Genomic DNA, 228413 nt, shown 5'->3' with positions numbered 1-228413 from the left:
TGCAAGGCGCGCAAGGTACGCAGGATGCGGCAGGCAATGGCGCCACGGTTGGCGATCAGCAGTGTCTTGAACATGGCATAAACCCCAGAAACCGATGGCTGATCGGTTTCTTGCCGGGAAGCGGGCCGTCCCGCTGTTTTCGTAGTGCCTCGAGGCCGTCCCCGATGGCGAAACCTGGTGCTCTTACAGGGGAGGCTGGCGCTTTGACGCCACGCACTGCCCGGAGCGGCTTTGGCACAGGCTGAATAACCAGCTGCGTAGCTTCAAAAGATTCAGTTCCATATCAGCAACTGCGCAGGTGTCGGGTTGTAGGCGTTGCACGGGTTGTTCAGTTGCGGGCAGTTGGAAATCAGCACGATCACGTCCATTTCCGCGCGCAGTTCGACGTATTTACCGGGCGCCGAGATGCCATCTTCGAAGGTCAGGCCGCCGTCTGCGGTGACCGGCACGTTCATGAAGAAATTGATGTTCGGGCCGATGTCACCTTTGCTCAGGCGACCGTCATGGGCACAGGCGCGCAGGTAGTTGTCGCGGCAACTGTGCATGTGACGTTTTTCCAGAGAGTAGCGCACGGTGTTGCTCTCCTGCGCGCAAGCGCCGCCGAGGGTGTCATGGCGTCCGCAGGTGTCTTCGACGATGGTCAGCATCGGTTTGCCGAGGTTGGAATACAGCACGCTGCCGGTGGTCAGGTACACGCTGTTCTGCCGCCGCAAGGTACGCTGCACGTCATACCGTTCGCGGGGGTTGGCCAGGCAGTAGAACAGCGTATCGACTGCTTGATTGCCTTCCAGGTCGAGGATGCGCAGGGTTTGTCCGGCCTTGACTTCGCTCAGCCAGGGCTCGCCTGCGGGGATGGTCGCGTTGTAGATCGCCGCTTCCGGCTGTTTGGAGAGTGTGGTCATGGCAGCGATCCTCAGGCGAACAGGCGATCAGTGTTGATAAAACCGCGCTCGTTTTCCGGGCGCGAGGTACGGCAGTACTCGGCGATGCTGGGATCGGCGTTCATCCAGCCGAGCTTGAGCGGTTTGGGGGCGTACTGTGGATCAGGGTCCATCGGGTGCTGCAGGGCGGTCAGCACCACCAGGGTGTCCATCGGCGCATACAGCTCGATGTAGTCACCGGCTTTGGAGTTGTTCGCAACGAAGTGAAAGTGTCCGTCTTCGTCGACCCGGACTTTGCTGAACAGGTTCAGGGTCATCAGCAGGTCGGACAGGCCCAGGCCCCATTTACCCAGTTCCACCAGCAGGTTATCGGTGCCGTTGCGAAAGAAGCCGTTGCGCAGTTCCTGATAGCGGCCTTGGCCATATTTTTCCGCGACCTCTTCAGCGCACAGCACCCCACCGAAGCTGTCGCTCCAGCCGCAGGTGTCCGCCGTGATCGCTGCCAGCACCCGGCCCATGTCCGAGTACAGGCAGTGGCCGGTGGTCAGTTTTGCGGTGTGTTGGCATTTGAGGCTGTCCGGCAGGTTCAGCCGTTCGGTTTTCTCGTTGGCGTTAAGCAGGGTCAGGCTGACGTTGGCGCCGCCACGGACGTCGGTCAGGCGCAGCAGTTGGCCGCGCTTGAGCACGAACGAACGGTGGCCGCCGCCGGGCAGGATTTCTTCAGCAAAGACGGGGAACAGGGATGTTGAGTCGGTCATGTGCGCGTTCATAAAAAAGATCCTCTAAACCGTTTGCAGCGAATCAATGGCGGCGCGTGCGGCGCGGCGATCGCTGTTCAAGGGAATGTCGTAGGTGATGCGGGCGCCATAAGCGCCGGGCGCATGGGGGTCATGGCGAACCTTGTCGAACACCAGCAGACGGGTGCCGAGGTTGAAACCCTCGGACAGGTCGTGGGTGACCATGAACACAGTCAGGCGAGTCTCGCGCCACAGCTCCAGCAACAAGACATGCATGTCCTTGCGGATACCCGGATCGAGCGCGCCGAAGGGCTCGTCCAGCAGCAACACGCGCGGTTTCATGATCAGCGCTTGAGCGATGGCCAGCCGTTGCTGCATGCCGCCCGACAATTGCGTCGGGTACTTGTCCTGCGCATGGGCCAGGCCCACTTTGCTCAGCAGGGCCGCGGCCTGTTCCCGAGCCTCGCGTTTGGCCGTGCCGAACAGGCGTCCAAGCAGTGGCGAGCGTGGCAATTCCAGACCCAGAGCAACGTTGTCCAGCACTGACAGATGCGGAAACACTGAGTAGCGCTGAAACACCACGCCACGGCTGGCGTCCGGTTCGCCAGCCAGCGGCTTGCCGTCGAGATGGATCTGGCCGCGACTGGGCACTTCCTGGCCGAGCAGCAAGCGCAAGAAAGTGGATTTGCCGCAGCCCGAGGCGCCGACCAAGGTGCAGAACTCACCTTCGTTGACGCTCAGGTTCAGGCCTTCGAGCACCACTTGATCGTCGTACTGTTGCCAGACGTTTTTCACCGAAATAAAGCTCATCCGCGTGCCCCTTCATACCAGGGGAATGCACGCCGGGTCAGGGCCTTGAGCCCCCAATCCATCAGCCAGGCGAGCAGGGTGATCCAGACCACGTAGGGCAGGATCACGTCCATGGCCAGGTAGCGTCGTACCAGAAAAATCCGATACCCCAAGCCGTCGGTGGAGGCAATGGCTTCGGCCGCGATCAGGAACAACCAAGCCGAACCCAGCACCAGACGCAAGGCAATCAGCAGGCGTGGCAGCAGTTGCGGCAGGATCACCCGCAGGACCAAGGTCCAGGTCGAGGCGCCGAGGGTCTGCGCCTTGATCAGCAGCTCGACCGGAATCTCCCGGGCGCGCTGCTCCAGATCCCGCGCCAGGATCGGTGTAATGCCAATCACAATCAGCATGACTTTCGACAGCTCACCCAAGCCAAACACGATGAACAGGATCGGCAGAATCGCCAGCGGCGGGACCATCGACAACACCGTCAGCAGCGGCGACAACGGTGCGCCGAACAGCGGCAGACTCCCCGACGCGATACCCAGGCACAGGCCGAGCAGGGCGCTGATGCCAAGACCAATCGCCAAGCGTTGCAGGCTGGAGGCAGTGTCTTGCCACAGCAGATAACCACCGCTGCGTTGGTCTTCGGTAAAGGCCATGCGCTTGACCGCATCGGTCATCTGCACCGCACTGGGCAGCAGTTTGTCGTTGGGGTTTTCCGTCAGCCGAGTCGCCGAGCCCATGAAATAGGCGAACAGCAACAGGGCGAACGGCAGGATCACCAAAATCAGACGGCTGGCGCGATCCGGGCGGCGGTTTATCAAGCGCATGGCAATAACCTTTGGGCTGGGACGCGATTACAATTTGCCTTCGGCAGCCATCTGTACGTAGCTCGGGTCGAAGCGCAGCTTGAGGTTGGTCTTGTCGCCGCTGGTCACGCCGTTGGCGAAAGACATGCCGATTGCACTGGTGTCCTTGGCGCCCTCACCAAGCAGCCCATGTTGAAAGGAGAACTCAGCGACCTTGCGCATGGTCTGTGGCAGTTGAGCGCTGGTGGCGAAGTCGAGCGCTTCCTTGGGGGTCGCGAACAGCTTGGTGGTGTTCAGCTGCGACTGGAAGCCAGCCAGGTCGGTGCCCGAGGCTTTGGCCATGTGCTCCAGCGCGGCGGTGCTTGCGGCGGACTTGCTGTTCATCAGTGCGACCACTTCGAACCAGGCGCCGGTCAGGGCCTTGCCCAGTGCCGGGTTGTCTTTCAGGGTCTGGGTGTTGACCACCATCATGTCCATGATTTCGCCAGGGATCTTGCTCGAATCGAACACTTCGGTCACGGCGGGCTTGGCCTTGATGTCCGAAAGCATCGGGTTCCAGGTGGTCACTGCTTTGACGTCATTGGTATTGAACGCCGCAGAAATGTCGGCATCCGAGGTGTTGACGACCTTAAGGTCTTTCTCGGTAAGGTCAGCGCTGTCCAGGGCACGGGCCAGCAAGTAGTGAGAAACCGACAGCTCGACCAGATTGACCTTCATGCCTTTGAGGTCGGCGACTTTCTTGCCTTCACCCTTGATCACGATGCCGTCGTTGCCGTTGGAGAAATCGCTGACGATCAGCGCGGTGCTGTCGACGCCACCTGCGGCCGGAATAGTCAGCGCATCCATGTTGGTCATGGAGCAGCCATCGAATTGGCCAGCGGTGTATTGGTTGATCGATTCGACGTAGTCGTTGATCTGGGTGACATCAATGGTGATGCCGTATTTCTTCGCCCATTTGTCGACGATGCCTTGGGTGCCTGCGTATTCCCAGGGCATCCAGCCGGCATAGATGGTCCAGCAAACGTTGAAGTGTTCTTTCGGGGCAGCGTGTGCCGAGAGGCTCAATGCCGCGACGAGGCCAGCGGCGACGAGGCCAGCGGCGAGCATGGCGAACAGACGGGGCTTTTTAATGTTGCTCTGCATATAAGAACCTCCAGTAGGAAAAAAACGAGCGGTCAGGAGTCACGCGACACCACTGGTGTCCTGTCTCCCGGGCTTTTATCCCGCCGTGTAACCTCTACTGGAGGTCGCCAACTCTCGGACCAGCCACTCGCGCCAAGCGAATCGGAACCCTAGTCAGCTATTGCAAATTGTGGTGCCGCGAACCTGTTTTGACTCCTGCACATCAAGTCATAAGCGAGAGGCGTGCCAAGTCTGGCCACGCCTTGCGACAGTTGGGTTTCGCAGTTGAGGGGGGAGTGAAAACGGAAGTGGGTGCTTTAGCGTGGTGCGTGTACGCACCTGTTTGGGGCGCATCTTGAGTGGGATATAGTTTTTGGGGCAGGGCACTCGGTGGATTATTTGCGGTCTGATTTTTCGTCAGTCAGCGGTTTTGACCGATGCCGACCAGCGTCGCTGGTTTGAGCTCTCTAGCGGTCCAGGAGGCCGCCATGTATCGACGACCCTTGCTTATAGTTGTGCTTGGTTTAATCCTTGCTGGTTGTTATGCAGGTCCCGGTTATTACGAATCCGATGTCTACACACAGCCGGTTTACGGTGGCGCTTACTACGGCAGTTATGACCGGTCCTACCGTCCGAGCTATTACGTAGCGCCTCCCCGCTATTACGGGCCGCGTCCGGCGCCTTATTACGCCCCTCGGCCTGATTATGGTCCGAGACCTATGCCTTACGCTGGGCGGGGTTACTACCGCGGTGATCAGGGTGGCCACGAGGGTCGTGGCGGACACTACAACCCTTCCTGGAATGAAGGCCGGAATGATGGTGACCGTGGCCACGGTGGTGGCAGTCGCGGTCATGACAATGGTTCAGGCGGCCGGGGTGATCATGGCAATCGCGGAGGCGACGGCCGTGGCGGCGATGGTCGGGGTGGAAACAGGTGAAGCGTCGCTGCGGCGGCGCTTCACCTGCTTTAAGTGTCTAGTAGTCTAGAAGGTCCGCCAGGGGGTGCCGCCCTTCCCATACCTTGGCGAAGTGCGCATCGATCACCGCGTCCGGGATGTTGGCGACGTCTTGCCAATGCCAATGAGGCTTTTGATCCTTATCGATCAGGCGCGCCCGTACGCCCTCGCTGAACTCGGGATGACGACAGCAATTCAGGCTCAGGGTGTATTCCATCTGGAATACCTGAGCCAGCGACATATGTCGGGCACGGATGATCTGCTCCCACACCAGATGGGCAGTCAGTGGGCAACCTTCAGTCAGATTCTTTGCCGCACGGCTGAGCAGGGCATCGCCGTGCGTGTTCCATTGACTGATGGCACGCCAGGCGCACGGCAGAGTCGCGACGTCCAGCAACTCATCGATCTGCGCTCGACGCGGCAGCCATTGCGCATCAGGCAATTGCCCGATGGCTTCCTGTTGCAGCGCCTTGAGCAGGCTATTGAGTTGCACCGGGCTTTGTTCCTGCCAGTTTAGTTGCAGCAGTCCCTCGACCAATTCCTCTTGCTGTTCATCCAGCAGAAAACGGTCGGCCAGGTCCAGATCCAGCGCGTCGCGCCCGTTGATGTGTGAACCGGTCAGCCCGAGGAACAGGCCCAGTTTGCCGGGCAGTCGGGAAAGGAACCAACTGGCGCCGACATCAGGGTATAAGCCGATACTGACTTCCGGCATTGCCAGGCGACTGGTCGGGGTGACGATGCGAATGCCTGCGCCTTGCAACAAGCCCATGCCGCCACCCAGCACGTAACCATGGCCCCAGCAGATCAAGGGTTTGGGGTACGTGTGCAGACGGTAATCGAGCCGGTATTCCGCCGCGAAAAAATGCGCGGCCAGCGGTGGGACTTCGCCGGGATGGGCACGGCAGGCGTCGACCAATGCTCGTACATCGCCGCCGGCACAAAAAGATTTAGAGCCATTGCCGCGCAGCAGTACACAAACGATTTGCGGGTCATCGGCCCATTTTTCAAGACGATCCATCAGCGCCTGGATCATCGGCAGCGACAACGCATTCAGAGACTTTTCCGCATCCAGGCTGGCAACACCAATGCGCGCGCCGTCTTGGGCGTGGAGTTCTTCAAATTGCAGATTCATCATGACCTCTCGGGGGGCGGGGCAACTGTCCATTGGGTCTGTGATACCCCTATGCGGGGGTAAGTTGCAAACGGTGATTACAGGGAGTGTAGGAAAGAGGCAGGGGCCGCGTGGTGCAATGACATTGGTCGATTGACATCGGCGGCCAGCTTTCCTAGTGTCCGCGCATTGATTTTTGCAGGTGTGCCATGACAAACGATGACCGTATCAAACTCGAATCCGGCTGGAAGCACGCGTTGCGTGAGGAATTCGAAAAACCGTATATGAACGAACTGCGTGAGTTCTTGCGCCAGGAGCACACCGCAGGCAAGGAAATCTATCCACCGGGCCCGATGATCTTCAATGCGTTGAACTCGACGCCGCTGGACAAGGTCAAGGTGGTGATCCTTGGCCAGGATCCGTACCACGGCCCAGGTCAGGCCCATGGCTTGTGCTTCTCGGTGCAGCCAGGCGTGCCAACGCCGCCATCGCTGGTCAATATCTATAAAGAGCTCAAGCGTGACCTGAACATCGACATCGCCAATCACGGCTGCTTGCAGTCCTGGGCCGATCAGGGCGTGCTGCTGCTCAACACCACCATGACCGTCGAGCGCGCGAACGCCGCTTCACATGCGAAAAAAGGCTGGCAGATCTTCACCGATAAGGTGATCGAGGTTGTCAGTGAACACCAGCCGCATCTGGTGTTTATGCTGTGGGGTGCTCATGCCCAAAGCAAACAGAAACTGATCGACGCCAGCAAACACCTGGTACTGACCTCGGTACACCCCTCGCCGCTGTCCGCCTACAAAGGCTTTCTCGGCAACGGGCACTTTGGCCGGGCCAACAAGTTCTTGCAACAGAACGGATTGACACCGATTGACTGGAGATTGCCGCCGGTTTGACCTGAATGCAGCGGCGTGCATCCTGCCATTTTCGCGAATGAAATCGTTGCCACAGAAAATAGCGAGCTCATTCGCGAACGGGTCAACCCGGTCTCTATTCAGCCCGCTTATCCCAGTGCCGAAACAGCGGCTCGGCGAGGAACAGTACAAACAGCAGGCGCATGACCTGCATTGCCGTGACCAGCGGCACCGACAGTTGTGAGACTTCCGCTGTCAGGCTCATTTCGGCGATGCCGCCGGGCATCATGCCCAGGGTCAATGAGCGCAGATCCAGATGGGTCAGCGCACTCAGGCACCCAGCGGCGAGGGCGGCGATCAGCATGGTCAGTGCAGTGCCCAGCAATGTTCGGCCAATAAACGACGGGGCCCGCCGAAAGAACGAGCGATTGAAATGGCAGCCCAGGCCGCTTCCGATCAGCCATTGGCCGATCTGGCTGCCGCCTTGGGGTAAGCCGATGTGCAAGTCCCAAGTGATGCTTGCGGCCGCACTGAGCAATAGCGGTCCGAACAGCCATGGATTGGGTTGCTTCAGCCGTTGCCAGAGCCACGCCAGCAGTCCGCCTGCGGGAAACAGCACCAGCAGCCAGGACCAGTCAACGGCTGCCGGATTCGATGCAGGCGCACCGTCGCCCAGCAGATACTTGAACAGTGCGGGCACGCACAGCACCACCATCAACACTCGCAAACTCTGTCCCGCCGCGACGCTGCTGAGGATTGCGCCGTTGCGCGCCCCGAGGTTGACCATTTCGCCAGAGCCGCCCGGCATGCTGGAAAAGAACGCCGTTGCGCGATCTTCGCCGCTACGTCGCATCAGCCAGACTCCGACCACGCTGGAAACACTGGTGACCAGTGCTCCGAAGAAGATCAGGCCGAAATGCGACATGACCTGTTCGATGACAACCGGCGTGAAGTGCAGGCCGATGCCAATCCCGACAATCCACTGCCCGCCTTTACGGCCGCCGGGGATTTCCGCAAGTTGCCAGGGCGTCAGGCAGCGCACCAGGATGATCGCCAGCAGCGAGCCCACCATCCACGGCAGCGGCCAGCCGACCTGGCTGGCGAGGTAACCGCCCAGCAGGCCGACCAGCGGGGTTCCCCACCACGTATTTAAGGAGCGATCAGACATTGGCCACGGCACGACGCTGCAGGGAGCGCTTGCGCCAGATCCGCACGACAGGCATCAGTAGCATGATGGCCGTCAGCACCCATATCCCGAAGGTAATCGGGCTGGACCAAAGAATTTCCAGCGCACCGTTGGAGATCGACAGGGCACGGCGCAGGTTCTGTTCCATCAAGCCGCCGAGGATAAAGCCCAGCAGGACCGGCGACAGAGGAAAGTCCATCTTGCGCAGGATGTAGCCGAAGATACCGATACCAACCATCAAGAACAGGTCGAAGGTGGTGGCATGCACGGCGTAGACGCCAATCGCAGTGATGATCGCGATCACCGGCACCAGTGCCCAGTTCGGCACGGCGAGGATGCGGGTGAAGATGCGGATCATCGGGATGTTGAGGATCACCAGCATGACGTTGGCGACGAACAATGAGGCGATCAGGCCCCAGACGATGTCGGGCTGCTGTTGAAACAGCAATGGGCCGGGCGTGATGTTGTACAGCGACAAAGCGCCGATCATCACTGCTGTCGTGCCCGAGCCCGGAACACCAAGGGTCAGCATCGGCACCAGTGCGCCACATGCCGCACCGCCGATGGCGGTTTCCGGGGCCGCGAGGCCGCGTATGTCACCTTGTCCGAATTTGCCGGTCTTGCCCGCCAGACGCTTCTCGGTCATGTAGGCCACGGCGCTGGCCAGTGTCGCGCCAGCACCCGGCAGCACGCCCATGATGAAACCGAGCACACCGCAACGCAGGTTCACCACGAACACCGAGCTGGCTTCTTTGAAGTTGAACATCATGCGGCCGGTGGCTTTGACCGCCTCTTGCCCGCGATGGGTTTTTTCCAGCAGCAATAGAATTTCGCTGATCGAGAACAGCCCCAGAACCAACACCACGAACTGAATCCCGTCAATCAGGTGGATATTGTCGCCGGTGAAACGGTACACACCGCTGTTGGCGTCGATGCCGACCGTGGACAGAAACAGCCCGATCAGCGCCGCGATAAAAGTCTTCAGTGGACGATCACCGGCCATGCCGCCGAGGCAGACGATTGCGAACACCATCAGTACGAAATATTCCGCCGGTCCGAAGGCAATCGCCCACTTCGCCAGCAAGGGCGCGAACAGCACCATGCCGCAGGTGGCAATGAACGCACCGATAAACGAGCTCCACGCCGACAGCGACAAGGCGACACCGGCCAGACCCTGGCGAGCCATCGGGTAACCGTCGAGAGTGGTCATCACTGTGGACGCTTCGCCCGGAATGTTCAGCAGGATCGAGCTGATCCGTCCGCCGTATTCGCAGCCCAGGTACACCGCCGCCAGCAGGATCAACGCCGACTCCGGGGGTAACCCGAGGGCGAACGCGATAGGGATCAACAGCGCCACGCCATTGATCGGGCCAAGGCCGGGCAGTAAGCCGACAACGGTGCCAATCAGGGTGCCACACAGGGCGGTGATCAAGTTGTAAGGGGTCAGCGCAACGCCGAAGCCTTGGCTCAGGTAGCTAAAAGTGTCCACATTAATTCTCCAGAACGTCGAGCAGGCCCAGCGGCAACGGAACGTCCATGGCTTTATCGAACAACAGGTAAAGGCCGACGCTGATCAAGGTCACGACCACCACGCTCAGCTTCCAGCGACCGCCGTACAGACGGGCCATGGGGATGCCGATCAGGATGCTGCTGAGGATGAAACCCAAGGGTTCGAACAGGCCGGCGAAAATAAGGAGCAAAACCGTGCAAGTGGCGATTTTGATCAGGGTAGGGCGGTCCAGTTGAGGGTCTTCTTCGCTGTGGACGAGGGGTGTCGGGCGAAACAGCATGTACAGCAAGCCCAGGCCCATCAGCCCCAGCATCAGCAGGGGAAACGCCCGAGGTCCTACAGGTTCATAGGAAAATGCGGCCTGATAAGGCCAGGCCATGAGCGCAAGACCGACGCACGCCAGCAGCAACGCCGAGGCGAAAATTCGTTGTAAGAGCATGGGTAACTCCTGTGTCGCGTCGCCTCGAATGGGCGACGCAACCACTGATATCAATTGAGTTCAATCACTGAATCAGGCCGAATTCCTTGGACAGGATCTTGTAGTCGGCGACCTGCTTCTTCACGTACGCGTCCAGTTCCGGGCCCGTCATGGCAAAGGGAAACAGTTCGCGCTGGTCACGTAGCTTGGCGAAGTCATCGGAGGCCAGCAGTTTGTCGAAGGCCGCTTTCCACCAGGCGTAGTCTTCGTCGCTGACTTTTGGCCCGAGGTAGAAGCCGCGTACCACCGGCCAGACGATGTCGTAGCCTTGTTCCTTGGCGGTCGGAATGTCTTTCATTTCCGGCTCGTCCAGGCGTTTTTCGGAGAACACGGCGAGCAAGCGCATGTCTCCGCTAAGGATGTGCGGCATGGAGTCGGAGATGTCGGTGCTGCCTACTTGAATGTGCCCGCCGAGCAACGCGGTGGCGATTTCACCGCCGCCTTCAAGGGCAACATAACGCAGGTCACGCGGGTTGATGCCCGCGGCTTTGGCGATCAGGGCGGTCTGCATCCAGTCTTGGCTGCCGACGGTGCCCCCGGAGCCGATCACCACTTTGCTCGGGTCTTTTTTCAGCGCTTCGACCAGGTCGTTGAGGTTCTTGTAGGGCGAGTCGCTTTTCACGGCGATGGCGCCATAGCTGGTGCCGACCGCCGCGAGCCAGCGCACGGCGTTCTCATCGAAGCGGCCGAACTTGCCCTGTGCCAGGTTCAGCAGCGAGCCGCTGGACCAAGCCACCAGCGTGCCGGCGTCGGCCGGTCGCTGGGCAACCACTGCGTTGTACGCCACTGCGCCGACACCGCCGGGCATGTAGGTCACGCGCATCGGTTTGCTCAGCAGCTTTTCGTTGACCAGCGCGCTCTGTGCCAGCTTGCAGGTCAGGTCAAATCCGCCCCCCGGTGAGGCCGGAGCGATGCATTCCGGGCGCTTGGGTTCAGCTGCGAGCAGTTGGGTAGCCACTAGCATGCAGCTGGCGGCGAGGGCGAAACGACGCAAAGATAAAGTCATGGTTGTCTCCAGGGGAGTTGTTATTTTGGGCCCAGCTGTTCTAACGATTACCAGATCGCGACCGTGTAACTGACGAGCAGGCGCACTTCATCGGCGTCCCGGGCGAAGTTCGATCGGTACGTGGCGTTGCGCAGGCGCACGGCGACGTTTTTCAGCGCGCCGCTCTGTACCACGTATTTGATTTCGCTGTCGCGTTCCCACTCTTTGCCTTCGCCGTCATGGCTCGCCACTTTAGCGTTGTCACCACTGACGTAGCGGCTCATGAATGTCAGGCCGGGGACGCCCAGCTTGGCGAAGTCATAGTCGTAACGCGCTTGCCAGGAATGCTCGTTGGCTTCGGCGAAATCACCGATCTGTACGAAGTTGATGAGGAACGGATCGCTGCCATCCACATACGGGAAGGCGCTGTCACCGGACATGTGCTGATAGCCCGCGCTGAACTTATGACCAGTGAGGCTGTAGCTGACGATGCCATTGAATGATTTGTTGTCGATGTTACCGCCGCGAGCCGAACCCTGATCGCCGCTGACCGCGAAACGCACATCAGTGGCCAGGGTGCCTGGGCCCACGGGTTGCGAGGCGACAAGGCCGACAAAATGCTGGTCGTAGACCTGATCAAGTTGAGCAAAGTGATAGCTGGCAGTGATTTTGTCGGTGAGTTTGTAATCAAACCCGGCCATGTCGAAGTGATCACCCGTCACCGTGCCAGCGAAGCGTTTGTTCTTGTTGTTCAGCGCGATGTCTTCGCTGCTGGTGTCATCGCGGTCCTTGACCTTCTCCAGACGACCGCCGGTAAAAGTCAGGTTCTTGAACTCTCTGGAGGTGAGCATACCGCCTTCAAAGGTCTGCGGCAGGATGCGCCCGTCATTGGGCTTCAACGTTTGCAGCTCAGGGATCAGCGTGCCGACTTTCAGTTCGGTGGCCGAGATTTTCATCTTGCCCGTCAGGCCCCACTTGGAATATTCGTCGGCGGCGCGGCCATTGTCGTGGGTCGGTAGTAGGCCGGTGCCAGTGCGATCCGGGCTTGAGTCGAGCTTGATCCCCAACATGCCAATGGCATCCACGCCGAACCCGACGGTGCCTGCTGTGTAGCCTGACTGGACGTTGAGGATAAAGCCCTGGGCCCACTCGTCGCGCTTGGATTGCTGGGCGCTGGTGCCGTCGCGGAAGTCGCGGTTGAAGTACATGTTGCGGGTTTCCAGGCTGGCGCTGCTGTCGTCGATAAAATCGGCGTAACTGAGCGGGCTGAAACCGGCAAGGGCAACGGCGCTGGCAAGCGCGGAGGGGTTTAGGCGAAGGGGACGAGCAGGCGAGGCGGCCTGAGTCTGCAAGGACAGCGTCATGAAATACTCCGTTGTTGTTATTATTTTTTTAATAAAACCTTTGAAAACGCTTCAAGGCGCTTTTCAGTTTTGCGGCAGGTATAAGCCACCGTAGCGCGATGCTAGAAGGTGAAACTTTCACTAACCTTTCAGCTGTCGTTGATTTTTTCTGTGCTTCACAGCCAACGATGCGGCTGTAAACTCCGCGCCTTATAAGCCCAAGAATCTGGAGAAGTCGATGCGTGTTCTTCTCGTCGAAGACCATCTGCAATTAGCCGAAAGCGTGGCTCAAGCCCTCAAAAGTATGGGTTTGACCGTGGACGTTTTGCACGATGGGGTGGCCGCCGATTTGGCGTTGAGCAGTGAGGAATATGCCGTCGCGATTCTGGACGTGGGCTTGCCTCGCATGGACGGTTTTGAAGTGTTGGGCCGCTTGCGGGCCCGAGGGAAAAATCTGCCAGTGCTGATGCTGACCGCGCGGAGCGATGTCAAAGATCGTGTGCACGGCCTCAATCTGGGTGCTGATGATTATTTGGCCAAACCCTTTGAACTGACCGAGTTGGAAGCACGGGTCAAGGCGTTGCTCCGCCGTAGCGTGCTCGGCGGCGAACGCCAGCAGCGTTGCGGGATGCTGGTCTATGACCTCGACACTCGGCGCTTCACCCTGGGCGATGAGCTGCTGGCCCTCACGTCTCGTGAACAGGCGGTGCTTGAAGCGCTAATCGCCCGACCCGGCCGGGTGATGAGTAAAGAACAGTTGGCGGCGCAAGTGTTTGGCCTCGATGAAGATGCAAGTCCCGACGCCATCGAAATCTACGTACACCGCCTGCGCAAAAAGCTTGATGGCCAACCTGTTGTCATTGTTACGTTCCGCGGTCTTGGCTATTTGCTGGAAAGCCGTGATGCTTAAGCTGCCTACCCACAGCAGCCTGCGTTGGCGGTTGTTGTGGAACCTGGGTCTGCTGCTCACCGTATTGATGCTGGCCAGCGGCTTGAGCGCTTACTGGAATGGTCGCGAAGCGGCCGACACGGCCTATGACCGAACCTTGCTGGCGTCGGCGCGAACCATTGCCGCCGGGCTTTCGCAGCGCGACGGCGGTTTGAGCGCGGATGTGCCGTATGTCGCACTGGACACCTTTGCGTATGACAGTGCGGGGCGGATCTATTACCAAGTCAACGACATCGACAAAAAGCTGATCTCTGGCTACGAAAATCTACCCGCGCCGCCGCCGGGCACCTTGCGCACAGATGACTACCCGGCGCTGGCGAGCTTTTACAATGGGCGGTATCAGGGGCAGGACGTACGGGTGGTCAGCCTGCTCAAGCCCGTCAGTGAACCGAACATGAACGGTATGGCGGAGATTCGCGTGGCCGAGACGGAGGAAGCCCGGGTGCGTATGGCGCGCAGCCTGATGGCTGACACGTTATTGCGTCTGGGCATGCTCGGCATGGGCGCGTTGGTGTTGGTGTGGTTCACCGTCAGCGCGGCGTTGCGTCCGCTGGAGCGTTTGCGTACTGCGGTCGAAGAGCGCCAGCCCGACGATCTAAGGGCGTTGCCGCTTGTGGAAGTCCAGCGTGAGTTGCGCCCGCTGGTGGGTGCGCTCAATCACTTCACCGAACGTCTGCGCGTGCAGTTTGAGCGTCAGGCGCAATTCATCGCAGATGCCGCCCATGAGTTACGCACACCATTAGCCGCGCTCAAGGCGCGTATCGAATTGGGGTTGCGTGATACCGATCCGGCAAACTGGCGCACCACTCTGGAATCAGCTGCGCAGGGCACTGATCGTCTGACGCATCTGGCCAATCAATTACTGTCTCTGGCACGTATCGAAAACGGTGCGCGGGCGATTGCTGAAGGGGGCGCCCAGTTGCTCGACTTGAGCCAACTGGCTCGCGAGCTGGGCATGGCCATGGCGCCGCTGGCCCATGCGCGTGGTGTTGCGTTGGCGCTGGAGGCCGAAGACCCTGTGTGGCTGCGCGGCGAGCCGACATTGCTCAACGAATTGCTGAGCAATCTGGTGGATAACGCCCTGGCGCATACTCCGACGGGTGGCAATGTGATTCTGCGGGTGAGGGCACCCTGCATTCTTGAAGTCGAGGACGACGGCCTGGGGATCCCTGAAACAGAGCGTGAACGGGTGTTTGAACGCTTCTATCGGCGTCAGCAGCAGGGTGCGGGGTCAGGCTTGGGTTTGGCGATTGTCGGTGAGATCTGTCGCGCACATCTGGCGCAGATCAGCCTGCATGACGGTGCCGAAGGCGGTTTGAAGGTGCGGGTGAGTTTTGTCCCTGTTCAAAACGGCGCTCAATAGAGCATGTTCATGGCTTCATTCATTTCGGAAACAAGACGGCCATCGCCAAGGTCCAGACCCAGCCGGGCGAAGGCAGGCAAGCTGCTCAGTTCAATTCCAGCATAAGGATGGCTGGTGCCGTGGTAGCTGTGCACCGTTGCAATCTGCACCAGATCGACGTAATCGGCACACTCCGACTGGCGGGTGAAATCCTGGAACTGCCCCGGCACCTTGGCGAGCGGCTCCGGGAACTCCCAGCTGATGAGCAGTTTTTCACCGATAATCGGGTGAATATGCTCGATCACATGGTTGAGGCTGACGGAGTCCGAGAGCAGTTCGTAATGGTCTTCGGCGTACGTCAGGATTGGCAGTACACCAATCAGGTGCACCATGCCCGCCAAGGTCGCTTGATCCGGTTTAAGCTTCGAGTAGGTGCGGCACAGCTTGTAGCTGATACCCGCAACTTGCAGGCTTTGCTTCCAGATATCGCGCATCTTGCGCTCTACCACCTTGGATTTGGCCTGAAACATCTGCTCCACCACCAGTCCGATTGCCAGATTGCAGCTGTAATTGATCCCCAGCCGGGTGATGGCGGTGTGCAGGTCGCTGACCTCGACACTGGCGCGCATCTGCGGGCTATTCACTACTTTGATCAGGCGTGCTGAAAGCGCGGTATCGCCGCCGATTACCTTGCTCAGTTCGCTGACGCTGATGTCAGGATTTTCGGCGGCGAGACGAATTTTCAGCGCAACTTCCGGCAGTGTTGGCAGAAACAGAGCATCGTTATTGATCGCCTTGATCAAGTCCGCTTGCACGTTGTCAGCCATGTCGCTCATGTCGAATCTCTTGGTATTGCGTGATCCGAGCCCTAAGCGCTCGACGAGCGCTTGGGGTGATTTTTCGGTTTTTTGGTTTGAGCGGGGAAGAGGGTACTTGCCGCGATCAACGCTGGGTTTCGAGCTTGGCGTCCAATGTATAAGGCAGGTCGGTCAACAGCAGCGCCGGGCCTTCCAGAGTGCCGAGTCGGATATTCCCGTCCTCCACCGCTTCGGCCTGCAACACCGCCAACAGCTCGATACCGTTGGTTGCCTGCGCGGCAATCACGACTTCGCCCACGGCGCTGGCATGAACCGGCGAGAACAGTGGCGTGCCGGGCTCAGGGATTTCAGCGCCAGTCAGGGTCAAGCGATACAGTCGTCGCTTGAGTTTGCCCAGGTACTGCATGCGCGCGACGATTTCCTGGCCGGTGTAGCAGCCTTTCTTGAAGCTCACGCCGCCCACGGCTTGCAGGTTGATCATCTGCGGAATGAAGGTTTCCCGAGTACCGCCCGTCACTTGACCGATGCCGGCGCGAATCTGACCCAGCAGCCAGTCATTCAATGTGCCCTGAGCCAGTTGCGCCGCAAGACGAGCCCGTACGTTTTCGGCCTGATCGGCCGGCACCCACAGTTCAGTACGGGCAGGAGATACGCGAATGGCGATCAGGCCATTGGCCCGCGTCACGCTGTCTGACGCTTGCGGCACATCCAGCCCCAGCGCTATCAGTGTGTCGTCGCCGTTGCTGAGGCCTAAACGGACCCAGGCCGGGCTTTCGTCGGTCAGCTTTGATTTGGAGAACACCGCATATTTCTTTAAATCAGCCAATTGCGGCTCAATCAGTTCAGACGCCATTGCCAGCAGGCAGCCATCGCCTTCAAGCAGGATGCGGAAGCTCGATTGCATGCGGCCTTTCTGCGTGCAGCGTGCACCCAGGGTCGCGGTGGTGTCGTTCAGGTAATTGAGATTGCAGCTCAATTGGCCCTGTAGGAACTTGCTGGCGTCAGGACCGCGGACGGCGAGAATGCCCTCGTGGGACAGCGTGCAGAAAAAAGCTGAGTCGGCCATTAGTCATCGCAGAGTAAAAAGTCTGGGCACCATGATAGTGCGGTGTCTGCAGAATGGGTACAGGCGCGATCACACGTCGTTGAAAACTGCTGCGACCAAAGCGCAGTGCGCCTTCTGGAACTGCGCCTGTATACTTGCCGCCTATTTGAGGAGCGCTCCATGGTCGATGACGTTGAACTCAACCGGCTTTATTGGCACAGCCGTCGTGGCATGCTTGAGCTGGACGTGTTGCTGGTACCTTTTGTAAGGGAGGTTTATTCCACCCTTAATGCCGAAGATCGCGATCTTTATCGCAAATTGCTGACGTGTGAAGATCAGGATATGTTCGGCTGGTTCATGCAGCGCGCCGAATCTGAAGATCCGGAGCTGCAGCGCATGGTTCGCATGATTCTGGATCGTGTCCAGCCGAAGTGATCGTTTCGAATGCCGTTGGCAGGCCTCACGGCTCCTGCTGACGGCCTATCTGATCGCTCAGGCGTTGGCCCTGGTTTCGTTATATTTTCTTGATGTCCCCGACTGGGCAGGCGCGCTCGGTGTTTTGCTGTGCCTGATGCATGGAGGCTGGGCACTGCCGCGCTTCATTTTACTGAGCAGTCCCTCGGCGTTCACCGGTTTACGCCGTGATGCCGACGGTTGGCAGCTTTGGAGTGCTCGTTCAGGCTGGAAGGCGGTGCAACTGCGTCGAGACAGTCTGGCGCTGCCTTTGGCGGTGGTGCTGCGTTTTCGTCTGGCAGGAGCGTCTGGCGTCGTTGGGCGGCGGGTGCGCAGTGTGTGCATTCCACGCGACGCGTTGGCGCCGGAAGTACACCGGCGTTTGCGCGTGCGGTTGAAGTTCAGCCGACGTAGGTGGGCGGCACCAGAATAGTGTCCAGGGCCTCAGGCAGCATGTCTGGGTAGTCCAGCGTGTAGTGCAATCCCCGGCTTTCCTTGCGTTCCATGGCCGAGCGGATCATCAACTCTGCCACTTGCGCTAGGTTGCGCAGTTCGATCAGGTCGCGGCTGACTTTATAGTTGCTGTAGAACTCGATCCTATGAGGCTAAACCCAATGGATACAGGGGTTTCAGCCGATGACCATCAACCAGCCCTCCCAAACTGGGACAAACCTGTTACAAACTGCCCTCGCCAAGCCGTACCACTATCGCCGGTCTGGTCGCTATTACCTTCGCCTTCGCCCTCAAGGCACCGCTAAGGGCTTCTTCACGCTATCGCTCAGGACCACCGATAAGGCCACCGCTATGACCATCTCCAAGGACATCCTCACGACCCTCAAGGCGTACCACTTCGACAACCCTGAGGCCACTTGGGACGAACTCCGTGAGCGTCTCATAGACATCGCTGAGTCCTGCCTGACTATGGCCCATGGTGATAGCTCATTGGTGGCCTACGAGATGATCAACGATGAGCACCATGAGGCTCTCCGTGAGGCGAGCGCCAAGATGCCTCTGAGCGTCAATCAGCAACGGGCGGTCGGTAAGGCACTGGAGATCATTGAGGCCGCTCAAGAGCGCCTGAAGGGGAGACCGGGGAGGCTGGTGGGCATCGTTAGGGACCTGAAGGCAGAGGTTTGTAGCACGTCTGTGGCTCCATCTCCGTCCCTATCTGTATTACCGTCTGAGCCGCTCACCTTCAAGACTCTCTCAGGGCTCTACATGGATGAACTCAAGGACAATGTTCAGGCCAGCACCATGAGGGATGTGAGGTCTACCTGTGAGGGCATCGGTGCAATCCTTGGGGAACTGGACTTGAAGACCCACACACGGGAAGACATGAGGAACCTCAGGGCAAAGCTCCTTGAGGACCGTAAGCCGTCCACTGTGAGGAAGATCCTGACCCGACTATCCACGGTCATGGATTGGGGCGTGAATAACGACTACCTCGCCAAGGCTCTCACCGATGGCCTGAAGCCGACCAAAGGGGCTGATAGCGCTCGTGAGGCGTTCTCTCAGGATCAGGTCAAAGCCCTAATGGCCCACGCTAAGACCCTTCCAGTAGACGCATGGCAACGCTGGGCGCTGTCCCTTGGGGTGATCACTGGGACCCGCATTGAGGAACTCAGGCAGTTAACCAAGGCGGACGTTAAGCAGGTCGCTGGTGTCTGGGTGATCGACATCAATAGGAATGATGGTAAGACAGCCAAGACCAAGAACGCTTTGAGGGTCATTCCGTTGACCGATGGGGCCTATGGGTTTGATCTTCAGGCGTTCCTTGAGTTTGTCGATAGGGCTGATTCACAACTGTTCAAGCTGGGCACTGGTCAGTTCTCTGCTGTTCTCAATGGAACCCTTCGGGATGTCTTGAGCTTGAATGCTGATCGGAAACAGACTTTCCATTCGCTACGGCACTCGCTGGCGGGTGCGATGAAGGCCGTTGAGGTTCCTGTGGGCACCGCTGAATCAATCTTGGGGCACGCTTCGGGGTCGATCAGCTATGACCTGTACGGAGCTGGTAGTGCGGTTGAGATGGGGCGGATGGCTGAGGCGCTCAAGGAAGCTCTGCTCAATACAGTTAACGATTAGAAGCGACAGACCACCTCTTTGAATCAGGAGTTTTACCGCATGGAAAAGGCCAAGACCAACAATGAAATCAAGTGGCTACTTGTAGACCAAATGGCGGACTTAACCGCAGCCGTTTGTATGGGGCGAGATTTTTTAACGGCCTATAGCCAGAGCAAGCTTACAATGATTCAGACAATGACCAGACTTAGGATATGCAATCACAGCCTTATTCTTTCGCTCTACAAGGTCTGGGAGATTAGGGATAAATACAATCAGCATCTCTACTCGCTCGACAGCGCCCATGTCGGCCCGCTATTTAGCTATGCAAAGGAAATCGACAAGCGGAATATCAACAAATTTCGTAGTCGATATGCTGCGCATATTTGGGACTTGAAGGACAAGCCAATTTCACTCGTTGAGGCCCAAATACTACTGGACACAATTACTGGCGAGAACAACTCCAAAGTGCAAGAGTTTTATGATTGGATCTGGCTTGATGGAGAGCCTTGTGTCGTAACTGCCCTTCATCAGCTTATCAACTATCTGAGAACCCTACCGGGTGGAGACTTCGCAAGATTCTAAGGGTATCGAACTGGGGCCGGGGTTTGTTGCGTGAGCGTAGGCGCGTGCTTTTAGAAAACCTCAAGATGCCCTGAAGGCCCTGTGTTTGTTGGTCGAAATGGTTGTGACCATAGCCGTAGGATTTAAAACCCTCACTATTGCCACTACACCCAGTCACCAATCAACCAACACAGGAGACCACCAATGACGACACCAACCAAGATCCGCCTTCAGGGCACCAACGTGATGGCTTGCGTGCTACCACCGATAGAAATCCTTGAGGCCCGCTACAAGCTCGCTGAGGACCACGAAGGAATCGTAGCGCGAGACTTCAAGCTCATCCCCGGCAAGACCCGTAGAGGAACCGTAGAGGGCGCCCCTGTGGGCTCCTACACCAATGGATCGTTACGGCAGCAAGTCGAAGTCACATGGATGGACGGCGAGACCAAGCATAAGATCCGCGTACAGAAGGCCCGCATTGTTTATCGGATGGCTCATGGCCCTTTCGATGAGTCCCTTGTCATTGATCATATCGACGGCAATCCAAACAACAATCATCCAAGCAATCTGCGACCGCTGACCTATCACGAGAATATGGGCAACCGTGTGGTGGGTCTTCAGGGCCGGAAGATGCCAAAGAAAGATACTGACCTTCCCGTTGGCGTGACCAGAGACAAGCATTACACCAAAGGCGAGCGATTCATTGGGAAGACGACCATCCGGGGAGTTACCCATCGGGCCTTCTTTGAGAACGCACGGGCTGCCCAACACTGGCTCGCTACCATCAGGGAAAGTCACCTTGGCGATGCTGCCCGAAAGGATGCCCACGGGGTGATCATTGGGGCACCTCAGTGGAAGGTCATGAAGGCAAAGCAGGGTTAATAGCCCTACACCTATAGACACCCTCACTATTGCTAAGAGCAATCTATGAGACCCCTGTGAGATATACCTAAAGATCCCTCTTTAAGATCACCTCTGAGTCCATTGTCAATAGTAGTTATCCATTAATGACTATTGCCTTGGCTTCCCACTACAGGAGGAACTATGAGATTCCACTTTGTACTTGATGGTCTCAGTCATGAGCAGACCAATTCGTTACTGTCTATCGAGTCAGCCATGACTGGTCGATCAGCAACCGCTGTGTTCAACCTAAAGACCCTTGATGTTTTCACCAGCCGAGACCCAGAGAAAGCCAAGGCATTTGTCTCTGGCAAGCTGGGAGCATTCCTTATGGACTCCCTTGAGGCCCTGATGGCTGCTACCGGTCTTGATCTGATCAACCTTTACCACGTCGTCAAAGGCGTGCCTGTGGTGCTCACTACCCGACGTATGTAATACCCGACCGTCGCCACGGTTGTCCTTTCAGATGCCCTCTCAGGCTGCCATGTCCTGATAGACCAGCATCACCAATAACCAAACCCAGAACCTTTTGATCGACCTTGAAGATGCCCACGAGGCTCCCTCCTTGGCCGTCTGGTCGTGCGCGTGTCTATGGCGCAAGGTCGATCAAAGGGTCGCCTATAGGAGATCCAACATCATGAATATCACCATCACCAAAGTCCTGAAGAACGAAGTAACTGTGTCGGGCCAGCCTCAAGCCCGTGAGTACGTCGAGAACGTAATGCTGCCCTTGCTGATGGCCCAGTGTGGCCGGAACAACGGCGCTAAGTTCGGAGTGATCAAAGCCTTCGACGAAGCCGGTCTGTCCCTCAAGGCCATCTCTGAGGACGCTCAGGTCTACTTCATGACCAAGCGCCAAGAGGCTGAGCGGAAAGCCCGTGAGCAACGTGAGGCTAACGAACGTGCTGAGCGACTCCGTGAGCCTACCCCTCGTGAGATAGCTGAGGCGAAGGCCCAACGCGAAGCACGAGCCGCTGCCATCCGTGAGCACGCTCAGAAGATCTTAGCGGCTCGCTCTCGCAACAACGGCTGGTAACCCCAGACCCTGCCGGATCACTTCCCTACTAATCTATTCAGGAGACCAATTCCCATGAAACCAATCAATCAATTCGTAAAGCCGTCCACCTATACCACCGCCATCATCAACGATGGTAGCGAGCATCTGGGCGGGTCTATTCGCTTCAACACTGCCGATGTCCGTAGCGAGACCGAAGCGGCCACCGATCCGTCTGTCTATGTGCAGGCTCTCGTAGAGGCCGCTGAGGACTATCTGAATGGCGATGAGTGGCGTGAGGCTGCCATGGAGGCGACACCTTGCGAGTTCCGTCCTGCTGGCTCTGAGGCCACTGGTCAACAGATCATCGCGATGGCCGACCGTACCGTCACCTTCGACCCTCGCAAGAACTGGGATAACCAGACCATCAACAAAGGTGAAGTCCTGGCCGGGTCTGTGATCTTCACGGAGCCAACCGATACCGCTCTGGTCATCAGTCACCGTGCCACCATCCTTGATCACAACATCATGGCTGGCTTCACCGAGGGCTCTTTGGCTCAGACCGCTGACAAGATCCTGCGTGACATCGAGCTTAACGCTGCTGGCAAGATCGCTGGCATCCTCTCGACCGCCCCAAGCACCGAAGTGGTCTCTGAGGCCAAGCCAACCGGCAAGCCTGTAGAGATCGCTGAGGACCTCATTGACCTCATGACAACCCACATCAACCAAACCGTAGGCACCTCGCTGTCTGACTTTGTGGTCCTGCTGCCTGTGTCTCTGGTGGCCGTTCTTGAGCGTGCTGCTCAGCGTGCTGGCGTGGGTGACATTGAGGACCTCACAGGCGCCTCTGTACAGCCATACAGTGGCACTGACTATGGTCTGTTCCTGCTGCCTAAGATGTTCACCTCGCTGAGCTACCGTGAGAACCGTGACGGCAACGTCTGGAAGATCGAAGCGACCCGCAACGGTGCCCATCAGGCATTGGACATCGAGATCATGACCGTCGTGGACATCGTGGCCAACGGCAAGGTCAAGGTGAAGCTGACCGCTGATGGTCTCCAGACCGAGACCGTAGCTTTCCCAATGATCACCAACATCAAGCTGACTGTCTGATCATCACCGTTCCTCAGGGGCCCCCGGTGTCAGGCTAGTTGTCGCCTGAGCTGATTTATCAAAACGATAGATCGGGGGCGCCAAAGAGAGCTGTAATGTCGAGCTATTCACCTGAGCGTAAAGCGGCCCTTATCAACAAATTGCTGCCGCCTCAAAACATGTCCGTGGCCGAGTTGTCGCGTCAAGAAGGCATCTCTCAAGCCACCCTGTATGCTTGGCGAACCAAGCTCAAAGCAGGAGGCGCAGTGGTGCCCGGAGATAAAAGCAGTGCCGATAACTGGTCGGCTGAAGCCAAGTTCGCAGCGGTGTTGCACACGGCCACGTTGAGCGAGATCGAGCTTAGCGAATACTGTCGCAGCAAGGGTTTGTACCCCGAGCAAATCGGCGCTTGGCGACAGGCCTGCATCAGTGGCCAGCTAACAGCCCAGGCACAGCGCCAGGCCGAGCGAGAACAGGCGCGCGCCGACAAAAAACGCATCGCCGAGTTGGAGCGTGAACTGCGGCGCAAGGACAAGGCGCTCGCAGAAACCGCCGCGATTCTGGTGCTGCGAAAAAAGATGAATGCCTTCTGGGGAAACGACAGCGAGGACGTCTGACCTCGCTGCCAGAACGGCAACAACTCGTTGAACGTTTTAACCAAGCCGTTGCTTCTGGTGCACGCAAAACTATTGCCAGCGCGGAGATCGGGCTGTCGCTGCGCAGCCTGCAACGCTGGGCGCTGACGCCTGTGATGCAGGCCGACGTGCGCACCACCACGTCACGTCCGCGACCACTTAATGCCCTGAGTGAACAGGAGCGTTGCGCTATTTTAGAGGTCTGCAACAGTCCGCCATTCGTCAGCCTGCCGCCCAGCCAGATCGTCCCGATACTGGCCGATCAAGGTCGTTATCTGGCCTCAGAGGCAACCTTTTACCGCGTCCTGAAGGAAGCTGATCAGCAGCACCGACGTGGCCGCAGCCATGCACCGCACAAGCATGCTGCGCCGACAACTCACAGCGCAACCACAGCCAATAAGGTCTGGTCTTGGGACATCACCTACTTGCCATCGCCAGTGCGTGGGAAGTACTACTATCTGTATTTGATCGAGGACATCTACAGCCGAAAGGCCGTGGGCTGGGAAGTTTACGAGCAAGAAAGTGGCGAGCTGGCGGCCGAACTGATGCAGCGCACCGTGCTCACCGAACGCTGCGCCGGACGGCCCCTAGTGCTGCACTCGGACAACGGTGCACCGATGAAATCGGTGACGTTGCTGAGCAAACTGTACGAACTCGGCATCACCCCGTCACGCGGACGACCACGGGTGAGTAACGATAATCCCTACTCAGAATCGCTGTTTAGAACCCTGAAATATTGCCCGCAATGGCCTCCTGGTGGTTTTGCAGATTTGGACGCGGCACGCAGCTGGGTGCGCGATTTTATCCGCTGGTACAACCACCAACACCGCCACAGCCGCATCCGCTTCGTGACCCCGGCGCAGCGTCATCGAGGAGATGATCAAGAGATCTTGGCCAAGCGTCATGCCCTGTATCAGCAAGCTCGTAATCAACATCCACATCGCTGGTCAGGTGCGACACGCAATTGGCAGCCCATCGGCGCGGTCACACTCAATCCGGAAAGGGAGTTACCGACACTGAAAATAGCCGCATAAAACACAGCTGACGCGACAACTACCTTGCAAAACGCCGGGGGCCTGCAATGGGCCTCTATTTACGCGAGTGCCGATTCTTGTTGAGCTCTTCGAGAGTCGGAACGGCGTAAGTCAAATCCGCTCTCGCCACCAGCATTGCATAAGTCTCCTTTTCAAGCGTTTCAGTGAGCTTGTCGCAGAGCTGGTCAAATTCTTGGATGACCCATGAAAGCGACCGTGCAATCAGTAATTTGAGATTGCCATAGTTCTCCTGCTCCAACGTCACAGAAGACGCTGAGAAACATATGATTTTTTCGACTTTGTAGTCTTTGCTACCATCATTTAGGACCGCTCCGGGATTGCTTTGGGAGTAGGAGTTATCATCGTGAACAAGGTGCTTGTCACGCAGCGATAGGAAATAACCGAAGGCTTCTATGGCCTGTGGGGGCTCTCCTTGAAGTACCTCGCCGGGCCTCAGTTGAGATCGTGCGTTTGACTTACCAAAGCATTTCAGAAAGTGAACAATCGAAGACCTCCAAAGGGACTCTCGGAGGACGTATGGCTCCTCCGGTACAGTATTTATGGCTTCTAAGCACTGGTCAGCGAATTCCAGATCTGCCTTGTGGAGCGCCAAGTCCGATAGTCGAATGGCATCCGGGCTATCGATTTTGATCACCTTGACCGCGTCGGGGAAACCCTCAATGTGAAATCCAGACTCTCGCTGCGAAATCTCGAAATTTTCCATGGCTACCCTGTCCTTACTCAGTCGCTCAATACGCACCGAGACGTAATTAATATAGACCGAATGAGAACAGGAAAGCCGCACTACTTGTTAAGGGGAACCTCATGGACACGCTACACGCTGCCTACTGGGTCTGCGTGGCTGTTCATGTCGTGGTCTGGGCGTGGACACATAGGCCACCTTAGAGACCCTTCCCGTTTTGCCACAAAAATCTGAGAGACCACCTCATTGCTTCTACTCCCCGAGGTTCCCCCGTAGGCCCTCGCGCAGGTCCGCACAGGCGCCATAGAGACCCTCACGGGCGGGCGACAAGGACCCCAGAGCTGGGACAAATATGGCCCAAAGCTGTTACAAAACGGGGTCTTAGCGTGCTACGCTGAGGGCTCCTAACGTGCCTCAAAAGGTCGGTGTGAGGATCGTATCCTTCGCCTCTGGCAGCATCTCTGGATAGTCCAGCGTGTAGTGCAGACCCCGAGATTCCTTGCGTTCCATGGCAGATCTGATCATCAGTTCCGCTACCTGAGCAAGGTTCCTCAGTTCAATCAGGTCTCTGCTTACTCGGTAATTGCTGTAGAACTCGTCGATCTCGTCCAGCAGCAAGCGCACCCGATGCTGGGCACGTTGCAAGCGCTTGTTGGTGCGCACGATACCCACGTAGTCCCACATGAACCGCCGCAACTCATCCCAGTTGTGGGCAATGATCACGTCTTCGTCGGAGTCGGTGACCTGGCTTGCATCCCAGGTCGGTAGCGCCTCAGGCTGGGGTACATTGGGCAGTTGCTCAACGATATCGGCGGCGGCAGAGCGGGCGTAGACGAAGCATTCCAGCAGCGAATTACTGGCCATGCGGTTGGCGCCGTGCAGGCCGGTGAAACTGGTTTCGCCGATGGCGTAAAGGCCTGGCACGTCGGTGCGGCTCTGTTCGTTGACCATCACGCCGCCACATGTGTAATGCGCGGCCGGCACCACCGGGATCGGCTGCTTGGTGATGTCGATGGAAAACTCAAGGCAGCGCTCGTAGACCGTCGGGAAATGGGTCTTGATGAATTCTGCCGGTTTATGGCTGATGTCCAGGTACACGCAATCAACGCCCAGACGCTTCATTTCATGGTCGATAGCTCGGGCCACGATGTCTCGTGGCGCCAGTTCGGCCCGAGGATCGAAGCGCTGCATGAAGCGCTCGCCGTTCGGCAGTTTTAGCCAGGCGCCTTCTCCGCGCAGGGCTTCGGTTACCAGAAAACTTTTGGCTTGTGGGTGATACAGGCAAGTAGGGTGAAACTGGTTGAATTCCAGATTCGCCACCCGGCAACCGGAGCGCCAGGCCATCGCTATGCCGTCACCGCAGGCTCCGTCAGGGTTGCTGGTGTACAGGTAAACCTTCGCCGCGCCACCGGACGCCAAGGCGGTAAAGCGCGCGCCGTAGGTGTCGACTTCGCCGGTGGCGCGATTGAGCACGTAGGCGCCCAGGCACCGTTGACCGTCCAGACCCAAGCGACGTTCGGTGATCAGATCGACCGCGACGCGCTGTTCCAGTAGTTCAATGTTGGGCCTGAGCCGGGCTTGCGCGAGCAGGGTTTTGAAAATCGCAGCGCCTGTTGCATCGGCGGCATGGATGATACGCCGATGGCTATGGCCACCTTCCCGGGTCAGGTGAAACTCGAAACCGCCGTCTTCCGTGGTTGACTGGTCATCGCGAGTAAACGGCACGCCTTGGTCGATCAGCCACTGAATGGCCTCGCGGCTGTGCTCGACGGTGAAGCGCACAGCGTCTTCATGGCACAGGCCACCGCCAGCATTCAGGGTGTCTTCGACATGGGATTGCACGGTGTCGGTGTCGTCCAGCACGGCGGCAACGCCGCCCTGGGCCCAGAATGTCGAGCCGCTGGCCAGGTCGCCCTTGCTCAAAACGGCAACGCGTAAATGGCTCGGTAAGGTTAGCGCAAGGCTCAGCCCTGCGGCACCGCTGCCAATTACCAGGACGTCGTGTTGGAAATGTTGGCTCATGTCTGAATTCCGAGCTTGGCGGCCACTAGTATATAGAGGGGTGGATCGGCACAATAGCCGCGCTTTTATGGCATTGTGAAACCACGGCGGGCTCGGATTGTGCTCCAGTCGGAACGATGATGCACACCGTTTTCCCTGCAAAAGGGTCCGTGTTGCGATTGTTTCAAGGCTGAATCAGCATTTACTCGAGAGCCGCAGTGAGCTTCTTACACCTGAGCGCGGACCCCGGGAACTTTTCATGCACGCCTGGGCTCAATAGCAGGTTGCCTATAAAGGAACATGTTGGGTATTTGCGGGGGGTCAAAAGCAGCTTCCACCACGCGCGTATTCGACGACAAGATTATTCACGTAGCCGGCCATGTCCGGGCTGCGTTTTTCGTGCGGGTCTGATGACTGCCCGCAGGAAACTTGCTGAGAGGGGAGAACTTTTGCGCAAAGCCCGAGTCTATGTTTGCAAGCCTGTTCAAGGGTTGATGCAACACTCCTTCAGCTTCAATGAGGAGCGTTCATGTTGACCCAGGAAGAAGATCAGCAGCTGGTCGAGCGCGTACAACGCGGCGACAAGCGAGCTTTTGATCTGCTCGTGCTGAAATACCAGCACAAGATTCTTGGTTTGATCGTGCGATTTGTGCACGACACCCATGAAGCGCAGGATGTTGCACAGGAGGCCTTTATCAAGGCTTATCGTGCACTGGGTAACTTTCGCGGCGACAGCGCTTTTTATACATGGCTGTACCGCATCGCTATTAATACGGCAAAAAACTATTTGGTGTCGCGCGGTCGGCGACCACCGGACAGCGATGTAAGGTCTGAAGACGCGGAGTTCTACGATGGCGATCATGGCCTCAAGGATATCGAGTCGCCAGAGCGCGCATTGTTGAGGGATGAGATCGAGGGCACTGTCCATCGAACTATCCAGTTACTTCCAGAAGATTTACGGACAGCCCTAACTTTACGTGAATTCGATGGTCTGAGTTACGAGGACATTGCGAGCGTCATGCAGTGTCCGGTGGGTACCGTGCGCTCTCGCATTTTCCGCGCTCGGGAAGCCATAGACAAAGCCCTGCAACCCTTGTTGCAGGACTCCTGAGACAGCGGCGATAGCCAAGAGAGGAACCGCCATGAGTCGTGAAGCCCTGCAGGAATCGCTGTCCGCGGTGATGGATAACGAAGCGGATGAATTGGAATTGCGCCGGGTATTGAATGCCTTCGGCGATGCGGATACACGTGCCACATGGTCGCGTTATCAAGTTGCCCGTGCAGCCATGCACAAAGACTTGTTGCTGCCTCATCTGGATATATCGGCGGCTGTTTCTGCTGCGATCGCCGATGAAGTTACTCCGCTCAAGACAAGCCGTAGCCCTTGGCGCAGCTTGGGCCGACTGGCCGTTGCCGCGTCGGTAACAGTTGCTGTGTTGGCCGGTGTACGTTTGTACAATCAGGACGAAATCGCGGGTGTTGAATTGGCGCAGCAAGCCGCTCAGCCAGCGAATCTGTCGGTACCACAAGTAAAAGGCCCTGCAGTATTGGCCGGTTACAACGAAAGCGCCGAGCAAGCCCCGGGTCCGATGGCCAGTGGTGTCTTGCAAGGTCAGACTGGCTGGCATGATCAGCGTCTGCCAGGCTATCTGCGTCAACATGCTCAGCAAGCCGCTTTGAAGGGCACCGAAAGTGCCTTGCCGTATGCTCGTGCTGCCAGCCTGGAAAACCGTTAAGGAGGATCATGCGCGCCATCCCTCTATTACCGCTTCTACTCGTTGGATGGCTGGTTCTTCCGGCGCATGCCGATGACGCGCAAAACATGCTCAAGCGTTTTGCGCAGGCTGACCAGACACAAAGTTTCCAAGGCACTTTCGTTTACGAGCGTAACGGTAGTTTCTCTACCCACCGTATTTGGCATCGTGTGACTGATGGCAAGGTTCGTGAGCATCTGCTTCAGCTGGATGGTTCTGCACAGGAAGTGCTGCGCGTTGATGGGCTTACCCAATGCGTCAGCGGCACGCTTGTAGCCGGGGTAGTCAATGTGCGCGACTCGTCGGCACGGGGTCTTGACTCGAAAAAGCTATCTGCTTGGTATGACATGAAAATCGTCGGGAAATCGCGGGTTGCGGGTCGTGATGCAATCATCATTTCGATGACGCCTCGAGATCAACACCGCTACGGCGTCGAATTGCACCTGGACAGCGAAACAGCATTGCCGTTGAAGTCGTTGCTGTTGAACGATAAAGGTCAGCTGCTCGAACGCTTCCAGTTTACCGAGCTTGATACCCGGGACATCCCAACCGATCAAATGCTTGAAGTCAGTCCTGATTGCAAGCCGGTACAGATGGTCAAAACCAGGGACGAAGCACCGAATGTTCGTTCCACGTGGCGCTCTGACTGGTTGCCGGACGGCTTCGAGTTGAGCAGCAGTGCGGTGCGCAAGGATCCGGTTACCAAGACTTTGGTGACTAGTTTGATGTACGACGACGGGCTTGCACGATTCTCTGTTTTTATCGAGCCGTTGAACGGAGATGCTGTTACTGATATCCGGACCCAGTTCGGTCCGACAGTGGCGGTGTCGCGTCGGGTGACGACAGCTGTCGGAGACGCCATGGTCACTGTGGTGGGAGAAATACCGATAGGCACCGCAGAGCGGATTGCGCTCTCGATGCGTAGCGCTGATGATCAAGCCCAGCCAGCCACCAAGTGAGCGGCTGGGTAAGCAAGGATTGGAGGCAGTGCCCGGGATGAGAGACGTTTATTTCAGGCTGTTTTCTCTGCAAGGCAAGCCTGTGCTTGTCTTGCGGCCGAGATGCTGACATGTTTGGTGATACTTCCAGGTTGCAAAAAACTTCGATTTTTTTATAGGTCATGGCTTGGCAGCTCTGGCCTTCGTCGTTTCTGGGGTAAAAAAATGCCCCACAGAGGCGCGCAGCGATTGCTTGTGATGCGCACATGCTCCGCGGGCCCCTTGGCCCGTACTGTTTAACCATGCTCGTTGTGAACGGGAGCCGTATGTTGATTCCACGCTTGAAGTCTTACCTGTCAATTGTCACTGCAGTCCTGATACTGGGTCAGATGGCCACCGCGCAGGCGGAGGCTTTGCCTGACTTCACCGATCTGGTTGTGCAGGCCTCGCCCGCTGTAGTGAACATCAGTACCCGCCAGAAAATGCCTGAGCGCTCTGTCGCGAACGCTCAAATGCCTGATCTGGAAGGGTTGCCACCTCAGCTTCGAGAGTTCTTTGAACGCAACATGCCTAAGGGGCAACGCACGCCCAAAGGTGATCGTCAGCGCGAAATCCAGTCTTTGGGTTCCGGCTTTATTATTTCTGCCGACGGTTATGTGTTGACCAACAACCATGTCATCGACGGCGCGGATGAAATTCTCGTGCGTCTTTCCGACCGTAGCGAGTTGAAGGCCAAATTGATTGGCACTGATCCGCGTACGGATGTCGCGGTCTTGAAGATCGAGGGCAAAGACCTGCCAGTCGTCAAGATTGGCAACTCCGACAAACTGAAAGTCGGTGAGTGGGTGCTGGCCATTGGTTCACCATTCGGCTTCGATCACTCGGTGACCAAGGGTATCGTCAGCGCCAAGGGCCGCAGCCTGCCGAACGATACTTATGTACCGTTCATCCAGACCGATGTCGCGATCAATCCGGGTAACTCCGGCGGTCCGCTGTTCAACATGTCTGGCGAAGTGGTCGGGATCAACTCCCAGATATTCACCCGCTCCGGTGGTTTCATGGGGTTGTCTTTTGCCATCCCGATCGACGTCGCGATGGATGTCGCGAACCAGTTGAAAGCGGGCGGCAAGGTCAATCGTGGCTGGTTGGGGGTGGTGATTCAGGAGGTCAACAAAGACCTGGCTGAATCCTTCGGTCTGGATAAGCCGGCCGGTGCGTTGGTGGCTCAGGTGTTGGAGAACGGTCCTGCGGCGAAAGGCGGCGTGCTGGTGGGTGACGTTATCCTCAGTGCCAATGGTCAGCCGATTGTGATGTCTGCCGACTTGCCACATCTGGTCGGCAATCTGAAAGACGGCAGCAAGGCCGATCTGGAAGTGATCCGTGACGGCAAGCGTAAACACTTGACCGTGACCATCGGCGCGCTGCCCGAAGAAGGTCAGGAAATGGATGTTCCGGATTCTGGCGTCGAGCGCAGCAGCAATCGCCTGGGTGTGTCGGTAGCCGATCTGACCGCTGAACAGAAAAAAAGCTACGACCTCAAGGGTGGCGTGGTCATCAAGGAAGTGCAGGACGGTCCTGCAGCCTTGATCGGCTTGCAACCGGGCGATGTGATCACTCATCTGAACAATCAGGCGATCACGTCGGCCACGAACTTCACCGAGGTTGCCAAGGAGTTGCCGAAGAATCGTTCCGTGTCCATGCGCGTTCTGCGTCAGGGTCGGGCTAGCTTCATCACCTTCAAATTGGCCGAGTAACAGATTGGCGTGACGAAAAGGGCGGTGATCACCGCCCTTTTTTGCACCTGTCGTCCAGAGAATGCGGTTACTGACCGCTGGTGTGGCCTGCGAACGTGACGCCCCAGTCTTCCATCAGGTACAATTCCCGGCTATTTTTCGGCGGGCAATCTGCCTGCAACCTTTTTGAGTGTTGATCCGTGAGTGATTTGAGTCATATCCGCAATTTCTCCATCATCGCCCACATTGACCATGGCAAGTCGACGCTGGCCGACCGCTTCATTCAGATGTGCGGTGGCTTGTCCGAGCGCGAAATGGAAGCTCAAGTCCTCGATTCCATGGACCTGGAACGCGAACGCGGCATCACCATCAAGGCCCATAGCGTTACCCTGTATTACAAAGCGCTGGACGGCAAAACCTACCAGCTGAACTTCATCGACACCCCAGGTCACGTAGACTTCACCTATGAAGTCAGCCGGTCTCTTGCGGCCTGCGAAGGCGCGTTGTTGGTTGTCGATGCGGGTCAAGGGGTCGAAGCCCAGTCCGTCGCTAACTGCTACACCGCTATCGAGCAGGGCCTTGAGGTCATGCCGGTACTCAACAAGATCGACTTGCCGCAGGCCGACCCGGACCGCGTCAAGGAAGAAATCGAGAAAATCATCGGTATCGATGCAACCGACGCGGTCGCCTGCTCGGCCAAGACCGGTCTGGGCGTCGATGAAGTGCTTGAACGTCTGGTTCACACCATTCCCGCGCCGACCGGCAACATCGAAGATCCGCTGCAAGCGTTGATCATCGATTCCTGGTTTGACAACTACCTGGGCGTTGTCTCGCTGGTGCGTGTACGCCACGGTTGCGTACGCAAGGGCGACAAAATCCTGGTCAAGTCCACCGGCAAGGTGCATCTGGTCGACAGCGTGGGTGTTTTCTCCCCCAAACATACGCAGACCGTTGACCTGAAAGCCGGTGAAGTAGGCTTCATCATCGCGGGTATCAAGGATATTCACGGCGCCCCTGTCGGCGACACCCTGACCTTGAACACTACGCCCGACGTGGATGTACTGCCAGGCTTCAAACGTGTTCAGCCGCAGGTGTATGCCGGTCTGTTCCCGGTCAGCTCGGATGACTTCGAGGACTTCCGCGAAGCGTTGCAAAAACTGACGCTCAACGACTCGTCCCTGCAGTATTCGCCAGAAAGCTCCGACGCACTGGGTTTCGGCTTCCGTTGCGGATTCCTGGGCATGCTCCACATGGAGATCATCCAGGAGCGTCTGGAGCGCGAGTACGATCTGGACCTGATCACCACCGCGCCAACGGTAATTTTTGAATTACTGTTGAAGACCGGTGAAACGATTTACGTCGACAACCCGTCCAAGCTTCCTGATCAGTCCGTAATCGAAGACATGCGCGAGCCGATCGTGCGGGCGAATATTCTTGTGCCGCAAGAGCACCTGGGCAACGTCATTACATTGTGCATTGAAAAGCGTGGTGTACAGCACGACATGTTGTTCCTGGGGACTCAGGTGCAAGTGACTTACGACCTGCCGATGAACGAAGTGGTCCTGGACTTCTTCGACCGTCTCAAGTCAGTGAGCCGTGGTTATGCGTCTCTGGACTATCATTTCAACCGTTATCAGTCAGCAAATCTGGTCAAGCTCGATGTATTGATCAACGGTGAAAAAGTCGACGCCCTGGCGTTGATCGTGCATCGCGATACGGCGAATTATAAAGGTCGCGCGTTGACCGAAAAGATGAAGGAACTGATCCCGCGGCAGATGTTCGACGTAGCAATCCAGGCCGCCATTGGCGGGCAGGTTATAGCGCGTACATCCGTCAAGGCACTCAGAAAGAACGTACTGGCCAAATGTTACGGCGGTGACGTAAGCCGTAAGCGTAAACTGCTCGAGAAGCAAAAGGCCGGTAAAAAACGCATGAAGCAAGTAGGTAACGTGGAAATTCCACAGGAAGCCTTCCTTGCAGTGCTCAGGTTGGATAGTTAGGTCCTATGTCACTAAATTTCCCGCTGTTGTTGGTCATCGCTGTCGTCGTATGCGGTTCACTTGCATTGCTCGATTTGCTCATTCTGGCACCACGCCGGCGGACTGCCATCGCGACTTATCAGGGCAGCGTCAGCCAGCCGGATGTCGCGGTATTGGAACGCCTGGACAAAGAGCCTTTGCTGGTTGAATACGGCAAATCATTCTTTCCGGTGCTGTTTATCGTGCTGGTGCTGCGCTCATTTCTGGTCGAGCCCTTCCAGATCCCTTCAGGGTCGATGAAGCCAACACTGGACGTGGGTGATTTCATCCTCGTGAACAAGTTCTCCTACGGTATTCGCCTGCCGGTGCTGGATCAGAAAGTGATTCGGATCGGTGATCCTCAACGCGGCGATGTGATGGTGTTCCGTTACCCAAGCGACCCGACCGTCAACTACATCAAGCGTGTGGTCGGTTTGCCAGGTGATCAGATCCGTTACACCAGCGACAAGCGTCTGTTCGTCAACGGTGATTTGGTGGCCAAACAACTGATTGGCTCCGAGCCGGGGACCTTGGGCAGCGCGGATCTTTATCTTGAGCAGCTTGGTGCCGTTGAACACCAGATTCGCCAGGAAATGAGCCGCTACCGTGCACCACCAGATCATGAGTGGACTGTGCCGGCCGGGCACTACTTCATGATGGGTGACAACCGGGACAACTCGAACGACAGCCGTTTCTGGGATGATCCAAACATTCCCAAGGATGAGCTGGGCATGGTTCCCGACAAGAATATCGTCGGCAAGGCCTTTGCTGTCTGGATGAGCTGGCCTGAGCCGAAACTGAGCCACCTGCCGAACTTCTCGCGGGTTGGGCTGATCAAGTAGCCATACGGCGCTGTACTCAACAGCGCCGTACGTCGTTTGGGCTGCGTTGAAACGATGGCAATGGAACACCTTGCCGGCACTATGGAACAGCTACGCTTGAGGTCGAACATGACACCTGCCGGTTCGCAGAAAGGCTTGTCGTTCGTGGGGTGGTTGCTGGCTTTGGCTTTGATCGCGTTTGCGGCAAGCACGGCCTTCAAACTGATTCCGCATTACCTCGACTATATGTCGATGAAGAAAATCATTAGCTCGGTCGAAACCGACAAAACGCTGGAAATTACAACGGTCAGCGATTTTTACAGCCATGTCAGTAAAGGCATGCAGGTCAACAGCATTCGGGATTTGGATTTGAACAAGGCGTTAAGTGTGACGGTGGAGAACAACAAGTTTCTCGCCCATTTGAAATACGAAAATCGTGAGCCACTGATCCAGAACATTGATCTGGTGGTCAAGTTCGACCACGAATTCAGCGTGGGCAAACCGTGAGCGTTTCCTTGAGTCGCCTGGAGCGTCAGCTCGGCTACACCTTTAAAGACCAGGAACTGATGATCCTGGCCCTGACTCACCGCAGTTTTGCCGGGCGTAATAACGAGCGCCTGGAATTCCTCGGCGATGCCATTCTCAATTTCGTCGCCGGTGAAGCCTTGTTCGACCGCTTCCCTCTGGCGCGCGAAGGCCAGTTGTCGCGCTTGCGGGCGCGGCTGGTGAAGGGCGAGACACTGGCCCTGCTGGCCCGTGGTTTCGACTTGGGCGAGTACTTGCGCCTGGGCTCCGGCGAATTGAAAAGCGGTGGTTTTCGCCGCGAATCGATTCTGGCCGACGCCCTGGAAGCGCTGATCGGTGCGATCTACCTGGATGCTGGCATGGACATGGCGCGTGAGCGCGTGTTGGCCTGGCTGACCACCGAGTTCGACAGCCTGACCCTGGTCGATACCAACAAAGATCCTAAAACCCGGCTGCAGGAGTTTCTCCAGTCGCGTGCCTGTGACCTGCCGCGTTACGAAGTGGTGGATATCCAGGGCGAGCCGCACTGCCGAATGTTTTTCGTCGAGTGCGAGATTAACTTATTGAATGAAAAAAGCCGGGGTCAGGGTGTTAGCCGTCGTATTGCCGAACAGGTAGCAGCGGCCGCAGCACTCATTGCCCTTGGCGTGGAGAACGGCCATGACTGATTCAACTGCAACACGCTGTGGCTATGTTGCCATTGTTGGCCGGCCCAACGTGGGCAAGTCCACGCTGCTGAACCACATCCTTGGGCAAAAACTGGCGATCACGTCGCGCAAGCCGCAGACCACTCGCCACAACATGCTCGGTATCAAGACCGAAGGCTTGGTACAGGCGGTCTACGTCGATACCCCGGGCATGCACAAGAACGGCGAGAAAGCGCTCAACCGTTACATGAACAAGACTGCCTCGGCCGCGTTGAAAGACGTCGACGTGGTGATTTTCGTGGTTGACCGTACCCGTTGGACCGATGAAGACCAGATGGTGCTCGAGCGTGTGCAATACGTGCAAGGCCCGGTGATTCTCGCGATCAACAAGACTGACCGCCTTGAAGACAAAGCCGCGCTGATGCCGCACCTGGAGTGGCTGCAAGGCCAACTGCCGAATGCGCAGATCGTGCCGATTTCTGCTCAACAGGGTCATAACCTCGAAGCACTTGAAGGCCTGATCGCCGCCCATTTGCCGGAAAACGATCACTTTTTCCCGGAAGATCAAATCACCGACCGCAGCAGCCGTTTCCTGGCCGCCGAGTTGGTCCGCGAGAAGATCATGCGTCAGCTCGGTGCCGAGTTGCCATACCAGATCACCGTGGAAATCGAAGAATTCAAGCAGCAGGGCAAGACCCTGCACATCCACGCGCTGATTCTGGTCGAGCGTGATGGTCAGAAAAAAATCATCATTGGCGACAAAGGTGAGCGGATCAAACGTATCGGCACAGATGCACGCCGGGACATGGAGTTGTTGTTTGACTCCAAGGTCATGCTCAACCTGTGGGTCAAGGTCAAAGGTGGCTGGTCCGATGACGAGCGCGCCCTGCGTTCGTTGGGCTACGGCGACCTGTAAGTCTCATGGCCTGGTGATTGGTCGCTTAGCCGTCGATCACCGGGCAACGCCGCATCTTTTCCTGGCTATGCCCTTCCTACTGCTGCGATCTGCGAGCCTGCCTGAACGATGAGCACGCCCACCGGCCAACTTGCTTATGTGCTGCACAGCCGGGCGTACCGCGAAAGCAGCGCATTGGTCGATTTCCTTACCCCGCAAGGCCGATTGCGAGCTGTGCTGCGCAGCGCTCGCGGCAAGGCCGGCACCCTGGCACGTCCCTTTGTCCCGCTTGAAATCGAGTTTCGCGGGCGGGGCGAACTGAAAAATGTCGGGCGCATGGAAAGCGCAGGCCTTTCCACCTGGCTGGTTGGCGAAGCCTTGTTCAGCGGTCTTTACTTGAATGAACTGCTGATCCGTCTGCTGCCCGCCGAAGATCCTCACCCCGCTGTTTTCGATCATTACGCCGCCACCTTGCTGGCACTGGCTGAAGGTCGGCCGCTCGAACCCTTGTTGCGCTCCTTTGAATGGCGACTGCTCGATGATCTGGGCTACGGCTTCGATCTGGACGCTGACATCAACGGTGATCCGGTGGAAGCCGACGGCTTGTATCGCTTGCAAGTGGATGCCGGGCTGGAGCGAGTATGGTTGTTGCAGCCGGGGCTGTTTCAGGGGGCTGAGTTGTTGGCCATGGCTGAAGCCGATTGGAGCGCCACGGGTGCCCTGGCAGCAGCCAAGCGATTGATGCGTCAAGCGTTGGCCGTGCACCTTGGCGGTCGCCCGTTAGTCAGCCGTGAACTGTTTCGCAAGCCGTGAGCAAGCTTTATGCTTGCGCGGTCTGTTTTGATCAAATTTCTAGGAGCGATCCGTGACCCATAACACTCGCATTCTTCTTGGCGTGAACATCGACCATGTCGCCACCCTGCGTCAGGCCCGTGGTACCCGCTATCCGGACCCGGTGAAAGCAGCGCTGGATGCTGAAGAGGCGGGTGCCGATGGCATCACCGTGCATTTGCGTGAAGACCGTCGGCATATTCAGGAGCGCGACGTACTGTTGCTCAAGGATGTACTGCAAACACGCATGAACTTCGAAATGGGCGTCACCGAAGAAATGCTCGTGTTCGCCGAGCGTCTGCGTCCGGCACACATTTGCCTGGTCCCGGAAACCCGTCAGGAACTGACCACCGAAGGCGGTCTGGACGTTGCCGGTCAAGAGGCGCGGATCAAGGCTGCAGTGGACCGTTTGGCGAAAGTCGGCTGTGAAGTATCGTTGTTCATCGACCCTGATGAGCGGCAGATAGCCGCGTCGAAACGCATAGGTGCGCCCGCCATCGAGTTGCACACCGGCCGTTATGCCGACGCGCAAACACCGAGCGAAGTCGCGGAAGAATTGAAACGCATCGCTGACGGGGTGGCGTTTGGCCTGGCCCAGGGCCTGATCGTCAACGCGGGTCACGGTTTGCACTACCACAACGTCGAAGCGGTGGCGGCGATTAAGGGCATCAACGAGTTGAACATTGGCCACGCGCTGGTGGCTCATGCGCTTTTCGTCGGCTTCAAGTCCGCCGTGGCTGAAATGAAGGCATTGATACTGGCAGCGGCTGCCAAGGGCTGAATTAGATAGACCTCCATTCAACCCATTCGCGAAGACCGATTTTCAGACGATGAGGTCTAAGGCTTGCGCGCCACGATCACCGCGCGCATCGGTGCGGGCAGGCCTTCCACCGTGCGACTGTGGTCGGCCGGGTCGAGGTAGTCGCTCAATGACTGAAAGCGCATCCAGTCGGTGCCACGCTGTTCCTCGACGGTGGTAATGCTGACATCCACGCAGCGCACATCGACAAATCCGGCACGGCGCAACCATAGTTCAAGGGCCGGTACCGACGGCAGGAACCAGACGTTGCGCATCTGCGCGTAGCGATCTTCCGGCACCAGCACTTGCTGCACATCACCTTTCACCACTAACGTCTCCAGCACCAGTTCGCCACCTTTGACCAGGCAGTCTTTCAACGCCAGTAAATGGTCAATGGGAGAGCGCCGGTGATAAAGCACGCCCATGGAAAATACTGTGTCGAAGCCTTCGAGATTGGCTGGCAGGTCTTCCAGGGCGAACGGCAGGTGCCAGGCAGGCAGGTCGGGCAAATAGCGCTGCATCGCCTGGAACTGGCAAAAGAACAGCCAGTTTGGATCGACGCCGATCACGCTGTCGGCCCCGGCACCGAGCATGCGCCATTGGTAATAGCCGTTGCCGCAACCCACATCCAGTACGCGCTTGCCCTTTAAATCGAGGTGCGGTGACACTCGCGACCATTTCCAGTCCGAGCGCCATTCGGTGTCGATATGCACACCAAACACATCGAACGGTCCTTTGCGCCACGGTGACAGGCCCATCAGCGCTTTGTGCAACTGCGCCCGCGTATCGGCATCGCAGTCGTTATCAAGGGTGAAGCTTTCAACCAGATCAATGCGTGTCGGCACTAATTCAGGCAGGGCGTCCAGCGCGCTTTGCCAGCGCTGCAGGTCGCCGTGGCTTTTGCTCATTTTGGCATCAAGTTGTGCTTGCAGGCCGTTGGCCCATTCAGCCAGGGGAGTGCCCGCCAAACGGCGGACCAGTGGAGCGAGATCAATCATGGCAGGGCAATCAACGAGGCAAAGTTAAGGCATTGAAACCATGGGACCACCTTGGAAAACCCGGCCGCCAATAGGCGATCACGGTGTTCTTCGAGGCTGTCTGGTTTCATGACGTTTTCAATGGCGCTGCGCTTCTGGGAAATCTCCAAGTCGCTGTAGCCGTTGGCGCGTTTGAACGCGATGTGTAAATCAGTGAGCAGGGCATGTTCCTGATCATCGTTAAAACGCAGTTTTTCCGAAAGAATCAGCGCGCCACCGGGCACCAGTGCCTGGCGGATGCGACCGAGTAAAGCCAACCGTTGTTCCGGGGCAACGAACTGCAAGGTGAAGTTCAGCGCCACCACCGAAGCGGGCTGGAATTGCAGCGCAAGAATATCGCCCTCAATCACTTCAACCGGCAACAACTCCTGGAACATCGAGTCTTGAGCTTTCAGGTATTCACGGCAGCGCTCAACCATCGCGCTCGAGTTATCCACAGCGATCACGCGACAGCCTTCACTGCGCACGTGACGGCGCAACGATTGGGTGACGGCACCGAGGGAGCTGCCCAGGTCATAAAGAATGCTATTAGGTTGAGCGAATTGCGCCGCAAGCACACCCAGGTTTTCGACAATAGTCGGGTAGCCCGGTACCGAACGTTTGATCATGTCCGGAAACACCCGCACCACGTCCTCGTTAAAGGCGAAGTCCGGCACCTGGGCCAGGGGCTGGGCGAAAATGCGGTCGGGTTCTTTGCTCACGGCGGTTCCAGCGGAGAGGGCGAAAAGGCGGGCATTTTAGCCAGTTTGCGCTCAGGATGCGACGTGTCCTGTCAGACGGGTCGCATCAGGGCTTTCGCGAATGTGGGCGCTGAGCCTCAGTTAACCGTGATCGCACAATCGAAGGTCTGAACAGGTGCCACTTCAGGCGCCCACGGCTGTTGATACATCATCAACAGCTGCCCATCTCCCGCGCTGGCAGCCTGGTAGCGCCATACCGATTGCCCGGAGCTCCCCACAAGCCCTGCCTCTTCCGGGTTGCTATAGACCTCCGGCCCTAAACTGCGCAGCACGCCCGACGCAGGCGTCTGCACCTTCCATCGATAACCGGTAGTGGGTGTACTGGGCAGGGTCAGGATCAAGGTTTGCCCGGTTTTCAGCTTCAACGGGCACTGGCTTTGCTTTTCAACGGAGACGATTTGCCTTGGTTGTTGCGCACACGCAGCAAGCAGGACAAGGCTCAGAGGGACGAGCAGGCGGACAGCAGTCATGGAAGCTCCAGTCGTTTTCAACGAACAGGGAGCATAACCTTTCTCACCATCAAGTTGGCGCCTACAGATAAGCGAGGTCTTCTGTAGGGGTCAACGTGCTGGCGAGACCATTGGCGCTTAGAACAAAATCTTCGCGACGTCAGCAAAGCGTTTAGCGAAGTGCACGGTGATGCCTTCCTTGAGGTAGTCGGGCAGTTCTTCGAAGTTGCCACGGTTTGGCTCAGGCAAGATCAACTCGTGGATCTTCTGCCGACGCGCCGCGATAACCTTTTCGCGCACACCGCCAATCGGCAATACATGCCCTGTCAGTGTCAGTTCGCCGGTCATGGCCACGCCTTTTTTTGGCGCTTGATTGCGGGCCAGGGACAGCAACGCGCTGGCCATGGTCACCCCTGCACTCGGGCCGTCTTTAGGCGTCGCGCCTTCGGGCACGTGCACGTGCACAAAAGCCTCGTCAAAGAAACGCGGATCACCACCGAATTGCGCCAGGTTCGCGCTGATGTAGCTGTAGGCAATTTCCGCCGACTCTTTCATCACATCGCCCAGCTGCCCGGTGAGTTTGAAGCCGCGGTTGAGCGTGTGGATTCGGGTCGCCTCGATCGGTAATGTGGCACCACCCATGCTGGTCCACGCCAGACCGGTGATGACGCCGGTACCTGACAGCACTTGTTCGTTACGAAATACTGGCATGCCCAGCGAAGCTTCCAGGTCTTTGGGCGCGATCTTGATCACCGAATTCGGCTCATCCAGCAGCTTGACCACGGATTTACGCACCAGCTTGCCCAGTTGTTTCTCCAACTGCCGGACCCCGGCTTCACGGGCATATCCATCGATGACGGCCCGCAACGCAGTGTCACTGATGGACAGGCTGCTTTTGGCCACACCAGCCTTCTCCAATTGCTTAGGCCACAGGTGGCGTTTGGCGATGGCGACTTTCTCTTCGGTGATATAGCCAGACAGGCGAATCACTTCCATTCGGTCGATCAATGGGCCGGGGATTGAATCCAGGGTGTTGGCGGTGCAGATGAACAGGACTTTCGACAAGTCCAGACGCAGGTCCAGGTAGTGATCGAGGAATTCCACGTTCTGTTCCGGGTCGAGGGTTTCCAGCAACGCCGAGGCTGGGTCGCCCTGGTAGCTCTGGCCCATCTTGTCGATCTCGTCGAGCATGATCACCGGGTTCATCACTTCGACGTCTTTGAGCGCCTGGACCAGTTTGCCCGGTTGCGCGCCGATGTACGTGCGACGGTGGCCCTTGATCTCTGCCTCGTCGCGCATGCCGCCGACGCTGAATCGATAGAACGGCCGACCCAATGATTCGGCAATCGAGCGGCCTACGCTGGTTTTGCCCACGCCCGGCGGGCCGACCAGCAAGACGATGGAGCCGCTGATCTCCCCCTTGTAAGCGCCCACCGCGAGAAACTCGAGAATTCGGCTCTTGATGTCATCCAGGCCCGCATGGTGCTGATCGAGCACCTTGCGCGCGTGCTTCAAATCGAGCTTGTCCTTGCCATAAACGCCCCACGGCACCGAACTGGCCCAATCCAGATAGTTGCGCGTCACCGCGTATTCCGGTGAGCCGGTTTCCAGTATCGAGAGTTTGTTTATTTCTTCGTCGATCCGCTTGCGTGCCTGAGGCGGCAGGGTTTTGCCCTCCAGGCGCTGCTCGAACTGCTCGATGTCGGCGCTGCGATCATCTTTGCTCAAGCCCAGCTCTTGCTGGATCACTTTGAGCTGCTCCTTGAGGAAAAATTCGCGCTGGTGTTCACCGATCTTGCGGTTCACTTCAGCAGAGATTTCTTTCTGCAGGCGCGCGACTTCGACTTCCTTGCGCAGCATAGGCAGGACTTTGCCCATGCGCTTGAGCATGGGTACGCAATCGAGCACTTCTTGCAGTTCGACGCCGTTGGCCGAGGTCAGTGCTGCTGCGAAATCGGTGAGCGGCGACGGATCGTTTGGGCTGAAGCGGTTCAGATAGTTCTTCAGCTCTTCGCTGTACAGCGGGTTGAGCGGTAGCAGTTCCTTGATCGCATTGATCAGGGCCATGCCATAGGCCTTGACCTCATCAGTCGTCTCATTGGGTTGATGCGGGTACTCGACTTCCACCAGATACGGCGGGCGATGGTGCTTGAGCCAGGTGCGAATACGTACCCGACTTAGACCCTGGGCCACGAATTGCAGTTTGCCGTTCTCGCGACTGGCGTGGTGGACCTTTACCAGCGTGCCGTATTCAGGCAGGGCATTGGTGTCGAAATGGCGGGGATCGTCGGGGGGCGTGTCCATGAAAAACAGCGCCAGTGAATGATGGTCCGACTTGCTGACCAGCTCGAGGGTCTCGGCCCAAGGCTCTTCGTTGACAATCACCGGCAGCACTTGAGCCGGGAAGAACGGGCGGTTGTGGATCGGGATGATGTAGACCTTGTCCGGGAGGTTTTGCCCCGGAAGGGCCAGGCTGGTGTTGGTTGAACCCTGGTCTATGTCGTGCTCGGCATTAACGTCATCTGACAAATTTTGTGAGTCTGTTTGCTGGTCGCTCATGGGGCACCTGCACAATTGAACATGGAGTTTAGATGGGGCGCAGCAGCAAGGGTTTCAATGGTGAGTACAAATAGATTCGGTCGAGCCTGGATTCTCGTTCAATGCGCCGATAATTTTTTGTAAGCCCTGGCAGGATGATAGTTAAAGGCCGTGCTCAGTATAGGAGCGCTTGTGGCAACCCCATGGCAGATGTCCACAAAGCTCCGAACGGGACAAGCCCTGCAAAAAAGGCGGCTACTTTTCGGTAGCCGCCTTTTTCATTGGGTCACTGCATCATCAGTCCGGCAGTTTGAACGCCAGGATGTAATCGCCTTGTTTGGTGCCCAGTGAACCGTGACCGCCCGCCATGACCAGCACGTACTGCTTGCCGTCCTTGCCGGTGTAGGTCATCGGCGTGGTCTGGGCGCCTGCTGGCAGGCGACCTTCCCACAGTTGCTTGCCGTTACGAACATCGTAGGCGCGCAGGTACTGGTCGAGGGTGCCGCTCAGGAACGCCACGCCACCCTTGGTGACAAACGTTCCGCCCAGGCTAGGTACGCCCATGGTCAACGGGATCGGTACTGGCGCACTGTCACGCACAGTGCCGTTCTGGTGTTTCCAGATCGTGGTGTGATTGGTCAGGTCCACGGCTGCGACGTAACCCCAGGCTGGCGCTTGGCAAGGCAGGCCCATCGGCGACAGCATCGCTTCGAGGATCACACCATAAGGTGCTCCTTTGTTGGGTTGTACGCCTTGGGTTTCGCTTTTACGGCCTGGGCCACCTTCAACTTCGGCTGCTGGAACCAGTTTGGATTTGAAGGCCATGTAGCTTGGGTTTACGAACGCGATCTGACGCACCGGATCAACCGATATACCGCCCCAGTCGAACACGCCGAAATTGCCTGGATAGACGATCGAACCTTGCAGCGATGGGGGAGTGAAGGGGCCGTCATAGCGCAGGGATTTGAAGTCGATCCGGCACAGCATTTGATCGAATGGCGTCACGCCCCACATGTCGCGCTCTTTCAGGGGCGGCGGCATGAAGTTCAGGTCGGACTTGGGCTGGGTCGGCGACGTGTGATCGCCGGCAACCGCGCCTTGTGGTACCGGGATTTCGTTGATCGGCACGATCGGTTGACCGTTGCTGCGGTCCAGCACGTAGATGCTGCCCTGCTTGGTCGATGCCAGGACGGCTTGTTTCATGCCATCCGCTGTTTTCATGTCCATCAGCGTCGGTTGGCCGCCAACGTCCATGTCCCACAAATCGTGATGGGTGAACTGGAAGTTCCAGCGTACGTGGCCGGTAGCGATGTCCAGCGCAACGAGGCCGGCGCTGTACTTCTCTGATTCAGGGGTGCGATTGCCGCCCCACTGGTCAGGCATCTGGTTACCCATCGGCAGGTAAAGCATGCCGAGTTTTTCGTCGACGCTGAACATCGACCACATGTTGGGAGAGTTACGGGTGTAGGTTTTGCCTGCAGCAATCGGCGTGGTGTCGTTCGGATTGCCGCTGTCCCAGTTCCAGACCAGACGACCGGTGTGCACGTCGAACGCGCGAATCACCCCGGACGGCTCATCGGTGGAGAGGTTGTCAGTGACATGACCACCGATGACAACCAGATTTTGAGTCACGGCAGGCGGCGAGGTGGAGTAGTAGCCACCTGGCGTGAAGGCACCAATGTTGGCGCCCAGATCAATCGAGCCGTTAACACCGAAGTCTTCGCACGGTTTGCCGGTGTCGGCGTTCAGCGCGATCAGACGGGTGTCCGCGGTTGGCAGTAACAGGCGACGTGGGCACGAGTTTGCGCTGGTCGCCGATGTTGCTGCTGGCACGGGGCTTCGCGCAGGTACTGCCGACGGCGCCGGAGCGGGAGCGGGAGTCGCAGCGTAAGCGGCGTCATCGTGATACGACACGCCGCGGCAGGTCATGTGCGCCCAACCCTTGAAGTTAGCCGCTTTCTGCGTGCTGATCTTCGGGTCGAAACGCCAGATTTCCTTGCCTGTGTCCGGGTCCAGTGCGATCACCTGGCTGTGCGGTGTGCACACGTAGAGCATCCCGTTGACCTTGAGCGGGGTGTTCTCGGCTGTGGTTTCACCCGGATCGTTCGGTCCAGGGATATCCCCTGTGCGGTAGGTCCAGGCAGGCACCAGCTTACCCGCGTTTTCAGGAGTTATCTGCGCCAGCGGCGAATAGCGATCACCGAACGCGGTGCGCCCATAGGATTGCCAATCACCGTCGGGCATGGCCGGGGCGGTGTTGGTGGTGCCTGCGGTTTCGCGGTCCAGTTGGCCTTTGATCTCACCAGGGTGGGTGAACTGGCTGGCTAACGCTGTAAGGCCGGCCAGCACCACGGCGATGCTTAATGCGCCGGTGGCCATGGGGGCGGGTTGCCCACGCAGCAGCGGACGACGGAACCACGGCAGCAAAAGCACGATGCCCAACGCGAACCACAGCGCCAGACGCGGCACCAGTTGCCACCAATCCAGGCCCACTTCCCACAGCGCCCAGAGCGTGCTGGCGAGCAGAAGCAGCGCGTACAGGCCTAGCGCGGCACGGCGTGCTGCGATGAGCAACACGCCAGTCAGGGCAAAGCCGATACCGGCCAGCAGGTAGTACAGCGAGCCGCCCAGCAGCGTCAGCTTGATGCCTCCTGCCAACATGGCCAGGCCCATCAGCAGCAACACCAGACCGAGCAATGTCGGTAACAGGCGTGTTCTGCTTAAAGCACCATCAGTGCTCATAATGTGTTTCTCCAGGACGATTAAGGGGATGTCGCTTGGTGCGTAACGTCTGTTTGTGAGCCTAGTCCAGTCACATGCATGCGCATTGAAGCCACTGATTTTGGCGATTGGATGCGTTCCATCGGCGGGGGCGCAGTCAGGATTTGACGGGGTTATTTCATAGGCAGCTATCGATGCACAGAGTTCAGGCCTCTGTGCCAAACATGAGGCGTATTCGTTGATTAATCGATTCAGCAGTGATTTGTAATGATAGAGACCTGAGCCAATAAGCGAAAGGGAAGGATGCGCCAAGGTTTGTTGCGGATTTAGTAACAGTGAAAGGCAGGCAGTGCAGGTGACGGGGTTATGTCCTACAACTTCTATCGGTATTCGTCTGATGCCAATCTGATGCCTTGGGGCGTTAAGCTCTTCCCGCTACGGGGAGGCTCGGCTAAGGTGCGCACCTTACGGGGCAAACCCCGCTTAAATCAGTTCGAAGGCCTGGTATGACGACATCCAACAACAACCCTCTGCATGGCGTAACACTGGAGCAGATCCTCACCGCGCTGGTGGCGCACTACGAATGGTCGGGATTGGCGGAGCGCATTGATATTCGCTGTTTCAAAAGCGATCCGAGCATCAAGTCCAGCCTGACGTTTTTGCGCAAGACCCCGTGGGCGCGGGAGAAGGTCGAAGGTTTGTACGTGAAGCTGGCACGCAGCAAAGGCTGGTGAGGGCCCTCCTTTCTCTGCCGATACCCAAGGATGATTAAAACGATGCACAGCGAACATTCGCAACAGTCGCAAGGACAGCGCAGCTTCATCATCATCGCAGCACTGCTGGGATGGTCGGCATTGGCTATCCAGCTGTATCTGATTTTTTTCGCGCGGTGGGCGGATCAAGCGAGTCTGCTCGGTGGGCTGGTAAGGTTCTTCAGTTTTTTTACCATACTCACTAACACCTTGGTGGCGATTGCCCTGACCTGCGCGGTCGTTAGCAGAAGCGATGGTGTTCATCGCTTTTTCCGAACGCCTTGGGTGTGCAGCGGCATTGCTGCCAGCATTGTCCTGGTGGGGCTCGCTTACAACGTGCTCCTGCGCCATTTGTGGCAGCCCCAGGGCTGGCAATGGATCGCGGACGAATTGCTGCACGACATCATGCCGCTGCTGTTTCTTGTGTACTGGTGGCTATACGTCCAGAAAGGGGGATTGCGCTTGAGCCACGTGCTGCTGTGGGGGATCTACCCGCTGGTGTATTTCGCTTACGTGCTGTTGCGGGGGGATTTGATTGGCGACTATATGTACCCCTTTATTGATGTCGGCACCCTCGGTTATGCCAAGGCCTTTATCAATGCAGGTGGCGTGCTGGCCGGGTTTTTCATGATCTCGCTGGTACTGGTCGGGCTGGATAGGGTCAAGGGCCACAGCGTCAGACGGTGAAGGAATGCGGTCTGTTCAAGACCGCATCGCCGACATCGTTCAACCGTTGTCGGCCTCATTCAGGCGCCAGTAACCGACGGTTTTTACCAGACTTTCCTCCAGGCCAAATTCATTCAGCAATACACGACGAATCTTGCGTGACAACGCCGCTTCAGTTGCCACCCAGGCGTATAGCTTGCCTTCCGGCATTTCCAGCCTGCGGGTAACCTTCACCAGATCCTGCTCGCCCCGCACAATCCAGATCACGTCGACCTGAGCCAGACTGTGCAAGGTCTGCTGCTCGGACGAGTCGGCGATCTCGACCACCACCAGCGCACTGCGGTTGGCCGGCAGGCTTTCTACACGGCGGGCAATGGCGGGGAGGGCGGTTTCATCGCCGATCAGCAAGTAGCTGTCGAAGATATCCGGGACGATCATCGAGCCCCGTGGCCCGGCGATGTACAGCGTTTGCCCCGGTTTGGCCTGCGCTGCCCACGTGGCGGCAGGCCCCTCGCCGTGGAGGACGAAATCGATATCCAGTTCGCCAGCCTCTGCGTCATGGCGCCGAGGCGTGTAGTCGCGCATCGCCGGGCTTGGGCCATCGCTTGGGGAGCCGGGGACGAAGGTCTCGAGTGCCGCCTGCTCTTCGGCCGTTTGCGCGAAGATCAACTTCACGTGGTCATCGGTGCCCAGGCTGACAAAGCCCTGCAGTTGCGGCCCGCCCAAGGTGATGCGGCGCATCCGGGGTGTCAGGTCGATGACGCGCAGCACCTCCAGCTTGCGGCGTTTGATGTCATGGCTGACGCGGTGAATGGTCTGTTGCAAATTCATCAAGACTTCTCCGTGGCGCTGACAGGGCCGTCAACGATAGCTTTGGCGGTGTCGTTCAGCAGGGTGCTCACGCGCAGGATTTCTGCCGCATCCCAGCGCCCGTGATGCAGTTGCAGCGCATGTCGCAGGTTGTGCACGGCTTCATGGATTTGCGGCGGCCGATCATGTCCGCGCAAGGCGCGCTTACTGACGTCGATGCGCATGTGCACCCCCTCCAGCGCGATGGCCTGTTCAGTCAGCGAATGCTCACCACTCGGGGTCACGACGTAGCGTTTTTTCCCGCCGAAGGCGTCGCCGAGGATCATTTCGCTTTCTTCAAGAAAGGTCAGTGTCGGGTAGATCACCCCCGGGCTTGGGCTGTAGGCGCCGTCGAACATACCTTCGATCTGGCGGATCAAGTCATAGCCGTGGCTGGGTTGTTCGGCGATCAACGCGAGCAGCAGTAATTTCAGGTCGCCGGGAGCAAAGACCCGCGGGCCGCGTCCTCCGCGCTCACGGCCGGGACGTTTTTCGAAACCATCGCGGCCGTCACCGTGATCGCGGTGGTCTTGATGGGCCTGGTGAGTGGGGTCACCTGGTTCGCTCATTTCTCTGTCTCCTGCGTAAGTTAGATATACCTTAAGATATATCTAACTTTTAACGCAAGAGATAAAGAGAATCATTATTATTGAGTGCTGACCTGCAATGACACGGGCGGGGCGTTACAGGCGGTGTGGCTGCCCGGCACGAGATAAGGGTTAAGGATCGGCGCCATGCCTTTGAGCACCTGCACGGGCAACGCTGACGTGAACTTGAAGGCTTCGGACGCGCGACCGGGTACGAACGCCGTCAACGTCCCGAAGTGATTGGCGCCGATGTAGAACACAAACGTCGCCGTGCGGTTGATTGACCTCGACCCGAGGATTCTGCCTCTGGCGCCAATGCTCTCGATCCGGTTGTCACCGGTCCCGGTTTTGCCGCCCATGGCCAGCACGGTGCCGTCCTCGAGTTTGAAGCTGCCCTGCACACGCCGCGCCGTGCCGGCATCCACCACTTGCGACAGCGCCTCACGCATGGCCGTTGCGACCTCGACCGGCAGCACACGCTTACCCAGATTGGGATTATTCGCCAACTGCGTTTCGTAGGGCGTGCCGGCAGCAAAGTGCAGGCTGTCGACGCGCAGTACAGGCAGGCGGATACCATCGTTCTGAATGATCCCGATCAACTCGGCCAGTGCTGCCGGACGGTCCCCCGAGCTGCCGATGGCGGTCGCCAGTGACGGCACCAGATGATCGAACGGATAACCCAGTCGTTGCCAGCGGCTATGAATATCGAGGAACGCTTCGATCTCCATCATCGTGCGAATCCGCGTGTCGCGGGCGCTTTTGTGCCGACTTTTGAACAGCCAGCTATACACCTCTTGACGCTCGTTTTGACTGGCGACAAGTGCTTCGCTGAACTTCGCTTGCGGGTGTTGCAGCAGGTAGCCCACCAGCCACAGATCCAAGGGGTGAACCTTGGCGATATACCCTTGATCCGGCAGGTTGTACGCGCCCGGCCCGTAGTTTTGATACAGCTCGCCAAGGCGCTTGTCGGTCAATTTGTCGACCGCCGCTTTGTCATCGGCCAAGTGCGCGCGAACGAAAGCGTTAAACGCGCTCTGATCGGCATTGGGCAATAAGTAACGGTGCACGGCGGCCAGGCGAATCGCCGTGGGGTGCATGCCGTCGAGGAAGGTATCCAGCCGGTCCTGGGTGGACTTGTTCTTGTAGCGCTTCCAGAAGCGCAGAAGAAACACCGTGCCCTCGCGATCGGCAAACTGGCTCAGGTATTCCTGGCGTCTGGGGTCGTTATCATCCTTGAGCAACAGGGCGTTGCTGTTGGCCGACTGATAGATGCTGTAACGCACAAGGTCACGCATCAAGCGTATGAACGGCAGGTTGATGGACTCGCGTATCGCGTCGCGCAAGCTTGGGCTCCGACCATTGTCTTCTTTGCGAAAGTTATTGAAGTGATGCATCCCGCCGCCAGTGAAAAAACTTTCGCCGGGGCTGGCGGAGTACTGCCGATCCAGCGCTGCGGCGAGCATCTTCGACAGGTCTTGATCCTTGTTCTGCATCAGGTAATCGAGGGCCCAGCGGGTTAGCCGGTCCTGGTCTTCGACCGGGACTTTTTTCAGTTCGGAGGGCATTTTTCCGGCGTAGCGTTGATGCAGCTCAGACATGATTTCCAGGTAGGTGGTCAGCACCCGCATTTTTGCAGTAGAGCCCAGTTCCAGCTTGCTGCCCTCGTTGATGTCGAACGGTTGGTCGGTGCTGTCGGTCTGCACCCGCACCCGAGAACCATCCGGGTCGCGTTCGAACAAGGTGAAGCTGTAACGCACCTCCTGGGTGCTGGTCGGCGTCAGCAAATGTTCACCGATCAAGCCCATTTTTGTGGCGAAGGCTGGGTCCGCCAGATCCCGCAGGTATTGACTGACGCTGGTTTGCAACTCCCCTTGCAAGGTACTGGTCGCCGCCAGATCCAGACGGTCGAGGTCATACAGAGGGCGATTGAGCAGAGTGGACAGACGACTGCGGGCGACACTGATGCCCTTGTTGGTTTCGATGGGCTGAAGGGTCGGTTGCTGGGCCCAGTCACGATAGGTCACAGCGCTGGCCAGCGCTGCGTTCGACAGCGCTTGATCAATGACATTGTTCTGCGCCAGCAGGCGGATATGGCTGTCAGTCAGTTGCGCCAACTCTTCGCGACCTCGGGCCAGATAATGCGAAGGCCGACGTTGGGCGATCACCAGTGACAACACCTGACGCAACGCCAGACCGCGTTCAGCGAGGCTTTTCGGGTCGTTGGCAGTGTCAGTCAGTTGCTGATTGACCTTATCGAAGTCTGCGCCATACCAGACGCGTAAACCCTCAGCCAGGCCATGCACTTCACCATGCCCCGGCACGGCTGACAGCGGGACACTGTTGAGGTAATCACGGACCACGCGCTGCCGTGCCTCCAGTGTCTGCGGGCCATCTTGATAGGCACGGACGCTGGCGGAAATCATCTGCCGCAGCTTCTCTGCACCGGACTGGGTCAATCCATCGGGTGAATGGCGATACTTTTCCAGTTGCGTGGCGAGTGTACTGCCGCCAGCGGATTGGCCGGGCAGGGCGAAAAGCTTGGCGACCTGGGAGAGCGCGGCCTTGGCAAAGCGCGGCCAGTCGACGGCAGGGTTGGCCAAGGGTTGTTGCGGGTCAAGCAGGTCGCGGTTCTCGATAAACAGCAAACTGTGGACCACCAAGGGCGGGATCGCCGCAAAGCTGGAATAGAGCTGCTGCGGATAACGGAACTGATAGAGCGGAGCTCCCCGACAATCAGTAATCGACAACCCTGCCTGAATTTTCTCTTGATAGGGCACGAAGAAACCGCGCTGGCTATAGGCGAGCAGGTCGGGAGAGAACCGGGTTTGCCGGGTCACTAGATAATCGCGTTTGAGCAAGCGTGGCAGAAACTCACCTAGCGCCGAATACCCCAGACGTCGATCGAACGGGCCCTCGCCGGGGTACATGATTGAGTTGCTCGGACCGGGCTGCATCGAATAACTGAGCGTGGCGGCGAAGCGGCTGAACTCACGGGCTTGCAGTTTTGAACTGCGGGTTTCGGCAGATATGGCAAGCCCTAGAGCGGCCAGCCCTATCAGCGACAGCAACCAGAACAGACGCCAGCCATACCGTTTACGGCGTGGACGTTTAGGCAGGGGAGCGTCATCAGGACCGTCAGCAGGAACCACGGTCTTCTTTGAATCGGAATGCCATAAAGCGCCCATAGTCGATTGGCCCGGTTAAGCGTGTTAATCGCACCTGTCACAAGCTTAGACGCTGGTCGCGATTGGTGAAAACTTTGTCATACGCATGTAGGCAAATTCCCTTGAAACCTCTCGCTTGATATCGAGGCATCAACCGTGCGTCAGGGTAGGGCGTGTGGGCGATACAAACCCTGTTTGCGCACGAGATAGATTAAAACCCTGCGGCAGAATATATCCCTCTTCTAAAGCGGTTTTTGCCGTGAATTATCGCCAAATTTAAGTGTTTATATAGTGAAAGCCACTGGCTGTGGATTTTTATACTGCGCGACCATCGCGAGAGTACGTATCTGGCCTTTTCCGATGGATGTTCTTTTTTGAGGCGTGATGCGCACGTTTGTTGTGCTGGGCTCGCCTCCGATTTCAGTAGGACCATTCGCGCATGACGGGCTCGCTCATAAGGACGAACCTGATAATGCGACGCGCAGGCTTACCCGCCGGTGCTTTGAATCGTCGACTGACTACATATCCAATAACAATATGAGGTTGTAAATTTATGCCAGTCGGCAAGCACACTTTGCACACCGAGACCGCTCAAGGCGGGCCTCTGAAACGAGAGTTGGGCGAGCGCCACATTCGTCTGATGGCCTTGGGTGCCTGTATTGGTGTCGGCCTGTTTCTCGGTTCCGCCAAAGCCATCGAGATGGCAGGGCCCGCGATCATGCTGTCGTACATCATCGGTGGCCTGGCCATCCTGGTGATCATGCGCGCGCTCGGCGAAATGGCCGTGCACAACCCGGTCGCTGGCTCTTTCAGCCGCTACGCACAAGACTATCTCGGCCCCTTGGCGGGCTTCCTTACCGGCTGGAACTACTGGTTCTTGTGGCTGGTGACCTGCGTTGCGGAAATCACCGCGGTGGCCGTTTACATGGGTGTCTGGTTTCCCGAGGTTCCGCGCTGGATATGGGCGTTAGCGGCACTGATCAGCATGGGCTCCATCAACCTGATCGCAGTCAAAGCCTTCGGTGAATTCGAGTTCTGGTTCGCCCTGATCAAAATCGTCACCATCATCGCCATGGTCGTCGGCGGTATTGGCGTCATCGCCTTCGGTTTCGGTAATGACGGTGTCGCGTTGGGCGTTGCCAACCTGTGGAGCCACGGCGGCTTCATGCCCCACGGCGTGCAAGGCATCCTGATGTCACTGCAAATGGTGATGTTCGCCTACCTCGGCGTTGAAATGATCGGCCTGACCGCCGGTGAAGCGAAGAACCCACAGAAAACCATTCCCAGTGCCATCGGTTCGGTGTTCTGGCGGATTCTGTTGTTCTACGTTGGTGCGCTGTTTGTGATCCTGTCGATCTACCCGTGGAACGAAATAGGCACCCAGGGCAGCCCTTTTGTGATGACCTTCGAGCGTCTGGGTATCAAGACTGCCGCCGGCATCATCAACTTCGTGGTCATCACTGCGGCACTGTCGTCCTGCAACGGCGGCATCTTCAGTACCGGACGCATGCTCTACAGCCTGGCGCAGAACGGCCAGGCACCGCGTGGCTTCGCCCAAACCTCGAGCAACGGCGTACCACGTCGTGCACTGCTGCTGTCGATTTTTGCCTTGTTGATCGGCGTATTTCTCAATTACCTGGTGCCGGAAAAAGTCTTCGTCTGGGTAACGGCCATCGCGACCTTCGGTGCGATCTGGACCTGGACCATGATCCTGCTGGCGCAACTCAACTTCCGCCGAGGCCTGAGCAAAACCGAGCGCGACCAACTGAAATTCCGTATGTGGCTATGGCCGCTCAGCTCTTATCTGGCGCTGGCGTTCCTGATCCTAGTGGTAGGCCTGATGGCTTACTTCGAAGAAACCCGCATCGCGTTGTATGTCGGGCCAGCGTTCCTGGTACTGCTGACGGTACTGTTCTACGTGTTCAACCTGGCGCCGAAAAACGAAGCAGTGGGCGCTATACGTCCGGCGTTGTAACATCGCCTGAAACGCAAAAAGCCCTGGTCGGTTCATAATGATCGGGGCTTTTTTTACCCCTCACTGTCTCCGGTATTTGGTGGGCTGATTTCGCAGGCGAGCCTGCTCCCACAGTTCTTGTAGTTTTTTGACAATTCAGCGTTCGACAAACCAAGATCGGCTTTGAAAAGGATCAGTTCGGATTTTATGTGTTCAAGCTCTATCTCGGCATCCCATCTCAATGCCCATGTTTGGAACATACGGCATGTCCAGCAGCACTCTTTTTCTGTCAGCGGGATCATATCGGTTCCCCACGGATCTACCTCTCTCGTGTTGATCTCTGAAAGTTGGTCCTCCGACAGGGTTACAGGAAAACAACTTTTGGGTAAAAGCTTTTCCAGGGTATACATTTTAGGGCGCGTCATTGCCGCCAGATCTTCCGGACAATTCCAGTTTTCAGGCAGCGGTAGTAGCGGCTCCTCAATTGCCTGATATCCCCCTACCCAAACGGCAGTACCTTTGATTTCCATCATCCTTCCCTCACTGATTCGTTCACTCTCCTTGCATAACGACCCACCTTCAAAAAACTTGGCCTGATAAACCCGTAGGAAATTTCCGAGAGTGCGTTTCAGTGAGACGGCGTTTTCAAACTGCCACCACCTGCCCCGGCGTCCCCAGCCTTTTATTCAATTCCAGCCCGCTCGCCATGAGCATCATCAAGCCCAAACCCAGCAGAGCGGTAAAGACTTGCATCGGCCAGGTGTCGCCAGCGAGAGCGTTGGCCATGTCGGCCAGCGGCGCGAGCAGGACGCTGAGGCAGAAGACTTCCAGGGAATAGCGACCCATGCGGCAGGTTTGCTGGGCCGGCCAGTTGTTCAGCCATGCCTGACCTGTCGGCAGCAGTTTTGCGGCGCAGTAAGCCAGCGCCAGAAAGTGCAGCAGGCGCGCGGGCGAGAGGTCGGTTTTGCTGATCGGGTACAGCAGGTCGGAGATGGCTTTTGGTATCAACATCTCGTGCAGCCCCGGCCATTTCCACGACAGGGTAATCAGCCCGGAGATCACCACGTATGTCGCGCAGACGATGAACAACGGTTGCTGCTTCAGCGGGCGTGGTTGCGGGGCGCTCGGTCGTTGCCCACGAATTGCGCAGGCACCGCCGAGGACGAACAGCAGTTGCCAGGCCACGGGGTTGAAGTACCAGACGCCGCCTTCATAAGCCGAGAGATTCCAGCCAAATAGCGGCACCATCAGGTACAACGCAACGGACAGTCCGACCACGTATTCGGTCCGGCGCAGCATCCAGGGCAGGATCAGTGGCAAGGCCAGCAACAGCAGAATGTAGAGCGGCAACGGGTCAGTCAGGTTGGGTTTGAAGCGCAGGAGTAACTCATCGGCCAAGGCTTGTTGCGGGTTTCTGACGAAGTAGCTCAAGCCCATCTCCTGGATCATGTCGCGGGTTTCGACATGATTGTTGGCGACGAACACGATACCCATCAGCAGCGTCAACAGGAAGATATGCACCACATACAGCACCCACGCCCGCCGCAGGATGCGGACGCAGGCGACGACAAAACCGTCGCGCAAGGCGATGCGTCCATAGGCCAGCACTGCTGCATAACCGGCGAGAAATACAAAGATCTCCGCCGCATCGCTGAAGCCGTAGTTGCGTACAGTAAGTTGGGCGAAGGGGTTGCCAGGCACGTGATCCCAGAAAATGAAGATCAGCGCCAGACCTCGAAAGAAATCGATTCGAGGATCGCGTCCGTTAATCATGTCAGCGGGCTCTTCAGCGGGTGTTCGATCGGGAGGTGGGTGCGGCCTTGGAGGTTCCAAGTAGCACATCGGCGGCGCGCAGGGTGGCGTCATTGGTGAATAAATGCAAAAACAGGCTATTACTTAATGTCTCAGGAACATGGGGGCTGCTGCGGTAGAACCTTAGGCAATGGTCACAGTCTGCAGGGTATGCAGTGCTCATGATCGGTCTGGAAGCTTAAGCGCAAGTCGGGGGGATTCGCATGATGGAGCTACTTCAGCCCCAAAAAAACACGAGTGCTGAACGTGTTGCATGGTTATTTCGGGAGCGCTGGGTGCTGCTGACCATCCTGGCCCTTGCAGCTTTGGTGCGCTTTTATGAAGTGACCGGGCCGGCCATCTGGTACGACGAAGCTGCCAGCGTGCTGATGAGTGAGTTTTCGTTCCCTCTCATCTGGTCTCACACCACATACGATGTTCATCCGCCTCTTTACTACCTGCTGCTGCATGGGTGGACGGCTGCATTTGGCAGCGGGGTTTTTGCGCTTCGGGCCATGAGTGTGTTGGCGGGCGGGGTGACTGTTGGGTTAGGTGTCTGGCTGGTGAGGTTGATTGCAACGCGTCGTGCCGCGATGCTGGCCGGGCTGCTTCTGGCACTTCTGCCTATTGCCGTGCGTTACAGCCAAGAGGTGCGGATGTACGCACTTCAGGGGGCCTGGCTGATGGGGGCGACGATAGCCCTGATTTACTGGATTAAACATCCGCAGCAGCGTCGATACCTGATCGTCTACACGCTGCTAATGGCAGCGGGGCTTTATACCCACTATTTTGCGGGGCTGTGTGTGGTCTCGCATTGGCTCTATCTGCTGTTGCTACGTTTCCAGCACTCGCGTACATGCCACCTCATTTCACGACCTGCGTGGTGGACCGCCAACGCTGCCGTGGTGGTTCTTTACTTGCCCTGGGTCCCTCATTTAATCAATCAATTGTCGTTGACCGGGGAAGTGGGCTGGATACCGCCTGTCACAGTCTTCAGCGTGCCTTCCATTATTTGGGAATCGTTAACGCTCGATGATGGGAGAAGTCTGCCCTGGCCGATATTTATTGCCCTGCCTGTGTGGGTGTTGCTGGCTTCCGGATGGAGTGTCCTGCGCGACAATCAGCCTTACAGGCTTCATGCGTTACTGGCCATCTATACCTTTGTGCCAATAGGGGTAGTGTTTTTAGTTTCGTTTAAACATTCGTTTTTTGTGCCCCGTTATTTCATGTTCGCGGTGATCGGGTTGCCGCTGATCCTGTCCATCGCACTGGATCGACTGGCGCATCGGTATCGAACGCTTGCCATTGTATGCCTGACAGTTTTAGTCAGTGGGGAGGGGGTAGGGCTCTACAACGTTTATAACCAGACGAATAAATTGAATGACACAGTCAATCAACCAGACAATCAGATCGACAAGACGACCGATTACATTAATCAGCACTTCGCTACGGGTGACCGCATCGTGGTAAACGATATTTATTGGTACTTGAGCGTTGCCTACTACAACAAAACCGGGACGATTCCGTTGCTCTACACCCCGCCGTTGCCGACTGGGGAGTCTGGACGTCCTGGCGAACAGGCTGAGGGTGCTCTGTTGTATCAAGATGCGGACGCGCTGTATGTCGATAACCTTGGCTCACTGCCTTCCGAGACAAGGCGGGTATGGGTGGTCCAGGGCAGTGAACCGGACGAAGCCATGACAGTCCCGAAAAACTGGCTGCCAGTCAGTGCGTTGACCACGGGTGACACGCAAGTCTGGCTTTACGCCGTCTGCACAACGGCCGTGTGTGGGCCGTTGAGAGCAGCCAGTAACTAAGTGCAGTGTCAGTAACGTTGAGCCTCGACCATCGTTCCTCGTCGGGGCTCAACGCATCAATCGGCCTCAGGCTGCGGCAGTGTTGGGCTCAAAACTGTCGGCTCGCGCCATCTGCCACATGTTCGAGTAGAACTCGCCATCCACTTCGCCGGTCAGCAATTCGCCAGGCTTGAGGAATACGTGGGACTGGGAGAACAGTTTGATCTCTGTGGCGGACATCCGTCGGACCAGATGCTTGGCCTCAAGCTGCGAAGGGTGATCGAGGCCGGCTGCAGCCAGCATTTCGGCCAATGCCTTGAGCGTGCTGCGGTGGAAGTTGAACACCCGCTGCGCTTTGTCTGGCACTACCAGTGCCCGTTGACGCAATGCATCCTGGGTGGCAACGCCGGTCGGACATTTGTTGGTGTGGCAGCTTTGCGATTGAATGCAGCCAATTGCGAACATGAAGCCGCGTGCCGAGTTGGCCCAATCGGCACCAATCGCCAGCACGCTAGCGATATCGAACGCGCTGACAATCTTGCCGCTGGCACCCAGCTTGATTTTGTCCCGCAGGTTCAGGCCGACCAGGGTGTTGTGCACGAACAGCAGACCTTCACGCATAGGCACGCCCATGTGGTCGGTGAATTCCACGGGTGCCGCGCCGGTGCCGCCTTCTTTGCCGTCGACCACGATGAAGTCTGGAAGGATGCCGGTCTCGAGCATGGCTTTGGCGATGCCCATGAACTCCCACGGATGCCCCAGGCAAAACTTGAAGCCCACGGGTTTGCCTCCAGACAGTTCGCGCAGTTGAGCAATGAAGTGCATCAGTTCGCAAGGGGTCGAAAACGCACTGTGTCGCGAGGGTGAGATGCAATCTTCGCCCATCATGATGCCGCGGGTTTCGGCGATTTCCTTGGTCACTTTGCCTTTGGGCAAGATGCCGCCGTGGCCCGGTTTGGCGCCTTGGCTCATCTTGATTTCGATCATTCGCACTTGCGGATCTTTTGCCTGTGCGGCGAAGCGCACCGGATCGAAACGGCCATCCGATGTCCGGCAGCCGAAGTAGCCGCTGCCCAGTTCCCAGGTCAAATCGCCGCCGTTTTCCCGGTGATACGGGCTGATGCTGCCTTCGCCGGTGTCGTGGGCGAAATTGCCGAGTTTGGCGCCCTGATTCAGCGCGCGAATCGCATTGGCGCTAAGCGAGCCGAAGCTCATCGCCGAGATATTGAAGACCGAGGCCGAGTACGGTTGTTTGCACTGCGGACCACCGACCAGCACGCGAAAGGCGTGGGGATCGCTCAACGGTGCGGGGCGCATCGAGTGGCCGATGAATTCGAAACCTGTCTGATAGACATCGATCAGCGTGCCGAAAGGCTTGTCCGCCGTTTCATTTTTGGCGCGCGAATATACCAACGAACGCTGGGCCCGAGAGAAGGGCAGAGCGTCGCTGTCGGACTCCAGCAGGTATTGGCGGATCTCCGGGCGGATGCCTTCGACCAGGTAACGGATGTTGCCCAGAATCGGGTAATTGCGGCGTATCGCGTGCGGGGTCTGCAGCAGATCGCCGATGCCGATCAGGCTGAGTACACCGGTGACCAGGGTGAATGGCCAGAGCCATTCGTGGTGCCAGAACGGAATGCTGGCGAAGGTGAAACATACGCAAAACACAAAAAAAGCGTAACGACTGAGGAGGGACAGGCTCATGCGGAATCCTGGGGCTTTATGACGGTTAATGACGAAAATGCTGGCGCTGTTCCGCGCCTATCAATCAGTGGTTTCACCCCGGGTCTCTATGGACCGGCAATGAAACCTTCCCTCGGTGCAGACGAATGTAGCGCCGATAATACTCTGTCAGCTCAAAGTGTTTCGGCGAAGATCACGCTAAGCCCATCGGATAACGGCCTGTCTCTGCTTCCGGGGAGGCGCGAGCGGGCCGTACATCCTCACCTGACTGCACTCACCCCATCCAGCGTCGAGAACGAGGTGTCTTTGGCGGTCAGCAGGAAATCACGCATGTACGGCGCATCGAGCATGTCGGCGCGGATGCCGGCATACAGCGTGGCGAACAGGCCTTTTTCGCCTAATCGCTTGGCTTTCACATAGCCCCGCGAGCTGTATTCATGCAGCGCCCAATGGGGCATGCCACACACGCCGCGTCCGCTGGCGACCAGTTGCATCATCATCACCGTCAGTTCTGAGGTTCGCACCTGCGCCGGTTCAACATCGGCCGGCTCCAGAAAGCGGGTGAAGATGTCCAGACGGTCGCGCTCAACCGGGTAGGTGATCAAGGTTTCCTTGAGCAGGTCTTCCGGGACAACATACGCCTTGTTCGCCAGCGGATGCTGATTGGCCACCGCCAACATGGCTTCGTAGGTAAACAATGGGACGTAGGTGATGCCCACCAGCTCCAGTGGGTCGGAGGTCACCACCAAGTCCAGATCGCCGCGGGCCAGTGCCGGCAGCGGCGCGAAGGAAAACCCGGACGACAGGTCCAGCTCGACTTCCGGCCAGGCATCACGGAACTGGTCGATGGTCGGCATCAGCCACTGGAAGCAACTGTGACACTCGATAGCCATGTGCAGGCGCCCCGCAGTTCCGCCCGCCAGACGGGCGATGTCACGCTCGGCACCCCGCAATTGCGGGAGGACTGAATCAGCCAGCTGCAACAGGCGCAGCCCTGCACTGGTGAACCGTACGGGTTTGGTTTTGCGCGTGAACAGCGACATACCCATGCGCTCCTCCAGCTCCTTGAACTGATGGGACAAGGCAGATTGCGTCAAGTGCAGGCGCTCGGCCGCTTCCACAAGGCTGTCGGCCTCGCGCAAGGCGTGGAGGGTTTTCAGGTGGCGGATTTCCAGCATGGAGGTCTCCATGAATAAACTTTGTGATCAACACGAATACAATGAGTTTGTCTCATGTTGGTCGAGCTGTCGACAATAGCGCCATCTTTTATTGGGAGGACGTTGTCATGGCCTTGGCCCACACGCTTGGATTTCCGCGCATCGGCGCAGACCGTGAATTGAAAAAAGCGCTGGAAGCGTACTGGAAAGGCGACCTTGATCAAGCGGGCCTGCGTGCAGTTGGTCGTGAGTTGCGTGCTACCCACTGGCGTTTGCAGAAAGACGCCGGGATTGACCTGCTGCCAGTCGGCGACTTTGCCTGGTACGACCAGGTGCTGGCGCATTCGCTGACTTTCGGCGTGATCCCTGAACGCTTCGCTGGCGCCAAAGACGATGCTGGCTTGCCAACCCTTGATACGTTGTTCGCCATGGCCCGTGGCGCCAGCGATCATTGCTGCGGCGATAGCCACGGCAAGGCGCAATACGCTCAAGAGTTGACCAAGTGGTTCGATACCAACTACCACTATCTCGTCCCTGAATTCACTGAGGACCAGCGTTTCCAGCTGAGCTGGGAGCAGTTGTTCGAGGAGGTCGACGAAGCCCGGGCGCTGGGTTATGCAGTCAAACCGGTATTGATCGGCCCTTTGACGTACTTGTGGCTGGGTAAAGCCAAGGGCGACAGCTTCGACAAACTTGATTTGCTGGAACGCCTGCTGCCGTTGTACGGCGAAATTCTCGGACGTCTGGCGGCGCAGGGCGTTGAATGGGTGCAGATCGATGAACCGATCCTGACCCTCGACCTGCCACAAGACTGGAAAAACGCGTTCGAACGGGCGTATCACAGCCTGCAATACTCGCCGCTGAAAAAGCTGGTCGCCACTTACTTCGGCGGCCTGGAGGACAACCTTGGGTTGGCGGTGGCGCTTCCGGTAGCGGGGTTGCACATTGATCTGGTGCGCGCGCCGGAACAGCTGGCGGCAGTGCTTGACCGTCTGCCGACCTATAAAGTGCTGTCGTTGGGCGTGGTCAACGGGCGTAACGTCTGGCGCTGCGACCTGGACAACGCACTGGAGCAACTGCAACACGCGCACGTCCGCTTTGGCGAAAATCTGTGGGTCTCCGCGTCATCCTCGCTGTTGCACAGCCCGGTGAGTCTCGACCGCGAAGACACGCTGGATGCCGAACTGAAAAGCTGGCTGGCCTTTGCCGTGCAGAAGTGCGAAGAAATCGCGGTGCTCAGCGCGGCCTTGAACGATCCGCAGGCTACGACAGTGCAGGCCGCTTTGGTTGCGAGTCGCGCTACACAGCTCAGCCGCCAGCAATCACCGCGTATTCACAAACCCCACGTCGAGGCACGTCTGGCGGCGATCACTGCGGCTGATAGTCGGCGTCAGTCAGTGTTTGCCGAACGCATTGAGCTGCAACGTGCGCGGCTGAATCTGCCGCTGTTTCCGACGACTACCATTGGCTCGTTCCCACAGACCGCGTCCATTCGTCTGGCGCGTCAGGCGTTCAAACAGGGCACCTTGTCGGCCGCTGATTACACCGAAGCCATGCACCGGGAAATACGTCATGCGGTGGACGTTCAGGAGCGTCTTGGGCTGGATGTACTGGTGCATGGCGAGGCTGAGCGTAACGACATGGTCGAGTACTTCGCCGAGCAATTGGACGGGTATGCGTTTAGCCGGTTTGGCTGGGTCCAGAGCTACGGTTCGCGCTGCGTGAAGCCAGCGGTGATATTCGGTGACGTGAGCCGTCCGCAGGCGATGACCGTTGAATGGACGCGCTACGCGCAGAGCGTGACCGGCAAGGTCATGAAGGGCATGCTCACAGGCCCGGTGACCATGCTGATGTGGTCGTTCCCGCGTGAAGATGTTTCACGCAAGATTCAGGCGCAACAGCTGGCGCTGGCGATCCGTGACGAAGTGCTGGATCTGGAGCAGGCGGGAATCAAAATCGTGCAAATCGACGAAGCAGCCTTCCGCGAAGGATTGCCGCTACGCCGTGCACAGTGGCAGGAATATCTGGAGTGGGCGGTGGAGGCTTTTCGCCTGTGCGCGTCTGGCGTGCGTGATGAAACCCAGATCCACACCCACATGTGTTACAGCGAATTTAACGACGTGATCGAATCAATTGCTGCCATGGACGCCGACGTAATTACCATTGAAACGTCACGCTCGGACATGGAGTTGCTGGAGGCCTTCAACGCATTCGACTACCCGAATGACATCGGGCCGGGGGTCTATGACATTCATTCGCCGCGCGTGCCGGAGACCGCCGAGATGGTCAAACTGATGACCAAGGCGGTCAGGCACATCCCTGCTGAACGGTTGTGGGTCAATCCGGATTGCGGCCTGAAAACCCGCGGCTGGGTCGAGACAGAAGCCGCGTTGGCGAACATGGTGGCGGCGGCACGGCAACTGCGGTGCGAATGGGTTTGATCGCAGGCTGAACCCCGACCACCGGGCAGCATTCATCAAATTGTCATGCAACTGTGGCAGCGCGCTTTGAAAAACATCATCAAACTTCGCACCTACTGGGGATTTGCGGCTTGGTGTTTTTCATGCGGGTGTTAATTTTCTGGATCGCACTGTTGTGCGGCCTGCCGTCTTTTGCGGCTTCTCGATGCGACGTCAACGTCCCCACGCAAGTGGCCGACCTCAAAGAGGTGCACCTGGCGTATCAGAGCATCGGGCGTAACTCCGATCCGGCCCTGGTTTTGGTGATGGGGCTGGGAGGCCAGTTGATTCACTGGCCGGACGAGGTGGTGGTCGCGCTCTGTCAGCAAGGCTTTCGGGTCATCCGTTACGACAACCGCGACGTGGGTTTGTCCACCTGGACACAGGCGCCAGCCAGTCCCAACCTCACCTATGAAGTCCTGCGCTACAAGCTTGGCTTACCGGTTTCTGCACCGTATAGCCTGACAGATATGGCCGACGACGCCCTGGGCTTGATGGATTCGCTGCATGTTCGGCAATTCCATGTGCTGGGCGCGAGTATGGGCGGGATGATCGCTCAGCACCTGGCGGACATTGCGCCTGATCGCGTAGAAAGCCTGACCCTGATCATGACCAGTTCCGGCGCGCAGGGGTTGCCTGCACCGAGCCCGGCGTTGCTGCAACTGCTGGCCAGACGCAGTGCGCCGAGTCGCGAGGTGGCCATAGAACAACAGGCCGACTTGCTTGCCGCACTGGGCAGCCCTCAGGTGTTGGATGATCGCAAGAAGCTGTTGCAGCAGGCGGCAACTTCTTATGACCGCGCCTTCAATCCTGATGGCGTAAAGCGCCAGATTCTGGCGATTCTGGCCGAGTCCAGCCGTGTCGAACTGCTCGACCGTTTGCGCCTGCCAACGCTGGTGGTGCACGGCACCGCCGATCCGTTGTTGCCGGTGATGCACGGCATCCATGTCGCTGCGCATATCCAGGGCAGTCAGTTGCGCTTGATTCCGGGGCTGGCTCATCGCTTTCAGGAAGCGTTCAAGGCGCCGCTCCTGGCGGCGGTTCTGCCGTATCTGAAAGCGCATCAACACGACGGCAGTCACGTCGCGCAGTTGTAGCTCAGGTGAAAAGGACGCCGACGAAGGTGTAAGGTGCGAGCTTTCCCACTGCAATACGTGAGCGAGGGTTCCATGAGCACACCCCTGAAAATCGATTTCGTTTCTGATGTGTCCTGCCCTTGGTGTGTGATCGGCCTGCGCGCTTTGACCCAGGCGCTGGAAGGGCTGGGTGATGAGGTCAAGGCCGAGATCCATTTCCAGCCGTTCGAGCTCAACCCGAACATGCCCGCTGAAGGTCAGGACATCAACGAGCATATCTTCGAGAAATACGGTTCGACGCCCGAACAGTCCCGGCAGAATCGCGAAGTGATTCGCCAGCGCGGTGCCGAGCTGGGGTTTACCTTCTCACGGGGTGACCGACGCATCTACAACACCTTCGACGCCCACCGCCTGTTGCATTGGGCTGAACTGGAAGGCAAGCAGCAAGCGTTGAAAGAGGCCTTGTTTGCAGCGTACTTCACGGATCACGCCAACCCTTCGGATCATAACGTGCTGGCAGCCGTGGCTGAACGGGTGGGCCTGGACCGCCAGCGTGCCGAAGCAATTCTGGCTTCAGGCGAATATGCCGCCGAGGTCCGTGAGTTGGAACAGCTGTGGGTGTCGCGTGGGGTCAGTTCAGTGCCGACCATCGTTTTCAACGACCGCTATGCTGTGTCTGGCGGGCAACCGGTGGAAGCGTTCACCGACGCCATTCGTCAGATCATTGCGGAGGCCGCTGAGCCGCAATAACGCGTCTACCGGACAATCTTGTCCACGTGGATGGCCAGTTTTTTCAGGCGATACCACAGGCTGCGCTCGGAGACCCCGATCAACTGTGCGGCAGCGGCCTGGACGCCGTGGGTTTCATGCAGGGCGGCGAGGATGTAGGCTTTTTCCACTTCGGCGAGGGCCGCATCCAGATCTTTCGGGATATTTGCCCCTTCGCTGACCAGGCTGATGGCACTGCTGTCTAGCGGGCGCGAGCCGAACAGGTAGGCCGGTAGGTCGCTTTCTTCAATGATGTGGCTGGAGGCGACGATGGTGGCGCGCTCTACACAGTTTTGTAGCTCGCGAATATTGCCCGGCCAAGGGTAATTGGTCATCGCCAGCATGGCTTCCGGGCTGAAACCGGTGATGCGTTTGCCTGCTGCGGCGCCCAGGGTGTGGGCAAAATGCATGGCCAGTGGTGCGATGTCGTCGGCCCGCTCGCGCAGGGGGGGCAGGGGGATCGGGAACACATTCAGGCGATAGTAAAGGTCCTCACGGAACTCCTTTTTCGCCACGGCGTCGAGCAGGTCTTTGTTGGTCGCGGCAATCACCCGCACATCAACTTTGCGCTCACGTGAATCACCCACGGGCTCGATCACCCGTTCCTGTAAGGCACGCAGGATTTTCGCCTGCAGTGCCAGCGGCATGTCGCCGACTTCATCAAGAAATAGTGTGCCTTTGTCGGCCTGCATGAACCGTCCGACGCGATCAGCCACTGCGCCAGTGAAGGCGCCCTTGCGATGGCCGAACATTTCGCTCTCAAGCAAGCCTTCGGGGATTGCCGCGCAGTTGACCGCAATAAAGGGCTGGTCCGCGCGGTTGCCGTGTTTGTGGATCGCCCGTGCGACCATTTCTTTGCCGGTCCCGCTTTCGCCGGTCAGCAAGATGGTGGCGTTGCTTTCTCGCACCGAATCCACTGCCTGCAGCACCCGCTGAAAGGCCGGACTCTCGCCCACCAGGCTGTCGATCTGCTGATGCTGATCGAGTTCGGCGCGCAGACGTGCGTTGTCACGCAGGATGTCGCGAAATTGCAGGGCCTTGTTGACCGTGATGTCGAGTTCATCGATATCAAAGGGCTTGCTGATGTAGTCATACGCGCCGTTGCGCATCGACTGCACGGCATTTTTCACCGTGCTGTAAGCGGTCATGACGATCACCGGCAGCAGCGGGAAACGGAGTTTTATTTCAGCCAGCAATTGCGGGCCATCCATGCCTGGCATGCGCCAGTCAGTGATCACCAGATCGATCTTTTCGCGTTCGAGCACCGCCAAGGCATGCAGGCCGTTGCCGGCAGTGAACACCTGGATATCATTCTGGCTCAGGGCCGAAGCCAGCAGTTCGCAGAGCTTGGGCTCATCATCAACCACCAGCACGTTATGGCTCATGACCACTCTCCATCATAGGCTGGGATATACAGATTGAAGGTCGCCCCGACCCCCACCTGGCTGACGCATTCTACCCGGCCATCGTGGTTTTCCATGATCGAGAAGACCTTCGCCAGGCCCAATCCTGTGCCGGATGCCTTGGTCGTGACAAATGGGCTGAAGATACGTTCGATCATGTCCGGTTCAATACCGTGGCCTGTGTCGGAAATACTGATGACCGTAGTGTCTTCAACGATAGCAATACCGATCGTCAAGCGACCGCCCGAGGGCATCGCGTCGATCGCATTGAGGACCAGGTTCAGACAGGCCTGGGTCAGTTGCCGGGCGTCGGCATAAATCATGGCATTGGCATCGTGCTCGACGATCACCGCTTCGATATTATGGGTCGATAGTTCCGGCGCACAAAACCCCAGCAAGTCATCCAGCAGAGGCCTGGCCCGTTGCGTGGAGCGGATCGGCGCACTGGGTTTGGCGAAGTCGAGGAACTCGGTGATCAGGTCGTTGATCCGGGTGACCTCTGAAATCACATACTCCAGGTGGCGCTTGTCGGTTTCCGGCAGCTGCGCACGGCGGTGCAGCAATTGGGTGGCCGTTTTGATGATGCCCAGCGGGTTGCGGATCTCGTGGGCCAACCCCATCGCCACTTCGCCCAAGGTATGCAGACGGTCACGGCGGCGCAGTTGTGCTTCCAGATGCTGAAGCTCTTTGAGGCGTTCGGTCATGTCGTTGAAGGTCACGCTGAGTTCAGCCAATTCGTCAGTGCCGATGACCTCGACGCGCTGACGGTAATCGCCAGCGGTCACAGCCCTTACGCCTTCGGACAAACCGCGCAGTGGCTTGGTCAGTCGTTGTGAAATCAACCAACCGACGCTCAGCGACAGGGCCGAGCCCAACAGCAGGATCAGCATGAATAAATTGGTCTGATTGACCAGTCCGACCAGAGAGGTATGCCGTAGCAGGCCGCTGAAAATGATGCCTTGAAGCTCTCCGGTGTCATTGAAAATCGGCGTGTAAAGACCGGCATAGCTGGTGGTGAACTGCTCGCTGGGCTCTTTAGTCTCGCGCAATGTCTGTTCGATTTCGGGTGGCACGATCGCCGGGTGGTTCATAAAGCGCTGTGTTGAAAAAATCTCGCTGAAGCCGCCCGTGTCTTTCATGTACAGCCGCAGGTCGAGGGAGTGCACATCAGCCACGCTGGTAAGGAAGCTGTTGTCCAGATAGGTCCCGACCAGTAACTCATAATCGACGTCATCCTGAGTCGACTGATAGGTCGAAACAACGACGCCCGTGAACACGCTGCCGTTATGGATGGTTTGCATTACAGCGTTGGGCGCGATACTGATCTGCTCGATGATATTGTCGGCAACGGTGGAGAAAACCACTTTGTGGTCACTGCTGCGGATCAGCGCGACAACTTCGATGCCCATCGCATTAGCGAGGTCGGTGGTCAATTTGTTGTGCCGGGCGGCAGAGGGGGCCGACGGGCGGGTATTTTGCAGGAACAACTGAGAGACCCTGTTGTTAACCCGCAGGATTTCGCTGATCTCGTCCTGGACGATCCGGGTCGATTCCTGCAACCAAACACTGACGTTACTTTCAAAAATCTGCGACACGGTGGTCGCCGCCAATTCGGCGGCGATCATTGTCGGAATGACGCTGACCAGCCAGAACGCGAGGACCAGTTTGCGCTGTACGGTCCAGTGCGAAAGGGTAAACGTTTTTCGGGTGCGGCTTTTTTCTTCGCTCATCAACGCTCGCTTATTGCAGCAGCCGTGCCAGGGTCGAATCGCTCCTGTGTACAGCGAGTTTGCCCCGTTTCAATACAGTGCTCCAGCGCCCCGGGAAAACAATTATTGCAGGCGGCGCTGCTTGCCCAAAGACGGAAGAAGGCAGGTGGCGTGAGCATGTTGAGCTCAGGCCAGTTGCCGATGATCATTCAGAGGAACAGCCTGGAGGGACGGTTGCTCGGTCAGGCTGTCGATAAAGTCTGCGCTCAGCGTGATCACCTTACGGTACTGCAGGTCGACGGTAATCATGTGATAGCAGTTGTCGAGCAGTACTTTAGTGACCTTGCCGCCAAGGTGCTTCTCGACATAATCAGCATTCCAGCGGCTGGTGATGTCGTCTTCGATGGAGTGCAACACTAACGCAGGCGTGGTGACCGAAGGCATTTCTCGTTTCACGACGGCAACCAATCGATGCAGTTCGCGAACATTGACACCTGACATGGTCAGTAATCCGGCATTGCTGCTTTCGCCGGCTTTCATCTGGCGTTCGACGATAGCCCGCAAGCGCTTGTCTTTGATGCCGTAAGGCGATGTTTCGTTGAAACGGCACAGGTGCACGCCGAATGGAATGGCCATCAGTAGCGGTGTCAGTACCGCAGCTTTTGGCATGTTCCAGCCGTCGTAGCGCAAGGTCGTCGAATACAGCAGCAGGCCGGCGATTTGCCCCGGATGCTCGGCAGCCATGTGCATGGACATCACGGCGCCCATCGACAGCCCGCCGACGAACACCTGCGCGTGGCGTTGGCGTATGCCGACAAAGGCCTTGCGCGCGCTCTCGTACCAGTCTTTCCAACCTGTGGCTTGCAGGTCGGCGTTGTCGCCGCAGTGCCCGGCAAGCGTGGGTACGTACACGGTGTACCCACGCTTGGCCAAGCCTTGGGCAACCCGACGTAACTCCGTCGGGGTGCCGGTCAGGCCGTGGATCAACAACACCGCGACCGGACCACTGCCGAGAACGAAACTGGCGTTACCTTCGCCCATATCGATCTCTGGCAGGTTCACCGCTTCATGGCTCTATGCAGCAGGCGGTCGAGCAGGGCAATGCCCAGATCGATTTCTGCGTAGCTGATTTCCAGCGACGGAGCCAAGGTGATGACGTTCTTGTAGTAACCGCCCACATCGAGGATAAGGCCTAAGCGCTTGCCGTCGATTTCGATGTCGCCCTTCATGCCTTCGTCAACCATGAAGTCGAGTGTGGCCTTGTCCGGGGTGAAGCCATCCGGGCCGCAGATTTCTGCGCGCAGTGCCAAGCCCAAGCCGTCGACGTCGCCGATGATCGGGTAGCGTTTTTGCAGGTCTTGCAGGCCAGCCAGGAAGTACTTGCCCTTTTCCATGACCATCGCGCCGTAGTCGACTTCGGAGGTCATTTTGAACATTTCCAGACCTACCGCAGTACCCAGTGGGTTGGAGGCGAAGGTGGAGTGAGTCGAACCTGGCGGGAAGATTTTTGGGTTGATCAGTTCTTCGCGAGCCCAGATACCGCCCAATGGGTTGAGGCCGTTGGTCAGCGCTTTGCCGAACACGATTACATCAGGTTTGACGTCGAAGTGCTCAATGGACCACAGCTTGCCGGTGCGGAAGAAACCCATCTGGATTTCGTCGACCACCATCAGGATGCCGTGCTGATCCAGCACTTGCTTCAGTTCTTTGTAGAAGTTCATCGGCGGGATAACGTAGCCGCCAGTGCCCTGAATCGGCTCGACGTAGAATGCCGCGTATTCACACTGGTTGGTTTTCGGGTCCCAGACACCGTTGTATTCAGTCTCGAACAGGCGGGCGAACTGCTGTACGCAGTAGCTGCCATATTCTTCTTTGGTCATGCCTTTCGGACCACGGAAGTGGTAAGGGAAAGGAATGAACTGCGCTCGCTCGCCAAAATGGCCGTAGCGGCGACGATAGCGATAGCTGGAAGTGATTGACGAAGCGCCCAGGGTACGGCCGTGATAACCGCCTTCGAAAGCGAACATCAAGCTTTTGCCGTTGCTGGCGTTACGGACTACTTTCAAGGAGTCTTCGATGGACTGCGAACCGCCGACGTTGAAGTGAACGCGACCGTCAAGACCGAACTTGTTCTTGGCGTCTACGGCGATCATTTCTGACAGCTCGATTTTGCCACGGTGCAGGTATTGGCTGGCAATCTGCGGCATGGAGTCGATCTGTTGCTTGAGTGCGTTATTCAAGCGTGGGTTGGCGTAACCGAAGTTGACCGCCGAGTACCACATTTGCAGGTCGAGGTAAGCCTGGTCACTGGTGTCGTAGACGTACGAACCTTCACAGCGATTGAAAATGCGCGGCGGGTCGATGTAGTGAACGGTGTCGCCAAAGGAGCAATACTTAGCTTCTTTCTCCAGAAGAATCTGGTCTTCAGGGGTTGCGATACGAATTTCAGACATGGTGGAAGAGTTCCTGCTGTTCAAGAGGGAGGCTGATTGCGCGGGCCGGTTCGCTGTGAGGCAAGCGGGCGAGCAAAGCGGGTAAGTCGGCGAACGAGTCGAAGCGGGCATACGGAATGCCAGTGCGTTCGCAATGTTCGGCCAGGCGATCTTTGGCGAAAACGAAGTCGGCGGTCCCGGCCACGCACATGTCGGATTGACCGTCACCGATCACCAGGATGCGTTTGCCTTTGGGGGCGGACTTGCATTTGCAGTTGCCGGAGGCTGCGCGGCAGGCATCGCTGGAATGCGGGAACTCGATGCGCCAGCTGTCCTGATCGACCTGGCGCAGGCGATTGGCAATGATTGGCAGCAGCGGGCACTCATGCCGCGAAAGAACGCGGGCGATGCCTTGTTCGATGCCGTCGCTGACGATGTCCAGCGTCGCGCCGCGACTCAGGATAAGTTCGACGAAGTCAGGAAATGCCGGGTCTATATCGACGGTGTCGAAATAGCCGAGGAGCTGGGATGGTGAGGCTTTCACCAGCGCGAGCTGCCGACCCAGGCATTCTCGCGAGCCGATCTTGCCAGAGAGCCATTCGTCTTCGATGGCCTCCCAGCTAGGGTCGGCGAAACGCTCGAGGATGTTATCCACAGCGTCGGTCCGGGTGACGGTCCCATCGAAATCACACACGATATGCCAGTGCATCATCTGCAGGTGCCTATTTGATAAGGTCGATCAGGTAAGTAGAGAGCGCGCTTTGCGCTTGCAGTGGGGTACAGCATGGACTGTGCCAATATGCGCAAATCCCTCTATCAGTGGTTTTTGGCAGCCGCCGCCGAGCACAGCAGACCAGCAAGCTACAATTTTTGTAGGTTGCTACAAACAACATAAGTGCTTGCATTGGGGGGGGGTGTTTAGGCATTGATGCGCGCATGTTTTTCTGTTTGAGTTAGTTTTTATGCCTACTTTCGGGCTAAATCGCTGTTTTTTACTCACAAGTTTTGCGTGTATTTTCGGTTTCAGCTCGCCTGGACAGGCTGAGCCAATCGTTGGCGATCTTGGTATGGCTCTTAGCTATGGACCTCATGATCCCAGCGGGAGCAGTTACGAAGTCCGGCCTTTGCCCTATATGGACCTGACCTGGGGTGACCTCGGTCTCAGTTCGGACGATGGCTTGTCCTGGAAGGCGCTGAAGGGGGGTGGCTGGAGCGCCGGGCCGTTCCTTAACTATGTTCCGGGCCGGAATGCCAATGGCTTATTGCGCGGCTTGCGTGATGTATCGGACATGGGCGAGGCCGGTGGTTTCGTGCAATACAGCCCTGATGATTTCTGGCGTGTATATGCCCAAATGGGGCATGCGCTGGGTGGTAGCGATGGTCAGGGCGGGGTGCTGGGCCGGATAGGTGGTGAGCTGGGTTATCCACTGGGGTTGGGCATTATTGGCGATACGTCGGTGACGGCGAATTATGCGGATGGCCGGCAAGCCCAAACTTTTTACGGCGTGAGTGCACAGGAGGCCCAGGCCTCGGGCATTCGTCAATACGACGCCAGCGGCGGCCTGCAGAACGTTACCCTGACCCAGAGCGCGCAGTTCCCCCTTGGCCGAGGCTGGCTACTGCTGACCAGCGCCAGCTGGACTCATCTGGTCGGTTCAGCTGCGGGCAGTTCAATCGTCAAACAACGAGGCAACGATAACCAGGGCGAGGTCAGTATCGCCGTGGCTTATCATTTCAACGGCCTCTAGAGTCGTCGGTTAGAAGCGGGCACGACCCTTACGTGGCCGCTGGTTGTTGCCCTTCCGCCAGCAGCACAATCCCGCCAATGATCACGCACACACCCAGCCAGTGCATCGGGCTGATGGTTTCGCCCAAGCCGAGCCATGAGCCGAGCAGTACTACCACGAACACCAGTGAGCTCAAGGGAAAGGCCAGCGACAGGTTGCTGCGGCGCAGGATCAGCATCCAGCTGAGGAACGAGCCGATATAGCAGACAATTGCGACCATGACCGCCAGATTGCTCACCGCAGCCAGTAGCCAGCTCACACCGAACGGAATGGAGGCCAGTCCGTCTCCGCCCACTTTCAGTGATATTTGCGCGCCGCTTTCAAAGGCGATCAATAGTGCCCAGAGGCCAATGCTTGCGCCACGCCCTTCAATCCAACTCTTTGTCATAGAGGCCTCAAATGCCCGTTGCGCAAACCAGCATGACGCCGGTAGTGATGACGAAAGTGCCGAGCCAGCGCCGTCGACTGACGGTTTCGCCCAACACCAGGCGTCCACCCAGCACCACGCCGCAATAGCTCAGGCTGATCGCCGGAAACACCAGGCTCAGCGGTGCCAGTGACAGTACCTCCAGCCAGGCAACGAAAAGAACGGAATAACAGGCGACCCCACACCATAGCAGGGGCGCACCGGCGATTTGTCGCCAGAAATTGCGCAAACGAAAGCCGCCCACGTGCTCGGGCAGCCGATCCAGGCCGAGCTTGAAAGCGAGTTGGCCAATCACATCGAGCACGATGCATAGCGCGATCAGCAGGATCACGGTTGGGGTCAAGGGAGCAGCTCCTGCCAGTTGGCCGAGGGGAAGTGGGTCGGATGAATGCAAGGGATGGGCCAGTGCAGGAATGCGCCGGCCTGGGTACAGGCTGTGTGCGAATGTGTCGACGCGCTTACCCGTGAAACCGAATCCAGAATGTCACCAGCAAGGTTGCCGCGACCAGCCAGGCCAGTGCCGCAAGGGCAAGGGATACTTCCAGACGCCAGCGGTCGACCATCAGGTACAGCGCTGCCAGGTAGATGAAGTAGGGAATGATCGACCACATGCCGAACAGGATGGTGGTCTTCAAATCGTCCAGTGAGCGACCCTTACCGACGATGTAGTGGGCGATCAGGGCGAAGGTCGGGAACAGCGGCACCAGGCCGGCGATGTAGTAATTTTTGGTTTTTGCCAGCGCGGCCAGAATCACCACCACAGCAGCGCCCAGCAGGGCTTTGAAAATCAGGTCCACGATGGCCTCTTAATTCAGATGGCAAAGGGGGCGGGACGATCAACCCAACCCGTATTTTTTGACCTTGTCGAACAACGTGGTCTTGGCCATGCCCAGTTCCTGACTGGCCTGACTGAGGTTGCCGCCGCTGCGTTGCAAGGCATCGCTGAGCAGGTTCTTTTCAAATGCCTCCACCGCTTCGGCAAAGTCCAGGCTGTTGCCAGCTATGCTTGCGCCGGACTTCTTGAACGCCGGCAAGCCGAGGGCGTAACGCTCGGCGACGTTACGCAGTTCGCGCACATTGCCCGGCCAGTCGTGGCTCATCAGGCTCGACAGGGTTTGACGATCCAGCTCCGGGGTTTCGCGATCGAAGCGTAACGATGCGAGCTGTAAGAAGTGCTCGAACAACTGCAGGATGTCCTCGCGGCGTTCGCGCAACGGAGGCAATTCCAGAGTGACCACGTTCAGCCGGTAATACAGGTCGCTGCGAAACTGACCGACCTTGCTCAACTCATCCAGATCGGACTTGGTCGCGGCAATCACCCGGCAGTCCACTGCGACGCTCTGGTTCGAGCCCAGGCGTTCCAGCGTGCGCTCCTGCAACACCCGCAGCAGTTTGATCTGCAGGGTTATCGGCATGCTTTCGACTTCATCGAGAAACAGTGTGCCGTTGTGGGCATGTTCGATTTTGCCAATGCGACGCTTGCCTGCGCCGGTAAATGCGTTGGCTTCGTGGCCGAAGATCTCGCTTTCGAACAGGCTCTCCGGCAGACCGCCACAGTTGAGCGCGACGAACTGCTGAGAATGGCGGCGACTGAAGTCGTGCAGGCAGCGGGCAACCAACTCCTTGCCCGTGCCGGTTTCGCCTTCGATCAGGACGTTGGCTGAGGTGTCTGCAACATTGGTGATCAACGCCCGCAGGTTTTGCATGGCCGGCGATCGCCCGATGATTCGGCCTTCCAGTGAGTTTCGCTCGGCCAGTTGTCGGCGCAGCGACCACACCTCACGCGCCAGGCTGCGTTGCTCCAGAGCGCGTCGGGCAACGTCCACCAGACGCTCGGGGGAGAAGGGTTTTTCCATGAAGTCGTAAGCGCCGTCGCGCATTGCGTTGACGGCCATGGAAATATCGCCGTGACCGGTAATCAGCACCACCGGCAGGCTGCGGTCTCGCGCCTTGAGGCGGGTCAGCAATTCCAGTCCGTCGATTCCCGGCAAACGGATATCGCTGATGACGATGCCGGCGAAGTCCTCGCCAATCCTCGCCAGCGCCTCTTCGGCACTGCCCACGCCTTCGCTGGGAATGTCTTCCAGGGCCAAGGCTTGCTGGCAACCCAGGAGGACGTGTGGGTCGTCTTCGACGATCAGAACGGTCAGGTCGCTGTTCATGCTGTTCGGCTCATTAATAGCGGCTCATATCGGCTCGGCTTCAGGAGGTGCGGGCGTATCGAGCAGTGGCAGGCTCAGGATAAAAGCGGTGCCGCCGCTGGAAGGATGCTCGGCGCTGAGACTGCCCCCGGCTGCGGCAGCGAGGCTGGCAGAAAGGGTCAGGCCAAGGCCAAGGCCATGTTCACCGGGTTTGGTGGTGAAGAACGGTTCGAACAGATGCTTGCGCGCTTCGGGTCCGATACCGTGACCATTGTCGCGCACATAGAGGCGGTAGCGGCCGTCGGCGATTTCACCTTCGAGCCACAACTCGGGCAAGGGCTGGGCCTGCATTGCATCCAGGGCATTGCCGACGAGGTTGACCAGGATTTGTTCCAGGCGCGTTTGATCGATTCGCAAGGACACGTCTTCAAAATGCTCATGCAGCGTGAGGTCGAAGTTCTCCAGTCGGCCATTGAGAACCTGCAGTGCGGCGTCGACGGCCTTGCGCAACGACGCCTGGCCTTTGTCATCTCCACGTCGGGCAAAGGCGCGCAGGCTGGCGGTGATCCGGCCCATGCGATCGACCAGCTCATTGATGGTTCGCAGGTTAGTGCTGGCGGTGTCCAGTGCGCCGCGCTCAATGAAGCGTACGGTATTGCCGGACAAGGTGCGCAAGGCGGCCAAGGGTTGATTGAGTTCGTGGGCGATGCTGGTGGACATCTGGCCGATGGCGGCAAGTTTGCCGGCCTGGACCAGTTCATCCTGAGCGCGACGCAATGTGTCTTCGGCGAGGCGCCGTTCGCGGATCTGCGCTTTTAGGCGTTCGTTGCTGGCACGCAGATCGGCGGTTCGCTCGGCAATTTTGCGCTCGAGTTCATCGTTGGCTTCTTGCAGGGCTTCGCGGGCAGCCAGTCGAGTGGCGATCACTTTGCGTCGCTCATTCCAGGCGATCAGCAGAAACGCCACCAGTGCGCAGGCCACCGCGACCAACATTCCCTGGCGTGCGGCTTCGCTGCGCAACTCCTGCAATGGTGTCAGCAGGGTCAAGTGCCACGGCGTATCGTTCAGCCGTCGGGTCTGGGCCAGGTAGCTGACGTCGGTAGGGTCGTGATCGACGCTGGTATTGGCGGGGAAGGTCAGTTTCTCGACGCCCTCGGCCAGTTGCTCCCGGGCCAGCGGAACCAATTCATTCAGCGGCCACCAGTAATACTGCAGACTGCGCGCGAGCCGCTCCTTGGTTTCCGGCGTCAGCGGGCGAACCGATTTCAGCCGGCGCGACGGGTCGCTGGACAGAATGATGATGCCATTCTCATCGGTAACGAAGGCTTCCAGCCGAGCCCGTTGCCAGCGCTCCTCCAAGGCTTCGAGGCGCACTTTGATCACGGCGACGCCAATGATCTTGCCTTGCTGTTCCAGGCCATGGGCCAGGTAATAGCCGGGCTCTCCGGTGGTGCTGCCAATCCCGTAGAACCGACCGGGGAGGCCGCGCACCGCGTCCTGAAAGTAAGCGCGGAACGACAGGTCCTCGCCCAGATAACTGTCGGCATCACGCCAGTTGCTGGTGGCCAGCACGCGACCGGTGGTGTCGAGGACGTAAATCGCTCGGCTACGACTGCGGCGATTCAGGCCTTCCAGGTATTCGTTGACGTCCTGACGCAGCTCCGGCGCAGGGTCATTCAATAGACGCGAGACGTTGGCTTCGAGCTCGAGAACGCTCGGCAGGTAGGTGTATTTGCTGATCTCGCTTTCTACGGTGCGGGCGTGCAGCTCCAGTTGCCGTTCACCGTTCTCGCTCAGGGCTTGAACGCCGTTGTGCTCGCTGATCAGATAGCTGACATAGCCCAGCGCGACCATCAGCAAGACGACCAGCGGGGGCAAAAACAGATGGCGTATCAGGCGGGGTTTCACGGCAAGTGATGGCGGCGCGGCGCGATAGAGGTTGGGATCGCATTTCATCACAGTCGTCCGGGACCGACCAGCAGCCTGTGCCCAATAAAGGTGGGCACAGACAGCCGGACTTACTTAGTGTTGCAGGATCTTGGCAAGGAAGTGCTGGGCGCGCTCGGAGCGTGCGGTCACATCACCAAAGAACTCTTCTTTCTCGCAATCTTCGACGATTTGCCCCTGATCCATGAAGATCACTCGGTTCGCCACTTTGCGGGCGAAGCCCATTTCATGGGTCACGCACATCATGGTCATGCCTTCGTGGGCCAGTTGCACCATGACGTCGAGCACTTCGTTGACCATTTCCGGGTCCAAAGCCGAGGTCGGTTCATCGAACAGCATGACCACCGGGTCCATCGCCAACGCCCGGGCAATCGCCACACGTTGCTGCTGACCACCGGAAAGTTGCCCCGGGTGCTTGTTGGCATGCGCGGACAAGCCGACACGCTCAAGCAGCTTGAGGCCTTTTTCGGTGGCTTCGGCCTTGCTGCGGCCAAGGACCTTGATCTGGGCGATGGTCAGGTTTTCGACGATGCTCAGGTGCGGGAACAGTTCGAAATGCTGAAACACCATGCCGACCCGCGAACGCAGTTTGGGCAGGTTGGTCTTGGGGTCGCTGATCGAGGTGCCATCGACAATGATGTCGCCCTTCTGGAAGGGTTCCAGCGCGTTCACGCACTTGATCAGTGTCGATTTGCCAGAGCCGGATGGGCCGCAAACCACCACCACTTCACCTTTTTTGACCTCGGTGCTGCAGTCAGTCAGCACCTGGAAGTCTCCGTACCACTTGTTGATATTCTTGATGGAAATCATACGGCAAACCTTTTTTGCAGACGCTTCACCAGCAGCGAGGCGGCAAAGCTGATCGTGAAATACACCAGACCGGCGAAGATCAGGAACTCATTGGAACGGCCAATGATGTCGCCACTGGAGCGCGTGGCATTGAGGAAGTCCACCAGGCCGACTGCATACACCAGCGACGTGTCCTGGAACAAAATGATGCTCTGCTGCAGCAGCAGCGGGGTCATTTTGCGAAACGCCTGAGGCAGGATGATCAAACGCATCATTTGCCCGTAGTTCATCCCTAACGCCTGGGCTGCGCCCATCTGGCCTTTTGGGATGGACTGGACACCGGCCCGTACGATTTCGCAGAAGTACGCGGCCTCGAACATCATGAACGCCACCAGGCAGGAGGTGAACGCTCCGATCGGGGTGTCCTCGCCAGTGATCCAGCGCAGCACAAACGGCACCGCCAGATAGAACCAGGTGATTACCAGCAGCAGCGGGATCGAGCGAAAGTAGTTTACGTAAGCGCCAGCGAGCCTTGCCAGCAACTTGCTCGATGACAAGCGCATCAATGCCAGGACAGTGCCAAGCGCAATGCCGCCGATGACGCCCAGCGCCATCAGTTGCAGGGTCAAGATCATGCCGTTCCACATCCCCGGCAGGGCGGGAACAATTCCACTGAAGTCCATTATTTACCTCCCAGGGAAATCAGCCCGGGCACTGCAATTTTCTTCTCGATCATGCGCATCAACAGCATCAGGCTCATGTTCAAAGTGAAGTAGATCAGCGTCGCCAAGGTGAAGGCTTCGAACAGGTTGGCGGAGAACTCGGCGGTCTGTTTGGTCTGCGCAAGCAGCTCCATAAGGCCGATCAACGAGGCTACGGACGAGTTCTTGAAGACGTTCAGGAATTCCGAGGTCAGGGGTGGAATGATGATGCGATAGGCCTGGGGCAGCAGCACGTTCCAGTAGATCTGCGGCAGTTTGAAGCCCATGGCTCTGGCCGCCGATTCCTGGCCGCCAGGCAGCGCCTGGATACCGGTGCGCACTTGTTCGCAAACCCGTGCAGCAGTGAACAGGCCAAGACAGACCACGACGCTTAGAAAAGCCGATGTCGTGGGGTTGAGGTCTTGCTTGTACCACTGCTGAAGGTTGTCAGGCAGCAAATCCGGCACCAGGAAGTACCAGATAAACAATTGCACCAGCAGCGGAACATTGCGGAAAAGTTCCACGTAAACCGTGGCAATGCCCGACACCCAGCGGTTAGGCACAGTACGCATGACCCCGAGCACAGAGCCCAGCAGTAAAGCGATGATCCAGGCGGCGACGGCAATAGCGATGGTCCAGCCCAGACCGGTGAGGTACCAGTCCAGATAGATTTCTTTGCCGATACCGGTGGACTTGAGGAATACGCCCCAGTCCCAGTTGTAATTCATCAGGGTCTCCCCTCAGTTTGATCGATTCACAGGCACCGTCGTTCACTTGAGCGCGCGTTTGCGTGCCCAAGTGAAGATTAACCAGTGCTTAGATGGCTTTGTCGGGAGCCGGCTTATCGGTAGGGTTGGCGATCAGGTTTTTCAGCTCGTCGCTCATCGGGAAGTTCAGGTTCAGACCCTTCGGCGGGATCGGCTGCATGAACCACTTGTCGTAGATCGTGTTGATCTCGCCCGAGGTGAAGGTTGCCTTGATCGCGTCATCGACAGCTTTCTTGAACGGGGCGTCGTCTTTACGAACCATGCAGCCGTAGATTTCATAGGACTGCGCGGTGCCGGTCACTGCCCAGTCAACAGGCTTCTTGGCTTTGGCCATTTCGCCTGCGAGCAGTGCATCATCCATCATGAACGCGACCGCACGGCCGGACTCGAGCATGTTGAAGGATTCGCCATGGTCCTTGGCAGAGATGACGTTCATGCCCATCTGCTTGTCGGCGTTCATCGATTTGATGATGCGCTCGGACGTGGTGCCCGCAGTGGTCACGACGTTCTTGCCTTTCAGATCGGCGAAGTCTTTGTACGGAGAGTCTTTTTTGGCCAGCAGGCGCGTCCCGATTTCGAAGATGCCTACCGAGAAGTCAACTTGTTGACCGCGTTCGGCGTTGTTGGTGGTGGAACCGCACTCAAGGTCTACAGTGCCGTTTTGCACCAGCGGGATACGGGTTTGCGACGTGACCAGGTTGTATTTGACCTTCAGGTCAGGCATGGCCAGGTCTTTCTTGATGGCTTCGACGACTTTTAGCTGGATATCGTGGGAGTAGCCGACCGGAATCCCGGAAGCGTCAGCGATATAGGAGAACGGGATGGAGGCGTCGCGGTGTCCGAGGGTGATGGTGCCAGACTCTTTGATTTTCTTCAGTGTGCCGGTGAGTTCGGCAGCGAAAACTGGAGTGCTAATCAGAGCGGCAGCGATTGCTGCGCCCAAAATATGGGGAACGATGCGCATCAGTTGATCCTCGGCTTTGTTTTTTTTATGGGGACCTGTGTGGAGGTCCTCTGAATAAACGAGTGTGTTCAACGGCGGCCCAATCAGGCGCACGCTACAGTCGGCACATTCGATATTGAGTGTAGAGCATGACTCATGCCAAAGCGGAGATAAGGATTAAACTATTGATTTGTATCGTTTTTATTTGATGCTATGACGCAGGAGAATCTGGCCGCGTCCGGCAGTCCGAACTAATCGGGGCAGCGCGTTCGGAAAACCGAATGACTTGAGGCTGCTGCACAACAACCTCCCCTTTGCGAGGAGGCTGTTGGCGGGGAGGGTCAGGCGGCTTCGATGCTGCTTTTATTGCGCGTGACCGTGTTGAGGTAGTCCTGCACGCGCACCTGCTCGCTCGGTGTGGTGAATAGACCCAACTTGCTGCGACGCCAAAGAATGTCTTCGGCATCCAGAGCCCATTCCTCGCTGCACAGATAATCGACTTCGCGGGTGTAGAGGCCGCCCCCGAGGTGCTCGCCCATATCGGCGAGGCTCTGCACACCTTCGAGCAGGCGCCAGCTGCGGCTGCCGTAGGTGCGGGCCCAGCGCTGGGCAACGTCGCTTGGCAGCCAGTCGAAGCGTTTCGTCAATTCATCACTCAGGGCCTGTGGCGTGCTCATGTCTTCGCCCCCGGGCAGGCTGGCAGTGGCGGTCCAGCTTGGTTTCATGTGCGGGAAGAAGGGCGCAAGGTGGGTCATCGCCGATTCAGCCAGCTTGCGATAAGTCGTCAACTTGCCGCCGAACACCGATAGGATCGGTGCTTCTTCAGCGCTGCCCGAGAGTGACAGCGTGTAATCGCGGGTCACCGCCGAAGGGTTGTCCGATTCGTCATTGCACAGCGGACGAACGCCCGAGTAGGTTCGCACGATGTCGCTGCGGCTCAGTTGTTTCTTGAAGTGCTCATTGACCACTTTGAGCAGGTAGTCGATTTCGTCTTCGGTAATCGTCACCTTGCTCGGATCGCCCTGATATTCACGGTCCGTGGTGCCAATGATGGTGAAGCGTTCCAGGTAAGGAATCGTGAAGACGATGCGCTGATCTTCGTTTTGCAGAATGAACGCGTTTTCGCCCTCGTACAGTTTGGGCACGATCAGGTGGCTGCCCTGAATCAGGCGGATCCCGTAAGGGGAGTCGAGTTTAAGGTCATCACGAATGAATTTGGCAACCCAAGGCCCGGCGGCGTTGACCAGCGCTTTGGCGCGAATGGAAAACAGGCTGCCGTCGGAACGTTCCATGTTCATGTGCCACAGGCCCTTACTGCGACGGGCGTTGATGCAGCGCGTTTGGGTATGAACGTGCGCGCCGTTTTCACGCGCGGCCATGGCGTTGAGTACCACCAGGCGGGCGTCGTCGACCCAGCAATCGGAGTATTCGAAACCACGGGTTATCGTCGCGTTTAGCGGGCTGTCGCTGCCAAAGCGCAGGCTGCGCGAGGCGGGCAGTTTTTCCCGCTTGCCCAGATGATCATACAAGAACAGGCCGGCACGGATCATCCACGCAGGGCGCAGATGCGGACGATGAGGGAGCACGAAGCGCATCGGCTTGACGATATGCGGCGCTTTGGCCAGCAGCACTTCACGTTCGGCGAGCGCTTCTCGTACCAGGCGAAACTCATAATGTTCGAGATAGCGCAGTCCACCATGGATCAGCTTGCTGCTGGCTGATGATGTATGGCTGGCCAAGTCATCCTTTTCGCAAAGGAACACCGATAAACCGCGACCGGCAGCGTCCGCGGCTATCCCTACGCCATTGATACCACCGCCAATGACGGCGATGTCGTAGATTTCGGAAAGCGGTGGCACGGGCAAGGTGGTGTGGGGCATTTGATGGCCTCCTGTCTGGATCTTCAAAACATAGCTTCGAACGGCGAATCCGAACATTTATGTTCAATTTCGAAAATCATAGCGCAATAAAGAGCGCGCATCCAGTCTGCATTCATTGAAAATACTGATGGGAGGGGAGGTAAGTGAATAAATTCGAACATTTTAATTCAGTGTGCCAGGCACGCGCGCGTCGCGTCCCTGGCGAATGAACTCGCTCCCATAGAGCGTTTGTGGTCTCTGGGGGGACGAATTTATTCGCGATGAAAGCTGAATGTCAGACGATAGATAGATGTCGGGAGGTCAGACCACTTCCAGACGAATCTTGTACTGGGTCAATAACTGCATCAGCGCAGGGACGGGGGCCTCGTCGGTGACCAGGCAGTCGATCAGGCTGATCGGTCCCAGGCGGACCATGGCGTTGCGTCCGAACTTGCTGGAGTCGGCGGCCAACAGTACTTTTCGGGCGTTGGCGATGATCGCCTGGGACACCCGTACTTCCTGATAATCAAAGTCCAGCAAACTGCCGTCTTCATCAATGCCGCTAATACCGACCAAGGCGAAGTCGACTTTGAACTGATTGATGAAGTCGACACAGGCTTGACCCACCACGCCGCCATCGCGGCGAACAGTGCCGCCAGCCAGCAGGACTTCAAAGTCATCCTTGGCGCTGAGGATCGAGGCCACATGCAGGTTGTTGGTGATGATTTTCAGGTTGTTGTGATTCAGCAGCGCGCGGGCAATGGATTCGGTGGTGGTGCCGATATTGATGAACAGCGAGGCGTGGTCCGGGATCTGCGCGGCAATGGCCTCGGCGATCCGTTGTTTCTCGTCGCGCATCTGGTCTGCACGCATGGCGTAGGCTGTGTTCTCGATGCTCGAGTCATAGGCTGCGCCGCCATGGTAGCGGCGCAACAGGCTCATTTCCGCCAATTGATTGATATCACGGCGGATGGTTTGCGGGGTCACGACAAACAGCTGAGCCATTTCTTCAATGCTGACATAGCCGCGTTCGCGTACCAGCTCGAGGATCTGCTGCTGGCGGGGAGGCAGGTTCATTGTTTTGATTTTCCTATCGGGCTGCCAAACGAATGGCGACCATCATGCCGCAGCCTAATAGCGCTGTCAGCCGGAAACTCATACCGCTCCCCGCCCTTGCGGGCAGTCGTCGATCAGTTGCTTTCTTCGTGCGGTTCCCAATCGCGGGTGCGGCTCACGGCTTTTTTCCAGCCGGCATAGAGTTTTTCTCTTTCCTCTTCGGCAAGTTGCGGTTCGAATTCGCGCTCGATCACCGCTTTGCTGCGCAACTCGTCCAGGCTGCCCCAGAAACCGATGGCCAGGCCGGCGAGATAAGCAGCGCCCAGTGCGGTGGTTTCACGCATTTGCGGACGTTCGACCATCGTCCCGAGAATGTCGGCCTGGAACTGCATTAAAAAGTTGTTGGCCACAGCGCCGCCGTCCACACGCAAGGCTTTGAGGCGCTCGCCGGAATCCTGCTGCATGGCGTCCAGCACGTCACGCGTCTGGTAGGCGATCGATTCAAGCGCGGCACGAATGATGTGGTCGACCTTGACCCCGCGCGTCAGGCCGAACAATGCACCACGGGCATACGGGTCCCAGTACGGCGCGCCCAGTCCGGTAAAGGCGGGGACGAGGTAGACGCCATTGCTGTCCTTGACCTTGCCGGCGAAGTACTCGGTGTCCAGCGCGTCATTGATGAGTTTCAGTTCGTCTCGCAGCCACTGGATGGTGGAGCCACCGTTGAACACAGCGCCTTCAAGGGCATAAGCGACTTCGCCGCGCGGTCCGCAGGCGATGGTGGTCAGCATGCCGTGTTGCGACTTCACGGCTTTCTTTCCGGTATTCATCAACAGGAAGCAGCCGGTGCCGTAGGTGTTCTTGGCCTGACCGGGTTCAACGCACATCTGGCCGAACAAGGCCGCTTGCTGGTCTCCCGCAATACCGGCGATAGGGATGCCGCTTTTGCTGTGGCCGTAAACCTCAGAGGAGGACCGTACCTCAGGCAGCATCTCGCGTGGAATATCCAGCACCTTCAGCATTTTTTCATCCCATTCCAGGGTATGAATATTGAAGAGCAGGGTGCGCGAGGCGTTGGTGTAGTCGGTGACGTGAACCTTGCCGCCGGTGAATTTCCAGATCAGCCAGCTATCAATGGTGCCGAACAGCAGCTCGCCTTTGCGTGCGCGCTCTCGGCTGCCTTCGACGTGATCGAGAATCCACTTGAGCTTGGTGCCGGAGAAGTAGGGGTCGGTGACCAGCCCTGTCGTTTCCTTGATGTAGTCTTCCAGTCCGTCACGCTTGAGTTGCTGACAGATTTCGGTGCTGCGGCGGCATTGCCAGACAATCGCGTTGTAGATAGGGCGGCCGGTTTCTTTTTCCCATACGACGGTGGTTTCCCGCTGATTGGTGATGCCGATGGCCGCAATCTGATCATGATGCAGATCAGCTTGGGCGAGTGCCTTGGTCATGCACGCGGTCTGGGTGGCGAAGATTTCCATGGGGTCATGTTCGACCCATCCCGCTTGCGGGTAATGCTGGACGAACTCGCTTTGCGCGGAACTGACCACGTTGGCATCGCGGTCGAAAATAATGGCGCGTGAACTGGTCGTACCCTGGTCAAGGGCAATGATGTAGTTCTTATTCTGTGTGTCAGTCATGTCGATTGCCTTGCACTGGATGGGTGAGGTTCAAGATGAAGCCTGAGCTTTGCTGCGAACGACGTTAGCGTCCTTATTCTCTACAACAAGGGCGCTGGGCAGGTGGCGAGCGATCAGCCCGCGATAGCTTGCAGCGCCCAGACAGGCACCAAGGATTGGCGCGAAAATCGGGATCAGAAAGTAGGGGATTTCACGGCCGCCAGTAAACGCCATCGGACCCCAGCCTGCGAAGAATGTCATGAGCTTGGGACCGAAATCCCGCGCCGGGTTCATCGCAAACCCGGTCAGTGGTCCCATGGCGCTGCCAATCACGGCGATCAACAAGCCAATCAGTAGCGGCGCCATCGGGCCTCGAGGCAAGCCGTTGTTGTCGTCGGTCAGGGACATGATCACGCACATGAGAATGGCGGTGATCACCACTTCAACCAAAAAGGCTTGTCCGGTGGATATCGCCGGATTGGGGTACGTGGAAAAGATTGAAGCCAGCTCAAGACTGGCTTGAGTCCCGCGAATCATGTGGTGTACGTGTTCGAATTCGAAGAACAGGCTGATGTAGAGCAGGTACACCAACGCGGCCGCGCAAAAGGCGCCGGTCACTTGGGCGAGAATGTAAAGTGGCAGCTTTCTCTTTTCAAAGTCACCGAAAATACATAACGCAATGCTTACTGCAGGATTGAGATGCGCGCCGGATACGCCGGCGGTCAGGTAAATCGCCATGCTGACGCCAATGCCCCAGATGATACTGATTTCCCACAATCCAAAGCTGGCGCCAGCGACCTTGAGCGCTGCAACACAACCGGTACCAAAAAAAATCAACAACGCGGTGCCCAGAAATTCAGCCAGGCATTGACCCGTCAGCGTGGGTTGTTGCAGGGGTTGCGGTATAGCCGTTGTCATGGAAACCTCTTTTTTTGTTGTTCTAAAACGCTGAAGGAAAGTCATCAGCGCTTATTTTTTTCCACATCAGAGAAGTCCTCGTCTCCGAGCAGCCAACGATCCTTAGTCACCACCAAATCGAAAATATTCGTTATCGAAAAAATATAGACAAGAAAGAATGCTGTCAAAGGTCGAAAGTGAACCATAGGCCATAATCTGACCGCCAGTCTTTAGTTCGTTGCCCATTTCTATGTAGGAAACATCTTATTGCTGACCTGAAATTTTTTTTGGTACCGTCCATGACGGCGACATAGCTTGAATATCGCTGCCGATAAGGTGTTTTGGCTGGAGATGTCCTAAAGTAGGCGTCTTGATCTCAACGTCCCGCGACATCCCGGAGAGCTGCATGACCCCCGCATTGGATTTGTTGAAAAAAGTTCGCGCAGATCACCGTGTGCACAGTTATGAACACGACCCGAAGGCGGCCTCTTATGGTCTGGAGGCGGCTGAGAAGCTTGGTCTGGAGCCTGCGCAGGTGTTCAAAACCCTGTTGGCGGTGACTGAAAAAGGCGAATTGCTGGTGGCGGTGGTCCCGGTCGTCGGAAGTCTTGATCTCAAAGCGCTGGCGCATGCAGCGGGGGCAAAAAAAGTCGAAATGGCTGATCCCGCAGCTGCTCAGCGCGCCACAGGCTATTTATTGGGCGGCATTAGCCCGTTAGGGCAGAAGAAGAGATTGCGTACTTTCATCGATCAATCGGCACAGTCCTTCGCCACTCTCTTCGTCAGCGCCGGGCGTCGAGGCCTGGAGGTGGAGCTTTCGGCTGCCGTACTGGCCGGGCTCACCCAGGCAACATTTTCCGGGATTGGTCGCGCCTAGCGCTCTGTATTGTCGATAACGACACGTTCTGTGACTGGCGGTGCATCCGGCGGACGCGCATGCTGGGGCAACTAATGTCAGGGATGGGCCCACTCATGCAGCTTGAATTTCACCAGGTTGACGCTTTCAGTAACCGCCCGTTCAGTGGCAACCCGGCGATGGTTTATCGACTGGATGCCTGGCTGGCGGATGAGTTGATGCAGCAGATTGCTGCCGAGCACAACCTGGCGGAAACCGCGTTTCTGGTCCGTGAAGCTCAGGGCTGGCACATCCGCTGGTTCACTCCAGCCACCGAAGTCCCATTGTGTGGTCACGCCACCCTGGCCAGCGCTTACGTGTTGTTCGAGGTCTACAAAGAGCCGGTCGAGCGGATAGATTTTATTGGCAAGTCCGGCGCCATGAGCGTCACCCGCGAAAACGATCGGTTGTTGCTGGACTTTCCGGCCCTGATGCCCCACGAAGTGGGGGTAACTGTCGAGCTTCAGCGCGCGCTGGGCGTCGATATCGTCGATGTGTTGGGCTCGACCGAGTTGCTGGTGGTCCTGGAGTCCGAACAGGCGGTGCGCGACTGCACGCCCGATATGGCCGCGCTGGCGTGTTTACCGTGGCCAGGCGTTATCGTCACGGCCATGGGCACCCAGCATGATTTTGTCTCCCGCTACTTCGCACCGGCCATCGGTATCCCCGAAGACCCGGTGACCGGCTCGACCCACTGCAGCTTGATCCCCTATTGGTCGAAGCGTCTTGGCACGCAGGGGTTGACCGCCTACCAATGCTCGGCCCGTGGCGGCGAACTGTTCTGTCGACTGGAGGGAGGGCGGGTCAAAATCGGTGGGCATGCAACCTTGGTGGCGAGCGGGAAGTTATTGCTCGGTTGATGCCCCGATAGAGGCGTTAGATATACCTGAGACTGCCGGCGGCCTGGAACAGCACCAGATGATCAGCCGCCACACGAATCCCGACCTCGTCACCTGCGCGATAGTCGACGTGGCTGGGGAAGATCGCTTCCAGTTGGCTGCCTGTTGGCATTTGCAGTCGATACAGTGTCGAGGCGCCTTGAAAGGTCTTGCTCACAACGTGCGTCTTGAGTGTGCTGTCTGGCGCGTAGACGATGTCATCTGGTCTTAGCAGCACATCCACGGCGCTACCGATCGCCCACATGTAGGCGCGATTGCCACGCAACAGGCCCAGCTCGGTCTGCACTGCTTCCGGGCTGACGAGTTGCCCACGAATGAAATAGCCCTTACCGATAAAGCTGGCAACGAAGGGGGTCAGCGGTTCGTGATAGAGGTTGTAGGGCGTATCCCACTGCTCAAGGCGTCCCTCTTTGAAGACTCCGACGTGATCGCTGACAGCAAAGGCTTCCTCCTGATCGTGAGTCACCAGAATTGCGCTGGTGCCACGTGCCTTGAGGATCTCGCGGACTTCATGACTGAGGCGCCGCCGCAGCTCACCGTCAAGGTTGGAAAACGGCTCATCCAGTAACAGCAGCTGAGGCTCCGGTGCCAAGGCTCGAGCCAGTGCGACACGCTGTTGTTGGCCGCCTGACAACTCATGCGGGTAACGTTTGCCCAGCGTGCCGAGGTTGACCAGTTCGAGCAGTTCGTCGGTGACCTGCTTGAGGCGGGGGTGTTTGCGAATGCCGAAGCCGATGTTTTCCGCGACACTCAAGTGCGGGAACAGCGCGTAGTCCTGAAAGACCATGCCGATCCGGCGCTTCTCGGGCGCCAGGGTGAAGCCTGGGCGCGAGATCACTTCGCCAGCCAGCGTGATTTCACCTTCATACACCGGCTCAAAACCGGCGATGGCTCGCAGTGTGGTGGTCTTGCCGCACCCTGAGGAGCCCAACAAACAGCCGATATCGCCGGTATTGAGGTGCAGGTTAAGGTCCTGCACCACCCGTTGATCCTGATAGCCACACGCCAGATTGCGCAGATTCAGCAGTAAAGGCTGGCTCATGCGTGGTGGTAGGCCGGCTCGACCAGAAATTCAAGCAGTGCTTTTTGCGCGTGCAGGCGATTTTCGGCTTGATCCCAGGCCACAGCCCGAGGGTCGTCGAGCAGATCGAGGCTGATTTCTTCGCCACGGTGAGCGGGCAGACAATGCATGAACAGGACGTCTTCGGCGGCCAGATCAAGCAACTCGCGCGTCACTTGGAAGGGGGCGAACAAGGCCAGTCGCTTGGCGGTTTCCTCTTCCTGACCCATAGAGGTCCAGACATCGGTGCTGACCAGGTGTGCTCCCGCCACGGCTAGCCGAGGATCTCGAACGACGCTGACCCTGTCACCGGCCAGTGCGAGGAATTCGGCGTTGGGCTCATAACCTTCGGGGCAGGCGACACGTAGCTGAAAATCGAACTGGATCGCGGCTTCTATATAGCTGTTACACATGTTGTTGCCATCGCCGATCCATGCCACGGTTTTGCCCTGAATCGAACCGCGATGTTCGAGAAAGGTTTGCATGTCTGCCAGCAGCTGGCAGGGGTGCAGGTCATCGGAAAGGCCGTTGATCACGGGCACGCGGGAGTTGGCGGCAAACTCCGTCAGGTTGCTATGGGCGAACGTCCGGATCATCACCGCATCGACCATGCGCGACATGACTTTAGCGCAGTCGCTGATCGGTTCGCCTCGACCCAGCTGGGTGTCGCGAGGCGACAAAAAGATCGCCTGACCGCCCAGCTGGATCATCCCTGCTTCGAACGAAATACGCGTCCGCGTCGAGGATTTCTCGAAAATCATGCCGAGAACCCGGTTTTTCAGTGGCTCGAAGAGTACGCCGCGGTTACGCAGGTCCTTCAGCTCTATGCCGCGACGAATCACGCTGACTAGCTCTTCTGGCGTGTAATCCATCATCGAGAGAAAGTGCCTTGCGCTCATCATTAACTACCTTTTTGCAACAGACCGCAGATACTCAAAGCCGGGTTTTATCAGGAAAACGGGCGAGACCTGCGGCGAAAGCCGCACGGGGCGACGAATAGGGAAAGGCGCGATGTTATAAGCAAATGTCGCGTATTGCCAATAGCGCGCTGACTTCTGGAAAGACTGAAGCATTTGTACACTGGGGTCCAAGACCTTGGCAATTAATGTCGATCACGTAACAGTTCCATAACATTACTGTCTGCCCCGGCCTTGAGCAGGCTGGCTGACCATTTCATAAATGTCGAGGCTGAGGTATAAATGGCAATTGCTCATCACAGGAGCTATGAGGAATGGATTCTAAAGAACAGCAGCTTACGGAATTACTCGGACTGACGGCACGTACTTTGACGCACCTCACCGCGTCGATAACGTCCATGTCATTCGAGTTGCTGCGCAGCAATGATGAGATTACCCGGTCGGCGGGGCGGCGCATGATTGATCGCATGGCGACCATCAGCGTCGGCCTTGATGATCATTGGCGCCTGATCGGCGAACTGACCGGCGTTCACGTCGCTCAGGAGCAGATCGAAACCGTCGATGAGTTGCAAATGCAGCACAAGTCAGTCACTCCGATAGCCTGATGCTGCTGATCAACTGACGCGCATCGGCACACCTGCACGGGCCGTATCGGCCCGCTTGATGCCCCCCGATTCACAAGACGAACCCCTCTGGCGTACTCGCCCCTCAACCGCCATAGTTTTGTTTCCGCTGCCGTAAGGTGGCCCAAAACAAAATGAGGCTGGCAATGACCAAGACCCTCCACCACCGTGCCTGCCACCTGTGTGAAGCCATTTGCGGGCTGACCATCGAGACCACGACCCAAGAGGGTGCCGGGGTGCGGATTACGTCGATCAAGGGCGATGCTCTGGACAGCTTCAGTCGGGGGCACATCTGCCCCAAGGCGGTGGCGCTGCAAGATATCCAGAACGATCCTGACCGTCTGCGCCAGCCGATGCTCCGAGTGGGCAGCGAGTGGCAGCCCATCGAATGGCAAGCGGCGTTTGACCTGGTCGCAGACCGTCTGTTCGCCCTGCAACAGCGTCATGGGCAAAATGCGGTGGCGGTCTATCAAGGCAACCCTAGCGTGCACAACTACGGGCTGATGACCCACAGCAACTATTTCCTGGGGTTGCTGAAAACCCGCAATCGATTTTCTGCGACGTCCGTAGATCAGCTGCCTCATCATTTGAGCAGCCATTTGATGTATGGACACGGTTTGTTGCTGCCCATACCCGACATTGATCACACCGACTTCATGCTGATTCTTGGCGGCAACCCGCTGGCGTCGAATGGCAGCATCATGACCGTCCCCGACGTTGAAAAGCGCCTTAAGGCGATTCAGGCACGAGGCGGCAAGGTGGTGGTGGTTGATCCTCGTCGCAGCGAAACGGCAGCGATTGCTGATCAACATATATTCGTGCAGCCCGGTGGGGATGCCGCGCTGTTGTTTGGCATGCTCAACACCCTGTTCGACGAGTGCCTGACGCGCGACAGTCATCTGCCGGTAGATGGGCTGGATGAGGTGCGGCAGGCCATCGACCACCTGAGCGCTGAAGCCATGAGCCCGCGTTGTGGAATACCTGCTGAACAGATTCGCCAGCTGGCGCGTGACTTTTCCCGTGCCGACAAAGCGGTGTGCTATGGGCGGATGGGGATTTCCACGCAGTCCTTCGGCACGCTTTGCCATTGGCTGGTGCAACTGATCAATCTGGTCACCGGCAACCTGGACCGTGTCGGTGGGGCGCTGTGTACGGAGCCCGCAGTGGATCTGGTCAGCTCGACCTCGGGCGGGCATTTCAATCGCTGGCAGAGCCGGGTTTCGGGTCTGCCGGAATACGCGGGCGAGCTACCGGTTTCTGCCTTGGCTGAAGAAATATTGAGCGAAGGGGAAGGGCAGGTCCGTGCGCTGATCACGGTTGCGGGCAATCCGGTGCTCTCGACCCCTAACGGGCGCAAGCTGGAGCAGGCGCTGGATGGTCTGGAGTTCATGCTCAGCATTGACCTGTACATCAACGAAACCACGCGCTATGCCGACCTGATTCTGCCGTCGACTTCTGCGCTGGAAAACGATCATTACGACACCACGTTCAATATGTTTGCGGTGCGCAATGTCACACGATTCAATCGTGCGATTCTCGAAAAGCCGCAAGGCGCGTTGCACGATTGGGAGATTTTCGTCGGCCTGGCCCAGGCATTTTCCGCAAAGGCCGGGCGCGAGCTGAAACCGACAATACCGCCAGCACGCATGATTGACCTGGGTTTGCGCGCCGGCTTGTACGGCGATGCGACTGAACACAAACTCTCGTTGGAGACGTTGCGCGATCATCCGCATGGACTGGATCTGGGGGCACTCAAACCCAACCTTCAGCCGCGTCTGAAAACGGCCAATCAGCGGATTCAGGCGGCACCTGCCGTGATCCTTGCCGATCTGGCGCGGTTCTCTGCAATGCAGGCGCCTCAACAAGCAGGAGCGCTGCTGCTGATTGGCCGTCGTCATGTGCGCAGTAATAACTCATGGATGCATAATTATCACCGGTTGGTGAAAGGCAAGCCGCGTCATCAGTTACTGATGCACCCGGATGATCTGTCCAGCCGCGGGCTGACTGACGGGCAATGGGTTCGGGTCAGTTCGCGGGTCGGGGTGGTCGAGGTGCAAGTCCTGGGCAGCGTCGAGATGATGCCGGGGGTGGTGAGCCTGCCTCATGGGTGGGGCCATGCGCGCCCTGGGGTGCACATGAGCATCGCCAGCAAGCAGCCGGGCGTCAGCGCCAACGACCTGACTGATGAGCACCAACTGGACGCATTGTCAGGTAACGCCGTACTGAACGGGGTGCCGGTGCACGTGGCGGCGGCGTAAGTAACCCGTCGGCGGTTGAGTAGAGCCCGAGCGTAGTGCTCGGGATTCCGTTACAATGCGCCACCGTGCCGACATCTGAGTCGGAAAGTTCAGCCGAGGTGCTCCATGGATATCATCGAAACTATTAAAGAGCAGATTGCCAGCAACACCATTCTGCTTTACATGAAAGGCTCTCCGAATGCTCCGCAGTGCGGTTTTTCGGCGAAAGCTTCCCAGGCATTGATGGCGTGTGGCGAGAAGTTCGCTTACGTCGATATCCTGCAGAACCCGGAAATTCGCGCCAACCTGCCTAAATATGCCAATTGGCCGACGTTCCCACAGCTGTGGGTCGGTGGTGAACTGGTTGGCGGCAGCGATATCATCACCGAGCTGTTTGCCAGTGGTGAGCTGCAAACGCAGGTCAAAGAAGCGACCGCCAAAGCCGCAGCGGATAAAGCCGACGCTTGATGGATGCTGATGTGAGTCTGCCCAGAAGCTATGGGAGCAGGCTTGCCTGCGAATGATTTGACGCGGTGTGCCTGACTCACCGCGTTCAAATACCAGGCATTAAAAAGCCCCGCCCTCGTGATTGAGGTGCGGGGCTTTTTCGTCAGTGAGCGATCAGTCGCCCATCTGCGACTGCAAGTAGTTTTCGATCCCGACTTTATCGATCAAGCCTAACTGGGTTTCAAGCCAGTCGATATGCTCTTCTTCGGATTCGAGAATGTCCTCGAGCAGCTCACGGCTACCGAAGTCGCCAACAACTTCAAAGTGCGCGATGGCCGCTTTGAGGTCAGTCAGCGCTATTTTTTCGATTTTGAGGTCGCACTCAAGCATTTCCTTGGTGTGCTCTCCGATCAGGATCTTGCCCAGATCTTGTACGTTAGGCAGGCCTTCCAGGAACAGAATGCGCTTGATCAGCTTGTCAGCGTGTTTCATCTCGTCGATGGATTCGTGGTACTCGTGCGCGCCGAGTTTTTTCAGGCCCCAATCTTCATACATGCGGGCATGCAGAAAGTATTGATTGATTGCGACCAGCTCGTTTCCGAGGATCTTGTTGAGATGCTGGATGACGGTGATGTCGCCTTTCATGTCGAGGTCCTGTTCTATGGCTTATGTAGATAGGCTCGGAGTCTGAGCCGCACTAATAGGGGCTGTCAAACCTAAGGTATTGAATAATAAGTCGAATTAAATACTAATAAGAGTGTTTGAGTTCCGTATTTATCGGCTAAGCGTTTGAATTAAAGACATAAAAAAACCGGACACAAGGTCCGGTTCTTTGAAAAGGCGCCATTCAGGCAACTGAAAACTCTGCGGGGTAGGCCAGCATTACCTGGCTGCTTTGCAGCTCCGTCAGGGTTTCACGCACCACGGCTTTGGCAACGGTCGCGCATTTGCCACATTGGCTGGCGACGCCTAACGTTTGGCGGACATCACGGTAACTGCAGCAACCCTCAAGGATCGCGTCCCGGATTTGCCCATCAGTAACACCTTGGCAGAGGCAGACATACATAAGTGAGAACCGTCGCTGGTTGATGACTCAGTGCTGGGGATACTAATCGTAATGAGAATGCTTGTCAAAGCCGAGTGTCTGAGCGCCGGAGTAGAGCTGTCGGCTCCTGGCAGGGAATGATGGGGGAGGGGGTAGATAAATCAATCCTGTCCCGGAAACGGGTTTAAGCGCGCTCCTTGCGTCCAGAACACTGCGCTGCATCTCCTATAAAACACGTGATGGCGCACATAAAAAACCGGCCACGTGGGCCGGTTTTTGTAGAGCAGGACAGGCTTCAGTCGTTGAAGTCTTCCCAGCCACCCATTTGTTTCCAGCGGTTGACGATGCCGCAGAACAGTTCTGCGGTTTTTTCGGTGTCGTAGCGGGCTGAGTGTGCTTCACGGCCATCAAAGTCGATGTCCGCGGTCTGACAGGCCTTGGCGAGCACGGTTTGACCGTAAGCCAGACCCGCTAGGGTCGCGGTGTCGAAACTGGAGAACGGGTGGAAAGGGTTGCGCTTCATGTCCAGGCGCGCGACTGCAGCATTTACGAAGCCGAGGTCGAAGCTGGCGTTATGCCCCACCAGAATCGCACGTTTGCAGCCATTGGCTTTCAAGGCTTTGCGAACACCACGGAAGATGTCGGTCAGCGCAGTTTCTTCGCTGACAGCCATGCGCAGCGGGTGATCGAGCTTGATCCCGGTGAACTCCAGCGCGGCAGCTTCGATATTGGCGCCTTCGAACGGTTCAACGCGGTAGAAGTAAGTGTGCTCAGGGAACACGAAGCCTTTTTCGTCCATGCCGATCGTGACTGCGGCGATTTCCAGCAGCGCATCGGTCGCCGAGTTGAATCCGCCGGTTTCTACGTCGATAACGACCGGCAGATAGCCGCGGAAACGGGCAGCCATCGGGTGCCGAGAGCCGCCTCCGCCTCCGCCTCCGCCGCCATGACCGTCCTGTTCGTCGTCGAAATGATCTTCGCTCACGCGTGTTCCTCTAGCAGGCGCCAGCGCAGTTTTTCACCGGCGCGCAGCGGAATTACGGACAGCGTGCCAAACGGCAGGCTGGTAGGTGCGGTCCATTCATCACGGACCAGCGTTATGGTGTCGCGGTTGGGTGCCAGGCCATAGAACGCCGGGCCGTGAACGCTGGCAAAACCTTCCAGTTTGTCCAGGGCGTTGCGTTGTTCGAACGCTTCGGCGTACAGCTCGATGGCAGCGTAAGCGGTGTAGCAACCGGCACAGCCGCACGCCGCTTCTTTGGCTTGCTGGGCGTGAGGCGCTGAATCGGTACCGAGGAAGAATTTCGCGCTGCCACTGGTGGCGGCATCGAGCAATGCTTCCTGGTGAGTGTTGCGTTTGAGAATCGGCAGGCAATAGAAGTGCGGGCGAATGCCGCCGACCAACATGTGGTTGCGGTTATAAAGCAGGTGATGGGCGGTGATCGTCGCCCCGACGTTCGCCGAAGCGTCGTTGACGAACTGCACGGCTTCGCGGGTGGTGATGTGTTCGAAAACCACCTTCAGCGTTGGGAAGCGTTCAACCACTCGACGTAAATGCTCATCGATGAAGATTTTTTCACGGTCGAAAACGTCGATTTCGCTACGGGTCACTTCCCCGTGGACCAGAAGCGGCAGGCCGACTTCAGCCATGGTTTCGAGCGCTGGGAAAATTTTGTCGATGCTGGTGACGCCGGAATCGGAGTTGGTGGTTGCCCCGGCCGGGTACAGCTTGGCGGCATGGACAAACCCGCTGGCCTTGGCCGCGCGTATATCCTGCGGCTGGGTCAGGTCGGTCAGGTACAGCACCATCAGCGGTTCGAAGTGGCTGCCTGCCGGGCGCGCAGCAAGAATGCGCTGGCGATAGGCGTCAGCTTCCTGTGCATTACGCACGGGAGGCACCAGGTTCGGCATGATGATTGCGCGTCCAAAAGTACGCGCTACGTCAGCGACGGTGTGAGGCAAAACAGCTCCATCACGGAGGTGAATGTGCCAGTCGTCGGGACGCAGAAGGGTCAGGCGGTCAGACATTGGGGATTCCAGGCGGGTCAAACTCGCTGGGAATGCTACCGGAAAAGACTCTTCCAGGCACTCGCTATCAAGTTTTCCGGGAAGTTACCGATAGCCAGACGTATGCAGTTTTCTAGTGGAGCCTCCCGTGCGCCAGCGTTATCTAGCCTTGCTCAGCGTGTTTGCCAGTCTGCCGGCAGTGGCTATCACCTTCCAGACGCGTCTGGAAAGTATCGAATGGAAAGTCGAAGGTGACAAATTCGAGTGTCGCCTGACCCAACCCATCACCGATTTCGGTGTGGGCGAATTCGTGCGCCGCGCGGGTGAGCAGGCCACGTTTCGTCTCAAGGCTACTGGCAGTATGCTCGGCTCGGGTTCTGCGACCCTGTTGGCGGCGGCAGCGCCCTGGCAGCCGGGGCGCGGTGATATCAATCTGGGCTCGGTCAAAGTAAGCAATGGCGGCATTCCATTCAATAGCTCCCAGGGCCAGGCCGGGCGCCTGATGGCAGGCTTGCTTGAAGGTCGCAGTCCGGTTATTCGTCATTACTCTCAAGAGGGTAATAGTGCTGTGGAAGTGCGGCTGTTACCGGTCAGGTTCAACAAGGCGTTCAGCGATTACCAAGCCTGTACCACCAAGTTGCTACCGATGAATTTCGAACAGGTCAAGCAGGCGCAGATAGGCTTCCCAGGCAACGGCGTCGATCTTGATGCGCCAGCGCGGGCAAAGCTGCAGGTCATCGCTGAGTTCCTAAAAGCCGATCCCACCGTTAACCACATTGAACTCGATGGCCATTCGGATAACAGCGGTAACCGCCTGACCAATCGTGATATGTCGCGGCGCAGGGCGTTGGCGGTGATGGACTTCTTCAAGACTCAAGGTGTGCAGGAAAAGCAGATAACCCTGCGCTTTCATGGCGAGCGGTATCCGCTGGTGCCCAACACCAATGCCGCCAACCGTGCACGCAACCGTCGGGTCAACATCCAGCTGGAACGTGTCGCGCCTGATGAGCCCACACCTGTTGCGGCTGCGAGCAATGCCGCTGCCACGTCCTGAGCGGCATGAATCGGTCGTACTCTCGACACTAACTGTCGCTTCGTCGTCACAAGCTGTCGCGCCTCTGTAAATTGACAGGTTTGAGCGGTAGAATCACCGGTTTTCCGTACAACCCGGTGGAGTGATGGCATGGCGGACGTAAACAAGGTGGTTCTCGCGTATTCCGGTGGCCTGGATACTTCGGTAATCCTCAAGTGGCTGCAGGACACGTACAACTGCGAAGTAGTGACTTTCACTGCTGACTTGGGCCAAGGCGAAGAAGTCGAGCCCGCCCGCGCCAAGGCAAAAGCCATGGGCGTGAAAGAAATCTACATTGACGATCTTCGCGAAGAGTTCGTGCGCGATTTCGTATTCCCGATGTTCCGCGCCAATACCGTCTACGAGGGCGAGTACCTGCTGGGTACCTCCATCGCACGTCCGCTGATCGCCAAACGTCTGATCGAAATCGCCAACGAAACCGGCGCTGATGCCATTTCCCATGGCGCCACCGGCAAAGGCAACGATCAGGTTCGTTTCGAGCTGGGCGCCTATGCCCTCAAGCCAGGCGTCAAGGTGATTGCTCCATGGCGTGAATGGGACCTGCTGTCGCGCGAAAAACTGATGGATTACGCTGAAAAGCACTCCATCCCGATCGAGCGTCACGGCAAGAAGAAGTCGCCGTACTCCATGGATGCCAACCTGCTGCACATCTCCTATGAAGGCGGCGTGCTGGAAGACACCTGGACTGAGCACGAAGAAGACATGTGGCGCTGGACCAAGTCCCCAGAGGACGCGCCGAACGTTGCAACGTATCTTGAGCTGACCTATCGCAATGGCGATATCGTGGCGCTGGACGGCGTAGATATGACGCCTGCGACAGTATTGGCCACCCTGAACCGCATCGGCGGCGAAAACGGTATCGGACGTCTGGATATCGTCGAGAACCGTTATGTGGGCATGAAGTCTCGTGGCTGCTATGAGACACCAGGTGGCACCATCATGCTGCGCGCTCACCGCGCCATTGAGTCAATCACCCTGGACCGTGAAGTCGCTCACCTCAAAGACGAGTTGATGCCTAAGTACGCCAGCATGATTTACACCGGCTACTGGTGGAGCCCTGAGCGTCTGATGTTGCAACAGATGATCGACGCGTCTCAGGCCCACGTGAACGGCGTTGTGCGTCTGAAGCTGTATAAAGGCAATGTCATCGTGACAGGTCGTAAATCCGACGAGTCGTTGTTCGATGCAAATATTGCGACGTTTGAAGAGGACGGCGGCGCTTACAATCAGGCGGACGCAGCCGGCTTTATCAAATTGAATGCTCTGCGCATGCGCATTGCTGCAAACAAAGGCCGTAAGTTGTTCTGATGGCCGGTGCCGGGGGCCATTGAATAAACCAAGGTTTGTTTGAGGTATTCGTGCACGGAAGCGATATAGCCCTTGACCCATTTTTCCAATGGAAGTGGGTCAAGGGCCAGCGTTGAATTTGAGTCTGGCAACGCTTTTCAGCGCTGCCAGGTCATCGCATAGGGACTGCCAGGTCGTCCTGTGATTCAACTCTGCAGTCTCGGGTGCACCCGTGAAATGGATCACTGAGGCTTTGATTCTGGTGTCTTCTTTAGTCTCTTGGCCCCCGTTGCGTACGTGACAGGACGTTCGTGAACAGTCGTGTTAGTGAGCGGTGCTGTGGTGTCGAAAAGTGTAATCAAGTCTTTCGGCGTTTTACGGTAGCGCGTCATCAGCGCTTTGATTTTTTTCTCGAACTCAAGCTCCTTTATTAAGGATGAATTTTTTTTGAGTGACGCCAGCAACGACAGTTGTTGCTCAAGCGCTTTTTGGGTGTCGTGATAATCTTTTAATAGCGTCATTGTATGCTCTGCTCAATTGGATGAGGGACCTTGACGGTGCGCGGTGTTTTTACGTTAGCGTTGGCTCGTCAGTTTTTAAGGCTGAGGGCATTCGCAGGCGGCTTCTCATTACACTAGTCGCTTTTTAGATACGAGGCGTCGCGTCACTCATTCAAAGGAATAGTTTGGGTTTTGATTTCTCAGGGCTCGCGTCTTAAGAGGCTTAAGGTCTTCATCGTCGGTCGGACGGCGTTGGAAGATAATTCGGTGGGTGTTCACGGTAAACGCCTACGCAATTAAGTAAATGAAGTGTTGTTAATTCTAGAGTTGTCCATGGCGCCTGTCGTATTGTTCCTACGGCGGGCAACGAACAGTTGAACAGCGCTCTCGTGTATTCGGGTGTTTTCATAGATAAATAACACGGTCTGATTCAATTACCCATACGGCGGAAATGTCGGAGTGTGGTGTGCTTTTTGCCCAGCGGTTAATTAACTCAATGAGTTCATCATGCGGCATCGGTTCGTCCCAGTCTTTAATCACTAAAATCCACCGGGCAGAGGGGGGGTGTTACTGTGAGAGGTGCTGTTCTGGACAGTGAGCAGGGATAGGGTATTCTTTAAGTCGCGCTGACAGGAGATGGGCCCTCCATAAAAAGCATCCTGTCTATTGGCAGGGTGGAGCAAGAGTTTCGAAAATGATTTCTTCTTATTCCCGTTTGTAGGCGCTTTGAGTGGGGGTTGCTGCGGCGTGTCTTTAGAATAAAGATCGGTTTTTTTTGAGACCTTTAGAAAGTTTTTTTCATTGGAGAAGTCAGAGGGCGCATAGAGGGCTTTATAGTTGAAGTTTAATGTCAAAAAAAACATAAGCGTCAGGGTGCAAGGGAAGACAATGAGGAACCAAACATAAAGGGTCTGGTTGTCCTCGTGTAGAAAGGGCAGCGCCGTGGCGGCGGAGGCTTCGGAGAGCGCTGCGAACAAGGCAATTATACGCACTGGGTTCATGCCGGTGATGGAATCTTTATTCATGTTAGTTCCTGAGGGTAGTGTCAGTGGATGTGAGGTGAACAGTGAGTAATATTGTTTAAGCGGATTGTGCGATCTTTTGCAATAGGCAAACCCACGCGGGTATGTTTAACGGTGGCGGCGGGGGCGGATTTAATTGCGATAGATAACTAAGTTCTTTAGTTATTAGAGAGGGACAGTGTGGGGCTTTTCGATGCCGTCGGCTAACAACTGGCTTAAGGCTGCCTGGCACGGGCAGGCAGGGGTTGAAAAGACCAAAGCCGGTCGTTGCGAGGCATGAAGACTGACGGTGATGCGGTCATCACGCTTACACCTGTTTTGTTAGGCTGCGTTACCCACAAGCACAGGCTCGGATGACGGTCGGGGTGCTTAATGTGTTACGCCTCAGGCAAGTCGCTTGAGTCGGTTCTGTCGCGGGCTTGTCTGAATTCAAATCGATAGTCCTGCCCGATTTTCCATACCTGGCGCACGCTCAAGTTCAATTTCTGAGCGATCTCCCATGCCGTATACCCCAAGTTGGAATAATGCATGGCGTGGCCTGCAATGTCGTCATCAACGGTAGCAGGCTCTGCCTTTTTTTCATTCTGGATACCGCGAATAGGTCGGCTATAGGATATCTTCAGGCCGTGTTCCCCGGCCATCCGTCTCACATCTTTCTTGTTCATCCTCAGGGAGTATTGGAGAGCGTTGACGCCAGCACCCTTGGCCACCAAACTTTTCAATAGTTCCAGTTTTTTATGGGTGTCTTCCTCCAGATCTATATCAAGGCGCGGGGGGATTTCTGACGCCAGGATAGTGTCTGCAGTCTCTCCAGTCGGGATAACATTGATAACGCCTCCTCGCTGAATGAACTGGTCCACTGCAGTCGCCAAATCCAGCAGAGGCGCATGTTTAGAGCGGGAATGGGGGGCTTTATTGTTCATGGTAATAGGCCTGTGTTTGTATGCTGTTGGGGAAGTGAGCACATCATTGGGTGTGAGTCGCTTCGATCCGGTTATGCGGGAAAAATAAGGGCTCTTGAAAAGTGGCGGATTTTAAGTTGTCGAGTTTAGTGGCGCCGCCCAATAATCAATGAAATCACCGAGTCACGGGCAGTACAGTGAGCAGGCTCGATGAGTAACTTTATCCCGTGATTCGATTAAATAGGGTGGGCAAGCGTTCTAATAGAGTCGCTGCTAATAAAAAGTAACGACTGGTAATAGAATTTGCAAGTGAAAAAAAGCGCTTTATATGAATTACCTGGCGAGTTGTGCGAGGTTATTACATTGGAGGGGTCGGCATTCTTAATGTGATGTAGTACGTTTCCTCTTCGTGTCGCCAGGTATGGCCAGTGTTCAACGAATAGCATTAACTCTAGGTCGGATGAGCTCTTTGTATAGGGCGGCAGGCGTTTTGTTGTAAGGTCGATGACTTTCTTCAGGTTTGCACTCCGTAACCGTGCCGTGTTTGTTATATAAACTTTTAAGGTGGCAACGCAAATGGCCTGCATCGGTGATGCGGGCTATCTATTCAGTTCGGTTGGATTAAGTATTTCTGTTGGTGTCAGGTTGAATGAGGGCGTGAGCTTTAGGACTTTTCTGAGTGTCGTGTAGCTTTTTTCCTAAAGTGGATGAGAATAATAAAAAAGCTGTGCAAATACGTGGATTTTAAATTCAACATTTGTAAATTTTGCTGAGACATCCGCAATATAATAGGTAATAATTTATGACGGGTGTTCTGTATTGTGTCTGACAATCCGACACATCTCTGAATAGACAGAGGGTCGACACGTGCGTTCATCAGTGCGTTCATGGTTCACTGACACTCTGTAAAAAACCAGTTTCAGGCACCGCGGAGTAAGGGTTGAAAACGTTGGTAAATGTGGCTTATGGCTATATTTGTGCTTCGCAGGATCCCGAGTGAGCACTGAAAATGCCAAATCTCGATTGACTAGTTATCGAGGTGTCGGATCTGTGCTTGACCAAACGTTGATAACTCTATTACGTGAACCACGATGCTGGAGATCAGCAAACAAAACTGAAACCAGTTCATCCGCCGCCGAGGGTTGCCGATTGTCAAAAGGATCAAAAAGTACATCACGCATGGCGTCTTTTGTAGGGCGTATCTGTCGTATATGTAGGAATGGTCTCTGGCTGTTGGTCCTCGGGGGGGGGCGCTATGCAAAGCACTAAACGACTAGGCTATTGTGCTGACTCTAAAAAATCGAACAGCGAAAATTGGACTTACCCATGAATAAAGTGCTGATCGTGGATGATCACCCCGTCATTCGCCTTGCTGTACGCATGCTAATGGAGCGCCATGGCTATGAGGTCATCGCGGAAACGGATAATGGCGTGGACGCCTTGCAGCTGGCTCGAGAGCATTTGTCCGACATCGTTATTCTTGACATAGGTATCCCGAAGCTGGACGGGCTGGAGGTAATCGCCCGTCTGACAGCGATGACGTTGCCTTTCAAGGTGCTGATTCTGACCTCTCAAGCTCCGGGGCATTTTTCCATGCGCTGCATGCAAGCCGGTGCTGCCGGCTATGTCTGTAAACAACAAGATCTCACTGAGTTGCTAAGCGCGATTAAGGCGGTGTTGTCGGGCTACAGTTATTTCCCCAACCAGGCACTTCATTCCGTGCGCTCAAGCCTGGGTAATGCCAGTGAGGCAGATATGGTCGATCGGCTGTCTGGCCGAGAGATGATGGTGTTGCAGCAGCTGGCTCGCGGTAAAACCAACAAAGAAATTGCTGACGGGATGTTTTTGAGCAATAAAACTGTCAGTACTTACAAGACGCGCCTGTTACTCAAGCTTAACGCCCGTTCTTTGGTTGATTTGATTGAACTCGCTCAGCGCAATGGGCTGGTCTGAGACATCGTTTCGCCGTGCTCGGGGATAGCAGGAATACGGGAAAGAGAGAGCAGGCTTTGCCGTGGTCGTATATTGATAACCGATCATCGCTAAAGCCTCTCGCGAGTGAGAGGCTTCATACGGGAAAACCCTTTGCAATCAAAGACCGCCAGGCATTGAGGTCGGGTAGGTTCGATGCTTTAAAGGTCGAAGTCGTACTCAGCCAGTTGCTTCTGCAAGCGCCGCTCTTCCAGAAGGTTGTCGATGGTTCGGCGTTTGCTCAAATTGGTCTTTGCCTGTTCCACAGGCGCCTGCTCGTCCTCATCCGCTTCGACCGTAGCGAAGTCGTCTTCTGTGTCCAATTGCTCTTTGCCAGTGCTCATAAAGTGACTCCAGGCTTAGGCTGTCATTGGCGCACCTTATAGCGACAATTCATGACCGGGTAAAAAAGATTTTTTCAATCGATTGCCCCCTGGAACCTCTATCGCTCAATCGTCAGACGTCTTGTCCTTGTATTCACAGAGGTCTTCGATCCTGCAGCTGCCACAACGGGGCTTTCGGGCCTGGCAAACATAACGGCCATGCAGGATGAGCCAGTGATGAGCATCGAGCAGGTAATCCTTCGGAATAAACTTCATCAGTTGCTTTTCCACCTCGACCACATTCTTGCCGGGGGCGATGCCTGTGCGATTGCTCACGCGGAAAATATGGGTGTCGACCGCCATGGTCAGTTGGCGAAAGGCCGTGTTGAGAACAACGTTGGCGGTTTTGCGTCCGACGCCCGGCAAGGCCTCTAGCGCTTCGCGGGTCTGCGGTACCTGGCCACCGTGCAGTTCGATCAGCATCCTGCAGGTCTCGATGACGTTTTTTGCTTTGCTGTTGTAGAGACCAATGGTTTTTATGTACTCGGACAACCCTGTCACGCCCAGGTCGTAAATCGCTTGCGGGGTATTGGCCACCGGATACAGGCGTGCGGTTGCTTTGTTCACTCCGACGTCTGTCGCTTGAGCCGAAAGAATCACCGAGATCAGCAGTTCGAACGGTGAGCTGTAGGCCAATTCGGTTTTAGGTTCCGGATTGTCTTCGCGCAGGCGACGGAAAATTTCCAGGCGTTTTGCGGCATTCATGGCTGAAGCGTTTCCTTGGAGGCGGAGAGTCGATCGATGTTCTTGGCATCAGGCGTTCGAATTGGGCTTGAGCGGCTTGCCCAGACGTTTCTCGCAGCCAGGAGCAGTCCTAGCAAGATAAACCCTCCAGGCGTCAGGAGGGCAAGGTGCAGCCCCCCTGAAAATATACTCACTTCCCAGTATGCCGCGCTTGCGCCGAACAGCCACTGGGCATGGCTGAGTAGGGTGCCGTTGCCTAGTAACTCGCGCAGCAGCCCGAGACTCAGCATCAATACGCTGAACAGAACGATCGGCTTGGGATAATTCCGAGGCCGGTCGTCAGTCGCTTCGCCGGTGTATTCGCTCAGCACGCAATGAGTGCCGATTAATGCCAGGTAGATCCCCAGCCCCTGATAGAGCGCCAGCGCTTGAGCCTGCAACACCAGTTCAGCGCAACTGACCAGTGCGGCGGCCACCAGTGTGCTGGCGAGCAGGTGCGAGCCGGGGTTTAACAGCGGGCGCATCCACCGGACCAACACATTGTGCAGGCCGCCGACGATCCATAGGACCAACAAGAGTCCCATGGCCCGTACGAGTGAATCAGTGATCCCCAGGAGTGGTGTCAGGCTCAGTGGGCCAAGAAGGGGGCTGAAATCATTGTTATGTTGCGCTCGCTCGCTCATGGCGGGTTACCTGTGGATGGCGACAGGAGTTGCGCTCGATAGGCATCGAAGAATTGCAGTGTTTCGTGGATCGCACTGACAGTCGCTCGAGAGGTAATCGTCGCCCCCGCGATCTGATCAAACTGTCCGTTGTCTTTTTTCAGCGCCCAGCCTGACTCTGCTGGCTCACTCATTGATTTGCCGATAAAACTTGCCAGCCAGCCCGGTTCAGTAGCGATACGGGCACCGAGACCGGGTGTTTCGTTTTGCTTGAGAGCTTTTACCCCAATCAATTTGCCTGTGGTCGAAACACCAATCAGCAGCTCGATGGTCCCGGAGTAGCCCTGCGTCCGGCTGTGGAAAAGGATCGCGCTAGGTTGATCGGCGAGCGTTGCAAGATATGCGGCGATGACTGTCTGGGTTGCAGGCGTTTGCTCAGGCAAGGTCAAAGGATGCTGCAAGGGGTGATTGTCGAAACTGTCTGGTGGCAGAATCGATAGAAACGCTTGTGCCTGAGCCGCTTCGCGCGCAGCGATGATTCGCGCGCTTGTGCCGTGTTGCAGAGTGATCGTCAGGCCCGCGCCGACACAGGCGATTAGGGTAATGATCAGCACGCTGAGTGCTCTGGAGGGTTTATTCATGACGCGGTTCCGGGTTTTCTTCGGAAGGCCGCATTCGCTCCAGCGCAGGCACGGTAAGGTTCATCAGCAGCACCGCGAAAGCGACCCCGTCAGGGTAGGCGCCCCAGGTGCGAATAAGGTAGGTGATCACGCCCACTCCAGCCCCAAACAATAGGCGTGCGCGTGGGCTTTTGGGGCCGGACACCGGTTCTGTCGCGATAAAAAACGCGCCTAGCATGCTTGCACCGGTCAACAAGTGGAACAGCGGCGAGCCGTGGGAATCCGACCCGGAACCGTTCCAGCAGAGCAGGCTGATGATAAACAGGCTACCAAGCATTCCCACTGGCGCATGCCAGCTGATTACCCGCTGTTTGAGCAGGAATGCACCGCCCGCCAGGAATGCCAGGTTCAGCCACTCGGCACCTCTGCCTCCGAACCGGCCGAACGACGGGTTGCCTGCGAACAGCTCGTCGACGGTCAGACTTTTATTGATCCGCAAGGCGTCCAGCGCAGTGGCTTGAGCCCAGGCATCGGGTGGCGTCGTCGAGCCGAGGTTGAAACCGAAAATCTGTTGCAGACCGCCCATCAGGTTCAGGCTGTGAGGCGCCGGCCAGTGGTTCATCTGTTGCGGAAACGACACCAGCACCAAGGCATACCCAAGCATGGCCGGGTTGAACGGGTTTTTCCCTACTCCGCCGAACAGGTGCTTGCCACACAGCAGTGCAAAGCCGCTGGCCAGCAGTGTCAGCCACCACGGTGAATACGGCGGCAAGGCGAATGCCAGCAACGTTGCACTGACCAGTGCGCTACCGTCGCTCAGCGAGGGCCTGAGCGGCTGTTGACGCAGCGTGAGCACCAAGGCCTCGGCTGCCAGAGCCATGCTGGCCGCCAGTAGCCAATTGATCAAAACGCCCCATCCATAAAACCACAAAAGCACCAGAGCGCCGGGCACCGTGGCCAGTAACACCAGGCTCATGGTCTTTTGCAGGCGCTCGCTGACCTGTTCGGTCGGGCTGGCGGCTGCTTCAGGCGGTGGCATGAGTGTCGACCTTGGGTTGCGTCTGAGCGTTTGCTTCGAGCGTGATCAAGGTGTGTTCGGCGGCTTCGAATTCGCGCTGTAGCACGACCAGTTGCGCTTGCTGTTCGGCGGTGGGCGGATGGCCAAAAGCCTTGAGCGACTTGTTCAACTGCGCCCGGCTCATAGCCAAGGCTATTTTGGCTTTTTTCAGGGCCTGGTCATCGGCCGCAGCTTTTTGCGCACGGATGCGCTCGATGGCGGCCTGTACGGGGTTGAGTGCAGGCGTTGCTGTGGTTACGGGTGTTTGAACGGGGCGTTGGGAGCGGGCCAGCCGTTCGGCCTGCTTATGCTCTTCTTCACGACGCAGCCGGTCGTTGCGCAGCTCGAAGCGTCGGCGCGCATGGTTGCGCTTGCTGGCGCGGGCTTGTTGCAGTTCGCTGCTAAACGCCATACCGCCAACGACCGGGATCACGCTGAGTGGCAACGGGTGCATTTCGATGCAATCCACTGGGCAAGGTGCCACGCACAGGTCGCAACCCGTGCACTCGTCGATGATGACGGTGTGCATCAGCTTTGCTGCGCCAACGATGGCGTCCACCGGGCAGGCCTGAATGCATTTTGTGCAGCCAATGCACTCGGCTTCACGGATGAACGCGATCTGCGCTGGCGCGGGGCCGCGATCGAGGTCCAACTGTACGACAGGGACTTCCAGTAGCCGGGCGAGTGCTGCGATGGTTTCGTCGCCGCCGGGCGGGCACTTATTGATCGCTTCGCCGCTGGCGATTCCTTCGGCGTAGGGCTTGCAGCCGGGATGCCCACATTTGCCACACTGTGTCTGCGGCAGCAGCGCATCGATACGTTGGATCAGGTTCATGGTTTGACCAGCCCACTGAAGCCGAGAAAGGCCAGTCCCATCAAACCGGCACTGATCAGTTCGATCGGCATGCCGCGAAAAGGCAGTGGAACATCCTGGATGTGAATGCGTTGACGAAGATCATGAAACAAACTCAGTACCCACCAGAAGCCCAGTCCGGCCCCAAGGCTCAATGCCAGCGTGAGGAAAATCCCCTTGTCGGCCTGTGTGCTCAGCATCGCCAACCCGAGAATCCCGGCGTTACCCAGCAGTAGTGGCCACAGCCCGTCGAAGGACAATCGCGGCAAGAACCGAGACAACATGGATATGCAGGGCGTGATTAACAGTACGCTTACCGGCAGGAATATAAACAAACGCAGGTACGTCAGCTCCAGCGGCAGCAGCAAATAGCGGTACAGCAGGTAGCTGATGAGTGTGCTTGAAAACATTATCCACGTAGTTGCGATGCCCAATGCATGTACTTGCGAGCGGGTGAAGTCAGATGGGCGCGAGGCCTTGAGTAGCGGGTCGACACCCAGCGGCAACTGCAATACGAGATTGTTGATCAATGCGGCGCTGATGAGGGTGAGGATGAAGTCGGTCATGGTCGTGCCGGGAGTGAGCGATCAGGCGAGGGAGCCTTTAAGAAAGATAGTACCCGGCAAGGACGCAGGCCGTACTTCTTCCATAAAAAAGCCCACGAACAGCACTGTTCGCGGGCTTTTTGCCGGGCTTACTTGATGCGTTGACCAGGCTTGGCGCCGCTGTCGGGGCTGAGCAGGTAGATTTCTTCGCCACCAGGGCCCGCAGCCATCACCATGCCTTCGGAGATGCCAAAGCGCATTTTGCGCGGTTTGAGGTTGGCAATCATCATGGTCAGGCGACCTTCCAGCTCGGCTGGATTCGGATAGGCGCTTTTGATTCCGGAAAAGACATTACGCTGTTCGTCGCCAATGTCCAAGGTCAGGCGCAGGAGCTTATCGGCGCCTTCAACATGTTCGGCCTTGAGGATCAGGGCCACGCGAAGGTCCACTGCTTCGAATGCACCGAAGTCGATCTCGGCGGCCAAGGGTTCTTTGACCAGTTCGCCATTACCTTGCGGGGCAACAGAAGTTTGGCTGGCGGTCAGGTCTTCTTTCGAGGCGTCGGTCATGGCTTGCACTTTTACGGGGTCGATTCGGGTCATCAGCGCCTGGAACGGATTGAGCTGATGATTGCTCAGGAGCGTCTGGTGGTCGTTCCAGGTCAGCGGCGCGACGTTCAGGAAGGCCTCTGCGTCGGCTGCCAGCAGCGGCAAGACGGGCTTGAGGAAAATCACCAGTTGGCGGAACAGGTTGATGCCCAGCGCGCAAACGGCCTGGACTTCGTCTTGCTTGCCTTCCTGCTTGGCCAGAGACCAGGGTGCTTTTTCTGCGATGTACGCGTTGGCGCGGTCGGCCAGGCCCATGATTTCGCGCATGGCGCGAGCAAAGTCACGCGTTTCGTACGCGTCGGCAATGCTGGGTGCGGCGGCAAGGAAAGCGTCGGTCAATTCTGACGCGGCATTGCCTGCGACCAGTACGCCGGCATTGCCTTTATGGATGAAGCCGGCGCAACGACTGGCAATGTTGACCACTTTGCCGATCAGGTCGGAATTGACCTTTTGCACGAAGTCTTCCAGGTTCAGGTCCAGGTCGTCGACGCCCCGGCCGAGCTTGGCCGCATAGTAATAACGCAGGTATTCCGGTGACAGATTGTCCAGGTACGTGCGGGCCTTTATAAAGGTGCCGCGCGATTTCGACATTTTCTGGCCGTTGACGGTCAGGTAACCGTGGACGTTGATTGCGTTTGGCTTACGGAAACCTGCACCTTCGAGCATGGCTGGCCAGAACAAGGCGTGGAAGTTGATGATGTCCTTGCCAATGAAGTGGTACAGCTCGGTGCTGGCATCTTTGGCCCAGTAAGCATCGAAGTCCAGATCGGGGCGACGGGCGCACAGGTTCTTGAAACTGGCCATATAACCAATTGGCGCATCCAGCCAGACGTAGAAATACTTGCCCGGCTCGCCTGGAATTTCGAAACCGAAATACGGTGCATCGCGTGAAATGTCCCACTGTTGCAGGCCTGCATCCAGCCATTCGGCGATTTTGTTCGCCACGGCGTCCTGCAATGTGCCGCTGCGGGTCCAGCTTTTGAGCATGGCATCGAAGTCTGGCAGCTTGAAGAAGAAGTGCTGGGACTCTTTCAGTACTGGCGTCGCCCCGGAAATCGCCGATTTAGGGTCTTTCAGGTCAGTCGGGGCGTAGGTCGCGCCGCATTTTTCACAGTTATCGCCGTACTGATCTTCGGTGCCGCATTTAGGGCAGGTGCCCTTGATGAACCGGTCGGCCAGGAACATCTGCTTTTCCGGGTCGAAATACTGGGTAATCGAACGGGTAGCGATATGGCCAGCATCGCGCAAGCGTGTATAGATCAGGCTCGACAGCTCACGGTTTTCTTCGGAGTGGGTCGAGTGGAAATTATCGAAATCCACCAGGAAGTCGGCAAAGTCGGCGCTGTGTTCAGCCTTGACGTTGTCGATCAACTGTTCCGGGGTAATCCCTTCTTTTTCAGCGCGTAGCATGATTGCCGAGCCGTGGGCGTCGTCCGCGCAGACATAGATGCACTGATTGCCGCGATGCTTCTGGAAGCGCACCCACATATCGGTCTGGATGTACTCAAGCATATGGCCAAGGTGGATCGATCCATTGGCATAGGGCAGGGCGCTGGTGACGAGAATCTTGCGTGGCTCGGACATGGGGCTCGGCTATTTGAAGTGAAACGGAGGTCGGTCACTATAAAGGTCTGGACGATATATTTCACCCCGTTGGCGAGCATTGCCCGTTATCAGCCAACAGATCGGCATGCTGTGAAAGCATGCCGGCACCTTTCAGAAGGGGTAGGATAGCCGTCTGTTTTACTCAGTCTTTTTACCGGGAGTAGCCATGAGCGCCGTCAATCGCGCAGCGGTGGAAGCCGTGCTTCGCCAATATACCGACCCTTATTTGAACCAGGACCCTGTCAGCGCGGGCTGTGTGCGTGCCATTGATATTCAAGGCGATCGCGTCAGCGTTCAGCTTGAGTTGGGTTATGCCGCCGCCCTGTTCAAGAATGGCTGGGCACAAATGCTGCAAATGGCTATAGAGGGGATGGAGGGTGTGTCCTCGGCCAAGGTCGAGGTGCGCAGTGTGATCACCGCGCACAAGGCTCAGGGGCAAATCCCGGGCCTGGCCAATGTGAAGAACATCGTCGCGGTCGCTTCTGGTAAAGGCGGTGTGGGCAAATCCACTACCGCCGCAAACCTGGCGCTGGCGTTGTCCCGCGAAGGTGCACGGGTCGGTATTCTCGATGCGGATATCTATGGCCCGAGCCAGGGTGTGATGTTCGGCATCCCCGAAGGCACGCGGCCGAAGATCAAGGATCAGAAGTGGTTCGTGCCCATCGAATCGCACGGTATTGAAGTCATGTCCATGGCGTTCCTGACCGATGACAACACGCCGATGGTCTGGCGCGGGCCGATGGTTTCCGGTGCGCTGCTGCAACTGATTACGCAAACGGCGTGGAATGATCTGGATTATCTGGTCATCGATATGCCACCCGGCACGGGCGATATCCAGCTTACGCTGGCGCAGAAAGTCCCTGTGGCCGGAGCGGTGATTGTCACCACTCCACAGGATCTGGCATTGCTGGATGCCAAGAAAGGCGTCGAAATGTTCCGCAAGGTCAACATTCCGGTGTTGGGTGTTGTGGAAAACATGGCCGTGCACATCTGCTCCAATTGCGGTCACGCGGAGCATTTGTTCGGTGAGGGTGGTGGCGAGAAGCTCGCGGCGCAATACGATGTCGAGCTGCTGGCGTCATTGCCGCTGTCGATTGTGATTCGCGAGCAGGCCGATGGTGGTAAACCGACGGTAATCGCTGATCCAGAAAGCCCGATTGCCATGGTCTATCAGGAACTGGCCCGTCACGTGGGCGCGAGAATCGTCTTGCAGGAAGCTCAGGCGCAGGCGATGCCGAACATCACCATTAGCGACGACTGATTGTGTATTGCCGTGGGCATCCGCTGGGTGCTCACGCTGTCGCCGTAAAGCATTTACATTTTCTACGGGCGTAAAAAAGCCCCGCTTTTGAGGGCGAGGCTTTTTTTAAGCGATTCAGTACAAGTTAGATAACTTGAACTTCTTCAGCTTGCATACCTTTCTGGCCGCGGGTAGCGACGAAAGAAACCTGTTGGCCTTCTTTCAGGCTTTTGAAGCCGTCAGATTGGATAGCTTTGAAGTGAACGAACAAGTCGTCACCGGATTGTGGAGTGATGAAGCCGAAGCCTTTTTCATCGTTGAACCACTTAACGGTACCAGTTTGGCGATTAGACATGGTGTATCTCCTTGGACAAAGTTAACTGCGACACAGGAAGAACCCTGGCCGAGACTGAGTGCAAAGAGCAGGAAAAATTCTTGGAGATGGTTGGATCGAAATTCAACATCGTGTAGAGATTCTCAGTGACACAAGCAACACAGTGACGTCACCTTAACTGGTTTTTCGAGAAGTGCCAATGCCTTGTTCAGGATTATTTTCATTCATGCTTAAACACGGGTTTGGATCGATGGCCGTGACCTCTAGAGTCTTTGAACCCGAAGGCCCGGCCCGGTAAGATGCCAGACATCTTTTTCCACCTCGCTATTCAGGACACCGCCATGAGCATCAAATCGGACAAGTGGATTCGCCGCATGGCGCTAGAGCACGGGATGATCGAGCCCTTTGTAGAGCGCCAGGTTCGCGGTGAAGGCGCTAACCGGCTGATCTCCTACGGTGTGTCGAGCTACGGTTACGATGTGCGGTGTGCCGCTGAATTCAAGGTATTTACCAACATCAACTCGGCGACGGTGGACCCGAAAAATTTCGATGAAAAGAGCTTCGTCGACGTGACAAGTGATGTCTGCATCATTCCGCCAAACTCGTTTGCCTTGGCACGCACGGTCGAATATTTCCGCATTCCGCGTAATGTGCTGACCATCTGTCTGGGCAAAAGTACTTATGCACGTTGCGGAATTATCGTTAACGTGACGCCACTCGAGCCCGAGTGGGAAGGCCATGTGACGCTGGAGTTCTCCAACACCACCACCTTGCCGGCGAAAATCTACGCTAATGAAGGCGTGGCCCAGATGCTGTTTCTGGAATCCGACGAAGAGTGTGAAATTTCTTATAAAGACCGTGGCGGCAAGTATCAGGGTCAACGCGGCGTGACATTGCCGCGCACTTGATTTGCCGTTGATCGGGCGCCCAGGGAATTAGTGCCCATTCAGGCACTCTATTGTCAGGACTGTTCCCTCTCGCGCCGAGCGAGGGGAGTCAACACTCAGGAGTGCCCTATGACGTCAAGTTCGAAACGCATCGCCCCCGCAAGAGTCAGCGACCACAATCATGTGGGCCTTCTGGCGTGGTCGTTGCTCGCTTATCCCCAGATCAACATCAACAGGGTCGGCGGCATTCCGGGGCAGCCCGACCCCGATTCCCCGAACGAACAGCCCGACGAACCCACAGATCCCACTGAGCCAGGCGTGCCAACCCTTCCTGATGAGGCGCCACCCAAGCCCGTCGTTTGAATGCACCAAGGCTGGAGCGTGATGAGTGGCGTGTGTCTTCGGTTCGCGTTGCTGCGTGAAAAGCCTTTCCCGCTATTTCAAATTCCCGCTCAAAAACTGCCGCAGCCGATCGCTTTGCGGGTTGCCCAGTACGTCGTCAGGATGCCCTTGCTCTTCGACCAGGCCCTGGTGCAGGAACATCACCTGATTCGAGACTTTGCGGGCAAAACTCATTTCGTGGGTAACCATGATCATGGTACGGCCTTCTTCAGCCAGGCCTTGAATCACTTTAAGTACTTCGCCGACCAGCTCCGGGTCCAGTGCCGAGGTGGGTTCGTCGAACAGCATCACTTCCGGCTCCATCGCCAGCGCACGGGCAATCGCCACGCGTTGTTGTTGGCCGCCGGAGAGGAACGCCGGGTATTGCTCGGCAACGCGTGTCGGCAGGCCGACTTTGTCCAGATACTTGCGCGCCCGGTCTTCGGCTTCGCGTTTGGAAACACCCAGCACACGGCGCGGGGCCATGCTGACGTTTTCCAGCACGGTCATGTGGCTCCATAGATTGAAATGCTGGAACACCATTGCCAGGCGAGTACGGATGCGCTGCAGTTCGGCGGGGTCTGCGACGTGCATACCATGCTTGTCGCTGACCATGCGCACGGGCTGGCCGTCCAGGGTCATGGTGCCGCTATTGGGTGTTTCCAGAAAGTTGATGCAGCGCAAAAAGGTACTTTTACCCGAGCCGCTGGCACCGATCAGGCTGATCACGTCGCCCGTGCTTGCTTTGAGCGATACGCCTTTTAGCACTTCGTTGTCGCCATAGCACTTGTGCAGGCCATCGATCGTCAGTTTGTACATGCCGTGCAGTCCTTAAGGAGAAAGCAGGTAACCGCTACGGTAGGCTTCGGTGCCTGCGACGTGAGCGATGACCATGCCAGCGGTCGCCATGCGCCGCAAGGAGCGGGCATACAACAAGCCGGAATTGAGAGTGTGGATTGGCGTTATCCGATCACTGATCGGATCGATGATTTCAGCGATTTTTTGCCCGGCTTCCAGAAACTCACCGGGTTGGGCGCAGAACACCAGTAGGCCGCCGACCGGCGTTGCGACCGGCTCGACACCGGCCAGCGGTGTTGCCGGGTACAACAGCTTTGGCTGGGGCGCCGGATCTCCGGCGATCACGCCATACAGCGTCAAGTAGTTGATCAGTGCCTGACAGTCGCGACTGGCCAAGGCGTGATTAACGTCGCCTTGGCCGCGTAATTCCAGGGTCACCGAAATGCTGCCCATGGGAACTGCAAAGCGTGCGCCGAAGCGCTGTTGCAACTGCCACCAAAGCAGGGTGAAGCATTCATCGAACGATTGCCCGCCGGAGTCGGTGGCCAACAGGCTGGCCTGAGCGCCCAGGTAGCGTGACAGTGCCTCGACTCGAGGCCAGGCCTCGGGAGTGGTGTAAAGGTGCTCCACCGCTTCGAAATCACAATGCAGGTCCAGCACCATGTCGGCATCGCAAGCCAGGCGTTGCAGGGTCAGTCGTTGCGATTGCAACTGCGTATCGACGACCTGAGCAGACAGCGCCGCGCGCAGGCTGCTGCGGATCAGTTCACGGTTGTGCTTCGGGTCATCGTTGAGCCGCGCTTCGACATCGTCACCTACCTGCAGACTCAAATCGACAAACAGGCGATTGAAGTTCTGCCCACTCTCCAGTTCGTAGCGACCCAGCGGGATATCCATCAGCACTTGTTCCAGGCCGATGGGGTTGGCGACCGGGACGACGACAATTTCGCCCAACAGCAGGTCGGCGCTTTCCAGCTCGGCCAGGCGCTGCTTCAGGTACCAGGCCACCAGCATGCCGGGCAATTCGTCCGCATGCAGGGACGCCTGGATATAAACCTTGCGGCCAGTGTTTTCCGGGCCGTAATGAAAACTGTGGATCTGCCGCGCGGTCCCTGGTAGCGGGGCGAGCAGATTGTGCGTGTGATGGCGCATGTAAAAAGTCCTAGTGAGCTGGGCCCAGAAAGGCTAGCCAACGGCGCTCGGCCAATCGGAACAGGCCGACCAGGGCAAAGGTGATCGTCAAATAAATCAGGGCGGCGATACCAAAGGACTGGAAGGTCATGAACGTCGCCGAGTTGGCGTCCCTCGCTACTTTGAGAATGTCCGGCACGGTCGCGGTGAAGGCCACGGTGGTCGAGTGCAGCATCAGAATGACTTCGTTGCTGTAGAACGGCAGCGAACGCCGTAGCGCTGACGGCATGATCACGTAGGCATAGAGTTTCCAGCCGCTGAGTCCGTAGGCTTTGGCTGCTTCGACTTCACCATGATGCATGCTGCGAATCGCCCCGGCAAAAATCTCCGTGGTGTAAGCGCAGGTGTTCAGGGCGAATGCCAGAATCGTGCAGTTCATCGCGTCGCGAAAAAACGCATCCAGCAATGGTTGGGCACGCACGGCTGCGATGCTGTAGATACCGGTGTAGCAAATCAGCAACTGGATATACAGCGGTGTCCCCCGAAACAGATAGGTGTAGAACTGTACCGGCAAGCGCACCCAGAACTTGCGTGACACTCGGGCGATAGACAGCGGGATCGATACCACAAAGCCGATAGCGATCGAAGCGCTGAGCAGCCACATGGTCATGGCCAGACCGGTGATGTGGTAGCCGTCGCTATAAAGGAAGGGCCGCCAGTAATCCTGGAGAAGTTCGATCATCGTTGTGCCTCCCGGCTACCTGCGGCATAGCGTCGTTCGGCCCAGCGCAGAGCAACGTTGGAAATACTGGTGATCAGAAGGTAAATCAGTGCGGCCACGACCAGAAAGAAAAACAGTTGATACGTGCTTTTGCCTGCATCCTGAGCGGCTTTGACCAGATCGGCGAGGCCGATGATCGACACCAGGGCGGTGGCCTTGAGCATCACCATCCAGTTGTTGCCAATGCCCGGCAGGGCGAAACGCATCATTTGCGGGAACACCACAAAACGGAAACGTTGGCTGCGCTTCAATCCATACGCGGTGGCGGCTTCGACCTGTCCGCGTGGGACGGAGAGAATCGCGCCACGGAACGTTTCTGTGAAGTAGGCGCCATAGATAAACCCGAGGGTGATGACCCCGGCCGCGAACGGGTCGATTTCGATGTAGTCCCAGTCCATTGCTTCTGTGAGACCGGTCAGCCAGGTTTGCAGGCTATAGAAAATCAGCAGCATCAACACCAGATCGGGCACGCCGCGGATCAAGGTGGTGTAGAGCTGCGCCGGTATGCGCAATATGCGCAGACTCGAAAGTTTGCAGCTGGCGCCAATCAGGCCGAGCACGATGCTCACCAGCAGCGACAGTAACGATAATTTGATGGTCATCCAGGTGCCTTGAAGCAGCAGCGGGCCGAAGCCTTTCAAGCTGAAGGCGGACAATCCAAGGGTTTGCAGCATTTCGTCAAACATGGATCAAGCCTTTTGCGGTCAAAAAAACGCCCATCGAATCGGGTGGTAGATTTTCACCTGAAATCGACGGGCGTTGGGATGTTATTTACCGCTGTACAGGTTCAGATCGCCAAAGTGTTTTTTCTGGATTTCTGCATATTTACCATCGTCGTGTAACGCTTTGATACCTTTATCCAACAACGCCTTGAGCTCTTTGTTACCTTTCGAGATACCGACTGCGGTTTTAGCCGGCAGCAGTGGATCTGTGATTGGCTTGCTGACTTCGAAGCCAGCACCTGCTGGTGACTTCAAAAAGCCCAGTTCGGCTTGCAGCATGTCTTGTACGGAAGCATCGAGACGGCCGGAAGTCAGGTCAGCATAGACCTGGTCCTGGTTCGCATAGGCCTGGGTTGTTACACCCGCCTTGTCCAATACGGCCTTGGCGTAGGCTTCCTGAATGGTGCCTTGCTCATAGCCAACTTTCTTGCCTTTGAGGGTTGCAGGGTCGGCCGTTACGCCCGCGCCTTTCTTGAACACCAGTGCAGTTGGGCCAGAGAACAGTTCCTCGGAGAAGTCGATAACCTTCATCCGCGCATCTGTTACGGTCATCGACGAGATAACGCCGTCGAATTTGTTGGCTTTCAGACCGGGAATCATACCGTCGAAATCGCTCTCGACCCATTTGCATTTAACTTTCAGCTCGGCGCAAATCGCATTGCCCAGATCGATATCGAAGCCTACCAGGCTGCCATCGGCGGCTTTTGATTCGAAAGGCGCATAAGAAGGATCGACGCCGAAACGCAGTTCCTTGTATTCCTTGGCCATTGCACTACCAGCGGCGAGACAAATAGCCAGTGCGGAAAGGGTCAGCCATGCTTTTTTCATTGATCAGTCCTTAAAACCAAAATGAGCGTTGGGAACACGCGAGGCTTGCTACCGGCGAGCGCCATACCCGAAGAAGATAGCAATTTTTGAACCAAAGAGACGAACGTGCGTTTTAAATGTACGGAGTTGTCGCAATGATGACTTTGATGGAGAAGTGCTCATTGCCAGCTCAGAACGAGCTACAGGATAGACGAGTTTCTTCGCAGGCCAATATGCCACTAAAACGAGCACGCTGGAGTCGTCCTCCGGGAACAGGCACGGACGTTGCTCCATCGTGGGGCGATGCGGCGTGCCTGGCACGCCGCATCCCATTATTTACCAGGTATCAGCGTCAGTCTCTGCTTGCCATAGGTCTTGTCGAAGTTCTGCGGCTGCATCGGGATGCTCATGTATTGGCCTTTGAGCCAAGGGTCGATGCCATCGGCGTAATGCGGGCTGGCCGGGTTGCCGGACTGGCCAGTGCTCTGTCCTATCATCGGTTCCTGTTGACCAAAGTCGACGATAAATCGCATGGCCGGGATCAGTCGGGTGTCGAAATCCTGCCCCCAGTTATAGGCCGACTCGTTGAGGGTGCTGTGATCGCCGCCTGCGGGAATCGGGCTGCGTCGGCTTCCTTCCGAGGTCCAGGCGTAATGGTGCAATTTGCCCCATTGCCAAGCCTTGTGATCATTGCCCAGTTGGCTTTCGCCGGCAGTGATGGCCGCTGCCAGGCTGCGGGCAAGGATGGTCGGTTTGTCTTCTTTTTGCGGCGTTCGGGTGTCATCCCAATACGGGCTGTCCTCACGTCCCAGCAGGTGGTCGGCCTGGGCGGAGTAGGAGAGGTTGGCGCTTTCGACCAGGGCTTTCCAGGCCGGACTGGTTTCAGGGCCCAGCTCGTCGAGGAATATCTGCTTGGCACTTTCCTGGAGGAACAGCTCATACAGCGCCGCATCGGCCGAGTTGGCGGAGAGCTTGCCATCGAATGCCAGCAGGCGCGTGAGCGCTTCGTGTGCCTTGGCGCGATCAGTTGCAGGGAGGGCTTCGATTGCCTGTTTCAGCGATTGAGCCATGCCCGACGTTTCGAACATTTTTTTCAGTTTGGCAGCGAAGGTCGTGGTCTGGTCGTATTGCATGGCGATCATGCTGCGGGTGTCCTGCTTACCGCTGCCTGCCATTTCGGCGATGCGTTCGGCCCGCTCCGGGTAGTTCCAGGAGTTCGACAGTTGCATGCCATAACCTTTAGGCACGGTGCGCTGATTGGCGGTGCCTATCCACCCCTGCACCGGGTCTTGATCGTAGGGGTGGAGCATCGGGTCGGCGAAACCGTCCCAATCAAAACGACTGTCCCAGCCTGGCGATGGCAGCAAGCCAAGCCCTTCACGGCGATTCGGGAAGCGCCCGGTGACTTGCCAGCCGATATTCTGTGCATCGGCAAATACCATGTTCAGGGCTATCGCGCGAATTTCGCGGCTGGCATCGGAAGCCTTTTCGACGTTCTGCGCGCGGGACAGGTTGAAGAGTGCGTCCATGCTTTTGTCGTCTTTGAAGTCTGGCGTTTGCAGGGCCAAACCAAAACCGCTGTTCAGTTGCACTGGTTGTTGTGGGCTTGTTCGTTCGCCCAGCGCGCTGTTGAGCAGCGGTCCGTGGCGAGTTTCGTAGATGGTTTCGCGAACGGGGCGCTCACCTTTAACGAAGAAGGTTTCATTGCGAACAGTGGCGGGCTGCCATTTGCCATCGGCCATATAGAACAGTTTGTTGTTTTCGCGCTTGAGCTTCTCGAGGAACAGGTCCTGATTGTCACCCATGACCCCGGTCATGCTCCAGGCCAGCTTGCCGTTGAAGCCCGCCATCACCAAGGGCAGGCCTGCAATGGAGACGCCGGCAGCCTGATATTTCGGGGCGCGGATCTGCACGAAGTTCCATGCCGAAGGCAGTTTTGCGCTCTGGTGTATGTCGTTGGCCATCAGGCTTTTGCCGCTTCTGCTGCGCCGTGGCGAAATCGCCCAGTTGTTGGCAGCCGCCACACCGAGCATGTTCAGGTCTGACAGTTGGCTGGCGACTCGATTCAGATCGCTAAGCCCGGACACCTGGCCAAGGTTCAAGCCCTTGAGCTTCTCGGCTTCAGCGAACGGTAATTCTTCATCGGGGTAGGTCGGGATCAGCCAGGCGAGTTTGTCCGCGCCGACTTTTTGCGCCAATACCAGGGATGACAGTTCTTCCTGCAGGTTTTTTGACACGCCGAAGTTCAGCAGGCTGAAGATCAGCGCAGAGTCTTCCGGCTTCCAGTATTCAGGGTGATAACCAGACGCAGCCAAATCCGCCGGCAGTTTGTCGCGGTAGCGGAACAGGTAGGCGTTAACGCCGCGCGCATAGACTTCAAAGAAACGTTTCAGGCGCGGCGAAGAGCCGTTGTACAGCTCGCTGGCGCTTTTCTTCAGGTTGATCGAGCGCATCAGGCGGTCGATTTCCAGTGCGCTGGGGCCGTCCATTTCGGACAGGCGACCTTGGGCCAGCAAACGCATGCCGACCATCTGACTGATGCGGTCACTGGCGTGAACATAACCCAGGGTAAAGAGCGCGTCGTGAAAGGTGCTGCTTTCGATCAGCGGCATGCCAAGGTTGTTGCGGCGCACCGAAACATTTTGCGCCAACCCTTTGAGCGGGTACACCCCAGAGGTCGGTGGCAGCGTGTCGCTGCCGCCGCCGTTGAGCTGACAACCGGCCAGGCTCAGGGCTCCAGCGACTGCTGCGGCAACGCCGAACCGGGGTAGAAAATATGAGAGGGCTGGCGAGGCCATGGCAAAGCTCCTGCGGGGGTGGCGTGGAAAGGCGCTACGTTAGTGAGCCGGCACGCGCCACGCAAGCAGCCATCGCGGCTGATGTGCGGATTTATCCAGGGATGTGGACTACGTTGCCTGCGAAGGCGCCCTTTCAGGCGCCGGGCATTCAAGGCTTCGGTGGATTGACCTTATCGACCAACGCATGCACGCGTTGGCTCGCAGCGCGGTTGGCGATGCGGCGGTTACATTAAGCGCCGTGGCATTTCTTGAATTTTTTCTCGCTGCCGCAAGGGCATGGGTCGTTGCGGCCAACATCCTTCAAGGTATTGCGCACTGGTTCCTGGGGCGCGTGGCCGCAGTCTGGACCATGGACGTGTGCGTGCTGGTGGTCGTGGTGGTGATCATGGTCGTGGTCGTGGTTGCAGTCGGGGCCATGAACGTGGGTTTCTTGGTTCATCGAGGTCACTCCAGAATAAATTCGGCAGGAATTATCGCCCAATTTCCACGTAGCGTCATATTTTCCCGGAGGGCGGCCATCCTTGTCGGGTCAGGCGGTCGTTAAAGAGACTCAGCCGCTGAAGTAAAAAGAGCCGCCTGCTGGAGCGGACACTTAATAAACAGTACCTGTATTACAGGTCCCCTTATGAATATAAAATTAACGTATGTTCAGGAAACCTTAAGCTTTATATGAAGTAATGCGCTTGTCTCAATAGAAGCCCGTCATCTAAAATAGCGGCCTGCTAAATAAGAATGTTTGCATACTTTGAATCGTTCGCATGTACGCCCTGTTAAACGCCTATTTAATGGTCTGCCCGGGTGTTGAATGCTGTGTTCATTTAGGTTGCCGTTCAGTGCGTGTTATATCCGCATGGGATGCTCCTGAATTCACACTGAACTCACTATGGGCAGCACACCTTCCTCTACAGACACAGGAGAAGCTATACATGAGTCATCCAGAGTTCGCTGACGATCCAGAGGACGAGCTTCATAGCCCTGCTGAGCGGGCAGCGGCTGCCTCTCGCTGCACATGGGTAAGTGTTGGCGTAAACCTCGTTCTGACGTTCACTCAGATTGCGGTGGGAATACTGTCAAAGTCTCAAGGCCTGGTCGCCGATGGTATTCACTCACTGTCGGATCTGGTGGCAGACTTCGTTGTGCTGTTCGCCAGCCACAACAGTAAGAAGGACGCGGATGAAGACCATCCTTATGGGCATTTGCGTTTTGAAACCGCTGCATCAATGGTGCTGGGTTTACTGTTGCTGGCCGTCGGTGTTGGCATGATTTGGTCGGCCGTCGGCAAGCTCGAAGCACCCGAGACCGTGCAGACCGTGCATGTCATTGCTTTATGGGTCGCTGGCGGAGCGCTTGTCGCTAAAGAGTTGCTGTTTCGTTTCATGCTGGCTGTTGCCAAGAAGGTCAAGTCAAGCATGTTGGTTGCGAATGCCTGGCACGCACGTTCAGACGCCGCCTCATCGCTGGTAGTGGGGATCGGCATTGTCGGTAACCTTGCGGGTTATCCGATCCTTGATCCAATCGCTGCGCTGATTGTCGGGTGCATGGTTTCCAAGATGGGGTGGTCGTTTAGTTGGGATGCCTTGCATGACCTGATGGACCGTGCCGCGGACGAGAAAGAAGTCGCCATGATTCGCAATACGCTTATTGAAACGCCCGGTATCAAGGGTGTTCACGATATCCGCACGCGTAAAATGGGCGACATGATTATTGTTGACGCGCATATAGAAGTGGACGCTTCGATTACCGTTGAAGAGGGGCATGAGATTGCAGTTGAGGCGCGTCAGAATGTGATGCAGCGTCATCGAGTATTAAACCTGATGACGCATGTCGATCCCTGGAGCAAGCCAGACCTCGACCATATGGATCTCCCCAAGCCAGCAGGGCTCTGAGCACTTCCTCTTGACCTGTTAGCGTGGGCTTGCGCCATACTCGGGGCATGTGCAGTAGGAGTATGGCCAATGAACCTTTACGAAATTGTCTTTACGGGCCAATTGGTCCCCGGCGCCCAGCGCGAGCGGGTCGAGGCGAATCTGGCGAAGTTGTTTCAGGCGGATGCCCAGCGCATCGAGCTGCTGTTTTCCGGACGGCGTCTGGTGCTCAAGAACAATCTCGATGAGGCTGCGGCAGAGAAATATCGTTCGATCCTTGAACGCGCCGGGGCACTGGCCGAAAAGGTGGACATGCAGGTCGATATGGAGGAAATGGAGCTGGCGCCGCCGCCCGATGCGCCTGGCTTTAACCGCCCGGCTCAACCCAGTCACCGATCACAAGTGGCCCCAAGAGACGCTTACATGGCGGCTTTTTCGGCGGTAGATGCCCCTGATTTCTCGATTGCCGAGGTGGGTAGCGATATGCAAGACCCGAAAGCCGAGGCGCCAGTGCCGCGTCTGGATTTATCACAAATCAGCCTGGCGCCGGTGGGCAGTGACATGGGCCAGCTTGAGAGGCCCAAGCCAGGGCCTGCGCCAGACACATCGCACCTTAAGTTGAGCTGAACCTGATTCAGCCCAGATAACCGGCGCAACACTTCTTGAATTTTTGCCCACTGCCACAGGGGCAAGCATCGTTGCGTCCCGCCTTGAGCTGCACAGTGGGATCGATGAAATACCAGCGACCCTCATTCTGCACGAACGCCGAGCGCTCACGATGGCTGTGTTCGCCACTGCCGTCATGCCAGCGAGCAACAAAGGTTACAAGCGCATGCTCGGGTTTACCGCCGAACACTTCCACGTGCTCGACGTTCAGGCCCAGCCAGGTGCTTTGTGCGCTCCAGTCACTGATCGATTGACGATCCAGACCTGCCTTCTGCGCAGGCAATGTGGTGTCCAGCAGATAGTCGATCAAGCCCAGTACATAGGCGCTGTAGCGCGAGCGCATCAGGGCTTCCGCGCTCGGGGCCGGGAGGCCCGCGTGATAATGCCCGCAGCAGGCGTCCAGTAAATTGCCGCTGCCACACGGGCAGATCGAGCTACTCATGATTTACCACCAGTATTTGCCGAAGTTCTCTGGGTTGGCCCAGAACTTAGCATTCAGCCAGTCGGGGACTTGTTTGTATTCACGCAGGTCGTAAGTGAACAAGGTCAGGATCTGCTCGTCACGGGCAAAGCGTTCACTGGCTTGCAGTGCCAGTGAATAAAAGTCGGTGTCCTGCCAGCCGCACGCGGGCAGATCTGCCAGCACGGCAATACGGCTGGCGTTAAGGTTGCGGATCCCGCCCAGTAGTTCCAGGCCGATGCGTTTAGGCAAATGCTCCAGGCAATCGACCACCAGTGCCAGATCGAAACGTTGCGCTGCCAGCTCGGCTGGCAAGGCGCCGGGGGCGGCATGGGCCAGTTCGGTTTCCGGGTGAGCAGCCTGAAATGCCTCAAGTGCGGGAAAACTTCCAGCACCGATCAACAACAAACGCTTGGGGGCGTAACGATCAAGTAATGCGGCCAGCGCCTGTTGGGGCGTGCGTATAGAAAAGCCTTCAGTCATCGAAAATCCTCAATTGAGTTGCAAGACTAGCCTGCTGTAGCGAGATGGCCTAGTCCTATGCGTAGCACGTCTGCAGGACGTGCAGGTTTGCAAAAAAAACCGACTGGTCTGTGTCTGCTGCAGTTGGTGGCGTAACTGGTGTGTGATCAGGGGCGACTCAAAACGCCACTTTCACGGGCTATGGTGTGTTGATCGGCGGCGATGATAATGTCCCGGACGGTTGCGACAAGTGCCTAGGCACGGCTAAGAGACGTGCGGGTCGATGCGTGTGTGTCGCCCGGCATTTTCGCGGTGCAGACAGCACCTCTAATCGGGGCGCTCGAACATTTTTAAATGCACGCTGGCAAATCTCGCGCAGAAGCCGTTACTGTGCGCGAAAGAATAACTGCCAGGGGCATGTATGAAGTTGTTTTGGGGGTTGGGGAAGGCGATGACACTGGGATTCTGGCTGATGGTGCTGGTCAATATGGCCACTGCGCTGCCAAGTCCTTTCGATGTGTTGCTCCGTCTGGCTGGCAGCCTGGCATTGTTGACCCACCTGCTTGAACTGATGCTATTCAATAGCAACCTGCGCCGGCGCGTCCATCCATGGCGTGATCGCCTGCTGGTTCTTATGTTCGGTATCTTTCACATCCAATCCATTTCCCGCCCATCGGCGGAGGTTGCTCATGCGTAATCTTTGCCTGTTGGCCTTATTGTGCAGCCCAATGGCTATCGCCCAAGTGGTGACGGTCGAGTCGCATTCGCTGATGCGTCTGCCCGGTAAAACCAGGGTCTTGCAACTGGAACGTCTGGAAGTCGCCGATTACGGCACCTTGCTGATTCCCTCCAGCCTGGCTGAAGTAAAGGTCGGTGAATTGATACTGGGCCACGAGGCGCGGATTGCGATTGTGCCCAGCGAGCAGAGCTTCAATCTGGTGGTAGGCCGTGGTCAGTTGGCGTCAGGTAGCGAAATCACTGCCCGTGGCGCTCCCGGCACGTTTCTCAAACCCGCATTGCCGGGCCGTAACCTGACCTTGCGTCTGGAAAATCTGACGGCAGAAGCGTTATCGGTCGATGCCCGTGGTGGTTCGGGCGCGCCTGGTTTTGTCGGCCTCGACGGCGCGAATGGTCAGGCTCCGGGTTGCACCTGGGGCCAGGCGGGTCGCGGGTACGATGGCGACAACGGTGGCAACGGTCATGATGGTGCTGCGGGTGCGCAAGTCCGTGTCGAGCTGCCGCAAAGCTTTCCGGCAGAGCGTGTGAAAGTACAGGTCAACGGCGGTGCGGGTGGTCTGGCGGGTGAGGGGGGGCGTGCTGGCAAGGGCGGAGCCTCCAAGGGCTGCGTGGTCTACCGTGCTGACGGCGGCAAATCCGGTAAGCCAGGTCAACCGGGCCAGCCTGGTGCGGCAGGCCCTAATGGTGCGATGACCTTGCAGCGGTTGTAAGCGAATACACGCCTTAATGGGCTTGCGAGTGGGTTGAAGCGGTGTGCCTGACACACCGCTTCAACCATTAAAACCCAAATCGAGTCGCGGCCACGGCCACCAGCACCAGCCCCACAATCAGATTGATCCCAACCAAGCGGCGAATACGGGCCAATACAGCAGCGCCCTCAGGCCATTGTTCGGCAACCACCGCACGGCGCAGTTCAGGCAATTGCAGTGCCTGGATGCGAATAAACAGCGCTACCATCACCACGTACAAGCCCATCATCACCTGCACGTAACGCGGCGCCAGTTCAAAACCGGCGAACTGCAGATGGATCATGCCTACGCCTGTGATGGGTAATACCAGCACCGCCACCCAGACCCAAAGAAAGAACCGCGGAAACACCTGGACCCACAATTTCAGGCGCGCAGGACCTTCCAGGGCGACACCGGCTGCCGGGCGCAAGACCATCCAGGCGAAGAACATGCCGCCGACCCAGATCAGGGCGGCCAGCACGTGCAACGTGTAGACAAGGGCGAAAGCGGTCATTCGGGTACTCCATTCTGCGCGAGAGGAATTAGCACGGTATGATAGCGGCCTCTCAGAAACACTGAAAATTTATCCAGCACCTTCATTCAGCATTCGTAGCGCCCTAAGCCAATGATCAGTAACGAACTCAAATCCCAGATCCAGGGCGCCTATTCGCGTTTCCTCGAAGCCAAGAGCCTCAAGCCGCGCTATGGCCAGCGTTTGATGATCGCCGAGATCGCCAAAGTGCTGGGCGACATCGACACTGACGAAGAAGGCCGGCGTTCGGGCGACCCGGCAGTGGTCGCCGTCGAGGCGGGCACCGGCACCGGCAAGACTGTGGCGTATGCCATTGCGGCCATTCCGACTGCCAAGGCGGCGGGCAAGCGCCTGGTGATCGCCACGGCGACCGTCGCTCTGCAGGAACAGATCGTCTACAAAGACTTGCCTGACCTGATGCGCAACAGTGGATTGAACTTCAGCTTTGCCCTGGCCAAGGGGCGCGGCCGCTATATGTGTCTGTCCAAGCTCGACATGCTGTTGCAGGAAGGTGATGCAACCAACGCCACTGCTCAGCTTTTCGAAGAAGAAGGCTTCAAGATCGAAGTCGATGAGGCCAGCCAGAAGCTGTTTACCAGCATGATCGAAAAGCTCGCCGGCAATAAATGGGACGGCGACCGTGACAGCTGGCCGCAAGCACTGGAAGACCAGGACTGGGCGCGCCTGACCACCGACCACAGCCAGTGCACCAATCGCCATTGCCCGAACTTCGGCCAATGTGCTTTTTATAAGGCGCGCGAGGGCATGAGTAAAGTCGACGTCATTGTCACCAACCACGACATGGTGCTGGCAGACCTGGCGTTGGGCGGGGGCGCGGTGTTGCCCGACCCGCGTGAGACCTTGTATGTGTTCGACGAAGGCCATCACCTGCCGGATAAAGCCATCGGCCACTTTGCCCACTACACGCGCCTGCGCTCGACGTCGGACTGGCTGGAGCAGACCGCCAAGAACCTCGCTAAATTGCTGGCCCAGCACCCTTTACCGGGCGACCTAGGTAAGTTTATCGAGCAGGTGCCGGAACTGGCCCGTGAGATCAAGACCCAGCAACAGTTCATGTTCGCGGCCTGTGAGCAGTTAGCCGATTTCAAGGCCGGTGAAGACATGGAAGGCCGCGAGCGCCCACGTCACCGCTTCATCGGTGGCGTGGTGCCCGAGCACATGCGCGACATGGGCATCGAGTTGAAGAAGGGTTTTTCCCGCCTGGATGACCTGTTTACGCGCCTGACCGAGCTGCTCAAGGAAGGCATGGATGGCGAGGTCAACATCGGCATTGCCAGCCATCAGGCTGAAGAGTGGTACCCGCTGTTCGGCAGCTTGCTGGCCCGCGCCCATGGCAACTGGGAGTTGTGGACGGCCTTTACGGCTGAAGATCCAGAAGACAGCCCGCCCATGGCGCGCTGGTTGACCCTGGCCGACAGCGGCTCGTTGTTCGATATCGAAGTCAACGCCAGCCCGATTCTGGCGGCGGAAATGCTCCGGCGTAACCTGTGGAACGTTGCCTATGGTGCACTGGTGACCTCGGCGACTTTGACCGCACTGGGTAAGTTCGATCGTTTTCGCATGCGTGCAGGTCTGCCCAAAGGCGCGGTGACCGCCGTGGTGCCAAGCCCGTTCCATCACGCCGATGCGGGTGTGTTGCGCGTGCCGGACCTCAAGGCAGACCCTCGTGATGCCGTGGCGCACACCGCTGCTATCATCCGCGAACTGCCGAAACTGGTAGAAGGCTCCCGTGGCACGCTGGTGCTGTTCTCCTCGCGCAAACAGATGCAGGAAGTCTTCGACGGCCTTGAGCGCGACTGGCGTAAGCAGGTTTTCATTCAGGGCAATCTGTCCAAGCAGGAAACCCTGAACAAGCACAAAGCACGGGTCGACAGTGGCGAGTCCAGCGTGCTGTTTGGCCTGGCCAGTTTTGCCGAAGGGGTGGATTTGCCCGGTGCCTACTGCGAACACGTGGTCATCGCCAAAATCCCGTTCGCGGTCCCCGATGATCCGGTGGAAGCGGCGTTGGCGGAGTGGATCGAAGCCCGTGGCGGCAATCCGTTCATGGAAATCGCCGTGCCTGACGCGTCGTTGCGTCTGGTCCAGGCCTGTGGACGTTTGCTGCGGACTGAAGAAGACCGCGGCACCATCACGTTGCTTGATCGACGCGTCGTCACCCAGCGTTACGGCAAAGCGATCCTCAACGCGCTGCCGCCGTTCCGCCGCGAAATTTCCTGACAGCTGTTGGGCATCATTTGCACCGGATCGGGTCTTATCCCGGTCCGGTCCATGTTTGCCACGTTGTTTGTCACTCTGAAGTCTGGCCATCAACGGGTCGTTTAGGAGCACTTAATCAAATGATTCGCCGTTCGCTGTCCACGGTTTTTGCGCTGTTGTGTTCCGGTCCGCTGTTGGCGGCTACGGATGGACAACAGACGTTGTTCAACTTCGTTCGTCCCGCCGATGTGGTTCAGGTTGCGACGCAGGATGCCAGCCTGCCGCAATCCAACGCCGAGCAGACGGCCGAAGGCGAAGTATTGCGCCGGGTTACCTTCAATCCAGTGGCTCGTCCCAGCCTGAGTCTGACACCACAGACCGGCGTGTGGGATTGGTCCGGCGACAGCGCCATGACGCTGCGTATCCAGAACGCCATGGATTGGGCGCTGACCCTTGATGTGCGGATTCAAAGCGCTGATGGCAAAGTGATCACCAGTCGTGTCGATTTGCCCGCAGGACCTGCTCAGACCTTGTTCATCCCCCTGCAAACCAGCTCGCCCCTGAGTCAGGGCATGCGTGCCGGACCACCGATGCCGTGGACTTACGAAGGGCAGCGCGTGCTCTTGGCCAGCGCCACGGGTGAGTTGGATCGCAGCAAAGTGGTCTCGGTCACCGTAGCAATGAGCCAGCCCAATGTTGCACAAAGCATCCTGCTCGAGCGTTTCGGTGTGCAGGAAGGTAATGCGGTTCAGAAAGCGGCCTACGACAATATCGTCGATGCCTATGGTCAGTTCACCCGGGCCAAATGGCCGGAAAAAATTGTCAGCGATGAGCAACTGAAAGCCTCATCGGTCAAGGAACAGCAGCAGCTCAAGACCTGGCTGGCCGATCGGCCCAAGCAGGACCCGTTTGGCGGTTGGCTCGGTGGTCCGGTCTTTGAGGCCAAGGGCTTCTTCCGCACCGAGAAACTCGACGGGCGCTGGTACCTGGTCACCCCTGAAGGTCATCCGTTCTACTCCCTGGGTGTGAACGCCGTGACGGCGGAAGACAGCCGGACCTATGTTGAAGGTCGGGAGCGGATGTTCTCGAGCTTGCCGGCAGATACCGATCCCCTGGCCGTGTTTTATGGCAAGGCCGACAACCGCAAGAACACAGGTGCGAACAAGGACCGCAGTTTCAATCACGGCCGTTGGTTCGATTTCTATGGCGCTAACCTGCACCGCACGTATGGCCAGGAAAAATGCGTCAAGGCCGACGCGATTGCGCCGGATCAGCCGGTGGCCGCAGCGACCCCTGCTGATTGCGCCTCGCCTGCCGTCGACGCCAAACGCTGGACCCACCACACGCTGGATCGTCTGCAAGCCTGGGGCTTTAACACGATTGGCAACTGGAGTGCTCCGGAACTGGGCGTGAATGAACGCGTGCCGTATACCTTGCCGCTGTCCATCGTCGGCGATTACAGCAGCATCAGCACGGGCAAGGACTGGTGGGGTGGCATGCCGGATCCGTTCGATCCACGTTTCGCTATGGCCACCGAGCGTGCCGTGGCCATCGCCGCTCGGGATCATCGCGATGATCCGTGGCTGGTGGGCTATTTTGCCGACAATGAACTGGCCTGGGCGGGCCCCGGCGATGACCCGAAATCGCGCTACGCCTTAGCGTACGGCACCTTGAAAATGACCACCGATGCTCCGGCCAAACGGGCATTTCTCAAGCAGTTGCGCGACAAGTACCGCAATCAGCAGGGCCTGTCCAAAGCCTGGGGTGTTGAACTGCCCGCTTGGGAACTGATGGAAGACCCAGGGTTCGAGCCACCGCTGCCGAGCGCGGAACACCCCGAGATAGAAGCTGACTTCAAATACTTCCAGCGCGTATTCGCCGACACGTACTTCAAGACCATTTCCGATGCGTTGAAATGGCACGCGCCCAATCACCTGTTATTGGGCGGGCGTTTTGGCGTCAGCACTCCAGAAGCTGTGGCGTCTTGCGCCGAGTATTGCGACGTGCTGAGCTTCAACTTCTACACGCCAAAACCTCAAGACGGTTATGACTTCGCCCAGTTGCGCGAACTGGGCAAGCCTGTGCTGGTTGGCGAATTCCATTTTGGCTCGCGTGATCGCGGTCCGTTCTGGGGCGGCATGATGGAAGTTGCCAAAGAAGAAGATCGCGGTCCGGCTTACGCCAACTTCCTCAAGCAAGCGTTGGCAGAGCCTTCAATCGTCGGCGTGCACTGGTTCCAGTACCTTGATCAGCCCGTCACGGGTCGTTTGCTCGATGGTGAGAATGGTCATGTGGGCTTGGTCGGCATCACCGATGTGCCGTTTCAGGGCTTTGTCGAGGCCGTGCGCAAAAGCAACGGGCAGGTGGCCGACGTCCTTAAGAAAGAGGTTCGGGCCAGCGCTGCGGCAAAAGCCAAAACACACTCGGCTCCGGCAGCGTCCGATAAAGGCGATGGCGGCAAGCAATAGTGATCAATGAGGAGGGCGTTGCTTGCGAGCGGCTAATCGCCATCCTCTTGCCTGAGTCTGTTCCCAAAGCGTTCAATCGCTGGAACAATACACGCCACTTTGTAGATTAGTTGTCTGGGAGCGAGCGGGTGCAGATTCAGGGTCATTTCGAGCTTAAATTCGAAGCAGTGCGTGAAGCCTTCGCTGCGCTCTTCGATGATCCCCAGGAGCGCGGGGGTGCATTGTGCATCCAGATCGGCGGGGAAACCGTGCTCGACCTCTGGACTGGCACGGCCGACAGGGATGGCGCTGAGGCGTGGCACAGCGACACCATCGCCAATCTGTTTTCGTGCACCAAGACATTCACTGCGGTCACCGCTTTGCAACTGGTGGGCGAAGGCAAGCTGAGTCTGGACGAACCTGTGGCCAAGCTCTGGCCCGAGTTTGCTGCCGCTGGCAAAGAGAAAATCACGTTGCGCCAGTTCCTCTGCCATCAGGCGGGTTTGCCAGCGCTGCGCTACATCATGCCGGCCGAAGCGCTGTACGACTGGCAAGCCATGACGGATGCGCTCGCGGCGGAAGAGCCCTGGTGGGCACCCGGTCATGGTCATGGCTATGCCGCCATCACCTATGGTTGGTTGGTGGGTGAGTTGCTGCGCCGTGCGGATGGGCGTGGTCCGGGAGAGTCCATCGTGGCCCGTATTGCACGTCCCCTGGGGCTGGATTTTCATGTCGGGCTGGCGGATGAAGAGTTTCACCGTGTCGCCTATATTGCTCGTGGCAAGGGCAGCGTAGGTGATGAAGCTGCGCAGCGCCTGCTGCACGCAGTCATGCGCGAACCGACGTCCATGACCGCACGGGCCTTCACCAATCCTCCGTCGATCATGACCAGCACCAATAAACCTGAATGGCGGCGCATGCAGCAACCTGCCGCCAATGGTCATGGCAATGCCCGCAGTCTGGCGGGTTTCTACAGCGGCCTGCTTGATGGTCGTTTGCTGGAAGCCGAACTGCTGGGTGAGTTGACGCGTGAACACAGCGTCGGGCATGACAAAACCTTACTGACCCAGACCCGTTTCGGCCTGGGATGCATGCTTGATCAACCGCACGTGCCGAATGCCACGTTTGGCCTGGGCCCTAAAGCCTTCGGCCATCCCGGCGCAGGCGGTTCCGTAGGTTTTGCCGACCCTGAGCGCGAGGTCGCCTTCGGTTTCGTGACCAATACGCTCGGCCCTTATGTCTTGATGGACCCACGCGCACAGAAGCTGGCGCGCGTGTTGGGCGAGTGTGTATAGTCCGGCCGGCTGTCTGTTAAGGCCGCGTTCAGGGAACTTGAGTGCCGGATTGCTTTCAGAGCATTGTTTCAATGAGCTTCTTTCAAGCCCGATTACTGCTTAATTATTTTTGTGGGTCAACAATGTCATCTAACAAAAGTGTCGCCTTTGCTTTGTGCCTGGCTATTACCGGCTGCGCTCAAACTCCCCAGAATGATTCCGCAGAGGGCGGCCATTGGTGGTCCTTTGGGGCCGACAAGGTTGCCCAGTCTGGCCCTGATAAAACTGCCGCACCCAAAGCGGCCGTACCCATAGCGCCAAAACCCGAAGTTGCGGTAGTTAAACCTGATGCCAAGCCCGCGCCGGTTGTCGCCAGGGCCGATTCCGATAGCCATTGGTGGTGGCCGTTCGGGGCTAAAAAGGACGAGGTGAAGGCCTCCCCGGCCGTGGCTGCAATCCCGATGCCTGACCCGAAAATTACCCAGGCCTGGCTTGATGATTATGAGCCGCGCTTGCGTCTGGCCATCAAAGATAGCCCCTTCGAACTTGAACGCCATGAGAACGTGCTGGTGATTACCGCTCCGGCGGACAGTTCGTTCAACCCAAAACGCCCGATCATGTTGCTGCCGGTGAGCTTGGGCCCTATTACTCGCCTGGCCAAAATAGTTGAAAGCGACCCGAAAACTGCAGTGCTCGTACTGGGCCATTCAGACAGCATCGGCGCCGACCCTGATAATCAGAAGTTGACCCAGGACCGTGCCCAGTCAGTGGCAGCGATTTTCCGTCTCAGTGGTCTGGAACGTGATCGTTTGAACCTGCGTGGTATGGGGGCGTTAATGCCGCGAGCGGCTAACGACAGTAACGAAGGCCGTTCGTTGAACCGTCGGGTCGAGATCGTCATGACGCCACGGGTCACCATGCTGGCCTTGCTCAGCAAATATAATATGCCGGCGCCTGCTCCAATTCTGGTCGCGGCTAAACCTGTGATGCCTGTGGCACCTGACGTCAAAGCGGCTACGCCCGCCAAGAAGGCCGTGCTGGCGAAGAAAGGTACTAAGAAAGCATCGACCACGAAAAAAGCCGCACCCGCTAAAAAGGCTGCCCCGACCAAGGCTGCAGCACCGGCGAAGAAAGTTGAGCCAGTCCCTGACCAAGCCAAGTCCAATTAAGGTAAGCCCCGAGTCCCGGGGTTTTCAGCGAGGATGCACGTCATGACCCGAGCGTTGGCCGATATGCGCCGTGAGTATGTCCGTGATGGTTTGACCGAGGCCCTGGCGCCGGACGAACCCTTTACCTTGTTCCGCCAATGGTTCGACGAGGCGGTGAAAACCGAGCAGGCGCCGGTAGAAGCCAACGCCATGACCGTGGCCACTGTCGATGAAGACGGGCGACCGCATTGCCGGATTCTGTTGCTCAAGGGGCTGGATGAGCTGGGCTTTACCTTCTTCACTAATTACGACAGTGATAAAGGCCAGCAATTGGCAGCGCGTCCTTTTGGCGCGATGACGTTTTTCTGGCCGACTCTGGAGCGACAGGTCCGGATCGAGGGACGAGTGGTCAAGGTCAGCCCTGAAGACTCGGACGCTTACTTTCAGGTCCGCCCGCTGGGCAGTCGTCTGGGCGCCTGGGCATCCCCGCAAAGCCGGGTCATTGCTGACCGCGCCGAGCTTGAAGCGTTGCTCAAAATCACCGAACAACGCTTCAGCGACAGTCAGCCGCATTGCCCCGAACATTGGGGTGGCTATCGCTTGTTACCCGAACGAATCGAGTTCTGGCAAGGTCGTTCAAACCGTCTGCATGACCGCCTGAATTATCGTCTGGATAACCAGCAGTGGATTCGCGAGCGGCTGGCCCCTTAATCGCCTTGCGGCGTTTTCTGCGCTGCCTGGACCTCTGGAGCCTGCCCGGCAGCCGCTTGCAGCCAAGCGGCTAAATCGCGGCGTTTGATTTTCTGCTGCTGCGCCTGTTCCAGGCGCTGCAGCATGAACGTCCTCTTTTCGGGATCACTGCCCGCCAGTGATAACGCCAGGTCGCGATCCATCCAGCGCTTGATCCGTCTGTGCAGCCACCAATGGAAGTACAGGGCGGACACGGTGGCGACTGCAATGATGAAATAGTCCATAACATCCTTTCTCGCGGTAGTACGTTGAATTAAATGTCAGCACAGCCGTCTATCAATCAGGAACAACGCGTTACTGTATTTCCGCTGAATGAAAGTAAATTTCTCTCTGCGGGGTCGTGACAGCGTTCTTGTCGCGGAGTCTAATGGCTATCTGTCCTTTTGGAGATGATCTTATGCGTAAGTCTGTTCTGCTGGTTGCTTCGGTCTCTGCCTTGGCATTGACACTGGGCGGCTGTTCCTCAAGTCTGACCGGGGATTCCTACTCTCGCGATGAGGCCCGAACAGTACAGACCGTACGTATGGGCACCATCGAATCGTTGCGTCCGGTGAAAATTGAAGGCACCAAAACCCCAATCGGCGCAGGTGCTGGCGCAGTCGTCGGCGGTGTGGCGGGTAGCGCGGTCGGTGGTGGTCGCGGCAGTATTATCACGGCAGTCATTGGCGCGGTAGCCGGTGGTATGTTGGGTGCTGCCTCGGAAGAGGGGCTGACTCGTACGCAAGGTGTGGAAATTACCGTACGCGAAGATGACGGCACCATGCGCGCCTATGTGCAGGCAGTTGCTGAAAACGAAATTTTCCGGGTCGGCGAGCGCGTACGCATCATGAGCGTGAATGGCACGAGCCGTGTTTCTCACTAAGCGTTAAAGCGTTTACGTTACCCATAAAAAAGACCCCGGCTATTGGCCGGGGTCTTTTTTTGAGCGGGTGTACGCCAGGTATCAGGCCTTATGGTTTTTACCACTGGCCATGGCGGTTATCGCGTAACCGATCAACGCGGCGAGAATCGAGCCGGTGAGGATGCCCATGCGGTCCATGCCGGCGTATTCGCTGGCGCCGGGTACGAACGCCAGGGAGCCTACAAACAGACTCATGGTGAAGCCTATCCCGCACAGAATCGACACGCCGAACACTTGCCCCCAGTTCGCCCCGGTCGGCAGCGTGGCCATGCTGGTTTTCACCGCCAGCCAGGTCAGGCCGAACACGCCCAGCGTCTTGCCCAGCAACAGGCCCGCAGCGATGCCCATTGGCACGTGATGAGTGAAACTCTCGAGTGTCACGCCGCTGAGCGGTAAGCCCGCATTGGCGAACGCGAAGAGCGGGAGGATGCCAAAGGCGACCCACGGGTGCAGCGCATGCTCCAGGGTCAGCAGCGGCGAGGACTCTGCATTTTTGGTTCGCAACGGGATGCAGAAAGCCAGCACCACACCGGCCAATGTCGCGTGCACGCCGCTTTTGAGTACGCAGACCCAGAGCAGCAATCCGATAATCAGATACGGTCCGAGCTTGATCACCCCCAATCTGTTCATCGCAATCAAGGCGACGATGGACAGCGCTGCCAACATCAGCGACAAACTCGACATTTCGCCGGAGTAAAACAGCGCGATCACGATGATCGCCCCCAGGTCGTCGATGATCGCCAGGGTCATCAGGAACAGCTTGAGCGATACCGGCACCCGTTTGCCGAGTAACGCCAGCACGCCCAGGGCGAAAGCGATGTCGGTGGCCATCGGGATTGCCCACCCGCTGAGCGCTGAGGGATCGTCCTTGTTCAGGGCCCAGAAAATCAGGGCGGGGACCACCATGCCGCCGATTGCTGCTGCACCCGGCAGGACAATTTGCGATGCTTTGGACAGATGGCCTTCCAGTACCTCGCGTTTGACCTCAAGCCCGATCAGCAGGAAGAATAGGGCCATCAGCCCGTCGTTGATCCACAGCAGCAGAGGCTTGGCGATTTTCAGTGCGCCGACCTGTGCAACCACGGGTACGTCTAGCAGGCCGTTGTACAACCAGGCCAAGGGTGAATTGTTGATGATCAGGGCCAGCGCTGCCGCAGCGATCAGTAACAGGCCGCTGGCCGCTTCCATCTGAAAGAAACGCGTGAATGTGCTACGCAGAGGCAAGGTCACTCTCCATGATGGTTCAAAAGGACTGACACCCTAACCCTTACCGTTAGTTGTTAAAACAAAAGTTATATTCTTTTTTGTTATATATGTGTGCGTGCGAGTAGAAGTCAAAAAAAGCCTAGCAGTTATGTAACTAATTGCGTCGCGACTGTACCTGTTGCACTTGTGGGAACTTTCTTAGAATTGGTGTCCGGATTCTGGTTGTGAGTCAGCCTGCAGCCACTTCTTTTACTCTGCGGCTCAGGGTGTAACGTGTTGTTGTGCCCTTGAACATGTTTGACTCAAAGAGAACCTGATAATGAGCGATAACCGTCACTGGGCCCGTGAAGCGATCCGCATTATCGAAGCGGATTTTCAGCGCAGCGCCGACACCCATTTGATCCCTGTGGAATTGCCCGGCTTGCCCGGCATCGAACTGTACTTCAAGGACGAGTCCAGTCACCCGACCGGCAGCCTCAAGCATCGCTTGGCGCGTTCGCTGTTCCTGTATGCGTTGTGCAATGGCTGGCTTAAAGCCGGGGCCCCGGTGATCGAAGCGTCCAGCGGTTCCACGGCGATTTCCGAGGCCTACTTTGCGCGCTTGCTGGGTTTGCCGTTCATTGCGGTCATGCCCGCTAGCACGTCTCAGGAAAAGATCGCGCAAATTGCCTTTTATGGGGGCAAAAGCCACTTGGTGCAGGACCCGACGCAGATCTATGCCGAGTCCGAGCGTCTGGCCCATGAAAGCGGCGGGCACTTCATGGATCAGTTCACCTATGCTGAACGAGCCACCGACTGGCGGGCGAATAACAACATCGCCGAGTCGATCTTTCAGCAGCTGCGCTTCGAGCGTTACCCCGAACCCAGCTGGTTGATATCAAGTCCTGGCACAGGGGGCACCACCGCGACGCTGGGGCGCTACGTGCGCTATCGCCAGCACTGCACGCGGGTGTTGTGCGCTGATGCCGAGCGGTCAGTGTTCTTTGACTATTACCGGAGCGGTGACGCGAGCTTGCGCCTGGACTGCGGCTCGCGGATCGAAGGCATTGGCCGGCCCAGGGTGGAAGCCTCGTTCCTGCCCAAGGTGATCGACGCGATGGTCAAGGTGCCTGATGCCTTGTCGCTGGCGGCCATGCACTACCTCGCGCTGCGTTTAGGCCGACGGGTAGGCGGTTCGAGTGGGACCAACCTGATCGGTGCACTGCTGGCGGCCCGGGAAATGGTCAACGCCGGAGAGTCCGGGTCTATCGTGGCCATTTTGTGTGATGGAGGAGAGCGCTACGCGACGACCTATTACGATCAGGACTGGTTGCGGGCCCAAGGCTATGATTTGGCTGGATTGATCGACAGCGTGACGGCCTGCGCCGAACGGGGCGAGGCCTTGCCGGAAGGGGTGTTGCGGGCGGGGATTTGAATCCAGGCCCGCTCCCGTATGGGTGTTTACTCCACGATTCCCAACATATCCCGCGCCAGCGCTTCGGCAACGCGAATACCGTCGACCCCGGCAGACAGAATGCCACCGGCATACCCGGCGCCTTCACCGGCCGGGAACAGACCTTTGACGTTCAGACTCTGCAGGGTGGCGTCACGGGTAATGCGCAGCGGCGACGAGGTGCGGGTCTCGATCCCGGTCAGCACCGCATCGTGCAGTGAGAAACCTTTGATCTGCTTGTCGAACGCCGGCAACGCTTCACGAATCGCTTCGATGGCGTAAGCGGGCAGGGCGTCGGCCAGGTCCACCAGTTTTACGCCGGGTTTGTAGGACGGTTCAACACTGCCCAGCGCGGTGGAGGCCTTGCCGGCAATGAAGTCGCCCACCAGCTGCGCGGGCGCCTCATAGGTGCTGCCGCCCAGAATGTACGCGTGGGACTCCAGTCGCTCCTGCAACTCGATCCCTGCCAGCGGGCCGCCTGGATAGTCTTCCGGCGTGATGCCGACCACAATCCCGGAGTTGGCGTTGCGCTCGTTGCGTGAGTATTGGCTCATGCCGTTGGTGACCACTCGGTGGGGCTCGGAAGTCGCGGCCACCACGGTGCCGCCAGGGCACATGCAAAAGCTGTACACCGACCGACCGTTCTTGGCGTGGTGCACCAGTTTGTAGTCGGCCGCCCCCAGTTTTGGGTGGCCGGCGTATTTGCCCAGGCGTGCGCGGTCGATGAGCGATTGTGGGTGTTCGATACGGAACCCGACCGAAAACGGTTTGGCTTCCATGTACACGCCACGGCTGTGGAGCATCCGGAAGGTGTCACGCGCACTGTGTCCCAGCGCCAGAATCACATGCTTCGAGTTGATTTGCTCGCCACTGCCGAGCACCACGCCTTGCAACTGTCCATTATCGATCAGGACGTCTGTGACTCGCTGCTGGAAGCGCACTTCGCCGCCGAGTGCTTCAATCTGATGGCGCATGTGTTCGACCACGCCGGTCAGGCGGAAGGTGCCGATGTGCGGTTTGCTGACGTAGAGGATTTCCTCGGGGGCACCGGCTTTGACGAACTCGTGCAGCACCTTGCGTCCGTGAAATTTCGGGTCCTTGATCTGGCTGTAAAGCTTGCCGTCGGAGAAGGTTCCGGCGCCACCTTCACCGAATTGCACGTTGGATTCAGGGTTGAGCACATTCTTGCGCCACAGGCCCCACGTGTCCTTGGTGCGCTGGCGGACTTCAGTGCCGCGCTCCAGAATGATCGGTTTGAAGCCCATCTGCGCCAGCAGCAATCCGGCGAAAATCCCGCAGGGGCCAAAGCCGACCACGATCGGCCGTTCGCTCAAGCCTTCTGGTGCGTGTCCTACGACCTTGTAGCTGACATCCGGCGCCGGACCGATGTGACGATCATCGGCGAACGTATGCAGCAGAGCGGCTTCATCACGCACGGTGAAATCGATGGTGTAGATGAAGCACAGCTCAGAGGATTTTTTCCGCGCGTCGTAGCTGCGCTTGAACAGAGTGAAGTCGAGCAGTTCATCGCTGTCGATGCCCAGGCGCTGCAAGAGTGCAGGTCGCAGGTCTTCTTCCGGGTGATCGATTGGCAGCTTGAATTCGGTGATTCGTAACATGACAGGGTCCAGTATCCGGGCCAGCTTTACGCGAACCGGCAATTATAAGCCGGTTCGCGGGGTTTCCGTCAGGCAAAAAGCGGCCAACCGGCGGAATCAGTCGTTGCGTAAGCCACCGTAATAGGCGCAACCACGCTGGATCTGCCCATTGATGCGCAATTCGGCGGTTAAATGCTGCACAGAACCGTCGACAGGATCGACACAACGCTGGGGCGCAACCCACAGCTCTATGTGCTGATCATTGGCTTCGCTGCTCAGGTTGAAACGGCCATCCGGCAATTGCTCTTCAAGGAAGGGCAGGGCCAACGGCTCTTTGCCTTCGCGCTCAAGGACCATGCCCTTGCCGCTGACGTTGATGTTCCACGCCGGGCCATTGCCATTGGCGTGCAGGGTCAGGCGTTTGAAGTTGGCGTCGTCACAGGCCGCCCCCGAACGTTCGACACGATAGAGTTGTTGCAGATTAAGTTGCCCATCGGTGCCGGGCGTTGTGCCCGCAGCGAAACTGCCGCGCAGGTCAGCGAACAGCTTGCCTTTGCGAGCCGCCAGACCTGCGGCTTCCTGGAGAACGCCAGTATTGCCACCGTCCTTGACCACAAACCGGCGCTGTTCATTGCACGGCTGGAACAGCAACTGACCGCCTTCGCCGATCAGGTCGCCTTGCATACGAGGCAGGCCGGCATTGGGGGTCTCGGGCTTTGCGTTGAACATCTGACACCCGGCAAAGACTGGCAGCAGGGCAAACATCAAAACGGAACGGGCGGCGAACATGGTCGGTCTCCAAACAAGTTGCGCCACGGTACTGACCCTGCTGCCTGATCACAAGGGCTTCAGCCGACGTGATAGGTCTGCCCCGTCTGCAATCCTTCGACACTTTTCGCGTAAGCCAGCGCCACATCCGCTACCGGAACCGGCTTGAAGCCGCGGAAGTAGGGCGCATAACCCGCCATCGACTCCAGCACCACGTTCGGGCTGACTGAATTTACCCGTAAGCCGCGAGGCAGTTCGATGGCCGCTGCACAAACAAAACCATCGATTGCAGCATTCACCAGGCTGGCCGACGCGCCAGTACGGATCGGGTCGTGGCTGGTAATGCCAGTGGTGAAGGTGAACGAGGCACCGTCGTTGGCAAAGTCGCGGCCGATTAACAGCAGATTGACCTGGCCCATCAATTTGTCCTGAAGACCCAATGCAAAGTCTTTTTCAGTCATTTTTGCCAAGGGCACGAAGTTTACATTCCCGGCCGCGCACACCAGTGCATCGAATGAACCTGTCCGTTCGAATAGTTTTCTGATTGAGGCGCTGTCACTAATATCCACCTGGAAATCGCCGCTGGTACGGCCGATTTTTACGACCTCGTGACGCGAGGCCAGTTCCTGGTAGATCGCTGAGCCAATGGTTCCGTTGGCGCCAATCAAGAGAATTTTCATCGTGCAGTCCTTTAAGAGAGTGGATAAAGCTGCAGTGTAAGGTGGCTTTTTCCCGTCGATAAGCGTGCTAATGGGCAACCTTTGGTTTTCAAAAGGAAACAATTGAATGAGTGAAATGGATGATCTGGCGGCGTTTGCCGTCTTGATCGAAGCGGGCAGTTTTACCTTGGCCGCGCAACGGCTTGGGTGCAGTAAAGGCCAGTTGTCCAAGCGCATCAAGTTTCTGGAAACCAGTTACTCAGTGGTGTTGCTGCATCGCACCACGCGTCGTTTGAGCCTGACCGCAGCGGGTGCTGCCCTGTTGCCCCAAGCCAGGGCGCTGATCACACAGGTCGAGCGAGCCCGGCAAGCACTGGCCCGATTGCAGGATGAAGTGTCCGGTGCGGTGCGGATTACGGTGCCAGTGTCGTTGGGCGAAACGTTTTTCGAAGGTTTGCTGATGGAGTTTTCCCAAGAGTACCCACTGGTGCAGGTCGAACTGGAGCTGAACAACGGTTTTCGCGACCTGCACCGGGATGGATTCGACCTGGCCATTCGCTCCAGCGTAGGCAGCGATGAGCGCCTGGTCGCCAAACCGCTGCTGGCCATGCAGGAATTGACCTGTGCCAGCCCGGCCTATCTTGAGCGTTGCGGGGAGCCGACTCATCCCATGGCGTTGAGTGAGCACCGTTGCCTGCTAAACAGCCACTACAAGGGGCGCGAGGAGTGGCTCTACCATCAAGAGCACCAATTGATGCGCGTGCACGTGGCCGGTCCTTTTGCCAGTAACCACTATAGCCTGTTGAAGAAGGGCGCACTGGTGGGTGCAGGAATAGCGCGACTGCCTTCCTACATGGTGCATGCCGAGATCAATGACGGTCGCCTGCGCTGGCTGCTGCGCGATTATCAGACACGCAGTTCACCGTTGTATCTGGTGCATCCCTATGAAGGCGGCTTGCCCCGACGCACGAAAGTACTGGCGGATTACCTCTTGGGCTGGTTCGAGCGCAGCAGCACCGCATTGGAACGGCTCTGAAGCAGCCGTCCCGAGTGGCGCGTTGCGCATAAAAAAACGGCCCGCAGGCCGTTTTTTTTTTGAAGCGCAGGCTTAGCCGCCCAGATAGGCATCCCGCACTTTCGGATCGACCAGCAGTTCTTCACCGGTGCCTTGCATGACCACACGGCCGTTCTCCAGCACGTAGGCACGGTCGGCGATCTTCAAGGCCTGGTTGGCGTTCTGTTCCACCAAGAACACCGTTACACCATCACGGCGCAGTTGTTCGACGATCTCGAAAATCTGCTGAATGATGATCGGCGCCAAGCCCAAGGACGGTTCGTCGAGCAACAGCAGCTTGGGTTTGCTCATCAGCGCACGGCCGATGGCAAGCATCTGCTGCTCACCGCCGGACATGGTACCGCCGCGTTGATTGAAGCGTTCTTTCAGGCGCGGGAACAGGTGCAAGACTTTATCCATCTGCTCCTGATAGTCGCCTTTTGCGGTGAAGAACCCGCCCATGGCCAGGTTCTCTTCCACGGTCAGCCGTGCGAATACACGGCGGCCTTCTGGCACCACCGCGATGCTTTTACGCATGATCTGCGACGAGTCCAGGCCGACCAGTTCTTCGCCCATGTAGCGAATGCTGCCGCTGTGAGCGCGCGGCGAACCGCACAACGTCATCAACAAGGTGGATTTGCCGGCACCGTTGGCACCGATCAGGGTGACAATCTCGCCCTGACGAATCTCGACGTTGACCGAGTGCAGGGCCTGGATCTTGCCGTAGAAGGTGGAAACGTTTTCGAATTGCAGCATTTACGCTTCCCCCAGGTAGGCTTTGATTACTTCAGGATTATCACGGATCTGTGCAGGCGTGCCGTCTGCCAGGGGACAGCCCTGATTGATCACAACAATATGGTCGGAGATGCTCATGACCAGCTTCATGTCGTGTTCGATCAGCAACACCGTGGCGTTGTGCTCATTGCGCAACACGCCGATCAGCGCTTTCAAGTCTTCGGTTTCGCGCGGGTTCAGACCGGCTGCCGGCTCGTCGAGCATCAGGATGCGCGGGCGGGTCATCATGCAGCGGGCGATTTCCAGACGGCGTTGCTGACCGTAGGCCAGGGTGCCGGCAGGGCGGTTGGCGAACTCCTTGAGGTTGACCTGCTCCAGCCAGTGCCCCGCGTATTCCATCGCCTGACGCTCGCTCTTGCGGAACGCCGGGGTTTTGAACAGGCCTGCCAGGAAATTGGTGTTGAGGTGACGATGCTGGGCAACCAGCAAGTTCTCCACTGCCGTCATTTCCTTGAATAGACGCACGTTCTGGAAGGTACGCACCACGCCTTTGCGGGCGATTTGATGGCCGGCAAGGCCTTCGATCGCTTCGCCGTCGAGCAGGATGCTGCCCGCCGTGGGTTTGTAGAAACCGGTCAGGCAGTTGAATACGGTGGTTTTGCCGGCACCGTTCGGACCGATCATCGACACCACTTGTTTTTCATTAACGGTCAGGCCGACGCCATTGACCGCCAACAAGCCGCCAAAGCGCATGCACAGGCCGCTGACTTGCAGAATCGGACGGGTCATCGCTGCAGCTCCATATGGGGACGTTGCATGGGCAGCAGACCTTGTGGACGCCAGATCATCATCAGCACCATCAGGGCGCCGAACATCAACATTCGGTATTCACTGAAATCACGCATCAATTCAGGCATCAGGATCAGCACCACGGCGGCGAGGATTACCCCCAGTTGCGAGCCCATCCCTCCCAGCACGACGATGGCGAGGATGATCGCCGACTCGATGAAGGTGAATGACTCCGGGGTCACCAGACCTTGGCGAGCCGCGAAGAAGCTACCGGCGAAACCGGCAAAGCAGGCGCCAAGGGTGAAGGCCGAAAGCTTGATGATGGTCGGGTTAAGACCCAGTGCGCGGCAGGCGATTTCGTCTTCACGCAAGGCTTCCCAGGCACGACCAATGGGCATGCGCAGCAAGCGGTTGATGACGAACAACGCCAGCAGGGCGAGCAACAGCGCGACCAGATACAGGAAAATCACCTTGTTCACCGAGCTGTAGGCGATGCCGAAGAACTCGTGGAAGGTCTGCATGCCTTCAGCCGCCGTTTTCTCGAACGTCAGGCCGAACAGGGTCGGTTTCGGGATGTTACTGATGCCGTTCGGGCCACCGGTAAGGCCTGTCAGGTTACGCAGCAACAGACGGATGATCTCGCCGAAACCGAGGGTCACGATCGCCAGGTAGTCACCGCGCAGACGCAACACCGGGAAACCGAGGAGAAAGCCAAACAGCGCTGACATCATCCCGGCAATCGGCAAGCAGATCCAGAAACCGAGTCCGTAGTAATGCGAGAGCAGGGCATAGGTGTAGGCGCCGACGGCGTAGAAGCCGACATAACCCAGATCGAGCAGACCGGCCAGACCGACCACGATGTTCAGGCCAAGGCCGAGCATCACGTAGATCAGGATCAGTGTGGCGATATCCACCGCGCCGCGCGAGCCGAAGAACGGCCAGACCAGCGCCACCAGAATCAAGCCAAGGATGATCCAGCGCTGAGTCGAAGGCAGGGTCAGGAAGTTGCTGGCCTTGGCTGGAATCAGCGGCATGCTTGGCGTCGAACGCCAGGCCGCGGCGATAGGTTCGTGGAACAATACCCGCAGGAACATCGCAACAGCGCAGGCGAAAATGGCGAACAAGGTTGTGGTGCTGGTGCCAATGACAGCCAGATTGACGCCGACGATTTCCAGCTTGAGGCCGAGGATCGGGTAGGCGACTGCCAGCACCAGCAAGGCGCTGAAAAACGCCGATTTAAGATTCCTGGTCATACTTTTTCAACCTCCGGACGGCCAAGCAGGCCGGTCGGCCGGACCAACAGCACCAAGACGAGAAGAGCGAAGGCCACCACATCCTTGTATTGGTCGCCGAAAATATCGGCACCAAAGGCTTCAGCTACGCCCAATACCAATCCACCCAGCATCGCGCCGGGAATACTGCCGATGCCGCCCAGTACTGCGGCGGTAAATGCCTTGATCCCGACGAGGAAACCGGCGTTGGGGTTGATCACTCCGTATTGCATGCTGAGCAATACCGCAGCGACCGCAGCCAGCGCGGCACCGATGACGAAGGTCAGGGCGATGATGTTGTTGGTGTTGATACCGAGCAGGTTGGCCATCTTGATGTCTTCAGCGCAGGCGCGGCAGGCGCGGCCCAGACGAGAGCGTGAGATGAACCAGGTCAGTGCGAGCATGGCGACCAGGGTGACGATGAAAATCAGAATCTGCATGTACGAAATCACCACCTCATGGGTACTGGTGGTGCCGAACACGAAGTTGCCAGGGATCAAGTTGGGGATCGATTTGTCTTTCGAGTCTTGAGAGAGCAAAACCGTGTTTTGCAGAAAGATCGACATCCCGATGGCTGAGATCAGCGGGATCAATCGGTTGCTGCCGCGCAACGGGCGGTAGGCAACACGCTCGATGGCGTAGCCGTAAGCACTGGTGACGACGATGCTTGCGACGAATGCGGCGGTGATCAGCAGCGGCAAGCTGTCCAGACCGAGCATGGTCAGGCCGGCGATGGCAATGAACGCCACGTACGAACCGATCATGTATACCTCGCCGTGGGCGAAGTTGATCATGCCAATGATCCCGTAAACCATGGTGTAGCCGATGGCGATCAAGGCATAGGTGCTGCCAATGGTCAGGCCATTAATCAGCTGTTGGAAAAAGTGATAGACATCTATCTCAGGCATTACAGCGCTCCTAAAAACCTACTGAGTGTTCCACTGGTGAAGTCGTTTCCCGCTCGCGCGTCGTAGTATTTGTCCACGTTTCACGTGAGCCCAGTGAATCACTGGTGACGGTTTCAAGATTTTCAGGGAGGAAGAGGTGCTATAGCGCAGCGCTCTTCCCGTTACCTTGTAAAACAAAGCCCACTGTGGATGCAGTGGGCTTTGGGTGAGTCACAAGCGTGCCGGTTATTTCAGCGGAGCTTCTGTTTTTGTGCCGTCTTTGTGCCAGGTGTAGACCACGAATTTGAAGTCTTTCAGGTCGCCCTTGCTATCAAAGCTCAGGTCGCCAGTCGGGGTCTTGAAGGTGCCTGCACGGATCGCCGCAGCCACTTTGGCGGTGTCTTCGCTCTTGGCGTTCTTGATGCCGTCTGCGATCACTTCAACCGCTGCGTAAGCCGGGAATACGAACGGGCCGCTTGGGTCTTCTTTCTTCGCCGCAAATGCTTCTACCAGTGCCTTGTTGGAAGGGTCCTGGTCAAAAGATTTAGGCAGGGTCACCAGCAGGCCTTCGGAAGCATCCTGAGCGATCTGGGAGATCGACGCGTTACCCACGCCTTCTGGACCCATGAAGCCGGCTTTCAGGCCTTTCTCTTTCGCCTGACGCAGGATCAGACCCAATTCAGGGTGGTAGCCGCCGTAGTAAACGAAGTCGACATTGGCTTGCTTCATCTTCGCGATCATCGACGAGAAGTCTTTGTCGCCAGCGTTGATGCCTTCGAACAGGGCGACTTTCACGCCTTTGCTTTCGAGGGTTTTCTTCACTGCGGTCGCGATACCTTCACCGTATTGTTGCTTGTCATGGATGACAGCAACGACTTTCGGTTTGACGACATCAGCGATGTAGTTACCGGCCGCCGGGCCTTGGGCGCTGTCCAGACCAATGGTGCGGAAGACCATTTTATAGCCACGTGCGGTGATTTCCGGGCTGGTAGCGGCCGGGGTCACCATGATGATGCCTTCGTCTTCGTAGATGTCCGAAGCCGGTTGAGTCGAGCTGGAGCACAGGTGGCCCACAACGAATTTCACGCCATCGTTGACGACTTTGTTGGCGACCGCGACCGCTTGCTTCGGATCACAGGCATCGTCGTATTCGATAGCTTCGAGTTTCTTGCCGTCAACGCCGCCTTTGGCGTTGATTTGCTCGATGGCCATTTTTGCGCCACTGAACTGCATATCGCCGTATTGGGCAACAGCACCTGTTTTAGGGCCGGCGATACCGATCTTGATGGTATCTGCAGCGAACGAATGGCTGGCAACCCCTGCCAGAACCAATGCGGCAAACAGCTTGGAAATCTGCTTAGTACCCTTAGTCATGATGCTCCACTCTTGTGTTTTAATTTTTATAATCCTGGCGGCCAAAGCTGCAGGACCGGATTAGAAACGCCCGGTCATCCCCCTGGCAACTGTACCGGTACAGTGTAGAGCGCCGGTTTGTCGCTTGAAAAGCTGGCTACTGGGGGGAAAACCGTATGATGTCGCTTAATTGAAAGAAAGATACAGAATCTAACCGGCTTCTTGAGCATGCGAGCTGCACATGTCCGTCCGCACCCCCGATCGTTTCTGAACCTGTCGTGCAATCAACCACTTAAATCTGGGTTTGTCTGTCGAAATTGCGGCGTTATGATTGCGCCGATTTTCTCTTTGGTGAAACCCATGACGAAAGAAGCTAGCACCCTCTATGCCAAACTGCTTGGCGAAACCGCCGCAATCACTTGGAGTGAATTGCAACCATTCTTTGCGAGGGGTGCCCTGTTGTGGGTCGAAGCTCCCTTGGATTTGATCGAAGTGGCGCACGCAGTGGCCGAAAATCAGGCCGATAAAGTGGCTGCCTGGCTTGCTGCGGGGGAGGTCAGCAAGGTGGCTGAATCACGGGCGCTGGATCTTCTTGAGCGCGATCCACCTCTTTGGGCGGTTGTCGTGGCGCCTTGGGTATTGATCCAGGACAGGGCGCAGGTCTGATCTGACGCTCTTTATTGGTGCGCAATGGCTGGCGAGTGGGTAGCTCGGTAACCGAGCGATAAAGGATGGCGAAGTGCCGTAGCGAAAAATCCCATCTGATTTAAGGATTTGGCAGGCATACCGGGTCAAGCCATTTGCCGGCAAGCCTGCCCCCATAAAGCCTGCACAGAAGTGTGCATTCCATTGGGAGAGCAGGCTTGTCAGCGGATTAGGCTCAATGCTCGGTTTTGCCCGTGTGACGGTTAAGCGAAATGACCCGTGTTTTGCCGATGCGGTGACGGTAAATTTCGCGCAGGTATTTGACTGCTTTCTTTACGCTATCGCGGGAGAGGCGGATGTCGTTGATCGAGACGAACTTGGATTTGTCGTCGATCAGCTCGCGGTACTTCTTCTCGTACATCGGTTTGATCGCGTACCAGTTGGTGTCGAGGATCTTCGCCGGGTTTTCGTATTCGTTGAGTAACGCGTCGATGCTCCTTTCGTTGAACTCGTCGTTGACGATGAACTCGATAATGGCGTTGTCCAGTGTGTCGTCGAAACGGTATTCGGTCCGGGCGAAGCAGCGCTTGATGAACGCCACGATCAGCGTCAGGAAGTCATCGGACAGGCAGGGGCTTTTCGCGATCAGGGTGGTCAGCGACAGGTTGGCCGAAGCGCCGATCACCAACGCATAGCGCTTGAGCGTGGTATTGGGAAACAGGCTGTTGAGGTGAGTCTTGAGCCTGTTCAGGTCCATGTAGGACAGTTTGTAGTCCTTGGGTAACGAAACGATTGAGACCACTGACGAGCAATTCTTGAAGAAGTGCAGGTCGTGCAGGGCCGCCGCGTCATAGCCGGAGGCCTTGTACTGCTCCAGCGCCGCGCGATAACGCTTGGACTCGATCGGTAGCAGGCTGATGCCTTCGATGGCCTGGGTTACTTTGTTGAAGTGCGGCAGGTCGATGGAGCGGAAGAACAGGTCGTCGATGTTCAGCCGTGCCGGTTCTTTTTCGAACAGTTTCAACTTGTCCGAACTCGGTGCCGGTGTTTCCGGTACGACGGATTCTGCGTAGGCAATCGCTACGGGCCCGGCCAGACTCATGAACAAGTCGTTGGCATCCAGGCGAATGGTTTCGCCGATGTCGATCCCGGCCCGACGGAAGTAGTTCTGGTCGTAGTCAGTGGTGACCGCCTGCGCCGTCAGAATGTTGAAAATCTGCTGAGAGATGTATTGGTTGGCGTGCCGCTCCATGGCGTTGACGTCGATGTTCTCGATATTGCCGTCATCGCTTTCTTCGGCGTAACGCATGATGTCGTTGGAGATCAGCATCATCGCGTTCCATGGACGAATACGGCCCATGACGCTGGCTTCGCTGCTGTCTTCGTTCTCGAAGTTGTAGGAGAAGTCCCATTCTTCCGCGAGATACTTGCACAGCAGTCGTCCGGCGTTGATGTGCAGGGCTTCGGACATTTCACTGCGGTGGTCGGAAATGTTCGGCAGGATGCAGATGCCGCTGGTGAAAATAGGTTCAAAGACGAAGGAGCGGCCACGCTTGCCGTCGTTTTCACCCATCGGTTTGGTGTCAAACGTCTTGTTCATGTACGAGTACTGCTGTGCCAGGCCGAACTCTGAAGCCATGCCTGAACCGGTGCCACCGCCGGCGCTGAAGATATAGAAATACAGGCGCGACTGGTTGGCCTTGATCCCGCAGGAATCAATCAGGTACGAGTGAATCAGTTTCCAGTCGGTACTGGAGAAGTTTTGCGTGTCTTTGTTCAGGATGATCTTGGCCAGGTACTGACCGAGAATCGGCGCGTTACCAGCGCCGCCCGCATGGACCTCGGACAGGTCCATTATTTTCATTTTGCTGTAGTCATTGATGAAGCCTCCTTTTTCGCCCTTGCGGGAGAAGCGGATGCGCCCGGCGATGTCCTTGTCCAGGTCACCCAGCATCACCAGCGGCTCCACCAGGAATACCGGTTTGGCCGACTTGTTTTGTACCAGGCGCAGGTTGTTACGAATCCAGCGGGCCGGGCTGTAACCTTTCTCGTCTGCCAGACGGTCTTCATTGCTGAACTGGTTAAGGTAGAACTTCCGTGCGTTGTACACCAACTCGGCGACATCCAGCGCAATGTTCGACCCGCAACGACCCAGGCCGATCAGGCACACCGACGGGAACTGTTGGTCGCGGCGCAATTCGTCTTGGTCATCGATGTGAATCGAAGGTGGGAACACGATGTCACGCAGACCGTCCAGATTATCGAGGATACGATCAGTGTCGGTCTCGGTGAAATACAGGTACTGGTGCGCTGGCATTGGCTGCGGACTGTAAACGCCGCGCGGGGCGAGAGGAGCAATAGACGGGAACTCTAATGCCGCGCTGGCCGGATCGTTTTTTTTTGTCATCGTGCGCCATATGCCTGGAAAGGATGGCTGCTCGACTAGTGTTATCGGGCCATCACAGAGAAAGAAATTACGACTTTACAGTGCGTCTTGAGCTTGATCGATAGGGGTTACCCCTAGTGGGCCTAGGGTATTGCGTAGTCTCAAGCACCCAGTAGTCAGCTGAATGCTCGTGGTGACGGTGTACGGTCAGTCGGCAGAGTGCGCAATCGATGCGCTGACGAGTCCGTCAAGGGTCTTGGTCAACAGGTTTTCGGTAGTTTCGCACCCGGTCACCAGGCTGTCGGGTTGGGGTTGGGGGTGTTCTGCGTGCCCTGCCCATTACCCCCTATCAGCGTGACGAATGTTTACAGACAGTTGTGTTTGCGGGTTCTAGATTGGAACTTCCAGGCTCGGCTGCAGCAGGCTTGAAGTTCGTAAGCTCGTTGTCGGTTGGGTGTGTTGAAAGCCAATTGAATAACAATAAAAGAGACGGACCCCACATGCAGAACTCGACCCAAGCGGAGAATGCCTGGCGCATTCTGTTCCTGCTGTTCCTGGCAAATCTGTTCAATTTCTTCGACCGCACCCTTCCGGCGATCATCATCGAGCCAATCCGCATGGAATGGCATCTGAGCGATTTTCAGATCGGCATCATCGGTACCGCATTCACCGTGGTTTATGCCATTGCCGGGCTGCCGTTAGGTCGGATAGCCGACACCGGTTCGCGGCGCAAATTAATGGGCTGGGGCCTGGCGGTGTGGAGCGGGCTGACAGCGGCCAATGGCCTGGTTGGGAGTTTTTGGGCGTTCCTGCTGGTGCGCATGGGCATTGGTATCGGTGAAGCCAGCTACGCACCGGCGGCCAACTCGCTGATCGGGGACCTGTTCCCGGCCCACCGTCGCGGGAGGGCCATGGGTGTTTTCATGCTTGGTCTACCGCTGGGGCTGGTATTGGCGTTCTTCACTACCGGTGCGTTGGTCCAGGCATTCGGCAGTTGGCGCGCGCCGTTCTTCATTGCGGCAGTACCCGGTTTGCTCCTGGCAATCTTCATGTTTTTTATCCGCGAGCCCAAGCGCGGTGCCGCCGAAAGCATGCGGATCTCCGAAGAGAAAATCGACAAGCCGATTCGTCGAGTGTTATCGATTCCTACCTTTGGCTGGCTGGTATTGGCGGGCCTGACGTTCAACTTCGCCACCTACGCCTGCAACTCGTTCATGGTGCCCATGCTGCAGCGCTATTTTTTGTTGCCGTTGCAGGATGCCGCCATGGCGACCGGGCTGATCGTGGGTGTGACGGGGTTGTTCGGCCTGACCCTTGGCGGCTGGGTCGCCGACAAGATCCATCAGCGTGTCGCCAATGGACGCCTGCTGTTTGCCGCCGTCAGCATGCTGGTTGCGGCCATCGCTACGGGGTACGCGCTGCATTCTGGACGCATTGAAATAGGCCTGTTCGTCGGCGTGTTCAGCGTGGGCTGGCTGTTTTCCTACAACTTTTACACATGCGTCTACACGGCGATCCAGGATGTGGTCGAGCCGCGCCTGCGGGCCACCGCCATGGCGTTGTTCTTCGCCGGGTTGTATCTGTTGGGAGGAGGGCTTGGGCCGGTGGTAGTCGGACTGCTGTCCGACTATTTCGCCCATTCGGCGATGTTGTCGGCGGGTGCCGGGGAGATGAGCGAAGTGTTCAAGGCCGATGGCTTGCACGACGCGATGTATCTGATTCCGGTGGCGCTGTTCCTGACGCTGTTGTTCCTGCTCCAGGCGTCGCGCTGCTTCGCTCGAGATGCCGAGCGGATGAAAGTGGGAATGGTGGCGGATGAGCCGGATATGCCTGCGGTGACGGCCTGAAACACCTCTTCGGTCTATTCGCGAAGGCGGTGCCAGCTCAATCGCCAGTCATGTGCTTGAACGACAAAGCCCGCATCAGCGGGCTTTGTCGTTCAAGCAGTCAGCAGATCAACCGGCTACCAACACCCGAATCGCTTCCAGACGTAGCGCTGCTTTTTCAAGCATGGCCAGGCCCTGTTCGCGTTGTTTACGCAGCGCGACCAGTTCGCTGTCGCGCACGGTCGGATTGACCGCTTGCAGAGCGGTCAGGCGTGCCAGTTCTTCGTCGGTCTCGGCGGCCAGTCGACGTTGCGCCTCAGCCACGCGCTCGGCGTGTTTCGGCGCGATCTTGGCTTCGCCCGCATTGATCTGCGGGTTGAGCACATCGCGCTGCGCCTGGATGAATTTGTTGGCGCTGGCACGCGGTACGCTTTCCAGCTGCTCGTTCAAGGTCACGAACGAAACACGGCCCGACAGATCGTTGCCATTGGTATCGAGCAAGCAGCGCAATGCCGCTGGAGGCAGGTAGCGACCCAGCTGCAACGAGCGAGGTGCAACCACCTCACTGACGTAGAGCAGTTCCAGCAACACGGTGCCGGGTTTCAGCGCCTTGTTCTTGATCAGCGCTACGGCGGTGTTGCCCATGGAACCGGCCAATACCAAGTCCATGCCGCCCTGGACCATCGGGTGTTCCCACGTGATGAACTGCATGTCTTCACGCGCGAGCGCCTGATTGCGGTCGTAGGTGATGGTCACGCCTTCGTCATCGCCCAGCGGAAAGCTGGCGTCGAGCATTTTTTCGCTTGGCTTGAGGATCAGCGCGTTTTCCGAATGGTCCTCACTGTCGATACCAAAGGCGTCGAACAGGGTTTCCATGTAGATCGGCAGGGTGAACTGATCGTCCTGTTCGAGAATTGCTTCAACCAGCGCCTGACCTTCGCCAGCACCGCCAGAGTTGAGCTCCAGCAATCGGTCGCGACCGCTGTGCAGTTCACCTTCCAGGCGGATGCGTTCCTCGCGTGCCGCGTCGACCAGGGCTTGCCACTCATCGTCATCGCCACTTTCCAGAAGCGGGAGCAGGCGCGGGCCGAATTGGTGTTGCAGAGCGTTACCGGTCGGGCAGGTATTAAGGAAGGCGTTCAGCGCTTCGTGATACCACTGGAACAGACGCTCTTGCGGGCTGGTTTCCAGATACGGTACATGCAGCTCGATGATGTGCTTCTGGCCGATCCGGTCGAGACGACCGATCCGTTGTTCCAGCAAGTCTGGGTGCGCCGGCAGATCGAACAGTACCAGGTGGTGGGCGAACTGGAAGTTGCGGCCTTCGCTACCGATTTCCGAACAGATCAGCACTTGCGCGCCAAACTCTTCATCGGCGAAATACGCTGCGGCGCGATCACGTTCGAGGATGTTCATCCCTTCGTGGAACACGGTGGCGGGGATACCTGAACGCACGCGCAGCGCGTCTTCGAGGTCCATCGCGGTTTCGGCGTGAGCGCAGATCACCAGCACTTTGACGCGCTTGAGCATTTTCAGGGTGTCGATCAACCAGTCGACCCGCGGGTCAAAGCGCCACCAGCGTTCTTCTTCAGTGACGTCTGGCTGCGACTGGAAGCTGACTTCCGGGTACAGGTCGGCATGTTCGCCCACCGGCAATTCCAGGTATTCGGCCGGGCAGGGCAGTGGATACGGGTGCAGTTTGCGCTCCGGAAAGCCTTGCACGGCAGCCCGGGTGTTGCGGAACAGCACGCGGCCGGTGCCATGGCGGTCAAGCAATTCGCGGATCAGGCGTGCACTGGCTTCGGTATCGCCGTCAGCCACCGCGCCCAGCAGGGCTTCGCCTTCGACACCCAGAAATCCGTGGATGGTTTCGTGTGCTTTAGGTGACAGGCGGCCCTGATCGAGCAACTCCTGCACGGCTTCGGCCACAGGGCGATAGTTTTCGCTTTCTGCACGAAACGCGTGCAGGTCATGGAAACGATTCGGATCGAGCAGGCGCAGACGAGCGAAGTGGCTGTCTTGACCCAGTTGTTCCGGGGTGGCGGTCAGCAACAGAACGCCGGGTATGACTTGCGCCAACTGCTCGACCAGTGAGTATTCAGGGCTGGCTTGTTCTTCATGCCAGACCAAGTGGTGAGCTTCGTCGACCACCAGTAAATCCCAGCCAGCGGCAAACAGCGCGTCCTGGGCCTTTTCGTCGTCGACCAGCCACTCCAGCGCGACCAGCGCCAGTTGCGTGTCTTCAAAGGGGTTGCTGGCATCGCTTTCGATAAAGCGCTCGGCGTCGAACAACGCCACTTGCAGGTTGAAACGGCGACGCATCTCCACCAGCCATTGGTGCTGGAGGTTTTCCGGAACCAGGATCAGCACTCGATTGGCGCGGCCAGACAGCAATTGGCGATGGATCACCAGACCGGCTTCGATGGTTTTACCCAGGCCTACTTCGTCTGCCAGCAGAACCCGTGGCGCGATACGGTCAGCGACTTCGCGGGCGATGTGCAATTGGTGAGCAATGGGCTGCGCACGAACGCCGCCCAGGCCCCACAGTGAGGACTGCAACTGGCGGCTGGTGTGCTCGAGTGTGTGGTAACGCAGCGAGAACCAGGCCAGCGGATCGATCTGTCCGGCGAACAAGCGGTCAGAGGCCAAGCGGAACTGAATGAAGTTCGACAGCTGGGTTTCCGGCAGGGTGACAGGTTCATTCTGGGCGTTGAGGCCGTGGTAGACCAGTAAGCCGTCGACGTCGTCGACTTCGCGTACGGTCATCTTCCAGCTTTCGAAGTGCGTGATCACGTCACCTGGCGAAAAGCGCACGCGTGTAAGCGGTGCATTGCGCAGTGCGTACTGGCGGGTATCGCCAGTGGCCGGGTAGAGCACGGTCAACAAGCGGCCGTCTTGCGCCAGAACGGTGCCTAAACCCAGCTCGGCTTCGCTGTCACTAATCCAGCGTTGCCCCGGTTGATACTGCTGCGCCATGCTGCCTGACTCCCGCCGTGAAAAGCCGACTATATTAACGGATCAGGGCGCCCAAACCAAAGCGCCCCGTCAAAACAGCCCGTATTCATTGGATACGGGCCCTCGCACAGGGTCGTGCAAGGCACTTGTGGGCCGGAACATAGTCGAAAGTCTTGCGTCAAGCGGCTCAAGTCGACGAACCGGCAGCCGACAGCTTGCTAATAAGGAGAACAACCACACATGCTGCCACCAATGATTCCGCTGAGTGCAGTGCCAGTCACCTCGCAACTCGACCCCGTCAAGCAAAGGCCGGAAATCCCGCCTGTGGTGCCGGTACAGCCGAGTTCTAACGAAAGCACTATCGACCTGCGCAAACGCGATCCCGAACAGACCGCGATCATGTTGCGTGAAGAGCAGCGGCGTCAGCGCGAACGGCAACGCGGCAAAGGTCATCAGGATGCACAGGAAGAACCGCTGGCCGTTCCGGGCGATTCATTGAACGCCGACAACACTGTGCCAGTGGTGGCGTTGATGGATGATGAGCCAAGGCAGGGCTTATGGGTGGATGTAGAGGTTTGAGTTGTTCGGACGTCTTTCACAGGTTCTCTGCATGCCTGGTCACGCTGAACGGTTTTGTCGTGTAAGAAGGCAGATCACCACTGGTCATGGCCGCCGCCACCCCGCATTATTGGCAGCATCCCCGTAGTCAAGACGTGCAGACCATGAGCGAAGACGACAAATTGATAGACTTGGGCGCTGAACGCGCCAAACGCACGCACGACCTCAATGACAAGCGCCTCAACGAAGTGCGCAAGGCTTTCGAGCAGGCGCTGCCGATGGGCAAAGGCAAGAAAAAGCCCAAGGGCAAACCGAAAAAACCCTGATTGCTGGCTTCCCTCCCTCCTGTTTTTTGACACAGATCAGTTATTAGCGACCTGCCGTGGGCTGTCGCGGTGGCGCTTGATCTGGGTCAATTTCCCCCACCGTCACCTTGGCTAACCTAGCCCTATCGAACAAGGCAGGTCAGGGGAGGCGGTTATGTTTCTCGATAATGTGGTTGTCGCCGGTGTTGTCACCGTGGGCTTGATGGTGTTGTTTTTCGCAGGCCTGGGAGTTTTTATCTGGAAGGACTCGCATAAGCGCAAGTAAGGCTGAGAGTCGTTTCGGTACATGAGCACGCAAGGCACTTTGGGCGACTTCGGTCGCCTTTTTTTCGTTTCGACTTTAGTCGTGCCCGCACCAAAGTGCGGGCGCGGTGACCTCAGCCGATGCTGATAGGCGGCAAGGTCGGCAGGGTGACCGTCTGTTGCTTGCGAGGGGCGAGGATCTCTGCTTCGCCATCAACCACCAGTTCATCCCGCTGGTTGAATACACGGGTAGCGATGCGCACGCGGAATTTTGGCAGCTTTTCCAGAATTTCCAGGCGCACGGTCAGGGTGTCGCCAATTTTCACTGGCTTCTGAAAACTCATTTGCTGACCGATATAAATAGTGCCCGGTCCAGGCAACTCACACGCGACTGCCGCGCTGATCAGTGCGCCGCTGAACATGCCGTGAGCGATACGCTCCTTGAACATGCTTTGGGCTGCGAATTCAGGATCAAGGTGCACCGGGTTGTGATCGCCCGACATCGCAGCGAACAACTGGATATCACGCTCTTCGACAGTTTTGCTGTAGCTGGCGGTCTGGCCGACTTCGAGAGCTTCGTAAGGCGTATTGGTGACTTGAGTCATTGAATAATCCTGTGGCGTGTTGGTTGACGATTTACGTATCGATGTCTTGAAAAAACCGATTCATTCATTCGGTGCGCGGAGGTCGTGGATTGGCCAGAGCGTGCTCCAGCCATGTGAGTAAATCACGAGTGACTTCATCGCGGTTGGTTTCATTGAGCAGTTCGTGCCGCGCCTGTGGGTAAATTTTCAGCTCTACCGCTTGATTGCCCGCCGAAATCAAGGCGTCGGCAAGGTCTTTGAGACGCGTGCCATTGCTGACGGGATCACATTCGCCGCCGACCACCAGCAGGGGTATGCCTGGATCAATCTGTTCAAGGTTCGCCGGTTTGCTGATGTGCTGCAACCCGGCGAGCATGTCGAGCCAGAATTGGTTGGTACAGCGGAAGCCGCATAACGGATCGTTGACGTAGCGGTCGACTTCTTGCGGATCGCGGCTGAGCCAGTCGAACGCCGTACGCATGGGTTTGAACGCTTTATTGAACGAACCGAATGATAGCCATTCGATCAACGCACTGCGCCCGGTTGGCCCTTGGCGCCAGCACTCCAACCAGGCGATCAGGCGGGCGCTGCGATAAAGCGAAACCGGCTGAAAGTTCGACCCGCTGAGAATCGCGCCTTGCAGGCCGGCGCTGTGTAGCAACAGATACGCCAGGGCAATATAGCTGCCCATGCTGTGGCCCATCAGGAATACCGGCAGGTCGGGATGCGTCTGGGCGATGTACTGCCTCAGACAGGCCAGATCACCCACCACTTTGTTCCAGCCGTTTTTATCGGCGTAGTGCCCAAGCACGCCGTGGGCGGCGGTTTTACCATGCCCCCGCTGATCAGGGACGTAGAGCTCGAAACCCGCGGCAGTCAAGGCTGTGCCGAACCGCTCATAGCGAGCGCTGTGCTCGGCCATTCCATGCGACAGCATCACCACTGCCCTGGGCGTGACAGATGGCTGCCAATGACTGACGTAGAGGCGACTGTGATCGTGGGTATCAAGCCAGAAAGCATCATGACTCATGGCGATTCCTTATGCCCTGCGTGACCGACTGTTTGCAGTGTATAGCGCATCGACAAATTGCAGACCGACCAGCAGTAAGATTCACGTTGTTGATGACGCACTGCGCGCTATTTGCCTTGTGGGTGTTAGCTGCTAACGTCCGGCAAGCCCCGCTTTTAATGCAGCGGGCCAGACACACTCAGGTAAAAGGACAAAAAAACAATGCAACCTGAATTCTGGAACGACAAACGGCCCGCAGGCGTGCTCTCTGAGGTGGACCTCGGCGCTTACAGGTCAGTGAACGAGGTATTCGAGCGCTGCTGCAAGACGTTCGCTGATCGCCCGGCTTTCAGCAATATGGGGGTAACCCTCACTTACGCCGAGCTGGAACGTTACTCGGCGGCGTTCACCGCCTACCTGCAAACACAGACTGACCTGCAGCCGGGTGATCGCATCGCGGTGCAAATGCCCAACCTGCTGCAATACCCGATTGCGGTGTTTGGCGCGTTGCGTGCCGGCCTGATCGTGGTCAACACCAACCCACTGTACACCGCTCGCGAAATGCGCCATCAGTTCAAGGACTCAGGTGCCCGTGCACTGGTCTACCTGAATATTTTCGGCAAGCTGGTGCAGGACGTTCTGCCTGACACCGATATCCAGTACCTGATCGAAGTAAAAATGGGCGATATGCAGCCTGCGGCCAAAGGCTGGTTGGTCAATACCCTGGTCGACAAAGTAAAAAAGATGGTCCCTGCGTTCAGCCTGCCGCAGGCCGTCCCGTTCAAGAGCGTATTGAAGCTGGGGCGCGGCCATCATTTGCAAGGGGTCAAGGTCAGCAGTGACGATATTGCGGTGCTGCAATACACCGGTGGCACCACCGGTTTGCCCAAAGGCGCGATGCTCACCCATGGCAATCTGGTGGCGAACATGCAGCAGGTTTATGCCTGCATGTCGCAGCATGGCCCGGACGGCAGCCAACTTTTCAAACAGGGCAGCGAAGTGATGATCGCGCCGTTGCCGCTTTATCACATCTATGCCTTCACCGCGAACTGCATGTGCATGATGGTCAGCGGCAACCATAACGTACTGATCACCAACCCACGGGACATCGGCGGCTTCATCAAGGAGCTGAAAAAATGGCGCTTCTCGGCGTTGTTGGGGCTGAACACATTGTTCGTGGCCTTGATGGAGCACCCTGATTTCAAAAGCCTGGACTTCTCTAACCTCAAACTCACCAACTCCGGAGGCACCGCGCTGGTCAAGGCCACGGCCGAACGCTGGCAGCAACTTACCGGTTGCCGAATTGTTGAAGGTTACGGCTTGACCGAAACCTCCCCGGTGGCCTGTACCAACCCATACGGCGATCAGGCGCGGCTGGGCACGGTGGGGATTCCTGTCCCCGGTACGGCGTTGAAAATTATCGATGACAACGGGGTCGAGCTGGCGATTGGAGAGCGTGGCGAACTGTGCATCCAGGGCCCGCAGGTGATGAAGGGGTATTGGCAGCGACCTGAGGCCACCGACGAGGTGCTGGATGCTGACGGCTGGTTGAAGACCGGCGACATCGCGGTCATTGATCCGGACGGCTTTGTACGCATCGTCGACCGCAAGAAAGACATGATCATCGTCTCCGGCTTCAACGTGTACCCCAATGAAATCGAAGATGTCGTCATGGCACACCCCCAGGTCGCCAGTTGTGCGGTGATCGGCGTGCCGGACGATCGCTCGGGCGAAGCGGTGAAGCTGTTCGTGGTGGCGCGGGAGTCGGGCGTGAGTGTTGAAGAACTCAAGGCCTACTGCAAAGAAAACTTCACCGCCTACAAAGTGCCCAAACACATCGTGCTGCGCGACTCATTGCCGATGACCCCTGTGGGCAAAATCCTGCGCCGTGAGTTGCGTGATATTGCCTGAGACATTAGTCCCGTAAAGCGGTGTGCCAGACACATCGACATCGCGAATAAACTCGCGCCCACAGGTTATTCACAAATCTGTGGGCGCGAATTTATTCGCGAGCGGTTTGACGCGGAATATCTGAAATACCGCCATCGCGGTGTCCCTGACACTCCGGTTCTCGCTGAATAGTATCTTTGCTCTAAATGTGACCTGAGAATATTAAAAAGTCACAATTGTGACTATATGGGCCGCTATTGGCTCTAGTCGACCCATGGCAAAGCTGCTACTCTCGGCCCGCTTTTTGCCCCATTGGCAAGCAAAAAAGCCCGCAACAAAACACAAAAAAATAATCGCATTCAAGCGGTGTGTAGAATTCGCTGTCGCTGAGGAGTCGGCTTCCATGATCGAAAATTTCTGGAAGGATAAATATCCGTCTGGCATTGCTGCCGATATCAATCCTGACGAGTATCCAAATATTCAGGCGGTATTGAAGCAGTCTTGTGAGCGTTTCGCCAATAAACCGGCTTTCAGCAACCTGGGCAAGACCCTCACTTACGGTGAGCTGTATGAATTATCGGGTGCGTTTGCTGCTTATCTGCAGCAGCACACCAACCTGCAACCGGGCGACCGTATCGCCGTGCAGTTGCCCAATTTGCTGCAGTACCCGATCGCTGTGTTTGGAGCTATCCGCGCCGGCTTGATCGTGGTCAACACCAACCCGCTGTACACCGCGCGGGAGATGGAACATCAGTTCAACGACTCTGGCGCGAAGGCGCTGGTGTGCCTGGCGAACATGGCGCACCTGGCCGAAAAAGTGGTGCCCAAGACCCAGGTTCAGTACGTCATCGTTACCGAAGTGGCGGATATGCTGTCACCGCTCAAGCGTCTGCTGATCAACAGCGTGATCAAGTACGTGAAGAAAATGGTCCCGGCGTACCACTTGCCCAAGGCGATCAAACTCAACGATGTGCTGAGCAAGGGCCGTGGTCAGCCGGTGAAGGACGCTTCGCCTGTCAGTAGCGACGTCGCAGTGTTGCAGTACACCGGCGGCACCACAGGTGTGGCCAAGGGTGCCATGCTGACCCACCGCAACCTGATCGCCAACATGCTGCAATGCAAGGCGCTGATGGGCTCCAACCTGCATGAAGGGTGCGAGATTCTGATCACGCCGCTGCCGCTGTATCACATCTATGCCTTCACCTTTCACTGCATGTCGATGATGCTGATCGGCAACCACAACATCCTGATCAGCAACCCGCGCGACCTGCCGGCGATGGTCAAGGAGCTCTCGAAGTGGAAGTTCAGTGGTTTTGTCGGCCTCAACACCTTGTTCGTGGCGCTGTGCAATAACGAAGCGTTCCGCAAACTCGACTTCTCTGCCTTGAAAGTCACCCTGTCCGGCGGCATGGCCCTGCAATTGGCCGCCGCCGAGCGCTGGGAAGCAGTGACCGGCTGCGCGATCTGCGAAGGTTACGGCATGACCGAAACCAGCCCGGTGGCCACGGTCAATCCGATCCAGAAGATACAGGTGGGCACCATCGGTATTCCGGTGCCATCCACGTTGTGCCGGGTGATCGACGACGAAGGCAATGAGTTGCCGTTGGGCGGGGTCGGTGAGTTGTGTGTCAAAGGCCCGCAAGTCATGAAGGGCTACTGGCACAATCAGGAAGCCACCGATGAAATGCTCGACGCCGAGGGCTGGTTGAAAACCGGCGACATCGCGATCATCCAGCCAGACGGTTACTTGCGCATTGTCGATCGCAAGAAAGATATGATTCTGATCTCCGGTTTCAACGTCTACCCCAACGAACTTGAAGACGTGCTGGTGATGTTGCCCGGCGTTCTGCAGTGCGCCGCCATCGGTATCCCTGACGAAAAATCTGGTGAGGCGATCAAGCTGTTCATCGTCGTCAAACCGGGTGTGACCCTGACCAAAGACCAGGTCATGGAACACATGCGTGCCAATGTCACGGGCTATAAAGTGCCGAAGTCGGTCGAATTTCGCGACGCGCTGCCGACCACCAACGTCGGCAAGATCCTGCGCCGGGAACTGCGTGATGAAGAACTGAAAAAACTCGGGCTGAAAAAATAAGCCAGGCAGCGCTACACCCCAAGCCCCGCCGATGCGGGGCTTGATTGTTTTTGTAGGCGCGCTTGCCCGCGATAAGGTCCGTATGACCGCTTCGCGGCCAATCGCAGCCTCCGGCAGCGCCTACAGGGATTGTGTTGTGCGACAATCCCCGCCTTTGCACCCATCAAAAGACTCTGCGCACCTGATGACTGACGAATCGCCCTCCATCGACCAATTGCTGAGAAACCTCGACCACGCGATGATTTCTGATCGTCATCGCTTTCGTCGTCAGTTGCATGAGCTTCAAAAGAAGCCCAACGAGGCCAAGCTGGCGCAGTGGACGGCGCGCGTGCAGGCGTCTTTTGCCCAGGTCACGGCCCGGCGCGACAGCCTGCCGGTGATTCGCTACGACGACAGCCTGCCGATTGCCGCCAAGCGCGACGAGATCAAAGCGGCGTTGCTCAAGCATCAGGTGCTGATCATTGCGGGCGAAACCGGGTCAGGCAAAACCACGCAGTTGCCGAAGATCTGCCTGGAAATCGGTCGTGGGCAGCACGGCCTGATCGGTCATACCCAGCCGCGCCGGATCGCTGCGCGCAGCGTGGCAAGCCGGGTCGCCGAAGAACTGGGGACGCCGCTGGGCGCGCTGGTTGGCTATCAAGTGCGTTTCGAAGATCAAAGTGACAGCAACACCCTGATCAAGCTGATGACCGACGGTATTCTGCTGGCTGAAACCCAGCACGACCGCTACCTGGAACGCTACGACACGATCATCGTCGACGAAGCTCACGAACGCAGCCTGAACATCGACTTCCTGCTCGGCTACTTGAAAACCCTGCTGCCGCGTCGCCCTGACCTGAAACTCATCATCACCTCGGCGACCATCGACCTGCAGCGTTTCTCCGAGCATTTCAATGACGCGCCGATTGTCGAAGTCTCGGGTCGCACGTTTCCGGTGGAAACCTGGTACCGCCCTCTGACGTCCCAGCAGGACGAAGAGGGCAATGCGGTCGAGGACGACTTGACGGTCGATCAGGCGATTCTGGCGACCCTTGATGAACTGGAAGCGTTCGAGCGTAGCGAACGCAAGAGCCCCGGCGATGTGCTGGTGTTTTTGCCGGGCGAACGGGAAATCCGTGATGCCGCCGAGATGCTGCGCAAGGCCCAACTCAAACACACTGAAATCCTGCCGTTGTACGCACGCCTGTCTCCGGCTGAACAGCAGCGGATTTTCCAGTCCCATCCTGGACGGCGTGTGGTGCTGGCGACCAACGTTGCCGAAACCTCGTTGACGGTGCCAGGCATTCGCTACGTGATTGACAGCGGTACTGCGCGGATCAGCCGTTACAGCTATCGCGCCAAGGTTCAGCGTCTGCCCATCGAAGCGGTTTCGCAAGCCAGCGCCAACCAGCGCAAAGGCCGTTGCGGCCGGGTCGAGCCGGGGCTGTGCGTGCGCTTGTACAGCGAGGAGGACTTCAACGGCAGACCGGAGTTCACTGATCCGGAAATCCTGCGGACCAACCTGGCGGCCGTGATTCTGCAGATGCTCCATCTGCGTCTGGGCGAGATCACCGACTTCCCCTTTATCGAGCCACCCGATGGCAAGGCCATCAGCGACGGTTTCAACCTGTTGCAAGAGCTGTCGGCGGTCAACCGCGAGAACCAACTGACATCGCTGGGTCGCCAGTTGGCACGTTTGCCGGTGGACCCGCGCATGGGGCGCATGTTGCTGGAGGCGGCCAAACAAGGCAGCTTGCAGGAAGTCTTGATCGTTGCCAGCGCCATGTCCGTGCAGGACGTACGAGAACGTCCGCCCGAGCGGCAGCAGGCGGCGGATCAGGCCCATGCGCAATGGAAGGACATCGATTCCGACTTTGCCGGGTTGGTCAATTTGTGGCGCGGTTTTGAAGAACAACGCCTGGCCCTGACTGCCAGCCCGCTACGCAACTGGTGCCGCAAAAACTTCCTCAACTACCTGCGCCTGCGCGAGTGGCGCGATTCCCATCGGCAATTGAGCCTGATCTGCCGTGACCTGCAGTTAACGGTCAACCACGAACCGGCCGATTACACCAAGTTGCACAAGGCCGTGCTGTCGGGCTTGCTCAGCCAAATCGGGCAGAAGACCGAAGACGGTGATTACCTCGGCGCGCGCCAGCGGCGGTTCTGGATTCATCCGTCGTCCGGGCTGGGCAAGAAACGCCCGCAATGGCTGATGGCCGCCGAGCTGGTGGAGACCACCAAGCTCTACGCGCGCATGGTGGCCAAGATCGATGCGGACTGGATCGAGCCGTTGGCCGGGCACCTGATCAAGAAGAACCATTTCGAGCCGCATTGGGAGAAAAAGCGCGGCCAGGTCGTTGCGTTCGAGCAGATCACGTTGTTCGGCCTGATCGTGGTCGGTCGGCGTCCGGTGCATTACGGGCCGATCGATCCTCAGGTATCCCGTGAACTGTTTATCCGTGAAGGGCTGGTGCGTGGCGAGATTCTTTCGCGGGCTAAATGCCTGACCGCCAACACTCAGTTGCTGGAACAACTCGACGAACTGGAGGCCAAGGCCCGCCGTCGTGACATCCTGGCCGACGAAGACACGCTATTCAGTTTCTACGAAGCACGGGTCCCGGCGGAGATTCATCAAACCGCGACCTTCGACAGTTGGTACAAGGTCGAAAGCCAGAAAAATCCGCAGCTGCTGATCATGCGCGAAGAAGACGTGCTGGCCCGCGAAGCCAGCGAAATCACGGCCGCGTATTACCCGGACACCCTGCGCCTGGGCGATCTGACCCTGGCCCTGAGTTATCACTTCGAGCCCAATCATCCGCGCGACGGGGTAACCCTGCGGGTGCCCGCGCCGTTGCTGCCGGTATTGCCTGGCGAGCGTCTGGAATGGCTGGTACCGGGGTTGCTGGAAACCAAATGCATCGCGTTGGTGCGCAACCTGCCCAAGGCGGTTCGCAAAAACTTTGTGCCGGTGCCCGACTTCATCAAGGCGGCCCTGCAGCGCATCACCTTCGGCGAGGGCTCGTTGCCCCATGCGCTGGGTCGTGAATTGCTGCGCATGACCGGCGCGCGAGTGACGGACGAAGCCTGGGTCGAAGCGACCCAGCAGCTTGAAAATCACCTGAAGATGAACCTGGAAATCCTTGACGGCAGCGGGAAATTCCTCGGCGAAGGGCGTGATTTGGCCGAGTTGACCGCGCGTTTCGCCGAGGCCAGCCAAGCGGCATTGGCTGCGCCGCACACCTCGAAAAGCCAGTTGCCTGTCGAGGCCAAAATCTTCGCCCCGGTAGCCGAAAAAACCCAACAAAACATCGCGGGCCTGTCGATGACGGTTTACCCGGCGCTGGTCGAAGAGTCGGGCACGGTCAAGGAAGGGCGCTTCTCGACGCCTGCTGAGGCCGAGTATCAACACCGCCGAGCCTTGCAGCGTCTGCTGTTGCAGCAACTCGCCGAACCCGCCAAGTTCCTGCGCAGCAAATTGCCGGGGCAGACCGAACTGGCGTTGCTCCACCGCGAGCTGGGCCGGGTCGATGGGTTGATCGAAGACATTCTGTTGGCCAGCCTCGACAGCTGCATTCTCGATGGCGAAGACAGCCTGCCGCGTGACGGTGCCGGGCTGGCAGCACTGGCCGAACGCAAACGTGCCGGCTGGACCGAGCATGCTGAGCGCCTGGCGAAACTGACACTGGATATCCTGACCCTGTGGCATGGCCTGCAAAAGCGCTTCAAGGGCAAGATTGATCTGGCGCAGGCGGTAGCGCTCAACGACATCAAGTCGCAGTTGAAGTATCTGGTGTATCCGGGCTTCGTCCGCGAAACGCCTGCACAGTGGCTCAAGGAGCTGCCGCGCTATTTGAAATCCATCGAAATGCGCCTGGAAAAACTACCTGGCCAAGTGCAGAAAGACCGGGTCTGGAGCATCGAACTGGCGGGCTTGTGGGCTCAGTATCAGGCCCGCGCCAGCAAGCATGCCCAGGAAGGCAAGCGCGACGCTGAGTTGGTGCTGTATCGCTGGTGGCTGGAGGAGTATCGCGTGTCGCTGTTTGCCCAGCAGTTGGGGACAAAAATTCCGGTTTCGGACAAGCGTCTGAGTAAGCAATGGAGCCAGGTGGATGGCTGAATAGCGCGAAAATCGGGCCGATATGGCACACTTCGCACCAATGTCCGCAGGCTGTCTGATAGAACGTTGCTGACCGTGCCGACGTTTTCGCGAGTGAATTCGCGAAAACGGAAGCTCAGTCGCCGAAGGTCGGCCCGCCTGCCAAGTGATCCAACCTGAAACCCGTGCCTTAACGGGACAGTTTTTCGTACGTATTGGTACGTTTGTACCAATCTTCAAGCCCAGCAAGTCGTTGCTTGCAACGATCAATAAGAGAGGAACGACCGTGTATAACGTCGTCATCAGTGGCACTGGCCTGTATACCCCGGCCAACAGCATTTCCAACGATGAGCTGGTGCAGTCCTTCAATGCCTATGTCGCCCTGTTCAATGCCGAAAACGCGTCAGCGATTGAGCGTGGAGACGTTCAGGCGCTGACAGAGTCGAGCGCAGCTTTTATCGAAAGAGCATCCGGCATCAAAAGCCGTTTCGTCATGGACAAGGAAGGCATTCTCGATCCGCTGCGCATGGCGCCGCGTTTGCCAGAGCGCTCCAATGACGAGTGGTCGATCCTCTGCCAGATGGGCGTCGCTGCCGCCGAACAAGCCTTGCAACGTGCAGGCAAAACCGCTGCCGATATCGACGGCGTGATTGTCGCCTGCTCCAACCTGCAACGTGCTTATCCGGCGATCTCTATCGAAATTCAGGAAGCGCTGGGTGTCCAGGGTTTCGGCTTTGACATGAATGTTGCTTGTTCGTCCGCGACGTTCGGCATCCAGCAAGCGTGCAACACCGTTAAGTTGGGCCAGGCCCGGGCGGTATTGGTCATAAGCCCGGAAATCTGCACCGGCCACCTGAATTTCCGTGACCGCGACAGCCACTTTATCTTCGGCGACGCCGCTACGGCGGTGGTGATTGAACGCGCGGACCTGGCGACCTCACCGCATCAGTTCGACATTGTCAGTACCAAACTGCTGACCAAATTCTCCAACAATATTCGTAACAACTTCGGCTTCCTCAATCGCGCGGCAGAAGAGGGCATCGGTGCCCCGGACAAGCTGTTCGTTCAGGAAGGCCGCAAAGTGTTCCGTGACGTGTGCCCGATGGTGGCAGAGCTGATCGGCACCCATTTGCAGGAAAACGCTCTGGACGTCAGGGACATCAAACGTTTCTGGTTGCATCAAGCCAACCTCAGCATGAACCACTTGATTGTGAAAAAACTGCTGGGCCGCGAAGCCTCGCTGGAAGAGGCGCCAGTGATTCTCGACACTTACGCCAATACCAGCTCGGCCGGTTCAGTGATCGCGCTGCACACATACCAAGACGACTTGCCGAGTGGCGCACTGGGCGTGCTCAGCTCGTTCGGTGCTGGCTACTCAATCGGCAGCGTAATTCTGCGTAAGCATTGATCGACGATGTCTCTTTGAGGCGCCGATTGCCTATTCGGGTTAGATCGGCCGACACCTGGTGCATGAGCAGCAGGTATTCGGCAAGGATTTAGACGTGGTAACGGCGCTGTCTCGTCCGTTTTTTTTATTTCGGCTTACTCAGAGGATGCGCGATACTCGCCAGGCTTGTGTGCGATAACGCGTGGGGAATGCTGATGCCGCTACAACGTTTGGACAGCCTTTCAGCGCTGGCACCTGAGCTGTGGGATGCCTTGGTGCCCACTGCCCAGCCTTTTTTACGCCACGCCTTCCTCAGCTCACTGGAAGACAGCGGCAGCCTCGGCCCACATTCAGGTTGGCGAGCAGAACACTTGCTGCACTACGAAAACGGCCAACTGATTGCGGCGCTGCCCAGCTACCGTAAATGGCATTCCTATGGCGAGTACGTGTTTGACCACGCGTGGGCCGATGCCTGCAAACGCGCCGGTATCGACTATTACCCGAAGCTGTTGGTCGCCGTGCCGTTCAGCCCGGTGAGCGGGCCGCGTTTGCTGTCGGCGACCCCGGAAGCCGGGATTGAGCTATTGGCGAGCCTGCCCGGTTATATCGAAATCGAAAAGCTGTCGAGCGTGCACATCAACTTCACCGATCCGGTGGCCGATACCTTGCTGGCGGAACAGCAGGGTTGGTTGCAGCGGCTGGGTTGCCAGTTTCATTGGCAGAATCGTGGTTATCGCGACTTCCAGGACTTTCTCGACGCCTTGAGTTCCCGTAAGCGTAAGCAGATGCGCAAAGAACGCGAACAAGTGGCGGGGCAGGGCATTGAGTTCGAATGGCTCGAAGGCCATCAACTGAGCGAAGCGCAATGGGACTTCGTGTATGCCTGCTATGCCAACACCTATGCAGTACGTCGACAAACGCCGTACCTGACCCGCGAGTTCTTCAGCCTCCTGGCAGAGCGTATGCCCGAAGCGATCCGAGTGGTCTTGGCCAAGCAGGGTTCAAGGCCGGTGGCGATGGCGTTCAGCCTGATTGGCGGCGACAGTTTCTATGGGCGCTACTGGGGGTGTCTGGCCGAGTTCGACCGGCTGCACTTCGAGACCTGCTTTTACCAAGGCATGGATTACGCGATTGCCCATGGGGTGCAGCGTTTTGATGCCGGCGCTCAGGGCGAACACAAGTTGATTCGAGGCTTTGAACCGGTCATCACCCACTCCTGGCATTACCTGGCGCATCCAGGGTTGAAGGCGGCGGTCAGCGACTTCCTCGACCAGGAGAGCGAAGGCATCCTGGCCTACGCCGAAGAGGCTCGAGCAGCGTTGCCGTATCGGCAGGATTGAGGTTCAAGGCAGCTGATCGAGCCACCTTCAATCAATTCCGACAAACCCACCGGTCTGATGCTGCCACAGCCGCGCATACAGGCCGTCATGGGCCAGCAATTCAGCATGGGTGCCGCTCTCGGCGATCTGGCCTTTTTCCAGAACCACCAGGCGGTCCATGCGGGCGATAGTCGAGAGTCGGTGGGCGATGGCGATCACCGTTTTGCCTTGCATCAGGGTTTCCAGACTTTCCTGGATCGCCGCTTCAACCTCCGAATCCAGGGCTGAGGTCGCCTCGTCCATGATCAGGATGGGCGCGTCCTTGAGCAGTACGCGGGCAATAGCGATCCGCTGCCGTTGACCACCCGACAGTTTGACCCCGCGCTCGCCGACATGCGCGTCGAAGCCTGTGCGGCCTTCAGCGTCGGATAGCAGTGGAATAAACTCATCGGCGCGAGCCTTGCGCACCGCTTCCCACAGTTCTGCATCGGTGGCGTCGGGTTTGCCATAGAGCAAGTTGTCACGGATTGAACGGTGCAGTAGCGAGGTGTCCTGGGTGATCATGCCAATGCGTTCGCGCAGGCTTTCCTGGGCAACGTGAGAAATGTCCTGCCCATCGACCAGAATCTGCCCGCCTTGTAGGTCATACAGGCGCAGGAGCAGGTTGACCAACGTTGATTTGCCCGCGCCGGATGGCCCGATCAAGCCGATTTTTTCACCGGGTTTGATGTCCAGATTCAGGCCGTGGATGATGCCGCTGCTTTTGCCGTAGTGGAAATCGACATGCTCGAACTTCACACCGCCGCGCTCGACCTTCAATGCAGGCGCTGACTCGCGGTCGGTGACGCTGACCGGTTGAGCAATGGTTTGCAGGCCGTCCTGGACCATGCCGATGTTCTCGAAAATGCCGTTGACCACCCACATGATCCAGCCGGACATGTTGACGATGCGGATCGCCAGCCCGGTTGCCAGGGCAATGGCGCCGACCGAAATCGAGGATTGAGTCCACAACCACAGCGCCAGGCCGGTGGTGCTGACGATCAACACCCCGTTCATGGTGGTGATCACCGTGTCCATGGACGTGACCACCCGACCGGCCAGTTGGCTTTTTTCGGTCTGTTCTCTGATCGCTTCCCGAGCGTATTGCTGCTCGAAATTAGTGTGAGCGAACAGTTTGAGGGTGGTGATGTTGGTGTAGCCGTCGACAATCCGACCCATCAGCTTGGAGCGGGCCTCCGACGACACCACCGAGCGTTCTTTGACTCTCGGCACGAAGTAGCACAGGGCGAGGATGTAGCAGACGATCCAGGCCAACAGCGGGATCATCAGGCGCCAGTCGGCTTCGGCGAACAGCACCAGCGAGCCGATGGCGTAGATCAGCACATGCCACAACGCGTCCACCGCTTGCACCGCAGAATCACGTAGCGAGTTACCGGTCTGCATGATCCGCTGGGCGATGCGTCCGGCGAAGTCGTTCTGGAAAAAGTTGAGGCTCTGTTTGAGCACATAGCTGTGGTTCTGCCAGCGAATCATGCTGGTCATGCCAGGACTGATGGTCTGATGCACCAGCAGGTCGTGCAGGCCGACGAAGATCGGTCGGAACACCAGCGCAACCACGGCCATCCAGATCAGCTCAGTGCTGTGCACACTGAAGAAATCGGCATTGGGGGTGCCTTGGGCCAGGTCGATGATCCGGCTCAGGTAACTGAACAGCGCGACTTCGATCAGGGCGCCAATCAGCCCGACCACCAACAACGCGGCGAAACTCGGCCAGACCTGACGCAGGTAATAGATGTAAAACGGCAGGACTTGGTTCGGTGGGGCGGCAGTGGGGGCGTCGCGGAAAATATCGATCAGTTGTTCAAAACGACGATAGAACATTGGTTCTGACGCCCGCCGCGGCGGGCTCTCCTTGCAGGTGAAAAACTTCCCTCATCACACCGCCTGCCTCCGACGTTGCTCACGGCGGTTTCAGGCGGCCCGATGTGCATCGACTTAGTCGATACGTTTGGCTGACTTAATCAACACAGGGGTTGAGGGTACGTTTTGCATGCCTTTTTGGGTGCTGGTAGGCGTCTGAGCGATCTGGTCGACCACGTCCATGCCTTTGATGACTTTACCGAACACCGCATAACCGAAGTCGCGAGCGCCGTTGTCGAGCATGTCATTGTCTTTGTGGTTGATGAAAAACTGGCTAGTGGCCGAGTTTACGTCCGACGTCCGCGCCATTGCGATCGTGCCGCGCACGTTGTGCAGGCCGTTGTTGGCTTCGTTCTTGATCGGGTCTTTGGTCGGTTTTTGTACCATGTACTGATTAAACCCGCCGCCCTGAATCATGAAGCCCGGAATGACCCGGTGAAAGATGGTGTTGGCGTAGAAGCCGCTGTCGACATAGCCCAGGAAGTTCTGGGTGCTGATCGGCGCCTTGGTGTCTTCAAGCTCGATGACGATCTCGCCCATGTCGGTGGTCAGCAGCACGTGGGTCGGCTTGGCGGTCGGTTGTGCGGCCATCAGATTGGCGGCGAACAGCACGGAACAAGCGGCGAGGACGATTTTTTTCAGCATGGGTCAGTGATCCTGGGTAGTGGTTTCGACTGCAAAAAAGCAATTCATGCGGGTGCGATCAAGGGCACAAGGTAAGCACGTTTGGGTTTTTTTGGACAGTGCCGGGCGCACTGTCCGAACGGATAGCGCCCGGATGGAGGTGCCCCCTACGGTTCACTCATCGCCCTGAAGCCGCTTCAGCGTCATCGACAAATGCCAGCAGTTCCCGGTTGAATGCTTCAGGTTGATCCAGCGGCGTGGCGTGCCGGGAGTCCTTGATCACCACCAGTCGAGCCTGGCGGATCAGGCCCATGTAAGCTTCTTTCAAGGCCACCGGGGTGTAATCGTGATCAGCGCTGACGATCAGGGTCGGGCAACTGATTCGTGACAGTTTTTCCTGCACGCCCCAACCGACGATGGCATCGAAACTGGCGAGATAAGCGCGTTTGTCGTTTTGCCCCCAGCGCTCGGCGATTTTGTTGCGCAGGTCGGCTTGCTCGGGTTTGGGGAACAGGGTCTGGCCCAGGCCCTTGCCGATGGCGGACATGCTGAACAGCCGCCCCAGGCCCCAGCGTTTAGCCCATTGCAAGCCGTCGTTGGCGGTTTTGAGTTTGACTTGTGGCGCGCTGTTCACGATGCACAGGCTTTTGAGCAAGGACGGGTGATCGACCGCCAATTGAAAGCCGATCATACCGCCCATCGACAATCCGACCAGGTGCACCGGCCCCAGCTGCAAATGTTCAATCAGCGCTTCGACGTCGGCGGCGAAACCGGGAATGCTGTAGCGCTCGTTGGGCTTGTCGGAGCGACCGTGGCCGCGCATGTCCATGACAATGACGCGGTAGCGCGCGGCCAGGGTCGGGATCTGGTATTCCCAGTCCTGGCAGCTTGAACCCAGGCCGTGCACCAATAGCAGCGGCGAACCCTGACCATATTCTTCGTAGTGCAATGAACAGCCGTCATGCTCAAAAAAGGCCATGGTCGATTTCCCTGTCAGGCTTGTTGTGGGGCCGCAAATGCGGCGCTCAGCGGGGCCGTGTCGAAGGTGCGGATCAGGTCGATCAGAATCTGCGTCGCGGGCCCCAGCGATTTGTCCTTGCTCGAGTAAAGATAGAACACCGGATGACGGCTGCCGCCTTGATCCAGCGGCAGGGCTTTGAGTGTGCCTTCCTGGAGTTCACGCTCGATCACGTGCCGTGGCAGCCAGGCGAAGCCCAAACCGCTGCTGACGAAGGTTGCGGCGGTTGCTAGGCTACCAACCGTCCAGCGTTGTTCAGCGCCCAGCCAGCCGACGTCGCGGGGCTGTTGACGGCCGGAGTCGCGGATCACGACTTGCAGGTGACTTTCCAGGTCCTGGAAATTCAACTCGCGATTCATTTGATGCAGCGGGTGCTCAGGGTGAGCGACGGCGACGAACTCGACGGCGCTCATTTCGGTCCCCAGGTACCCAGGGATACTGAAGCCGCTAATGGCCAGATCGGCGACGCCTTCAAGGAGCACTTCTTCGACCCCGGACAACACTTCCTCGCGTAACCGCACGCGGCAGCCACGGCTTTGCGGCATGAACGCGGTCAAGGCACGCACCAGTCGCGCGTTAGGGTAGGCTGCATCGACCACTAGCCGTACCTCTGCCTCCCAGCCTTGTTCCATATGGTGGGCCAGGTCCTCCAGTTGGCTGGCCTGCTTGACCAACTGCCGGGAGCGACGCAAGAGCACCCCGCCAGCGTCGGTCAACACCGCTTTACGCCCGTCGATACGCAATAACGGCACGCCAAGCTGGTCTTGCATCCGGGCCACGGTGTAGCTCACGGAAGACTGTGAGCGGTGCAAGGCTTCGGCCGCTTGGGCGAAGCCACCGTGGTCGACCACCGCTTGCAGTGTCCGCCATTGATCCAGGGTCACGCGGGGCGCTTTCATCACTCGCTCCTCTTGTCTAAGCTGGCACTCCAAATTGGAGACTGCCGAATGAAAAAATTCTGTTGTGTGTTGTTGGCGTTGTTGCCCGTCACTGCTTTCGCGTATCCGATTGACGTGGAAAAGGAATACAACGGTGCCCAGGTCGACTACACAAGCCACGATACCGACTACGACATGGGCGCTATTACGCTGCACAACTATGGTGCTTCTGATGCGCAGTGCACGGTGGTGTTCAGCAATGGCCCCGAAGCACCACGTACTCGGCGGGTGCAGATCCCTCCTAAAAGCAGTGTGGATGTCTCAGCCAAGTTCAGCCGCAGCATCATCAAACTGCGGATCAAGCTGACCTGCGCGCCTAAATAAAACGCTCGCTCGGGCGCTCGGGGCTGCTTCCGCTCTTCAGCGAGAGTAATGCCCCGTTTTCGATAAAACAATTTATTAGATGGTTTGTAGCAGGTTTTTACGCTTTTTAATCGATTCGCTCCTGTTTAACCTTCACTCCATCGACTCAAGACACTCTTCGATGGAGGCAACATCCCATGTCCCGCGTACTGATCATTGAAAGCAGCGCCCGCCAGCAAGACTCGGTCTCACGCCAATTGACCCAGCAATTCATCAGCCAATGGCAGGCTGCGCATCCGGCGGATCAGATAACCGTGCGTGACCTGGCGATCAACCCTGTGCCGCATCTGGATTCAACCTTGCTCGGAGGCTGGATGAAACCAGCCGAGCAACGCAATGAAACCGAGCAACTGGCCCTTGAGCGCTCCACTCAGCTGACGGATGAACTGGTCGCAGCAGATGTGTTGGTGTTGGCCGCGCCCATGTACAACTTTGCGATCCCCAGCACCCTCAAAGCCTGGTTCGACCATGTGCTGCGTGCTGGCGTGACCTTTAAATACGGCGAGACAGGTCCTCAGGGGCTGCTCATCGGCAAACGTGCCCATGTGTTGACCGCTCGTGGCGGTATCTATGCGGGCAGCAGCCTCGACCATCAGGAGCCCTACCTGCGTCAAGTGCTCGGTTTTGTCGGCATCCACGACGTCACCTTCATCCACGCCGAAGGCCTGAACATGGGCGGTGACTTCCTCGAGAAAGGCCTGAATCAGGCCAAAGCAAAACTCGCCCAGGTCGCCTGACCCCCGCGCTCCACCGACTTCCCTTGGTACCTGTTGCTCCTTAGGTGCACTGCCCGATCATCCTTTTGTGCTGATCGGGCTTTTTATTGCCTGTCTGATCCCGAAACGCTAAGGTCGCCGCCACTGAAAAGGGGCGAGCATGGGCTATCTATTATTCGTGACGCTGATTCAGGCGTTTTCGTTCAACCTGATTGGCGTGTACCTGGCAGGGCACGTTGACAGCTACTTCGCGGTGCTGATTCGGGTGGTCTTGGCCGGGTTAGTGTTTATTCCGCTGACACGCTGGCGTCAGGTCGAACCCGGCTTCATGCGCGGCATGCTACTGATTGGCGCCTTGCAGTTCGGGGTCACCTACGTGTGCCTGTACTTGAGCTTTCGCGTGCTGACCGTGCCCGAAGTGCTGTTATTCACCATTCTCACGCCGTTGCACGTAACCCTGATCGAAGACGCACTGAATCGCCGTTTCAACCCTTGGGCCTTGTTGGCGGCGTTGGTCGCTGTACTGGGCGCCGGAGTCATTCGCTACGACGGGATCGACTCTGACTTCTTCGGCGGTTTTCTGTTGTTGCAGGTGGCCAACTTCACCTACGCCGCCGGGCAAGTGTTGTACAAGCATCTGGTGGCACGCTACCCGAGTGATCTGCCTCATTACCGCAGGTTCGGCTATTTCTACCTGGGGGCACTGGCCGTCGCCTTGCCGGCGTTCCTGTTGTTTGGTAATACGCAGCATTTGCCCGAAGCTCCCCAACAATGGATCGTGTTGTTATTCCTGGGGCTGTGCTCTACAGCGCTGGGCATGTACTGGTGGAACAAAGGCGCGTGCCTGGTCAACGGCGGCACCCTGGCGGTCATGAACAACCTGCACGTGCCGGTGGGGTTGCTGATCAACCTGTTGCTGTGGAATCAGCACGAAAACCTGGGCCGGTTGTTCGTGGGCGGGATGGTCATCGTGGGGTCGGTGTGGATCAGTCGATGGGGCGCCAGGCGCCAGGGTGCCGTTGCTAATCGGCTGATTTAGCGTTGCCTGTCCATCCAGCCCGAAAATCCATACCGCTGGGCTGTTGATACAGGCTCAGGCCAAACTCTGGCATCACCGCCAGCAGGTAATCGAAGATGTCGCCCTGAATTCGCTCGTAGTCGGCCCAGGCGGTGGTCCGAGTGAAGCAGTAGATTTCCAGGGGGATGCCCTGTGCGGTGGCCTGCATCTGCCGGACCATGCAGGTCATGTCCGGCTGGATATCCGGGTGGCTGTGCAGATAAGCCAGCGCATAGGCGCGGAATGTACCGATATTGGTCATGCGTCGACGGTTGGCGGACAGTGCTGCGACGTTGCCTTGGGCTTCGTTCCAGCTCTTCAGTTCGGCCTGTTTACGGCCGATGTAATCAGTCAGCAGATGGATCTGGGTGAGTTTGAGCTCTTCGTCATCGCGCACGAAACGCACGCCGCTGGCATCAATGAACAGGCTGCGTTTGATCCGGCGTCCGCCGGATTGCTGCATGCCGCGCCAGTTTTTGAACGACTCGGACATCATTCGCCAAGTCGGAATCGAGACGATGGTTTTATCAAAGTTCTGCACTTTGACCGTGTGCAGCGTGATGTCGACCACATCACCGTCGGCACCGACTTGCGGCATTTCGATCCAGTCGCCGACCCGCAGCATGTCGTTGCTGGTCAACTGCACGCTGGCGACGAATGACAGCAGGGTGTCTTTGTAGACCAACAGAATCACTGCCGACATTGCGCCCAGGCCCGACAACAGCAGCAGCGGCGACCGGTCTATCAGCGTCGCGACGATAATGATTGCGCCAAAAATGTACAGAATCATCTTCGCCAGTTGCACGTAGCCTTTAATCGAGCGGGTGCGGGCGTGATCGGTGCGGGCGTAGATATCCAGCAGGGCATTGAGCAGGGCGCCCAGGGCCAGCACCTGGAACAGGATGGTGAACGCCAGCGCCACATTACCGAGGAAGTGCTTGCTGGCATTGCTCAGTTCCGGCACCAGGTTCAGGCCGAACTGGATGACCAGAGAGGGCACCATCTGCGCCAACCGATGAAAAAGCTTGTTGTGCAGTAAATCGACAATCCAGTGCATAGCCGGTTGTCGGCCCAGTAATTTGGCCATGTGCAGGATAACGAAACGCGCCACTCGGCCTAGCGCGAGCGCGACAACCAACAGCAGTACCAACCCCAAACCAGCATGCAATACAGGGTGTTGATCGAGCATGCCCCAGAGTTCCTGGGTGCGTAGCCATACCGTTTGAATGTCCATGGGCGCGAGTGATAGTCCTGTCATTAGGGTCAGCAATTAGAACATTCCTGCCCCCTGATCGTCCGTCGTGTGCAAATCGAGTAACAAAAAACTCACCTTTTATTAAAGAAATAGCCCTTATGTCGTAAAGAAACTCGGCCTCGGCGCTCGAAACCGTTAGGCTATGCGACTGTTTTTTTGTTTTTCGTCGAGGTAGCACCCGTGTTTTCCCAATTCGCCCTGCACGAACGCCTGCTTAAAGCCGTGGCCGAGCTTAAATTTGTCGAGCCTACGCCTGTGCAAGCAGCAGCCATCCCGCTGGCGCTGGAAGGGCATGACCTGCGGGTGACTGCCCAAACCGGCAGCGGCAAAACTGCGGCTTTCGTGCTGCCAATCCTCAATCGCCTGATGGGCCCGTCCAAGGTTCGCGTCGACATTCGCGCAGTGATTCTGCTGCCGACCCGCGAACTGGCGCAGCAGACCCTCAAGGAAGTCGAGCGGTTCTCCCAGTTCACGTTCATTAAATCCGGCCTGATCACTGGCGGTGAGGACTTCAAGGTCCAGGCTGCCATGTTGCGCAAGGTTCCGGACATCCTGATCGGCACCCCTGGGCGCCTGCTGGAGCAACTCAACGCCGGTAACCTGGACCTGTCGCAGGTTGAAGTGCTGGTGCTTGATGAAGCCGACCGCATGCTCGACATGGGTTTTGCCGAAGACGTCGAACGTCTGGCCGGCGAGTGCAAGAATCGCGAGCAAACCCTGCTGTTCTCGGCAACCACCGGCGGTGCCGGCCTGCGCGAAATGATCAGCAAGATCCTGACGGATCCACAGCACCTGCAAGTCAATAGCGTGAGTGAGCTGGCTGCGGGTACGCGTCAGCAGATCATCACTGCCGACCACAACAGCCATAAAGAGAAGATTGTCCATTGGCTGTTGGCCAACGAGACGTATCAAAAAGCTATTATCTTCACCAACACCCGCGCCATGGCCGACCGCCTTTATGGTCGTTTGGTCGCGCTGGAGTACAAGGCATTTGTTCTGCACGGCGACAAGGACCAGAAAGATCGCAAGCTGGCCATCGACCGACTGAAGCAGGGCGGCGTGAAGATCCTGGTAGCCACTGATGTGGCGGCCCGTGGTCTGGACGTTGAAGGTCTGGACATGGTGATCAACTTCGATATGCCACGCAGCGGCGATGACTACGTGCACCGTATTGGTCGTACTGGCCGTGCCGGTGGCGAAGGTCTGGCGATTTCGCTGATCTGCCATGGCGACTGGAACTTGATGTCCAGCGTCGAGCGCTATTTGAAGCAGAGCTTCGAGCGTCGTGTGATCAAGGAAGTCAAAGGCACCTACGGCGGACCGAAAAAGGTCAAGGCGTCGGGCAAGGCTGTCGGCGTGAAGAAGAAAAAGACCGGCGACAAGAAAACCGACAAGAAAGGCAGCGCGAAGGCGCCGACCAAACGCAAGATAACCAACCGGCCAAAAACCGACGCGTTGTCGTTGGTCAGTGCAGACGGCAAGGCTCCGTTGAAAAAACGCAAGCCAGAAGCGCCAGCAGCTGAGTAAGCGTTAAGCAACCCACAAAAAAACCGGCCCTTTGTGTTTTGAAGGGGGCCGGTTTTTTTATGGGCGATGCACTCGCTCTTTGTAATGGCACTTACCGGAATACAGCCGTTCAGTCCCTCAGAAAAACGAGCGCACTGCCTTGAGCGTGAACATTCCTTCGCATTGGGTATTATGCCCCGTGTAAGCACTGCAGCTGTTGCCGCTCAGGCTGGAGTCGCTGTAAGTCAGATTGAGGTCGACCCCAAACCAGGGGCGCGAGACATTCAGTGACCAGTCATTGAAGGCGCTGACCGCGCTGCCGTCGCTGATCAATTGCGGTGTATCGAACTGATGATTGGCGTACTGCACCCGGAGGCCAAGACCCAGCGGCTGAAGTGTGCCCAGGTCAACGAACAAGGTGCTGTTGCGGTTTCCGGGGTCGTTGCTCAGTGCAGCGCCAAAGCGGCTGCCCAGCACGGTCAGTCCGGCGTAGAACTGGTGGCTGTCGGTCTGGCTTGCGTCCGGGTAGGTGTAGCGGATCATCCCCAGTTCATAGCCCAGGGTTTTATCGAAGGGTTTCTTGAAGCCCAGGTACGAATCCACTTCCAGGGCAGCGCTGGAGGTGGCGCCCACGCTGGGTGACCATTGCCCCGCGTACCAGCCACTGTCGTGGGTCAGGTCCAGCCCGCCATGGAACGAACCGACACCGGTAGGCTTCACCAGGCCTTGCGCCATGCTGCGCGCCGGTGTGCTACCGAGCTTGAGGTCGAAGTCGCCGAGGTCGCGCTCCAGCAGTTGCGCGGAGGCCGACTGGCAGACCAGCAAGGCGCTGAGCGCCAGCGCTCGATAGGTGTACGTGAACATGCTTCACTCCTGAAAAAGGCGAAGGAGTGTCAGGGGTGACGTTCGCGCGCCTCTGGATTTGCGCGCAGGATCACGCGGAACCCGCGAAATAGAGCCGTGCAAGGATACCGGCGAAATACGGAAGACGCGGACCGTTCGTCGATCCGGGCGAATTGTTGTGAGATTAGAGCGCCGGAGTGATCAAGCCGTTGGTTACATGGAGGGCTTGATCGAACGACGGGTAACCGCTCTTGGCGACATCCAGGTCGGCATAGTCGGCGCGGTACTGTTCGGCTTTTTTGGCGTCGCTGCTGGCCAGTTGCTGGGCGAGCAGGGCGATTGCCAGTGGATGATTACGCTTGGCTGCCAGTTCGAGCAGGTCGATGGCTTCAGCGTTATCGCTGTTCGCACGCAGCAACAGGACGGCCTGATAAAACTCTGCTTCACCGCTTCTATCCTGGCTGGCCGCGCGCTCGAGCAATGCCTTGGCCAGTTCGATATTGTCGCTACCGCCTGCGCTGATCATCAGCTTGGCCTGGAGCATGTCGTTCTGATAAAGCAGATGCGCTGAGCGACAGGGGGTGTCGCTGGACGGTTCGTCGAAGCGGGTTGAGGTGTCGCAACGATGTGATGCACAACCACCCAGGCAAAGCAGTGCGCAGAAAAGCATCCATTTGTTCATAGTGGATTCCGCGGAAGGAACTGACCGTCAGGTCATCATCCTGCCTGTCCCGCTACGGCTGTGCAACGTAGCTGTATCAAAGGGCAAGGCAACGCTTGAGAAAAAGATCATGCAACGAAGGATCGATAGCCCTAGCGCCTTGAAAAACAAAGCGCATAGAGATCGACAACTGGGGCGGGGGTATTACTTCTTGCCGAGGGTGATTTGCTTGGACGGGCCGAAAGTCTGGCCGCTGACGCCTTTAGCAATCTCTTGAATCTGACCGCCAGATTTCAGGAACGTAGCAATCTGTGCGTTGATCGAGTCGCTGGTCTCAACGGCTGGAGCTGCCTTTGGTTTCGAGTTGGATGCTTTTACGCGCATGGCTTCCATTAACCTATGTAAAATTCAATACGGCCAGCAATTGTATATGAAATGCTTGACAATTGCTTGGTAAATATAGCTCTGAAACGCATGGGTTTGGGCCTCTCCTGTTGGACAGGTTGTCACGGTATTTGGCCGCAACTGACTGTTTTAACTGAGAAGTTATTTCATGAGCGGATTTACCTGGAATAGAGCGGTGGGGCCAGGGCCTCTATTGATCTGACGAGCGGAGGCGCGGGACGCTCGGCGTTATGAGCAAGTCATTGATTGTTATAGTCTTTCTTATCGGCCTCGCGCCTCGTCGGCGGGAGCCGCGAACACAATGGCAAACTCGGGTAGAATGCCGCCCACGTAATGAGGGTATTTGGAAATGGCTTTAGTCGGGCGCTACAACAGCTTGCAAGTGGTAAAACACACTAACTTTGGTTTGTATCTGGACGGCGCTCAGGACGGCGAAATCCTCCTGCCCAATCGCTATATCCCGAAAGATATTCCCAGCGAAGATGAAGACTGGCTCAATGTCTTCGTTTACCTGGACAGTGACGACAAGCTGATTGCCACCACTGAGAAACCCAAGGTCCAGGTCGGTGAGTTCGCCAGCTTGAAAGTCCTTGAAGTGAACAGCATTGGCATTTTCCTTGATTGGGGCCTGTCCAAGGATCTGTTGCTGCCTTACTCCGAAGAAAAGCATTCGTTGCAGGCTGGCGATTATTGCGTGGTCCACGTTTATCTGGACAAGCACACGCGCCGGATCACCGCTACCGCCCGGCTGGATCGCTATCTGGACAAGACGCCCGCCGATTATAAGGTCGGACAAGAAGTCAATTTGCTGGTGGCTGAAGCGACGGACATGGGCTTCAAGGCCATTATCAACAACAAGCATTGGGGCCTGATTCACAAGAACGAAGTGTTCAAATTCTTGCGCCCGGGCAAAGAAGAGAAAGGCTTCATCAAAGAAATTCGCGCGGACGGCAATATCAGCCTGAGCCTGCAACCGGTGGGTGAGGAAGCGGCCAGCAGTCTGAACTCGAAGATCCTCACCAAGTTGCGGGAAAACAACGGCGTGCTGCCGGTCAGCGACAAGAGCGATCCGCAAGTGATCAGCGGCTTGTTCGGGGTCAGCAAAGGTAACTTCAAGAAAGCGATTGGTGCGCTGTACAAGCAGGGCCAGATCGTTATTCACGCGGATCGCATCGAGCTGGTCTGAAGGCTCAGCCTTTCCGAACGCAATGCCGACAGGCCACGGTGTGGCCCTGCAGTGCGTTCGGTCCGCGGCCCATTCGAGGAAAAAGCCCAAGCCGTCGGCTCAATCTCACAGGGATGTCTCGTGGGGCCTATTTCTGCACGAAGGACGCGAACGGCACATTGGCACCCGCTGGGCGAACGTCTTTAAGGAACGAGTCCTTGTCGGCGCTCAGTTCCAGGCTGAGGCTCGAGTTGCGTTTGTCCTTGTTGCGGACCACCAGGCCTTCCATATGATCGCGCAGATACACCGTTGGCACTTTCAAGTGCAGCAGTTCATCGGTGCTCGGTGTGTGCAGTAGCAAGTGCACCCACTCGTATTGACCGATCTTCAGGCGGCTCATGGGCAGGTCAAACCACCAGATGTTCTTGTTGGTGTTCAGCACCGTGAAATGGGTGTTGTTGACACCGAGCACGGCACCGCCGAGTTCCTGGTTCCTACGAGCGATGGCCAGCTTTTTATCGAGTTTCATAACGTTCCTGTGGATCTGTGTGTACAGCGCGGTGGCCTTGACCACCACAGCCTGACTGCGTTGCGCATTCTCGGGGGTTGTCGCGCAAACTTAAAGTTAAACCTGCATTACGCGGTGAAATGGCCGGGTTTTAGAGCATTGAGTCTGCGACGAACGGAAATACCGACTGGGAAATTTTTTGAAACTCTGCGCGACGGAGGTGGGTCAATCCTTATGTCGAGGTTATGACGCTTATTTTCCTACCCTGGAGAAACACCATGAGCAGCAGTGGCGATAAAATCAAAGGCATGACCAACGAAGCAGTGGGTAACGTCAAGCAAGGCATTGGCAAAGCCACTGACAACCCGAAACTCAGGACTGAAGGCAAGGCCCAGGAAATCAAAGGTAAAGCCCAGGAAGCCGTAGGCAAAGCAAAGGATGCGGTGAAAAAGGGTGTCGATAAAATCTGAGTATGTAAGTGAGCTAGCAGTGAATCGCAACGGTCATCTTTTGATGGCCGTTGCTCTATCTGATCACGCTGTTTACAGGGCTTGAGTAATGGGCCGAATAACCGGAAAAGGATTGATACCTCTTTGGCGTCGCCAATTGGGCTACCTTAAGGTAGAACGCCTGCCTGTGGACAGAAAGGCTGAGCAGTTGAAGCGCCCACCTATCGATCAATGAAGTCGGCTTGAGTTGTAGGGTAAGGAGATACGATGATTTTTCCGGAGTTGCGCCAGCTTCCATTGGGTAAGGTGATGGTGCATACCGTCAACGAGTTCATTAATGATGAAATGTCGACCTATGCGTCGGCATTAGCGTATCAAATGCTGTTTTCGCTTTTTCCGTTTCTGTTGTTTCTCATCGCCCTGATCGGCTTTCTGCACCTGCCGGACTTTTTCTCCTGGCTGCGCCTGCAATCGGAACTGGTGTTGCCGCCACAGGCGCTTGAGCAGGTTAATCCAGTGATTGATCAGTTGCAGCAGTCCAAGGGCGGGTTGCTGTCGGTCGGTATCGTTATCGCGCTATGGACCGCCTCGGCGGGTGTGCGCTTGATGATGAGTGCCATGAACGCCGCCTACGATGTGGTGGAAGGGCGGCCAATCTGGAAGCGTTTCCCTCTGTCGATTCTCTACACCGTGGGTATTGCCGGAATGTTGCTGGCCGCCGCTGCGTTCATGGTCACCGGACCGCAAGTGATGAACTGGCTGGCCGGGCAGATCGGCATGGAGGACTTTATCGTCACCTTGTGGACCGTCCTGCGTTGGCCCTTGATCATCATGTTGTTGATGGTGGCGGTGGCGTTGATTTACTACGTCATGCCTGATGTGGAGCAGAAGTTTCGCTTCATTACTCCCGGTTCGGTCCTGGCCGTGGTGGTTTGGATTGTGGCCTCTCTGGGCTTTGGTTATTACGTGAAAACGTTTGCCGATTACAACGCCATGTACGGCAGCATCGGCGCGATCATTGTGCTGTTGCTGTATTTCTATATTTCGGCGGCGGTGCTGTTGCTCGGCGCGGAAATGAATGCGGTGATCGAACACATGTCCGCCGAGGGCAAGAATCCGGGGGACAAAGCATTCGGCGCTAGCCATCAGCCTGATGACAAGCATCACATCTCCGGGCTCGGGCGTGATCATTCCATCCCGATGCCTGTGAAGGCTGACGAATCATGAGCATGATGTGGCACGATTGTGCCCTTGGCTGACCTATAAGGCTTTTTATGATTCGAGAAATTCTGAAAATGGGCGACGAGCGCTTGCTGCGAATCGCGCCCCCGGTACCTGAAGCCCTGTTCGGTACGCCGGAACTTGAGGCCTTGATTGCAGACATGTTCGAGACCATGGACAGCGTCGGCGGAGTAGGTCTGGCGGCACCGCAAATTGGTATCGATCTGCAATTGGTGATCTTCGGTTTCGAGCACAGCGAGCGTTACCCGGAAGCGGATGCCGTGCCGCAAACCATTCTGCTCAATCCGTTGATCACACCCCTCAGCCCATTCCTGGAAGAGGACTGGGAAGGGTGTCTGTCAGTACCGGGTTTACGCGGCGCTGTGGAGCGTTACGAGCATATTCGTTACGAAGGTTTCGATCCGGATGGCAACCCGATTCAGCGCATTGCTCATGGCTTTCATGCCCGCGTAGTGCAGCATGAATGTGATCACCTGATCGGCCGGTTGTACCCCTCGCGGATCAGCGACTTCAGTAAGTTTGGTTACACTGAAGTGCTGTTTCCGGACATGGACCCCGACGCGGACGAGTGAGTCTGCGGGTAGGCGAATGTTTAGTGGGCGATCTGGACCGGCTTGATGAAGCGCAGAGTCATTCGGTCCGACTCGCCAATTTCCAGGTACCTGGCCCGGTCCTGTTCTCCCAATCTCAAGGACGGTGGCAGGGTCCATACCCCTTGTGGGTAGTCCTTGGTATCTGCTGGGTTGGCGTTGATTTCGCTTTCGTCCGCTAGGGTGAACCCGGCTTCGGTGGCCAGCTTGACCACGTACGTGGTGGGCAGATAGCCGCTCTGTTTGATGGCCTCCAGTGAGGCTCCTTCTTTGGCCCGATGATCGACCACACCCAAGGTACCGCCCGGTTTCAGTACCGCGTAAAACGCCTTGAACATCGCTGGCGCGTCGTCAGCCATCACCCAGTTATGCACATTACGGAACGTCAGCACAGTATCCGCAGACGCCGGTTTGCCGAAGACCGGTGCTTGCGGGTCGAACTCAATGATCTGCGCCTTGCCATAGCGCGCTGGATCGGCGGCGAACTTCTGTTTCAGGCTGTCGGCGGCCTTACGGTAATAATCGCCGCTGGCAGGTGTCTGTACAGCTGCAATGTAATGACCTTCGTCCTTGAGCAACGGCGCCAGCAGCTCGCTGTACCAGCCGTTGCCGGGGGTAATTTCAATCAGGGTCTGATTGGGGCGCACACCGAAGAATTGCAGGGTTTGTTGCGGATGACGATATTGATCCCTTGCACGATTTTCCGGTGATCTCCATGCCCCCGATAACACCCTGGAAAACTGCTCTGCCGTGACGGCGAAAGCAAGCGCGGGCAGTGTTTCAGGGTGTGTGGTTGCAGGGTTTTCGGCGGCCTGGACCAGAGCGGTCCCGAGCAGGGTGGTGAGGGAGTAAGCGATAAGCTGACGTTTCATTACCAGTCCTTGTCGTCCAGGCCCGACTCGAGCCCATCCAGCTCGGAGGCTACCACGCAGATTTACCCCCTGCGATCACACATTTTTGCGCATGCCACTGAACTAAAGGTTCTATGGCTGGAGGTTTGATCGGCTCATCGCTATCAAGGCCTTGGTGCGAGTGTAGCGCTCGAATCGATCTGACAACGGTTCTGGCAAGACAGATATCGCTTCGAACCCCGCGCGCTGATAAAAAGCCAACAACTCCGGATGGCAAAACAACCAGACCGGTCCGCGAGTGTGCGTCAAGGCTTCGCCGAGCAAGCGACTGGCGATGGCTTGGCCGCGCAATAAGGGGGCGACGAACAAACCGGTCAGCCAATGCCCGTTGGCGACCGGCGTCAGGCACATTGCCCCGATGATTTCAGTCTGTTTCGCCACCCACAATTGCGCGTCTTTGCCAGCACGCATCGGTGACTTGTGTGCTCGATAGAACTTGTCCAGCAGTGGTCTGGACAGCTCGGACAACACGTAGAACTGAGTGGCGGACATGAGGCTCGATAGCACGGCGGCAACAAATCAAAGAAGGCCTAATCTATAAAGACGGCCTTACGGGCAGCGCATCATAGCGCGCGGCAATCGGTACCAGTGTGGCATCCGATTAGGTGTATAACTGAGGCAAGATCACTCACAGTGGAGAGCACATCATGAGCAAAGGCATGGAATCAAAGAAAGCCGCGAAGAAGAAACCGGCTAAAACCCTCGATGAAAAACGCGCTGATAAAAAAGCCAAAAAATCCGATGCCGGTGCTTTTGGTCATTGATCCAATCCTGCGGAGCCTTATCAGGCTCCGTTTTTATCTGCGACTCTTCCCTAAAGTCGATTTCCCCGTCGACGCCTTCAACCAGACGCTCAGCCATTAGGTCGCGTCGCACCCGGCTCGGTGCGAAGCGCTCGCATAAGGGCTGGATGATGTGCGTAAATCCACCCCATGCGTGCGACAACGAGGCACAAATGGGCAGGACAGGACTGCATTTAGAAACCGACAGACTGATTATCCGCGAGTTGACGGCCGAGGATGTGCCCGCCCTCGCGTTGATTTTGGGTGATGCACAGGTTATGCGGCATTCGGTCAGGGGTGTGTTGACCGAGAAGGCGACGCGTGAGTTCGTGGCCGGGTGTTTTTTTTCATATCAGGCCAATGACTTCGGTCCGTTGGCGGTGGTCGAGAAGTGTTCATCGGCGTTTGTCGGATTCTGCGGTCTGAATGCCGAACCCGTGGAAGGTGCCGAGGAAGTGGAAATCGGCTATCGGTTGGGCCGTGCTTTCTGGGGCAAGGGTTTGGCGACGGAGGCGGCCATGGCCACTCTGACTTACGCGTTCGAAACGCTGAGCATCGATTCGGTGATCGCGATTGTCGAGCCGGAAAATATCGCGTCGGTGAATGTGATTGAGAAGCTAGGCTTCAACACGTTCATCCACAGCCAATACCATCGGCGCGGGGTCAAGATCTATCGGATGACGCTGCCGGACTGGAACTCACCCAGTGCTGTTGCCAAGAGGGCGACATGACGAAATACCGCACATCGTTTTCGCAGACGGCATGCAATGTGATCCTTGGGTTGCTGATCCTTGTGTTGCTGGCAGGCCCGCGCAGTGCGCTGGCCGGACAGGGCAATGATGTCGCGCTGGCATTCGTTCAGCAGCGCCACTTGGGCGACAGCCTTGCCTGGCTCGGTTATCAGGTCGCCTCGCGCACCGTGGCCTTTGCAACCCTTGTGCAGAAGGTGGGCAAGACCCAGGCGCAAACCACGGTCCAAGATGCGTTGCAGCACCTTCAGCCGCGTTACCAAGAGCAGTGGAACAGCAACATGGCCACCGCTTATGCGGAGTCCTTCACTCCTGACGAACTGCGCGAGCTGAATGAAGGAAGCCCTTCGTCTGCGCTGGCCAATAAATTCCGCGCCAGACAGAAGGATGTCGGAATGAGCATGAAAGCAAAGTCTGACGAACTGCTTGAGACCTTCGTCTCCAAAGCACTGCTTGATGCGCAGGACACGGTTAGTCATTAGCGTTCAGGCCATCACGCACGGGCAAACTGTCGGTGAGCCGCGGTGGTCGGATCTGTTCTTTTTATCTGTTCAACAGCAGGGGGAATCATGGACCCATTCATGCAGGCGGCGATTGAAGAGGCTCAACTGGGGTTGGCCGAGGGCGGGATTCCGATTGGTTCGGTGATTGTGCACAAGGGGCAGATCATTGGCCGTGGGCACAATCGGCGAGTACAGGAGGGCAGTGCGATCAAGCACGGGGAGATGGACGCGTTCGAAAACGCGGGTCGTTTACCGGCGCGCACGTATAAAGAGTCCGTGCTCTACACCACGTTGTCGCCGTGTGCGATGTGCAGCGGCGCGATCCTGCTGTATGGCATTCAAAAAATCGTGGTGGGCGAAAATCAGACGTTCATGGGTGAGGAAGCATTGTTGCGCTCCAGAGGCGTGAAGGTCGATGTGGTCCAGGATCACACCTGCATCGAGTTGATGCGCGGCTTTATCGCCAGCAAGCCTGAGTTGTGGAACGAAGACATCGGCGAATAAGCCCGCCATGCATTAGATAAAAAACATAGGCAAGTGAGTGTCATGGCTCTCTGAAAGAGTGCCTTTTCGCAGGCAAGCCCGCGCTCAGCTGCCGTATTGATCGCGACACAGGGTTATTTTGTTCAATAACCGAGGGCGCTCAGTCTTTACCTTCGTACGGCTATCTCAAAAAACGCCGTAAAAAATGAAGGTATTAAATGAGCATGCTTATATCCATGGCCGCGTTCGCGTTGGCGTCTTCTATTTCGCCAGGGCCAGTGAACATCGTGGCATTGAGTTCCGGTGCGCAGTTCGGCTTTCGTGCCAGTCTGCCGCATGTGAGTGGTGCGACTGTGGGCTTCACGGTGTTGCTGTTGATGATTGGGTTGGGGTTGCATGAACTGTCTAGCCATTGGCCGTTCCTGACCCAGGTCATCCAGTGGGCGGGCGTGGCTTTTCTGTTGTTCCTGGCTTACAAGCTGGCGGTGGATAACGGCACGTTGGGCGCCGGGAAGCAGGTCAAGGGCCCGTCATTTTTATACGGGGCAGCGATGCAATGGCTCAATCCCAAGGCGTGGCTGGCATCGCTGGCAGGCATGGGAGCGTATGCGGCCAATGGCGCAGACCTGTTGATCTGGCAGTTTGCGGGGGTGTACTTCGTGGTTTGCTACGGCTCGATTGCCTGCTGGGCTTATGCGGGCACCTGCCTGCGCAGCTATCTACAGGTGCCGGCGCGGGTTCGTGTGTTTAATCGTGCGATGGCATTGTTGTTGGCCGGCAGCGCCGTGTACCTGCTGGTCGCTTGACCCCCGTCAGCCTCGGTATTGGCGTGGCGTGGCGGCATGGAAGCGCTTGAATGCCCGCTGAAAATGCGCCTGATCGGCAAAGCCCGCCTCAAGGGCGACATCCGCAATCCGATGACCCCGTTTGAGCTGTGCGCGGCCAAATTGTAGGCGGCGGTTTATCAGGTATGCATGTGGCGTCATGCCGTAGTGCTGCTTGAACGCGCGGATCAGGTAGGAGGCCGACAAGTCAGCCGACGCGCAGATTTCTTCCAGACTCAATGATCGCGTGCAGTGCTCGCTGATGAAGTCCGCAGCACGTTTAAGTTTGAAGTTGGCATCTTTGGCCAAGGCCGGAGCAGGGTTGAGTGTCTGCTGTACATGGGTGAAAAACTCGATAACGGCAGTGTGCTTATGCAACGTATCGGTTTGGGCGTCGATGAGCATCGCATACAGGCGATTGAGCCCGTCATATAGCGCAGGCTCCGTGCTCATGATCGCCGAAAACGCTCTGAAGTCCTGATTTTCGCTAAAGCCCAGTTCATGTTGAAGGCGCGTCAGCCAAGCAACATCCACGTACATCATTCGATAAGACCACGGATGATCATCCAGCGGATTGCAGGCATGAACATCGTCCGGGTTCATGAGCACTACCACTCCGGCTCCGATGCGCTCCTGCGAGCGCCCGTTCAGGTACGTGCTGCGCCCGCCTGTAACCGCGCCGATGGAAAAAGTTTCATGGGCGTGTCGGTCATAGCAGATCTGCCGCCCATCCTGAATCGACCGGGCTTCGATGAATGGCAGGTATTCATCGCGCCAAAACTGTGGGCCTGTGACCTCTTGTTCGGCTGTTTTTTCCATGATTGCCACCACTCCTTCATCTCGGGCTGACAGGATCAGAATCCGTGCCGATCACTGTAACCGCATTCAGTCAAATCGGCGCATGACAGGAACGCTTTGCCACTGGAATAGGAGCCGTGCAGTGGCGCAGACTATTGTTGTTACACACTGATTCCCGCATAGGTTGATCTGTTTGCAGTTTGAGGACGAACCTAGAGACGCAACGGTTATCAAACGTCTGTGTCGTGACCGTTTCGAACAGAAGGTAAGCGATGAATAGTCTAGTGCGCAGTATTGCAACACTGACGCTGAGTGGGTTTCTGGGGATGGGCATGACCAGCATGGCCCACTCCCAAACCGCTTCAGCCCCTATGGATCGTGACCTGATGCTCGCGGGTGCCAGTTCACCGGGTATGCTCGAGAACAGCAAAAATAACCCCTATAACAGCCCTATCCGTCGCGCCAATCCCAATAGTCGGCAAGGCACGGAATCCAGTACTCCTCCGGTACGCGGGCCAAACACGGTCCCCAATCCGCGCCCCCCCACTCTAGAGAACGGTGGCATCCGCAATGGCTATCCGACCCGCCAGCAACCGTCCGGGGGCGCCACGAAAATCCAGCGCGGGGACCTGAATTGAACTGCGTGCGACGGAAACATTGATCGCGACACTCTGTGCCAGTGCCTTGTTCAGCCTGCTGGCGGCACGACTGTAGGTCGTGGCCGGCTCTCCCTCGACATGAGCGGGCTGGAGAACTTCAACGTGATTTTCCGTCAGGAACCGAAACTGTCGACGGGTAATCACTTCGGCTCGCGCATGGTCTTCGACCGCGATGGCTATCTGTTCATCACCTTGGGCGAAAACAACAACCGCCCGACGGCTCAGGATCTGGACAAGCTGCAAGGCAAGGTCGTGCGTATCTTCCCTGACGGCAGAGCGCCGGAGGCCAAGGGCAAAACCGTCGAAGGCACCGTGGCGCCCAGCCATGTATGGGAAAAGTCCCCAGCCATCAGCGGCATGGCGTTCTACGATTCCAATCGCTTCAAGCCTTGGAACCACAATCTGTTTATAGGGGCGCTGGCGGCAGAGACGTTGATTCGTCTGCAATTCGAAAGTTGGCCGGGCAACAATGATGCTCACTCAGGTATCTTGCTTGTCTTTCAGTACTTCACCCGTCTTGGCGTCCAGGTCTACATCCCATTTGACGCCTTTAGCGTCGAGCATTTCGGTTTGGTAGATGTAGCGACCGTAGGAGTTTTCCAGTTCGGTACTGTGCAGGGTTGCGCCAGGGTGTTTGACCAGCGCTGCTTTGTTCAACACTTCGAAGTCCATTACGGTGCCAGCCTTGTGCAGGCGAACGATTTCATCGGGCCCGATATCCGCTTGTGCGAGGCCCGCGACACCCGTCAGGGCGAGGATGGCGAACATGGCATTCAAGGTTTTCATTGGATTTTCCTTTGGGTTCAACTGTTTGGTTGAGTCCAGAGTAACCACTCAGACTTAATTCAGGCTTAATTGTCTCCGGTTCGCTGGAAATACCGTTGTGCCATGACGACGGTGACAGGGATCTTTCCGTGCAAGGGCAAGCGGCCGCACGTCGAGCCAAACGCAGTTGAACAACTTCTCGACAGGGTGTGTGAACAAGGCAATGATCGAACTCAAACCGGCATTCATCGACGATATACCGCGCCTGTGGGCGCTCAGAACCCGCGCGGTGCGGGTCAGTTGCGCGGGCCATTACTCGCCGGCACAGATCGACATCTGGAGTGCGACGACCGCGCCAGAGACGTACCTCCGACTGATTGCCAGCCAAGGCGCGTTGATCGCCGAAGAGGACGGCCAACTGCGGGGCTATGCGATCCTCGACCTGCAAACCGGCGAAGTCGATGCCATCTTCGTCGACCCGGACCACAGCGGAAAAGGCATCGGCAAACACTTGCTGCAGGGCATCGAAGCACTGGCGTTGCAACACGCATTCAGGCGCGTATATCTGTTTTCCTCGCTGAATGCTGTTGCGTTCTATCAGGCGGCCGGGTTTATCGCGATGAGGGACGAGGAATACGTTCATCCCAGCGGCATCATCTTGCGCAGTCTGTACATGGAGAAGGTGCTGCCAGAGTCGGCAGTTACGCCTGGGCGGTAACTGAGGGGACGACGTCCTTGTCGAAGCATCAGTGAGGCCGTATATCTACGAAGCCAAAGCGCTTCTCTCCCGCCCGCTGCTGACTTCAAACTGGCCCACCAGCTTTTGCAGTTTGTTGGCATTCAGGCGTACGGTTTCCGCGCTGCTTTGCAACACAACTACGGTCTGGCGCATCTCGCCTGAGGCCAGGTCCACGCGCTTGATGGTCTTGCCATAATCCAGGCTGCGGTCGCTGAGCTGCTGGATGATGCTGATCATGCTTTCAACCTCATGGTGCAGCTGAGCGTTTTCCGATGAAGCGTCTTCGGTGGTTCGCAGGTGGTTGTCGACGTCCTGCACGCCGCTCTCCATGAAGGCCACGGCTTGTTGGGTTTCGCTTTGCAGCCCCTCGACCATGTGTTTAATGTCATCGGCGGCACTGGCGGTACGGATTGCCAGGCTGCGTACTTCATCGGCGACTACCGCAAAACCACGACCGTGCTCACCGGCGCGAGCGGCTTCGATGGCGGCATTGAGCGCCAGCAGGTTGGTCTGATTGGTGATGTTGGTGATCAGGCCGACGATCTGGCTGATCTGCGACATTCGGCTGTCGAGCAACTGCACACTGGAAGCCGAGCGCTCGACCACGTCGCGAATCGACTGGGTGCCCACGCGGACCGCCTCAAACTGCTCGCGGGCACGTCGAACCACGTCGTCCATGGCCTGCTTCATCTGCTCGGCCGTCAATGACGCCTGGTTGATTTCACTCAGTTGCCCCTCGACGATCAGCATCATGCGGTTTACCGCTTCAGCCACTTCGGTGGAGGTAAAACCGGCTTCCTGGCTGCTGCCGAGCATCAGTGCATTAGTCTTGCCCATGCTTTTGGAGGCGTGGATCACCTGACCGACCACCGCATCCAGATTGTCGATGAAACTGTTGATCCAGCGGCCCATGTCACCGGTTTCGTCGTTGGCCATCTTCTCGGTATCAAGGCGCTGACGCAGGTTGCCTTCGCCCTCGGCGATGGTGCGGATCACTTGCGTCATGTCGCTCAGGCGCACCGCCAGGCGTTTAGGCCCGAATGATGAGAACAGCAGGGCGGTGATCGCCATGCTGAATATCTCGATGCCGTCGATCTGCAACTGACCCAGGCCGCTGTAATGCTGGACCAGATAATTGCAGGTGAACAGGCCACCCATGGTTGCCAGATAGGGTTTCATCAGGCCGTAGCTCAGAGAACGACGCCGATAGACTTCCTCCAGATCGGCCTCACACATCATGCCCCAGTGATCCGCCGAGCCGGGCAGCTGGAAGGTCACACCCTTGCCAATCACCGGGATGTGCCGGTAGTCGGAATAGCCGGGATAGGTGACGAACAGGTTGGAGCCGGTGCGAATGGTTTCGCGCACGCCGGGGTGCAATTGTTGAGTGGCAGGATCGATAAAACGCAATTCGAGCTCGGTGTGACGCTGGATCTTCACCGAGCCCCAAGCGGTGTGCACGCCGGTCTTGAGGTTTTCCCCGTGGGTAAATGCGTTGTCTTCGAAGCGCGAGCGTGACAGTGCGATGCCGGGTTGCAGGGCGCGGTCGAAGCCGGCCTTGACCATGAACAGGTAGTTATCGCCAGACTCAGGGTAGATATGCCCGGCTTCGCGCTGGATCAAATCCCCAAGCACATCGTTTGGTACCCGCCCGCACAGGCAGCCCAGCACTTTGCCATCGAGCAAGAGCGGCTGATAGAACATCAGGGTAACTTCGTCATGGAAGCGTGAGGACGACGGACCAATTTTCAAGGTCAGCGGATCGCTGTATGGACCGTGCAAGAATGGCTTTTTCAGGCCTTCTGCCAGCGCACGAGGGTCCAGATCCTTGGCGTTGCAATGCGCTGGACATGTCGAGGCAAGCACCTCGCCCTGAATATCGACGACAAAGAGCTCGGAAAAGTCCGACGCCTGGCTGAGCTTCTCCACCAGTACCAAGGCATCGATCCGGGTAAGGTCGCGTGCGACGTTGGTGCTCAGTTCGCTCAAGTGTTCCCAATACTCTTGAGCCCAATGCTGGAGCAATTTGACGCGGGTTTCGGCGATCGATTCGAACGAGCCTTCGATCACAGAGTAAATGGACTTGTTCATACGACAGGAGCGCCTCATGGCCAGTTTTCCTGTCTTGCCGAACCAGGGCAGCCAATGCTTTTCAGCGGTGGATAGCTGCATTGAATCACTGTGCAGGGTCATGCCGGACTCCTTAAACAACGGCATCAAAGATACGGGTGAACAGGCAAGGACCGAGCCATTCCCTGTAATAAGTGCGGTTTTCACAAAAAATGCAGGCATATCAGTCGTTTTTTGGCGTTTTACCATATTTAAGTGTCGTTTTTATGCTCTATAGAAGTGCGTTTTCTGATATGGGTGCCCATCAGAGAGCGCAATCGAGCATGTAGACTCCTGTGTCGGGGACATCTTGGTGGCCGCGAATGGCTTGACGCGCCGGGCCTTCCTGGGACGGCGCCATCATTTGCGCCGTGTATGTGCTGCCAATCAAGTGCGCTTTGCTATGCTTCGCGTCCAGCGTCCGGGCGAAAAGCGTCGCGTGACAGTTTCAATGGAGCGACCTGTCGTGACGGTCGAGCCTTAATCACTTCACGTTTTGGATTGCTCATGACAGCCATTATTCGACCACGCCTCCAGCCGCTGTCCCGGGTTGACTACACAACCTTGGGCCTTGCGGCGCTCGGTGGGGCGCTGGAAATCTATGACTTCATCATCTTTGTGTTCTTCGCGCTGACCTTGAGTCAGCTGTTTTTTCCGCCAGACATGCCTGAATGGCTGCGCTTGCTGCAAAGCTTCGGCATTTTCGTCACCGGTTATCTGGTTCGGCCGCTGGGCGGCATCCTGATGGCGCACTTCGCTGACCGATTGGGCCGCAAGCGCGTGTTCAGCCTGAGCATTTTGTTGATGGCACTCCCGTGCCTGCTGATCGGGGTGATGCCGACCTATGCCCAGATAGGTTACTGGGCGCCGCTGATTCTGTTGGCCCTGCGTATCCTGCAAGGCGCCGCAGTGGGTGGAGAGGTCCCGAGCGCCTGGGTGTTCGTCGCCGAGCATGCGCCCAGAGGTCATCGTGGCTATGCGTTGGGCGTGCTACAAGCCGGGCTGACGTTTGGCTATTTGCTGGGCGCGCTGACGGCGACCTGGCTGGCGCAGGTGTTCAGCCCTGCGGAAATTCTCGATTACGCCTGGCGCATTCCGTTTCTGCTGGGCGGTGTGTTTGGCGTGGTGGGTGTCTGGCTTCGGCGCTGGTTGAGCGAAACCCCGGTGTTCATGGCCCTGCAGGCACAGCGTGAAGCCCAGCCCGAGTTTCCGTTGCGAGCGGTGCTGCGCGAACATCGCCAGGCATTATTACCAGCGGCGTTGCTGACATGCGTGCTGACCTCTGCAGTCGTGGTGCTGGTGGTGATCACCCCGACAGTGATGCAGCAACGATTCGGCATGACCGCCAGCCACACGTTCGCCCTGAGCGCACTGGGGATTGTTTTTCTGAACATTGGCTGCGTCCTGGCCGGTCTGGTAGTGGATCGTTTTGGCGCCTGGCGCGGCGTGGTGCTGTACAGCCTGCTGTTGCCGCTGGGGATCGCGTTGTTGTATGCCAGCCTGATCGGCGGCTGGCTCTCACCCGGTCTTGCCTATGCCATCGCGGGGTTGTCCTGCGGCATCGTCGGTGTGGTGCCGTCGGTGATGGTCGGGCTGTTCCCGGCGCATATCCGTGTGTCGGGTATTTCGTTCACCTACAACATCGCCTACGCACTCTGGGCCAGCACCACGCCGTTGATATTGATCGCGCTAATGCCGTGGAGCCCTTGGGTATGCGTAGGCTATTGCGCAATCATGGGGGGCGTGGGTGTGCTGACGGCGACTTTTTTCGGCCTGCAGCGCGGCGTCGAGGTTGATGGTGTCATGGCGGTAAGAGCCGCACGCTGAGGACCTTTCGAGGCAACCGAATGCGTCATAGAATAAAGCAGCAGTGAGCAGCGACGTCGTGGGGCAGAAACCGCCTCGAACGACAGGCCCGCCTTAAGGACGGCCAACTGCGTTTGATCTGCCGCAACGAACGGACCTGGTCTTCAGTTGACCAACCGGCGTACCTGTCTTTGTAAGCCGTACCTATCTTCGTAAAAAGGAGAATGGACATGAGCGTCAAAGCAATCCCGGAGGGCTTCCATAGCCTGACCGTGTACATGGGCGTCAAAGATGCAGCCAAGGCCATCGAGTTTTACAAAAAGGCATTTGGCGCCACTGAGAATTTCCACCTCAACAACCCGGACGGTAAAGTCGGGCACGCCGACATTCAGATCGGCGATTCCAGGCTGATGCTCGCCGATCCATGTGATCAGGGCGGGTTCAACAGCGCCGATCCGATGAGTAAAACTTCATTTGGCATGTACCTGTATGTGCCCGACGTCGACACGCAATTCAAGCGCGCCGTCGACGCCGGGGCCACGGTCGTGAGTGAGGTCAAGGATCAGTTTTACGGTGACCGTTCTGGCGCTGTGAGAGATCCTTTTGGGCACTTGTGGTTCATCGCTACCCACAAGGAAGACCTGACGCCCGAACAAATCGGCAGACGTGCCGAAGTGGCCTTCAAACAAATGCAGGCCTGACGGTCTCCGCAATAATCAGCACGTCGCCAGTCTGACCCCCGTCAGCTCGGCGTGCTGGTCTGTGCCATGCCTCGTCAAACCGCTATGTTCGACAATGGAAGTACTGTTTTGTTACAGCGTTATTTGTAACAGATGATTGTAATTATCATTCTTGAAGTTTATTCTGCCTGTCTATACAACTGATGTCGAAATGCTTTCGTGCATCGATCATTTGCCTGAATAGGTAAATGATCGATGAGGATTTTTTTGCGCGGATTTTATGTGCGGCTTTAGTATCTGGCCTACGTGCTAGGTCCTGTTTTATTGTAGGAATATTCTTTAAGTGCCTAGTGCTGTAGCGAACAATCATAAAAATATGCCTGATATTTATTTGCGTGAAAACATTCTAAATAAATGGGTCGATGTGCCGACTTACTGTTTAAGGTCAGGAAAGGAGGCAGCAACAAGCTTTCTGTCTGTGTGTGTCAGATGCTCAATAATAAAAGGCTCGAAACCTATGCGGGTAACACGGAGAGAACGTGATGTCCTGTCCCTTCTGCTGCGCGGTAAAACCAACAAGCAAATCGCTGAGGCCCTTGGTATCAGTGGCTATACCGCTCGTGATCATGTCTCGTCTCTGCTGAAAAAAAATGGAGTCAAGACCCGCGCTGCGTTGATGGTGGAGTATATGTCCAGAAAAATTCAAAATAAACATGACCCCCTACATCTGTAGGATTGTGTGTGAAGTCAGTGTGTTCATAATACTAATCTCTGAGTCCGTATGGGCCGTTGTGCCGATCTGAGCACTGCTCGCTGCTATTAGCGGTCGTCAATATTAGTTGTCAGTTTATTGTCTGGATTGCGTTTGTCTTGACGGGCGTTCGGCTGTCTTGAATAAACGTTAATACTCACGTTGTCGGCTAACGATAGTGGCGGGTATTGAACACGCATTGACTCATCTACTCGCAGGGGCTGAGGCGTTTCATTGCTGGCCGGCAGTAGTGGGGTAATGAGTGAGTGCAAAAAAAAATACAAAAGCAGGATGTCTTCGTTAATAACAAGTGGAGTAACACTCGTGAATTTTTCCATGACCGCGGCTGATGCAATCGTCCATACCCCGCAATGGATCGACTTCTGCAATATCGATGAGTGTTTGCCAATGGACTGTTCGCAGTTGGCCGCACGGCAGGCGAGGTTGTCGAAACCTGAACTGCAGGACCTGCAAGGAAGAATCGTGGGTCCGCGAGGTATTTTGGCCGCTTTTTCCATCCAGGTGGCTGAGCAGGGACGGCAGGCGCCCTACCTTCAAATACTGCCTGAAAGCACTGATCCAACGCGGCTGATGCTGGCTGAAAAAGCGCTGGAATTTGCACTGGGTTGCCACCAGCGTCGAGCGTCTGGCGAGAACCCTTTCGCCGACCTGCCAAGGGCTCCGCTGTGCTGTATCGTTTATGACGATTTGGGCCCCTATAACCTTGCTGAGCGTTATGCCGCAAGTGAGGAACTCAGGACCTTCGATGGCCAGTTTTTCGCCCGCTTGATCGCGACAACCCATGAAACGGTTGAGCGAAGGGTGGTATTTAAAGGCCTGCTTGAACATTTCGACGCTTTGCTGCCGGTAGAGCAGAGCATTTATCCGGAAGGCTATAGAGACGTGCAGCAACGCTATCTGGATCGTGAGGAGCAGCTTTACGGCAAGTTGACTCTGGGCAAGCCACTGAGTGTGATTTTTGCTGAACAAACACCCGAAAGTCTGCTGGTAAGCCTGGGTGCACGCGGATGAACGCATTCAACCGACGCCGATCGCCAAACGCACGTCAGCCAATGCCAACCGAACGTCACCGGTCGGAAGATCAATCAATGGGGGGGGCAGAATTCGGTACTAAACTGATTAGGTACTTTATTGGGGGCGAACCCTAAGCCTTGTAGCTGCCAGAACATAGGCTCCGGGGCTTGGGGTTATCCAGTCACTCGATCAAGGAACCCTGTCATGCACACTCACGAGCAAAAAACCGAACACAAGTCCTTCTCCAAACCCGATGAAGTCCGCGAGTTTGGTCACGGCAAAGCTGAAATCCTCAAAATCGGTGACGCAGAAGTGGGCCGATATACCTTCGAACCCGGTTGGCGCTGGTCAAATGACATCAAGCCTCTGGCCAAAACAGCCAGCTGCCAGGCGCCGCACTTCCAGTACCACGTCACGGGCAGAATCGCCATTCGCATGGATGACGGTACAGAGTTTATCGCCGGGCCAGGAGACATCACCTCGTTACCCCAAGGCCATGATGCCTGGGTCGTTGGCAACGAAACGGTCGTGCTGGTCGACTGGTTTGGTGCAACCAACTACGCCAGGAAGGTTTGATCTTGTTCGAAACGAGGGTAAAAGGGGCGGCTCATTGATGATCAATGAGTCAGCCCCTTTTGCGATTGTTCGGGCACGAAATGAGCTTTGTATCTAGAGTTCGTGGATCGTCTATCCCTTTGCTAAAGGATTGCCTCATGACCAAAGGATTGTTCAGCTCCGGTCCTGCGTACGCCTTTCTCCTCTGTGCATTCCTGCCATTCACCCTTCACGCCAGTGAATCCCTGCACGTCTTCACCGGCACACTGGGCAATATGCCGATTGTGCTGGAGCTGGATCTGAGCGATCCGATGGTGGTCAGCGGTCGGTACTTCTACGAGAAACACCACAACGACTTGCCGCTCAGCGGCGTCTTGAGCGGGAAGGAGCTCACCCTCGAGGAGGGCCTGGACGATAACAGTGGTAACGCTCTCCCCGAGCTGCTCCTGCATCAAGGGGCACAATCAGACTGGCAAGGTGAATGGAGGGGGCCTGGGGGTAAAACCCTCACGGTTAAACTGACCGAAACACAAGTACCGCCACCGTCCAAAGGTGTTGAGGCGGGTTGGCAGACGATCTATCAACAGTCGCCCTATGATTACCTGCGCCTGCAAGGCTTGCCGCTAAAGCCGGACAGGATGCAGACCTTCATGGGCTACACCCTGCAATGGTGGACGGAACCGGAATCCAGACTCTCATTGTTCGAGATTACCTCGGGCTACACACCGGAGCAGCGTGATCGCATCAATCAACAACTGCGCGCCCGTCTGTGGAATGAAGTGGTCAGTTACCACGCCTGCCTGCTCCAGGGCAGCCGCTTCGGCGCGGACTTTCAGCAAACAGTCACTCCCGAGCTGCTGTCGCCCGGCATCGTCAGCGTGAATATCTTCACTCGCTATAACTGTGGCGGTGCACATCCGGACTTCGGCGACTCGCCAATCAGTGTCGATGTGAACACGGGTAAATCGCTATCGATGGAAGACGTGCTCTGGATCGGTAAAGGCAAAGCCTTCCATTACGATGATCGAGAGGAGGCTAACGGGAAAGGCACATCCAGCGTGAGTTTTGACACCTTCTCTAATTACCGCAACAAACAGTTCGCGCCCTGGATCGTGAGTCAGCTAAAAATCTCCGCCCCGGAAAAAATGAAAAAACCGGCGACAAAAGACGAAGACTGCAACTATAGCGATCCGAGCATCTGGAGCTTCCCGGCCTGGTACTTCAAACCCGGCGGCCTGTATTTCGGCCCATCCTTCGCCCGCGTGATGCGCGCCTGCGAAAGTCCGGAGTGGTCGGTGGTGCCTTACAGCGAAATCAAACAACACCCCGGTGGCATGGCGCTGGATTTACCGGACTAAGGCTCGCGCAGCAAACGAGGTCTCGATTCTCGTGGGAGCTGACTTGTCTGCGAAGACCATCCAGCGCGGACCACCTGCCGCACCTCGATCCAACACCCGCCAGCAGGTGATCATGGCTGCAGGGTCAAACCCAAACCTGACGGAAGCCCGGGCCGGGCTTATTCGCAGACAAGTCAGCTCCTACGAATAATGTGCTATTTCAGATGGTTATCGATTGTTTGATAGGACTGTCGCGCAGCAAGCCGGGCCCAGGTAGGAGCTGACTTGTCTGCGAATAAGGGCTGAAGGACCTTCCTGCGGTGGTGAATCCAATAATTTCAATTGCTTATAAGTTGTTTAACAAGAGCCATCTTACAGAGGCCGGAATATAGGACGAATACCCTTACACCCTGGATATGAAGAACACCCCCAGAAGTCACCCCCCGCATTAGCGCCACTTCGGGCGACTCTGATTACCATCGGCTTCCTGCAATGAGGGCAAGCAGGCGCTACCGGTTTAGCTGGGGATGGTTTGGCCGATGGCTCAGCAACCGGGGGCGCTTTGGCAACTTCAGGAACAATGACCGGCTCCACCTGTTCCTCTACGACAGCCGAAGTAGGCCGCGGCCCTGGGCGCTTGGTCGCTGCGATCCATTGGTTCAGCAGCTCCCCATCCACCAGCCGCAGGTTCCGTCCCGAAGCGAACTGCTTCGCTGGCCCAGTAAAGCGGCCGCTGGTGATCACAAATCCGCCCGTCGCACCCTCTGCCGCCATCGCCCCATACAGCTCACGAACCGTCGGCACGCCAACCTGCAGCGAGCGCCATTGCTTGCATTGCACCAGGTACTTTTCTCCGTCCTTGCGAGCAACCAAATCGACCCCGCCATCCGGCCCGTTACCACCGGTTTCCTGAACGCTAAAGCCCTGATGCCGCAACGCCTCACCCACCAACAGCTCGAACTGCTGCCAGGTAATGCCTTCAAGCGTCTTGCCACCCGGCATCGCGACCGCCGCCAGCAACCGACGCCGTTTACGTCGACCGAACACCGACGCCGCAGCACCGCCGAGAAAAATCAGCGGGACCAGGTACTGGCCGAAGGTGGCGAAAGTTTTGAAGGCGGTGTTGAAGATCATTGAATCCAGGTGCTGCATGCCCGAATAGATCGGTGTCTGGGCGATGGCGATCGAATGCAGATACACACCTGACGCGATGGCGATCATTGCACTGACCCACCATGGGAGTTTGCTGGCGATGTAAAAGAGGTCTTCGAAAGGGGAGGTTTTTTTAGCCATGACTTCGCTGATATTGAAAGGCCATCTGAAGATACGTGCAGGGTGATTCGGTGTCTACGGAGTGCGATCTGTCTCGTCCTGCAATGCTTGAATATTGCTGCTTTTTAGGCTTCAATTGCTGCCTTAAAAGCAGCATATAAGGGCGTTGCCATGTCGCTGAGTACGTTTCTATTTTCCGATTACCGCAGAAAGGTGCTGGCGTTGTTGTTGCTCCACCCCGACGAACGTTATCACCAACGTGAGATTGCCCGTCTCACCGATACCATTTCAGGCACCCTGAGTCGTGAGCTAGCCAAGATGGTGGAAGCGGGTTTGCTAGAAAAAATGCGTGTCGGTAACCAAGTGCAATACAAAGCCAATCTGGAATGTCCGGTTTTCGAAGAGTTAGCCAGTATCCTTCGCAAAACGGAGGGTTGGATTCAGTCGCTGGCAGAAGCGCTGGAACCGCTGGCAGATTCTATCAAGGTGGCTTTTGTATTCGGCTCCATGGCCAGCGGCAAAGCGGGTTCAAGCAGTGACATCGATCTGATGGTTATCGGTGACGCAAGGTTTAGCGACTTGATTACCCACCTCTATCCGCTTCAGGAGGCGCTCGGCAGGGAGATTAATCCCAAGCAGTACTCGATCAGTGAATGGCGCCGCCTAATAGAAGAGAAGGGCGCGTTTGTGCGGGACGTGTTGAGCAAGCCAAAGCTATTTGTGATTGGGCATCAGCAAGATCTGGTGGTTGATGAGGCGTAATGATGACGTTGGCGAATTTGTTGGGACTGTCACTGGAGAAGGTCGAGCCTGATGCCGCGAGCATCAGCCGCTTGATGGATGCGGCACGGCGCAGCCTGGCAGATGCTCAGTTGACGAACATGAGTAGCGAAGGTCGTTTCGACATGGCGTACAAAGCCATCATGCAAGCTGCCAACTCGGCTCTGCAGGCCAATGGGTATCGAACGTTGACGAGCAAGCCCGGACATCATCAGACGATGATCCAGAGCTTGCCTCTGACTATTGGTCTGGATGCGAAAACCATGATCGTCCTGGATGGTCTTCGCAAGCAGCGCAATGTCAGTGACTACTCTGGAGATCCGGTTAGTGAAAGCATGGCGCTGGAAGCAATCGCTCATGCTCGGGCTTTGCTAGTCCAGGTTGAGCATTGGCTGAACGCTAACAAACGACATTTGGTTGGGTGAGTGGCGTGTTGCATGGATTGAGCAATCACTGTGTCCACCCATCATGGGACTTCGCCAGCGATGGTGAAGAGATCGCCGAGTGAGGTGGTTTTTAGCCATGACTTCGCTTCAGCGGAACTCAAAAAATTCGTAGTGGAGATTACCTTCAGGAATCCCGCTTTCGCGCATCAGTTCACGGACGCGTGACATCAAGCCCTTGGGACCACAGAAGCTAACGTGGATCTGTGCCGGATCTGTTTGGGTGGCTGCCTGACGCACGGTTTCAGCCAACTGATCGGCACCCCCGCCATTGCCAACGAACTCGACCCCACGCTTTTCGGCCATACCTTGCAAAAGCTCGACGCTCGGGAACGCTCGCGACGGATTAAAGCAATAGACCAGAGTGGCATTGTCGAAGTGGCTGGCAGACGTGTCCTGCAGCCAAGAGATGAATGGCGAAATACCCACACCTCCGCCGATCCAGATTTCCCGCTCCGCGCCGGGCTGACGCTTGAAGCGTCCGTACGGTGCATAGATATCCGCCAGCATCCCAACCTTGACCTGATCGCGCAGTTTCTGCGTGTAGTCCCCCAAGGCGCGGATCACAAACTTGATACGGCCACTGTCGGAATGGGCGGCAGCAATAGTGAACGGGTGAGGCTCGCGCAAGCCTTTCTCCTTCATGGCCAGGAACGCAAACTGCCCTGCCTTGAACGTAAAGCCGCTATGGATCGGCTCAAGCTCAAGGCTCAGGGAATTCTTGCCAAGGGAAACGGCCGACACCTTGTATTCGCCAGCGGTAGCGATGAAGGGGTAAAGCAGCAGTTTGTAGAACGCCGCGAGCGCACCCGTGCCACACAACAGCGCTAACCAGATGCCGGCGGGGTTGCTCAACGTCATAGGCGACTTGAAGCTCAGCCAATGCAGGATGACGATCACAAACAGCGGGCCTGACAGCTTGTGCCACCAGCGCCACAGGCCATAGGGGATATTCCGGTTCAAGGCGAGCAACACAATCATGCCCAGTGCAACGTAACTCAGTTGGCGTACCAGACGCGTCCAGTATTTAGACATCTCAAGGATCGGCACGCTGTGCCAGACGTCCAGATAGGCCTTGAACACAAAATGGTGAGAGGCAAATACCAGCGCCCAAATACCCAGCCATTTATGGGTTTCATAGACCCTATCCAGGCCCCCGAACAAAACCTCAACGGCACGCCAGCGGCTGGACAGCAAGGCGGCAACCGCCATATAGGCCAGCGCCGCAGTGCCTAGGATCAGACTAAGCGTTGCCGAGGTCAGCCACGTGTCGGAAGGAATCTCGATGAGCAGGGTCGTTGCCGTGATCAGCAGGATGCCAACGATACAGTGCCAGCTTTTCAAGGACGCATGCTCCAGCCATTTACGGCTTTAACGATAATTCTGAATAAATACTGACCGGAAAAACCGGGAGAAAGCAGAATTGAAGTAGGCCATGTTACTGCATTGAGTGCTGTGTGACCCTGACCTCTGTCATCGCTTTAGTCAGGTGTCTTAATTGGCGCAAGGCTCTGGACCGGGCTTTATGGGCTCATTTATTCACATCTGGATCTTCGATAATCAAACGATTAAGTCTTTCGTAGAGCGATGCTGTAAACATTTTCCCATCTGCTGACAAATGACAGCGTCGGTGGCAATTCGGGCAGAGCGCGACGGCGTTCGTTGTTCTGTCGCTGCCATTATCAGCTAAGCGACGAACATGATGGACCTCAAGACAAGGGGCACCGTCGGTGAGCAAAAACGGTGCGTCCTGCCCGCAACCCTCGCATTTCCCTTTTGCGTTTTTGAGCACCCAGTCTCGAACCTTAAGATCACGTTCATAAGTAGTCGTTGTACTCGTTACAGACTTTGGATATTTGTTGCCTAGTGGCGGTGGGCTTAGGAAGTCAGTAGAGGACTCCTCAGTTTTCTGATTAGGTGATTTGATGTCGGTCGATGCAACGTAACTAGTTGATGTGGATACGCCTTTGCTTTCTAGAATCGCTTGGATCTTACTGCGGATGTTTGTCCCCGCGTTATCCCGAGGGACATAGCCCTCGACGCGTCGCAACCCCATAGCAATGAAGATGCTGGAAAGGTTGTGCATGCGCATCTCTACGGAAGACTTTCCTCGTGCGGAAAGCGCACCTTCACGTAGGTTTCGGTTTATTTCCGCTTTGTTGAACGGCTCAGACACCCTCTCCTTTTGAAGCATGCCGAGGTACGCATCTACAGCGGCCTCTAGCTCGATATCGTTCCAGCGAGTCGATGTTTTTTTCGTCATAACGGCGCCGATATTGAAATGCCAGCGCGAAGATACGTGTAGGACGAATCTGTGTCTATTAAGGGATCTTTCCTACAGAAGATGAAGCGGTGATGTTTGATGGCTTTTAGTCATCATGGTAAAAAGTTTGCTGGATATGTCATCCGCAAGCGAAGGAACTGCCATGAAAAAAATAGGGATAGGGTTTATCGCAGTGCTGTCGCTGCTCTGTGCTTTTTCGGTGTCTGGCAAGGACGTCAATCTTTCAGATTCAGCAATCATCAAGACCCTCATTGACGACTCGATATCGTCATACCCAGGCAATTGTCCGTGTCCATATAACTCTGCGAGAAACGGTAGCCGTTGCGGCAAGCGTAGCGCGTATAACCGTGCTGGTGGGTATGCGCCGCTTTGCTTTAAAGAGGATGTTTCTAAGGAGATGGTTGAGGATTATCGTCGGCGACTGAAGGCATGACCGAACACATTGCTGAAAACTGATTTCAGAGTATTCCTCCCGTCCGGGAGGGCATAGCATCCCGTGGCACTGTGGGGCGTTTGTTATTCAGTCTTCGCGGACAAGTCCGCTCCTACGCCCTTCGGGCAGAATCGAGACCCAGTTTGCTACGCGACAGCGCGACGTCGAAGCGGTCCTCCTACAGAGGATTTGTATCGGGTGCATCACTGTCGAGTCACCCCAACAAAAAAGCCAGAAGCAACCGCTTCTGGCTTTTCCACTTCAAACATCAGCTAAGTAAATCGAGCGATCAATCCCAGCTCAAAGCCCCACCGGTCTGATACTCAATAACCCGAGTTTCGAAGAAGTTTTTCTCTTTCTTCAAGTCCATGATCTCGCTCATCCATGGGAACGGGTTGGTTGTGCCTGGGTATTCTTCCTTCAAGCCAATCTGGCTCAAACGACGGTTGGCGATGAATTTGAGGTAGTCCTCCATCATTGCCGCGTTCATGCCCAGTACGCCGCGAGGCATGGTGTCGCGGGCGTATTCGATTTCCAGTTGGGTGCCCTGGAGGATCATTTGGCTGGCTTCTTCCTTCATTTCAGCGTCCCACAGGTGTGGGTTTTCGATTTTGATCTGGTTGATCACGTCGATGCCGAAGTTCAGGTGCATGGATTCGTCGCGCAGGATGTATTGGAACTGCTCGGCGACGCCGGTCATTTTGTTGCGACGGCCCATGGAGAGGATTTGGGTGAAGCCGCAGTAGAAGAAGATGCCTTCCAGCACGCAGTAGTAGGCGATCAGGTTGCGCAGCAGTTCTTTGTCGGTGTCGACGGTGCCGGTTTCGAACTTCGGATCGGAGATCGAGCGGGTGTATTTGAGGCCCCAGGCGGCCTTTTTGGCGACCGATGGGATCTCGTGGTACATGTTGAAGATCTCGCCTTCGTCCATGCCCAGCGATTCGATGCAGTACTGGTAGGCGTGGGTGTGGATCGCTTCTTCGAAGGCCTGGCGCAGGATGTACTGGCGGCACTCCGGGTTGGTGATCAGGCGGTATACGGCGAGTACCAGGTTGTTGGCAACCAGGGAGTCGGCGGTGGAGAAGAAGCCAAGGTTGCGCATGACGATGCGGCGTTCGTCGTCGGTCAGGCCTTCCGGATCACGCCAGACAGCGATGTCGGCGGTCATGTTGACTTCTTGCGGCATCCAGTGGTTCGCGCAGCCGTCGAGGTACTTCTGCCAAGCCCAGTCGTATTTGAACGGGACCAGTTGGTTGAGGTCGGCGCGGCAGTTGATCATCATCTTTTCGTCAACGGCAACGCGGGCGCTGGCGCCTTCGAGTTCAGCCAGACCTTCGGCGACGTCGAGGCTGTCCAGAGCCGCCTTGGCGCGGATGATCGCGGCCGAGTCGGTGTTCGTGACTGCACGGGCGGCGAGGGCGGCGGCGCCACCAGCGCTGTCGAGGCGGTCCATGTTGGCTTCGTTGGCGTGACCGGCGTTGGTTGCTTTGGCGGCTACTTCGCCGTCTTCTTTATCGAATTCGTCCCAGCTCAGCATGATGTTCGTCTCCTGCGTGAGGGCCAGTCTGCTGGACTGGCCTGTGGATCTTTAGGTGTGTTGCTTGCGTTACGTTTGCTGCACGCAAAAAACATAAAATTGTAGGGCTCAGAGGCCCTTGATGTTGCTTTCAATACCCGCACTGCAAAACAACGCGGGCGCCACTCAGACTCGTGCGACGCCCGGATGAATTATTGGCAGGCTTCGCAATCCGGCTCATCGATAGCGCAGGCTTTAGGCACTGGCGCTGGACCGGCAGGGGCGGCGAGTACGGAGTCGTCGCCGTGGTTGCCGCTCGAGACTGCGTTGAGCTTGCTGGTGCTGATGGTCGACTTCTCGGTGCTGGTCGCGGCCAGGGCACGGAGGTAGTAAGTGGTTTTCAGGCCACGGTACCAAGCCATGCGGTAGGTCACGTCGAGCTTTTTACCCGATGCGCCGGCGATGTACAGGTTCAGCGATTGCGCCTGGTCGATCCATTTCTGGCGGCGGCTGGCGGCGTCGACGATCCACTTGGTGTCGACTTCGAACGCAGTGGCGTACAGGTCTTTGAGTTCCTGCGGGATGCGGTCGATTTGCTGTACGGAACCGTCGTAGTACTTCAGGTCGTTGATCATGACCGAGTCCCACAGACCGCGAGCCTTGAGGTCGCGAACCAGGTACGGGTTGATCACGGTGAACTCGCCGGAGAGGTTCGATTTCACGTACAGGTTTTGATACGTCGGTTCGATTGACTGCGACACGCCAGTGATGTTGGCGATGGTTGCGGTCGGTGCGATGGCCATGATGTTGGAGTTACGAATACCTTTCTGTACACGGGCACGGACAGGCGCCCAGTCCAGGGTTTCGTTCAGGTCAACGTCGATGTATTTCTGGCCACGTTGTTCGATCAGGATCTGTTGCGAATCCAGCGGCAGGATGCCTTTGGACCACAGCGAGCCCGGGAACGTCTGGTAAGCGCCACGCTCATCGGCCAGATCGCAGGAAGCCTGGATCGCGAAGTAGCTGACAGCTTCCATCGAACGGTCGGCGAACTCGACCGCAGCGTCGGAGGCGTACGGGATGTGCTGCAGGTACAGCGCGTCCTGGAAGCCCATGATGCCCAAGCCGACTGGGCGGTGCTTGAAGTTCGAGTTCTTCGCTTGCGGCACCGAGTAGTAGTTGATGTCGATCACGTTATCGAGCATGCGCACGGCGGTATTGACGGTGCGCTCAAGCTTGGCGGTGTCAAGCTTGCCGTTGACGATGTGGTTCGGCAGGTTGATCGAGCCCAGGTTGCAAACGGCGATTTCGTCCTTGTTGGTGTTCAAGGTGATTTCGGTGCACAGGTTCGAGCTGTGGACCACGCCGACGTGCTGCTGCGGGCTGCGCAGGTTGCACGGGTCTTTGAAGGTTAACCATGGGTGGCCGGTTTCGAACAGCATCGAGAGCATCTTGCGCCACAGATCTTTGGCCTGGATGGTCTTGAACAGTTTGATTTTGCCTGGGTACTGGGACAGGGCTTCGTAGTACTCGTAACGCTCTTCGAAGGCCTTGCCGGTCAGGTCGTGAAGGTCTGGCACTTCCGATGGCGAGAACAGGGTCCACTGGCCGTCATCGAAGACGCGCTTCATGAACAGGTCAGGGATCCAGTTGGCGGTGTTCATGTCGTGGGTACGACGACGATCATCACCGGTGTTCTTGCGCAGTTCGATGAACTCTTCGATGTCCATGTGCCAGGTTTCCAGGTAAGCACAGACCGCGCCTTTGCGCTTACCGCCCTGGTTGACTGCTACAGCGGTGTCGTTGACCACTTTGAGGAACGGCACGACGCCCTGGGATTTGCCGTTGGTGCCCTTGATGTAAGAGCCCAGCGCGCGAACCGGCGTCCAGTCGTTACCCAGACCGCCTGCGAATTTGGACAGCATGGCGTTGTCGTGAATGGCGTGGTAAATGCCCGACAGGTCATCCGGTACGGTGGTCAGGTAGCAACTGGACAGCTGTGGACGCAGGGTGCCGGCGTTGAACAGGGTTGGGGTCGACGACATGTAGTCGAAGGACGACAACAGGTTGTAGAACTCGATGGCGCGATCTTCTTTGTTCTTTTCTTCGATCGCCAGGCCCATGGCCACGCGCATGAAGAAGATCTGCGGCAGTTCGAAACGCACGCCATCCTTGTGGATGAAGTAACGGTCGTACAGGGTTTGCAGGCCCAGGTAGGTGAACTGCTGATCGCGTTCGTGGTTGATCGCCTTGCCCAGTTTTTCCAGGTCGAAGGTGGCCAGAATCGGGTTCAGCAATTCGTGCTGAATGCCTTTGGCGATGTAGGACGGCAGAGCCTTGGCGTACAGGTCGACCATTTCGTGGTGAGTGGCGCTGTCGGCCACTTCGAGGAAGCTCAAGCCTTCGGCACGCAAGGTGTCCATCAGCAGGCGAGCAGTCACGAACGAGTAGTTAGGCTCGCGCTCTACCAGGGTGCGCGCGGTCATCACCAGGGCGGTGTTGACGTCTTTCAGCGCTACGCCGTCGTAGAGGTTTTTCAGGGTTTCGCTCTGGATCAGGTTCGCATCGACTTCTTCCAGGCCTTCGCAGGCCTCGGTGACGATGGTGTTCAGGCGACCCATGTCCAGCGGCGCAAGGCTGCCGTCGGCGCGGGTGATGCGGATCGACGGGTGCGCTTGTACGGGGTCTTCGATAGAGCGAACAGCACGCTCTTTGGCGCGCGAATCACGGTAGATCACGTAGTCGCGGGCGACTTTTTGTTCGCCAGCACGCATCAGGGCCAGTTCGACCTGATCCTGGATTTCTTCGATGTGGATAGTGCCGCCAGAAGGCATGCGACGTTTGAACGTGGCAGTGACCTGTTCGGTCAGGCGCGCAACGGTATCGTGGATACGCGACGAGGCGGCAGCGGTGCCGCCCTCAACTGCGAGAAATGCTTTGGTGATGGCGACGGTGATTTTGTCATCGGTGTAAGGAACGACAGTGCCGTTGCGCTTGATCACGCGCAGCTGACCAGGTGCCGTAGCGGACAGATCCTGATGGGATTCGCCAGCCTGCGGCGCAGTGGCCTGCGGGTTCTCGCGGGTTGTGTCGGTTTGCATGGGTGTCTCCACGTTCTCTATGTTTGTTTGGGCACTGAATACGTGCCCACCGTTCCGTCTTGAGGCAGTCAGCCGACAAACGTCAGCTAAAAGACTTCAAAACGGATAAGGAAGGCTTTTGCCGCCATTCCCTGGCTTTGAAGTCGATGGTTTCGGGTCAATGCCCGCTACCGGAAATCTTTTGGAGGATGCTCGCTATTTGTTGCAACACGTGTGCCGTTTTGCCCCGATGGTTGAGGCAGAGCAGCGGCCATCCGCATCAGCGGTTGGTGTACTGAAAAATGCTTAAGTTCAACCAAACTGACACAAGAAAACTGCTTGAGTTTCTAGGTTGAAATGTGTTTGGTTTTTTGGCCTAAAACCCTACATGTAGGGTTTTTTTTGCGGCGAGATACAAGATAAAGCGTTTTGGGGATGGATTGCAACGTGGTCATTGTGGATAAAGCTGTGGGTATATTGTGTATGAAACAGGGAAGTCGGCTGTAGGCCGCGCCGCTGCTGGACTGCACCGCTTGTCACTGCTTTTTACTGTTTTCGCGGGTTTTTGCGGGCGCGAACCCTATCACAAAAAACACAGATAACAAGGGTATTCTGGCATGTCGTGTGCTTGGCGCGAGCGGTTGCTACAATCGCCTTCGATCTCGCCCTGACACCGGGTGTTTTGCGCGATGATTCGACAAAAGATGTCTCTATTAATAAGAACAATGGCAGCAGAGGTAACCCGTGGAGCAAGAAGCCTGGCAGGTGCTTATTGTCGAGGATGATCAGCGTCTGGCTGAACTGACTCGTGACTACCTTCAGAGTAATGGCCTGCGGGTAACCCTTGAAGGTGATGGTGCTTGCGCCGCTGAACGCATCATTGCCGAGCAGCCGGATCTGGTGATTCTCGACCTGATGCTGCCCGGTGAAGACGGCCTGAGCATTTGTCGCAAGGTGCGAGACCGCTATGACGGACCGATTCTGATGCTCACGGCGCGCACCGATGACACCGATCAAATTCAGGGGCTGGACATGGGCGCCGACGATTTTGTCTGCAAGCCGGTGCACCCTCGTGTGTTGTTGGCGCGCATTCATGCGTTGTTGCGGCGCAGCGAAGGGCCTGAACCCGAGGCGGCAACGAACCCGCGGCGGCTGGTGTTCGGCCCTCTGGTGGTCGACAACGCCCTGCGTGAAGCCTGGTTGCAAGGCAACAGCATCGAATTGACCAGTGCCGAGTTTGATTTGTTATGGCTGCTGGTGGCCAACGCAGGGCGGATTCTTTCCCGCGAAGAGATCTTCACGGCCTTGCGCGGCTTTGGTTATGACGGCCAGGACCGCTCCATTGATGTACGCATCTCACGGATTCGACCCAAGATCGGCGACGATCCGATTCATCCGCGCCTGATCAAGACCATTCGCAGCAAAGGGTATCTGTTCGTCCCGGAAGCGGCGCAAGACCCAACGTGTTACGTGCTGAACACCTGACGCCATGAACTCCATCTTCCTGCGTATCTACGGCGGCATGCTCGGTGTGTTGGTGCTGGTGGCGTTGCTCGGCGTGCTGGCCCTGCACCTGGTCAATCAGGTGCGCGGCGAGCAGTACCGCGAGCGCCTGGCCCACGGCACCTTCACCCTGATGGCCGACAACCTGCAACCGATGAACGCGATTGATCGTAATCGTTCGCTGGCGGTCTGGGAGCGTTTGCTGGGGATTCCGTTGACCCTGCAAACACTCAGCGAAGCCGGTCTCGACAGCGGTGACCATAGTCGCCTGCTGCGTGGGCAGGTGGTGGTCGAGCAAACCGGGCCCCATGCAGCCAAGGTGTACCGACTGGTCAGCGACGCGGAACCGTGGGTGTTGACCGGGGAGGTGCAGCAAATCAGTGAACAACTGGCGCGGGCGACGATTTATCTGCTGACCGACGAACTGGTGCGCTTCCCCATCGATGAACAACCCAGTCGCCTGGCCGCCTTGAAGCGGGACAAGGGCTTTGGTTTCGACATCAGTCTGATCCGTCTGGAGCAGGCTGATGTCGATGAGGACCAGCGACGTCGGGTCGATGAAGGCGATACCGTGATGGCGCTGGGCAAGGGCGGAGACTCGATCCGTGTGTTCGCCGGCATGGTCGGCACGCCGTGGGTCCTGGAGATCGGTCCCCTTTACCAAATGAACCCTTACCCGCCTGAGCTGCTGGTGCTGATTGCGTTTCTGGGCCTGTGTTTTATCGGGGTGGTGGTTTACTTGTTGGTGCGTCGGCTTGAGCGCCGCCTTTTAGGCCTGGAATCGGCCGCCACCCGCATCGCCAAGGGCAGCCTGGAAACTCGCGTGCCAACGGCCGGGGCTGACTCGGTTGGGCGGCTGGCGGCAGCGTTCAATGGCATGGCTGAGCATTTGCAACGTTCACTGGCGATGCAGCGAGAGCTGGTACGTGCGGTCTCCCATGAACTGCGTACGCCGGTGGCGCGTTTGCGCTTTGGCCTGGAAATGATCGGCCAGGCCTCCACGCAAGAGGCTCGGGATAAATACAGGCTCGGCATGGACAGCGATATTCAGGACCTCGACAAGCTGGTGGACGAGATGCTGACGTACGCGCGATTGGAGCAGGGTTCGCCGACCCTTAGCTTTCAGCGCATCGATCTGGATGCGCTGGTCAATCAGGTGATCGCCGAGCTGGCGCCGTTGCGCGCCAATGTCGCGGTCACGCGCGGGCAATGCCTGGCGGCGTCTGATAACGACGGGGCGTGGGTCGAGGCTGAGCCACGCTATTTGCATCGGGCCTTGCAGAATCTGGTGAGCAACGCCATGCGTCACGCCGAATCCAGGGTCAGCGTCAGTTATCAGGTCGGTCAGTTACGCTGTCGCATCGACATCGAGGACGACGGCCCCGGCGTCCCGGAAAGCGCTTGGGAGCGGATATTCACGCCCTTCATGCGTCTGGATGACAGTCGCACCCGGGCGTCGGGCGGGCATGGCCTGGGCTTGTCGATCGTTCGTCGAATCATTTACTGGCACAACGGTAGGGCGTTGATCAGTAAAAGCAAAAATCTAGGCGGTGCTTGCTTCAGTCTGGCGTGGCCGCGCCAGCAGGAAAAGCCCTGAGTCACAGGGCCGCGACGCTGACCAGACTCAGCAATTTGCCATTGTCCACGCGAAATTGCGCGTCCAGCTCTGTGCCGTTGCGCCACTCGCTGGACAGGTCGATCTGCAAACGCAGGCGGGCACTGCCACTGTCTGACCACTCCAGCAATTGCGCGTCTTTGAAGTAGAAACGCTTTTGCACGAGGGGGTAGATCGCCTTGAACAGGCTCTCTTTCGCAGAGAAAGTCAGGGTAACCAGCAGTGCAATCTGCGCATCCGGGCCTGCGGCCATGCGTTGCAATTCGTCGTCAGTCAGAATCTCCCCGGCCAGGCGCTGGGCGCGCTTGTGGTCGAGCAGGGGTTCCATGTCCAGGCCCAGGCCGCGCCATTGCTGCTGGTGGCCGACAATGGCCGCCGCCCAGCCGTGGCTGTGGGTAATCGAGCCCCGGACATCTGCTGGCCAGACCGGCGCGCGGTCCTCGCCGATGCTGGGTACATAGTGCCGGCCGTCCAACTGCTGCAAGGCTTCCCGAGCGCAAAGACGTCCCGCCAGAAACTCGGCCTGACGCTTGGCGACGGAGCGCTGAATACTGTGGGGCGACTCGATCAGGCAACGCTGAAAATCGCCATCAGCCAGATGGTGCGGATGGAACACGCCACTGACCAGGATCACGCCGGGCAGGGCTTGGGGCAGCGGCCAATGAGTGTCGAGTACGGGGCAGCAGGCGGGGAGTACTGGGGGTTGAGTCATGCCTTGCATTTTGCCGTGTCGGAGGCGGGCTGGGTAGGGGCACAGATTAATTGAACTGCGCCCCAGAAGTTGGACACCCATCCGATCTCTGGTGTGTGTCGCTGGGGCTGCGTCGGGCATAGATTAATTGTAGGAGCGGACTTGTCCGCGAAGGCGGTGTGCCAGATACACCGCGTTAAGTTATTCGCAGGCAAGTCACCCACATTAGATTGAGGCTGACAGGATCAAGTACTCAACCAAACACTTTCTTCAAGAATGCTTTCATGTCTGCCCACGAGCTCTCGTCGGCGGCTTTGTTGTAGCCGATGTCGGGGGCATGGTCGCCGTGGCTCAGGTGGTCGGCGTCGGGGTTGGTGAAGCCGTGTTTGGCGCCATCGATGCCGACGAATTTATAGTGGGCACCGGCTTTGTCCATTTCCGCTTTGAAGGCGATGACGCTGTCCGGGGTGACCATGCTATCGCTGTTGCCATGCTCAATCAGGAGTGGCGCCTTGACGCTGCCGGGGGTGGCCGGTGATTGGGTCGACAGCGCGCCGTGGAAAGACACCACGCCGGCCAGCGGTTCGCCGCGCCGGGCCGCATTGAGAACCACCGCGCCGCCGAAGCAGTAACCAATAGCGGCGATCTTGGCCGGATTGGTTTGCGCTTGTTTTTTCAGCTGTTCAAGCCCTGCATCGAAACGCTTGGCCGAGGCTGCGCTGTCTTTGGTCGCCTCCTGCATGAACGCCATGGCGTCCGTTGGGTGCTCGGTGTGCTTGCCTTCGCCGTACATGTCGATGGCCATGGCGCTGTAACCCAGTGCCGCAAGGTCGCGGGCGCGGCGTTTGGCGTATTCGTTCAGGCCCCACCACTCATGCACCACCAGGACCCCGGGGCGCTGACCCTTGATTGCGTCGTCGTAGGCGTAATAGCCGATCAGTTTGGTGCCGTCAGCACTTTGATAGTCGATGGTTTCAGTCTTGATCGCGGCCTGAGCCAGCCCGGCCAGGCTCATCATGATTAACGCAGTCCAGAAACGCATGGTGGGTTTCTCCTGTGATCGATAGGGAAAGTAGATTACGTCAAAAGAGCCTAGACGATTGTTCGGCCTTGGAGGTGGTGGGTCCGTTCAGCTTAAGTTCAGGCCGCGTTCAGTGGGGGTTCAGGGCCCGGTGATTAGTCTTGTGGCGTACCCCAACAGCGCCCGGCGCAAGAGGACATTCCCATGCTCACCTTAAATAAGCTCTTTTTTGCGTTGGCTTTTCTCGGCGGAAGCGCTACCGCACAGACCACTGACGGTACCAGCAAGCTCGTCCAGGGCAAGACCGGCGGGAGCGTCGATGCATACGGCGCCTATCTGGGAGCCGTCGCGGGTCACTATTACTCGAGTTATCCCAACGTCTCCGGTACGCATAACGGTATTCAGCTGAGCCAAGCCATCTTGCTCGGCAGCTTTGACCCTGGCCTGCCCTCCAACTACATCTTTTAACCGTTAACAGACTGGCGCTGGACATTTTTCGCCCAGCCCGCACACTTAACAGGCGAGGCGCTGTTCAACCGGTCATGTTGTATTTGCCTTAATCTTGAGAGGAATGATTTTGCCTGGGAGAGCCTCATGAAACTGCTGGTGGTTGAAGATGAGGCATTATTGCGCCATCACTTACAAACCCGATTGGCCGAGAGCGGCCATGTGGTCGAGGCCGTGGCCAATGCCGAGGAAGCACTGTACCAGGCGGGACAGTTCAACCATGACCTGGCGGTGATTGACCTGGGTTTGCCGGGCATGGGTGGGTTGGACTTGATTCGCCAACTGCGCTCCCATGGCAAGGCATTTCCGATTCTGATCCTCACGGCCCGTGGCAACTGGCAAGACAAAGTCGAAGGGCTGGCCGCCGGGGCGGACGACTATCTGGTCAAGCCGTTTCAGTTCGAAGAACTGGAGGCGCGGCTCAATGCCCTGTTGCGCCGTTCCAGCGGTTTTATCCAGTCGACCATCACCGCCGGGCCCCTGCTGCTGGACCTGAACCGCAAGCAGGCCTCCCTCGAAGAACAGCCGCTGGCGTTGACGGCCTATGAGTACCGGATTCTTGAATACCTGATGCGTCACCATCAGCAGGTGGTGGCCAAGGAGCGCTTGATGGAGCAGCTCTACCCCGACGATGATGAGCGTGATCCGAACGTGATCGAGGTGTTGGTCGGACGCTTGCGCCGCAAGCTGGAAGGCTCGTTGGGTTTCAAGCCTATCGAAACGGTGCGCGGTCTGGGGTATCTGTTCACTGAGCGCTGCCGATGATCCGTTCGCTGCGGCTGCGGTTGATGATGGCTGCCGCGCTGTTGGCGGTGATCTTCATGCTGGCGCTGTTGCCCGCGTTGCAGGGCGCCTACAGCCTGGCCCTGCAGGACTCCATTGAGCAGCGCCTGGCCTCGGACGTGACCACGATGATTTCCGCGGCCCGGGTCGAGGACAATCGTTTGTTGATGCCCCTGCTGTTGCCGGGCGAGCAATTCAATCTGTCAGACAGCCGCCTGTTCGGTTATATCTACAACCGTAATGGTGAGTTGGTATGGCGTTCGCGTGCCACCGAACTGGCAGGTATCGATTATCGCCCGCGTTATGACGGGACGGGGAATCAGTTCGGTAAAATCAAGAACGCCAAGGGCGATGAGTTTTTCGTCTATGACGTCGAAATCAAACTGCTCGGTGGCAGAAACGCAGCGTTCAGCATCGTCGCTTTGCAGCCGGTGCACGAGTATCAGGTGATCATTTCCGCGCTACGCGAGAAACTCTATCTGGGCTTCGGTGCGGCCCTGGTGGTTTTGCTCGCATTGCTCTGGATGGGCCTGACCTGGGGCCTTAAAGCGTTGAGGGGATTGAGTCAGGAGCTGGATCAGGTCGAAACCGGCGAGCGGGAAAGCCTGAGTGAGGAGCACCCCCTGGAGTTATTGCGCCTGACCGGCTCACTGAACCGCCTGCTACTCAGCGAACGCGAGCAGCGCATCCGTTACCGCGACTCGCTGGGCGACTTGGCCCACAGCTTGAAAACGCCGCTGGCGGTGCTGCAAGGCGTCAGCGAAACCATGGCCAAGCGTCCGCAAGACCTGGAGCAGGCACGCCTCCTGCAATCGCAGATCGAACGCATGAGTCAACAGATCAGTTACCAGTTGCAGCGCGCCAGCCTGCGCAAAAGTGGCCTGGTGCGGCACCATGTGGTGTTGCGGCCGGTGGTCGAAAGCCTGTGCAATACCCTGGACAAGGTCTATCGCGACAAGCAGGTCAACGTCTGCCTTGATCTGCCCGACGGATGCCAAGTGGCGATGGAGCAGGGCGCTTTGCTTGAAATGCTCGGTAATCTGCTGGAAAACGCCTATCGCCTCTGTTTGGGCCGAATACGCATCAGCCTGCGCGCATCGCTGTCCGGTGACGAGTTGTGCGTCGAAGACGATGGCCCCGGCGTGCCAGAGAGTCAGAGGGCGCGGATTCTAGAGCGTGGTGAGCGGCTGGATCGGCAGAATCCGGGGCAGGGCATTGGCCTGGCTGTGGTCAAAGACATCATTGAAAGCTACAACGCTCGCCTGACCCTGGAGGACTCTCCTTTGGGTGGCGCCGCATTCCGGATTCATTTTCCGGCCAGATGAAGCGTCCTGCCGCATTCGCGAATGGCTTCACGCCTCCATCATGCGAACCGTCAGACCTCCTGAGCCCGGTAAGCCCCGGGTGTCAGTCCGGTCCACTTCTTGAACGCGCGATGAAAGGCCGACGGCTCGGAAAAACCGAGCTGTTCGGCAATCTGCTGCAATGACAGGTCGGCGCGGCTCAAGTGATAAATCGCCATGTCGCGGCGCAGTTGATCCTTCAACCCCTGAAAACTCGTGCCTTCTTCACGCAGATGCCGGCGCAGGGTCTGTGGGCTGATGTGCATCTGCTCGGCGACGCCGTCTAGATCGGGCCAGCGGTTGCAGTCACGACTGAGCAAGCGTCGCAGCTGATTGCTCAGGCTGTCGCCATCGTCGGGACGGGCCAGCAGATCGGCGGGCGAGCGTTCGAGAAAATGCTTGAGCGTGCGTTCGTCCTGCAGCAGCGGCATGCTCAGGTAGCGTGCGTGAAACAGCAGACTGCTGGTCTCGGCGTTGAACAGGATCGGGCACGGGAACAGCAGGTCATATTCGCCGCTGTGCTCCGGCCTGTCATAACTGAATGTCGCGTGCTCCAGGCGGATGCGCTGGCCGATCAGCCAACTGCCGAGCCGGTGCCAGATCACCAGCAGGCACTCGCTGAGAAAATGGTCCGGGTCGCGCAGTGCCGAGTCGTCCAGGCTCAGCCGCGCCCAATCCCCTTCTCGACGCAAGCTCAGGCGCGGCGCGTCGGGGAACAAGCCATAAAACAACAGACCGCGTGCGAGTGCCTTCTCCAGGCTGCGACAGTGAATCAGCGCATGGCACATCATGGCGAATGTGCCGCGCTTGCTCGGGCCATGGCCGAAGCCCATGTATTCATCGTCCATTTGCTGCCAGACCAATTGAATCAGGCGAGCAAACTGTTCCGGAGCGATGCGGGCACGAGGCTCGCTCAACAGCTCAGACTGGATCCCCGATTGTTGCAGCAAGCTCGAACAATCGATGCCACGTCGTTGCATGCCACCGAGAGCAGCGCGGGCGAAGTGACTGGCGATCGTACGTTGGCGCATAAGGTGCTCATCCTGGGAACGGCCGATGGTAGTCATCGCACGGGCAACGGACAAGGCGGATACCCGCCAATGCAGGGGGTATTTTTGCGGTATATGGCGGAAATCCGCCATGTTTTCAGCCATTACCAATGTGTAAGGTGCGTCATAGCTTACGGGGTAGTTGATCTAGAGCGGTTTTGTCGAAAGTGGCACGCGCCCTGCAATAATACCGGTAGAGATTTGCGAAGGGGCTGCCCGCGCAACTCGCCAAAACAAATCCCTCCAGTGCAGGAGGGTTAGCGCTTTATGGCGTCGCACGCATCAGATGGATGATGACCGGCGATGCTCTTGAGGAACTTGCAATGACGACTCGTCAGCCGCTGTATAAATCCCTGTATCTCCAGGTCATCGTAGCCATTGTCATTGGCATTCTGATCGGCCACTTCTACCCTCAAGCCGGTGTGTCGCTCAAGCCGTTGGGTGACGGGTTCATCAAACTGATCAAAATGATCATCGCTCCGATCATTTTCTGCACGGTCGTCAGCGGTATCGCTGGCATGCAGAGCATGAAGTCAGTCGGTAAAACCGGCGGTTATGCGCTGTTGTACTTCGAAGTCGTTTCTACCATCGCGCTGCTGATCGGTCTGGTCGTGGTTAACCTCGTTCAGCCGGGTGCTGGCATGCACATCGACGTGGCGACGCTGGATGCTTCCAAGGTCGCGGCCTACGTTGCTGCAGGCGCTGACCAGAGCATCGTCGGCTTCCTGCTCAACGTTATCCCAAGCACTATCGTTGGCGCTTTTGCGACGGGCGATATCCTGCAAGTACTGATGTTCTCGGTGATCTTCGGTTTTGCCTTGCATCGCCTGGGTGCCTACGGCAAACCGCTGCTCGACTTCATCGATCGTTTCGCCCACGTGATGTTCAACATCATCAATATGATCATGAAGCTGGCTCCGCTGGGTGCTTTTGGCGCGATGGCTTTCACCATCGGCGCTTACGGTGTCGGTTCGCTGGTGCAACTCGGTCAATTGATGCTGTGCTTCTACATCACCTGCGCACTCTTCGTACTGATTGTGCTGGGTGGTATCGCTCGCGCTCACGGCTTCAGCATACTCAAGTTGATCCGCTACATCCGTGAAGAGTTGCTGATCGTGCTGGGCACGTCTTCTTCGGAGTCCGCTCTGCCGCGCATGCTGATCAAGATGGAACGCCTGGGCGCGCAGAAGTCGGTTGTCGGTCTGGTTATTCCGACGGGTTACTCCTTCAACCTGGACGGTACTGCGATCTACCTGACCATGGCTGCCGTGTTCATCGCCCAGGCGACCGACTCCCACATGGACATCACTCACCAGATCACCTTGTTGGTGGTGTTGTTGCTGTCCTCCAAGGGCGCAGCCGGCGTTACCGGCAGTGGCTTCATCGTGTTGGCCGCCACCCTGTCCGCCGTTGGCCACTTGCCAGTTGCCGGTCTGGCGCTGATCCTGGGTATCGACCGCTTCATGTCCGAAGCCCGCGCACTGACCAACTTGGTCGGTAACGCTGTTGCGACTTTGGTTGTGGCCAAGTGGGTTAACGAGCTGGACGAAGACAAGCTGCAAATCGAACTGGCTTCCGGTGGTCGCGGGATCTCCAACACAGGCCCAGAAGATGATCTGGGCGTGAATGAAGGCCCGATTCCAGCGACGGTATCCAGCACCGCGCCTAAAACTGCATAACGCGGCGCAGGTATAAAAAAACCCATCTTCGGATGGGTTTTTTTATACCTGCCGATTGATCGAATCAGTCAGCGACGATGAGTGGCGCGGCCATTGAAGGGTGGCTCGTGGTTGCTTACTCTGAAGGCCTCAGGTGTAAGGTCTGGTTACAGAACTGCTAAGGGAGTAAGCATGCAAGGGCCATTGTCATCGCTCAAGATTCTCGATTTTTCCACCTTGTTGCCGGGACCGTTCGCTTCGTTGCTGCTCGCCGACATGGGGGCCGACGTATTGCGCATCGAATCGCCGACGCGCATGGACCTTCTGAAACTGTTGCCGCCTCACGATCACGGGACGTCAGCCAGCCACGCCTACCTCAATCGCAACAAGCGCAGCCTCGCCCTCGACTTGAAGCAACCGCAGGCGCTCGAGGTGATCCGCCAGTTGGTGGCTGAATACGACATCGTGCTCGAACAGTTTCGACCGGGTGTCATGGCACGCCTGGGGCTGGGCTACGAGGCGTTGAAGGCGATCAACCCGAAACTGATTTATGTGTCGATCACCGGCTATGGCCAGACAGGCCCTTATCGGGATCGCGCCGGGCATGACATCAACTACCTTGCACTGTCGGGCATCGCCAGCTACACCGGGCGCCTGGACAGTGGTCCGGTGCCGTTGGGCATTCAGGCGGCGGATGTGGCGGGAGGGTCGCTGCATGGAGTGGTGGGTCTGCTGGCCGCCGTGGTCGCACGCCAGCAAACCGGGCTCGGGCAATATGTGGATGTCAGCATGACTGACTGTGTGTTCAGTCTGAATGCCATGGCCGGGGCGGGTTATCTGGCGTGCGGTGTGGAGCCGGCCCGGGAAAGCCAGATGCTCAATGGCGGCAGTTTTTATGATTATTACTGCTGTCGAGATGGCCGCTGGTTCTCCGTGGGCAGCCTGGAACCCGCGTTCATGCAACCCTTGTGCGTCGCGCTGGGTCGCCCGGAGTTGGCCGCGCTCGGCCTGTCGTCGAGCCCCGAGGTGCAGGCCTCATTGAAGGACGAGCTGAAAATTGAATTCGAGAAACGCTCTTTTGAAGAGCTGCGCGCGTGCTTTGCCGGTCTGGATGCGTGTGTCGAACCGGTGCTGAGCGTTGCCGAGGCAATCGAGCATCCACAATTACAGGCGCGTGAGCTGGTCTGCCAAGTGCCCCGTGAAGACGGCAGCTTGCAGGCGCAGATGGCCTGCCCGCTGAAGTTCTCCGACGGCCTGCCCGAGCCCCGGCATATCGGCGCGACGTTGGGTGCGCACAGTGAGGAAGTGCTGGCGGGGTTGGGTTACAGCGCTGAGCGGATCGCTGAATTGCGGGCGGCGGGGGTTATTGCCTGACCGCTTTCGCGAGTGAACTCACCCACACCGCCTGCACACAGGCGCAGTTCAAAGCCCGTGCCGGGCTTGTTCGCAGACAAGTCAGCGCCTACAAATAATGTTCTATTTCAAATGGTTATGGGTTTTTTGATAGGCGAGAATGGCTGTGCGCGGAGTACCTGACTCTCTCATCACTCGACCCGCACTTCTCCACTGAACACCAAGGTCTCCCGGCAGCGACGGCACAAATAGCGTCGGCCTTTCCCGACCAGCAGGTGGCGCTGGGCGGAGAACGGGAAATCGCTGTTTGCACAGGGGCAGCGGTAGATGTAGCGGGTCATGCGGCGACGTTTGATCGCGTAAGTGTGGCAGCGATTGGGCGGGAGTTCGTATACCCCGCGCATGATCAATTGCCATTCTTCGCCGTGGGGCTGAATACGCTCGCCAAACAATTGATGGGCGATCAAGTGCGCGACTTCGTGGGCGACCGTCTGCTTGAGAAAATCTTCACTGTTTTCCCGGTACAGCTGCGGGTTGAAGCGCAACAGATTCTCGTGCAGATGGGCAACACCCGCTTTTTGACCGCGCAGCTTGAGGCTGACCACCGGCCGTTTGAAGGGGCGTTTGAAAAAGGCTTCGGCTTGCTGATAACAGACTTCGACGCGGGTATTGAGCTGCTCGGGCATTCTTAAAGGCTCTCCAGAGGTGGCCAGTATGCCGTAAAGCCCTGGCCTGCCGAAAACTGAAGGCGCCCAATGGTCATGGTTAAACGCATGAGCCGCCTCAAAGGCGGCTCATGGTCAACGGTTAACCGTCAGTCAGTTAGTGTATTCAGGCCCTACACCGACGCCCCACAGGACGACGGTGAACGCCATGATGGCGACCAGCACCACCAGGCCCACGGCCAATACGGAGCTTGAGAACATGAAGCCCTCATCGGAAGGGATGTTCATGAACGTCGGCAAGCCGACGTATAGCAGATAAACCGTGTAACAAACGGCCGCGAGGCCGACGATCATTCCCAGCCACATATGCGGATACAGGGCCGCCAGCCCGCCAATGAACAGCGGTGTTGCGGTGTAGGTGGCGAAGGCGACACAGCGCGCCAGGCTCGGACTGGCGTCGTACGTGCGCGCCATCCAGTGGATGAATGCTCCCATGACGGCCACGCCAGCCAGCATGGCAATGTAGGACATGATGGTCATCCACAGCGCGCTTACGGGGGTCAGCATGACCGCCGCTCGACTGCCAATCACCCAGCCCACCTGAGTGGTGCCGATATAAGCCGAAACTGCGGGAATCGCCGCAAGAATCAGGGTATGCGTGAGGTACATGTGGCCGATGCTTTCTTCTTTTTCGCCACGTATTTGCTGCCATTCTTGATCAGGATGGGTGAACAGTCCGATAACGTGATGGATCATGCCGGTCACTCCTTTTTGTTTTACCGTCGCCCCCCAGCGGAGCGCCTGTCGGGCCTAAGTGCCACGGCAGGTGTAAGGCCACAGCCTCGATACAGGAATGGGTGCGACCCTATGACGCAGTATAGGAAGGGAAGACGCAGCCCTTTAGAGTAAATTGTGCTCGAGAGACTGCTGTTAATCGCAATGCGCTATTTGAGTGCCAACAATAAATCGGCATGCGCCTATGATCCTTGTCGCGTAAAATGCCGGCCTTTTACCGAGTCATCGTTAGCGGATATCTGCGCCATGGGCACCCTTTCAGTCAATCAGAACAAACTGCAGAAACGTCTGCGTCGGCTCGCGGGCGAAGCAGTGGCCGACTTCAACATGATTGAGGAAGGCGACAAGATCATGGTGTGTCTGTCGGGCGGTAAAGACAGCTATACCCTGCTTGATGTGCTGCTGCATTTTCAGAAAGTGGCGCCGATCAAATTCGATATCGTCGTTGTCAACATGGACCAGAAACAGCCAGGCTTCCCCGAGCATGTGCTGCCTGCGTACCTCGAGGCGTTGGGTGTGGAGTACCACATCGTCGAAAAAGACACCTATTCGCTGGTCAAAAAGCTTATCCCCGAAGGCAAGACCACGTGCTCGCTGTGTTCGCGCCTGCGCCGTGGCACGCTGTACACCTTTGCCGATGAAATCGGCGCGACCAAGATGGCGCTGGGGCATCACCGCAACGACATCATCGAGACCTTTTTTCTCAACCTGTTCTTCACGGGCACGCTCAAGGCCATGCCGCCCAAGCTGCGGGCTGACGATGGTCGTAATGTGGTGATTCGTCCGCTGGCGTACTGCAACGAGCGTGATATTCAGGCTTTTTCCGATCTGAAAGCGTTTCCGATCATTCCGTGCAACCTCTGCGGCTCTCAGCAAAACCTGCAGCGTCAGGTGGTCAAGGACATGCTGTCGGAGTGGGAACGCACGACCCCAGGCCGTACCGAAAGCATCTTCAGTGCGTTGCAGAACGTGCAGCCGTCGCAACTGGCGGACCGTACTCTGTTCGACTTCGCCAACCTGCGGATCGATGAAACCGCAGCCTCGCGCTTCGTCAATGTCGTGAACCTCTGATCGATCTCGACACTCTGTTCTATTTGCTGCCTGACACCTGGCCTCGGCGAGATGTCAGACCTCTATCAATTGTCAGTAGGAAAGGGCATGCGCGATTACAAATGGCTTCATGAATATTGCCTGAACCGCTTTGGCTCGGCCTCGGCGCTTGAAGCACATCTGCCCGTGCCCAATTCCCCGGCGCAACTTCGCGCAATCAGCAATGACCGTTACCTGTCGGCCCTCGCCCGACGGGTGTTTCGCGCCGGCCTCAAGCACAGCCTGGTAGACGCCAAATGGCCGATGTTCGAAGAAGTGTTCTTTCGCTTCGATCCCGAGAAGGTCGTGCTGATGGGCGCCGAGCACCTGGAGCGCCTGATGCAGGACGCACGAATCATTCGCCATTTGGGCAAACTGAAAAGTGTGCCACGCAATGCGCAGATGATTCTGGACATCAGTAAGGAGAAGGGCAGCTTCGGTAATTTCATCGCCGATTGGCCAGTGACCGATATCGTCGGCCTGTGGAAGTACCTGGCCAAACACGGGCATCAATTGGGCGGGATGTCAGCGCCGAGTTTTCTGCGCATGGTCGGCAAGGACACGTTCATCCCGACCTACGACGTGGTCGCCGGGCTCAACGCACAGGGCATCATCGACAAAGTGCCCACCAGCCTCAAGGACCTCGCCACCGTGCAAGGTGCGTTCAACCAGTGGCACGCAGAGAGTGGGCGGCCGATGTGTCAGCTGTCGTTGATGCTGGCGTATACGGTCAACCACTGACATCGCATCAAGCCATTCGCGATGACGGTCTGTCAGACGGCGCCTTCCCCCGCCAGCTTGCGGTTGTACTGAAAACGCCAGCGCACATACAGCAACGCGCTGACGAACACTGCCAGACTCGCAAGCATCTCCAGTGCACCGAACAGGCTGCGGTTCGGGTCGTAAACGGCCAGTGCGCCTTTGATGAAGTACAGGTTGATCACAAAGCAGGTCCACGAATGGCCGCGGGCGCTGCCGCTGATCATGCCAGGAGCGAGCAGGATCAATGGCACCAGTTCGATGAGCAGGATCACCCAGGGGCGCGCGCCATGCAGGTCGGCGAAGATCAGGTAGTACGCAGCCAGCAGCAAGATCAGGCCGAAAAAACAGATCAGGCTGGCGATCCGGCTCAGGCGCACTCGCGGCTCCAGCCATTCCAGCGCGGGCAGGACTTTAGGCTTTTTAGCCACGAGGCGTCTCCAACAATAAAGCGGTTTTAGCCAGGCGCTGACCGAGCGCGCGACACAGGGTGATTTCGTGTTGATCCAGCGCGCGTTTACCATCGGCACCGGCATGGTGGCTGGCGCCATAAGGCGTGCCACCGCCGCTGGTTTCCAGCAACGCGGCTTCACTGTAGGGCAGTCCTGCGACCAGCATGCCGTGGTGCAGCAACGGCAATAGCATCGACATCAGCGTGGTTTCCTGGCCGCCGTGCAGGCTGGCCGTGGACGTGAACACGCTGGCGGGCTTGCCCACCAAGGCGCCGGTCAGCCACAGGGTGCTGGTGCCGTCGAGGAAGTATTTCAGCGGCGCGGCCATGTTACCGAAGCGCGTCGGGCTGCCCAGAGCCAGGCCGGAGCAGTTTTTCAGGTCGTCGAGGCTGGCATATAAGCAGCCTTGCTCGGGGATGCTTGGCGCGACCGCTTCGATTTCGGACGAAATCGCGGGCACGGTGCGCAGTCGCGCTTCCATGCCACCCAACTCGATACCCCGGGCAATCTGCCGAGCCATCTCGCTGGTCGAGCCGTTGCGGCTGTAGAACAAGACCAGGATGTACGGGGCACTCATGCCAGGATCTCCAGCACGCGTTCTGGAGGGCGGCCAATGACGGCTTTGTCGCCAGCCACTAGAATCGGCCGCTCGATCAATTTCGGGTGGGCGGCCATGGCGGCAATCAGTTGCTCGTCGCTCAGGTGGGTGTCCGCCAGGCTCAGGGCTTTGTATTCATCTTCACCGGTCCGCAGCAGTTCCCGGGCGCCGATGCCCAGTTTTCCCAGCAGGTCGCGCAATTGCGCGGTGTCTGGCGGGGTGTCCAGGTAGCGGATGATGGTCGGCGTCAGGCCGCGGGCCTCAAGCAGTTCCAGCGCGCCGCGAGATTTCGAGCAGCGCGGGTTGTGATAAAGCGTCAGATCGGTCATTTGCGGGTCGCATCTTGCGTAAGGTGGCGGCTATTCTACCTGTGTGAGGACTGCTCCTGAACCTTGGGCGGTGATTGGTCGCAGTTAAAGTGAATCTCTGGATAAGGAAGGGCACATGACAAGGCGATTGGCAGCGATAGCAGCGCTCATCGGCAGTTTGCTGCTCAGTGGTTGTGGCGCAGACCTGGGGCCTGATCAAAACGGGCAGAAGGTTGCCAGCGAGCGTGTCGACAAGCATTGGCTGGTGATCAATTACTGGGCTGAGTGGTGTGGGCCATGCCGGACGGAGATCCCGGAACTCAACGCGTTGGCCGATCAGCTCAAAGACAGGCAGGTGAGTGTGTTCGGGGTCAACTTCGACGGCCTGCAAGGCGAAGACCTGAAGTCCGCCACTGCCGCGCTGGGTATCACCTTCACTGTCCTGGCTCTGGACCCGGCCGAACGTTACGACCTGCCCCACAGCGAAGCGCTGCCGGTGACGTACATCATTGATGACAAGGGCAAGGTGCGGGAGCAATTGCTCGGCGAGCAGACCGCAGCCGGTGTGAGTCAGCGGTTGGCGGTATTGCGGGGCGAGGGGTAACGCAGGTCAGTCACCGCGAGCCGTTCGCGAATGAGTTCACTCCCACAAGGCTGGAGACCTCTGCGAGAGTGAATTCATTCGAGAAGGCGGTACAGCCGCTATTAAATCAGCTGTCTTCCAGCCAAAACCGTAGCGGTTTTCCTTCGGCAGGCCAGAGGCGCAGTTGGTCGATCGGCGAGATGTCCCAGCGCTGCACTTTGGTCAGTGCGTCGAGGAAGCGTTGTTCTTGCTCCATCAGGGCGGGCGCGCACATCTTGCGGGTGCTGCCGACCATGCCGAAGCTGATCGTGTCGTCCTCCACCGTATACGGCGCGAACCAGTGGTTGCAGCCTGCAGTGCCGTAGGCACGACCGTCCTCACCAAGGGTCATGGTCAGGTGGCTGCGGTCGATCAGCGGATTTTCACCGATCCATTCCAGCATGTAGCCCCGATCGCGTGTCAATTCTACCGGCTTGGCGGCGCAGCCCATCAGGGTGCTGCCGAGCAGGCCAAACAGGACGGCGCGAATCATGCGGCTTTCTCCTGGCATTTCGGGCAAAAGTGCTTGTCACCTTCGGTTTTCCAGCCCAGCTCGGCAATGCGAGCGGCGGCAGCCGGCTTTTGTGCTTTGATGCCGAGCTTGGCATCGACCGCGAACTCGACGTTCAGCTCGGTCGCGCAACCGTTGCAACTGGCCTTCCACTGATGAATCGCCAGTTCAGCGAAGACCGGACCCTGCGCCACCGCGACCCATTGGCCGCGAGGGTTGATCAGGTGCCGGACTTTTTCCACGGTCAGGCGCATGGACAAGTCCTTGCTCCCTTTGAGCGTGACCAAAAGCACGTCATCCGCGTGGATCGAGCCGCCGTTGCCGGTGACTTGATAACGACCGGGGGCCAGCGCGCGGCATTCGATCAGCGTGTGTTGTGGGTTAAACAGGGTGTAGCGGAAATCGTGTTCGACCATGGGTCCTCCAAATCTGCGCGCATCCTATCATGCAGCCTGTTATTAACCCTCGACCAGATTCTGCGGCGAACACTCGGCCCAGGCGGCAATATTGTCCAGAGTGGTCTGCGCAATGGCTCCCAGCGCTTCGCGGGTCAGAAAAGCCTGATGAGCGGTAACGATCACGTTGGGAAACGTCAGCAGGCGAGCCAGCACATCGTCCTGCAGTGGCAGGTCGGAACGGTCTTTGAAGAACAATTGCGCTTCTTCTTCATACACATCCAGCCCCAGATAACCCAATTGCCCGCTTTTTAGCGCTTCGATCAGCGCCGGTGTGTCGACCAGCGCGCCGCGACCGGTGTTGATCAGCATCGCACCGGGCTGCATCTGCGCCAGGGACGTGCTGTTGATCAGGTGTTTGCTGTGCGCGGTCAGCGGGCAGTGCAGGCTGATGATCTGCGCCTGCGCCAGCAAGTCCGGCAAACTCAGGTAGCGCGCGCCCAAGGCTTCGACCTGCGGATTAGGGTAGGGGTCGTGAGCCAACAGCGTGCAGCCGAACCCGGACATGATCCGGGCGAAGGTCGCGCCGATCTGCCCGGTGCCGACGACGCCCACGGTTTTACCCACCAGATCGAAGCCGGTCAGCCCATGCAGGGTGAAGTCACCGTCGCGGGTGCGGTTGTACGCACGGTGCAGATGACGGTTAAGGGCCAGAATCAAGGCCACGGCATGTTCGGCCACGGCGTGCGGAGAGTAGGCCGGCACGCGCACGACCTTGAGCCCGAGGGCGTGCGCCGTTGCCAGGTTTACATGGTTATAACCCGCCGAGCGCAAGGCGATCAGGCGCGTACCGCCTGCGGCCAGTTGTTCGAGTACGGGCGCGCTGAGGTCGTCATTGATGAAGGCACAGACCACTGGGTAGTGGTTGGCCAGGGCAACCGTGTCCAGATTCAGGCGTGCCGGTTGGAAATGCAGATCCACACCCGCCGGTAAACGGGCCGCGAGAAAGCTTTCGCGGTCATAGTTCTGACTGCTGAATAAAAGGATGCGCATAAAATCTCCTTGTGGCGATGCTCCCTTGCAGGAGCCCGCTTGCCCGCTATAACGTCAGAAGGACGTTCATGCAAACGGATCACCCTTCAAGCGGTCACTCGTGCTTCGACGGCCAGCCGTGTGATAGCCATGTCCAGTTCGTCGAGGGCGGCGTTGGCCTCGGGTGCATCCTGCTTGAGTAAGGTTTCACTGCGTTGACAGGCTGCGCGCAGTTGCGGCACCCCGCAATAACGGGTTGCGCCATGCAGGCGATGGACCCTTTCGATCAGTGCCAGTTTGTCGTGGGCATCGCGGGCATCGCGGATGGCGTCACGGTCGGTGTCCAGCGAGGCCAGAAGCATCGCTAGCATGTCCGCTGCCAGGTCAGGCTTGCCCGCTGCCAGGCGCAAGCCTTCTTCAGGGTCGAGCACCTGCAGGTCGATGCCGTGATGTGTGCTTTCGCTGTGACGTTTCGGCACATGATTGCGCAGTGCCAGACCGGTCCATTTGAGCACCACTTGGGCCAATTGCCGCTCACTGATGGGCTTGGTCAGGTAGTCGTCCATGCCGCTTTGCAGCAGGGCGCGCTTTTCGTTGGCCATGGCATGGGCGGTGAGGGCCACGATCGGTAGCGAAGTACTCTGCTGTTCGACCTCCCAGCCCCGGATCGTTTCAGTGGCTTGGCGCCCGTCCATACCGGGCATCTGTACGTCCATCAGCACCAGATCGAAGGTTTCTTTCTGTATCGCCTTGACCGCGGCATAGCCGCTGTCGACGGCCAGCACTTTGGCGCCCATGTCTTCAAGCAGTGTTTGCACCAGCAACAGGTTGGCCGGGTTGTCATCGACGCAGAGCAAGTGCGGTGGCCGACTGGACAGGGGGGTAGAGGTATCGATGCGCTGTTGTTTGGGGCTGATCAGTTCGGACAGGCTGCGCCGCAGCTTACGCGTGCAGGCCGGTTTTACCTGTAACTGGCTGTGGGCGTTGGGCACGGCCAACTGGAATTGCGCCTGCTCGGTGGTCGGGCACAGCACCAGGACCTTGCAGCCGAGGTTTTCAAGGTCCCAGATATGCTGGCGCAGCCGTTCGGGCGGCAGTTCGTGGGCGGTGATGCCCAGCACCGTCAGGTCGATAGCCTGTGCTGTTTGATACGCAGCAGTGACCCCGTTGATCAGGCTTTCCAGGTTGTTGAAAACCACCGCTTCCAGACCGCAATCTTCCAGCTGGTGCTGCAAGGCCTGACGTGCGAGTTCATGATTTTCCAGCACCGCGACCCGACGCCCGAGAAGGGGTGGGGATGGCAGGTCTTCCAGGTCATCGCGGGCTTTGGGCAGGTTCAGGCTGATCCAGAACTCGGAACCTTCACCCGGCGTACTGTCGACCCCTATTTCGCCGCCCATTTGCTCGATCAGTCGTTTGGAAATGACCAGTCCCAACCCGGTGCCGCCCGGTTGCCGCGACAACGAATTGTCTGCCTGACTGAACGCCTGAAACAGCGACCGCACGTCTTGGCTGGACAGACCGATGCCGGTGTCCTGCACGCTGATGCGCAGTTGCACGCTGTCTTCTTGCTCATCTTCGAGCATGGCGCGGGCGACGATGGTGCCTTCGCGGGTGAATTTGATCGCATTGCTGACCAGATTGGTCAGGATCTGCCTGAGCCGCAGCGGATCGCCGAGCAGCGACAACGGTGTGTCGCGGTACACCAGGCTGACCAGTTCCAACTGTTTGGCATGGGCGGCCGGGGCAAGGATGGTCAGGACATCCTGCAGCAGGTCGCGCAGGTTGAACGGAACGCTGTCGAGCACCAGCTTGCCGGCTTCGATTTTCGAAAAATCGAGAATCTCGTTGATGATGCCCAGCAGGTTGTCGGCAGATTTTTCGATGGTGTCCAGATAATCCAGTTGGCGCGGGGTCAGCTCGCTTTTCTGCAGCAGATGAGTGAAGCCGAGAATGCCATTGAGCGGGGTGCGAATCTCGTGGCTCATGTTGGCGAGGAATTCGGATTTGATCCGGCTGGCCTCAAGCGCTTCTTTGCGCGCCAGGTCCAGCTCGATGTTCTGGATTTCGATGGTTTCCAGATTCTGCCGCACGTCTTCAGTGGCCTGATCGATGCTGTGCTGCAATTCTTCCTGGGCATTCTGCAAGGTCGCGGCCATGCGGTTGATACCGGAAGCCAGCTCATCCAGTTCCAGGCTGCCCAGTGGCGGCAGGCGTGTTTCAAGATTGCCGTCTTTGAGTTGCGCCACCGCCAATTTGATCCGGCTGATCGGCTCGTTGATGGTTCGGCTCATGCGGATCGCCACAATCGCAGTCAACACCAACCCCGTAACGATCAGTAGCAGACTGGCGAACAGGCTGCGATAGCCGCGCAACAAGGTCCCGTTATGGGACAGCTCCAGCTCGACCCAGCCGAGCAGACGGTCGGCCTCCTCAGGGATCAGAGCACCGCTCAGGTGGCGCTGGCGACCGAACACCGGCAGCAGATAGCGGGTGGCGTCGTTCCCGGAACGCTGCAGCAAGTGAGTGCTGTTGCCAATGGGGGACGGGTTGATCATGCTCGGCCCGGCATGGGCCAGCAGATCGCGGTCGGGGCCGAGAAAGGACACGGCGCGCACGTCTGTTTGCTCCAGCGCCTGCCCGGCGATGCGTTCGAGCAGCGCGCGGTCGCTATGGCCCAGCGCCGGGGCGGCCAGCGGTGCGAGTTCTTCGGCGATCATTTCACCGCGTTGCAGCAGCTGGCTTTGCAGGTCGGACAGTTGCATCCAGGTGAAGTAACCGCCCAACACCACTGCCATCAGCAGAGCGGGGACAATGGTCAACAGCAGCACACGGCCTTTGATACCCAGCTTTTTCAGCACGCTATTTCTCCAGCAGCCACGCCACTTTGTTCAAGACCGCATCCAGCGATCGATATTCCGGCAGTGTAGCGAGTTGCTCGCGGGCAATCTCGGCAAATTACCCACTTCTACGTCGGCCCAAATGGGAAGGCACGCTCCAGGCAGCCACCACGGTCGGCTGTTTCATTCGCGAAGGCTATTTATATAACGCAGCTGAGCCCGTATTGACTGCTTATATCTTTTCG

Annotated in this window: 216 protein-coding genes, 3 pseudogenes and 1 riboswitch (1 of these 220 running past the window's edge); of the genes and pseudogenes, 99 read left to right on the top strand and 120 right to left on the bottom strand. The window is 57.5% G+C overall.

Annotated features, from left to right (window positions below):
- From uca to RGU44_RS14600, 6 genes are all read right to left on the bottom strand, one after another.
- Positions 1-74, bottom strand: partial view of an urea carboxylase gene (gene uca / locus RGU44_RS14625; protein ID WP_322217689.1) — the 5' end (the start) only. Its footprint begins 3544 nt before the window's first position; 74 of the gene's 3618 nt are visible here — the first part of the coding sequence; its start codon is at positions 72-74; its stop codon lies off the left edge, out of view.
- Between the two features lie 198 nt (positions 75-272).
- Complete coding sequence (locus RGU44_RS14620; RefSeq protein WP_322217686.1) at positions 273-902, bottom strand: urea amidolyase associated protein UAAP2; 630 nt, start codon at positions 900-902, stop codon at positions 273-275.
- Positions 903-913: 11 nt separating this feature from the next.
- The gene (locus tag RGU44_RS14615; RefSeq protein ID WP_322181563.1) at positions 914-1639 is read right to left on the bottom strand and encodes an urea amidolyase associated protein UAAP1; all 726 of its coding nucleotides are present in this window, start codon (positions 1637-1639) and stop codon (positions 914-916) included.
- Positions 1640-1663: 24 nt separating this feature from the next.
- A complete protein-coding gene (locus RGU44_RS14610; protein ID WP_219062127.1) occupies positions 1664-2428 on the bottom strand; it encodes an ABC transporter ATP-binding protein in 765 nt (254 codons plus the stop codon).
- Positions 2425-3240, bottom strand: a complete 816-nt coding sequence (locus RGU44_RS14605; protein ID WP_322217683.1) for an ABC transporter permease — start codon at positions 3238-3240, stop codon at positions 2425-2427. Before RGU44_RS14605 ends, RGU44_RS14610 begins: the two co-directional genes overlap by 4 nt.
- A 27-nt stretch (positions 3241-3267) precedes the next feature.
- Positions 3268-4326 (bottom strand): putative urea ABC transporter substrate-binding protein, encoded by a 1059-nt coding sequence (locus RGU44_RS14600; protein WP_416194643.1) that lies wholly within the window; start codon positions 4324-4326, stop codon positions 3268-3270.
- A 98-nt stretch (positions 4327-4424) separates the two neighbouring features.
- Positions 4425-4526: riboswitch (guanidine-I (ykkC/yxkD leader) on the bottom strand.
- 303 nt (positions 4527-4829) lie between these two features.
- Between RGU44_RS14600 and RGU44_RS14595 the strand changes: the two genes are divergently transcribed.
- Entirely contained in the window at positions 4830-5279 is a 450-nt protein-coding gene (locus RGU44_RS14595) for a hypothetical protein (protein ID WP_322217678.1), read from the top strand.
- A gap of 37 nt (positions 5280-5316) precedes the next feature.
- On the opposite strand, the gene RGU44_RS14590 is transcribed toward RGU44_RS14595, so the two are convergent.
- On the bottom strand, positions 5317-6429 hold the full coding sequence (locus RGU44_RS14590) for an enoyl-CoA hydratase/isomerase family protein (RefSeq protein WP_322217676.1): 1113 nt from the start codon (positions 6427-6429) through the stop codon (positions 5317-5319).
- A 188-nt stretch (positions 6430-6617) separates the two neighbouring features.
- Here RGU44_RS14590 and ung point away from each other — a divergent pair, with 188 nt between their 5' ends.
- Positions 6618-7310, top strand: a complete 693-nt coding sequence (gene ung, locus RGU44_RS14585; protein WP_219062123.1) for a uracil-DNA glycosylase — start codon at positions 6618-6620, stop codon at positions 7308-7310.
- Positions 7311-7404: 94 nt separating this feature from the next.
- Here ung and RGU44_RS14580 read toward each other — a convergent pair whose 3' ends face one another.
- From RGU44_RS14580 to RGU44_RS14560, 5 genes are all read right to left on the bottom strand, one after another.
- Positions 7405-8436, bottom strand: coding sequence for an AbrB family transcriptional regulator (locus RGU44_RS14580; RefSeq protein WP_322217673.1), 1032 nt, complete (start codon positions 8434-8436; stop codon positions 7405-7407).
- Positions 8429-9943 carry a tripartite tricarboxylate transporter permease gene (locus RGU44_RS14575; protein ID WP_322217671.1) on the bottom strand — a complete coding sequence of 505 codons (1515 nt, stop codon included), beginning with the start codon at positions 9941-9943 and terminating at the stop codon, positions 8429-8431. Before RGU44_RS14575 ends, RGU44_RS14580 begins: the two co-directional genes overlap by 8 nt.
- A 1-nt stretch (position 9944) precedes the next feature.
- A complete protein-coding gene (locus RGU44_RS14570; RefSeq protein WP_322181549.1) occupies positions 9945-10403 on the bottom strand; it encodes a tripartite tricarboxylate transporter TctB family protein in 459 nt (152 codons plus the stop codon).
- Between the two features lie 64 nt (positions 10404-10467).
- On the bottom strand, positions 10468-11448 hold the full coding sequence (locus tag RGU44_RS14565) for a tripartite tricarboxylate transporter substrate binding protein (protein WP_322217668.1): 981 nt from the start codon (positions 11446-11448) through the stop codon (positions 10468-10470).
- Positions 11449-11495: 47 nt separating this feature from the next.
- Positions 11496-12791: an OprD family porin gene (locus tag RGU44_RS14560; RefSeq protein WP_322181545.1), complete on the bottom strand. Its 1296-nt coding sequence runs from the start codon at positions 12789-12791 to the stop codon at positions 11496-11498.
- A 217-nt stretch (positions 12792-13008) separates the two neighbouring features.
- Here RGU44_RS14560 and RGU44_RS14555 point away from each other — a divergent pair, with 217 nt between their 5' ends.
- Both RGU44_RS14555 and RGU44_RS14550 read left to right on the top strand, forming a co-directional pair.
- Positions 13009-13680: a response regulator gene (locus RGU44_RS14555; RefSeq protein WP_322217666.1), complete on the top strand. Its 672-nt coding sequence runs from the start codon at positions 13009-13011 to the stop codon at positions 13678-13680.
- A complete protein-coding gene (locus tag RGU44_RS14550; protein WP_322181541.1) occupies positions 13673-15082 on the top strand; it encodes a sensor histidine kinase in 1410 nt (469 codons plus the stop codon). The genes RGU44_RS14555 and RGU44_RS14550 overlap by 8 nt, the downstream gene beginning before the upstream one ends.
- Here RGU44_RS14550 and RGU44_RS14545 read toward each other — a convergent pair.
- Both RGU44_RS14545 and RGU44_RS14540 read right to left on the bottom strand, forming a co-directional pair.
- A complete protein-coding gene (locus tag RGU44_RS14545) occupies positions 15076-15897 on the bottom strand; it encodes an HDOD domain-containing protein (protein WP_322217663.1) in 822 nt (273 codons plus the stop codon). The genes RGU44_RS14550 and RGU44_RS14545 overlap by 7 nt on opposite strands.
- 106 nt (positions 15898-16003) lie before the next feature.
- A complete protein-coding gene (locus RGU44_RS14540) occupies positions 16004-16945 on the bottom strand; it encodes a folate-binding protein YgfZ (RefSeq protein ID WP_322217660.1) in 942 nt (313 codons plus the stop codon).
- A gap of 159 nt (positions 16946-17104) precedes the next feature.
- On the opposite strand from RGU44_RS14540, the gene RGU44_RS14535 reads away from it, so the two are divergent.
- On the top strand, positions 17105-17359 hold the full coding sequence (locus RGU44_RS14535; RefSeq protein ID WP_322181535.1) for a succinate dehydrogenase assembly factor 2: 255 nt from the start codon (positions 17105-17107) through the stop codon (positions 17357-17359).
- Positions 17343-17810 carry a protein YgfX gene (locus RGU44_RS14530; protein ID WP_322181533.1) on the top strand — a complete coding sequence of 156 codons (468 nt, stop codon included), beginning with the start codon at positions 17343-17345 and terminating at the stop codon, positions 17808-17810. The genes RGU44_RS14535 and RGU44_RS14530 overlap by 17 nt, the downstream gene beginning before the upstream one ends.
- Here RGU44_RS14530 and RGU44_RS14525 read toward each other — a convergent pair.
- Positions 17779-17970, bottom strand: a pseudogene (locus RGU44_RS14525) (L-aspartate oxidase); the annotation flags it as partial. The gene RGU44_RS14530 and the pseudogene RGU44_RS14525 sit on opposite strands and share 32 nt — an antisense overlap.
- 43 nt (positions 17971-18013) lie before the next feature.
- Between RGU44_RS14525 and RGU44_RS14520 the strand changes: the two are divergent.
- From RGU44_RS14520 to RGU44_RS14490, 7 genes are all read left to right on the top strand, one after another.
- Positions 18014-19462, top strand: coding sequence for a site-specific integrase (locus RGU44_RS14520; protein WP_322217658.1), 1449 nt, complete (start codon positions 18014-18016; stop codon positions 19460-19462).
- 39 nt (positions 19463-19501) lie between these two features.
- Positions 19502-20023 carry a hypothetical protein gene (locus RGU44_RS14515; RefSeq protein ID WP_322217656.1) on the top strand — a complete coding sequence of 174 codons (522 nt, stop codon included), beginning with the start codon at positions 19502-19504 and terminating at the stop codon, positions 20021-20023.
- 183 nt (positions 20024-20206) lie between these two features.
- The gene (locus tag RGU44_RS14510) at positions 20207-20884 is read left to right on the top strand and encodes an HNH endonuclease signature motif containing protein (protein ID WP_322217655.1); all 678 of its coding nucleotides are present in this window, start codon (positions 20207-20209) and stop codon (positions 20882-20884) included.
- A 162-nt stretch (positions 20885-21046) separates the two neighbouring features.
- The gene (locus tag RGU44_RS14505) at positions 21047-21337 is read left to right on the top strand and encodes a hypothetical protein (protein WP_322217651.1); all 291 of its coding nucleotides are present in this window, start codon (positions 21047-21049) and stop codon (positions 21335-21337) included.
- 202 nt (positions 21338-21539) lie between these two features.
- Positions 21540-21938, top strand: a complete 399-nt coding sequence (locus tag RGU44_RS14500) for a hypothetical protein (protein WP_322217650.1) — start codon at positions 21540-21542, stop codon at positions 21936-21938.
- Positions 21939-21992: 54 nt separating this feature from the next.
- A complete protein-coding gene (locus RGU44_RS14495; RefSeq protein WP_322217648.1) occupies positions 21993-23009 on the top strand; it encodes a hypothetical protein in 1017 nt (338 codons plus the stop codon).
- A gap of 95 nt (positions 23010-23104) precedes the next feature.
- Positions 23105-24657, top strand: a protein-coding gene (locus RGU44_RS14490) for an IS3-like element ISPpu4 family transposase (protein ID WP_250690811.1) whose coding sequence is annotated in 2 segments (ribosomal slippage) — positions 23105-23567 and positions 23567-24657 — 1554 coding nt in all. Because the reading frame shifts where the segments join, the coding sequence is not laid out codon by codon here.
- 55 nt (positions 24658-24712) lie between these two features.
- On the opposite strand, the gene RGU44_RS14485 is transcribed toward RGU44_RS14490, so the two are convergent.
- Positions 24713-25381, bottom strand: a complete 669-nt coding sequence (locus tag RGU44_RS14485; RefSeq protein ID WP_322217646.1) for a hypothetical protein — start codon at positions 25379-25381, stop codon at positions 24713-24715.
- 393 nt (positions 25382-25774) lie between these two features.
- Positions 25775-27382: an L-aspartate oxidase gene (gene nadB / locus RGU44_RS14480; RefSeq protein ID WP_322217643.1), complete on the bottom strand. Its 1608-nt coding sequence runs from the start codon at positions 27380-27382 to the stop codon at positions 25775-25777.
- 508 nt (positions 27383-27890) lie between these two features.
- On the opposite strand from nadB, the gene rpoE reads away from it, so the two are divergent.
- From rpoE to pdxJ, 11 genes are all read left to right on the top strand, one after another.
- A complete protein-coding gene (gene rpoE, locus RGU44_RS14475; RefSeq protein ID WP_219062107.1) occupies positions 27891-28472 on the top strand; it encodes an RNA polymerase sigma factor RpoE in 582 nt (193 codons plus the stop codon).
- A 31-nt stretch (positions 28473-28503) separates the two neighbouring features.
- Positions 28504-29097: an anti sigma-E factor RseA C-terminal domain-containing protein gene (locus tag RGU44_RS14470; RefSeq protein ID WP_322181529.1), complete on the top strand. Its 594-nt coding sequence runs from the start codon at positions 28504-28506 to the stop codon at positions 29095-29097.
- Between the two features lie 8 nt (positions 29098-29105).
- A complete protein-coding gene (locus RGU44_RS14465; RefSeq protein WP_322217640.1) occupies positions 29106-30074 on the top strand; it encodes a MucB/RseB C-terminal domain-containing protein in 969 nt (322 codons plus the stop codon).
- A 311-nt stretch (positions 30075-30385) separates the two neighbouring features.
- On the top strand, positions 30386-31807 hold the full coding sequence (locus RGU44_RS14460; protein ID WP_322182832.1) for a DegQ family serine endoprotease: 1422 nt from the start codon (positions 30386-30388) through the stop codon (positions 31805-31807).
- A 179-nt stretch (positions 31808-31986) separates the two neighbouring features.
- A complete protein-coding gene (gene lepA, locus RGU44_RS14455) occupies positions 31987-33786 on the top strand; it encodes a translation elongation factor 4 (RefSeq protein ID WP_322181525.1) in 1800 nt (599 codons plus the stop codon).
- Positions 33787-33791: 5 nt separating this feature from the next.
- Complete coding sequence (gene lepB / locus RGU44_RS14450) at positions 33792-34646, top strand: signal peptidase I (RefSeq protein WP_322181523.1); 855 nt, start codon at positions 33792-33794, stop codon at positions 34644-34646.
- A gap of 108 nt (positions 34647-34754) precedes the next feature.
- Positions 34755-35132 (top strand): DUF4845 domain-containing protein, encoded by a 378-nt coding sequence (locus tag RGU44_RS14445; protein WP_322181521.1) that lies wholly within the window; start codon positions 34755-34757, stop codon positions 35130-35132.
- The gene (gene rnc, locus RGU44_RS14440; protein WP_322181519.1) at positions 35129-35818 is read left to right on the top strand and encodes a ribonuclease III; all 690 of its coding nucleotides are present in this window, start codon (positions 35129-35131) and stop codon (positions 35816-35818) included. The genes RGU44_RS14445 and rnc overlap by 4 nt, the downstream gene beginning before the upstream one ends.
- Positions 35811-36713 (top strand): GTPase Era, encoded by a 903-nt coding sequence (gene era / locus RGU44_RS14435; RefSeq protein ID WP_322181517.1) that lies wholly within the window; start codon positions 35811-35813, stop codon positions 36711-36713. Before rnc ends, era begins: the two co-directional genes overlap by 8 nt.
- A 108-nt stretch (positions 36714-36821) precedes the next feature.
- On the top strand, positions 36822-37505 hold the full coding sequence (gene recO / locus RGU44_RS14430) for a DNA repair protein RecO (protein ID WP_219062098.1): 684 nt from the start codon (positions 36822-36824) through the stop codon (positions 37503-37505).
- A 52-nt stretch (positions 37506-37557) separates the two neighbouring features.
- Positions 37558-38304, top strand: a complete 747-nt coding sequence (gene pdxJ / locus RGU44_RS14425; protein ID WP_322217638.1) for a pyridoxine 5'-phosphate synthase — start codon at positions 37558-37560, stop codon at positions 38302-38304.
- Positions 38305-38360: 56 nt separating this feature from the next.
- On the opposite strand, the gene cmoB is transcribed toward pdxJ, so the two are convergent.
- The 5 genes from cmoB to RGU44_RS14400 form a co-directional block, all read right to left on the bottom strand.
- Positions 38361-39320 (bottom strand): tRNA 5-methoxyuridine(34)/uridine 5-oxyacetic acid(34) synthase CmoB, encoded by a 960-nt coding sequence (gene cmoB / locus RGU44_RS14420; protein ID WP_322217636.1) that lies wholly within the window; start codon positions 39318-39320, stop codon positions 38361-38363.
- The gene (cmoA, locus tag RGU44_RS14415; RefSeq protein ID WP_322217634.1) at positions 39317-40060 is read right to left on the bottom strand and encodes a carboxy-S-adenosyl-L-methionine synthase CmoA; all 744 of its coding nucleotides are present in this window, start codon (positions 40058-40060) and stop codon (positions 39317-39319) included. Before cmoA ends, cmoB begins: the two co-directional genes overlap by 4 nt.
- 116 nt (positions 40061-40176) lie before the next feature.
- A complete protein-coding gene (locus RGU44_RS14410; protein WP_322181508.1) occupies positions 40177-40569 on the bottom strand; it encodes a protease inhibitor I42 family protein in 393 nt (130 codons plus the stop codon).
- A gap of 117 nt (positions 40570-40686) precedes the next feature.
- On the bottom strand, positions 40687-43077 hold the full coding sequence (gene lon, locus RGU44_RS14405; RefSeq protein WP_322182829.1) for an endopeptidase La: 2391 nt from the start codon (positions 43075-43077) through the stop codon (positions 40687-40689).
- 306 nt (positions 43078-43383) lie between these two features.
- The gene (locus RGU44_RS14400) at positions 43384-45828 is read right to left on the bottom strand and encodes a glucose/quinate/shikimate family membrane-bound PQQ-dependent dehydrogenase (protein WP_322181506.1); all 2445 of its coding nucleotides are present in this window, start codon (positions 45826-45828) and stop codon (positions 43384-43386) included.
- Positions 45829-46313: 485 nt separating this feature from the next.
- Here RGU44_RS14400 and RGU44_RS14395 point away from each other — a divergent pair, with 485 nt between their 5' ends.
- Positions 46314-46541 (top strand): VF530 family DNA-binding protein, encoded by a 228-nt coding sequence (locus tag RGU44_RS14395; RefSeq protein ID WP_219062087.1) that lies wholly within the window; start codon positions 46314-46316, stop codon positions 46539-46541.
- A gap of 42 nt (positions 46542-46583) precedes the next feature.
- Positions 46584-47246, top strand: coding sequence for a Pr6Pr family membrane protein (locus RGU44_RS14390; RefSeq protein WP_322181503.1), 663 nt, complete (start codon positions 46584-46586; stop codon positions 47244-47246).
- A 39-nt stretch (positions 47247-47285) separates the two neighbouring features.
- Here RGU44_RS14390 and RGU44_RS14385 read toward each other — a convergent pair whose 3' ends face one another.
- The 3 genes from RGU44_RS14385 to RGU44_RS14375 all read right to left on the bottom strand — a co-directional run bounded on the left by RGU44_RS14385 (position 47286) and on the right by RGU44_RS14375 (position 51846).
- The gene (locus RGU44_RS14385) at positions 47286-48056 is read right to left on the bottom strand and encodes a siderophore-interacting protein (protein ID WP_322181500.1); all 771 of its coding nucleotides are present in this window, start codon (positions 48054-48056) and stop codon (positions 47286-47288) included.
- Complete coding sequence (locus tag RGU44_RS14380; RefSeq protein ID WP_322217631.1) at positions 48056-48643, bottom strand: PadR family transcriptional regulator; 588 nt, start codon at positions 48641-48643, stop codon at positions 48056-48058. Before RGU44_RS14380 ends, RGU44_RS14385 begins: the two co-directional genes overlap by 1 nt.
- Positions 48644-48720: 77 nt before the next feature.
- The gene (locus RGU44_RS14375; RefSeq protein ID WP_322181496.1) at positions 48721-51846 is read right to left on the bottom strand and encodes a transglycosylase domain-containing protein; all 3126 of its coding nucleotides are present in this window, start codon (positions 51844-51846) and stop codon (positions 48721-48723) included.
- A 532-nt stretch (positions 51847-52378) separates the two neighbouring features.
- On the opposite strand from RGU44_RS14375, the gene RGU44_RS14370 reads away from it, so the two are divergent.
- Complete coding sequence (locus RGU44_RS14370; RefSeq protein ID WP_322217629.1) at positions 52379-53800, top strand: amino acid permease; 1422 nt, start codon at positions 52379-52381, stop codon at positions 53798-53800.
- Positions 53801-53853: 53 nt separating this feature from the next.
- Here RGU44_RS14370 and RGU44_RS14365 read toward each other — a convergent pair whose 3' ends face one another.
- A complete protein-coding gene (locus RGU44_RS14365; RefSeq protein ID WP_322217627.1) occupies positions 53854-54309 on the bottom strand; it encodes a hypothetical protein in 456 nt (151 codons plus the stop codon).
- Between the two features lie 115 nt (positions 54310-54424).
- Positions 54425-55552: an OpgC domain-containing protein gene (locus RGU44_RS14360; RefSeq protein ID WP_322217624.1), complete on the bottom strand. Its 1128-nt coding sequence runs from the start codon at positions 55550-55552 to the stop codon at positions 54425-54427.
- A gap of 242 nt (positions 55553-55794) precedes the next feature.
- Between RGU44_RS14360 and RGU44_RS14355 the strand changes: the two genes are divergently transcribed.
- Positions 55795-57387 carry a glycosyltransferase family 39 protein gene (locus tag RGU44_RS14355; protein WP_322217621.1) on the top strand — a complete coding sequence of 531 codons (1593 nt, stop codon included), beginning with the start codon at positions 55795-55797 and terminating at the stop codon, positions 57385-57387.
- A gap of 66 nt (positions 57388-57453) precedes the next feature.
- On the opposite strand, the gene RGU44_RS14350 is transcribed toward RGU44_RS14355, so the two are convergent.
- The gene (locus RGU44_RS14350; RefSeq protein WP_322181484.1) at positions 57454-59070 is read right to left on the bottom strand and encodes an FMN-binding glutamate synthase family protein; all 1617 of its coding nucleotides are present in this window, start codon (positions 59068-59070) and stop codon (positions 57454-57456) included.
- A 239-nt stretch (positions 59071-59309) separates the two neighbouring features.
- Entirely contained in the window at positions 59310-60227 is a 918-nt protein-coding gene (gene metR, locus RGU44_RS14345) for a transcriptional regulator MetR (RefSeq protein ID WP_322181482.1), read from the bottom strand.
- A 107-nt stretch (positions 60228-60334) separates the two neighbouring features.
- Here metR and metE point away from each other — a divergent pair, with 107 nt between their 5' ends.
- The 3 genes from metE to RGU44_RS14330 all read left to right on the top strand — a co-directional run bounded on the left by metE (position 60335) and on the right by RGU44_RS14330 (position 64491).
- Positions 60335-62647: a 5-methyltetrahydropteroyltriglutamate--homocysteine S-methyltransferase gene (gene metE / locus RGU44_RS14340; RefSeq protein ID WP_322217619.1), complete on the top strand. Its 2313-nt coding sequence runs from the start codon at positions 60335-60337 to the stop codon at positions 62645-62647.
- A 122-nt stretch (positions 62648-62769) separates the two neighbouring features.
- Positions 62770-63762 (top strand): alpha/beta hydrolase, encoded by a 993-nt coding sequence (locus RGU44_RS14335; protein ID WP_322181478.1) that lies wholly within the window; start codon positions 62770-62772, stop codon positions 63760-63762.
- Positions 63763-63834: 72 nt separating this feature from the next.
- The gene (locus RGU44_RS14330) at positions 63835-64491 is read left to right on the top strand and encodes a DsbA family oxidoreductase (protein ID WP_322217617.1); all 657 of its coding nucleotides are present in this window, start codon (positions 63835-63837) and stop codon (positions 64489-64491) included.
- A gap of 5 nt (positions 64492-64496) precedes the next feature.
- Here RGU44_RS14330 and RGU44_RS14325 read toward each other — a convergent pair whose 3' ends face one another.
- From RGU44_RS14325 to RGU44_RS14305, 5 genes are all read right to left on the bottom strand, one after another.
- A complete protein-coding gene (locus RGU44_RS14325; protein WP_322217614.1) occupies positions 64497-65894 on the bottom strand; it encodes a sigma-54 dependent transcriptional regulator in 1398 nt (465 codons plus the stop codon).
- Positions 65891-67642, bottom strand: a complete 1752-nt coding sequence (locus RGU44_RS14320) for an ATP-binding protein (RefSeq protein ID WP_322181472.1) — start codon at positions 67640-67642, stop codon at positions 65891-65893. Before RGU44_RS14320 ends, RGU44_RS14325 begins: the two co-directional genes overlap by 4 nt.
- 165 nt (positions 67643-67807) lie before the next feature.
- Positions 67808-68683 carry an alpha/beta hydrolase gene (locus RGU44_RS14315; RefSeq protein ID WP_322181470.1) on the bottom strand — a complete coding sequence of 292 codons (876 nt, stop codon included), beginning with the start codon at positions 68681-68683 and terminating at the stop codon, positions 67808-67810.
- Complete coding sequence (locus RGU44_RS14310) at positions 68680-70074, bottom strand: aspartate aminotransferase family protein (protein WP_322181467.1); 1395 nt, start codon at positions 70072-70074, stop codon at positions 68680-68682. Before RGU44_RS14310 ends, RGU44_RS14315 begins: the two co-directional genes overlap by 4 nt.
- The gene (locus RGU44_RS14305; RefSeq protein WP_322181465.1) at positions 70067-70765 is read right to left on the bottom strand and encodes an MtnX-like HAD-IB family phosphatase; all 699 of its coding nucleotides are present in this window, start codon (positions 70763-70765) and stop codon (positions 70067-70069) included. Before RGU44_RS14305 ends, RGU44_RS14310 begins: the two co-directional genes overlap by 8 nt.
- 250 nt (positions 70766-71015) lie before the next feature.
- Between RGU44_RS14305 and RGU44_RS14300 the strand changes: the two genes are divergently transcribed.
- A complete protein-coding gene (locus tag RGU44_RS14300; protein ID WP_322217612.1) occupies positions 71016-71801 on the top strand; it encodes a MipA/OmpV family protein in 786 nt (261 codons plus the stop codon).
- 28 nt (positions 71802-71829) lie between these two features.
- Here the strand turns inward: RGU44_RS14300 and RGU44_RS14295 are convergent, their stop codons facing one another.
- From RGU44_RS14295 to RGU44_RS14235, 13 genes are all read right to left on the bottom strand, one after another.
- Positions 71830-72228 (bottom strand): EamA family transporter, encoded by a 399-nt coding sequence (locus tag RGU44_RS14295; RefSeq protein ID WP_322181460.1) that lies wholly within the window; start codon positions 72226-72228, stop codon positions 71830-71832.
- A 7-nt stretch (positions 72229-72235) separates the two neighbouring features.
- Positions 72236-72610 (bottom strand): transporter, encoded by a 375-nt coding sequence (locus RGU44_RS14290; protein ID WP_322181458.1) that lies wholly within the window; start codon positions 72608-72610, stop codon positions 72236-72238.
- Positions 72611-72725: 115 nt separating this feature from the next.
- On the bottom strand, positions 72726-73055 hold the full coding sequence (locus RGU44_RS14285) for a GlpM family protein (RefSeq protein WP_219062347.1): 330 nt from the start codon (positions 73053-73055) through the stop codon (positions 72726-72728).
- 48 nt (positions 73056-73103) lie between these two features.
- Positions 73104-74429, bottom strand: a complete 1326-nt coding sequence (locus RGU44_RS14280) for a sigma-54 dependent transcriptional regulator (RefSeq protein WP_322181456.1) — start codon at positions 74427-74429, stop codon at positions 73104-73106.
- Between the two features lie 24 nt (positions 74430-74453).
- Positions 74454-76364, bottom strand: a complete 1911-nt coding sequence (locus tag RGU44_RS14275; protein ID WP_322181455.1) for a sensor histidine kinase — start codon at positions 76362-76364, stop codon at positions 74454-74456.
- A 66-nt stretch (positions 76365-76430) separates the two neighbouring features.
- Positions 76431-77165: an amino acid ABC transporter ATP-binding protein gene (locus tag RGU44_RS14270; protein ID WP_219062062.1), complete on the bottom strand. Its 735-nt coding sequence runs from the start codon at positions 77163-77165 to the stop codon at positions 76431-76433.
- Entirely contained in the window at positions 77162-77830 is a 669-nt protein-coding gene (locus tag RGU44_RS14265; RefSeq protein ID WP_322182827.1) for an amino acid ABC transporter permease, read from the bottom strand. The genes RGU44_RS14270 and RGU44_RS14265 overlap by 4 nt, the downstream gene beginning before the upstream one ends.
- Positions 77827-78573, bottom strand: coding sequence for an amino acid ABC transporter permease (locus tag RGU44_RS14260; RefSeq protein ID WP_322181454.1), 747 nt, complete (start codon positions 78571-78573; stop codon positions 77827-77829). The genes RGU44_RS14265 and RGU44_RS14260 overlap by 4 nt, the downstream gene beginning before the upstream one ends.
- An 88-nt stretch (positions 78574-78661) precedes the next feature.
- Positions 78662-79576 carry a glutamate/aspartate ABC transporter substrate-binding protein gene (locus RGU44_RS14255; RefSeq protein ID WP_322217609.1) on the bottom strand — a complete coding sequence of 305 codons (915 nt, stop codon included), beginning with the start codon at positions 79574-79576 and terminating at the stop codon, positions 78662-78664.
- 320 nt (positions 79577-79896) lie between these two features.
- Entirely contained in the window at positions 79897-81435 is a 1539-nt protein-coding gene (gene glpD / locus RGU44_RS14250; protein WP_322181451.1) for a glycerol-3-phosphate dehydrogenase, read from the bottom strand.
- Positions 81436-81735: 300 nt separating this feature from the next.
- Entirely contained in the window at positions 81736-82491 is a 756-nt protein-coding gene (locus tag RGU44_RS14245) for a DeoR/GlpR family transcriptional regulator (RefSeq protein ID WP_219062058.1), read from the bottom strand.
- Between the two features lie 113 nt (positions 82492-82604).
- Positions 82605-84110, bottom strand: a complete 1506-nt coding sequence (glpK, locus tag RGU44_RS14240) for a glycerol kinase GlpK (protein ID WP_322181448.1) — start codon at positions 84108-84110, stop codon at positions 82605-82607.
- A gap of 30 nt (positions 84111-84140) precedes the next feature.
- Positions 84141-85007: an MIP/aquaporin family protein gene (locus tag RGU44_RS14235; RefSeq protein ID WP_322217606.1), complete on the bottom strand. Its 867-nt coding sequence runs from the start codon at positions 85005-85007 to the stop codon at positions 84141-84143.
- Between the two features lie 385 nt (positions 85008-85392).
- On the opposite strand from RGU44_RS14235, the gene ybaK reads away from it, so the two are divergent.
- Both ybaK and RGU44_RS14225 read left to right on the top strand, forming a co-directional pair.
- Positions 85393-85863 (top strand): Cys-tRNA(Pro) deacylase, encoded by a 471-nt coding sequence (ybaK, locus tag RGU44_RS14230; RefSeq protein WP_322181444.1) that lies wholly within the window; start codon positions 85393-85395, stop codon positions 85861-85863.
- A gap of 95 nt (positions 85864-85958) precedes the next feature.
- Positions 85959-86741, top strand: a complete 783-nt coding sequence (locus tag RGU44_RS14225; RefSeq protein WP_322217604.1) for a PhzF family phenazine biosynthesis protein — start codon at positions 85959-85961, stop codon at positions 86739-86741.
- A 16-nt stretch (positions 86742-86757) separates the two neighbouring features.
- Here RGU44_RS14225 and RGU44_RS14220 read toward each other — a convergent pair whose 3' ends face one another.
- Together RGU44_RS14220 and argF are read right to left on the bottom strand one after the other, a co-directional pair.
- Entirely contained in the window at positions 86758-87822 is a 1065-nt protein-coding gene (locus tag RGU44_RS14220) for an ABC transporter ATP-binding protein (protein WP_322181440.1), read from the bottom strand.
- On the bottom strand, positions 87819-88739 hold the full coding sequence (gene argF, locus RGU44_RS14215) for an ornithine carbamoyltransferase (protein WP_322181438.1): 921 nt from the start codon (positions 88737-88739) through the stop codon (positions 87819-87821). The genes RGU44_RS14220 and argF overlap by 4 nt, the downstream gene beginning before the upstream one ends.
- Before the next feature lie 332 nt (positions 88740-89071).
- Here argF and RGU44_RS14210 point away from each other — a divergent pair, with 332 nt between their 5' ends.
- The 3 genes from RGU44_RS14210 to grxD all read left to right on the top strand — a co-directional run bounded on the left by RGU44_RS14210 (position 89072) and on the right by grxD (position 92085).
- Positions 89072-89362, top strand: coding sequence for a hypothetical protein (locus tag RGU44_RS14210; protein WP_322181436.1), 291 nt, complete (start codon positions 89072-89074; stop codon positions 89360-89362).
- 164 nt (positions 89363-89526) lie between these two features.
- Positions 89527-91638, top strand: coding sequence for a molybdopterin oxidoreductase family protein (locus RGU44_RS14205; protein WP_322181434.1), 2112 nt, complete (start codon positions 89527-89529; stop codon positions 91636-91638).
- Between the two features lie 105 nt (positions 91639-91743).
- A complete protein-coding gene (grxD, locus tag RGU44_RS14200; protein WP_219064183.1) occupies positions 91744-92085 on the top strand; it encodes a Grx4 family monothiol glutaredoxin in 342 nt (113 codons plus the stop codon).
- A 153-nt stretch (positions 92086-92238) separates the two neighbouring features.
- Here grxD and bfr read toward each other — a convergent pair whose 3' ends face one another.
- From bfr to pyrC, 4 genes are all read right to left on the bottom strand, one after another.
- Positions 92239-92709, bottom strand: a complete 471-nt coding sequence (gene bfr / locus RGU44_RS14195; protein ID WP_322181431.1) for a bacterioferritin — start codon at positions 92707-92709, stop codon at positions 92239-92241.
- 202 nt (positions 92710-92911) lie between these two features.
- Positions 92912-93130, bottom strand: a complete 219-nt coding sequence (locus RGU44_RS14190; RefSeq protein WP_322181429.1) for a bacterioferritin-associated ferredoxin — start codon at positions 93128-93130, stop codon at positions 92912-92914.
- A gap of 274 nt (positions 93131-93404) precedes the next feature.
- Positions 93405-94094 carry a ribonuclease T gene (gene rnt / locus RGU44_RS14185; protein ID WP_322217601.1) on the bottom strand — a complete coding sequence of 230 codons (690 nt, stop codon included), beginning with the start codon at positions 94092-94094 and terminating at the stop codon, positions 93405-93407.
- Entirely contained in the window at positions 94091-95137 is a 1047-nt protein-coding gene (gene pyrC / locus RGU44_RS14180; RefSeq protein WP_322181425.1) for a dihydroorotase, read from the bottom strand. Before pyrC ends, rnt begins: the two co-directional genes overlap by 4 nt.
- A gap of 127 nt (positions 95138-95264) precedes the next feature.
- On the opposite strand from pyrC, the gene RGU44_RS14175 reads away from it, so the two are divergent.
- Positions 95265-96170, top strand: coding sequence for a flagellar protein MotY (locus RGU44_RS14175; RefSeq protein ID WP_322181423.1), 906 nt, complete (start codon positions 95265-95267; stop codon positions 96168-96170).
- 129 nt (positions 96171-96299) lie between these two features.
- A complete protein-coding gene (locus RGU44_RS14170) occupies positions 96300-97517 on the top strand; it encodes an argininosuccinate synthase (RefSeq protein ID WP_219064177.1) in 1218 nt (405 codons plus the stop codon).
- A 221-nt stretch (positions 97518-97738) separates the two neighbouring features.
- On the opposite strand, the gene RGU44_RS14165 is transcribed toward RGU44_RS14170, so the two are convergent.
- The 3 genes from RGU44_RS14165 to RGU44_RS14155 all read right to left on the bottom strand — a co-directional run bounded on the left by RGU44_RS14165 (position 97739) and on the right by RGU44_RS14155 (position 99941).
- Positions 97739-98017 (bottom strand): hypothetical protein, encoded by a 279-nt coding sequence (locus RGU44_RS14165; RefSeq protein WP_322181421.1) that lies wholly within the window; start codon positions 98015-98017, stop codon positions 97739-97741.
- A 518-nt stretch (positions 98018-98535) separates the two neighbouring features.
- Positions 98536-99021, bottom strand: a complete 486-nt coding sequence (locus RGU44_RS14160; protein ID WP_322217599.1) for a hypothetical protein — start codon at positions 99019-99021, stop codon at positions 98536-98538.
- Between the two features lie 374 nt (positions 99022-99395).
- Positions 99396-99941, bottom strand: a complete 546-nt coding sequence (locus tag RGU44_RS14155) for a hypothetical protein (protein WP_322181417.1) — start codon at positions 99939-99941, stop codon at positions 99396-99398.
- 1305 nt (positions 99942-101246) lie between these two features.
- Between RGU44_RS14155 and RGU44_RS14150 the strand changes: the two genes are divergently transcribed.
- A complete protein-coding gene (locus RGU44_RS14150; protein WP_322217596.1) occupies positions 101247-101873 on the top strand; it encodes a response regulator transcription factor in 627 nt (208 codons plus the stop codon).
- 179 nt (positions 101874-102052) lie between these two features.
- Here RGU44_RS14150 and RGU44_RS14145 read toward each other — a convergent pair whose 3' ends face one another.
- From RGU44_RS14145 to metG, 8 genes are all read right to left on the bottom strand, one after another.
- Positions 102053-102235: a PA3496 family putative envelope integrity protein gene (locus RGU44_RS14145; RefSeq protein WP_322181413.1), complete on the bottom strand. Its 183-nt coding sequence runs from the start codon at positions 102233-102235 to the stop codon at positions 102053-102055.
- A 105-nt stretch (positions 102236-102340) separates the two neighbouring features.
- The gene (gene nth, locus RGU44_RS14140; RefSeq protein ID WP_322181411.1) at positions 102341-102979 is read right to left on the bottom strand and encodes an endonuclease III; all 639 of its coding nucleotides are present in this window, start codon (positions 102977-102979) and stop codon (positions 102341-102343) included.
- Complete coding sequence (locus tag RGU44_RS14135) at positions 102976-103641, bottom strand: Rnf-Nqr domain containing protein (RefSeq protein ID WP_322181409.1); 666 nt, start codon at positions 103639-103641, stop codon at positions 102976-102978. Before RGU44_RS14135 ends, nth begins: the two co-directional genes overlap by 4 nt.
- Positions 103638-104261, bottom strand: a complete 624-nt coding sequence (locus tag RGU44_RS14130) for an RnfABCDGE type electron transport complex subunit G (protein ID WP_322181407.1) — start codon at positions 104259-104261, stop codon at positions 103638-103640. The genes RGU44_RS14135 and RGU44_RS14130 overlap by 4 nt, the downstream gene beginning before the upstream one ends.
- Positions 104254-105279 (bottom strand): RnfABCDGE type electron transport complex subunit D, encoded by a 1026-nt coding sequence (locus RGU44_RS14125; RefSeq protein ID WP_322181405.1) that lies wholly within the window; start codon positions 105277-105279, stop codon positions 104254-104256. Before RGU44_RS14125 ends, RGU44_RS14130 begins: the two co-directional genes overlap by 8 nt.
- Positions 105266-106132 (bottom strand): electron transport complex subunit RsxB, encoded by an 867-nt coding sequence (gene rsxB, locus RGU44_RS14120; protein WP_322181403.1) that lies wholly within the window; start codon positions 106130-106132, stop codon positions 105266-105268. The genes RGU44_RS14125 and rsxB overlap by 14 nt, the downstream gene beginning before the upstream one ends.
- Complete coding sequence (locus RGU44_RS14115; RefSeq protein ID WP_322181400.1) at positions 106129-106716, bottom strand: Rnf-Nqr domain containing protein; 588 nt, start codon at positions 106714-106716, stop codon at positions 106129-106131. The genes rsxB and RGU44_RS14115 overlap by 4 nt, the downstream gene beginning before the upstream one ends.
- Positions 106717-106844: 128 nt before the next feature.
- A complete protein-coding gene (gene metG, locus RGU44_RS14110) occupies positions 106845-108887 on the bottom strand; it encodes a methionine--tRNA ligase (protein WP_322181398.1) in 2043 nt (680 codons plus the stop codon).
- Between the two features lie 187 nt (positions 108888-109074).
- On the opposite strand from metG, the gene apbC reads away from it, so the two are divergent.
- Positions 109075-110169, top strand: a complete 1095-nt coding sequence (gene apbC / locus RGU44_RS14105) for an iron-sulfur cluster carrier protein ApbC (protein ID WP_219064164.1) — start codon at positions 109075-109077, stop codon at positions 110167-110169.
- A 124-nt stretch (positions 110170-110293) separates the two neighbouring features.
- Here the strand turns inward: apbC and RGU44_RS14100 are convergent, their stop codons facing one another.
- Positions 110294-110503, bottom strand: a complete 210-nt coding sequence (locus tag RGU44_RS14100) for a cold-shock protein (RefSeq protein WP_014336857.1) — start codon at positions 110501-110503, stop codon at positions 110294-110296.
- Positions 110504-110823: 320 nt separating this feature from the next.
- On the opposite strand from RGU44_RS14100, the gene dcd reads away from it, so the two are divergent.
- Both dcd and RGU44_RS14090 read left to right on the top strand, forming a co-directional pair.
- Complete coding sequence (gene dcd, locus RGU44_RS14095; protein ID WP_219064163.1) at positions 110824-111390, top strand: dCTP deaminase; 567 nt, start codon at positions 110824-110826, stop codon at positions 111388-111390.
- A gap of 108 nt (positions 111391-111498) precedes the next feature.
- Positions 111499-111732 (top strand): hypothetical protein, encoded by a 234-nt coding sequence (locus RGU44_RS14090; protein ID WP_322181395.1) that lies wholly within the window; start codon positions 111499-111501, stop codon positions 111730-111732.
- A 72-nt stretch (positions 111733-111804) separates the two neighbouring features.
- Here the strand turns inward: RGU44_RS14090 and RGU44_RS14085 are convergent, their stop codons facing one another.
- The 7 genes from RGU44_RS14085 to RGU44_RS14055 all read right to left on the bottom strand — a co-directional run bounded on the left by RGU44_RS14085 (position 111805) and on the right by RGU44_RS14055 (position 119226).
- Entirely contained in the window at positions 111805-112569 is a 765-nt protein-coding gene (locus RGU44_RS14085; RefSeq protein ID WP_322181393.1) for an ABC transporter ATP-binding protein, read from the bottom strand.
- A gap of 12 nt (positions 112570-112581) precedes the next feature.
- Complete coding sequence (locus RGU44_RS14080) at positions 112582-113700, bottom strand: succinylglutamate desuccinylase/aspartoacylase family protein (protein ID WP_322217593.1); 1119 nt, start codon at positions 113698-113700, stop codon at positions 112582-112584.
- A gap of 10 nt (positions 113701-113710) precedes the next feature.
- On the bottom strand, positions 113711-114421 hold the full coding sequence (locus tag RGU44_RS14075) for an ABC transporter permease (protein ID WP_219064159.1): 711 nt from the start codon (positions 114419-114421) through the stop codon (positions 113711-113713).
- Positions 114418-115146 carry an ABC transporter permease gene (locus tag RGU44_RS14070; RefSeq protein ID WP_322181388.1) on the bottom strand — a complete coding sequence of 243 codons (729 nt, stop codon included), beginning with the start codon at positions 115144-115146 and terminating at the stop codon, positions 114418-114420. The genes RGU44_RS14075 and RGU44_RS14070 overlap by 4 nt, the downstream gene beginning before the upstream one ends.
- Before the next feature lie 81 nt (positions 115147-115227).
- Positions 115228-116010 carry a transporter substrate-binding domain-containing protein gene (locus RGU44_RS14065; protein WP_322181386.1) on the bottom strand — a complete coding sequence of 261 codons (783 nt, stop codon included), beginning with the start codon at positions 116008-116010 and terminating at the stop codon, positions 115228-115230.
- A 311-nt stretch (positions 116011-116321) separates the two neighbouring features.
- Positions 116322-118787, bottom strand: coding sequence for a penicillin acylase family protein (locus tag RGU44_RS14060; RefSeq protein WP_322217590.1), 2466 nt, complete (start codon positions 118785-118787; stop codon positions 116322-116324).
- Between the two features lie 229 nt (positions 118788-119016).
- A complete protein-coding gene (locus RGU44_RS14055; RefSeq protein ID WP_322181382.1) occupies positions 119017-119226 on the bottom strand; it encodes an SEC-C metal-binding domain-containing protein in 210 nt (69 codons plus the stop codon).
- A 487-nt stretch (positions 119227-119713) separates the two neighbouring features.
- Between RGU44_RS14055 and RGU44_RS14050 the strand changes: the two genes are divergently transcribed.
- Positions 119714-120673: a cation diffusion facilitator family transporter gene (locus RGU44_RS14050; protein ID WP_322182825.1), complete on the top strand. Its 960-nt coding sequence runs from the start codon at positions 119714-119716 to the stop codon at positions 120671-120673.
- 69 nt (positions 120674-120742) lie between these two features.
- A complete protein-coding gene (locus RGU44_RS14045) occupies positions 120743-121279 on the top strand; it encodes a hypothetical protein (RefSeq protein WP_322217588.1) in 537 nt (178 codons plus the stop codon).
- A 7-nt stretch (positions 121280-121286) separates the two neighbouring features.
- Here the strand turns inward: RGU44_RS14045 and RGU44_RS14040 are convergent, their stop codons facing one another.
- The gene (locus RGU44_RS14040) at positions 121287-121760 is read right to left on the bottom strand and encodes a YchJ family protein (protein WP_322181378.1); all 474 of its coding nucleotides are present in this window, start codon (positions 121758-121760) and stop codon (positions 121287-121289) included.
- 3 nt (positions 121761-121763) lie between these two features.
- A complete protein-coding gene (locus tag RGU44_RS14035; protein ID WP_322181376.1) occupies positions 121764-122261 on the bottom strand; it encodes a DUF6231 family protein in 498 nt (165 codons plus the stop codon).
- Positions 122262-122661: 400 nt separating this feature from the next.
- On the opposite strand from RGU44_RS14035, the gene RGU44_RS14030 reads away from it, so the two are divergent.
- Positions 122662-122937, top strand: coding sequence for a DUF1145 domain-containing protein (locus RGU44_RS14030; protein WP_322181373.1), 276 nt, complete (start codon positions 122662-122664; stop codon positions 122935-122937).
- Positions 122930-123688, top strand: coding sequence for a collagen-like protein (locus tag RGU44_RS14025; RefSeq protein ID WP_322181371.1), 759 nt, complete (start codon positions 122930-122932; stop codon positions 123686-123688). The genes RGU44_RS14030 and RGU44_RS14025 overlap by 8 nt, the downstream gene beginning before the upstream one ends.
- Before the next feature lie 67 nt (positions 123689-123755).
- Here the strand turns inward: RGU44_RS14025 and RGU44_RS14020 are convergent, their stop codons facing one another.
- Positions 123756-124220: a CopD family protein gene (locus tag RGU44_RS14020; protein ID WP_322181369.1), complete on the bottom strand. Its 465-nt coding sequence runs from the start codon at positions 124218-124220 to the stop codon at positions 123756-123758.
- 111 nt (positions 124221-124331) lie between these two features.
- Here RGU44_RS14020 and dinG point away from each other — a divergent pair, with 111 nt between their 5' ends.
- From dinG to pdxH, 5 genes are all read left to right on the top strand, one after another.
- A complete protein-coding gene (dinG, locus tag RGU44_RS14015; protein ID WP_322217585.1) occupies positions 124332-126476 on the top strand; it encodes an ATP-dependent DNA helicase DinG in 2145 nt (714 codons plus the stop codon).
- A 119-nt stretch (positions 126477-126595) separates the two neighbouring features.
- Complete coding sequence (locus tag RGU44_RS14010) at positions 126596-128923, top strand: beta-agarase (RefSeq protein ID WP_322181365.1); 2328 nt, start codon at positions 126596-126598, stop codon at positions 128921-128923.
- Positions 128924-129051: 128 nt separating this feature from the next.
- On the top strand, positions 129052-130197 hold the full coding sequence (locus tag RGU44_RS14005) for a serine hydrolase domain-containing protein (RefSeq protein ID WP_322217583.1): 1146 nt from the start codon (positions 129052-129054) through the stop codon (positions 130195-130197).
- Between the two features lie 122 nt (positions 130198-130319).
- Positions 130320-131345: an OmpA family protein gene (locus tag RGU44_RS14000; RefSeq protein WP_322217581.1), complete on the top strand. Its 1026-nt coding sequence runs from the start codon at positions 130320-130322 to the stop codon at positions 131343-131345.
- Positions 131346-131387: 42 nt separating this feature from the next.
- Positions 131388-132035, top strand: a complete 648-nt coding sequence (pdxH, locus tag RGU44_RS13995; protein WP_322181359.1) for a pyridoxamine 5'-phosphate oxidase — start codon at positions 131388-131390, stop codon at positions 132033-132035.
- On the opposite strand, the gene RGU44_RS13990 is transcribed toward pdxH, so the two are convergent.
- Positions 132032-132298: a hypothetical protein gene (locus tag RGU44_RS13990; protein ID WP_322181357.1), complete on the bottom strand. Its 267-nt coding sequence runs from the start codon at positions 132296-132298 to the stop codon at positions 132032-132034. The two genes, pdxH and RGU44_RS13990, sit on opposite strands and share 4 nt — an antisense overlap.
- Positions 132299-132471: 173 nt before the next feature.
- Here RGU44_RS13990 and RGU44_RS13985 point away from each other — a divergent pair, with 173 nt between their 5' ends.
- Positions 132472-132936, top strand: coding sequence for a glycine zipper 2TM domain-containing protein (locus tag RGU44_RS13985; RefSeq protein ID WP_322181355.1), 465 nt, complete (start codon positions 132472-132474; stop codon positions 132934-132936).
- A gap of 81 nt (positions 132937-133017) precedes the next feature.
- Here RGU44_RS13985 and nhaA read toward each other — a convergent pair whose 3' ends face one another.
- Positions 133018-134199 carry a Na+/H+ antiporter NhaA gene (nhaA, locus tag RGU44_RS13980; RefSeq protein WP_322181353.1) on the bottom strand — a complete coding sequence of 394 codons (1182 nt, stop codon included), beginning with the start codon at positions 134197-134199 and terminating at the stop codon, positions 133018-133020.
- Between the two features lie 301 nt (positions 134200-134500).
- Between nhaA and RGU44_RS13975 the strand changes: the two genes are divergently transcribed.
- Entirely contained in the window at positions 134501-135595 is a 1095-nt protein-coding gene (locus tag RGU44_RS13975; protein WP_407074616.1) for a PLP-dependent cysteine synthase family protein, read from the top strand.
- A 26-nt stretch (positions 135596-135621) separates the two neighbouring features.
- On the opposite strand, the gene RGU44_RS13970 is transcribed toward RGU44_RS13975, so the two are convergent.
- The 3 genes from RGU44_RS13970 to RGU44_RS13960 form a co-directional block, all read right to left on the bottom strand.
- A complete protein-coding gene (locus RGU44_RS13970; protein WP_322181351.1) occupies positions 135622-137232 on the bottom strand; it encodes an NAD(P)/FAD-dependent oxidoreductase in 1611 nt (536 codons plus the stop codon).
- Between the two features lie 96 nt (positions 137233-137328).
- The gene (locus RGU44_RS13965) at positions 137329-138000 is read right to left on the bottom strand and encodes a hypothetical protein (RefSeq protein WP_322181349.1); all 672 of its coding nucleotides are present in this window, start codon (positions 137998-138000) and stop codon (positions 137329-137331) included.
- A gap of 59 nt (positions 138001-138059) precedes the next feature.
- Positions 138060-138659, bottom strand: a complete 600-nt coding sequence (locus RGU44_RS13960) for a short chain dehydrogenase (RefSeq protein WP_322181347.1) — start codon at positions 138657-138659, stop codon at positions 138060-138062.
- A 106-nt stretch (positions 138660-138765) separates the two neighbouring features.
- Here RGU44_RS13960 and RGU44_RS13955 point away from each other — a divergent pair, with 106 nt between their 5' ends.
- Positions 138766-139674 carry a LysR family transcriptional regulator gene (locus RGU44_RS13955; protein WP_322181345.1) on the top strand — a complete coding sequence of 303 codons (909 nt, stop codon included), beginning with the start codon at positions 138766-138768 and terminating at the stop codon, positions 139672-139674.
- Positions 139675-139746: 72 nt separating this feature from the next.
- On the opposite strand, the gene RGU44_RS13950 is transcribed toward RGU44_RS13955, so the two are convergent.
- The 5 genes from RGU44_RS13950 to RGU44_RS13930 all read right to left on the bottom strand — a co-directional run bounded on the left by RGU44_RS13950 (position 139747) and on the right by RGU44_RS13930 (position 144748).
- Entirely contained in the window at positions 139747-140448 is a 702-nt protein-coding gene (locus RGU44_RS13950; RefSeq protein ID WP_322181343.1) for an ABC transporter ATP-binding protein, read from the bottom strand.
- Entirely contained in the window at positions 140449-141216 is a 768-nt protein-coding gene (gene livG, locus RGU44_RS13945) for a high-affinity branched-chain amino acid ABC transporter ATP-binding protein LivG (RefSeq protein ID WP_322217577.1), read from the bottom strand. It lies immediately after the preceding gene.
- Positions 141213-142469: a high-affinity branched-chain amino acid ABC transporter permease LivM gene (locus tag RGU44_RS13940; RefSeq protein WP_322181340.1), complete on the bottom strand. Its 1257-nt coding sequence runs from the start codon at positions 142467-142469 to the stop codon at positions 141213-141215. The genes livG and RGU44_RS13940 overlap by 4 nt, the downstream gene beginning before the upstream one ends.
- Entirely contained in the window at positions 142466-143395 is a 930-nt protein-coding gene (gene livH, locus RGU44_RS13935) for a high-affinity branched-chain amino acid ABC transporter permease LivH (protein ID WP_322217575.1), read from the bottom strand. The genes RGU44_RS13940 and livH overlap by 4 nt, the downstream gene beginning before the upstream one ends.
- A gap of 225 nt (positions 143396-143620) precedes the next feature.
- Positions 143621-144748: a branched-chain amino acid ABC transporter substrate-binding protein gene (locus tag RGU44_RS13930; protein ID WP_322181336.1), complete on the bottom strand. Its 1128-nt coding sequence runs from the start codon at positions 144746-144748 to the stop codon at positions 143621-143623.
- A gap of 339 nt (positions 144749-145087) precedes the next feature.
- On the opposite strand from RGU44_RS13930, the gene RGU44_RS13925 reads away from it, so the two are divergent.
- A complete protein-coding gene (locus RGU44_RS13925) occupies positions 145088-145393 on the top strand; it encodes a DUF2288 domain-containing protein (RefSeq protein WP_322181334.1) in 306 nt (101 codons plus the stop codon).
- A gap of 214 nt (positions 145394-145607) precedes the next feature.
- Here RGU44_RS13925 and RGU44_RS13920 read toward each other — a convergent pair whose 3' ends face one another.
- Positions 145608-147689 carry a hypothetical protein gene (locus RGU44_RS13920; protein WP_322181332.1) on the bottom strand — a complete coding sequence of 694 codons (2082 nt, stop codon included), beginning with the start codon at positions 147687-147689 and terminating at the stop codon, positions 145608-145610.
- 539 nt (positions 147690-148228) lie between these two features.
- On the opposite strand from RGU44_RS13920, the gene RGU44_RS13915 reads away from it, so the two are divergent.
- On the top strand, positions 148229-149605 hold the full coding sequence (locus RGU44_RS13915; protein WP_322217569.1) for an MFS transporter: 1377 nt from the start codon (positions 148229-148231) through the stop codon (positions 149603-149605).
- A 108-nt stretch (positions 149606-149713) separates the two neighbouring features.
- Here RGU44_RS13915 and rapA read toward each other — a convergent pair whose 3' ends face one another.
- Positions 149714-152560 carry an RNA polymerase-associated protein RapA gene (rapA, locus tag RGU44_RS13910; RefSeq protein WP_322181328.1) on the bottom strand — a complete coding sequence of 949 codons (2847 nt, stop codon included), beginning with the start codon at positions 152558-152560 and terminating at the stop codon, positions 149714-149716.
- A gap of 219 nt (positions 152561-152779) precedes the next feature.
- Here rapA and RGU44_RS13905 point away from each other — a divergent pair, with 219 nt between their 5' ends.
- From RGU44_RS13905 to ccoM, 3 genes are all read left to right on the top strand, one after another.
- A complete protein-coding gene (locus RGU44_RS13905; RefSeq protein WP_322181326.1) occupies positions 152780-153118 on the top strand; it encodes an aspartate-semialdehyde dehydrogenase in 339 nt (112 codons plus the stop codon).
- An 86-nt stretch (positions 153119-153204) separates the two neighbouring features.
- Entirely contained in the window at positions 153205-153423 is a 219-nt protein-coding gene (locus RGU44_RS13900) for a hypothetical protein (RefSeq protein ID WP_322217832.1), read from the top strand.
- Positions 153424-153577: 154 nt separating this feature from the next.
- Positions 153578-153688 (top strand): cytochrome c oxidase subunit CcoM, encoded by a 111-nt coding sequence (gene ccoM, locus RGU44_RS13895; protein WP_322181324.1) that lies wholly within the window; start codon positions 153578-153580, stop codon positions 153686-153688.
- Between the two features lie 112 nt (positions 153689-153800).
- Here the strand turns inward: ccoM and RGU44_RS13890 are convergent, their stop codons facing one another.
- The gene (locus RGU44_RS13890) at positions 153801-154271 is read right to left on the bottom strand and encodes a MaoC family dehydratase (RefSeq protein WP_219064124.1); all 471 of its coding nucleotides are present in this window, start codon (positions 154269-154271) and stop codon (positions 153801-153803) included.
- Between the two features lie 64 nt (positions 154272-154335).
- Positions 154336-155280, bottom strand: coding sequence for an alpha/beta hydrolase (locus RGU44_RS13885; protein ID WP_322181322.1), 945 nt, complete (start codon positions 155278-155280; stop codon positions 154336-154338).
- A gap of 201 nt (positions 155281-155481) precedes the next feature.
- Between RGU44_RS13885 and fadD2 the strand changes: the two genes are divergently transcribed.
- The 5 genes from fadD2 (at position 155482) to RGU44_RS13860 (ending at position 166046) form a co-directional block, all read left to right on the top strand.
- Complete coding sequence (gene fadD2 / locus RGU44_RS13880) at positions 155482-157170, top strand: long-chain-fatty-acid--CoA ligase FadD2 (protein WP_322217565.1); 1689 nt, start codon at positions 155482-155484, stop codon at positions 157168-157170.
- Between the two features lie 382 nt (positions 157171-157552).
- Positions 157553-159244, top strand: coding sequence for a long-chain-fatty-acid--CoA ligase FadD1 (gene fadD1, locus RGU44_RS13875; protein WP_322181318.1), 1692 nt, complete (start codon positions 157553-157555; stop codon positions 159242-159244).
- 184 nt (positions 159245-159428) lie between these two features.
- Complete coding sequence (gene hrpA / locus RGU44_RS13870) at positions 159429-163340, top strand: ATP-dependent RNA helicase HrpA (RefSeq protein WP_322217562.1); 3912 nt, start codon at positions 159429-159431, stop codon at positions 163338-163340.
- Between the two features lie 265 nt (positions 163341-163605).
- Positions 163606-164727, top strand: coding sequence for a beta-ketoacyl-ACP synthase III (locus tag RGU44_RS13865; protein WP_322181312.1), 1122 nt, complete (start codon positions 163606-163608; stop codon positions 164725-164727).
- 194 nt (positions 164728-164921) lie between these two features.
- A complete protein-coding gene (locus tag RGU44_RS13860) occupies positions 164922-166046 on the top strand; it encodes a GNAT family N-acetyltransferase (RefSeq protein ID WP_322181310.1) in 1125 nt (374 codons plus the stop codon).
- 27 nt (positions 166047-166073) lie between these two features.
- Here RGU44_RS13860 and RGU44_RS13855 read toward each other — a convergent pair whose 3' ends face one another.
- The 4 genes from RGU44_RS13855 to RGU44_RS13840 all read right to left on the bottom strand — a co-directional run bounded on the left by RGU44_RS13855 (position 166074) and on the right by RGU44_RS13840 (position 170486).
- Positions 166074-167906, bottom strand: coding sequence for an ABC transporter ATP-binding protein (locus RGU44_RS13855; protein ID WP_322217560.1), 1833 nt, complete (start codon positions 167904-167906; stop codon positions 166074-166076).
- A 114-nt stretch (positions 167907-168020) separates the two neighbouring features.
- On the bottom strand, positions 168021-168590 hold the full coding sequence (locus RGU44_RS13850) for a peptidylprolyl isomerase (RefSeq protein WP_322181306.1): 570 nt from the start codon (positions 168588-168590) through the stop codon (positions 168021-168023).
- Between the two features lie 157 nt (positions 168591-168747).
- Entirely contained in the window at positions 168748-169548 is an 801-nt protein-coding gene (locus RGU44_RS13845) for an alpha/beta hydrolase (RefSeq protein WP_322217558.1), read from the bottom strand.
- Between the two features lie 14 nt (positions 169549-169562).
- A complete protein-coding gene (locus RGU44_RS13840; RefSeq protein ID WP_322181301.1) occupies positions 169563-170486 on the bottom strand; it encodes a LysR family transcriptional regulator in 924 nt (307 codons plus the stop codon).
- Positions 170487-170534: 48 nt separating this feature from the next.
- On the opposite strand from RGU44_RS13840, the gene RGU44_RS13835 reads away from it, so the two are divergent.
- The 3 genes from RGU44_RS13835 (at position 170535) to RGU44_RS13825 (ending at position 172643) form a co-directional block, all read left to right on the top strand.
- Entirely contained in the window at positions 170535-170849 is a 315-nt protein-coding gene (locus tag RGU44_RS13835; RefSeq protein ID WP_322181299.1) for a 3-phosphoglycerate kinase, read from the top strand.
- Between the two features lie 176 nt (positions 170850-171025).
- On the top strand, positions 171026-171625 hold the full coding sequence (locus RGU44_RS13830; RefSeq protein WP_322217556.1) for an FMN-dependent NADH-azoreductase: 600 nt from the start codon (positions 171026-171028) through the stop codon (positions 171623-171625).
- Positions 171626-171764: 139 nt separating this feature from the next.
- On the top strand, positions 171765-172643 hold the full coding sequence (locus RGU44_RS13825) for a carboxylate/amino acid/amine transporter (protein ID WP_322181295.1): 879 nt from the start codon (positions 171765-171767) through the stop codon (positions 172641-172643).
- On the opposite strand, the gene RGU44_RS13820 is transcribed toward RGU44_RS13825, so the two are convergent.
- Positions 172627-173895: a mechanosensitive ion channel family protein gene (locus RGU44_RS13820; RefSeq protein WP_322217553.1), complete on the bottom strand. Its 1269-nt coding sequence runs from the start codon at positions 173893-173895 to the stop codon at positions 172627-172629. The two genes, RGU44_RS13825 and RGU44_RS13820, sit on opposite strands and share 17 nt — an antisense overlap.
- Before the next feature lie 201 nt (positions 173896-174096).
- Here RGU44_RS13820 and RGU44_RS13815 point away from each other — a divergent pair, with 201 nt between their 5' ends.
- Positions 174097-175443, top strand: a complete 1347-nt coding sequence (locus RGU44_RS13815; protein ID WP_219064628.1) for a DEAD/DEAH box helicase — start codon at positions 174097-174099, stop codon at positions 175441-175443.
- A 117-nt stretch (positions 175444-175560) separates the two neighbouring features.
- Here the strand turns inward: RGU44_RS13815 and RGU44_RS13810 are convergent, their stop codons facing one another.
- From RGU44_RS13810 to RGU44_RS13800, 3 genes are all read right to left on the bottom strand, one after another.
- Positions 175561-176286 carry a TorF family putative porin gene (locus RGU44_RS13810; RefSeq protein WP_322181200.1) on the bottom strand — a complete coding sequence of 242 codons (726 nt, stop codon included), beginning with the start codon at positions 176284-176286 and terminating at the stop codon, positions 175561-175563.
- 163 nt (positions 176287-176449) lie between these two features.
- The gene (locus RGU44_RS13805; protein ID WP_322217551.1) at positions 176450-176947 is read right to left on the bottom strand and encodes a hypothetical protein; all 498 of its coding nucleotides are present in this window, start codon (positions 176945-176947) and stop codon (positions 176450-176452) included.
- A gap of 183 nt (positions 176948-177130) precedes the next feature.
- The gene (locus tag RGU44_RS13800; protein ID WP_219064632.1) at positions 177131-177319 is read right to left on the bottom strand and encodes a hypothetical protein; all 189 of its coding nucleotides are present in this window, start codon (positions 177317-177319) and stop codon (positions 177131-177133) included.
- 361 nt (positions 177320-177680) lie between these two features.
- On the opposite strand from RGU44_RS13800, the gene RGU44_RS13795 reads away from it, so the two are divergent.
- Positions 177681-178517: a S1 RNA-binding domain-containing protein gene (locus RGU44_RS13795; protein WP_219064633.1), complete on the top strand. Its 837-nt coding sequence runs from the start codon at positions 177681-177683 to the stop codon at positions 178515-178517.
- A gap of 127 nt (positions 178518-178644) precedes the next feature.
- On the opposite strand, the gene RGU44_RS13790 is transcribed toward RGU44_RS13795, so the two are convergent.
- Positions 178645-179025 (bottom strand): hypothetical protein, encoded by a 381-nt coding sequence (locus RGU44_RS13790; RefSeq protein ID WP_322181196.1) that lies wholly within the window; start codon positions 179023-179025, stop codon positions 178645-178647.
- Positions 179026-179282: 257 nt separating this feature from the next.
- Here RGU44_RS13790 and RGU44_RS13785 point away from each other — a divergent pair, with 257 nt between their 5' ends.
- The 3 genes from RGU44_RS13785 (at position 179283) to def (ending at position 181267) form a co-directional block, all read left to right on the top strand.
- Positions 179283-179474: a CsbD family protein gene (locus tag RGU44_RS13785; RefSeq protein ID WP_322181194.1), complete on the top strand. Its 192-nt coding sequence runs from the start codon at positions 179283-179285 to the stop codon at positions 179472-179474.
- A gap of 246 nt (positions 179475-179720) precedes the next feature.
- A complete protein-coding gene (locus RGU44_RS13780; protein WP_322181192.1) occupies positions 179721-180680 on the top strand; it encodes a YihY/virulence factor BrkB family protein in 960 nt (319 codons plus the stop codon).
- 47 nt (positions 180681-180727) lie between these two features.
- The gene (gene def, locus RGU44_RS13775) at positions 180728-181267 is read left to right on the top strand and encodes a peptide deformylase (protein ID WP_219064638.1); all 540 of its coding nucleotides are present in this window, start codon (positions 180728-180730) and stop codon (positions 181265-181267) included.
- 20 nt (positions 181268-181287) lie between these two features.
- On the opposite strand, the gene RGU44_RS13770 is transcribed toward def, so the two are convergent.
- Together RGU44_RS13770 and RGU44_RS13765 are read right to left on the bottom strand one after the other, a co-directional pair.
- Positions 181288-182157: a methyltransferase gene (locus RGU44_RS13770; RefSeq protein ID WP_322181189.1), complete on the bottom strand. Its 870-nt coding sequence runs from the start codon at positions 182155-182157 to the stop codon at positions 181288-181290.
- A gap of 111 nt (positions 182158-182268) precedes the next feature.
- Positions 182269-182688 (bottom strand): GNAT family N-acetyltransferase, encoded by a 420-nt coding sequence (locus tag RGU44_RS13765; protein WP_322181187.1) that lies wholly within the window; start codon positions 182686-182688, stop codon positions 182269-182271.
- Between the two features lie 463 nt (positions 182689-183151).
- On the opposite strand from RGU44_RS13765, the gene RGU44_RS13760 reads away from it, so the two are divergent.
- The 4 genes from RGU44_RS13760 (at position 183152) to RGU44_RS13745 (ending at position 185519) form a co-directional block, all read left to right on the top strand.
- Positions 183152-183709 carry a GNAT family N-acetyltransferase gene (locus RGU44_RS13760; protein WP_322217547.1) on the top strand — a complete coding sequence of 186 codons (558 nt, stop codon included), beginning with the start codon at positions 183152-183154 and terminating at the stop codon, positions 183707-183709.
- The gene (locus RGU44_RS13755) at positions 183706-184209 is read left to right on the top strand and encodes a hypothetical protein (RefSeq protein WP_322217546.1); all 504 of its coding nucleotides are present in this window, start codon (positions 183706-183708) and stop codon (positions 184207-184209) included. The genes RGU44_RS13760 and RGU44_RS13755 overlap by 4 nt, the downstream gene beginning before the upstream one ends.
- Positions 184210-184296: 87 nt before the next feature.
- Entirely contained in the window at positions 184297-184734 is a 438-nt protein-coding gene (locus RGU44_RS13750; RefSeq protein WP_322217544.1) for a nucleoside deaminase, read from the top strand.
- A gap of 197 nt (positions 184735-184931) precedes the next feature.
- Positions 184932-185519, top strand: coding sequence for a LysE family translocator (locus tag RGU44_RS13745; RefSeq protein ID WP_322181181.1), 588 nt, complete (start codon positions 184932-184934; stop codon positions 185517-185519).
- A gap of 6 nt (positions 185520-185525) precedes the next feature.
- Here the strand turns inward: RGU44_RS13745 and RGU44_RS13740 are convergent, their stop codons facing one another.
- Complete coding sequence (locus tag RGU44_RS13740) at positions 185526-186356, bottom strand: AraC family transcriptional regulator (RefSeq protein WP_322181179.1); 831 nt, start codon at positions 186354-186356, stop codon at positions 185526-185528.
- A gap of 251 nt (positions 186357-186607) precedes the next feature.
- Here RGU44_RS13740 and RGU44_RS13735 point away from each other — a divergent pair, with 251 nt between their 5' ends.
- Entirely contained in the window at positions 186608-186973 is a 366-nt protein-coding gene (locus tag RGU44_RS13735; RefSeq protein ID WP_407074615.1) for a hypothetical protein, read from the top strand.
- Between the two features lie 63 nt (positions 186974-187036).
- Positions 187037-187489: pseudogene (locus RGU44_RS13730) on the top strand (PQQ-dependent sugar dehydrogenase); the annotation flags it as partial.
- Here the strand turns inward: RGU44_RS13730 and RGU44_RS13725 are convergent.
- Positions 187475-187780: a PepSY domain-containing protein gene (locus RGU44_RS13725; RefSeq protein ID WP_322181176.1), complete on the bottom strand. Its 306-nt coding sequence runs from the start codon at positions 187778-187780 to the stop codon at positions 187475-187477. The pseudogene RGU44_RS13730 and the gene RGU44_RS13725 sit on opposite strands and share 15 nt — an antisense overlap.
- A gap of 202 nt (positions 187781-187982) precedes the next feature.
- Between RGU44_RS13725 and RGU44_RS13720 the strand changes: the two genes are divergently transcribed.
- Positions 187983-188477: a GNAT family N-acetyltransferase gene (locus tag RGU44_RS13720; protein WP_322181174.1), complete on the top strand. Its 495-nt coding sequence runs from the start codon at positions 187983-187985 to the stop codon at positions 188475-188477.
- Positions 188478-188522: 45 nt separating this feature from the next.
- Here the strand turns inward: RGU44_RS13720 and RGU44_RS25105 are convergent, their stop codons facing one another.
- Entirely contained in the window at positions 188523-189176 is a 654-nt protein-coding gene (locus tag RGU44_RS25105) for a methyl-accepting chemotaxis protein (RefSeq protein WP_407074617.1), read from the bottom strand.
- A gap of 1938 nt (positions 189177-191114) precedes the next feature.
- Here RGU44_RS25105 and RGU44_RS13710 point away from each other — a divergent pair.
- From RGU44_RS13710 to RGU44_RS13685, 6 genes and pseudogenes are all read left to right on the top strand, one after another.
- The gene (locus tag RGU44_RS13710; RefSeq protein WP_322217539.1) at positions 191115-192434 is read left to right on the top strand and encodes an MFS transporter; all 1320 of its coding nucleotides are present in this window, start codon (positions 191115-191117) and stop codon (positions 192432-192434) included.
- 209 nt (positions 192435-192643) lie between these two features.
- Positions 192644-193114, top strand: coding sequence for a VOC family protein (locus RGU44_RS13705; protein ID WP_322181168.1), 471 nt, complete (start codon positions 192644-192646; stop codon positions 193112-193114).
- A gap of 496 nt (positions 193115-193610) precedes the next feature.
- A pseudogene (locus RGU44_RS13700) lies at positions 193611-193855 on the top strand (LuxR C-terminal-related transcriptional regulator).
- Between the two features lie 313 nt (positions 193856-194168).
- On the top strand, positions 194169-194876 hold the full coding sequence (locus RGU44_RS13695; RefSeq protein WP_322217537.1) for a hypothetical protein: 708 nt from the start codon (positions 194169-194171) through the stop codon (positions 194874-194876).
- Positions 194877-195083: 207 nt separating this feature from the next.
- On the top strand, positions 195084-195455 hold the full coding sequence (locus RGU44_RS13690) for a cupin domain-containing protein (protein ID WP_322181164.1): 372 nt from the start codon (positions 195084-195086) through the stop codon (positions 195453-195455).
- A gap of 137 nt (positions 195456-195592) precedes the next feature.
- The gene (locus RGU44_RS13685) at positions 195593-196792 is read left to right on the top strand and encodes a hypothetical protein (RefSeq protein WP_322181162.1); all 1200 of its coding nucleotides are present in this window, start codon (positions 195593-195595) and stop codon (positions 196790-196792) included.
- Positions 196793-197143: 351 nt separating this feature from the next.
- On the opposite strand, the gene RGU44_RS13680 is transcribed toward RGU44_RS13685, so the two are convergent.
- Positions 197144-198064 (bottom strand): restriction endonuclease, encoded by a 921-nt coding sequence (locus RGU44_RS13680; RefSeq protein WP_322181160.1) that lies wholly within the window; start codon positions 198062-198064, stop codon positions 197144-197146.
- A gap of 150 nt (positions 198065-198214) precedes the next feature.
- Between RGU44_RS13680 and RGU44_RS13675 the strand changes: the two genes are divergently transcribed.
- Positions 198215-198805, top strand: coding sequence for a nucleotidyltransferase domain-containing protein (locus tag RGU44_RS13675; protein WP_322181158.1), 591 nt, complete (start codon positions 198215-198217; stop codon positions 198803-198805).
- 2 nt (positions 198806-198807) lie between these two features.
- The gene (locus RGU44_RS13670) at positions 198808-199248 is read left to right on the top strand and encodes a DNA-binding protein (protein WP_322181155.1); all 441 of its coding nucleotides are present in this window, start codon (positions 198808-198810) and stop codon (positions 199246-199248) included.
- 108 nt (positions 199249-199356) lie between these two features.
- On the opposite strand, the gene RGU44_RS13665 is transcribed toward RGU44_RS13670, so the two are convergent.
- The gene (locus tag RGU44_RS13665) at positions 199357-200610 is read right to left on the bottom strand and encodes a ferredoxin reductase family protein (protein WP_322181153.1); all 1254 of its coding nucleotides are present in this window, start codon (positions 200608-200610) and stop codon (positions 199357-199359) included.
- Between the two features lie 187 nt (positions 200611-200797).
- Positions 200798-201529, bottom strand: a complete 732-nt coding sequence (locus RGU44_RS13660; RefSeq protein ID WP_322217534.1) for an HNH endonuclease — start codon at positions 201527-201529, stop codon at positions 200798-200800.
- 163 nt (positions 201530-201692) lie between these two features.
- Here RGU44_RS13660 and RGU44_RS13655 point away from each other — a divergent pair, with 163 nt between their 5' ends.
- The gene (locus RGU44_RS13655; protein WP_322182813.1) at positions 201693-201983 is read left to right on the top strand and encodes a hypothetical protein; all 291 of its coding nucleotides are present in this window, start codon (positions 201693-201695) and stop codon (positions 201981-201983) included.
- Positions 201984-202272: 289 nt separating this feature from the next.
- On the opposite strand, the gene RGU44_RS13650 is transcribed toward RGU44_RS13655, so the two are convergent.
- Complete coding sequence (locus RGU44_RS13650) at positions 202273-203520, bottom strand: ribonucleotide-diphosphate reductase subunit beta (RefSeq protein ID WP_322181149.1); 1248 nt, start codon at positions 203518-203520, stop codon at positions 202273-202275.
- Between the two features lie 191 nt (positions 203521-203711).
- Complete coding sequence (locus tag RGU44_RS13645) at positions 203712-206600, bottom strand: ribonucleoside-diphosphate reductase subunit alpha (protein WP_322181148.1); 2889 nt, start codon at positions 206598-206600, stop codon at positions 203712-203714.
- Between the two features lie 723 nt (positions 206601-207323).
- On the opposite strand from RGU44_RS13645, the gene RGU44_RS13640 reads away from it, so the two are divergent.
- Together RGU44_RS13640 and RGU44_RS13635 are read left to right on the top strand one after the other, a co-directional pair.
- Positions 207324-208064 (top strand): response regulator transcription factor, encoded by a 741-nt coding sequence (locus tag RGU44_RS13640; RefSeq protein ID WP_322181146.1) that lies wholly within the window; start codon positions 207324-207326, stop codon positions 208062-208064.
- Between the two features lie 4 nt (positions 208065-208068).
- Complete coding sequence (locus RGU44_RS13635) at positions 208069-209679, top strand: ATP-binding protein (RefSeq protein WP_322217532.1); 1611 nt, start codon at positions 208069-208071, stop codon at positions 209677-209679.
- A 1-nt stretch (position 209680) separates the two neighbouring features.
- Here RGU44_RS13635 and RGU44_RS13630 read toward each other — a convergent pair whose 3' ends face one another.
- Together RGU44_RS13630 and RGU44_RS13625 are read right to left on the bottom strand one after the other, a co-directional pair.
- Positions 209681-210409 (bottom strand): 4'-phosphopantetheinyl transferase, encoded by a 729-nt coding sequence (locus RGU44_RS13630; protein WP_322181142.1) that lies wholly within the window; start codon positions 210407-210409, stop codon positions 209681-209683.
- 232 nt (positions 210410-210641) lie between these two features.
- Positions 210642-211430, bottom strand: a complete 789-nt coding sequence (locus RGU44_RS13625) for a dienelactone hydrolase family protein (protein ID WP_322181140.1) — start codon at positions 211428-211430, stop codon at positions 210642-210644.
- Positions 211431-211613: 183 nt separating this feature from the next.
- Between RGU44_RS13625 and RGU44_RS13620 the strand changes: the two genes are divergently transcribed.
- The 3 genes from RGU44_RS13620 to RGU44_RS13610 all read left to right on the top strand — a co-directional run bounded on the left by RGU44_RS13620 (position 211614) and on the right by RGU44_RS13610 (position 214024).
- On the top strand, positions 211614-211877 hold the full coding sequence (locus tag RGU44_RS13620; protein ID WP_322181137.1) for a hypothetical protein: 264 nt from the start codon (positions 211614-211616) through the stop codon (positions 211875-211877).
- A gap of 126 nt (positions 211878-212003) precedes the next feature.
- On the top strand, positions 212004-212681 hold the full coding sequence (locus RGU44_RS13615; RefSeq protein WP_322181135.1) for a response regulator: 678 nt from the start codon (positions 212004-212006) through the stop codon (positions 212679-212681).
- Entirely contained in the window at positions 212678-214024 is a 1347-nt protein-coding gene (locus tag RGU44_RS13610) for an ATP-binding protein (protein WP_322181133.1), read from the top strand. The genes RGU44_RS13615 and RGU44_RS13610 overlap by 4 nt, the downstream gene beginning before the upstream one ends.
- A gap of 50 nt (positions 214025-214074) precedes the next feature.
- Here the strand turns inward: RGU44_RS13610 and RGU44_RS13605 are convergent, their stop codons facing one another.
- Positions 214075-215073: an AraC family transcriptional regulator gene (locus tag RGU44_RS13605; protein WP_322217531.1), complete on the bottom strand. Its 999-nt coding sequence runs from the start codon at positions 215071-215073 to the stop codon at positions 214075-214077.
- Positions 215074-215414: 341 nt separating this feature from the next.
- On the opposite strand from RGU44_RS13605, the gene RGU44_RS13600 reads away from it, so the two are divergent.
- Together RGU44_RS13600 and RGU44_RS13595 are read left to right on the top strand one after the other, a co-directional pair.
- Entirely contained in the window at positions 215415-216770 is a 1356-nt protein-coding gene (locus RGU44_RS13600) for a dicarboxylate/amino acid:cation symporter (protein ID WP_322181129.1), read from the top strand.
- Positions 216771-216941: 171 nt separating this feature from the next.
- Positions 216942-218123: a CaiB/BaiF CoA-transferase family protein gene (locus RGU44_RS13595; protein WP_322181127.1), complete on the top strand. Its 1182-nt coding sequence runs from the start codon at positions 216942-216944 to the stop codon at positions 218121-218123.
- Positions 218124-218293: 170 nt separating this feature from the next.
- Here the strand turns inward: RGU44_RS13595 and RGU44_RS13590 are convergent, their stop codons facing one another.
- Together RGU44_RS13590 and RGU44_RS13585 are read right to left on the bottom strand one after the other, a co-directional pair.
- The gene (locus RGU44_RS13590; RefSeq protein ID WP_219063952.1) at positions 218294-218788 is read right to left on the bottom strand and encodes a SprT family zinc-dependent metalloprotease; all 495 of its coding nucleotides are present in this window, start codon (positions 218786-218788) and stop codon (positions 218294-218296) included.
- Between the two features lie 132 nt (positions 218789-218920).
- Positions 218921-219523 carry a Yip1 family protein gene (locus RGU44_RS13585; RefSeq protein WP_322181124.1) on the bottom strand — a complete coding sequence of 201 codons (603 nt, stop codon included), beginning with the start codon at positions 219521-219523 and terminating at the stop codon, positions 218921-218923.
- A 285-nt stretch (positions 219524-219808) separates the two neighbouring features.
- On the opposite strand from RGU44_RS13585, the gene ttcA reads away from it, so the two are divergent.
- On the top strand, positions 219809-220633 hold the full coding sequence (gene ttcA, locus RGU44_RS13580; RefSeq protein WP_322217530.1) for a tRNA 2-thiocytidine(32) synthetase TtcA: 825 nt from the start codon (positions 219809-219811) through the stop codon (positions 220631-220633).
- Between the two features lie 87 nt (positions 220634-220720).
- Positions 220721-221392, top strand: coding sequence for a DNA-3-methyladenine glycosylase I (locus RGU44_RS13575; RefSeq protein WP_322181120.1), 672 nt, complete (start codon positions 220721-220723; stop codon positions 221390-221392).
- A 32-nt stretch (positions 221393-221424) separates the two neighbouring features.
- On the opposite strand, the gene RGU44_RS13570 is transcribed toward RGU44_RS13575, so the two are convergent.
- The 3 genes from RGU44_RS13570 to arsC are packed head-to-tail and all read right to left on the bottom strand — an operon-like array spanning position 221425 to position 222789.
- Positions 221425-221841, bottom strand: a complete 417-nt coding sequence (locus tag RGU44_RS13570) for a DUF2069 domain-containing protein (protein WP_322217528.1) — start codon at positions 221839-221841, stop codon at positions 221425-221427.
- Positions 221834-222439 (bottom strand): NAD(P)H:quinone oxidoreductase, encoded by a 606-nt coding sequence (gene wrbA, locus RGU44_RS13565; RefSeq protein ID WP_322181116.1) that lies wholly within the window; start codon positions 222437-222439, stop codon positions 221834-221836. The genes RGU44_RS13570 and wrbA overlap by 8 nt, the downstream gene beginning before the upstream one ends.
- Positions 222436-222789 (bottom strand): arsenate reductase (glutaredoxin), encoded by a 354-nt coding sequence (gene arsC / locus RGU44_RS13560; RefSeq protein ID WP_322181114.1) that lies wholly within the window; start codon positions 222787-222789, stop codon positions 222436-222438. Before arsC ends, wrbA begins: the two co-directional genes overlap by 4 nt.
- Positions 222790-222904: 115 nt before the next feature.
- On the opposite strand from arsC, the gene RGU44_RS13555 reads away from it, so the two are divergent.
- Positions 222905-223372: a TlpA disulfide reductase family protein gene (locus RGU44_RS13555; protein WP_322217527.1), complete on the top strand. Its 468-nt coding sequence runs from the start codon at positions 222905-222907 to the stop codon at positions 223370-223372.
- A 106-nt stretch (positions 223373-223478) separates the two neighbouring features.
- Here RGU44_RS13555 and RGU44_RS13550 read toward each other — a convergent pair whose 3' ends face one another.
- The 4 genes from RGU44_RS13550 to RGU44_RS13535 all read right to left on the bottom strand — a co-directional run bounded on the left by RGU44_RS13550 (position 223479) and on the right by RGU44_RS13535 (position 228189).
- Positions 223479-223883, bottom strand: coding sequence for an META domain-containing protein (locus tag RGU44_RS13550; protein WP_322181110.1), 405 nt, complete (start codon positions 223881-223883; stop codon positions 223479-223481).
- On the bottom strand, positions 223880-224317 hold the full coding sequence (locus RGU44_RS13545) for a hypothetical protein (protein WP_322181108.1): 438 nt from the start codon (positions 224315-224317) through the stop codon (positions 223880-223882). Before RGU44_RS13545 ends, RGU44_RS13550 begins: the two co-directional genes overlap by 4 nt.
- A 42-nt stretch (positions 224318-224359) precedes the next feature.
- Entirely contained in the window at positions 224360-225349 is a 990-nt protein-coding gene (locus RGU44_RS13540; protein ID WP_322217526.1) for a 2-hydroxyacid dehydrogenase, read from the bottom strand.
- Between the two features lie 86 nt (positions 225350-225435).
- On the bottom strand, positions 225436-228189 hold the full coding sequence (locus RGU44_RS13535; RefSeq protein ID WP_322217524.1) for a response regulator: 2754 nt from the start codon (positions 228187-228189) through the stop codon (positions 225436-225438).
- Positions 228190-228413: the final 224 nt, after the last annotated feature.

The organism is Pseudomonas sp. 5C2 (genome assembly GCF_034314155.1).
Taxonomy (GTDB): Bacteria; Pseudomonadota; Gammaproteobacteria; order Pseudomonadales; family Pseudomonadaceae; genus Aquipseudomonas.
This window is presented reverse-complemented; position numbering and strand designations above follow the sequence as displayed.

Bases quoted from the DNA above. Each gene is read 5' to 3' on its own strand.
- RGU44_RS14165 (WP_322181421.1), bottom strand. From the start codon at position 98,017: ATGACGCTATTAAAAGATTATCACGACACCCAAAAAGCGCTTGAGCAA.
- RGU44_RS13550 (WP_322181110.1), bottom strand. From the start codon at position 223,883: ATGATTCGCGCCGTCCTGTTTGGCCTGCTCGGCAGCACCCTGATGGGC.
- RGU44_RS13845 (WP_322217558.1), bottom strand. From the start codon at position 169,548: ATGGCCTTTTTTGAGCATGACGGCTGTTCATTGCACTACGAAGAATAT.
- lepB (WP_322181523.1), top strand. From the start codon at position 33,792: ATGTCACTAAATTTCCCGCTGTTGTTGGTCATCGCTGTCGTCGTATGC.
- RGU44_RS13615 (WP_322181135.1), top strand. From the start codon at position 212,004: ATGAAACTGCTGGTGGTTGAAGATGAGGCATTATTGCGCCATCACTTA.
- RGU44_RS13780 (WP_322181192.1), top strand. From the start codon at position 179,721: ATGATTTTTCCGGAGTTGCGCCAGCTTCCATTGGGTAAGGTGATGGTG.
- RGU44_RS13940 (WP_322181340.1), bottom strand. From the start codon at position 142,469: ATGACCAGGAATCTTAAATCGGCGTTTTTCAGCGCCTTGCTGGTGCTG.
- nth (WP_322181411.1), bottom strand. From the start codon at position 102,979: ATGAATGCCGCAAAACGCCTGGAAATTTTCCGTCGCCTGCGCGAAGAC.
- apbC (WP_219064164.1), top strand. From the start codon at position 109,075: ATGAGCGCCGTCAATCGCGCAGCGGTGGAAGCCGTGCTTCGCCAATAT.
- metG (WP_322181398.1), bottom strand. From the start codon at position 108,887: ATGTCCGAGCCACGCAAGATTCTCGTCACCAGCGCCCTGCCCTATGCC.
- RGU44_RS13885 (WP_322181322.1), bottom strand. From the start codon at position 155,280: ATGAGTCATGATGCTTTCTGGCTTGATACCCACGATCACAGTCGCCTC.
- RGU44_RS13685 (WP_322181162.1), top strand. From the start codon at position 195,593: ATGACCAAAGGATTGTTCAGCTCCGGTCCTGCGTACGCCTTTCTCCTC.
- RGU44_RS13975 (WP_407074616.1), top strand. From the start codon at position 134,501: ATGAGCGATAACCGTCACTGGGCCCGTGAAGCGATCCGCATTATCGAA.
- RGU44_RS13575 (WP_322181120.1), top strand. From the start codon at position 220,721: ATGCGCGATTACAAATGGCTTCATGAATATTGCCTGAACCGCTTTGGC.
- RGU44_RS14060 (WP_322217590.1), bottom strand. From the start codon at position 118,787: ATGGCCTCGCCAGCCCTCTCATATTTTCTACCCCGGTTCGGCGTTGCC.
- RGU44_RS14160 (WP_322217599.1), bottom strand. From the start codon at position 99,021: ATGAATAAAGATTCCATCACCGGCATGAACCCAGTGCGTATAATTGCC.
- RGU44_RS13680 (WP_322181160.1), bottom strand. From the start codon at position 198,064: ATGGCTAAAAAAACCTCCCCTTTCGAAGACCTCTTTTACATCGCCAGC.
- RGU44_RS14370 (WP_322217629.1), top strand. From the start codon at position 52,379: ATGCCAGTCGGCAAGCACACTTTGCACACCGAGACCGCTCAAGGCGGG.
- RGU44_RS13765 (WP_322181187.1), bottom strand. From the start codon at position 182,688: ATGTCCGCCACTCAGTTCTACGTGTTGTCCGAGCTGTCCAGACCACTG.
- RGU44_RS14030 (WP_322181373.1), top strand. From the start codon at position 122,662: ATGAAGTTGTTTTGGGGGTTGGGGAAGGCGATGACACTGGGATTCTGG.
- RGU44_RS14305 (WP_322181465.1), bottom strand. From the start codon at position 70,765: ATGATGCACTGGCATATCGTGTGTGATTTCGATGGGACCGTCACCCGG.
- dinG (WP_322217585.1), top strand. From the start codon at position 124,332: ATGATCAGTAACGAACTCAAATCCCAGATCCAGGGCGCCTATTCGCGT.
- RGU44_RS13825 (WP_322181295.1), top strand. From the start codon at position 171,765: ATGGGCTATCTATTATTCGTGACGCTGATTCAGGCGTTTTCGTTCAAC.
- RGU44_RS14520 (WP_322217658.1), top strand. From the start codon at position 18,014: ATGACCATCAACCAGCCCTCCCAAACTGGGACAAACCTGTTACAAACT.
- glpK (WP_322181448.1), bottom strand. From the start codon at position 84,110: ATGACTGACACACAGAATAAGAACTACATCATTGCCCTTGACCAGGGT.
- RGU44_RS14300 (WP_322217612.1), top strand. From the start codon at position 71,016: ATGCCTACTTTCGGGCTAAATCGCTGTTTTTTACTCACAAGTTTTGCG.
- RGU44_RS13590 (WP_219063952.1), bottom strand. From the start codon at position 218,788: ATGCCCGAGCAGCTCAATACCCGCGTCGAAGTCTGTTATCAGCAAGCC.
- RGU44_RS14055 (WP_322181382.1), bottom strand. From the start codon at position 119,226: ATGAACCAAGAAACCCACGTTCATGGCCCCGACTGCAACCACGACCAC.
- RGU44_RS13675 (WP_322181158.1), top strand. From the start codon at position 198,215: ATGTCGCTGAGTACGTTTCTATTTTCCGATTACCGCAGAAAGGTGCTG.
- RGU44_RS14065 (WP_322181386.1), bottom strand. From the start codon at position 116,010: ATGAAAAAAGCATGGCTGACCCTTTCCGCACTGGCTATTTGTCTCGCC.
- RGU44_RS13970 (WP_322181351.1), bottom strand. From the start codon at position 137,232: ATGTTACGAATCACCGAATTCAAGCTGCCAATCGATCACCCGGAAGAA.
- RGU44_RS13670 (WP_322181155.1), top strand. From the start codon at position 198,808: ATGACGTTGGCGAATTTGTTGGGACTGTCACTGGAGAAGGTCGAGCCT.
- fadD2 (WP_322217565.1), top strand. From the start codon at position 155,482: ATGCAACCTGAATTCTGGAACGACAAACGGCCCGCAGGCGTGCTCTCT.
- rapA (WP_322181328.1), bottom strand. From the start codon at position 152,560: ATGGCGCAGCAGTATCAACCGGGGCAACGCTGGATTAGTGACAGCGAA.
- era (WP_322181517.1), top strand. From the start codon at position 35,811: ATGACTGATTCAACTGCAACACGCTGTGGCTATGTTGCCATTGTTGGC.
- RGU44_RS14600 (WP_416194643.1), bottom strand. From the start codon at position 4,326: ATGCTCGCCGCTGGCCTCGTCGCCGCTGGCCTCGTCGCGGCATTGAGC.
- RGU44_RS13690 (WP_322181164.1), top strand. From the start codon at position 195,084: ATGCACACTCACGAGCAAAAAACCGAACACAAGTCCTTCTCCAAACCC.
- RGU44_RS14295 (WP_322181460.1), bottom strand. From the start codon at position 72,228: ATGACAAAGAGTTGGATTGAAGGGCGTGGCGCAAGCATTGGCCTCTGG.
- RGU44_RS13860 (WP_322181310.1), top strand. From the start codon at position 164,922: ATGCCGCTACAACGTTTGGACAGCCTTTCAGCGCTGGCACCTGAGCTG.
- RGU44_RS14385 (WP_322181500.1), bottom strand. From the start codon at position 48,056: ATGAATTTGCAACAGACCATTCACCGCGTCAGCCATGACATCAAACGC.
- RGU44_RS14505 (WP_322217651.1), top strand. From the start codon at position 21,047: ATGAGATTCCACTTTGTACTTGATGGTCTCAGTCATGAGCAGACCAAT.
- RGU44_RS13850 (WP_322181306.1), bottom strand. From the start codon at position 168,590: ATGCTGAAAAAAATCGTCCTCGCCGCTTGTTCCGTGCTGTTCGCCGCC.
- RGU44_RS14465 (WP_322217640.1), top strand. From the start codon at position 29,106: ATGCGCGCCATCCCTCTATTACCGCTTCTACTCGTTGGATGGCTGGTT.
- RGU44_RS14410 (WP_322181508.1), bottom strand. From the start codon at position 40,569: ATGACTGCTGTCCGCCTGCTCGTCCCTCTGAGCCTTGTCCTGCTTGCT.
- RGU44_RS14580 (WP_322217673.1), bottom strand. From the start codon at position 8,436: ATGTCTGATCGCTCCTTAAATACGTGGTGGGGAACCCCGCTGGTCGGC.
- RGU44_RS14325 (WP_322217614.1), bottom strand. From the start codon at position 65,894: ATGAGCCATAACGTGCTGGTGGTTGATGATGAGCCCAAGCTCTGCGAA.
- RGU44_RS13720 (WP_322181174.1), top strand. From the start codon at position 187,983: ATGATCGAACTCAAACCGGCATTCATCGACGATATACCGCGCCTGTGG.
- RGU44_RS14090 (WP_322181395.1), top strand. From the start codon at position 111,499: ATGACGTCAAGTTCGAAACGCATCGCCCCCGCAAGAGTCAGCGACCAC.
- RGU44_RS13660 (WP_322217534.1), bottom strand. From the start codon at position 201,529: ATGACGAAAAAAACATCGACTCGCTGGAACGATATCGAGCTAGAGGCC.
- livG (WP_322217577.1), bottom strand. From the start codon at position 141,216: ATGACCCGTCCGATTCTGCAAGTCAGCGGCCTGTGCATGCGCTTTGGC.
- RGU44_RS13630 (WP_322181142.1), bottom strand. From the start codon at position 210,409: ATGACTCAACCCCCAGTACTCCCCGCCTGCTGCCCCGTACTCGACACT.
- RGU44_RS13905 (WP_322181326.1), top strand. From the start codon at position 152,780: ATGCTGCCACCAATGATTCCGCTGAGTGCAGTGCCAGTCACCTCGCAA.
- RGU44_RS25105 (WP_407074617.1), bottom strand. From the start codon at position 189,176: ATGGACGACGTGGTTCGACGTGCCCGCGAGCAGTTTGAGGCGGTCCGC.
- RGU44_RS14380 (WP_322217631.1), bottom strand. From the start codon at position 48,643: ATGAGCGAACCAGGTGACCCCACTCACCAGGCCCATCAAGACCACCGC.
- RGU44_RS14130 (WP_322181407.1), bottom strand. From the start codon at position 104,261: ATGAATAAACCCTCCAGAGCACTCAGCGTGCTGATCATTACCCTAATC.
- wrbA (WP_322181116.1), bottom strand. From the start codon at position 222,439: ATGAGTGCCCCGTACATCCTGGTCTTGTTCTACAGCCGCAACGGCTCG.
- RGU44_RS14045 (WP_322217588.1), top strand. From the start codon at position 120,743: ATGAACCTTTACGAAATTGTCTTTACGGGCCAATTGGTCCCCGGCGCC.
- RGU44_RS14255 (WP_322217609.1), bottom strand. From the start codon at position 79,576: ATGCGCATCGTTCCCCATATTTTGGGCGCAGCAATCGCTGCCGCTCTG.
- RGU44_RS13830 (WP_322217556.1), top strand. From the start codon at position 171,026: ATGTCCCGCGTACTGATCATTGAAAGCAGCGCCCGCCAGCAAGACTCG.
- RGU44_RS14135 (WP_322181409.1), bottom strand. From the start codon at position 103,641: ATGAGCGAGCGAGCGCAACATAACAATGATTTCAGCCCCCTTCTTGGC.
- RGU44_RS13655 (WP_322182813.1), top strand. From the start codon at position 201,693: ATGAAAAAAATAGGGATAGGGTTTATCGCAGTGCTGTCGCTGCTCTGT.
- argF (WP_322181438.1), bottom strand. From the start codon at position 88,739: ATGAGCGCAAGGCACTTTCTCTCGATGATGGATTACACGCCAGAAGAG.
- RGU44_RS13710 (WP_322217539.1), top strand. From the start codon at position 191,115: ATGACAGCCATTATTCGACCACGCCTCCAGCCGCTGTCCCGGGTTGAC.
- ccoM (WP_322181324.1), top strand. From the start codon at position 153,578: ATGTTTCTCGATAATGTGGTTGTCGCCGGTGTTGTCACCGTGGGCTTG.
- RGU44_RS14335 (WP_322181478.1), top strand. From the start codon at position 62,770: ATGCGGGTGTTAATTTTCTGGATCGCACTGTTGTGCGGCCTGCCGTCT.
- ung (WP_219062123.1), top strand. From the start codon at position 6,618: ATGACAAACGATGACCGTATCAAACTCGAATCCGGCTGGAAGCACGCG.
- RGU44_RS14535 (WP_322181535.1), top strand. From the start codon at position 17,105: ATGGTCGATGACGTTGAACTCAACCGGCTTTATTGGCACAGCCGTCGT.
- RGU44_RS14070 (WP_322181388.1), bottom strand. From the start codon at position 115,146: ATGTTTGACGAAATGCTGCAAACCCTTGGATTGTCCGCCTTCAGCTTG.
- RGU44_RS14125 (WP_322181405.1), bottom strand. From the start codon at position 105,279: ATGCCACCGCCTGAAGCAGCCGCCAGCCCGACCGAACAGGTCAGCGAG.
- RGU44_RS13725 (WP_322181176.1), bottom strand. From the start codon at position 187,780: ATGAAAACCTTGAATGCCATGTTCGCCATCCTCGCCCTGACGGGTGTC.
- RGU44_RS14565 (WP_322217668.1), bottom strand. From the start codon at position 11,448: ATGACTTTATCTTTGCGTCGTTTCGCCCTCGCCGCCAGCTGCATGCTA.
- hrpA (WP_322217562.1), top strand. From the start codon at position 159,429: ATGACTGACGAATCGCCCTCCATCGACCAATTGCTGAGAAACCTCGAC.
- RGU44_RS14245 (WP_219062058.1), bottom strand. From the start codon at position 82,491: ATGAACCTGCCTCCCCGCCAGCAGCAGATCCTCGAGCTGGTACGCGAA.
- RGU44_RS14050 (WP_322182825.1), top strand. From the start codon at position 119,714: ATGAGTCATCCAGAGTTCGCTGACGATCCAGAGGACGAGCTTCATAGC.
- RGU44_RS14025 (WP_322181371.1), top strand. From the start codon at position 122,930: ATGCGTAATCTTTGCCTGTTGGCCTTATTGTGCAGCCCAATGGCTATC.
- RGU44_RS14555 (WP_322217666.1), top strand. From the start codon at position 13,009: ATGCGTGTTCTTCTCGTCGAAGACCATCTGCAATTAGCCGAAAGCGTG.
- glpD (WP_322181451.1), bottom strand. From the start codon at position 81,435: ATGCCCCACACCACCTTGCCCGTGCCACCGCTTTCCGAAATCTACGAC.
- RGU44_RS13745 (WP_322181181.1), top strand. From the start codon at position 184,932: ATGAGCATGCTTATATCCATGGCCGCGTTCGCGTTGGCGTCTTCTATT.
- RGU44_RS13635 (WP_322217532.1), top strand. From the start codon at position 208,069: ATGAACTCCATCTTCCTGCGTATCTACGGCGGCATGCTCGGTGTGTTG.
- RGU44_RS13795 (WP_219064633.1), top strand. From the start codon at position 177,681: ATGGCTTTAGTCGGGCGCTACAACAGCTTGCAAGTGGTAAAACACACT.
- metR (WP_322181482.1), bottom strand. From the start codon at position 60,227: ATGCTGGAAATCCGCCACCTGAAAACCCTCCACGCCTTGCGCGAGGCC.
- RGU44_RS14145 (WP_322181413.1), bottom strand. From the start codon at position 102,235: ATGAGCACTGGCAAAGAGCAATTGGACACAGAAGACGACTTCGCTACG.
- RGU44_RS13555 (WP_322217527.1), top strand. From the start codon at position 222,905: ATGACAAGGCGATTGGCAGCGATAGCAGCGCTCATCGGCAGTTTGCTG.
- grxD (WP_219064183.1), top strand. From the start codon at position 91,744: ATGGATATCATCGAAACTATTAAAGAGCAGATTGCCAGCAACACCATT.
- RGU44_RS14540 (WP_322217660.1), bottom strand. From the start codon at position 16,945: ATGGCCGACTCAGCTTTTTTCTGCACGCTGTCCCACGAGGGCATTCTC.
- RGU44_RS13800 (WP_219064632.1), bottom strand. From the start codon at position 177,319: ATGGAAGCCATGCGCGTAAAAGCATCCAACTCGAAACCAAAGGCAGCT.
- rpoE (WP_219062107.1), top strand. From the start codon at position 27,891: ATGTTGACCCAGGAAGAAGATCAGCAGCTGGTCGAGCGCGTACAACGC.
- RGU44_RS14350 (WP_322181484.1), bottom strand. From the start codon at position 59,070: ATGAGCCTGTCCCTCCTCAGTCGTTACGCTTTTTTTGTGTTTTGCGTA.
- RGU44_RS13805 (WP_322217551.1), bottom strand. From the start codon at position 176,947: ATGAACAAATGGATGCTTTTCTGCGCACTGCTTTGCCTGGGTGGTTGT.
- RGU44_RS13610 (WP_322181133.1), top strand. From the start codon at position 212,678: ATGATCCGTTCGCTGCGGCTGCGGTTGATGATGGCTGCCGCGCTGTTG.
- RGU44_RS14470 (WP_322181529.1), top strand. From the start codon at position 28,504: ATGAGTCGTGAAGCCCTGCAGGAATCGCTGTCCGCGGTGATGGATAAC.
- def (WP_219064638.1), top strand. From the start codon at position 180,728: ATGATTCGAGAAATTCTGAAAATGGGCGACGAGCGCTTGCTGCGAATC.
- RGU44_RS14225 (WP_322217604.1), top strand. From the start codon at position 85,959: ATGCAGCTTGAATTTCACCAGGTTGACGCTTTCAGTAACCGCCCGTTC.
- RGU44_RS14510 (WP_322217655.1), top strand. From the start codon at position 20,207: ATGACGACACCAACCAAGATCCGCCTTCAGGGCACCAACGTGATGGCT.
- RGU44_RS13835 (WP_322181299.1), top strand. From the start codon at position 170,535: ATGAAAAAATTCTGTTGTGTGTTGTTGGCGTTGTTGCCCGTCACTGCT.
- pyrC (WP_322181425.1), bottom strand. From the start codon at position 95,137: ATGTCTGACCGCCTGACCCTTCTGCGTCCCGACGACTGGCACATTCAC.
- RGU44_RS13650 (WP_322181149.1), bottom strand. From the start codon at position 203,520: ATGCTGAGCTGGGACGAATTCGATAAAGAAGACGGCGAAGTAGCCGCC.
- RGU44_RS14400 (WP_322181506.1), bottom strand. From the start codon at position 45,828: ATGAGCACTGATGGTGCTTTAAGCAGAACACGCCTGTTACCGACATTG.
- RGU44_RS13820 (WP_322217553.1), bottom strand. From the start codon at position 173,895: ATGGACATTCAAACGGTATGGCTACGCACCCAGGAACTCTGGGGCATG.
- dcd (WP_219064163.1), top strand. From the start codon at position 110,824: ATGAGCATCAAATCGGACAAGTGGATTCGCCGCATGGCGCTAGAGCAC.
- RGU44_RS13755 (WP_322217546.1), top strand. From the start codon at position 183,706: ATGACGAAATACCGCACATCGTTTTCGCAGACGGCATGCAATGTGATC.
- RGU44_RS14275 (WP_322181455.1), bottom strand. From the start codon at position 76,364: ATGAAATGCGATCCCAACCTCTATCGCGCCGCGCCGCCATCACTTGCC.
- RGU44_RS14515 (WP_322217656.1), top strand. From the start codon at position 19,502: ATGGAAAAGGCCAAGACCAACAATGAAATCAAGTGGCTACTTGTAGAC.
- RGU44_RS14560 (WP_322181545.1), bottom strand. From the start codon at position 12,791: ATGACGCTGTCCTTGCAGACTCAGGCCGCCTCGCCTGCTCGTCCCCTT.
- RGU44_RS14605 (WP_322217683.1), bottom strand. From the start codon at position 3,240: ATGCGCTTGATAAACCGCCGCCCGGATCGCGCCAGCCGTCTGATTTTG.
- ybaK (WP_322181444.1), top strand. From the start codon at position 85,393: ATGACCCCCGCATTGGATTTGTTGAAAAAAGTTCGCGCAGATCACCGT.
- RGU44_RS13840 (WP_322181301.1), bottom strand. From the start codon at position 170,486: ATGAAAGCGCCCCGCGTGACCCTGGATCAATGGCGGACACTGCAAGCG.
- RGU44_RS14395 (WP_219062087.1), top strand. From the start codon at position 46,314: ATGACGACATCCAACAACAACCCTCTGCATGGCGTAACACTGGAGCAG.
- RGU44_RS14040 (WP_322181378.1), bottom strand. From the start codon at position 121,760: ATGAGTAGCTCGATCTGCCCGTGTGGCAGCGGCAATTTACTGGACGCC.
- RGU44_RS14495 (WP_322217648.1), top strand. From the start codon at position 21,993: ATGAAACCAATCAATCAATTCGTAAAGCCGTCCACCTATACCACCGCC.
- RGU44_RS13855 (WP_322217560.1), bottom strand. From the start codon at position 167,906: ATGTTCTATCGTCGTTTTGAACAACTGATCGATATTTTCCGCGACGCC.
- RGU44_RS13585 (WP_322181124.1), bottom strand. From the start codon at position 219,523: ATGATCCATCACGTTATCGGACTGTTCACCCATCCTGATCAAGAATGG.
- ttcA (WP_322217530.1), top strand. From the start codon at position 219,809: ATGGGCACCCTTTCAGTCAATCAGAACAAACTGCAGAAACGTCTGCGT.
- RGU44_RS14500 (WP_322217650.1), top strand. From the start codon at position 21,540: ATGAATATCACCATCACCAAAGTCCTGAAGAACGAAGTAACTGTGTCG.
- RGU44_RS14390 (WP_322181503.1), top strand. From the start codon at position 46,584: ATGCACAGCGAACATTCGCAACAGTCGCAAGGACAGCGCAGCTTCATC.
- RGU44_RS14210 (WP_322181436.1), top strand. From the start codon at position 89,072: ATGGATTCTAAAGAACAGCAGCTTACGGAATTACTCGGACTGACGGCA.
- RGU44_RS14190 (WP_322181429.1), bottom strand. From the start codon at position 93,130: ATGTATGTCTGCCTCTGCCAAGGTGTTACTGATGGGCAAATCCGGGAC.
- RGU44_RS14010 (WP_322181365.1), top strand. From the start codon at position 126,596: ATGATTCGCCGTTCGCTGTCCACGGTTTTTGCGCTGTTGTGTTCCGGT.
- RGU44_RS13930 (WP_322181336.1), bottom strand. From the start codon at position 144,748: ATGACTAAGGGTACTAAGCAGATTTCCAAGCTGTTTGCCGCATTGGTT.
- RGU44_RS14235 (WP_322217606.1), bottom strand. From the start codon at position 85,007: ATGACAACGGCTATACCGCAACCCCTGCAACAACCCACGCTGACGGGT.
- recO (WP_219062098.1), top strand. From the start codon at position 36,822: ATGAGCACGCCCACCGGCCAACTTGCTTATGTGCTGCACAGCCGGGCG.
- RGU44_RS13785 (WP_322181194.1), top strand. From the start codon at position 179,283: ATGAGCAGCAGTGGCGATAAAATCAAAGGCATGACCAACGAAGCAGTG.
- RGU44_RS14085 (WP_322181393.1), bottom strand. From the start codon at position 112,569: ATGTACAAACTGACGATCGATGGCCTGCACAAGTGCTATGGCGACAAC.
- RGU44_RS14375 (WP_322181496.1), bottom strand. From the start codon at position 51,846: ATGGGCGCTTTATGGCATTCCGATTCAAAGAAGACCGTGGTTCCTGCT.
- RGU44_RS14590 (WP_322217676.1), bottom strand. From the start codon at position 6,429: ATGAATCTGCAATTTGAAGAACTCCACGCCCAAGACGGCGCGCGCATT.
- nadB (WP_322217643.1), bottom strand. From the start codon at position 27,382: ATGAGCCAACATTTCCAACACGACGTCCTGGTAATTGGCAGCGGTGCC.
- RGU44_RS14550 (WP_322181541.1), top strand. From the start codon at position 13,673: ATGCTTAAGCTGCCTACCCACAGCAGCCTGCGTTGGCGGTTGTTGTGG.
- RGU44_RS13900 (WP_322217832.1), top strand. From the start codon at position 153,205: ATGGCCGCCGCCACCCCGCATTATTGGCAGCATCCCCGTAGTCAAGAC.
- arsC (WP_322181114.1), bottom strand. From the start codon at position 222,789: ATGACCGATCTGACGCTTTATCACAACCCGCGCTGCTCGAAATCTCGC.
- RGU44_RS13620 (WP_322181137.1), top strand. From the start codon at position 211,614: ATGCTCACCTTAAATAAGCTCTTTTTTGCGTTGGCTTTTCTCGGCGGA.
- RGU44_RS14170 (WP_219064177.1), top strand. From the start codon at position 96,300: ATGGCGGACGTAAACAAGGTGGTTCTCGCGTATTCCGGTGGCCTGGAT.
- RGU44_RS14150 (WP_322217596.1), top strand. From the start codon at position 101,247: ATGAATAAAGTGCTGATCGTGGATGATCACCCCGTCATTCGCCTTGCT.
- RGU44_RS14080 (WP_322217593.1), bottom strand. From the start codon at position 113,700: ATGCGCCATCACACGCACAATCTGCTCGCCCCGCTACCAGGGACCGCG.
- RGU44_RS13735 (WP_407074615.1), top strand. From the start codon at position 186,608: ATGAATAGTCTAGTGCGCAGTATTGCAACACTGACGCTGAGTGGGTTT.
- RGU44_RS14545 (WP_322217663.1), bottom strand. From the start codon at position 15,897: ATGAGCGACATGGCTGACAACGTGCAAGCGGACTTGATCAAGGCGATC.
- RGU44_RS13645 (WP_322181148.1), bottom strand. From the start codon at position 206,600: ATGCAAACCGACACAACCCGCGAGAACCCGCAGGCCACTGCGCCGCAG.
- bfr (WP_322181431.1), bottom strand. From the start codon at position 92,709: ATGAAAGGCGACATCACCGTCATCCAGCATCTCAACAAGATCCTCGGA.
- RGU44_RS13920 (WP_322181332.1), bottom strand. From the start codon at position 147,689: ATGCCAGCGCACCAGTACCTGTATTTCACCGAGACCGACACTGATCGT.
- RGU44_RS13790 (WP_322181196.1), bottom strand. From the start codon at position 179,025: ATGAAACTCGATAAAAAGCTGGCCATCGCTCGTAGGAACCAGGAACTC.
- RGU44_RS14000 (WP_322217581.1), top strand. From the start codon at position 130,320: ATGTCATCTAACAAAAGTGTCGCCTTTGCTTTGTGCCTGGCTATTACC.
- rsxB (WP_322181403.1), bottom strand. From the start codon at position 106,132: ATGAACCTGATCCAACGTATCGATGCGCTGCTGCCGCAGACACAGTGT.
- RGU44_RS13540 (WP_322217526.1), bottom strand. From the start codon at position 225,349: ATGCGCATCCTTTTATTCAGCAGTCAGAACTATGACCGCGAAAGCTTT.
- RGU44_RS13740 (WP_322181179.1), bottom strand. From the start codon at position 186,356: ATGGAAAAAACAGCCGAACAAGAGGTCACAGGCCCACAGTTTTGGCGC.
- RGU44_RS14020 (WP_322181369.1), bottom strand. From the start codon at position 124,220: ATGACCGCTTTCGCCCTTGTCTACACGTTGCACGTGCTGGCCGCCCTG.
- RGU44_RS13605 (WP_322217531.1), bottom strand. From the start codon at position 215,073: ATGCGCCAACGTACGATCGCCAGTCACTTCGCCCGCGCTGCTCTCGGT.
- RGU44_RS13595 (WP_322181127.1), top strand. From the start codon at position 216,942: ATGCAAGGGCCATTGTCATCGCTCAAGATTCTCGATTTTTCCACCTTG.
- RGU44_RS13810 (WP_322181200.1), bottom strand. From the start codon at position 176,286: ATGTTCACGTACACCTATCGAGCGCTGGCGCTCAGCGCCTTGCTGGTC.
- RGU44_RS14155 (WP_322181417.1), bottom strand. From the start codon at position 99,941: ATGAACAATAAAGCCCCCCATTCCCGCTCTAAACATGCGCCTCTGCTG.
- RGU44_RS14615 (WP_322181563.1), bottom strand. From the start codon at position 1,639: ATGACCGACTCAACATCCCTGTTCCCCGTCTTTGCTGAAGAAATCCTG.
- RGU44_RS14610 (WP_219062127.1), bottom strand. From the start codon at position 2,428: ATGAGCTTTATTTCGGTGAAAAACGTCTGGCAACAGTACGACGATCAA.
- RGU44_RS13965 (WP_322181349.1), bottom strand. From the start codon at position 138,000: ATGTTCGCCGCCCGTTCCGTTTTGATGTTTGCCCTGCTGCCAGTCTTT.
- fadD1 (WP_322181318.1), top strand. From the start codon at position 157,553: ATGATCGAAAATTTCTGGAAGGATAAATATCCGTCTGGCATTGCTGCC.
- RGU44_RS13760 (WP_322217547.1), top strand. From the start codon at position 183,152: ATGGGCAGGACAGGACTGCATTTAGAAACCGACAGACTGATTATCCGC.
- RGU44_RS13770 (WP_322181189.1), bottom strand. From the start codon at position 182,157: ATGAAACGTCAGCTTATCGCTTACTCCCTCACCACCCTGCTCGGGACC.
- RGU44_RS14595 (WP_322217678.1), top strand. From the start codon at position 4,830: ATGTATCGACGACCCTTGCTTATAGTTGTGCTTGGTTTAATCCTTGCT.
- RGU44_RS13985 (WP_322181355.1), top strand. From the start codon at position 132,472: ATGCGTAAGTCTGTTCTGCTGGTTGCTTCGGTCTCTGCCTTGGCATTG.
- RGU44_RS14220 (WP_322181440.1), bottom strand. From the start codon at position 87,822: ATGAGCCAGCCTTTACTGCTGAATCTGCGCAATCTGGCGTGTGGCTAT.
- RGU44_RS14445 (WP_322181521.1), top strand. From the start codon at position 34,755: ATGACACCTGCCGGTTCGCAGAAAGGCTTGTCGTTCGTGGGGTGGTTG.
- RGU44_RS13990 (WP_322181357.1), bottom strand. From the start codon at position 132,298: ATGGACTATTTCATCATTGCAGTCGCCACCGTGTCCGCCCTGTACTTC.
- RGU44_RS13955 (WP_322181345.1), top strand. From the start codon at position 138,766: ATGAGTGAAATGGATGATCTGGCGGCGTTTGCCGTCTTGATCGAAGCG.
- RGU44_RS14355 (WP_322217621.1), top strand. From the start codon at position 55,795: ATGATGGAGCTACTTCAGCCCCAAAAAAACACGAGTGCTGAACGTGTT.
- RGU44_RS14075 (WP_219064159.1), bottom strand. From the start codon at position 114,421: ATGATCGAACTTCTCCAGGATTACTGGCGGCCCTTCCTTTATAGCGAC.
- RGU44_RS14100 (WP_014336857.1), bottom strand. From the start codon at position 110,503: ATGTCTAATCGCCAAACTGGTACCGTTAAGTGGTTCAACGATGAAAAA.
- RGU44_RS14035 (WP_322181376.1), bottom strand. From the start codon at position 122,261: ATGACTGAAGGCTTTTCTATACGCACGCCCCAACAGGCGCTGGCCGCA.
- RGU44_RS14620 (WP_322217686.1), bottom strand. From the start codon at position 902: ATGACCACACTCTCCAAACAGCCGGAAGCGGCGATCTACAACGCGACC.
- RGU44_RS14280 (WP_322181456.1), bottom strand. From the start codon at position 74,429: ATGAACAGCGACCTGACCGTTCTGATCGTCGAAGACGACCCACACGTC.
- RGU44_RS14205 (WP_322181434.1), top strand. From the start codon at position 89,527: ATGACCAAGACCCTCCACCACCGTGCCTGCCACCTGTGTGAAGCCATT.
- RGU44_RS14310 (WP_322181467.1), bottom strand. From the start codon at position 70,074: ATGTCTGAAATTCGTATCGCAACCCCTGAAGACCAGATTCTTCTGGAG.
- RGU44_RS13545 (WP_322181108.1), bottom strand. From the start codon at position 224,317: ATGGTCGAACACGATTTCCGCTACACCCTGTTTAACCCACAACACACG.
- metE (WP_322217619.1), top strand. From the start codon at position 60,335: ATGGCCTTGGCCCACACGCTTGGATTTCCGCGCATCGGCGCAGACCGT.
- livH (WP_322217575.1), bottom strand. From the start codon at position 143,395: ATGCCTGAGATAGATGTCTATCACTTTTTCCAACAGCTGATTAATGGC.
- RGU44_RS14260 (WP_322181454.1), bottom strand. From the start codon at position 78,573: ATGAATTACAACTGGGACTGGGGCGTATTCCTCAAGTCCACCGGTATC.
- RGU44_RS14270 (WP_219062062.1), bottom strand. From the start codon at position 77,165: ATGATTTCCATCAAGAATATCAACAAGTGGTACGGAGACTTCCAGGTG.
- RGU44_RS13750 (WP_322217544.1), top strand. From the start codon at position 184,297: ATGGACCCATTCATGCAGGCGGCGATTGAAGAGGCTCAACTGGGGTTG.
- RGU44_RS13925 (WP_322181334.1), top strand. From the start codon at position 145,088: ATGACGAAAGAAGCTAGCACCCTCTATGCCAAACTGCTTGGCGAAACC.
- RGU44_RS13960 (WP_322181347.1), bottom strand. From the start codon at position 138,659: ATGAAAATTCTCTTGATTGGCGCCAACGGAACCATTGGCTCAGCGATC.
- RGU44_RS14115 (WP_322181400.1), bottom strand. From the start codon at position 106,716: ATGACCGACTTCATCCTCACCCTCATCAGCGCCGCATTGATCAACAAT.
- RGU44_RS13600 (WP_322181129.1), top strand. From the start codon at position 215,415: ATGACGACTCGTCAGCCGCTGTATAAATCCCTGTATCTCCAGGTCATC.
- RGU44_RS13625 (WP_322181140.1), bottom strand. From the start codon at position 211,430: ATGCGTTTCTGGACTGCGTTAATCATGATGAGCCTGGCCGGGCTGGCT.
- RGU44_RS14365 (WP_322217627.1), bottom strand. From the start codon at position 54,309: ATGGAAATCAAAGGTACTGCCGTTTGGGTAGGGGGATATCAGGCAATT.
- RGU44_RS13890 (WP_219064124.1), bottom strand. From the start codon at position 154,271: ATGACTCAAGTCACCAATACGCCTTACGAAGCTCTCGAAGTCGGCCAG.
- RGU44_RS14330 (WP_322217617.1), top strand. From the start codon at position 63,835: ATGAGCACACCCCTGAAAATCGATTTCGTTTCTGATGTGTCCTGCCCT.
- cmoB (WP_322217636.1), bottom strand. From the start codon at position 39,320: ATGATTGATCTCGCTCCACTGGTCCGCCGTTTGGCGGGCACTCCCCTG.
- RGU44_RS14320 (WP_322181472.1), bottom strand. From the start codon at position 67,642: ATGAGCGAAGAAAAAAGCCGCACCCGAAAAACGTTTACCCTTTCGCAC.
- RGU44_RS14570 (WP_322181549.1), bottom strand. From the start codon at position 10,403: ATGCTCTTACAACGAATTTTCGCCTCGGCGTTGCTGCTGGCGTGCGTC.
- pdxH (WP_322181359.1), top strand. From the start codon at position 131,388: ATGACCCGAGCGTTGGCCGATATGCGCCGTGAGTATGTCCGTGATGGT.
- RGU44_RS14485 (WP_322217646.1), bottom strand. From the start codon at position 25,381: ATGGAAAATTTCGAGATTTCGCAGCGAGAGTCTGGATTTCACATTGAG.
- RGU44_RS13705 (WP_322181168.1), top strand. From the start codon at position 192,644: ATGAGCGTCAAAGCAATCCCGGAGGGCTTCCATAGCCTGACCGTGTAC.
- RGU44_RS13950 (WP_322181343.1), bottom strand. From the start codon at position 140,448: ATGCTGCAATTCGAAAACGTTTCCACCTTCTACGGCAAGATCCAGGCC.
- RGU44_RS14360 (WP_322217624.1), bottom strand. From the start codon at position 55,552: ATGATTAACGGACGCGATCCTCGAATCGATTTCTTTCGAGGTCTGGCG.